The organism is Pseudescherichia sp. (assembly GCF_032052675.1).
Lineage (GTDB): Bacteria > Pseudomonadota > Gammaproteobacteria > Enterobacterales > Enterobacteriaceae > Pseudescherichia.
Genome location: NZ_DAMBWA010000002.1, coordinates 228,748 through 455,717, shown reverse-complemented (window position 1 = coordinate 455,717; position 226,970 = coordinate 228,748). Strand labels below are relative to the sequence as shown.

Below are 226,970 nucleotides of genomic sequence, written 5' to 3'. Positions count from 1 at the left end.
AAAAGAATGAAAAAATTAGCGGTGGTAGCGTTGGTGTTAAGCGCATTTTCAGCTGGGACCTATGCCCATGACGCGGGCGAGTTTTTTGTGCGTGCCGGTTCAGCGACGGTAAGACCGACCGAAGGATCCGACAACGTGCTGGGCAGTCTGGGTGGATTTAACGTTAGCAACAATACCCAGCTTGGCCTGACCTTCACCTATATGGCAACGGAGAACGTCGGCATCGAGCTGCTGGCCGCTACGCCGTTCCGCCATCATGTGGGAACCGGCCCGACGGGCAATATTGCGACTGTAGAGCATCTGCCGCCAACCCTGATGGCCGAGTGGTACTTTGGGGATAGCAGCAGCAAGGTTCGCCCCTATATTGGCGCCGGTGTGAACTACACCACCTTCTTTGATGAGAAATTTAACGATACCGGTAAAGCGGCGGGCCTCTCTGACCTGAACCTGAGTGACTCCTGGGGCGCAGCGGGCGTCGTAGGGCTGGACTATCTCATCAACCGCGACTGGCTGATTAACGCCTCAGTTTGGTACATGGATATCGATACCGACGTGAAATTCAAGGCGGGAGGGGTACAGCAGACGGTCGATACGCGTCTCGATCCGTGGGTGTTTATGTTCTCTGCAGGCTACCGTTTCTGAGCCTGGGATTCAGGTGAGAAACGGGCCGATAAAGCCTGTTTCTCACCCTGCCTAATCAATTTACTCGCGTCGCCGCTTTCAGGCTCTGCACAAACGCCTGCAGCTCGGTCAGCATCTTAACGGGCTTATCAAGGTTATTTTCAATAATCTTAACGATGGCGGAGCCGGAAATTGCCCCGGCTGCGCCAGCTTCCAGCGAAGTTTTCACCTGCTCCGGCGTAGAGATACCAAAGCCCTGCAGCGGCGGTGCAGCATGGTACTCAGCCAGCTTCTCTACCAGATGCTGTAGCGGCAGGGCGACGCTGTTCTCCGCCCCCGTGACCCCGGCGCGAGAGAGCAGGTAGGTGTATCCGCGTCCGTAAGAGGCGATCTGGCGCAGCAGATCGTCATCGGCGTTCGGCGGGCAGATAAAGATTGGAGCCACGTTATGGCGCATCGCCGCCTGACGGAACGGTGCCGACTCCTCCACCGGCACGTCCGCCACCAGCACTGAGTCCACGCCTGCTTTTTCACACTTCGCATAGAACTCATCAATGCCCTGGCTGAACACCAGGTTCGCATACATCAGCAGGCCGATAGGGATGGTCGGGTGCTTCTGGCGTACGGCGGCCAACATCTCAAAGCACTGGGCCGGGGTAGTGCCTGCGGCAAAAGCACGTAGGGTGGCATTCTGGATAGTCGGGCCGTCCGCCAGCGGATCGGAGAAAGGGATCCCCAGCTCCAGCGCGTCGGCACCGCCCTCAATCAGCGCATCGATAATCTTCAGCGACTGCTCGGGAGAGGGATCGCCCAGGGTAACAAAGGGAACAAACGCACCCTCTTTGCGATCCTGCAGGCGCTTAAACAGCTGCTCATAACGTTCCATCACATCTCCCCTCGTGCTTTTAAAATATCGTGAACCGTAAAGATGTCTTTATCGCCGCGGCCGGAGAGGTTAACCACCAGCAGCTGCTCTTTTTCCGGATCCTCGCGCATCATCTTAAGCGCATGGGCTAGCGCGTGAGAGGACTCCAGCGCCGGAATGATCCCTTCGCTACGGCACAGCAGCTTGAACGCCGCCAGCGCTTCATCATCGGTAATCGACACGTAGTCCGCGCGTCCGATGCTGTTGAGATGTGCGTGCTGCGGCCCGACGGAGGGGAAGTCCAGCCCGGCGGAGATGGAGTAGGACTCTTCAATCTGTCCGTCATCGGTCTGCATCATCGGCGACTTCATGCCAAAGTAGATACCCACCCGGCCATGCTTCAGCGGCGCGCCGTGTTCGCCGGTCTCAATCCCGTGGCCCGCTGGCTCGACGCCGATCAGCCCCACGCTGCTCTCTTCAATAAAGTCAGCAAACATGCCGATGGCGTTTGAGCCGCCGCCGACGCAGGCGATCACCGCATCCGGCAGGCGACCCTCCTTTTCGAGGATCTGCGCTTTGGTCTCTTCGCCAATCATGCGCTGGAACTCACGCACGATGGTCGGGAACGGATGGGGGCCTGCCGCCGTGCCGAGCATATAGTGGGCCTTGTCGTAGCTGCCGGACCAGTCGCGCAGCGCTTCGTTACAGGCGTCTTTTAGCGTGGCGGAGCCGCTGTAGACCGGGATCACCTCTGCGCCCATCAGGCGCATGCGGAAGACGTTCGGCGACTGGCGCTCAACGTCTTTCGCCCCCATATAGATGCGGCACTTAAGACCGAGCAGGGCGCTGGCAAGGGCCGAAGCGACGCCGTGCTGGCCCGCGCCGGTCTCGGCAATGATCTCCGTTTTACCCATGCGCTTGGCAAGCAGGGCCTGGCCCAGCACCTGGTTGGTTTTATGCGCGCCGCCGTGAAGCAGATCTTCACGCTTGAGGTAGAGCGTGGTTTTGGTTCCAGCGGTCAGATTCTGGCATTTGGTGAGCGCGGTCGGACGACCGGCATAGTTTTTCAGCAGATCGCTGAACTGGGCCTGAAACGCCGGATCTTTCTGGGCGCTGACAAAGGCCTCTTCCAGCTGGCGCAGGGCAGGCATCAAAATTTGCGGAACGTACATGCCGCCAAATTCACCGAAGTAGGGATTAAGCAAAGTTGTCATTACAGATTCCTTAATAGGCACGCAGGGTACGGAAAACCGAGGCCAGCTTGCTGGCATCTTTAATACCCGGTTCAGATTCCACACCTGAATTAAAATCGAGTCCGACACAGCCCATCTGCGCCGCCGTCACACAGTTATCTGCGCCGAGGCCACCGGCCAGCATCACGTTGTCCAGCGTCTGTCCGGCCAAAAGAGACCAGTCAAAATGCTGCCCGGTGCCGCCCTGGCCATTATCAAAAATGTACCGGTCGACGTGGTTGAGATTACGGGCCGGAAGCGTATCGCCAACGCTCAGCGCCTTCCAGATCGCTACTCTGCTCGGTAGCGCAGCGCGCAGCGCATCAATATAGGCCTGGTCTTCAGCACCGTGCAGCTGGACGGCCGCGAGTTGAAAACGTTCTGCCTTCTCCACCACCGCCTCGACGGATGCGTTGCGGAAGACGCCCACGTAGCGCAGGGGGGCGGCGGCAATCACCGTATCGGCCTGGGCATCGGTTACGAAGCGCGGGGATTCAGGCACGAAGATCAGCCCACCGAAGAGGGCCCCGGCTTCAAACGCGGCCTGTGCATCCTGAGGGCGCGTCAGCCCGCACACTTTGTTCTCGCCCAGCAGCACGCGCTTGATAGCGGCGGCGAGATCGTCCTGCTCCATCAGCGCCGAGCCGATTAAAAAGCCGTTAGCGAAATGGCTCAGATCGCGCACCTGGGCATAGGTGTTAATCCCCGACTCGCTGATCACTGTGACGCCCGCGCCGAGACGAGGGGCCAGCTGACGGGTGCGGTTCAGATCGATAGAGAGGTCGCGCAGGTCGCGGTTGTTGATACCGACCACTTTGGCTCCGAGGGCGATAGCGCGTTCCAGCTCCTCTTCATTACTGACTTCGGTCAGCACGCCCATCTTCAGGCTGTGGGCCACGGCGGCGAGCTGGCGATATTGATCGTCATCGAGCACCGAGAGCATCAGCAGGCAGGCGTCTGCCTGGTAGTAGCGCGCCAGGTAAATCTGGTAGGCCTCGATAATAAAATCCTTACACAGGATCGGCTGCGGCGCGGCGGCGCTCACCTGCGGCAGAAAATCGAAGCTGCCCTGAAAGTACTTCTCATCCGTCAGCACGGAGATGGCTGACGCATGGTGTTTATAGATGCCGGCGATCCGCACCGGATCGAAATCATCGCGGATCACCCCTTTTGACGGCGAGGCTTTTTTACATTCGAGAATAAATGCCGTGCGCGCGCCCTGCAGAGCGTCGTAAAAGCTGCGCGTAGCAGGCACAATATCGCTCTGAAAACTGGCCAGCGGCTGCTGCTGTTTACGGGCGGCGACCCAAATCGCCTTGTCCGCGACGATTTTCGCTAAAACGGTTTCCATTACTTATCCTCTTGCCGCAAGTGCGGTGACTTTGTCATAGGCAGCACCGCTGCGCAGTACGTCCAGAACCCTTTGCGCATTGGCCTGCAAATTCTCTTCCCCATGCAGACGCATCAGCATCGCCACGTTTGCCGCGACGGCGGCCTCGTGGGCGGCTTCACCTTTACCTTGTAGTAAGCGCGTTAAAATGTCACGGTTTTCTTCCGGCGTGCCGCCCGCCAGCGCCTCCTGGCGATACGGCGTCAGGCCAAAGTCGGCGGCCTCCAGCTGGTAGCTGCTGATATCGCCGTTGTTCAGCTCGGCCACCAGCGTTGGGGCATGCAGAGAGACTTCGTCCATACCGCCGCTGTGCACCACCGCCGCCCGCCGGTAGCCCAGCACGCGCAGCGTCTCGGCAATCGGCAGCACCAGCTCCGGGCTATAGACGCCAATCAGCGCCAGCGGCGGGTGGGCCGGGTTAATCAGCGGCCCCAGCACGTTGAACAGGGTGCGAGTCTTGAGCTGCTGGCGCACGGGCATCGCGTGGCGGAACCCGGTGTGGTACTTCGGCGCAAAGAGGAAGCAGACGCCCAGCTCGTCCAGCGCGGTACGGGATCTGTCCGCGTTCATATCGAGATTGATACCGAACGCCGCCAGCAGATCCGACGAACCCGAGCGGCTTGAGACGCTGCGGTTACCGTGCTTGGCCACCTTCAGGCCGCAGGCGGCGGCGACAAAGGCGCTGGCGGTAGAGATATTGATGCTGTTGCTGCCGTCGCCGCCGGTGCCAACGATATCGGCAAAGGCATAGTCCGGACGCGGGAAGGGTGCCGCGTTCTCCAGCAGCGCGGTGGCCGCCCCGGCGATCTCGTTGGGATGCTCGCCGCGAATTTTCATGCTCACCAGCGCCGCTGCCAGCTGCTCCGGCTTCAGTTCGCCGCGCACGACCGCCGAGAAGAGCTGGTGGCTCTCCTGCTGGCTCAGAGTCTGGGCCTGGTAGAGTTTCTCCAGGATCGGCTGCAGGGTGTTGCTCTGCTCCAGCTTCTGCTGCGCCCAGGCCAGGGTCTGCTCCAGCAGGCGCGCGCCCTGGGTGGTCAGAATGGACTCCGGATGGAACTGGAAGCCGCAGACGCGATCGGCGTCATGACGCACCGCCATCACCATGCCGTTGAAGTGAGCGTTGATGGTCAGCCCGGCCGGCACGTTGCTGCCCACCAGCGAGTGATAGCGCGCCACCGGCAGCGGGTTGCTCAGCCCGGCGAACATCGCCTGGCCGTCGTGTTCGATGTTTGACGCTTTGCCGTGCAGGATCTCTCCCGCCTGACCGACGTAGCCGCCATAGGCTTCGACAATCGCCTGATGGCCGAGACAGATTCCTATAATCGGCAGCTTGCCACGCATACGGGTTAACAGCTCTGGCATACAGCCCGCCTCGGAGGGCGCGCCGGGACCCGGAGAGAGCATCAGGACCGGGTTCTCCATCGTAGCCAGGCGGTCGATCAGGGTCTGGGCTGGCACATGGTTGCGGTAGATCACCACGTTGTGGCCGCTGGCGCGCAGCTGATCGGCAAGGTTGTAGGTAAACGAATCAATATTATCGAGCAGCAGAATGTCAGCCATCAGAACGTCTCCTGAGCGTGGTGTGCGGTGGCAATGGCGCGCAGGACCGCGCGGGCTTTGTTGCGGGTTTCATCGGCTTCAGACTGCGGAACAGAGTCCAGCACCACGCCAGCGCCTGCCTGAACGGTGGCGACACCGTTTTCAACGTAGGCGGAGCGGATCACGATGCAGGTATCGAGATCGCCGTGGGCGGTGAAGTAGCCCACCGCGCCGCCGTAGCTGCCGCGACGGGTGCCCTCTGCCTGGGCGATAAGCTGCATGGCGCGAACCTTCGGCGCGCCGCTCAGGGTGCCCATGTTCATGCACGCCCGGTAGGCGTGGAGGACGTCGAGATCGTTGCGCAGCTCGCCCACCACGCGGGAGACCAGGTGCATCACAAACGAGTAGCGATCGACCTTGGTCAGGTCGGCAACGTAGCGGCTGCCCGGCGTACAGATGCGGGCCAGATCGTTGCGGGCGAGATCGACCAGCATCAGGTGTTCGGAAAGCTCTTTATGGTCGGTACGCATCTCCAGCTCGATGCGGCTGTCGAGATCGCGATCCAGCGAGCCGTCGGCCCGACGACCGCGGGGGCGCGTCCCGGCGATGGGGTAGATCTCAATCTGGCGCGACTGCGCATCATATTTCAGCGAGCTCTCCGGCGACGCGCCGAACAGGGTAAAGTCGTTATCCTGCATAAAGAACATGTAGGGGCTGGGGTTACTCTTCTTCAGCACGTCGTAAGCCGCCAGCGGCGACGGGCAGGGTAATGAGAAGCGACGGGAGGGCACCACCTGGAAGATCTCCCCGGCGCGGATGGCTTTTTGCATCTCGCGTACTACCGCGCCAAACTCCTCGTCGCTCTGGTTGCATTCGCAGCGCATGGAGGCCACCGTCTCTACCGGCAGCGGCGCGGGAGGCAGGCTAAGCTGCTGGCGCAGCTCGGCGATGCGCTGGGTCAGACGCTGCTGTTCGGCGGCGGACGGGGTGAAAAGACTGGCCTGGATGCGGGTCTGCTGCTGCTGATGATCGATGACCAGCAGCGTTTCGGCCAGGTAAAAACAGTAGTCCGGGCAGCCATTCTCCTGTGCCAGCGCGGGCAGCTCCTCGAAGCCCGCGACCAGGTCGTAAGCGAAAAGGCCGCCAAAGAACATTGCTTCCCGCTCTTCGGCCGGGACGGTTACCAGCTCCTGCAGCAGGCGAAAGGCGTCAAACACCGACAGGGAGCAGAGGCGGGCGTCCTCGTCGAGCAGATTGCTGACCGGCGGAAAATGCAGAACGCGGCCATCCGGGCGGACGATGTTCTCTACGCCCGCGGGCAGGGCGGCATCCAGCAGCGGCAGGAGCGACGCGCCGTTGGCCGTCAAGGCCTGAATAGTGACAGTGTCACCTAAAGCGGTAATGCGCAGCGCGCTGTCGACCAGCAGCAGGCTCTTGAGGTCATCCTTGCTGTCGATATCGGCGGATTCCAGCAGCAGCGTTGCCGGGCGATCCGCACACAGCTGATGAAACAGGGCGGTCGGGTTCTCCCGGTACGCGGCGTGGTCTGTGAGAAGCTGTAGTGCAGGTTTTGGCATTGGCATAGTCATTCTCATCCGGTCATTATTCTGTTCAAAAAAAAGCCCGCTCAGTGGGCGGGCCGGGGTATCTGTCTGCGTAAGGCAAACGCTCGCTCACCGCCCGTTTCAGGAGGAGTGCCACCAGCGGATAAGCGTAGAGTGTTTGAACATTTTCAGATACCTCGTTGTGTGAACTTGCGTACTAGTTAACTGGTTCAGAAGAATAAAGTCAACCCCTGATTTCAGAATTCGCTGCGTAACCGTTATGATAGCGTCCTAAATGAGATCTACCCTACTGGAGCCGCTTTGAGCGACACGAACTACGCCATTATTTACGACCTTCACTCTCATACTCAGGCCTCAGACGGTTTGCTCTCCCCGGAAGAATTAGTCCATCGCGCAGTCGCGATGCGCGTGGGCACGCTGGCTATCACCGATCACGACTCTACCTCGGCCATTCCTGCGGCCCGGGCGGAGATCCAGCGCGCAGGCCTGGATCTGACGCTGATTAACGGCGTGGAGATCTCCACCCTCTGGGAGAACCATGAGATCCATATTGTGGGCCTCAATATCGACATTGCGCATCCGGCGATCGTGACCCTGCTTGAGGAGCAGAAGGCGCGACGTCAGCAGCGCGCCATGCAGATTGGCGAGCGCCTTGAGAAGGCCAATGTACCCGGCGCATGGGAAGGAGCGCTGCGCCTCGCCAACGGCGGAGCGGTAACCCGCGGCCACTTTGCCCGCTTCCTTGTTGAGAGCGGCAAAGCCAATGACGTAGCGGGGGTATTTAAAAAGTATCTTGCGCGCGGTAAAACCGGATACGTTCCGCCCCAGTGGTGTACAATAAAACAAGCTATTGATGTGATTCATCATTCTGGCGGCAAGGCGGTAGTAGCCCATCCTGGGCGCTACGACCTGAGCGCTAAATGGCTGAAAAGGCTGCTGGCACACTTTGCTGAACAGGGCGGTGATGCGATGGAAGTCGCGCAATGCCAGCAGGCTCCCAATGAGCGCACCCAGCTTGCTGCGTATGCGCAACAGTTTGGTCTTATGGCGTCGCAAGGGTCGGATTTTCATCAGCCATGCCCGTGGATCGAACTGGGCCGCAAACTGTGGCTACCCGCAGGCGTGGAAGCGGTATGGCAGCTGTGGGAACAGCCTCAACATAATGAGAGGGAAGTATGAGTCAGTTTTTTTATATCCATCCGGATAATCCCCAGCCGCGTCTGATTAACCAGGCGGTGGAGATTGTGCGTAAGGGTGGGGTGATCGTCTATCCCACCGACTCCGGCTACGCGCTGGGGTGTAAAATTGAAGACAAAGGGGCGATGGAGCGTATCTCCCGTATTCGTCAGCTGCCGGACGGCCACAACTTTACGCTGATGTGTCGGGATCTCTCTGAGCTGTCGACCTACTCCTTTGTCGACAACGTCGCGTTTCGTCTGATTAAGAACAATACGCCAGGCAACTACACCTTTATTCTTAAGGGGACGAAAGAGGTGCCGCGCCGCCTGCTGCAGGAGAAGCGTAAAACCATCGGCCTGCGCGTGCCCTCTAACCCAATCGCGCTGGCGCTGTTGGAGACGCTGGGCGAGCCGATGCTCTCGACCTCGCTGATGCTCCCCGGCAGCGAATTCACCGAGTCCGACCCGGAAGAGATCAAAGATCGTCTGGAGAAGCAGGTGGATCTTATCATTCATGGCGGCTATCTCGGACAGCAGCCTACGACCGTGGTCGATCTGACCGACGACTCGCCGGAAGTGATCCGTGAAGGCGTAGGTGATGTGAAGCCATTCCTGTAGGAGTCAGCACGATGATAAAAGGCAACGGCAGGCTTGCCCTGCCCGCGGGGCTGCTTTTGGCGCTGTTTATGCTGATCGGCTGTAGCGTAAGTTCGCCGCGGCTGCCTGAAACGGAGAAAATCGGCTACTTCAAGGCTGGGGAGAATGTGCTGCTAGCCCGTGGCGAGGAGTACACCTACTCCTTTAGCGGGGCGAGTACCCGCAGCCTGTACGATCGCTGGCTGACGCTTAAGCGCGACTACGGTGACGCAGTGCGCGGTATGACGGTTAACTTTGAAGCCAATGGCGACAAGGTCAACGCTCAGTACAATACCTTTATCCGCGTAGACAGGCTTAAACCGGGTCAAAAAGAGGTGCTGCAGCATGACTATAGCGCCCAGTCGACCGCCAATCCGCAGGAGCTGGTGGTGACGTTCCAGGCCAGCGGCTACTCTGGCCTTTCACGCAACTACATAATGGATGACGGCTACGTTAAGCTCGATCCGCCGATAACCGTCAGCATTAACGATAAAACCAGGGGCATCAACCCGCTCTTGATCCCGCTTATTATCCCTGCCTTTCCCTTTATCATGGCCTACGGCTGCGCCAAAGGTCCCTGCGTCTGAGTAACGTGCCCCAGTGTTTAAAAATTAACCTGGGGCGCTACAGTATTTCCTTTAAAATTCGTGTAGTATGTGCGCCCAAGAAATAGAGTGTGCTTTGCACCTATCCAGACGCCTGTGAAGGCGACACCTGAAGGAAGCGCCATGAGCGAGAAATTACAAAAAGTGCTGGCCCGCGCTGGCCACGGCTCCCGCCGTGAAATCGAAGCGATCATTGCAGCCGGGCGCGTCAGCGTCGACGGTAAAATCGCGACCCTCGGCGACCGCGTTGAGGTGATCCCGGGCCTGAAAATCCGTATCGACGGCCATCTTATCTCTGTCAAAGAGTCCGTTGAGCAGATCTGCCGCGTGCTGGCCTACTACAAACCAGAAGGTGAACTCTGTACCCGTAACGATCCGGAAGGACGTCCGACGGTGTTCGATCGCCTGCCGAAGCTGCGCGGCGCGCGCTGGATTGCCGTTGGCCGTCTGGATGTGAACACCTGCGGCCTGCTGCTGTTCACCACTGACGGTGAGCTGGCCAACCGCCTGATGCACCCGAGCCGTGAAGTGGAGCGTGAATACGCCGTGCGCGTGTTTGGTCAGGTTGAAGAGAACAAGATCCGCGATCTCTCCCGTGGCGTGCAGCTGGAAGATGGTCCGGCGGCGTTTAAAACCATTAAGTTCAGCGGCGGCGAGGGTATCAACCAGTGGTACAACGTCACGCTGACCGAAGGGCGCAACCGCGAGGTTCGTCGCCTGTGGGAAGCCGTTGGCGTGCAGGTGAGCCGTCTTATCCGTGTGCGTTACGGTGACATCCTGCTGCCGAAAGGGCTGCCGCGCGGTGGCTATACCGAGCTGGATCTGGCCCAGACTAACTATCTGCGCGAGCTGGTGGAGTTAACCCCGGAAACCGAATCCAAAGTGGCGGTGGAGAAAGATCGGCGTCGCATGAAGGCGAATCAGATCCGCCGGGCGGTGAAACGCCACAGCCAGACCGGCAGCGCGCGTCCCGCCAGCGGACGTCCTGCAAGCGGCAACCGCCGCTCCAGCACCCGTAACAGCAAAGCATAAAAGAAGGGGCCTCGGCCCCTTTTTCGATCTGTCATGCCGGGCGGCGGCTCTGCCTTACCCGGCCTACGAACGATTAATAGTCTATCCCGATCTGCGCCTTCACGCCCGCGTCGAAGGCGTGCTTGACCGGGCGCAGCTCGCTCACCGTATCGGCCAGCTCCAGAATATCCCGATGGCAGCCGCGGCCAGTAATGATAACCGTCTGCTGGGCCGGACGCGCACGCAGGGCGTTGAGCACCGTCTCCAGCGGCAGATAGTCATAGGCCACCATATAGGTCAGCTCGTCCAGAACTACCATATCCAGCGACTCATCGGCCAGCATCCGCTGGGCATGCTCCCACACCGCCAGACAGGCAGCGGTATCGGAGTCGCGGTTCTGCGTGTCCCAGGTGAAGCCTGTAGCCATCACCTGAAACTCCACGCCGTGCGGCTCCAGCAGGTTACGCTCGCCGTTGGGCCAGGTGCCTTTAATAAACTGGATCACGCCGACTTTTTTGCCGTGGCCCACCGCACGGGTCACGGTGCCAAAGGCGGCGGTCGTTTTGCCTTTGCCGTTGCCGGTAAAGACGATAAGAATGCCGCGCTCGTCCTGCGCGGCGGCAACGCGCGCATCCACGCGATCCTTCACTTTCTGCTGTCGTTGCTGGTAACGCTCTTCACTCATTGTGCGATCCCCGGTTTGCGTCCAGGCTGAGCATCAAAGCTCATGCCGGTTTTGCGTCGGCTGTCATCACCCATCAGCCATAGGTAGAGCGGCATGATATCAGCCGGGGTCTTTAATTTTTGTGGGTCTTCCGACGGAAATGCACTGGCACGCATTTTTGTCCGCGTGCCGCCAGGATTGATACAGTTAACCCGCAAGTGCTTGCTCTGATACTCTTCGGCCAGCACCTGCATCATGCCTTCGGTGGCAAATTTGGAGACCGCGTAAGCCCCCCAGCCGGCGCGTCCCTGACGGCCTACGCTTGAGGAGGTGAACACCAGCGAGCCAGCTTCTGACTTGAGTAATAAAGGAAGAAGGGCCTGGGTCAAATAGAAGGTGGCGTTGACGTTGATCTGCATCACCTGATCCCAAACTTCAGGCTTCTGCTCATCCATCGGGCAAATATCGCCTAGCATGCCGGCGTTATGCAGTACGCCATCCAGGCGCGGCACCGCAGCATCGATCTGTGCTGCCAGCTGCTGGCACTGCTCCGGCGTACAGGTGGCTAAGTCCAGCGTATACCAGCGGGCAGTTTTGCCGCCCAGCTGCTCAATGCGCTGGGCCACGTTGCGCAGCTTCTCTTCACTTCTGCCAAGCAGGATCACTTTTGCGCCGTAGCGGGCGTAGGTCAGGGCGGCCTCCTGGCCAATACCGTCGCTGGCACCGGTCACCAGAATAATACGGTTCTCTAATAAATCTCGTTTTGGCTGGTAGTGCACGGTTTCTCCTTTGCGCTCTCGTTCATCCAGGCGTCGTTTCACAGGATCGGGTCTTGTGGGCTTTATGCCTTAATCTGCCGCTTAATTCAATCGTCAACCTCCCGCAATCGTGGTTTGAACCTTTTCAAGTTCTTACAGAGTAAAAAAATCAGAGGGATGGCACGTAACATCATACGACGGCAGAAGACGATGCGGGCGGGGTCATGTACACTGGCCTTTACGTTGAGTGGTTTAACCAAGGTGGTACGCGTGGAATTACTATCTGAGTACGGGTTGTTTTTAGCCAAGATTGTGACGGTGGTGATTGCCATTGCCGTCGTGGCGATACTTATCGTTAACCTGACGCAGCGCAAACGCCAGCGCGGGGAGCTGCGCGTCACAAACCTGAGCGAGCAGTATAAAGAGATGCAGGAGGAGCTCTCCGCCTCTCTGCTCGATACGCACCGGCAGAAGCTGTGGCACAAGGCGCAGAAAAAGCGCCTGAAGCAGGAGGCCAAAGAGGCGAAGGCCAGCGCGAAGCTTGGCGTACCGGCGGTCTCCAACAAAGCGCGTGCGTACGTGCTGGACTTTAAAGGCAGTATGGATGCGCACGAGGTCAGCAGCCTGCGGGAAGAGATCACTGCTGTGCTCACCGTCGCTAAGCCAGAAGATCGCGTGGTGCTGCGTCTCGAAAGCCCTGGCGGCGTCGTTCATGGCTACGGCCTGGCATCGTCCCAGCTGCAGCGCCTGCGCGATAAGAACATTCCGCTCACCGTCGCCGTCGATAAGGTGGCTGCCAGCGGGGGCTATATGATGGCCTGCGTGGCGGATAAGATCGTGGCCGCACCCTTTGCGATTGTTGGTTCCATCGGCGTTGTAGCGCAGATCCCCAACCTGAACCGCTTTCTGAAAAGCAAAGATATCGATATTGAATTACATACAGCTGGCCAATATAAACGCACATTGACCCTGCTTGGGGAGAATACCGAAGAGGGGCGGCAGAAGTTCCGCGAAAGCCTGAACGAGACCCACGATCTCTTTAAATCCTTTGTTAAGCAGATGCGTCCTTCATTAGATATTGAGTCCGTGGCCACCGGTGAACACTGGTATGGCGTACAGGCTCAGGAGAAGGGGCTGGTCGATGAGGTAGGAACCAGCGATGAGCTGCTGCTTGATCTTATCAAGGAGTTCGAGGTGATCGGCATTCGCTACACTCGCCGCAAAAAATTAATGGATCGCTTCACCAGCAGCGCGGCAGAGAGTGCCGACAGGCTGCTGCTGCGCTGGTGGCAGCGGGGTGAAAAGCCGCTGCTGTAACAACGTAACAGAGGAGCGAGGCGTCATGCCTCGCTCTGTTTATTCTGCCAGCGTATATTTCTCTGACAGTACATGGGCAAGGTGTTTAAACATGTTAAATACCGCCGTACTCTTCGCCGTGGGCAGACCCTGCTCATCAAGAAAATAGTCGCCGCTGAAGATCAGAACGCCATTACGTTCAGTGACGTTTGTGGCTTCGATGCCCTGCACATAATCCTCATGCTCGCGGATGATCTCATTCGCTTTCGCCAGCAGCGTTTGGCGATCGATGGGTAAAACGGACTCTTGCATAGTTGCCTCCTTAAACATTGCCGATATTCTACGTCCAGGGGGACAAATGGGGCAAATTTTCCCTGTTATCAAGAGGGCTTTTACCCCATCCGTTCGTTGGCGCGATCCATTTTTGCATGCTAATAAAGTTGCGTAACAAATTTTATCAGGTAGAGTGTGCGCTTTCGTCAATCTGGCAACAGATTTGCTTGACATTCGACCTTAAGTTCGTCGTTCTCATCCCACCAGACGCGGAAAAACCTGTTAACTCAGTCACCTGGAAGTCTGAATTTCAGCGTCTGGTTATGAAAAGGGGTTGATATCCCGTGACGTCGCCGCTATATCTGAGGCACGTCGCCAGGGGATGGTGAGTCAACGTGCGGCGTATTCCTGGAAGAATCAAATTAGGTAAAGGTGAATATGGGTAAAGCTCTCGTTATCGTTGAGTCCCCGGCAAAAGCCAAAACGATCAATAAGTATCTGGGTAGTGACTACGTGGTTAAGTCCAGCGTCGGTCATATCCGCGATTTGCCGACCAGTGGCTCAGCCGCCAAAAAGAGCGCTGACTCTGCCTCCACCAAAACGGCTAAGAAGCCCAAAAAGGATGAACGTGGCGCGCTTGTCAACCGTATGGGCGTTGACCCGTGGCACGGCTGGGATGCGCGCTATGAAGTGCTCCCCGGCAAAGAGAAAGTGGTCTCTGAGCTAAAATCGCTGGCCGAAAAAGCCGATCATATCTATCTCGCAACCGACCTTGACCGCGAAGGGGAAGCCATTGCCTGGCACCTGCGGGAAGTGATCGGGGGCGATGAGACGCGCTACAGCCGCGTCGTATTTAACGAAATTACCAAAAATGCGATCCGTCAGGCCTTTGAAAAGCCGGGCGAGCTGAATATCGATCGCGTTAATGCCCAGCAGGCGCGTCGCTTTATGGACCGCGTCGTTGGCTATATGGTCTCGCCGCTGCTGTGGAAAAAGATCGCCCGCGGTCTCTCTGCCGGACGCGTGCAGTCCGTTGCCGTGCGGCTGGTGGTCGAGCGCGAGCGCGAAATCAAAGCCTTTGTACCGGAAGAGTACTGGGAAGTGGACGCCAACGTGGCGACCCCGGCCGGTGACTCTTTGGCGCTGCAGGTGACCCACCAGCAGGACAAGCCATTCCGCCCGGTTAACCGTGAGCAGACCATGTCGGCGGTTAGCCTGCTGGAAAAAGCCCGCTATACCGTTGTGGATCGCGAAGATAAGCCCACCAGCAGCAAGCCGGGCGCGCCGTTCATCACCTCGACGCTACAGCAGGCGGCCAGCACCCGTCTCGGCTTCGGCGTGAAGAAAACCATGATGATGGCCCAGCGTCTGTACGAAGCGGGACACATCACCTATATGCGTACCGACTCAACCAATCTGAGCCAGGACGCGGTGAACATGGCCCGCGGCTATATCACTGAAAACTTCGGCAAGAAATACCTGCCGGAGAGCGCGATCCAGTACACCAGCAAAGAGAACTCGCAGGAGGCGCACGAAGCGATTCGTCCTTCTGACGTCGCGGTAGTGGCCGAGTCGCTGAAGGATATGGAAAACGACGCCCAGAAGCTCTATCAGCTGATCTGGCGGCAGTTCGTTGCCTGCCAGATGACGCCAGCCCAGTACGACTCTACAACGCTGACCGTGGAAGCGAGCGAATTCCGCCTGAAGGCCCGCGGCCGCACGCTGCGTTTTGACGGCTGGACGAAAGTGATGCCTGCGCTGCGCAAAGGCGATGAAGATCGCACTCTGCCACCGGTGAACAAAGGTGACGTGGTATCGCTGATTGAGCTGACGCCGGCGCAGCACTTTACCAAGCCGCCTGCGCGCTTTAGCGAGGCTTCGCTGGTAAAAGAGCTGGAAAAACGCGGCATTGGTCGCCCGTCTACCTATGCGTCAATCATTTCGACCATCCAGGATCGCGGCTACGTGCGGGTGGAAAACCGCCGTTTCTACGCGGAGAAGATGGGGGAGATCGTTACCGATCGCCTGGAAGAGAACTTCCGTGAGCTGATGAACTACGACTTCACCGCCCAGATGGAGGACAGCCTCGATCAGGTGGCCAACCACGAAACCGAATGGAAAGGCGTGCTGGACAACTTCTTCAGCGACTTCACCAAGCAGCTGGAGAGAGCCGAGCAGGATCCGGAAGAGGGCGGCATGCGCCCGAACCAGATGGTGCTGACCAGCATCGACTGCCCGACCTGCGGACGGAAAATGGGGATCCGCACGGCGAGCACCGGCGTCTTCCTGGGTTGCTCTGGCTACGCCCTGCCGCCGAAAGAGCGCTGCAAAACCACCATCAACCTGGTGCCTGAGAACGAAGTTCTCAACGTGCTGGAGGGTGACGATGCCGAAACCAACGCTCTGCGGGCCAAACGCCGCTGCGTGAAGTGCGGCACGGCGATGGACAGCTACCTGATCGATCCGAAACGCAAGCTGCACGTGTGCGGTAACAACCCCACCTGCGACGGGTACGAGATCGAAGAGGGCGAGTTCCGCATCAAAGGCTATGATGGCCCGATCGTGGAGTGTGAGAAGTGTGGTTCTGAAATGCACCTGAAGATGGGGCGTTTCGGTAAATACATGGCCTGCACCAACGACGACTGTAAAAACACGCGTAAGATCCTGCGTAACGGCGAAGTTGCGCCGCCGAAGGAAGATCCGGTTCCGCTGCCGGAGCTGCCGTGCGAGAAGTCAGACGCCTACTTTGTGCTGCGTGACGGTGCGGCCGGTGTCTTCCTGGCAGCTAATACCTTCCCGAAATCGCGCGAAACCCGTGCGCCGCTGGTGGAAGAGCTGTACCGCTTCCGCGATCGCCTGCCGGAGAAGCTGCGCTATCTGGCCGATGCGCCGCAGCAGGATCCTGCCGGCAACAAGACAATGGTCCGCTTTAGCCGCAAGACCAAGCAGCAGTACGTTGCTTCAGAGAAAGAGGGTAAGGCCACCGGCTGGTCAGCCTTCTTTATTGATGGCAAATGGGTAGAAGCTAAAAAATAAGCCTGCTGTTACCTTCTGAAGGGCCGGATATCCGGCCCTTTCTTATAACGACATTATTATTTTTTGTTCATATCTATACACTGTAGATATAAATGATATAGTGGTTATAGCTAATTCCTCTCTTATTATTAAATCGTCTTAGACGATGTCGTGTGCGCAAAATCGGATGGTCCGTCATGAAACTACAGCAGCTTCGCTATATTGTTGAGGTGGTCAACCATAACCTTAACGTCTCATCTACTGCCGAAGGGCTTTACACCTCTCAGCCCGGGATCAGTAAGCAGGTACGTATGCTGGAGGACGAACTGGGGATCCAGATTTTTGCCCGCAGCGGTAAGCATCTTACTCAGGTCACTCCTGCCGGACAGGAGATCATCCGCATTGCCCGGGAGGTACTCTCCAAGGTAGAGGCCATAAAATCGGTTGCTGGCGAGCATACCTGGCCGGATAAAGGGTCGCTCTACGTGGCGACCACCCATACCCAGGCCCGCTACGCGCTGCCTAACGTGATTAAGGGCTTTATTGAGCGCTACCCGCGCGTGTCGCTGCATATGCATCAGGGCTCGCCAACGCAGATTGCTGAAGCGGTATCAAAGGGTAACGCGGACTTTGCCATCGCCACCGAAGCGCTGCATCTCTATGACGATCTGGTGATGCTGCCGTGCTACCACTGGAATCGTTCTATCGTGGTTACCCCTGACCATCCGCTGGCAGGCAAGCAGTCGGTAAGCATTGAAGAGCTGGCGCAGTATCCGCTGGTGACCTATACCTTTGGCTTTACCGGTCGCTCCGAATTGGACACCGCGTTTAACCGTGCCGGGCTGTCGCCGCGTATTGTCTTTACCGCCACCGATGCCGACGTAATCAAAACCTACGTTCGTCTTGGGCTGGGCGTCGGGGTGATTGCCAGCATGGCGGTGGATCCCATCTCCGATCCCGACCTCGTCAAGCTGGACGCGCAGGGCGTGTTCAGCCATAGCACGACAAAAATCGGTTTCCGTCGCAGCACCTTCCTACGCAGCTACATGTATGACTTTATCCAGCGTTTCGCGCCGCATCTTACCCGTGACGTTGTCGACACCGCCGTCGCATTGCGTTCGAACGAGGATATCGAAGCGATGTTCCACGACATCAAGCTGCCGGAGAAATAACAGAGGGGCGACAAAAGTAGTCGCAAACGTGGCGCAGCGCAAATTACCTTCTACAATACTCTCTTCGCGATCATAACATCGAATATTTCACTCGAAATGATTCGTAAATTCGCTGGATTTTAGGCTAAAGTTTCTTTAGGATTTGTCCTATGTGATGATTACTTAAACCTATTGTTCGGTGTCAATATGATAAGCGATGTCGATTGTGTGAGGTTAGCAATGCCAGCAGGAAGTGAAGAACCGCAACGGGATCTCGCGCTTAAGCGTAAAGCGTGGTTAGCGGTATTTCTCGGTTCGGCTTTCTTCTGGGCAGTTGTGGCGCTGGTTATCTGGAGATTCTGGGGTTAAGCCTATGGCAATTACCGAGCGGTTAAATCCGGTTCAGGACCGCTGTCGGTCCCCTAAACATCCTCATGTGAGTGAAAGCCAGACGGCGGTGCAAATCCCGGCCAGCTGGCAGCTTACGGCGGCGCAGAAGGCGTTTATCGACTCTTTTGCTGACGATAAGGCCAAAAAATAGCGGTCATCCCCTCTACACAAAACCTCGCTCCGGCGGGGTTTTTTACGCTCTGGCACCCTGAAAAACACGCGATTTAGCGATTTGGGTTGTTATCAAAACGTTACGGCATGTTTGTGTTATCTTTAATACAGACCCTGATACCAGTCAGGGTATCGATACTCTGTATTAGGAGGAGCTTATGTCGTCTACCCTACGCGAAGCCAGTAAGGATACATTGCAGGCAGAGAACAAAACCTGGCACTATTACAGCCTGCCGCTGGCCGCAAAGGCGCTTGGGGATATTTCTCGTTTACCCAAGTCACTGAAAGTATTACTGGAAAACCTCCTGCGCTGGCAGGATGAGGATTCCGTCACCGAAGAAGATATACGTGCTCTGGCCGGATGGCTCCAGTCTGCTCATGCCGACCGAGAGATCGCCTACCGCCCGGCAAGGGTGCTGATGCAGGACTTCACCGGCGTGCCTGCGGTGGTTGACCTGGCCGCCATGCGCGAAGCGGTAAAACGCCTCGGAGGCGATACCGCCAAAGTTAACCCTCTCTCTCCCGTCGATCTGGTGATCGACCACTCCGTTACCGTGGATCACTTTGGCGATGATGACGCTTTTGAAGAGAACGTCCGTCTGGAGATGGAGCGTAACCACGAGCGCTACCAGTTTCTGCGCTGGGGTCAGCAGGCATTCAGCCGCTTCAGCGTAGTCCCGCCGGGAACCGGCATCTGTCACCAGGTAAACCTCGAATATCTGGGGAAAGCGGTCTGGAGTGAACTGCAGGATAAAGAGTGGGTGGCCTATCCGGATACGCTGGTAGGCACTGACTCGCACACGACCATGATCAACGGTCTCGGCGTGCTGGGCTGGGGCGTCGGCGGCATTGAAGCGGAGGCAGCGATGCTGGGCCAGCCGGTATCAATGCTGATCCCCGACGTGGTTGGCTTCAAGCTGACCGGCAAGCTTAACGAAGGCATCACCGCCACCGACCTGGTGCTGACCGTGACGCAGATGCTGCGTAAGCACGGTGTGGTAGGTAAATTTGTTGAGTTTTACGGCGACGGACTCGATCACCTCCCGCTGGCGGATCGCGCGACTATCGCTAATATGGCCCCGGAGTACGGCGCAACCTGCGGCTTCTTCCCTATCGATGACGTCACCCTCAACTACATGCGTCTGAGCGGTCGCAGCGAAGAGCAGGTGGCGCTGGTGGAGGCCTATACCAAAGCGCAGGGGATGTGGCGCAACCCGGGCGATGAACCGGTCTTTACCAGCACGCTTGAGCTGGATATGGCTACGGTAGCGGCCAGCGTGGCGGGGCCGAAACGCCCTCAGGACCGCGTTCTGCTGAGTGAAGTTCCAAAGGCCTTTGCCGCCAGCTCGGAGCTTGAACTGAACCACGCCCAGAAAGATCGCCAGGCGGTAGAGTATACGCTGAACGGGCATCAATATGAGCTGCCGGACGGGGCGGTGGTCATCGCGGCGATCACCTCCTGCACGAACACCTCCAACCCGAGCGTGCTGATGGCGGCGGGGCTGCTGGCGAAAAAAGCCGTGGAGCTTGGGCTGAAACGACAGCCGTGGGTAAAAGCCTCGCTGGCGCCCGGCTCGAAGGTGGTTTCTGACTATCTGGCCCAGGCCAGGCTTACCCCCTGGCTGGATGAGCTAGGCTTCAACCTGGTAGGCTACGGCTGCACCACCTGTATCGGTAACTCCGGTCCGCTGCCGGATCCCATCGAGCAGGCAATTAAGAAAGGGGATTTGACCGTCGGGGCGGTGCTCTCGGGTAACCGAAACTTCGAGGGACGTATTCATCCGCTAGTGAAGACCAACTGGCTGGCGTCACCGCCGCTGGTGGTGGCCTATGCTCTGGCGGGGAATATGAATATCAACCTGGCGACCGATCCTCTCGGCCACGACAGGAAGGGCGATCCGGTCTACCTGAAGGATATCTGGCCCTCAGGCAACGAAATTGCCCGCGCCGTCGAGCAGGTCTCAACCGACATGTTCCGTAAAGAGTATGCCGAAGTATTTGAAGGTTCAGATGAGTGGAAGGCGATCGAAGTCGATCATTCAGACACCTACAGCTGGCAAGATGACTCGACCTATATCCGACTGTCACCGTTCTTTGATGAGATGCTGGCGACACCGAAGCAGGTGGAGGATATTCGCGGAGCGCGGATCCTGGCGATGCTCGGGGACTCTGTCACCACCGACCATATCTCACCGGCGGGCAGCATCAAACCGGACAGCCCGGCCGGACGCTACCTGCAAAGCCACGGGGTCGAGCGCGGGGATTTCAACTCTTACGGTTCACGCCGGGGTAACCACGAGGTGATGATGCGCGGCACCTTCGCCAACATCCGCATTCGTAACGAGATGGTTCCCGGTATTGAGGGGGGGATGACCCGTCATCTGCCGGATAGCGAAGCGATCTCAATTTACGATGCGGCTATGCGTTACCAGAAAGAGGGGACGCCGCTGGCGGTCGTTGCCGGGAAAGAGTACGGCTCAGGCTCCAGCCGCGACTGGGCTGCCAAGGGGCCGCGACTGCTGGGCATCCGCGTCGTCATTGCCGAGTCGTTTGAGCGTATTCACCGCTCGAATTTGATTGGTATGGGGATCCTGCCGCTGGAGTTTCCGCAGGGCGTGACGCGTAAAACGCTGGGGCTGACGGGGGAGGAGAAGATCGACGTTGAGGATCTGACTCAGCTTAAACCGGGCGCTACCATTCCGGTGCGGCTGACGCGTACAGATGGCAGCCAGGAGACAATTGACTGCCGCTGCCGTATCGACACCGGTACCGAGTTAACCTACTACCAGAACGATGGGATCCTGCACTACGTGATCCGCAATATGCTGTAAATTAGCCATGCCGGGCGGCGCTGCGCTTGCCCGGCCTACAGGATCATGTAGGCCGGATAAGGCGTATGCCGCCATCCGGCGTTTCTCGCACCCGTTAACCCAGCAGATGGCCCATCTTGGCCGCCTTGGTATCAAGGTAGTGCGCGTTATTAGGGTTACGCCCAACGATCAGCGCCACGCGCTCAACGATGTTAATCCCGGCCTCGGTAAGGATCTCAACCTTACGCGGGTTATTGGTTAACAGCCGAACCTCATCCACACCCAGCAGCTTGAACATGTCCGCGCACAGCGTAAAGTCACGTTCGTCGGCGGCAAAGCCCAGCTGATGGTTGGCTTCTACGGTATCAAAGCCCTGGTCCTGGAGCGCGTAAGCGCGAATTTTATTCAGCAGACCAATGTTACGCCCCTCCTGACGATGATACAGGAGGATCCCGCGTCCCTCTTCAGCGATGTGGGAGAGGGCGGCCTCAAGCTGAAAACCGCAGTCGCAGCGCAGGCTGAACAGGGCGTCGCCGGTCAAACACTCTGAATGGACGCGGGCAAGCACTGGCGTCTGTCCTGAGATATCGCCATAAACCAGGGCAACATGATCCTGTCCGGTTGCCAGTTCTTCAAATCCCACCATCAGGAAATCGCCCCAGGGGGTTGGCAGTTTGGCTTCTGCCACACGTTTAAGCTGCATGTGATTCTCCAGATTAAGCTGGCACTTTCTGTGCCCGTAGCCTTCAGGCTTTCTCTCTGTCTCCATTTTGCCACAAGGCGCGTCACTTCACTAATCGCTGCCGTGGCTTACAAAGATTAAACGCACAAATTCGTCAAATCCGCCGAACTTGTTATTTTTCAGTTATTATTGTGTCACTTAATTGAAAGGGAAAGAAAATGCTCTCAATCGCAAGGCGAATTGCCGCCGGAACAGGACTTCTGCTGATTATGCCGCTGCTGGTGTGGCTCTTTGGCTGGCATTGGCAGCCCGGCGGCCACAGCGGCTGGCTTAAAGTGCTCTACTGGATCACCGAAACGGTCACCCAGCCGTGGGGCATCATTACTCACGTCATATTGTGCGGCTGGTTTCTATGGTGTTTACGCTTCCGCCTGAAGGCGGCGCTAATGCTATTTGCGATCCTTGGCGCATCAATCGTCATTGGCCAGGGGCTTAAATCCTTTGTCAAAACGCAGGTTCAGGAGCCACGTCCCTTTGTGGTCTGGCTTGAAAAAACTCACCAAATTCCGGTAGATGAGTTCTACACTTTAAAGCGTAAGGAGCGCGGCGCGCTGGTGCAGGCGCAGCTTACCGAGCAGGACAACGTGCCTGAGTTTTTACGCCAGCACTGGCAGAAAGAGACCGGCTTTGCTTTCCCCTCGGGTCACACGATGTTCGCCGCCAGCTGGGCGCTGCTTGCTGTCGGCCTGCTGTGGCCTCGTCGCCGGACGGTTACCATCGTCGTACTGCTGGTCTGGGCGGTATTGGTCATGGGGAGCCGGCTGCTGCTAGGCATGCACTGGCCGCAGGATCTGGCCGTAGCCACGCTTATCTCAGGTGTTCTGGTCACTCTGGCGACCTGGCTTGCGCAACGTCTCTGTGGTCCGCTCACGCCGCCGGTAAAAGAAGACAGAGAAATAGCCCAGCGTGAAGAGAAAAATGAGTAAGGCTGCCAGGCGTTGAATTTCCGCTTTTTGGCCTTACATCATCTGGATATCACGGTTTTCCATTTCGTCCGCTGCGCGAAAATGGTAGTTTATAAAGCTGGATGCAGCAGGTTGAACAGAATTTATTCGCCCTAAGCCACATAACGGGAAGTAATGTGAAATATCTACTCATTTTCTTACTGGTGTTAGCAATCTTTGTCGTTTCCGTCACGCTGGGTGCGCAAAACGATCAACAGGTGACGTTCAATTTCCTGCTGGCGCAGGGGGAGTATCGTATCTCTACGCTGCTGGCGGTTCTGTTCGCCGCGGGCTTTGCTATTGGCTGGCTGATTTGCGCTCTTTTCTGGCTGCGCACGCGGGTCTCCCTGGCGCGAGCAGAGCGTAAGATCAAACGCCTCGAACAGCAAATCGCCCCTGCATCGACGGCCCCTGCCACGAATAGCGCTCCGGTAACAACCGCTACGGCTCCGGCCGTCAAGGAATAACAGGCTATGCTGGAGCTGTTGTTTCTGCTGTTACCCGTAGCAGCCGCCTACGGCTGGTATATGGGACGCAGAAGTGCGCAACAAACAAAGCAGGATGAAGCCAACCGGCTGTCGCGTGATTACGTAGCCGGGGTCAACTTCCTGCTCAGTAACCAACAGGACAAAGCGGTGGACCTGTTCCTCGATATGCTAAAAGAGGATACCGGTACCGTTGAGGCGCATCTTACCCTGGGGAATCTGTTCCGCTCCCGGGGCGAGGTTGATCGTGCCATCCGCATCCACCAGACGCTGATGGAGAGTGCCTCCCTCTCTTATGACCAGCGCCTGCTGGCGGTTCAACAGCTGGGCCGCGACTACATGGCGGCCGGCATGTACGATCGCGCCGAAGATATGTTCAATCAGCTGGTGGATGAAACTGATTTTCGCATCGGTGCGTTACAGCAGCTTCTGCAGATTTACCAGGCAACCAGCGAGTGGCAAAAGGCAATCGACGTTGCCGAGCGGCTGGTCAAGCTGGGTAAAGATAAACAGCGCGGTGAAATTGCCCATTTTTACTGCGAGCTTGCGCTGCAGCAGATGGGCAATGACGACATGGACCGTGCGATGGCCCTGCTGAAAAAGGGCGCCGCTGCCGACCGTGCCAGCCCGCGCGTCTCCATCATGATGGGCCGCGTATTTATGGCTAAAGGCGACTACGCAAAAGCGGTGGAGAGCCTGCTGCGGGTCATCGATCAGGATAAAGAGCTGGTCAGTGAAACGCTGGAGATGCTGCAAACCTGCTATCTGCAGCTCGGCAAAACCGAGGAGTGGGCAGAATTTCTTACCCGTTGCGTTGAGGAGAACGTGGGTGCGACTGCCGATCTAATGCTGGCAGAGATTATCGACCAACGTGAAGGACAGGATCAGGCCCAGGTGACCGTCACTCGCCAGCTCCAGCGTCACCCGACGATGCGCGTTTTCCATAAGCTGATGGATTACCATCTGCACGATGCCGAAGAGGGACGGGCGAAAGAGAGCCTGATGGCGCTGCGTGACATGGTAGGGGAGCAGATCCGCAGCAAACCGCGATACCGCTGTCAGAAGTGTGGTTTTACCGCCTATACCATGTACTGGCACTGTCCTTCCTGTCGGGCCTGGTCAACGGTGAAGCCAATTCGCGGTCTCGACGGTCAGTAATTTAAAAAAATTCCTCTTTAGTTACAACATGCTTATAGCGGTCCTCTCATTGGCGGCACGGTGCCGACCAGGCCAGGCAGTGAAAAATAGGCCCTGTCAATTTTCCCCGCTCGCAGTTAGAATGCTGCCCGTTTATCCTTTTGCGCCGCGCGTGCTCATCAACAAGAAGGTCTGGTCATGACGTCTACTGCTTCATCGTCTTCCCCATCCCTGTGCCACTCTCCCGTTGTTGTCGCTCTGGACTATGCCAGCCGCGATCTTGCCCTGGAGTTTGTCGATCGCATCAATCCCAGCGACTGCCGCCTGAAAGTAGGCAAAGAGATGTTTACCCGTTTTGGCCCGCAGTTTGTGCGCGAGCTTCACCAGCGCGGTTTCGACGTGTTTCTCGATCTGAAGTTTCATGACATTCCCAATACCGCTGCGCATGCGGTAGCCGCCGCGGCCGATCTCGGCGTCTGGATGGTGAACGTGCATGCTTCCGGCGGGGCGCGAATGATGAGCGCAGCCCGCGAGGCGCTGGTGCCGTTTGGCAAAGATGCGCCACTGCTTATTGCCGTGACGGTGTTGACCAGCATGGAAGCCAGCGATCTGCTTGACCTGGGCATCACCAGCACGCCTGCCGAGCACGCTGAGCATCTGGCGCGCCTGACGCAGCAGTGTGGCCTGGATGGCGTTGTCTGCTCTGCGCAAGAGGCGGTCCGTTTCAAGAGCGAGCTGGGACACGCGTTTAAGCTGGTGACCCCTGGGATACGCCCTGAAGGCAGCGAGGTAGGCGATCAGCGCCGAATCATGACCCCGCAGCAGGCGCTGGTAGCGGGGGTGGACTACATGGTGATTGGTCGTCCGGTTACCCAATCTGCCGATCCTGCCCAGACACTCAGCGAAATTAATGCGTCCCTGAAGCTGGAGGCATAATGAAGGACAGTAACAGCCGTTTAGTCTACTCCACCGAAAGCGGACGTATCGATGAACCTAAAGCTGCTCCCGAGCGGCCGAAAGGTGATGGCATTGTGCGTATTCAAAAGCAAACTAGCGGGCGTAAAGGGAAGGGCGTCTGCCTGATTACCGGCGTTGAGGGTGATGATGAAGCGCTAACTAAGCTGGCTGCCGAACTGAAGAAGAAGTGCGGATGCGGCGGATCGGTGAAAGAGGGCGTCATCGAAATTCAGGGCGATAAACGCGATCTGCTTAAAACGCTGCTGGAAGCCAAAGGCATGAAGGTAAAACTGGCGGGCGGCTAATGCCTAAATAAATAAGCCACGGCATATACCGTGGCCTTATAATGCGTACTGCGTCATTCAGATCTGCAAGAAAGTATTACGGCGTTATCAGAACGCGTTTTCGATCCTTGAAAGACCTGCTACGTCGTATTATTAGTCGACCTGATGACCGATAATACCACCAACCGCTGCGCCACCCAAGGTACCCAGAGCGCTGCCGTCAGTCAGAACAGAGCCACCGATCGCACCTGCACCCGCACCGATAGCGGTGTTACGGTCACGTTTTGACCAGTTAGAACATGCGCTCAGAGACATTGCCAGGGTAACAGCCAGTACGACAGTTGCTGCTTTTTTGCTTGATAACATCATAATACTTTCTCCTGAAATTTCGATTCACGGAAAGAAATCTCTTTAAGTATAGTGCGGTTATGACACACTAAAGTCTTTTTCCGTAAATTATGTTACACAGTTGTTACTGATATCCACGCTCACATCAAGCGGGGCGGTAGTTACATCCTGTTATATCGCTGAACATAATTTTACTTCTTGCCTGTTGAACAGACAGGTAAAAAGTCTTAATTGAATCGTCAGAAAAGTCTCATAGATGAGGGAGATAGCCCACTTTCATGGGCTAAAAAGCATTAGCGCGTGCGGGGAGATTTAACAATATCGACATGCACGCCAGCCTGCTCTAACTGCTGCTGCGTGGCCGCTTGAAGTTTGTCATCGGTGATCACCCTGTTAAAAGGGTGGTGCTGTCCAAGCGGGTAGGGGTGAACCACACCAAACTTTGAGCTATCGGTAAGAATGATCGCCTCGCACCCCTTTTCAAGCACGGCGTTAACCACGTCGGCGCGCATCATATCCCGGCCGGTAAAGCCAGTATCAGGCTGCCAGCCATCAATACCGATAAACGCCTTGCTGAAGTGCACCTGAGCAATATACTGGCGGGTCAGCGGGCCCACCATGCTTTCGCTTTTCTTCTGGTAGATACCGCCGAGCAGGATCACTTCACATGGGGTCTCTTTTAGCAGATGGGCAATATAGCTGCTTACGGTAATAATGGTGATATCTTTCTGTTCTGCCAGCGTACGGGCCAGTAGTGCATTGCTGCTGCCGTTTTCAATAAATACGGTTTCACCCGGCTCGACCGTGGAGGCGGCAAATTCCGCCAGCTCGCGCTTCAAGGCAAAATTATTGAGCATGCGAGTTTCAACGTCATCGCTTTCCAGCGGTACGGCATAGCCGTGGGTGCGGCGTAAATAGCTCTGCTTCTCTAGCGTATTCAGATCCTGGCGGATAGTGACTTCAGACACGCCGGTGGTTTTAGCCAGTTCGGTCACGCTGACCCGGCCCTTATCAATCACCATCTGTAAAATAGTTTGTTGTCGGGAATTCATCGCGGTTAAATTTCCCACGGCGTTTTAGGCGAATTTTGCCCCTGCGCCTGCTCGGCATCGTTCTGCGCCAGAAGCTCTGCCTTGAGAATTTCAAGATTATGAATGGCAGAGTGGTAATCACCTGCAACCAGAATATCGAGCACGGTATCAATACGTGCTGCCAGTTGCTTTGCGTCGATGTCAGCCATCATGTCACTCCTGATTGAAATAGTAATAAATTCAATGATGCTAAAAATAGTGTAAAAAGAGAAGGAGAAAAAAATAAATCTCAAAAAAGCATAAGCAAACGATATTAATTGATGGCTAACGCATTTTTCGCGTCTGGTAGCGCTTGTACCAACGCTCAAAGGCGGCGGCGGGCATAGGCTTAGCAAACAGAAATCCCTGCCGTTCGTTGACGCCGTTTTTCGTCAGAAACGCATCCTCTTTGGCGCTCTCCACGCCCTCGGCAATCACCTGCAAATTTAGCGCCTGCGCCACGGCGACGATGGCGCGCACCAGCGACTGGGAGACCGACTGCTTGTGTACGTCGCGGACAAAAGATTGATCGAGCTTAATAGCATCTATGGGAATACGTGCCAGCTGCGACAGGGATGAGTAGCCGGTACCAAAATCGTCCAGATGCACCTGCGCGCCCAGAGAGCTAAACTGCTCAATCACCGCCAGGGCCACCTCTTCGTTTTCAATCAGGCAGCTTTCGGTTAGCTCAACGTCAATCGGGCTGTACTCAAAATGGAGGTCGTTAAGCGCCTGTCTGAGATCGCTGAACAGGGTCTGGTCTGCCAGCTGGCGCGCGGAGAGGTTCACCGCCACGCGCATGTTCAGACCCTTGTCGCGCCATTTGGCAATCTGCTGCAGCACGTCCAGCATAACCCAACGCCCCAGGGGCACGATCAGGCCAGACTCCTCGGCATAAGAGATAAACTCCGTCGGGGCGAGAAGCCCGCGCTCCGGCGACTGCCAGCGCACCAGCGCCTCCAGGCTGCGGATCTCTCCCCGCCAGGTCACCTTGGGCTGGTAGTAGATCACCAGCTGGTTATCATCCAGCGCTTTACGCAGGTTGGTATCCAGCCACAGATACTCAAAGACGCGCTGGTTCATCTCAGGGGTAAAGACACAAAACTTTCCGCGGCCGCTCTCTTTCGCGGTGTACATGGCGGTATCGGCGTTGCGGATCACGGTCTCCCGGTCCTTGCCGTGCTGGGGCGCCAATGAAATGCCCAACGAGCATCCTGAGTAAACCTCTATAAGCCCGATGCGGAAGGGCTGGCGTAGCCGGGTCAAAATTCTGGATGCCATCGCCTCTAGCGCGCTTTGCGAGGTTTTCGTGGCCAGTACGATAAACTCGTCACCGCCAAGCCTTGCCAGCACCTGGCCTTCATCCAGACAGCTTAAAATAGCCAGCGCAACTGCCTGCAATAGCTGGTCGCCAAACATATGGCCGTAGGCGTCGTTTACCTTTTTAAAATTATCGAGATCGAGATAGACGATGCCTACCTGGGTATCGCCTCGTTTCGCAATGGCGTCACTCGTCAGCTCATTGATAGCATTCCGGTTAGGCAGGCCGGTAACGGTGTCGGTATTTGCCAGCACGCGCAGGCGCTCCTGGGCGCGGCGCTCTTCGGTAATATCGGTTCCGGAGCAGATAAGATATATTTCGTTTTTACCGCTACCGCTGTGGACAAATTTATTGCGGAAAAGAAACAGCCGCTGCCCTTTACGGGTTTTAATCCAGCGTTCAACTTCGTAAGAGCTACCGCTAAGGAAAAAATTAGCAATGTTACGGCGCGAGGCGACCGCCTCTTTACGGCTCATAAATAGTTTAAAAACGTTCTGGCCAATAACCTCGGTTTCACGCAGCCCGGTATATTCTTCGCAAAGCCGGTTAAAGCGCTGAATATTGCCGTGGCGATCGAGAATAACGATCGCCGAATGGGCTTCAGAAACCACTTGTTCAGCAAAGGAGAGCCCCTGAACTAAATCCTGAGCTATAGAGGAGGTATCATTGCAGGAAGAGGCGGTGCCTGCCCACTCTGTTTTACCGATTTTACGCCCTACCAGGTGCAACGTTACCTCTCTGTCTAAGAGTGGCACGGTAGTCGTCACGCTGGAGGTAATTACCGTCATCGCCCGAACCTGCTCGGCCTGCTCATCGGTAAGCGTTATCGTCTGGCTGGCTTCAGCATTTTCACCGGTGGCAAGGTGCAGCGTATTATTGTCGGCAGAGAGTCGCCAGAATGGGCTGTTTGAGCCCACATAGCGAAACAGTCCCTTCTGATCCAAATCCTCTTTCATGCTTCCTCCTGTCCTACTTAACGCGCTACGGTTACACATTTTAAGCTCGACAAAGCCGCACGGTTAATGCTGGAACACGCTGTTTTTTCAGGCGATCTTATAATATTTCTGCTTCAGCTGAAAACCAGAATTAGTGAATATTTATTACATGAAGGGAAGGGCAAAACGCTGTCGGCCTCGTATATCACGAGGCCGACAGGGCAGGGAGATAATTAAGCCAGCGGGCGGGCAATAACGCTGCGCGTCTCCATGCGTACTTCAGCGATAGTCACGTCAATGACATCGCTAACTTTATACACGGTTTCGCCTTTAATTGTTACCGTGCCGCTCTCCTGGCTACAGACCATCTCATCGCGTACGGCATGCAGGAACGGCGCCGGAATAAACGCTACCGCACCGTTATCCACCAGACGTACGCGCATACCGCCGCGGCTGATATCGATAATTTCAGCGGCAAAACGGGCATCCGTTGCGGCTTTATCTTTCAGGAAGCGTGCATACAGCCAGTCGCCAACGTCACGCTCCGCCATACGGTTGAGTCGACGACGTTCAGCCATTTGTACCGTCGCATCATCCTGCGGGCGGGCGATGGTTTCGTTCTTGATAATCGCTTTCAGCAGGCGATGGTTGATCATATCGCCATACTTACGAATCGGTGAGGTCCAGGTCGCATAGGCATCCAGGCCAAGACCGAAGTGCGGGCCCGGCTCGGTGCTAATCTCGGCAAAGGACTGGAAGCGGCGGATACGGCTGTCGAGGAAACCTGACGGCTGGGCGTCAAGCTCGCGACGCAGCTTGCAGAAGCCTTCGAGGGTCAGCACCTCTTCTGCATCAACATGCATGCCGTGCGTCTTCAGCAGCGCGGCCAGCGCTTCGCCATTCGCCGGATCGATCCCCAGATGAATATTGTAGATACCAAACCCAAGCTTATCGCGCAGGACGCGTGCCGCACAGATGTTGGCGGAGATCATCGACTCCTCCACGATGCGGTTAGCAATGCGGCGTGGTTCAGCCACGATATCCAGCACCTCGCCTTTTTCACCCAGCACGAAGCGGTAGTCCGGGCGATCCTTAAACACCAGCGCGTGCTGGGTACGCCACTCGCTGCGGCTCAGGCAGACGCGGTGCAGAAGGCGGATCTGGTTAGCAATCGCCTCTGACGGCGGCTGCCAGCCCGCTTTGCCTTCCAGCCAGTCGGAGACCTCGTCATAGACCAGCTTGGCTTTGGATTCAATGGTCGCCGCGAAGAAGGTAATATCCTCTTCAATGGTGCCGTCGGCGGCAATGATCATGCGGCAGGCCAGCACGGGACGGACTTCCTGCGCTCGCAGCGAGCAGAGGTCGTCTGACAGCTCGCGCGGCAGCATCGGGATATTAAAGCCCGGCAGATAGTTGGTGAAAGCGCGCACTTTGGCGATATTGTCCAGCTTGCTGCCCTCAGCGATCCACGCGGTGGGATCGGCAATGGCCACGGTCAGCTGCAGCTTATCGTCAGCCAGCGCCTCGACAAACAGGGCATCATCCATATCTTCGGTGCTGGCGCTGTCGATGGTGACAAAGTCCAGCGCGGTCAGGTCGACACGCTCCAGCCCCTCATCCAGCATCTCGGTTGCCACACCGTTAGGCGCCTCTTTTTCCAGATTGTGACGGGCAAGGGTTACCCACCACGGCACAAAGTGGTCATCACCAAAGGTAATAAACTGCGTCAGTTCGGCGTAGAAGCCGCGATCGCCCTTCAGCGGATGGCGACGCATTTCGGCTACCGCCCAGTCGCCATCTTTAAAATCATGCTCCACGCCGCGCATGGCCCGGCAGGGAATGGCCTCTTTCAGCAACGGATGATCCGGTACAATAGACAGACGATCGTCTTTTCTGTGTACTTTACCTACAAAGCGCGACAGAAACGGCTCGACAAGCTCTTCCGGCTCGGCGGATTCACGATCTTTGTCACTGTGGATCACGGCGATCACGCGGTCGCCATGCATTACCTTCTTCATCTGCGGCGGCGGAATGAAATAGCTTTTCTGTCCGTCGACTTCAAGGAAGCCAAAGCCTTTTTCGGTGCCTTTTACGACGCCTTCCGCACGCGGCGTTTGGGAATGCAGTTGCTGTTTAAGCTGCGCTAGCAGCGGGTTGTCCTGGAACATAATTTTATATTTTCGTGGCCATAAGAGCGGCTGACAGTTTTACGCGATTCTGGGTGGCGCATCAAGCGCTGTTTCGCGCTAATGCGTGTCGCCCAGCGCGATTTTAAGACGATTCAACCAGCCGCACAGGCCGCTCCACGCCAGCAGATTCACCGCCTGCTGCGGAGAGAGCCCCTGCTCAACGAGGGGAGTAAACTGGGCGGCGCTAAACCTGTCTGCCGCCCGGGTCAAAAGCTGTACGGCCTGGATAATCGCCCGTGCCTGCGGATCCGCCTGGCTCCAGCTGTTTAACGCCTGCTCGCCGTTACGCAACGCCGCGATCAGCGTCCTGGAAACGGAAGGGGTGGCCAGGGTGTTAAAGCAGTCCAGGCTACCGTTAATCCGCGCCGTCAGCAGGGCTACGAGGTCGACCAGCGAGGCATCAAGCGAGTCGCACAGATCGCTTTGTAAAATCTCCCCCAGCGCGTTAAGCAGATGATGCTCATGGGCCAGCACCGGCGTCAGTGCCTGCAGGGCCGGCAGCGGCTGCCACTGAGCCAACGCCTCCAGCTGGGCCGCGCTGGCGAGGCGTAGCTCAACGCTCTCGAGGCCCGGTGCCCAACGGCTCTCCTGGCGGGTGAAAGGTTCAGCGGCGGCGTCCTGCTGCGTCTCCATGCCAGGAAGCCAGCGTACGGGCTGGCAGAGCAGCGCCTGAAACGCTGCGATAACCCGCGCCTGAAAGCCGATAAAACCGATAATCTGATCCATCAGCACGATGTCCCAGGTGGTCAGTCCCACCTCGTCAAGCTGCTCCCGCGCTCGGGCACCAATCACCTCCGGGGAGCTGGCTAGCTGTCTGGCATACTGAGTGATCTGCGCCAGCCGATGATTACTTTCACGCGAAGAGTCCGGACCGGGCAGCGGCGCGAGGCGGGCGGCGTAGTGATTGCACAGGCGCTGAACGCCATACACCTGGGCTACTGTTAGCGCCGTGCTTAAACGGTCGTAAGCGCTAAAGGTGCGCAGGCGGCTAATGCTGACGCTGCGGGGAAAGAGGCGGTCGTAGAGCGCACGGGCAGGATCCAGCCAGCCTTGACAGGGGGCAGTGACATCCTCAGGTAACACCAGATCCAGTAAAAAACGGTCAGGGACGATGGCGGCTTCGGGAACTAACGGTAGCGCTTGTGCCTGGCCGGTACTCGACTGGGTCTCATGATACCAGTGGCCTTTGCCGGAAAAACGGCGTTGTTCCATGGGCTTTCCTTGATCTCAAAATGGCGATCAATATCCTGGCGTAACGCTAACGGAGGGAAAAATATTGTTAGGTGATAATAAATAGCAGAAAAGCATAAACAGCGGGGGAGACCCCTCCCGAACGGGAGGGGACGGGAACGCTTATTTGAGTTCCAGCTCGTTCATTGCAGCGATGCTGAAGCCGCCGTCAACGTGAACCACTTCACCGGAGATACCGCCGGAGAGGTTAGAGCAGAGAAATGCCGCGGTGTTACCCACGTCTTCGATAGTAACGGTGCGACGGATCGGGGTGACCGCTTCGCAGTGGGCCAGCATTTTACGGAAGTCTTTGATCCCGGATGCGGCCAGGGTACGGATCGGACCGGCAGAGATGCCGTTCACGCGCACGCCTTCCGGACCCATTGCGTTCGCCATATAGCGCACGTTGGCTTCCAGAGAGGCTTTCGCCAGACCCATCACGTTGTAGTTCGGAATAGCGCGCTCGGCACCCAGGTAGGAGAGGGTCAGCAGAGCAGAGTCCGGATTCAGCATGGAGCGGCACGCTTTGGCCAGCGCAACGAAGCTGTAGGAGCTGATGTCGTGGGCAATTTTAAAGCCTTCACGGGTAACGGCGTTAACGTAGTCGCCGTCCAGCTGGTCGCCCGGTGCGAAACCGATAGAGTGCACGAAGCCGTCAAACTTCGGCCAGCTTTTCGCCAGCTCAGCGAACAGGCCGTCAATGCTTTCGTCTTTAGCAACGTCACATTCCAGAACGATGCTTGAACCCAGCTGCGCGGCAAACTCTTCAACACGGCCTTTCAGCTTGTCGTTCTGGTAGGTGAATGCCAGCTCAGCGCCTTCGCGATGCATAGCCTGTGCGATGCCGTATGCGATGGAGAGTTTGCTGGCAACGCCAGTCACCAGAATGCGCTTACCGGAAAGAAAACCCATAGCTTAATCCTTATATTCATTGTTGTGGCGCTCGTCAGGTCGTGCCGCGAGCGTCGTTAAAACGCGGCGATAATAGCACGTGTCGCCATATGTGTTAATCCGACCACCTTAAAGAGTGGCGTTAGCGGTCTTTTCGCCAGGCATCTGCCGTCAGCGCCTCGCCAAAATGGCTGGCAATCAGCCGTCGGGTCAGCTCATGCAGCGGGGCAGCCAGCACCTCGGCGGTGCTGCCGCGTTCGACCACTTCGCCCTGGTGCATCACGATGACCTGGTCGCTGATGTGTTTCATCATCCCAATATGCTGGGTGACATAGATATAAGAGATACCCTGTTTCTCCTGCAATTCCAGCATCAGGTTAATTAATTGCGAACGCATCGACATATCCAGCGAGGCAAGGGCTTCATCCGCGACGATCACCTTCGGGCGCAGGATCAGGGCCCGGGCCAGCCCCAGACGCTGTTTCTGGCCGGGGGCGAGCATGTGCGGATAGTAGCTAACATGATCCGGCAGCAGCCCGACCATGCGCAGGGTCTCAATCACCCGCTGCCGCCGCGCCTCAGGATCCAGATCGGTATTCAGACGCAGTGGAAAGTCGAGGATCTGCGAGATGCGCTGACGCGGGTTCAGCGACGTGGAGGGATCCTGAAAAATCATGCGGATGCGCTGGCTACGAAACGAGTAGTCGCCGTAGCGCAGCGGGCTGTCGTCAATCAGCAGCTCGCCGGTGGTCGGTTCGATCATGCCTGCCAGCATCTTCGCCAGGGTTGATTTACCGGAGCCGTTCTCACCGATGATCGCCAGGGTCTGCTTCTCTCGCAGGGTAAAGCTCAGCGGCTTGACCGCCTCCACCGTCTGGCGATGGAACCAGCCGGTGCGGTAGCGGAACGTTTTACTCAGGTTGCGTACTTCCAGCAGAGTGTCGACCATCTCACTCCTTCTCCATATTCAGTGGAAAATGACAGGCAAAGAGGTGATTTTTGGGTCCGGCCAGCAGGGGACGCTCGATGCATTTACGCTGGGCATAGGGGCAGCGCGGCCCCAGCCGGCAGCCAATCGGCAGATGCTCCAGCAGCGGGATCGCCCCCGGCAGCGTGTTCAGGCGGCTCTTATGCGGCATGGCGCTGCCAAAATCAGGGATGGCACGGATCAGCGCCTGGGTATAAGGGTGATGGGGCGTGGCGATCAGCTCCTCGCTTGGCGCGGTCTCTACGGTCTGGCCGCAGTACATCACGTTGATCTTGTCCGCCCACTGGCTCAGCATCTGCAGATCGTGGCTGATCAGGATAATGGTGGTGTTGTTGTTTTGGTTGAGCCGGGTCAGCAGACGGAAAATCTGCGCCTGGGTGGTCGGCTCCATCGCGTTGGTCGGCTCATCGGCGATCAACAGGCGCGGCTGGTTTGCCAGCGCAATGGCAATCATCACCTTCTGGCACTCACCTTCCGTCAGCTCGTAAGGGAAGCTGCGCATCGCATCTTTATGATCGCGAATGCCAACCCGGTGCAGCAGCTCGATGGCGCGCCGCTTCCGCCAGCCGATCCGCTGCCACCAGCGGCCCTTGTAGGTCCAGGCCGGGATGTTCTGCATCAGCTGTTTGCCGATGCGTTCTGAAGGATCGAGACAGGACTGGGGCTCCTGGAAAATCATCGACACGTTGTGGCCGAGAATTTTCCGCCGCTCGCGCGCCGAGAGGCGCATCAGATCGACGTCGTCGAAGCGCATTCGGTCGGCGGTCACGCGCCAGTTGTCTTTGGTCACGCCGCAGATCGCCTTGGCTATCAGGCTCTTGCCCGAGCCCGATTCGCCTACCAGACCGCGGATTTCACCTTCGGCAAGGGTCAGCGTAACGCGATCGACGGCCCTGACCCAGCCTTCACCGGTCTTGACCTCAATGGTCAAGTTACGAATATCAAGTAGTGGCACTTATTCCACCCCCGCATTGACCGCACGGCGTATCCCGTCGCCCAGCAGGTTAACCAGTAAAACGCTTACCATGATCGCTGCCCCCGGCAGCATCACCGTCCAGGGCGCGACGTAGATCAGCTCCAGCGCATCGCCCAGCATCGCTCCCCACTCCGGGGAGGGCAGCTGCGCGCCGAGATCGAGAAAGCCCAGCGCGGCAATATCGAGGATTGCCATAGAGAGCGCACGGGTGATCTCGGTCACCAGGCCTGCGGTCATGTTCGGCAGTACCGCAAACCACAAAATATTGAGCGTCGTAGCACCGTCCAGCCGCGCGGCGACGACGTACTCTTTTTCCAGCTCGTCGTGCACCATGCTGTAGACCGAGCGTACCATCCTCGGCAGCAGCGCCAGCCAGACGGCAAACATAGCATGGGAGAGATGCGGCCCGGCAAAGGCCACCACGATAATCGCCAGCAGCAGAGAGGGGATCGACAGCAGCGTATCAAGCACATGGTTCAGCACTGCCGATCGCAGGCCGTGTGTTGCCCCGGCCACGACGCCCAGCACCAGACCGCAGATCGTTGCCGCCAGGGTGACCACAAACGCACCGCCAACCGTTGGTGCCGCGCCGCTAAGCAGGCGGCTGAGTACGTCGCGTCCCAGGTCGTCGGTACCGAGGAAAAAGGAGACATCGCCGTAGCGCGACCACGAGGGCGGCAGCAGCTGATAGCCGAGGAACTGCTGATCGATGCCGTAGGGCGCAAACCAGCGGCCAAAAATAGAGAGCAGCATCAGCCCGGCGCAGCCGTACAGGCCAATCATGGCGGTGGTATCGCCATAAAACTTGCGCCATACCGTACGCAGCGCGCCGGGGGTTTGCTTCTCGTTATAGACGTTATCGGAGGGCATACCACTCCTTATGTTTCAAAGGGTTCGCCAGCGCGCCCAGAATGTCAGAGAGAACGTTAACAATAATCACCAGCGCACCAATCACCATGACCCCGGCAGAGATGGCCGCATAGTCCTGCTGACGAATGGCATTGATTACCCAGCGCCCCAGCCCCGGCCAGCTAAACACCATTTCGGTGATCATCGCCAGCGTCAGCATCGTGGAAAACTGCAGCCCAAGACGGGGGATCACCGGCGGCAGGGCGTTGTGCAGCACGTGGCGGCGCAGAATGGTCAGACGCGATAGTCCGCGCGTGGCGGCGGCCTTGATGTAGTTCTGCTCAAATACATCAATCGTACTGATGCGCATCAGGCGGATAACCTCGGTCGTCGGTGCAACGGCCAGGGTCAGCACCGGTAACACCATATGCCGCAGCGCGCTCACAATCATCTCCTCACGCCATATTGACTCCGAGAGCCAGGCGTCAATCAGCGCAAAGCCGGTGATTGATTTTACCTCATAGAGGAGATCGAAGCGGCCCGATACCGGCAGCCAGCCCAGCGTCAGGGAGAAGAAAAGCGTAAGCAGCAGGGCCAGCCAGAAGATAGGGATCGAGAAGCCAATCAGAGCCAGGGCGCTAATGAGCTTATCCTGCCATTTGCCGCGCATAATACCGGCCATCATGCCAACCGGAATACCCACTACCAGCGCAAAGCCGAAGGCAAGAATACAGAGCTCCATCGTAGCCGGGAAGACCTCCTTGAGCTGCTCGGAGATCAGTTGCCCGTTGATGCTGGAGACGCCAAAGTCCCAGTGCAGCACCCCCTTGAACCAGAAGAACCAGGCGTTCCACAGCGATGCCCCCTGCAACGGCGCATGCGGGGTAAAGTAGCTCAGGCTGAAGCCCACAAAGGTCAACAGAAAGAGCGTAACCAGCAGCAGAAGCAGACGGCGCAGCGTAAAGATGATCATGGTTGCTTCACCTCTTCTTTTTCAGGCTCGCGCGAGACGCCGGCAAACGAGGCATTGCCAAACGGACTCAGGACAAGGCCTTTAATATCGTAGCGGTAGGCCTGCAGTCGCAGGGAGGAGGCCAGCGGCAGTACCGGCAATTCCCGGGCGAGGATCGTCTGGGCCTCATCGTAGGCTTCGATGCGCGACGCCAGCTGCTGGGAGGTCAGCGCCTTCTGTAAGAGGGTATCAAACTCCCGGTGGCACCAGTGGGCAAAGTTCGTTTGCGACTCAATGGCGGCACAGCTAAGCAGCGGGCGGAAGAAACTGTCCGGATCGTTGCTGTCCGTTGACCAGCCGGAGAGCGTCAGATCGTGATTCATATCCATCAGTCTGGCTTCCTGGAAGCGCCCCTCAACGGGAACAATCATCACCTTAACGCCTACCTGGGCCATATCTGCCTGAATAAGTTCGGCGGTCTTCAGCGGGCTGGGGTTCCACGCCTGCGAACTGGTGGGCACCCACAGTTGCAGCGTCATGTTCTCCAGGCCCAGCGCGGCCAGCTGCTGTTTAGCTTTTTCCGGATTGTACTCGGTGATCTTTGCTTCGCTGTCGTAGGCCCAGGAGGCGCGGGGCAAAATCGAGGCGGCGGTCTCTGCCGTGCCGTAATAGATCGACTGCATCAGACGTTGGTTGTTGATCGCCAGCGCCAGCGCATGGCGCACGGCGGGGTTATTCAGCGGCGCTTTGTCGGTGTTAAACGCCAGGTAGGCGATGTTCATCCCTGGACGCAGGGTCAGGCGCAGGCGCGGATCGTCGCGTAAAATCGTCAGCTGGCTGGCGGCAGGCCAGGCCAGGACATCGCACTCGCCGGTCAACAGCTTCGATAGCCTGCCGGTTCCCCCGGAGCCGAGATCGACCACCACCTGGGGCATGAGCGGCTGCCCGCGCCAAAACTGCGCGTGGCGCTGCAGGCGGATATACTGGCCGGTGCGGTACTCGGCAAGCTGGAACGGGCCGGTGCCCACTGGCTGGCGATCCAGCAGCTCCTGGCGATCGCGCTTAGCCAGCTGGTCAGCATACTCGGCGGACATCACCGAGGCGTAGTGGGTAGCCAGATGCCATAAAAATGAGGCGTCCGGCTTTTTCAGGCGGAACTCCACCGTGCGGCTGTCCAGCTTGCGCACGCTTTCAACAGAGTCGGCGAACTGTAAGCTATCAAAATAGGGGAAGCTGCTGCCGTTGACGTTATGCCACGGGTGGTGGCGATCGAAAATACGCTGAAAGCTAAAGACGACGTCGTCGGCATTAAGCGTCCGGCCCGGCGTAAACCACGGCGTTTTCTGGAACGCGACGTTGCTGCGCAGGTGGAAACGGTAGGTCGCGCCGTTATCCAGCACCTCCCAGCTCTCTGCCAGCTCGGGTACCAGACGATAGGTGTAGGGATCTACGTCCAGCAGACGGTCGTAAATCTGGGCCGCCAGGGTATCTACAATCAGGCCGCTGCTCGCTTTTTGCGGATTGAAGGTGTTGACCTGGCCGTTCACGCAGTAGACAAAACCACTCTCACGAATGTCAGCCGTAGCGGGACGCGCAGGCGCGGCCTGGACGTGTCCGCTTAACAGGCCGACTGCCATGAGCAGGGAAGATATAATCAGGCGCATAATTTCTTTAACTGTAAGACCGATTTACAAAGTGTATCGCACTTAGCACGGCTACGTAAAAATGTCTGGGGGATAAGCGGCGTAAAAGTCGTCAATCAGGTCGGTTTCGTATGCGGCTTAGGCTAAACAGGAGAGCCAGGACGGTGGCCAGCACGGCAATCCACAGGCTCAGGTGAACCGCCTTTGCCGCCTGGGTGCCCGCTGGCGCAAAGATCGACAGGACGATCCCCACTAAAGCACCGCCCAGACACTGGCCGAAGGTACGCATAATGGCCAGCACGCCGGAGGCGTAGCCGCTGTGCTCTCGCGAGGCGTTCGCCATCATCTCACGGTTGTTGGGGCTTTGGAAAAAGCCAAAGCCTATTCCGCAGACCAGGCTGCGAACGCCGATATCCCAGGCCTGGGCCTGTGCAGGAAGCAGCGCCAGCAGCACAAGCCCCAGTGCAAAAAGGCCTAACCCCGCGGTGGAAATTATCGCTGCCGGATAGCGATCGGCCAGCCGCCCTGCATGGGGCGCCGCCAGCATGATACCCAGCGGCCACGGCGTGAACAGCAGCGCCGAGGCAAAGACGCTATACCCGTAGACGCTTTGAAACAGGAACGGCAGAGCAATAAACGTCATTCCCTGGCTAACGAAGGAGGCCAGCGAGGTGAGCGCCGCCAGTGAGAAGCGCGCCGAGGAGAAGAGTTGTAGCGGCATGAGCGGCTGTGGCGCACGGCGCTGACGCCAGATAAACGCCAGCCCGGCGGCCATCGCCACGCCTCCGTAGCCTGCCGCTGTCCAGAGCTGCGTTTGCGCCAGACCGGGGCGGGAGAAGGCGTTTGCCGCCATAATCAGCCCGCCCAGCATCAGCGCTGACAGCGCCGCACCGGCGATATCAAAGGGTGCGCGTCCGCGCGTGCGGTTATCGGGGATCGCCTGAAGCGTCAGCGTTAAGGCGATCGTTCCCAACGGGATGTTGATGGCAAACAGCCACTGCCAGCTCAGGGCAGCCAGCAGCGTACCGCCCAGCACCGGCGCGACAGCCGTACTGGCAGCGATCAGCAGGGCATGCAGGCCGAGAATGCGCCCCAGCAGGCGGGTAGGGAAAACAGAACGCAGGATCGCCGGAGCAATACTCAAGGTCGCGGCACCGCCCACACCCTGCACGATGCGCCAGCCTGTCAGCATCGAGAGTGAAGAGGAGAGGGCGCAGCCCAGCGAGGCCAGCGTAAAGAGACACAGGCCAAAAGCAAACAGAGCACGAAAACCAATGCGGCTGGCAAGCGCGGCAAAAATTGCCAGCGTCATGGCGGCCGACAGCAGATAGCCATTGGCGACCCACACGGCAGACCGGGCGGGCACCGCCAGCGCATGGGCAATGGATGGCAGCGCAACGTTGATGATGGCACCGTCAAACACGGCCATTGTGGTACTGGTCATGACTGCGGCCATCGCCAGCATCCGTTCGCGTCCCACTAAGCCCTCATCTCCGGGTCTGGTAGAAAAAAGTTCCACGCTATTCACCTCGTTATGTGCGTTATCGACTCTCTACAGCGTAATTCGGGTGGCGGCAGGGCGGAAGACGCAGCCTTTGCAGTTATAACCTGCACCAGACGCCTTTCCTCAAACCGAACGGTGAGAGTAAGATAAGCGGATGAACGTACCCGATATGAACCTGCTCATTGCCCTCGACGCGCTGCTGGCGGAAGCCAGCGTGGCGGGTGCTGCGCGTCGTTTAGGGTTGAGCGCATCGGCAATGAGCCGAACGCTTAGCCGCTTGCGTGCGGCTACCGGCGATCCGTTGCTGGTGCGCGCCGGGCGCCACATGGTGTTAACGCCGCATGCTGAGGCCATTCGTGAGCGTACGCAGCAGACGCTGTTTGCGGGGCTGGCGCTGCTGCGACCCTCTTCAACGGGATTGGAACTGGCGACGCTCGATCGCACCTTTGTGCTGCGTACTAACGACGGTTTTATCGAGGCCTTTGGCCCAACGCTGATTGTGGCGGCTGCGAAGTGTGCGCCACGGGTGCGTCTGCGCTTTGTTGCCCGGGCGGAAAAGAGCGCGAAGGCGCTACGTGAAGGGCTGGTCGATCTTGAGGTTGGCGTGCTGGGGGAGATGGGGCCGGAGATCCGCATTCAGACACTGTTTCGCGATCGCTTTGTCGGCGTGGTACGACCCGGGCATCCACTGGCGGCGCTGCCGGAAGTGGGGATTAGCGACTACCTTGCGCATGCGCACGTGGCCGCCTCTCGCAGGGGCCACACCGCCGGACCGGTAGATGAGGCCCTCGCTGAACAGGGTCTTGAGCGTAATATCGCTGCTGTCGTACCGGGCTTTCCCGCTGCGCTGGCGGTGGCTCAGGCCTCCGATCTGGTGGGGCTGATCCCCGCCTCGTTTCTTATCCATCAGCCTGCCGCGACGTATTGTATGTTTGAACTGCCGGTAAAGGTGCGAGGTATCACGCTCTCCCAGATGTGGCATCCGCGAGCAGAGGCTGATCCCGCGCACCGTTGGCTACGGCAGTTTGTGCTGGAGGTCTGTCGCCAGCACGCCCCGGCCTCCCATCAGTGATTGGCGTGCGTCATACATTGGCATACTATAGGGAGATACTTTTGTTACCGTAAGGATTGCCTGCTATGGCTATCATCCCGAAGAATTACGCCCGTCTTGAATCAGACTACCGTGAAAGAGCGTTAAAGATTTATCCGTGGGTATGCGGACGCTGTTCACGTGAGTTTGTCTACTCGAACCTGCGCGAGTTAACGGTGCACCATATCGATCACGATCACACCAATAACCCGCCGGACGGCAGCAACTGGGAGCTGCTGTGCCTCTACTGCCACGATCATGAACACTCAAAATATACCGAGGCCGATCAGTACGGCACAACCGTCGTGGCCGGAGAGGATGCGCAGAAGGACGTGGGGGCGGCAACCTACAATCCGTTTGCCGATCTGAAAGCGATGCTTAACAAGAAGTAATGCGTCTTCACTCTGCATAAAAAAGTGGGGCACTGAGGCCCCACGCTGTTTGCATTGATATGATGGCAGACGATTATTCAGGAAGCGCGTAGACCACAACCTGATCGCCCACCTGATCCTTCAGAATAGTATTCCCACCGGCCACAAACGCGACATACTGACGCCCCTTGTACTCATAGATCGACGGGTTCGCTACCGCAGGCGCTTCAGCCTGATCGGACCACAGCTCTTCACCGGTATCTACGGAATAGGCGCGCACTTTGGCATCCATTGACGCACCGATGAAGATCACGCCACCCGCCGTCACGGCCGGGCCACCGATGGTCGGCGAGCCCCAACTTTCCGGCATAAAGAAACCATACTGCTGCGATGCGCCAATTGGGCGGCGCCACTTCACATCGCCCGTGTGCATATCCAGCGCCACGATTTCACCAAACGGCGGCTGCCAGCACGGCATACCGAGCCAGTTGTTTGCGACCATCAGACGCATGCCGTAAGGGGCGCCTTCCTGAGGAGCAAAGCCGCTCTCGTTGCCGGAACCTTTATCCGCTTTATCATAATCTTCACGGCCGTAGAGCTTCACATACTGCACAATATGTGAGGTATTAACGATGGCAATCTGTTTTTTGGGATCGAACGCCACGCCGCCCCACTGAACGCCACCGGCACTGTCCGGATAGGTCAGGGTACCTTCTCCCTTGGTGGTGGGCGGGGTGTACATCCCCTCATAGGTCAGGTTATCCCACAGGCGAGAACACTGCCCGGCACCGACCATATCCGCCAGTTTCCAGATCTCTGGCTTTTTCGATTGATCGAGCAGCGGGGCGGGTTTAGTCGGGAAGGGCTGCGTTGGCGAGAGCACTTCACCCTGCACTGAACCATCGCCTTGTGGTACAGGTCGCTCCTCAATAGGCCAAACATCCTCGCCCGTCAGGCGGTTCACAACAAACAGGAAGCCCTGCTTGGTCGCCTGAATCAGCGCGGGGATCTGTTTGCCGTCAACCGTGATATCCATCAGCGTCGGCGCAGAGTTAATGTCGTAATCCCACACATCGTGATGCACCCACTGACGGGACCAGACCACTTTACCGGTGTTGATATCCAGCGCGGTTGTAGAGGTGCCAAGCGGGATCGGTTTGGTGCGGTTACCGCCCCAGTAGTTGGGTGACGGGGAAGAGACCGGCAGATAGACCAGACCGTTTGCCTCATCGGCGGACATATGGGTCCAGACGTTGGCCGTCCCGGTGCGTTGCCGGATTTCTGCCGGAATCGCATCGAAGGTCCACTCACGCTCGCCGGTCTGCGCATTGATTGCGAACACAGAGCCCGGAGGCGCTTCGGCATACGCCCAGTCCTTTCCGGCCCAGCCAACCAGCAGATGGTTGCCAACAACGGTGGGCGGTTGCAGGATAGAGAGCGGGTATTTGGCGTTAACCGTGTTCCACTGATTGATGTTCAGTACGCCATTGTCAGCAAAACCGCTACACGGCTTGCCTGAGTCGGCATCCAACGCATAGAGCTTGCCATCCACGGTGCCCATATAGACGATCTTCTGGCACGCCTCTCCGGCCACCGGATTTTTAGCCTGCCAGTAGGAGACGCCGCGGTTTTTCAGCACCGGCTGGGTCAGGGCTTTGCGCGAGGATTTGGTATCGTAATGCCACTTCTCCTTCCCGGTGCCGGGATCGAGCGCAATCAGACGATCGAACGGGGTGCCAATGTAGATCGTCTCGTTAGCAAAAACAGGGGTCGCTGACCAGACGGTGGCAGGGGTATCGCCTTTTCCGTCCGAGACGTCGCCAGTATGAAATTCCCAAACCTTGGTTAATTTACTCACGTTTTCCGCGGTGATCTGCGTCAGTGGACTGTATTTCTGGGCGTTAAGCTGGCCATGAAAGCTATCCCAGGTGGCGGTAGAGGGGACCAGTGGCGTCGCTGGCTGCGAGGCTGATTCCACTTTCTGCCCGTCATCTGTACCTGAAGAGGCATCATCAGTGGTTTTAGTGGTGCCCGGCGCTTGTTGATTGGCCGCATCTACATTGACCTTGTCCCGGGCGCCCATTGTGGCTTCAGGGGCTTTATCCTGTGCATGCAGCGTCAGAGGGGTAACCAGTAGTGCCAGCGCCGTCATGCTGACTTTCAGTAATGGAGAGTGTTTATCGTGTTGCACGGGCGGCTCCTCAGACGTGGGCGCGATGATTGGGGCGAGCGGAATTGCTGCAGAGTGCAATCAGACCAATCAGGCCGACCACCATTGCTGCAGTAATGATGTACTGATGCAGCAGCGCGCCAGCAAAAGCAATACCGAACAGCATGATAAAGGTGACAATAATCAGGAAGATACGCGTTCCACGACGGGATGCACGACGCAGTAAAAAGGTCAGTAGCGCCAGCACTACGCAGTCGATGGCTACGCCAAGAGCACCAATAGTGCCGGTAACGCCGGTGAGCGGCGTCAGCCACGCGTATAATGCTACCGCGAAGCCAACCACGGCTGACAGCAGCAGCAATATACTGCCGAGGCGTGAGGGTTGAGAATGCAACATACCAGGAAATCCCCTATCAAAAATAAATAGTGACCAATATGGCGTAATAGTGGGTCAATGCGGCAGTTATCGCGCAGGCAACAACCGCGACAGAGTTCACTTAACGTAAATCAGTATAGAAGAAGGATTTTTATCTGGGACGTTAAGTCGCCTGTTTCTGGCTGAGGGAGGCATGCGGGTCAAAATGCGGCTCAATGACGCGCTGCTGATGATATCCGCTTGCTGTACGAAGCGGATAAAGCGGACGATACATTACGCGGGACACGCCCCAACAGGCAGAGAATAAAGGAAATACAATTGAGCGTTTTGGATTAGAACTTGAGCGGAGCGGGAGCGGGTTACAGAGAACGCATTTGTTAGGATGGGGCTCTGTCTAGTTTCAATGGGTTAATGTTATGAACTCAGTAAAAAAAATCATTGCCGCCGGTCTTTTATCCATTCTGAGCGGTGCGGCTCAGGCAAATACTCCTGTTTATTTCAGACTGACCAGCCCGGAAATCAAAAAGGGCCACTTTGAAAATGACCATTTGAGTAGCGCCGAATTTGGTCTGGGATGTAGAGGGGACAATCATTCACCCGCCCTGAAATGGGAAAACGTGCCTGCTGGCACGCAAAGTTTCGTGCTGGAGATTTTTGATAAAGATGCCCCAACGGGGCACGGATGGGTACACTGGACGGTGGTCAATATACCTGCCAGCAGCCGGGCGCTTGCTGCAGGTATCACTCCAGATAATAAAGGATTGCCATCCCCTGCCTTCCAGACACGTACTGATTTCGGGGTGCCGGGTTATGGCGGGCCATGTCCGCCTGTGGGACAGACACACCACTATGTGATTACCCTTAAGGCTCTATCTGTTGCCACGCTGCCTCATGTTATGGCCGATGCGACTCCGGCGCTGGTTGGCTATCTGGCTAATATGAATACCCTTGCAACAGCCCGTCTGGAAGTGGTGCAGAGCAGGTAATGTTCTCAGGTCACGTCAGGGCAGCGGGCATTTCCTGCGCGCGAACTTGCCCTGGGTTAAAACCAAAGCGGGCGCGAAAGCGGGCAGTAAACTTCGAGGGGTTTTCATAACCAACGCCCAGCGCTATCTGGGAAACGGCCTGATCTGTAACCTGTAATAGCGCCAGGGCATGGCCCATTCTGGCTTCGGTGACAACACTCCTGAAAGAAGTCTCCTCAGCATTAAGCCTGCGGCGTAATGTCGCCTCTGACATAGCAAAGTGACGGGCAACCTCTGATGCTCTCCAGTTTTTCAGAAGATCTGTTAACACTAGCTTTCTGATGCGCTGACTCAGCATCACGTTTGCTGCTGGCTTCAACATCAGACCGAAACTTTCTAACCATTCGCATATCTCCTCCACCCGCTTCACTGCCACTCTGTCGGGAATGCCTGCGGCGTCCTTGATCGAGACGACTGTGTGATCGAAAGCCTGGCGAAAGACGACGCTCACATCGTGGAGCACGCGCGGCATATTGGCTTCGTTTGTGCCAGCAGGGTCATATATCCTTAATAAAGGAAAGCTTAGCCACTCTGCTTCAAAAGGCGCGTGGCTGGATTGAGGAATATTTGTCACATCGAGTGAGCATCCGGCACTAACCAATATCGCCTCGCCAGCAGACACAAGCATATTCTTATCCCGCCACGCAATGCTTTTTTGCCCCTGACGAACCATAACCAGCAGAGTTTCATCAATGAAAATCTTTTTTGTGAGCAGGCGTTCGACCTGAATGACATGGGCGGTACTGGCTATGGTTTCACGACTCCATAATTTTCTTGTCATTTTAAGCCTATTTTCTGCTTCAATCCTGAGAATGAAATGTTTCGTGGACGGAGTGAATTTCTACCCGGAACAGGACAAGTTTGCCACTTCTGCTTTGTGTTGACAGGCAACTCTCACGTAGGCCCGTGCAAGCGTAACGCCGTCGGGCATTGCCTCACAGTCCATGCTTTTTCAACAGCGCCCTGAGCTGGTGGTAGGTCAGGCCGAGCAGCGCCGCCGCACGCTTCTGGTTAAATTTGGCCTGCTGTAGCGCAGCCTCCAGCAGGGTCTTCTCCTGCTTATTCTGAAACTCACGCAGATCCAGCGGCAGGCCTGGCGTGCCAGGCAACGTTTCTGTCACCGGCTCGGGAGAGGCAGTTCGCTGGAAAGGATCGATAATAATCTCATCCAGCGCCACCTCGCTAGTGCCGTGCCGGTAGACCGAGCGCTCTACTACGTTCTTTAGCTCGCGAATATTACCCGGCCAGCGGTAGTGCAGCAGCGCCTCCCGGGCGCGTTCGGTAAAGCCCGGAAACAGCGGCAGCCGCAGCTCGCGGCACATCTGGATCGCGAAGTGCTCTGCCATCAGCATGATATCGCTCCGACGCTCGCGCAGCGGTGGAAGCTGCACCACGTCAAAGGCCAGCCGGTCGAGAAGATCGGCGCGGAACGTACCGTTGCGTACCATTTCAGGCAGATCGGCATTGGTGGCGCACACCAGCCGGACATTAACCTGCAGCGGCTGGCTGCCGCCGACGCGCTCCAGCTCGCCGTACTCAATCACCCGCAGCAGCTTCTCCTGAACCAGCATCGGGGCCGTAGCCAGCTCGTCGAGAAAAAGTGTCCCACCGTCGGCGCGCTCGAAGCGGCCGGGATGGCGCCGCTGTGCCCCGGTAAAAGCCCCGGCTTCATGACCAAACAGCTCGGTGTCCAGCAGGTTCTCGTTGAGAGCGGCGCAGTTCAGCGAGATAAAGGGCCCGTCCCAGCGTCCGGAGAGAAAGTGCAGGCGGTTGGCGATCAGCTCCTTACCCGTTCCGCGCTCACCAATAATCAATACTGGCTTATCCAGCGGGGCGAGGCGTGAAACCTGCTCCAGCACTTCCAGAAAGCTATTAGCCTCCCCAAGAAGATTATCCTTGTATTCCGCCATGATGAAATTCGCTATTAGTTAGTGTTATTCACCACTGTAGACTAAATTGCCGCAGCGGTAAAATTAATCAACTCTTTTACAATCAATAAGATAAAAAGTTGGCACGGGTCTTGTATTAACTTAGCAGCAGGGCTTAGCCCGATTACATAAAATATGAGGATTACATTATGGGTATTTTTTCTCGTTTTGCCGACATCGTGAACGCCAACATCAACTCGCTGCTGGAGAAGGCGGAAGATCCGCAGAAACTGGTGCGCCTGATGATTCAGGAGATGGAGGATACGCTGGTTGAAGTGCGCTCTACCTCTGCACGTGCGCTGGCGGAAAAGAAACAGCTGTCGCGTCGTATTGAGCAGGCGACCGCCCAGCAGGCAGAGTGGCAGGAGAAGGCCGAGCTGGCGCTGCGTAAAGAGAAAGAGGATCTGGCTCGCGCTGCCCTGATTGAAAAACAGAAGCTGACCGACATCATCACCACCCTTGAGCAGGAAGTGGTCCTGGTTGATGAGACCCTGGTGCGCATGAAAAAAGAGATTGGTGAGCTGGAGAACAAACTCAGCGAGACCCGTGCCCGTCAGCAGGCGCTGACCCTGCGTCACCAGGCGGCCAGCTCTTCCCGCGACGTGCGCCGTCAGCTGGACAGCGGCAAGCTGGACGAAGCGATGGCACGTTTTGAATCCTTCGAGCGTCGTATCGACCAGATGGAAGCCGAAGCGGAGAGCCACGGTTTTGGCAAGCAGAAGTCCCTGGATCAGGAGTTTGCCGAGCTGAAAGCGAGCGATGAAATCAGCGAGCAGCTGGCGCAGCTGAAAGCCAAAATGAAACAAGATATTCAATAATAACAAACGATGAATACTAACGGGCGGCGTTGGTTTATGCCGCCCCTCATCTGTAAGGAGTACACATGAGCGCGCTATTTTTGGCTATTCCTCTGACCCTGTTTGTCCTGTTTGTCCTGTTTGTCCTGCCGGTCTGGCTGTGGCTGCACTACAACAACCGCAGCGGTCGCGATGCGCTTTCGCAAAGCGAGCAGCAGCGCCTGGCCCAGCTCAACGACGAGGCAAAACGGATGCGCGAGCGAATAGCCTCTCTGGAAGCTATTCTTGATGCAGAGCACCCGAACTGGAGGGATCGCTAATGAACGACTTTTTTAATAAAAAACTGTGGCGAATTCCCCAGCAGGGGATGGTGAAAGGCGTTTGCGCGGGGATTGCCCACTATCTTGACGTACCGGTGAAGCTGGTACGCCTGATTACGGTCCTGGCGATGCTTTTTGGCCTGTTCTTCTTTGTGGTGCTCGCCTATATCATCCTTACCTTTGTGCTCGATCCGATGCCGGAGGGGGAAATGGATGGCGAAGCTGCGCCGACCAGCAGCGAACTACTGAACGCGGTGGACGCGGAGCTGGCATCAGGCGAGAAGCGTCTACGCGAGATGGAGCGCTACGTCACCTCCGATACGTTTTCGCTGCGCAGCCGCTTCCGTCAGCTCTGATATAACGACCTAACGAGGTAAATGATGAATAGCAAATGGCAACAGACCGGCAAAAAAGCGAAACCGGCACTGAAAATTGCAGGCAAGCTGGTGCTGCTGACCGCGCTGCGCTACGGCCCGGCGGGCGTAGCGGGCTGGGCAATCAAATCCGTGGCACGCCGTCCGGTGAAAATGCTGCTGGCGCTGGCGCTGGAGCCGATGCTTAAACGCCTCGCGACGCGCGTATCGCGCAATATGAAATGATTCTCTGGCGGCGCAACCTCTGCGCCGCTTGCTTTTGTTGGGCATAGATCCCACTGCGCCTGCCGCCTTATACTCCTTCTCTTATCGAATCTTTCACTTCAGGGCAAAACAGGATGGCTATGAAGCGATTTAAATCTGAGCTTAACGCCCTCGTTAACCGCGGCGTCGACAGGCATCTGCGCCTCGCCGTCACTGGCCTGAGCCGCAGCGGCAAAACGGCGTTCATCACCGCGATGGTGCACCAGCTATTAAATATTCATAACGGTGCGCGCCTGCCGCTCTTCAGCGCGGTTCGCGAGGAGCGCCTGCTGGGCGTAAAGCGGGTGCCGCAGCGCGATTTTGGTACCCCGCGCTTTACCTGGGATGAAGGTATCGCCCAACTTTACGGTACGCCACCGGCGTGGCCAACGCCGACGCGCGGCGTCAGCGAGATGCGTCTGGCTCTGCGCTACCGCTCGAATGACTCCCTGCTGCGTCATTTTACCGACAGCGCCACCCTCTACGTAGAGATCGTTGACTACCCCGGCGAATGGTTGCTGGATCTACCCATGCTGGCGCAGGACTATACCAGCTGGTCCCGACAGATGACCGGTATGTTACAGGGTCACAGAAAAGAGTGGTCTGCCCGCTGGCGTCAGCTCTGCGAAGGGCTGGATCCGCTGGCTCCGGCCGATGAGAACCGGCTGGCAGAGATTGCCGACGCCTGGACAGAGTATCTGCACCAGTGCAAGACCGAGGGGCTGCACTTTATCCAGCCTGGGCGCTTCATTTTGCCCGGCGAGATGGCCGGTGCGCCTGCGCTTCAGTTCTTCCCCTGGCCGAACGTTGATGAAACGGGTGAGGCAAAGTTAGCCCAGGCGGATAAGAGCAGCAACGCCGGGATGCTGCGCGAGCGCTTCAACTACTACTGCGAAAACGTGGTCAAAGGGTTCTATAAAAACTACTTCCTGCGTTTCGATCGCCAGATCGTGCTGGTGGACTGCCTGCAACCGCTTAACAGCGGACCGCAGGCGTTTAACGATATGCGCCTTGCCCTGACCCAGCTAATGCAGAGCTTTCACTATGGGCAGCGGACGCTATTTCGCCGCCTCTTCTCGCCGGTTATCGACAAGCTGCTGTTTGCCGCCACCAAAGCTGACCACGTCACCGTCGATCAGCATGCCAATATGGTCTCTCTACTCCAGCAGCTGGTTACCGACGCCTGGCAAAATGCCGCCTTTGAGGGGATCGATATCGACTGCCTCGGCCTCGCAGCGGTGCAGGCCACAGAGAGCGGCCTGGTTGACATCAACGGTGACAAAATCCCGGCCCTGCGCGGGGATCGTCTCAGCGATGGCAAACCGCTGACGGTCTATCCAGGCGATGTTCCCGCCCGGCTGCCGGGGCAGGCGTTCTGGGAGAAGCAGGGCTTTCAGTTTGAGGCCTTTCGTCCGCGGGTAATGGACGTGGATACCCCGATGCCGCACATTCGTCTTGATGCGGCGCTGGAATTTTTACTGGGAGATAAGCTGCGATGAACGAGCCCATCAAACCACGCGTTGATTTTACCGAACAGCCTGCAACAGAGGTGCGTGAAGCATTCAAAGCCGCGCAGGCGTTTAGCGAAGCCGAGGCGGGAGAGTTCACGCCGCTTCAGCCGGACGAGATTCTGGCCGACACGCCGCAGCCGGAAGCCAGCGTCGAGGCGGCCCTGCGGCCCCGGCGCAGCCTGTGGCGTACAATGGTGCTGGCCGGGCTGGCGCTGTTTGGCGTTAGCGTGGTCGGTCAGGGCGTTCAGTGGGCAATGGACGCCTGGCAAACCCACGACTGGGTAGCGTTGGGCGGCTGTGCTGCGGGGGCGCTTATCGTCGGCGCGGGGGTAGGTTCGGTGGTCGGTGAGTGGCGGCGGCTCTGGCGGCTGCGCCAGCGCGCTGAGGCGCGTGACGAGGCGAGCCTGCTGCTGCATAGCCACGGCACGGGCAAGGGGCGTGATTTCTGCGAGAGGCTGGCCCGTCAGGCGGGTATCGATCAGGCGCATCCTGCTCTGCAACGCTGGTACGCCGCCATTCACGAGACGCAGAGCGACCGGGAGATCGTCACGCTCTACGCCCGGCTGGTGCAGCCGGTGGTAGATGCCCAGGCCCGGCGCGAAATCAGCCTCTCGGCGGCAGGTTCAACGCTGATGATCGCCGTGAGCCCGCTGGCGCTGGTGGATATGGCGTTTATTGCCTGGCGCAACCTACGGCTGATTAACCGCATCGCCAGGCTCTACGGCATCGAGCTGGGCTATTTTAGCCGGCTGCGGCTGTTTCGCCTGGTGCTGCTCAATATCGCCTTTGCCGGGGCCAGCGAGGTGGTACGTGAGGTAGGAATGGACTGGCTATCGCAGGATCTCGCCGCCCGGCTTTCCGCCCGTGCTGCGCAGGGCATCGGTGCCGGGCTGCTTACCGCCCGTCTCGGCATCAAGGCGATGGAGCTATGCCGCCCGCTACCCTGGCTGGAAGATGACAAACCCCGCCTGGCCGATTTTCGTCGTCAGCTTATTGGCGAACTGAAAGCTAATATGCAGCGCAGCAGCACGCAAAAGCGTGACTGAACGCCTGGCTTTACGCCATAGCGGTGGGTTTTCCACCGCTCTGTCAATAATTGTTGACAGATAGCTTCCTGGCTGCGGATAAGTGTCTTATCATTCTTAGATACGTTGACTGTTTAAGGGTGGCAACTCCCATGCGTCTTGAAGTCTTTTGTGAGGACCGTCTTGGTCTGACCCGTGAGCTACTGGATCTGCTGGTGCTCAGGGGTATCGATTTACGCGGCATTGAGATCGATCCTATCGGCCGGATCTACCTCAATTTTGCTGAACTGGAATTTAATGACTTCAGCAGCCTGATGGCCGAAATCCGCCGTATCTCTGGCGTGACTGACGTGCGCACTGTCTTATGGATGCCCTCCGAGCGTGAGCACCGCGCCATGAGCGCTCTGCTGGAGGCACTGCCTGAGCCGGTGCTCTCTCTGGATATGAAGAGTAAAGTGGAGCTGGCGAACCAGGCCAGCTGCCAGCTCTTTGCCCAGAGCCAGGCCCGGCTGCGCAACCATACCGCGCCGCAGCTGATTAACGGCTTCAACTTCCAGCGCTGGCTGGAGGGCAACCCGCAAGCGTCGCACCACGAGCATGTGGTCATCAATGGGCAGAACTTCTTAATGGAGATCACCCCGGTACACCTCGAAGGCGAGGCCGGCGATCCGCTGCTGACCGGTGCGGTAGTGATGCTGCGCTCTACCATCCGCATGGGCCGCCAGCTGCAGGATCTGGTCAGCCAGGACGCCAGCGCCTTTAATCAGATCGTGGCCGCCAGCCCGAAAATGCGCCACGTCATCGACCAGGCGCGCAAGCTGGCTATGCTCAGCGCGCCGCTGCTCATTGTGGGCGATACCGGCACCGGCAAAGATCTGCTGGCCCATGCCTGTCACCTTGCCAGCCCGCGTGCGGCGAAGCCCTATCTGGCCCTGAACTGCGCCTCCATCCCTGAGGATGCGGTAGAGAGCGAGCTGTTTGGCCACGCGCCAGAGGGTAAAAAAGGGTTCTTCGAGCAGGCCAACGGCGGCTCGGTGCTGCTCGACGAGATCGGCGAGATGTCGCCGCGCATGCAGGTGAAGCTCCTGCGCTTTCTGAACGATGGTACCTTCCGCCGCGTCGGTGAGGATCATGAAGTTCACGTAGACGTGCGCGTGATCTGCGCCACCCAGCGGAACCTGGTGGAGCTGGTGCAGAAGGGCATTTTCCGGGAGGATCTCTACTACCGCTTGAACGTGCTCACCCTGGATCTGCCTCCGCTGCGCGATCGTCCTCAGGACATCATGCCGCTGACCGAGCTCTTTGTGGCCCGCTTTGCCGATGAGCAGGGCGTGCCGCGTCCGAAGCTCTCTGCCGATCTCAGTAACGTTCTGACCCGCTACAGCTGGCCGGGCAACGTGCGCCAGCTGAAAAATGCGGTCTACCGTGCGCTGACGCAGCTGGAGGGCTACGAGCTGCGCCCGCAGGACATTCTGCTGCCGGACTACGATGCGGGAACCGTTGCGGTCGGGGAAGAGGCAATGGAGGGATCGCTGGACGATATCACCAGCCGCTTCGAGCGGTCGGTCTTGATTCAGCTCTATCGCAGCTACCCGAGCACACGCAAGCTGGCGAAACGGTTGGGCGTGTCGCATACCGCTATTGCCAATAAGCTGCGGGAGTATGGCCTGAGCCAGAAGAAGGGCGAGGAGTAAAACAAGAGAGCCTTCAGTGATGAAGGCTCTTTTTTAATACAGCTATGCTTACTGGGCCAGCGCTTGCAGAGCAGCCTCGTAGTCCGGCTCGTTGGTGATCTCGTTCACCAGCTCGCTGAATACAACGGTGTCGTTTTCGTCGATAACCACAACCGCACGCGCGGCCAGGCCTTTCAGCGCACCGTCGGCAATGCCTACGCCGTAGTTTTCGAGGAAGTCGGCGTTACGCAGGGTCGACAGGGTGATAACGTTGCTCAGGCCTTCCGCGCCGCAGAAGCGGGACTGGGCAAACGGCAGGTCGGCGGAGATGCACAGCACCACGGTATCTTTCATTTCGGTGGCAAGCTGGTTGAATTTACGCACGGAGGCGGCGCAAACACCGGTGTCGATGCTTGGGAATACGTTGAGAACTTTACGCTTACCCACAAACTGTGACAGCGTAACGTCGGTCAGATCCTTCGCTACCAGAGTGAAAGGGTGTGCTTTGCTGCCAACTGCCGGAATGGTACCCGCAACAGAGACTGGATTACCCTGGAAATGAACGGTTTGTGACATGAATATCTTCCTGTTTACATATAGTTAACGTCGCCGCTAGTGTACGTGATCGGCCATAATCACGGCAAACCTATTTTTGTCCCGCTTTTCATCACTATACTTTTAACATTCCGTTAAAGGAGCAAGGAATGAGAACAGTTAAGGTCTATGAAGAGAGCTGGCCGCTGCATTCGCCGTTTGTCATCTCCCGGGGCAGCCGCAGCGAGGCCAGAGTCGTGGTCGTTGAGCTGGAAGAGGAGGGGATCAAAGCGAGTGGAGAGTGCACGCCCTATCCACGTTACGGCGAGAGCGACGCCTCGGTGATGGCCCAGATCATGACCATCGTGCCGCAGCTGGAGAAGGGCCTTAGCCGCCAGCAGCTACAGTCCCTGCTGCCGCCGGGGGCAGCGCGCAACGCCGTTGACAGCGCCCTCTGGGATCTTGAAGCCCGTCGGCTGGGCGTCAGCCTTGAGGAGCATCTGGGCGTGGCGCTGCCGGAGGATCTCACCACGGCGCAGACGGTGGTGATCGGTACCCCAGAGCAGATGGCGGCCAGCGCGGCCGCGCTATGGGAGAAGGGCGCACGGCTGCTGAAGATCAAGCTCGACGACCGTTTGATCAGCGAGCGGCTGGTGGCAGTGCGGACCGCCGTGCCGGAGGCCACGCTAATTGTCGATGCCAATGAGTCCTGGCACAGCGAAGGGCTGGCGGCGCGCTGTCAGCTGCTGGCGGATCTCGGTGTGGCGATGCTGGAGCAGCCGCTTCCCGCTAATAATGACGCCGCGCTGGAGAACTTCATCCATCCGCTGCCTATCTGTGCCGATGAGAGCTGTCATGCCCGCAGCAGTCTGAAAACCCTTGCTGGGCGCTATGAGATGATCAACATCAAGCTGGATAAAACCGGCGGGTTGACCGAGGCGCTGGCGCTGGCCAGCGAGGCGCAGGCGCAAGGGTTTGCGCTGATGCTGGGCTGTATGCTCTGCACTTCCCGGGCGATCGCGGCGGCGCTGCCGCTGGCGTCAAAGGCGCGCTTTGCCGATCTCGATGGCCCGACCTGGCTGGCGGTGGACGTTGAACCGGCGCTGCGTTTCAGCACCGGTCAGCTTCACCTCTGATCCGTCCAGCGCAGCAGGCGGGTCATCGCCTGCAGATAGCGCTCGCTGGCTTCATCGTTTGATATCGGCGGCAGTTCGGCGGTGATGCAGTGCAGACCAATGTCGGCGCACCAGCTGCCGAACGAGCCGGGCGTTTCGTAGCCGACGCTGCGCACCAGCGGCAAGGCAAACGCCTCGGCGAGCCAGTGGCCTAGCGGGCTTTGCGTGGGATCCTCAATGCAGGCCAGCGGATCGTGAAACGATACGACCCATGCCGGGTGCAGACGGTGGATAAGCTGGCACAGGCTTTGGGTTTCCGGTTCAGAGCCCGGCGCGTCGCCAGCCAGCAGCACCACGTCCCGGGCGCTGGCGGCGCTGTTCCAGCGATAGACCGTCTCCCCGGCCCGCCAGTTGGCGGCAGGAAAGTTGCGGTTGAGATCGACCCCCTGGGCGTTAGCGCGCAGACCAAGCTGGCAGCCGTCAGGGTTGACCGCCAGCACGACGTGATGATGGCGCAGGGCAGGCTCAAGGGTACGCAGCGCGCAGGAGAGGGTGACTATCGCTGCGCTCTCATCCCCGTGGGTGCCGGCGAGGATCAGGCCGCTCTCCCGGGATGCCACAGGAGCCGGAAACCAAATGAGCGGCGCGCCGAGCCGTGAGCGGCCATAGTACTCCATGCCGGTGGCAAAAGCGCCCCGTTCGGCGCGTGGGCGTGAGGCGGTCATAGCAATCCTTTCAGACAGAGGGATAAACAAAGTGTTAGGCAAAGCGCAGCGCTTTTCAAATTGTTTCATTCAGGATGCGAGCGGGGCAGTAAATATCACCTAATCTTGCTAAGCCGTTTGCATTTCCCCATGCGAAAACAAATAATTATCCCATCTTTTCGCCGGGCATTTTGCTATAGGGTCATCTCATGAAACATCCCGTCTCCCTCCTCTGCGCTGCGCTGTGGTTTTGCGGTCTCTCTTCACCCTCTTTGGCTGCGGACGTGCCTCCCGGAACCAGGCTGGCGGCGCAGCAGACGCTGGTGCGCCACATTAAAGATGAGCCTGCTACCCTCGACCCTGCGAAAGCCGTGGGGCTGCCAGAGATTCAGGTGATGCGCGATCTCTATGAGGGGCTGGTGAACCAGAATGAGAAGGGGGAGATTATCCCTGGCGTGGCAACCAAATGGAGTACCAGCGATAACCGCAGCTGGACCTTTACCCTGCGCAACGACGCCCGCTGGTCAGATGGCTCGCCGGTCACCGCCCAGGACTTTGTCTACAGCTGGCAGCGGCTGGTCGATCCAAAAACCACCTCGCCCTTTGCCTGGTTTGCTGCGCTGGCAGGCATCGGCAATGCGCAGAACATCATCGATGGCAAAGCCGCGCCGGACACGCTGGCGGTGACGGCGGTGGATGCCCATACCCTGCGCGTGCAGCTCGATAATCCGCTACCCTGGTTTGCTAACCTGGCCGCCAGCGTTGCTTTTTATCCGGTACAAAAGGCCAACGTGGAGAGCGGCAAGGCGTGGACCCAGCCGGGCACGCTGGTGGGGAACGGGGCCTACGTGCTTAAGGATCGCGTGGTCAACGAGAAGCTGGTGCTGGAGCCTAACGCCCACTACTGGGATAACGGCAAAACGGTGATTAAATCCGTTACCTTTATTCCCATTAACCAGGAGTCGGCGGCAACCAAGCGCTATCTGGCGGGGGATATCGATATCACCGAGTCCTTCCCAAAAAACCTGTATCAGAAGCTGCTCAAGGATATACCCGGCCAGGTCTATACTCCGCCGCAGCTGGGCACCTATTACTATGCGTTTAACACCCAGAAGGGACCCACCGCCGATGCCCGCGTACGGCTGGCGTTGAGCATGACTATCGATCGCCGCCTGATGGCTGAGAAGGTGTTGGGCACGGGAGAAAAGCCCGCCTGGCGCTTTACCCCCGACGTAACGGCAGGCTTTACCCCCGATCCTTCCGATGCGGAGCAACTGAGCCAGGCCGAGCTGAACGTACAGGCTAAAACGCTGCTGCAGGCGGCAGGCTACGGGCCTGGCCGTCCGTTGAAGCTCACCCTGCTATACAACACCTCTGAGAACCATCAAAAGATCGCCATTGCCGTGGCGTCGATGTGGCGGAAAAATCTCGGTGTGGACGTGAAGCTGCAAAACCAGGAGTGGAAGACCTACATCGACAGCCGCAACACCGGCAACTTCGACGTGATCCGCGCCTCTTGGGTAGGGGATTACAACGAGCCGTCTACCTTCCTGTCGCTACTGACCTCTACCCACAGCGGCAACATATCCCGCTTTAACGATCCGGCCTACGATAAGGTAATGAAACAGGCGGCGATGGAGCCAACCGCCAAAGCGCGTAACGCGGACTACAACGCGGCAGAGAAGATTCTGGCGCGCGAGGCACCTATCGCGCCAATCTACCAGTATACCAACGGGCGGCTGATCAAGCCGTGGCTGAAGGGTTATCCCATCAATAACCCTGAGGACGTCGCCTACACCCGCACCATGTATATCGTGGCGCATTGATGAGGCCGTGATATCGGTAAATGGTGTTGGCGTAAATCAGATAACCGTGTGAAGCCAGGATGCAATATCCTGCGTCGGGATAGCATTCTGCGCATTCCAGGTTTGACTCATTGGCCACCACATGCCGTCTCCTCGGGCGAAAGCCGCGCGGTAGCGAAGCATCGGATCATCCGGATTGTCGACAGGCATGGGAACTATGCCTTGACCGAGGCGGAAGACGATAATAGCGATGCGTAATCCATGTTCTGCAAATCCTCGATCAGGCTGGGGCCGGTGGGGTGCCAGTCCAGCTGCTGGCGCGTCCATTCGGAGCTGGCGCGGAGGTTCATGGTGGCAAACAGGGTGAACCAGCCAAAATGCGCCTCAGCTTCGGCCGACGAGAGCAACATCAGCGGCAGATCGAGCTTGCGGGCAACGACTTCAGCAATATCCCGGAAGGGGACACCTTCCTCTGCCACGGCATGGTAGCGCTGGCCGCGTTCACCCTGTTCCAGCACCAGCCGGTACAGTCGGGCGACGTCGGTGACGTGCGCCGCCGACCAGCGGTTCGCGCCCTCATCAACGCAGGCCACCGTGCCTTTTTCAATCGCTTGCTGAATGTACGGGGTAACGAGTCCCTGGCGCGTGGTGTCATGCACCTGCGGCAGGCGCACTACCCGTATATTTATACCCTCTGCAAGCAGCGCATTGCCTTCATTCTCTGAAGCCACGCGGGGATTGGTGTTAGCAGGCTTAAACTGATCTTCCCGGGCAACGGCCGTGTCGCCTTCATCGCCCATACCGGTGCCGGAGGTGATAATAAACGGTCGTTCGCTGCCTTTCAGCGCCTGGCCGATAGCGTGAATAACCCGCCGATCCTTTTGGCAATTTTCAGCGAAATGATGAAAATCATGATCAAATGCGGTATGGATGACGGCATCGACGTGCTCAACGGCCTTTACCAATGTTTCCGGCGCATCAAGCGTACCACGATACACATCGGCCCCCGCGGCGCTTATTTTCTGGGCACTGCTATCCGATCGGGCAAGGCCGAGCACCTGATGTCCCGTTGCCAGCAGTTCCGTCAGGATGCGGGAGCCGATGAAGCCGCTGGCTCCGGTAAGAAATACACGCATAACACACCTCCAGATTAGGGTTCCTGACCAGAGTAGCGCTATATTCAGGCGATAAAAGTAGGGACCTTATCAGGGTATAAATATTAACAGGACGACGAGGATGCAGACGGCAATACAGTCACTGGGGAACTTCCTGCGGGCGCGACGGTTGCGCCTCGATCCCGCCGCGTTTGGATTTATCGCGGGCAGACGGCGCACGCCTGGCTTGCGTCGTGAAGAGGTGGCGCAACTCGCCAATATTAGCCCCACCTGGTACACCTGGCTCGAACAGGGGCGCGGCGGTGCGCCATCACGAGAGGTGCTTAACCGCATCGCCAGCGGGCTGCGCCTGACATCTACTGAACGCGAACACCTGTTTATTCTGGCTTTTGGTCATCCGCCCGAGGCGCAATTCACCATTTCTGCCGATGTCACGCCGCGCCTACAGCGGGTTTTGGATGCGTTTATTATCCCGGCGATTATCAAAACCGTGACCTGGGATGTGATTGCATGGAACCGCGCCGCTGCCTGTGTGTTAACCGACTACGCGCGGCTGCCGCTGACGGAGCGTAACGTTATGCGCCGCATGTTCACCGATCCCGAGGTTCGTCGCGCACAGGATGACTGGCAGGCAATGGCGCGACTGGTGGTCAACGCGTTTCGCGCCGATGTGGCACGGGCGGGTAATTCCGTGGAGACCGATAATCTGGTCGCCGAGCTTTCGCAACGGAGTCCCGAGTTTGACGCCTGGTGGCGCGATAACGATGTCACCAGCCACGGCGAGGGGGCAAAACGCATTTATCACCCGCAGGCTGGGGCGATAGATCTCGAGTTCTCAACATTTTTGGTAGATGGTCGACCGGATCTGAATATGATCGTTTTTAATCCAGCGAATGAAGCGAGTCGCCGTAAAATTGATGAGCAGGTTAAACAATCCCTGTTTAACGGCGGCGAATCAGACCGCCATAATGCCGCGTCTACAGCAGGATAGCATCTGCAATCACGCTGAAAAGCCGATCGGCTCGCGGGGCATGAGAAGGCTGTTCCCGAAGCCAGGCCAGGGCAGCAATCAGATCAAACAATCCCAGCTTAAGCGCCAGCGCCTTACAGCGTTTTATCGGCGTTGTAGGTCTGTAACTCTTTAGCATCATGACTGCAAAAGAAGGTGATCTCTTGATGATAGCGGCCAAACAGCTCGCGTAATTGCTGTTGCGTACGGTGTCTGGTGCCATTATCCATCGCCATCATCCACTGGTAAAAACGCAGGCCGGGCGTGCAGTGAGGTTTTTGCCGGTCCATTTCGCCCCGGTAGAACCAGGCGTCACCGCCATGCAGTAACCATCCGTTTGGCTGGCTTACTGCAATACCCGCATGCCCCTGGGTATGACCTGCCAGCGGTACCAGCAGGATGTCCGGCGGCAGCCCTTGAAGCGCCGTGACTGCCTCGAAGCCGTACCATTTTTCTCCCTGGGGTTTGTAACCTGTCCAGCCAGAGATGCCGCTCCACTGGCCAGGCCGATAGCGCTCGCGAGCAAGCCAGCTGTGCCGCTGCTGTGCGGTATCGATTTCTGTTTGCAGCAGGTGTATGCGCGCACCCGGAAAGTCAGTCAGCCCACCCGCATGGTCAAAATCAAGATGGGTAAGAATGATATGCCTGACATCTTCTGCCCTGAACCCCAGCGCCTCTATACGTGAACGCGCCGTCAACGCTTCCCGTCTTTGAATATTATTCATCACGCGGAAAAAGCCCGACAGCCGTTTTTCTGGCTGACGGACATCCTCCCGGCCAAACCCTGTATCGACCAGTACCAACCCATCCCGGTCAGTTTCTATAAGCAGACAGTGGCATACCAGATGGGCAAAGATACCTTTACTGAAACCATCGAATAATGCGCCGCCTACCGGGCACATACACCCACAGTTAAGATGATGAACTTTCATATTTTCCTCTCGCTTATGTGTGATGGCCTACTTAATCATGTTAGGACAAACATCCCTTTCTGCGCGAAGTATTGGAATAGTGAGCGTCTGTTCAGCGCCAGATGACAATATTGTCATGCGCCTGTCAGGTAATCGGGACAGCCGGGCGGGTATAACAGCAGGGTAATTAACTCAGGAGAATGAAAGATGAAAAAGCCGATCGCTGCGTTGTCCCTCACCATGCTGCTTGCTGCACCAGGCATGGCCCTCTCTGCCCAGCCAGCAGCTGTCTATGACATGACGCAGGAGCTTGGCAGTAAGCTGGTCACGGAGGCACTCTCTGTCTGTCATGGTATGCATCGTCAGGGCGTGGCGGCGGTAGTGGATCGTGGTGGAAACCTGGTTGCGCTGATGCGGGATGATAACGTAGGGCCGCATAATACGCAGGCGGCATGGCGTAAGGCTTTCACCGCGCTATCGACGAAAACACCAACTAAACAGTTAGCCATTAAGGCTCAATCATCGCCGGACTCCGTTAACCTTAATACCGTTAATGAATTATTGCTCCTTGGCGGCGGCGTACCGGTTAACTATCGCGGCCAGGTGATTGGTGCCGTTGGCATGGCGGGAACCGGTGGCGCTGAGTCTGACGATCGGTGTGGTGCCGAAGCCATCAACAAGGTATTTGGGGAAAACCAGCAACAGCGATAAAAAAGGGCTCCGGCGGGCGTATGACCCGCTCGCCGGTGATTGATCCAGACGTAACTTTTATGACGACGAAAGCGCCACCACCTGTCCGCCTTCCTGTGCCAGATGCGCTAAGTAGCGCGATGCATCCAGAATCTGCCAGGGGAAATATAGGCCGGGTGTAACCGGTGGTTTGCCATCCAGTCCGATCAGCCGTTCAAGGAGTAAGGCTATCCCCATTCCTGTCAACGGTGCCGCGCCGCCCGGATGCACTACCGCGTGTCGCGTGTGAAGCGCCTGCCCGGCGTGGTCCCGACCAGAGATATCCAGCACGATCTCCGTTGATAATCTCCCACCTTTACGGCGGCTCGAACTGACGCCCTGACCCAGGTCGAACTGAACGCTGCGTGCGCCGGTAGAGGCAGCCAGACCCGTTACGTCGATTGAGGAAAAGCCGGTGGCGTTGATTTCAGTGCCGTCCAGCGCGGAGAAAGTGGCTTTGGCATCCTCGCCCTCCCGCCAGAGCCAGATGCCATCCCGGAGCGTGAGCGCTGCAGGCAGCAGGTGGTTGAGGTGCTCAAAATCAGCGGCCACCGCCGGGCCGCCGGTATCCTGCTCATCAACCAGAGCGCCAATGCGAATTTCTTCTACCTGGCTGAATGATGTCGCCAGCTGGCGCGCAGGCACCGTGGTAGCGCCCACCAGCCACTCATAGCCCAGCACGATCGCCGAGGCGGCCGGTGCACTCATAAAGCTGGCGATTTCCGGGGCGATCTCGAAGATCCCCGACGAGATACTCAGATGCGGTACGCCGCGCGACTGGGCAAAGCGGAGGCTGGCGAGTGTGTGATCCTTATAAAGAACAACCACCGCGCTGACCTTTTGATCGCCTAGCCCCAGATCGGCAGAGGCGGTATCGATTTCGACGCCTTGCGCATCACCCATTTCTGCCGCAGCGCTCTGCGCCCGGGCAAGGTCGCGACCCCCTATGAGCAGCGGGACATCAGGATAAATAGCATGGATCGCCCGAGCGGTCTGGTGGCCAATTGCTCCAGAACCGCCCATTAACAGGATGGGATCGAATGACATAAGCGTGTCTCCTCGGTAACGTGAGAAACTACGAACGGTCAGGGATGCGGGCTATTACCTTGATCTCGAAGTCAAATCCTGCGAGCCAGGTAACGCCAACGGCTGTCCAGTTTGGATAGGGGGGATGCGGGAAGATAGCCTGTTTCACCTCCATGATCGTGGGAAACTGATTTTGCGGGTCGGTATGGAAGGTGGTGACATCTATCAGGTCTTCAAATGTGCAACCCGCCGCTGCCAGCGTCGCTTTCAGGTTATCAAACGCCAGCTGCACCTGAGCGGCAAAATCCGGCTCCGGGGTGCCATCGGCGCGGCTTCCGACCTGACCGGACACAAACAGCAAATCGCCAGAACGGATCGCGGCAGAATAGCCGTGCTCCTCATAGAGCGCATGGCGGCTGGCGGGGAAAATCGGTTCGCGCTGAATCATAGGGTATCCTTTACTTTGTTCAAGGTGAAAAACGTAAAGCACAGCACGGATATATCATTTAATATACGTGGCGTATGTCAAATTAATCACACATACGCCGCGTATGTCAAATAGAGATGGAGAAGGTATGGTTGCCAAACGACGCAGCGAAACGATGGAAGAGAACCGCGCAAAACTGATCGCGGCTGCGCGAAAAGCCTTTGCTGACAAAGGCTTTGCCGCCTCATCAATGGATGAATTAACCGCCAGCGTTGGGCTTACACGTGGTGCGCTCTACCACAATTTTGGCGATAAAAAGGGGTTACTTGCCGCTGTTGTCGCCCAAATTGATAGTGAAATGGCAGAGCGTGCAAAGGCTGACGCCTCTCATGCCAGCGACGACTGGGAGAGGCTGCTGGCTGAAGGCGTCGCCTATATCAGGATGGCGCTGGATCCCGAGGTGCGGCGCATCGTGCTGCTTGATGGCCCGGCGTTTCTCGGCGATCCCGCCCAGTGGCCTGGGCAGATCAGCTGCCTTGACGCCACCCGCCAGACGGTTGAAAAAATGCGTGAACGCGGCGTTCTTAAAGCCGTAGATGCCGATGCCGCTGCGCATATGTTAAACAGCGCGGCGATGAATGCCGCGCTCTGGATAGCGGCCAGCAACGAGCCGGAGAAGGCACTGCCGAAAGTCATTGAGGTATTTACGCAGCTGGCGGGTGGCTTACGTAATTCCGATCCGCATTGAACTTAGTGAGACACAACCCTGGACAGAGGCTCGCCCGGTGCCAAAGCTGATTATGACCAGCTTAACAAACTCCTCAATAAGTCCTCTGCAAACTCTCATGACTCTGGAAGGAACCCACCATAATTAGTAGGGATACATACATCCAGGAGACAATCATGAACGAGTTACCGAAGAACAATATCGACGAGTTCAAAATGCACTTCCAGGGGAAAGTGATCCTTCCTGACGATGAAGAGTACAACGAGGTGCGCCAGATCTGGAACGCCATGATCGACCGCAAACCCGCGATGATAGCCCGCTGCACGTCGGCTGAGGATGTCGTCCAGGCCATCGAATTCGGCCGTAAGCACAATCTCCTCATTTCGATTCGCGGGGGCGGACACAACATCGCAGGCAATGCGGTGTGCGATGACGGTCTGATGATCGACCTCGCGTTAATGAAGGAGGTGCTGGTGGATCTGAATACCCGCAGGGCCAGCGTCGAGCCAGGCTGTACGCTTAATGACGTTGATGAGGCGGCGCAGGTTCATGGGCTTGCCACCCCCCTGGGGATTAATTCGACCACGGGGGTGGCCGGCTTGACGCTAGGGGGTGGGTTCGGCTGGCTGAGCCGGAAATACGGTATGACTATAGACAATCTGCTCTCCGTTGAGGTGGTCACGGCAGAGGGTCGCCAACTGCACGCCAGCGAAGCTGAAAATGCAGATCTCTTTTGGGGGCTGCGGGGTGGCGGGGGTAACTTCGGGGTGGTGACGCGCTTCGAATTTCAGCTCCATCCCGTCGGGCCGGACGTGCTGAGTGGGCTCATCGTCTTTCCGTTTGATCAGGCAAAGCAGGTGATCACGCAGTTCGCCCGATTTACCGAGACGATGCCGGATGAGCTCAATGTCTGGCTGGTTACCCGCAAGGCGCCTCCGCTACCTTTCCTGAGCGCGGACGTTCACGGGAAAGAGATGGTGGCGCTCGCGCTATGCTATGCGGGCGATCCCAATGAAGGCGAAAGGCTGATCGCGCCGCTGCGCGGGTTCGGCACGGTGCTCGGCGAGCACATTGGCGTGCAGCCCTATGTTGCCTGGCAGCAGGCATTCGATCCGCTTCTCGCAAAAGGGGCACGCAATTATTGGAAATCGCACAACTTCTCGCAGCTTAATGACGGCGTTATCGATGCCATCGTCGAATTTGCGGCAAAATTGCCGTCGCCTCACTGTGAAATATTTATCGGGACGATTGGCGGGCAGACGGCCAGCGTAGCGCCCGAGGCAATGGCCTACTCAAATCGGGATGCCAACTACGTGATGAATGTGCACGGTCGCTGGGAGACCGCGGCCGAAGATGAGCGCTGCATCGCCTGGGCGCGAGAATTCTTCGCTACATCACAACCCTTTGCCAGCAGCGGGGCCTATATCAACTTCCTTACCCATGATGAGACCGACCGCATCGCCTTCGCCTACGGCGCGACCTGGAATCGACTGGTAGAGCTGAAGAATAAGTACGACCCGACGAACCTCTTCCGGATGAATCAGAACATCAAGCCGGAATAGGACACGTATTGCGCCTGCCAATAGCGTAGAGCAGATGCTAAACGCAGGCGCACTCTGGAGGGGCTTAAGGCGGCAGCCATTAAAGACTAATCAGCGTGGTCTCGTACTCCAGGCCAGGCATCATCTGCGTAAGGCCGTCGGTGAGCATCTTTCCTGCGGCATGCAACTCATCAAGGGGCATTTCCGGCAGGCTTTCCAGAATAAACCACATCTGTTGGTCAGATGCGCTCAGACGGGTGCGAACACCCTGGCGCCAGTTCCAGCGGCGGCAGGTTACGCCTACATCATCGCGCCAGATTACTTCCCCCGGCTCCGGCGACTCGACGGCGGGCAGCCCCTCCTTCATGGTATCGAACGCTTCCGTACCGTCGGCAATGACCAATCGCGGTAATCCACTGTAGGCAGCGAAATTCTCTCCGCCCACCGGCACGGCATAGCGCAAACTGACCGCGTTATAGAGATCGACCACTGGATCCAGCGCCGCCATCGTGCCGTCTCGCAGTACCCGTTTACGCAGCGCTTCGGCAGAGCAGGGGGTACGCTTGGGCTTGGCGCCAAAGGCTTTAAACACCTTACTCCAGGCGTTCAGATGGTTTTCGGCCCAGACGGGTTGGCCGTCAAGTACCGCCCGACACGCCTCTTTCAACGCCGTTTCGCCGATCTGGGCGTTACGCAATGGAGCGGCTTTCACATAAATACTCAGCGCACGAAAGCCGGGCGCGATACCCGCCAGCGCCTGGCTGATTGACGGTAACAGAGAAGACATCGCATAATCCTGTAATGACTGATTTATTCTATGATATCGACCGATGACCAAAAAAGTCAATATAACGACCACGGGTGGAACCGACGTCAGCGTCATCAATGAAGCGGTCTCCCAACGTATCAAACTCTTTCGCAGCCAAAAAAAGCTGTCGCTCGACGAGCTTTCTCGCCTCTCCGGCGTCAGTAAGGGGATGCTGGTGGATATTGAAGGCTGTAAGGCCAACCCCAGCATTGCATTACTGTGCAAAATCGCTGCGGCAATGAACGTCTCCGTTGCTGACGTCGTGAACGTTGCCAGCGAGCCAGCGGTTCATCTTATCGACCGGGAGGCTATTCCGGTGCTGTGGCAAGGCGAGAGGGGCGGAAGCGCGAAGCTGCTGGCCGGTACCCGAGGGCCAGATATGCTGGAGCTTTGGCAGTGGGTGATGCACCCCGGCGAAGCGTTTGCCTCCTCTGGCCATCCGGCTGATACCTGCGAGCTGCTGTTTGTTACCCGGGGCCAGCTAACGCTCCGGGTCGATGATCGTGATTACGTCATTAACGAAGGCTGCTCGGCGGTTGCCAGAACCGATAGGCCCCATGCCTATAGCAATGAAACCAGCGACGCGATTGAATTCACCATGACGGTGTATGAGAAAGGCCGCTGATAGCGGCCTGAAATAACGACGCAGACTGTAGGCCCGGTAAGCGCAGCGCCACCGGGCGTCTACGTATTAATTCGGCAATGCCGGTTGCGGGTTTCTGCCTGATTTTTTAACGCCGGCTTGCTCATGCTGCTGGTAGGTTATCTGCTGCTCAGCGCCGTGCTCAATAAAACCATGAAGCTGCGGGAAGAGATGTAATACGTCACAAGGAGGGGACTTATCTATGAGCACTACTCATAAGCCCGTCCCTGATTTGCCCTCTAATCGCGCCTGGCGTACCTCGTTATACTCACTTCATACATCACGTTGATAACGAATGGAGCACACATGAGCGAGACATTTGACGGTAACAGCGTCTTCCCACGCGGGGAAAAGAACGAAGCCTACGCCCAGTATTTCACCGGAACCAGCTATCTGACGATGCTCACTACCGACGGAGTGAATATTGGCAACGTGGTGTTTGAACCTGGCTGCCGTAACAACTGGCATATCCACCATAAAGGCGGTCAGATCCTGCTGGTAACCGGGGGCAGAGGCTGGTATCAGGCGTGGGGCGAGCCAGCGCGTGCGCTTAAGACCGGCGATGTAGTAAATATCCCGGCGGGCGTAAAACACTGGCACGGCGCGGCGCACGACAGCTGGTTTGCGCACATTGCCGTGGCGATCCCGGCTGAAGGGGCATCGAACGAATGGCTGGAGCCGGTCAGCGCCGCGGCATACCGCCAACTTTCCTGAAAATAGTCGTCTATCAGTGCCTCAGAAACTCTCAGGCCGCAAACACCTTGTTGCGGCCTCTGTTTTTTGCCTGATATAACGCCTCATCCACGCGTTGAAAGAGGGAGTCCAGGCTCTCACCGGCCTGATACTGCGCTATGCCTACGCTAATAGTCAGCGGAGGGATATCCGGTATCGCTATGTTCTCAACCTCGATGCGCAGATCCTCAGCTGCCGTCAACGCCGCCGCCAGGGTCGTGTCGGGAAGCAGCAGCAAGAATTCATCCCCATCCCAGCGAAAGACAACGCTGCGGTCTGAAGCGCTGAGGGCTTGAGCAAGATGAATTAACACTTCGTCGCCTTTTTTGTGCCCGTAACGCTGGTTAATATTTCTGAAGCGATCGATATTCACCAGTAACATGCTGACATCGTTAGATGCTGGAAGCTGTTTCTCAAGCTGCTGAAATGCCTCGCGTCGATTGAATAAGCGGGTAAGCGGATCCCGGCGCTCGGCGTTTTCCAGGGCCTGCTCAAGGCTCCGTTGCTCGCTCATATCATGGACGACACAGAGTATCAGCCGTTCGCCATAGATTTCGATGGGGCCGACCGCGACCTGCACGTCACGGGTCGAACCGTCGGCGAGACGGTGGGTAAAAGAGAGGGGTTTATGGCCACCTGGCAGATGAGCAATTTCCCCGACGATCGGTAAAATATTACGACCAAGCGTATTGATCTGCCATATGAACATCGTGCAGAGCGTTTCATAGGTGTAGCCATAAAAGCGTATCGCCGCGAGGTTGGCATCAACGATCTGTCCCTCTCGGGCGGGATCGACCAAAACAATTGGCGCTGAGGTAGTGTAAAAAAAACGGGCATAAAACCCGTTTTTACGGGGGCGATAGGCGGCCGAGCGGCTCGCCTTGAGTCCTGCATTACCTCGCGGCGTCAGGCCTTCAATGACAATGACCTCGCCAACTTCCTCAAGAGCCACTGTAGACAGTCTGCAGCTTAACGTATGGGTTTCATCGCCTATGGGCAGCGACCAGACCTCAACAATATCGTCACCGTTTTTCAGACTGGTGGCATACTCGGAGAGGTATCGGTGCGCCACGGCAGAAAATTCGCCGTGGCGCATGGTGTTCAGAGAGGCTCCGCCGGATAAAGTTTGTGCCTGGTGATTTGCAAAGATGAGATCTTCGCTTTCCGGGGCAACAATCCATATGGGGGTCGCTAACATATTCAAAGAATCAAGATGACATGCCACGGTATGCTTCCTGTTTTTATTTTTTGCTGTGTGTATGACTCAACGTAAGTTTTCCTGTTTACCATTCTGCCGATAAATAAAATATTAAAAAGTCATTTTTTCAACGATTTGTCGTGCTGCTTTGGATGTGGGTTAATTTTCACCACCTGTCACCCTATATATATTCATAGCGCAGATCATTTAAGTGTGGCTTAAATCTATTTCAGATACGCGATCTCCACCTATTATTAAGAAAAATTAAGGTTGCTATGTATGATATATTTTGCTGTAAATAGAGGGCGATAACAGCATTTGTTGCTATATAAAGCTAAGGCATGCTGTTTTCCAGGATGATCTATCTGACGTGCGGCAAATTGATATTACATAACGGCAAACACGTTATGAATGAAAAATAGAGATGAAAAAGCCATTTTCCGATGATATAAAACTGATATCAATTACCGATGTACAACAGGGTTTTTTTATGTTCCGAAATACAAGCGTGCGCACATTTATAATGGTATCCCTGTTTGCATCATTTGGGCTAATGAATATATTAGTGATCTTTCTCACGAAAAATAGCACCCTTGCGCTGCTTGTTTGTACGATATCTGTTTTAACCTTGCTTTTTATGTGGTTTTACATGACCTACTATTTGGTTTCTCCCATTAATACGGTTAAAAAAAGTATCGATGAGGTCACGGCCGGAAACCTGTCTGTGACGATCCCTGAGTTCGGTAACAACTGTGCAGGACGGTTAATTCCCGGCATTAACGGCCTCGCCAGCAACATTGCCATCCTGGTTCGCGAAATTCGTGCTTCCTCGCAGTCCGCTATGGATCTCTCCGAACAGCTCGCCGCACGCAGCACCGAGCTGTCGGTAAAAACAGAGGAGCAGTCGGCGGCGCTTATCGAGACGGCGTCCAGCATGGAGCAGATGGCGGCCAGCACCAAAAATAATGCGGGCAATACCCAGCTTGCCAGCCAGCAGGCGGGTGAGGCGACCCGCTGCGCGCGCCAGGGCGGCGAGTTGATGACGAAGGTAGCGGCCAATATGCAGTCAATTACCGACTGCGCACGCCAGATGACGGAGATTATCTCTCTGATCGACGGCATTGCTTTCCAGACCAATATTCTGGCACTGAATGCGGCGGTGGAGGCCGCGCGAGCAGGGGAGCATGGTAAAGGCTTCTCGGTGGTGGCCGGTGAGGTGCGCCATCTTGCCCACCGCAGCGCCGAGGCGGCGAAAAGCATCAAATCATTAATCGACGTCACCGCGCAAAACGTCTCCCAGGGCGTCACTATCGTTGGCGAGGCGGAAAAAAACATGCTGGAGATCGTCTCTGGCTCCGGGCTATTAAGCAAACTGATGGATGAAGTGTCGGTTGCCACGCTTCAGCAGGAGAAGGGCATCGCGCAGATCACCCAGGCGCTTTCCGAGCTGGAGCGCGTCACGCAGAGTAATGCCACGATGGTGGATGAACTGGCGGGATCGTCCGACGTGCTTAAACGTCAGGTAATTGAACTGCAAGGCAGAACGCGTAACTTCCGCTTAGCGCCCTCGGCCCCCGCTGGAGCCCAGCCGTTTCCCTTGCAAATTCAGTGCGATGGCTAATTATCTGATTGCTTACTCTCACCGCCCGGCTAGACTGTCACTATTAGCGTGCTGAATGTGGAGGAGCCGTGGAGGCGATTAAGGGATCGGACGTTAACGTGCCGGATGCGGTTTTTGCCTGGATGCTGGATGGCAAGGGAGGCGTAAAGCCGCTGGGCGATGACGACGTGATTGACAGCGCACACCCGTGCTGGCTGCATCTCAACTATACCCAACCGGAGAGCGCGCAGTGGCTGGCATCCACGCCGCTGCTGCCAAATAACATACGCGATGCGCTGGCCGGCGAAAGCTTGCGCCCACGCGTTACGCGTATGGGCGAAGGGACATCAATCACGCTGCGCTGTATCAACGGCAGCACCGATGAGCGTCCCGATCAGCTTGTCGCCATGCGTCTCTATATGGATGAGCGTCTCATTGTCTCTACCCGCCAGCGGAAGGTGCTGGCGCTGGACGACGTGGTCAAGGATCTGGAAGAGGGAACCGGGCCGGTGGACTGTGGCGGCTGGCTGGTGGATGTCTGCGATGCGCTAACCGATCACGCCAGCGAGTTTATCGAAGAGCTGCACGACAAGATCATCGACCTGGAAGATAATCTGCTCGACCAGCAGATCCCGCCGCGCGGTTTTCTGGCTCTGCTGCGCAAGCAGCTTATCGTGATGCGCCGCTATATGGCTCCCCAGCGCGACGTCTATGCCCGGCTGGCCAGCGAGCGTTTTCCGTGGATGAATGACGATCAGCGCCGTCGGATGCAGGATATCGCCGACAGGCTGGGCCGCGGTCTTGATGAAATTGATGCGTGTATTGCCCGCACGGCGGTCATGACCGATGAGATCACTCAGGTGATGCAGGAGTCGCTGACGCGTAGAAGTTACACTATGTCGCTGATGGCGATGGTCTTTTTGCCCAGCACCTTTTTAACCGGTCTGTTTGGCGTTAACCTGGGCGGGATCCCTGGCGGCGAGTGGCATATGGGTTTCCCGCTGTTCTGCCTGATGCTGGTGGTGCTGATTGGCGGAGTAACCTGGTGGCTACATCGCAGTAAATGGCTGTAAAATTTCACATTTTTAACAAAATATGAACATAGAAACGCCGTTTTACTTGCGCGAAATCAATAAACAAAAGGGCGAATCAGGGCAATATCTATCTCGCAGGTGAATGCAACGTCAAGCGATGGGCGTTGCGCTCCATATTGTCTTACTTCCTTTTTTGAATTACTGCATAGCACAATTGATTCGTACGACGCCGACTTATAATAGTCGGCTTTTTTTTGCCTCTTGTTCATCAGCTTCTACCCTTAAAGGGAGCGATGCCATCACCAGGAGGTAAAACATGTCCGGCCTTACCTTATTGAATCCCACAGACTCTCTGCCCGCCGATCCGGTACCCACCGATCCAGTTCCGGTTCCTGAACCGATTCCCCGGCCGCAGCCGCTGCCCGATCCGCCGCCCAACGAGGAGCCGATTAAAATGTCGCGTTAAAGAGGCAGATCTGAGAGGATACGCGCCTGCTGACGTAGCCTTTTACCGCGAGAAAATATTGTGACCGCTTTTTCAACACTGAATACTCTGCCCACAGCCCAGCTCGATAACCTTAATGAGCTGGGTTATCACACCATGACGCCCGTGCAGGCTGCGGCGCTGCCCGCGATCCTTGCTGGTCAGGATGTGCGCGTGCAGGCAAAAACCGGCAGCGGTAAAACGGCGGCGTTTGGCCTGGGCCTGCTGCAGCATATCGATGCCAGTCGCTTCCAGACCCAGTCCCTGATCCTCTGCCCAACCCGCGAGCTGGCGGATCAGGTAGCCAATGAGCTGCGCCGGCTGGCGCGCTATATGCCGAATATCAAAATTCTGACCCTCTGCGGCGGCCAGCCTTTTGGCGCGCAACGCGACTCGTTGCAGCATGCGCCACATATTATTGTTGCCACGCCGGGCCGCCTGCTCGATCACCTGCAGAAGGGCACCGTTAACCTTGACGCTCTGCAAACCCTGGTGATGGATGAAGCGGACCGGATGCTGGATATGGGTTTCAGCGACGCCATTGATGAGGTGATCCGCTTTGCACCCGCGTCGCGCCAGACGCTGCTCTTTTCCGCCACCTGGCCTGACGCCATCGCGGCGATCAGCGGCCGCGTTCAGCGTTCGCCGCAGACCATCGAGATCGACACCGTGGATGCGCTGCCCGCCGTCGAGCAGCAGTTCTTTGAGATCTCGCGCCAGGGTAAAATCGGCCTGCTGCAAAAGCTGCTTAGTCAGCATCAGCCTGCCTCGTGTGTGGTCTTCTGCAATACTAAAAAAGATTGTCAGGAGGTATGCGACGCCCTGAACGATGCTGGCCAGGACGCGCTGGCCCTGCATGGCGATCTGGAACAGCGCGATCGTGACCGGACGCTGGTACGTTTTGCCAACGGCAGCGCGCGCGTGCTGGTAGCAACCGACGTGGCGGCCCGCGGCCTGGATATCAAATCCCTTGAGCTGGTGGTGAACTACGAGCTGGCGTGGGATCCGGAAGTGCACGTCCATCGCATCGGGCGTACCGCTCGTGCCGGTAACAGCGGCCTGGCCATTAGCTTCTGTGCACCGGAAGAGGCGCAGCGCGCTAATATTCTGGCAGAGATGCTACAGATCAAGCTGAACTGGCTGAACGCGCCCGCCAACGTCAAGGTGCTGCCGCTGGAAGCGGAGATGGCAACGCTGGTGATCGATGGGGGTAAAAAAGCCAAGATGCGTCCGGGAGACGTACTGGGTGCGATGACCGGTGATATGGGACTAAACGGGGCGGATATCGGCAAGATCACCGTGCATCCGGCGCATGTCTACGTGGCGGTGCGGCAGAGCATTGCTCGCCAGGCGTGGAAGCAGCTACAGAGCGGCAAGATCAAAGGCAAGAGCTGCCGGGTGATGCTGCTGAAGTAAGGCAGAAGGGCAGGAATAAGGCTCTCCGACGGTAATCTGCCGGAGAGCCTTCAGGTTATTTCACTTCCAGCACGTTGAGGCGCAGAGGATCAAGCGGCGTCTCGTCCTCTTCCGGCTGCCAGCCAGCAGGCTGCACAGGAATGGATTCACGGTCAAACGCCAGATCGCCGCCGTCTACCACTTCTGAACCGTGAGTAATACCCTTAAAGTCAAACAGCGAGATATCGCTCAGGTGCGACGGCACCACGTTCTGCATGGCGCTGAACATGGTCTCGATGCGGCCCGGGTAGCGTTTATCCCAGTCGCGTAGCATGTCGGCGATCACCTGGCGCTGAAGGTTCGGCTGGGAGCCGCACAGGTTGCAGGGGATGATCGGGTAGGCTTTAGCCTGGGCAAAACGCTCGATGTCCTTCTCCCGGCAGTAGGCCAGGGGACGGATAACAATGTGCTTGCCGTCATCGCTCATCAGTTTCGGCGGCATGCCTTTCATTTTTCCGCCGTAGAACATATTCAGGAACAGCGTCTGCAAGATGTCGTCGCGATGGTGGCCGAGGGCGATCTTAGTCGCGCCCAGCTCCGTGGCGGTGCGGTAGAGAATGCCGCGGCGCAGGCGTGAGCAGAGTGAACAGGTCGTTTTCCCCTCGGGGATCTTCTCTTTCACGATACCGTAGGTATTCTCTTCGACAATCTTATACTCGACGCCCAGCTGCTCAAGGTAGGCAGGCAGAATATGCTCCGGGAAGCCCGGCTGCTTCTGGTCGAGGTTCACCGCCACCAGCGAGAAGTTAACCGGCGCGCTCTGCTGCAGGTTGCGCAGGATCTCCAGCATGGTGTAGCTGTCCTTACCGCCGGAGAGGCACACCATAATGCGATCGCCTTCCTCAATCATATTGAAGTCGGCAATGGCTTCGCCCACGTTACGGCGCAGGCGCTTCTGCAATTTGTTTAAGTTGTACTGCTCTTTCTTGTTAACGTCTTGATGCTCTTGCATGGTGTGCTGTCTCGGTTGACCGGGTCGTCATTCATTCTATGTCGCGTATGGTACGGATTACGGCGACGAATGCCAGCACGTTTTACACTGGGAGCCACTTGAGCCGTTCTGTTTTCGCTTTGCGGGAGGGAGTATAAAACGTAACGACTTTGGGGCTTCTTGCAAGGCGAGCCTGTAACTCTTGTTCAAGGACGGCAATATAGCACCGCTGATTGTTGAACGGGCGACATTATAACCTGTAATCCATCACTCATGTTTTCGCAGCTCAATCTGTTTGATGATAACGCACCTAGGCGGATAGCGATGCACTGATGGCCCTCATAGACAAGCTAAGTCGACAGGGAAGGGGAACTCTGTAGTTTACCGGGCAGGGGGGCCAGCAAGCTTGGTAGATTAAGCGCGAAATGCTCTCGCCGCGTTATACGACGCGGTGGTCAGACTTAACGAGCGTGCCGGCTAATTAAGCACGTGTTATAGAGGTCATCATGGCAGCTAAATACAACAGCCAGGCTTTGTATAAGCAGGGTCAACGGCAACCATGATCCTCAATAATATGTTTTTCAAAGGGAGGCTATAAACCCGCTAAAAGCAGTTCAACCTGTAAGCTTAAGTCCTGTTACTGAGACGATAAGCAGCAGCATATAAAATAGTTTTCGGAGGCTTTTTTTATCTCCCCACAGCAGCATACCTGTGCTGATCGAACCCGCAACGCCAATGCCTGTATAGACAGAGTAAGCAATTGAGGCATCCATTGTTTCCATACCGAGATGCAGTAAGTAAATCGACAGGACAATTCCGACGGTATAAAAAATAAAGCCCGAGCCGTATTTCTTCAAGGCAAAGTTTCTTATGCCCGACACAACAAATATTTCAAATAATCCAGCCAGAATTAGATAAAACCATCCCGTCATTAGCTACTCCGCTTTAATTTGTATACTGAGAACAGCATCACACCGATGCATACCGCAACAGTAAGATCAAAATCTTTTCCCTTAACTATTACATCAACCAGATAAGTCCCTATCGCACCCAATACGACAAAAATGACGTAAGCCATAGATGCATTCATCATCCGTGACGCAGCAACGACAAGAGAAAAACTAAAGATGATAAAAAATATAACTTTGGCCCACGATGCGGGGTCGTTTGCCTCTTTCAGGGCAGTAGCCCAATACACTTCTGCAATGCTTGCTACCAGAATTAAAAAATAACCCATAATAACTATTCCCTTTCCAAATTATCTGACTAATGTGGCAGCGCTCCTGTGAAACGATGAATTAGGTGTTGTTCTGACACGCTCTAATTCTGAAGCTGGCAACTCTGATTAAGTGGTCGCGTAAGCGAATAAAAAAACTTTGTACATCGCGAGTCAGATAAAAGCGTTTATTTACACTGACCCGCGATTTCACCCGGTCAATCGAAGCTTCTACCTTTGCGGTATATCAGGAACGTCATTATTCCTGTTGCGGCAACTCCCCATGCAACCGCGCTAAGTGTCCAGTGCGCGAAATGATAAAACGCCAGCAAAGATAGCGGCATGATGCTTGAACATAATGAATACGCAATATTGTAAATGAGCGCTATGCCCGTAACCTTAACCTTTGAGGGAAATAGTCTGATCATAAGTATCGGGACAGCAGCAATAGTTCCGCTGCACAACCCGAGCAAAACGTATCCTGCAATGACTGCGCCAGTGCCGAAGCCTGACATAAAAGACATCAGGGTGACGGCAACAGCGGTCAGGACAGCGTAAGCTGCAAACACAGGCCAGGCACCGGCCTTATCCGCTACATGCCCGGCGATAATACATCCGATGTTCATTGCCAGGATGCCAGCACAGCTGATTTTAAAGGTGCTAGCCGCATCATAGTACCACTCCTTCTGCATAATAACCGGCAGTATCACAACAGACAGAATAACGGTTGACGTCAGCACCACGGTTAGGAGGCTTGCCGGTACAACGGAACTGCGGTGTTTTCGCAGAATATTGGCCAGCGGGAGCCGCTCAGACAGCGCCCGGTCGCGCTGCAGCGCGACAAAAACCGGGGTTTCCTGCAGCCAGCGCCGCAGCCAGACCGATATAAATCCCAGCACCCCACCCACGATAAACGGAATGCGCCACGCCCACTGCGTTACTTCTTCACCGGTGAAGTAGCTATTGATGAGCGTCACGGTCAGCGCGGCCAGCATATAGCCAAATGAGAGGCCCGCCTGAAGCAGACCCAGCGCCAGCCCGCGCTGGGAAGCGGGTGTATGCTCTGCCACAAACACCCAGGCATTGGGAACTTCACCGCCAAGCGCAGCGCCCTGAACAATACGCGCTAGCAACAGCATCAGCGGTGCCCAGTAACCTACCTGGTCGTATCCCGGCAGCACGCCCATCACCAGGCACGGCATCGCCATAAAAAGCACTGTGAAGTTGAACATGTGCTTGCGGCCATAGCGATCGGAGAAGTGCGCAATTAGCAGCCCGCCAAGCGGGCGGGCAAGATAGCCGACCGAGAAAATCGTCATGCTCTCAAGCAGGCGGATCCACTCCGGTGTGTGCGCCGGGAAAAACACGTCGGCGATAGTGGAAGAAAGAAAGACAAAAATAATGAAGTCGAACACTTCCAGCGCGCCACCCAAGAGCGATAGAGAGATGACTTTGTAATCGTGACGGGACAGGGGAATGGCAACAGAGTTCATCACGCAGACCCACTTTTCAGACGCGCAGCCAGAACATCCGCGAGTACTACGTCTGCATGCTGCGGAAGAAGCGAGTCGATAAGCACGCGGTGGATGTTTTCATCCGGATCGGCGCAGCAGTCAGAGACGACTATTACCTTATAGTCGAGGTCAAATGCCTGTCGGACGCTGGAGAGTACCACGCCGCTGGTCGTTAGCCCGGCCATAATCAACGTATCCACGCCCTGCGCGTCGAGCAGCATCCCTAGCTCGGTTGACGTGAAGGCTCCGATTCGGTGTTTCATGATAACCGGATCGCCAGGATGAGGCGCAACATCTGGATGCACGGCGCTTTCGGGTGACCCCGCTATGAAAAGCCCGTGGTCCCTGATACCCGAGAACACTCTGTTCCGGCTGCTGATTTCTGGGTGACCTGCGCGGAAGCCGACTGTGATGTAAATTACGATCACGCCAGCATGGCGGGCAGCCTCAATGAGGCCGTACGTCTTTGTCAGTACGGATTTTGCTGCCTCTGCGGGCAGATAATTGTCCAGCAGCAGTCGCTGATAATCCATTACCAGCAGTGCGCTACTGGCCGAACGAACGAAAGCGGATGTGGTCATAATCATCTCCTGAAAACAGTATAAAAGTCAGCCGCCCGGACTGACCGAAGAGCGCATCATGACGCGCCAGTTAAGAGCAGCACCTGCCAGCAGGAGCAGGCTGGTAGCAAGGAATACGCAGCGCATGCCCAGATGAGCGCCGATAAATCCGCCTAGTAGCGGTCCGGTAAACTGACCAGTGAACTGTGCAGATACGGAGTATCCCATTACGCTCCCGGCATTTTCTTCCGGTACGCTGCGGCGGATAACCGCAGCGATGCAGGGCAGCAGGCCGCCCAGCGCAAAACCCATCAGAAAACGCAGGGTAATCAGTTGCCAGCCCGCCATTACGAAAGCCTGGGGTACAAGCAATATCGCAGCCGCTACAAGTGCGGATACAATGATTCTGACGTGACCGACTCTATCTGCCACTCTTCCCAGCCAAGAGGCTGATATCACGCTGCCGAGCGCAGCTGCGGACATCACCAAGCCTGCCGTATGGGTAACGGATACTGAATCTGATGAAAGTGTGCGAATGAAAACTGTAATGATGGGTTCAATGGACATGTTTGCCAGCATCAGTAGCAGGCCGGTAGTGAGCATGCAGATAACCGCCGCCCGCCCGGGAAGGCGCGACCAGTCTGTTTTTTTCGCACCGGCAGCTTCTGTTACGGGTCTGACCGACTCTCTGATAAGGAGCAGCGTAAGCAGAAAAGCCATAAAAATGAGCAGGCCGGCCAGCCAGAACGTTGCGCGGATACCGATGAGCGGCGGAAGCCAGCCACCGGCAAGCGGTCCTGCAAGATTTTCAGCCATAACGCCTGATGCAACCATACCCAGCGCCCAGCCAGCCCGCTTTTCTGGGGCCTGAACGGCGATAAGAATAGTGGCACCGGAAGAGTAACCACCGGCAAGTCCGGCCAGCAGACGCAGGAAAATCAGATGCCAGATATTTGTGGCAAATCCCATCAGTGACACCATGACAGCCATCCCTAAACTGGCACGAACCAGCATAGCTTTACGGCCGTAGCGATCGCCCAGTCTGCCCCAGATCGGAGCAACCAGTCCGGCGGATAGAAATGTCGCGCTGTACGCAATGCCGGACCACTGCACCACCGCGGCATGTCCGGATACGCCCAGTTGTTCAACATAGAGCGGTAGAAATGGCAGCATCAGAGTCATGGCAAAAACCGTTGAAAAAGCCCCCGCCATGCAGACAAATAGGTTACGCCGCCAATAAGCATTTTCACTTTCAATCATGCTCAGTTCTCAGATTTATTGCTTGGGATACCAAAACGGGATGCCATACAGAACGCTATTATCTTATGTCAATCAGATGCAGTGTCAGAGCCATGACGCCGCAGACAAATGTTGAAAACCAGCTCCGGGAGATGATCCTGAATTTTGACCTCAGTCCCGGAGAACGTATTACGGAACGCTGGGCTGAATCAGCGCTCAGCGCGCATATACGGGCTAGCAGGGACAGAACGCTCTATGCGCTAACCCGAAACCAGAGAACCCTACGTGCGCGTGGCGTTAACCTTTCCTGAATTGTCGCTGGCTTGATCGCTCCTGGCAGTTTAGCCGGGCATTAGGCCCGGAACCTGTCTGTCAGGTCAGCGAATAAAAAATATTCGCTGCATACAAGAACATGATACCTATTACAGTGCCTATAACTACCCAGCTACCCTCTCTCATGCTGTCTCCTTATTCATGCGGGTTCCCTGAACGAACAGCCTTTATGATAAAGTGCAGCATGCAAGTAAAATGATGTATTTGCTCGCCGGAAACGTCACATTTACTCTTTTTAAGGTATTATGATGAGAAAAAAAATCACGCGAGACGATCTGGACCGGTTTGATTTATCCATTCTCGATATGCTTCAGGTAAATAACCGCCTTCCTCACTCAGCTATAGCTGAGAAAGTAGGCCTTTCAACACCCTCAGTGCAGAGGCGGATCAGCAGACTTGAAGATAAAGGCGTTATCAGGGCCAACATCGCCATTATTGACCCAGCACAGGTAGGTAATCCTATTACAATCGTGATTGAATCCCGGCTCGTTGAAGACCGGAGCATGGTAATGGACAGAGCCAAGCGCTATTTTCGTAGCGTTGATGAAATCCAGCAGTGCTATTTCGTCAATGGTGGCGTGTCGTTCATCATCATTATGATTGCCCGCGATCTGCAGCACTTTGAGCACCTAGTCAGGCAACATTTTGCAGATAACCAGGACATTCTGACCTACCGTACGCTAATCGTACTCGATCCGGTTAAAACGGGAATGAAGGTTCCACTCTTTGATCTGCAGGACCGCACCTGAACGTCAGGATGGCGCGGCTGGACGAGCAAACACCGCACAGCCGGCACATGCAGCCATGACGGACAAAATGCCTGTGCACTGCATCGGGCTCAGCCTTTCATTCAGTATAATCCATCCGGCAAGTGCGCTGACGGCCGGAGAGCCACTCAAAAGAACCCCGAACACGCGGGAGGGGAGTCGGCGCATGGCGTACATATCCAGGAGGAAAGGCAGCATACTTGACAGAATCGCCACGCAAAGCCCCGTAAGAAGCACACTGGGTATAAGAAGTGCGCTCCCAGCTTGAGCGGTTCCGAGCGGTACAGCGAGCAGGGCTGCTACAGTCATGCCTGTCGCAACAGAGCGCCCACCGCCACCCGATACTCTTTTGCCAACAATGACATAAATTCCCCAGAATAGGGCTGCGGCGAGAGAATACGCCACGCCGCGAATATCAATCACATTATGTATATCGCCAATTGCTAACAGGACCATGCCGAAAGCGGACAGCAGGATCCAGAGCAGATCTATTTTTTTCCGGGACGTTAGCAAGGCTGCTGCCAGCGGGCCCATCACCTCAATAGATATGGCGATGCTGACAGGGATATACGCAAACGCGCGGTAAATCAGCAGATTCATCAATGCAAGCACGATGCCATAAAGGGCCATCGAACCCCAAGAAACTCCACTGTTGCATAACGTCCATGGGCGAAATACCGCAAGCAAAACGATGGCTGAAATACCCAGACGCAGCGCAGCCACGCCTTCGCTGCCGATAACTGGAAACAGCGTTTTGGCAAATGCTGCGCCTGTTTGTACCGAAACCATTCCGGCAAAGGCCGCCAGAAAAGGAAGACTTTGATTTACTTTCATGTGCCTGTCTTTAAGAGGAGTTAAGCTCAAAATTTTACAGGGGCGGCATGATTAATTTTCTCATAAAACTCGGCTGAATAATTTTTCTGATTAAGATTTGTCGATAGACAGGCAAAAAATTACAAAAGTTAGCGCTACATCTTAACCAGTGTGTACAGCGGTCGCTTCACACAAGGATATGCTTGAAAGCGAAACAATCCATTATGCTAGCTAGATAACTCATTTAAGCCTTGGGTAAGCAGGGCCAATGGCAGCTATGAACAATAAGCGGACATGGTACGTAATTTGCTTGGCAGGTAAGGCACTTTTATTTTTCTTGTACGGATACTACACCTGAACCGCCAAAGAGCATTCTGATTCCAAGCGCGACCATGACAACACCTGTAAATCGCTCCTGCCATTTGATGAATGCAGGATGTTTACCCAGCCAGTTTCCGAATGTGCCTGACGCCATAGCTACGGATCCCAGTGACACAATTCCAGCCAGCTTTTGAATGCTGCCTAAAATAAGCAGTTGTAGCCAGACAGACCCGACCGAGGGATCAACGAACTGAGGCAAAAAAGCAAACATGAACAGCAGAGATTTTGGGTTAGTCAGGCTGTTTAACGCGCCCTCTTTAACGGCATGCCAGTCAGAAATTCTGGCTGTTTTTCTCAGCCGGGTATCTGTGCCTGACGTCGCAATCATCTTTATGCCCAACCAAATAAGATAAGCGGCACCGACCCACCGTAGTAGATCAAGCGCAAACGGCCACGCGTGAACGACGGTTACAAGTCCCAGAACCAGAAAAGATACCTGTACAAAACCTGCGACGAAAACATTACCCAGTACGGTTAGCAAAGCAACACGTCTTCCCTGACCTACTCCCCTGGCGATGGTCAGCATCATGTCGGGGCCCGGAGAAATCTCCAGAAGCGTCAAAGCGACAAGGAAAGTAATAAAAGTTTCGATGGAAGGCATGATTGTAGAGTCCGGAAAAAATACTCCTCCTACGTTACCTCACTCTGGTTAACGCTTAAAGCTTAACTCGCCGCAACATCCGCTTTTGGCACAAAGCAGACATCCATGCATGCCTCGTGAGCCTGGACATAAAATTAACTGGCGATGATCGACTCAACCAGCAGATCAGTCAAATGAGGTAAGGGATGATCTCGCCACTTTATAAGACGCGGCAGTCAGATTTACCGCTCATGAAAGCTGATTAATGAAAATCTTGGGGCATTTTTGGGGCAAAAAGAGGAGATGGGACAGGTTTTGGGATAGAAAAAGGTAGGTAGGCGTAACTCTATATAATAAGTGGGCAATTTTAAAGTATTGAATTTAAACGATTATTCTTGATAAACACAGCTTAGAAAGGGCAGTGCGGTTTATTTAATTTGTACTCCTCTTTCTTGTTAACGTCTTGAAGCTCTTGCATGGTGTGCTATTTCTGTTGCCCGGGTCGTCATTCATTTTATGTCGCGTATGGTACGGATTACGGCGACGAATGCCAGCACGTTTTACACTGGGAGTAACTTGAGCCGCTCTGTTTTCGCTTTGCGGGAGGGGCATAAAAACCTAACTGGATGTCATATGGCGGGACGACCATCGTTATCAGTCGGATTTATCCATCACCAGAACGAATTGAACGGCAATGATGCTACCAGAGTTTCAGTTTGGCGGAGGTTCGTGTGGTAGTTTCCCGCCGCGCCACATTGTCAAAGCCCTGTTATAGGCATGACAGAGCGTTTTTTATTGGCCGTAGCGGCGAGACGACCTCTAAACGCTACGTATTTTGGTAAGTTGACGCTGACTGCAGTAGAGGGTAAGTTTGGTTTTTACTATTAGGTAATTATAAAAGACTAAATGAAATGAATTTAAGATATTATTTGCGGAATGTTATTTATGGCTTAATGTGCTATGTGATAATTGTATTCATCCTGCGTAATGATGTGCATGAGCCAGTAGTGAGGCTGATAATAGGCTTTAGCTTTGTAAATACTATTTTCTTTCCTTTCGCTAAGAGGGCTGTTGAAACCGTTGCGCTTAAATATTCAACAATTGACGACTGGACTAAGGGCGCTAACGTTGAAACGCCAGCAAAAAATGGCGTATATGCAATCTATTACATGGTTATTTTTGCTGTAACAATACCGGTTGCTATTATTTACTTAATATATTTTTTTTCCACAAGAAAGGCTGCATAAATCTGGTCTTTTTAATTTTTTGCACTGAATAACTTTTGCGGTTTTAATTTCCTAGTCTTCGTTCACCCTAGCTGAAACGACAGTCATGACTACGACACACTCAAAAATACCGATGAGAGCTTACTTCAACAGAAGACGTAATCCCAGAAAGGCCATAACGCCTCCGCTTAGCTTATCTATAAACTTACGGTATTTAATATAAGCCAGGCGCGGACCGTCAGTAGATAGTAAACATGCTACGACTGCATACCACAACACATCAATAACGAATGCCATTGAGGGCAGGACGATGTACATAGCAGGCTGGATATTTTTACTCAGCGCTGCGGAAAAAATACTGGCAAATACCAGGGCAGTATGAGGATTGCTGATTTGCGTTAATACGCCAGTCAAAAAAGCTTTTGAGACGCTTACGTCCTCTGTAGCGGCAGAGTCATTAAACCGATTTGCAGGACGACGAAACATTTTCAACGCCAGCCATAAAAGATAACAACCACCGACAATCTTCAGGCCTGTGTAGAGTGATGGAACCACAGTCAGCAGGGTATGAAGACCCGCTAACGCTATGGCAGCAAAGACAAGTGCGCCAAAGCCCATACCTGCTGCAACGGATAATGCCGCTCGTCTTGAACTGGACATGGCCGTGCGGGCAACAAGAAGGAAGCTGACTCCCGGGCTCATTGCGCCAAACAAGATAGCTATACCAATAGCAGAAAGCGCAATTAAATCACTTGCCATTCATCATCTCCATCATTGCCACATGTCAGCCAGTTCCCTCATTGCGGAAACCGTGCCCTTATAAATTGCTCTCACTTAACAACATAACACGATGCTCCGCTCTTGGCATGTGTGATGCGTCAGGAATAATGAGTAAAAGAGTTTCCCCGCAAAGCGGGGCAGAAAACGTATAAATACATATATGCTTCGCGAGTCTGTATCGCAAGCGGTCCTATCTTAGTACAAACTGAATCAGCTGAACAAAGATATACACTGCCGCTACCGCTTGTATTGCCCGAAACCCCCATCTGAGATATCGCCACTCATGGCGTTCCCTTGCATTAGCTTCTTCAATGGCGGGATCAAAACGTCTTTTTTTATTTATCCTGAGTGCATTTATTACCCATACAATGAGTACAAGGATAACGACGGCTTTTTGAAATATAGGATTATCCATAAAGAGTGCCTCCGGCCTACTCGCTAATAGATGCACATTAGATGAATAACTGTTTCATATCTACTACTAAATATAGGGTTAAGGGTGGTTTTCGATCAGGAATGCCAGCTCGTTTTACACTGGAGGCATCGTGACCCGAACGGTTTTCTTGGACGTGCACTTAGCTCGCGATGATTGACTCAGCCAGTCGCTCTGGCAGACGAGGCACGAAATGCTATCGCCAGGATACACCGCGCGTTGGTCAGGCGTACCGATCTTGCGCGCTAATTAAGCGCGTGTTATAGAGGTCATCATGGCCGCTAAATAGAATTGGCCGCAGAAATTGCAAACGCTACGGATGTATAGGACGAGCGGTTTACATACAACAAAATAGATGCTTATGAAAACGATTGAAGAACTACGCACAGAACTTCTCAAAATTGGAGAGCAATTAGGTGGGGGAACAAGACCAAACCATTACTTCATTATCCCTGATCAACCCGATAGTTTTGCTACTCCCTATCTGGAAATTCATGGCAAAGAATATCACTTCATCGTCAGTGAAAGAGGTATCGAATTAGCCCGAAAAGTGACTCTTAGTGATGATGAGATCCTTTATTGGTTTGTTGAGTGTGGCGTGGAGGGTCTGGCCTCTAGTTATGCAGCATTACAAACAACACCAGAAAAAGAGTTCAGGAATATTTATTTCAGGAAGCAATACAGTTTGATGCTCGCTATCACCCCTGAATGGGCCACAAGGAAACGCAAAAAAATTACAGAGATCCTCCGTTCTACGCGCTCATAAAGACCCAATAGGTGAATAACTTTTCCATAACCACGACTAAGTGTAGGGTTAAGGTTGGATAGCTTAAGCCCTTCATAAGCAGCTCATAAGACAGCGATAAGCGAGAAATAAAAAAATCGCCAAATTTGTCTGTCAGCGCTACAGTCTATGATGATTCTACTGGTATGACCACATAGGCGGGGCTCTGTTGATGAATGCAGTAATGATACCTGTAAAAGAGGGCGGTGTTCTGGCTTCCACGGTGTGGGAGAGAAGCGATGCTAAGGCGCTGGTGATCCTTCATCCTGCCACAGCGGTGTCACAGGATTTTTACAAGGGTTTTGCTGAGTATCTCTACGAAATGGGATTCACTGTTCTGACCTACGATTATCGCGGTACAGGATATTCAACATCAGGGGCGCTTCGAAACTGTAATATTTCAATGTCCGACTGGATTGAGCAGGATGCCGTTTGCGTCACTGCCTGGGCAAAGTTACGTTTCCCTCATCTTCTGATGATGGCAGTAGGGCACAGCGTTGGCGGGCACGCTATTCTGCTTTCCACGGCCACACACTCTCTGCATGCGGGGGTTATTGTTGCTTCGCACGCTGGCGTAACACGTACTATATAACAAACTGGGGAGAAGCTAAGGGTCTGGTTTTTATTGCGTGTTCTTGCACCGGTTCTGTGCCGTATCTTCGGCTATATGCCAGCCAGACGTCTTGGGCTGGGAGAAGACTTGCCCGCTCCGGTAATGGATCAATGGGGACGCTGGAGCGCAATGCCCAATTACTTTTATGACGATCCAAACTGGGATGCACGTCGCAGGGCCGGGGAGATAACGTTGCCTCTTCTGGTAATAGGTTTTGATGATGATCCCTGGGCTAACCCGGAAGCCATTACACGCTTAATGGAGCCGGTGAAAAATGCTAAAGTTGAACGGCGCGAGATACAGCGCATGGATTTTGGTAACCACGCTATCGGGCACATGGGCTTTTTTCGAAGCCGATATCGAGAAACATTATGGCCTAAGGTCGGTAATTGGCTGCTGAGGCAGTGCCCAGATTGAAGTGAATATCGGTGCCAGGAGTAAAGATAAAAAAGCCACCCGAAAAGCCTATGTCTCAACTTTTCGGGTAACGCATACAGGCGATAGCTTCAATGTTGTGCAAGCAGCTCAGAAATGAAACCGGTATACATCGCTCTTCTAACGTAACAGCACTTTACCGACTAAATAGGTCACTGCCTTGCCGCCGATATGGACCCGGTCGCCCATGAGCTGGCAGCGTAAATCCCCGCCGCGTGCCGAACACTGATGCGCCAGCATCTCGGTTTTGTTCAGTTTTTCGGCCCAGTAAGGAATGAGCATGCTATGTGCAGATCCGGTGACAGGATCTTCCGCGACGGCTTCTCCTGGACAGAAGAAGCGGCTGACAAAATCGTACTCTCCTTCGCCAGGCGCGGTGATGCAAACCATTTTCCCGAGAGGGAGCATGGCATTAATATCAGATCGTACTGCTTCTACCTGACGTTGGTTCTCCAACACCACAAGGTAATCACGTGCCACGCGCACCTCTTTGCACTCGGTGATGCCCAACGTCTCCAGCAGTAAAGGCAGCGGCATAACGGGATCCGTTTGCCAGGCAGGGAAATCCAGCGTCAGCCACTCATCACTGCGCGTAACCGTCAGGGGACCCACAAAGCGAGTAGCAAACTGGATAGTTGTATCCGGATAATTAAGATGTTCAAAAATGACGTGTGCTGCGGCAAGGGTGGCATGTCCACACAGGTCAATTTCACCCTGAGTGGTAAACCAGCGCAGCTCAAAGCCATTATTATTAGCGATAAAGAACGCTGTCTCTGACTGGTTGTGCTGCTTAGACATCTTCAATAATGTCTCATCGGGCAACCATTCCGTGAGCGGGCACACTGCGGCGGCGTTACCAGCAAACGTGGTGGCGGCAAAGGCATCTACCATATAAAAATCAATTTCTTGCATAGCGTCCAACTTAATTCACATTGTGAGAGTAACAAGCCAATGCTTTTGCATACCGCTGAATGCCCGGCGTCGGCGGGTGGTTTGACATCAGCTCAAGCATCACCGCCATCGCGCGATCGTGTTCACCGAGATTGTGCAGGCACAGAGCATAAAAGGGGATGGCTTCGCTGGCATTGGGATAGTCTCTGATAATCTCTTTAAACGCTTCTTTAGCGAGCGCATATTTTCCCAGACAGCGCCAGGTGCAAGCGAGACCGAACTTAGCTTCAAACTGGTTATCGCCCTCCAGTCCCTCCTCGAGCGCAGCGAGATAATATTTAGCGGCACTATCTTCCAGCCCCTCATTGTCGTAGGACCAGGCGATATGGAGCAGTGCTTCTGCTTTTAAATGGGGATTGACTGCGAGTTCTCTAAGAAGCGCCCGGCTTTTTGTATACTCGCCTGACGATCGCAACGCGATTGCTGTTTGAATTTTACTGTCCATAACGATCGGCCTGTAGAAGTAGAATAAGAGACAGCATTTATAAAACCAAAAACCCGCTGCGCTTACTATCCTTTTCTATTAGTCGCGTAACGCGAACGCCGGGCGGCGGCCACCGCCCGGCATTGAACTACACTGTCACTAAACCTTCCTGTAGCTGCTCAAGATGGTGATCGTAGCGTTGCAGGAACAACATCTTACAATCGTCATCCATATTGCCTGTGATAGCCTCCGTGCAGAGATGTCTACCTTGCGAACGCATCTGAGCGAAGCTGAAAGCAAGAAATTCAAAATCCTGAGAAGATACTACACACTTTTCACTCACTAACTGCATGACTTCCTCCTCTATAGTTGAACAAAAGCTCAAAGGAAATATGCATATTTAGTTTAAGTATGGATCAAAAATAGCGGGCGGGTAAGATATGAAGAACGATAGCTGTAAACTATCAATAAAGCGGAGGAGGCGCGGGTGCGCCTCCTTTTAAGCTATTGTTACAGCGACTGTAAAAACGCCAGCAGGTCGTTGTTAAGCTGATCCTGGTGCGTAACGGCGAAGCCGTGCGGCGCGTTATCGTAGACTTTCAGCTGCGCGCCACGGATGGTTTCCGCTGCGACTTTACCGGTAGTTTCGAACGGCACAACCTGGTCGTTGCTGCCGTGGATCACCAGGGTAGGGACATCCACTTTCGCCACGTCCGGGCGGAAATCGGTCTCTGCGAAGGCGGTAACGCAGTCAATGGTCCCTTTGAGGGAGGCGAGTAGGGCGATGTTCAGCGTCTGGGTCAATACGCCCTCAGAGACGTTCTGCCCGGCGTTGGTGCCGTAGAACGGAGCAGCGAAGTCGCTGATAAACTGGGCGCGATCTTTACGTAACCCAGCGCGGATGCCTTCAAATACGCTTTGATCCACGCCCTGCGGGTAGTCGGCGGCTTTGCCGAAAATAGGCGTCACTGCGCCCAGCAGCACCAGCGCTTTCACACGATCGCTACCGTAACGGCCGATATAGCGGGTCACGTCGCCGCCGCCCATCGAGAAACCGACCAGGGTCACGTCACGCAGATCGAGGCTGGTAATCAGATCGTTGATGTCAGAGGCGAAGGTGTCGTAGTCATAGCCTTCCCACGGCTGATCCGAACGACCAAAGCCACGGCGATCGAAGGCGATAACGCGATAGCCACGCTCGGCCAGGAAGTTCAGCTGGCTGTCCCACATATCGGCATCCAGCGGCCAGCCGTGGCTGAACAGCACCGGCTTGCCTGAACCCCAGTCTTTGTAATAAATCTGCGTGCCATCCTGCGTTTTGATTGTGCTCATACTCGATCCTCAGTAGTGATAACGGGTTATGGGTTGTGTTGTTTAGGTGATGGGCGCTACCAGGTAGCGAACCTCGGGAAGTTCACCACCGCGATGAAAAGCATAGACTTTGCTTTGGATCAGCAGATCGTTCACCGTATGGCGCTCCTGCTGACGCAAATGCTCAATCCAGGTTCCAATAACAAAGGTCTCCAGAAAAATCCCGGGCCGCTGGATATCTTCATATACCGACCAGCTTAGCGCGCCGCCGCGCTGACGGACCCGGCGCATCTCCTGAATCCCAACGACAAAGTCATACACGTCGTCGGCGTCTATCTGATACTCATAGATCACCATAATCGGGCCGCGCTCGTGGGAAACATCCAACGTTCGGGCGAGATTGTCGATTTCACGCAGATCCAGGTTGAGATCGGGGTTCTCATCCAACCGCCAGCGGAAAACGGTCAGGCTGGCCAGCACCATGCCCACCGTTGCGACACAGAGCGAGACGGGGAGGGTGAAATGCGACGCCAGCTGGCCCCAGATGGCGCTGCCCAGGGTCATTGAGCCGAAGAAGACCGTGAGATAGACCGCCAGCGCCCGTGCTTTAACCCATTTTGCCGCGCTGCGCTGCGCGCCCATGTTGAGCGTCGAGAGCACCGCTATCCAGGCAAAGCCGGTGATAAACAGAAACGCGTTCAGCAACCAGAAGTGGCGGACAAAGGCCAGGGCCAGCATGGCGGCGGCATAAAACAGACTGGTCAGCACCATCAGGCGGTCCGGATTGAGCCGTTTGCGCAGCCCAGGCAGCACTACTGCGCCAAAAATCGCCCCGATGCCGATACAGGCCAGCATAATACCGTAGCCGCCGGGGCCGAGCCCCAGTTCACGGCGCGCGACCAGCGGCAGTAAAGCCCAGGCGGCGCTGCCGAAGAGGAAAAACGCCACGGTGCGCACCAGCACGTTGCGCAGTACCGGCGCGGCATGCACGTAACGTAATCCTGCCCGCACAGCGGGAAAGAAGTGCTCCGGCGGCAGGCGCTGAATAGAGGGCTCCGCTTTCCAGCGATAGAGCACCCAGGCTACCCCCAGCACCGACAGCGCATTCAGCAAGAACACCACCCACGGACCGGCAAAGGACAGCACCAGTCCTCCCAGCGCCGGGCCAATCGCGCGGCTGATATTGATGCCCAGCGAGTTCAGGGCGATAGCCGGGGCCAGCTCATTTTTCTCCACCAGATCCGGCACGATAGCCTGAAACGGCGGCGAGCTCATTGCCGCACCCGCGCTGAGCAGGAAGGCGGCGATAAGCAGCACCGTCGGGGTCACGTAACCGGCGAGCGACAGCAGGGTCAGGCCCGCCGCCGCGATAAAGACCCATACCTGGGAAAAGAGCAGGTACTTCCGGCGGTCGACGATATCCGCCATCACCCCGGAGGGCAGAGCGAAGAGAAACATCGGCAGGCTGCTTGCCGCCTGCACCAGCGCGACGGAGAGCGGATCCGCGCTCAGCGTCAGCATGGTCCAGTTCACCCCGACATCGTTCATCCATGAACCGATGTTGGAGACCACCGTCGCTATCCACAGCATGCGAAAAATGGGGTTACGCAGCGGCTGCCAGGATGATGCGGCGGCAGGCTGCGCTGTCACAGACGCCGCCTGCGCCGTTGCCGTGCGGATATCATTTACCTGCGCCATAGCGAAACTCCTCTACGCGACTCGTGAAGGGCCGCCAGCTGCCCGGCCCGGTTATCGCCAGCGTGGTGAAGATAATCAGCAGCAGCCAGCCAAACTGGCCTTCCGCCATACTCCATCCAGGATGAACCACCAGCATCGCCACCAGCAGCACGCCGATAATCGGCAGGCAGGCCAGCCGTGTTCCGACCCCCAGGATGATGAAGAGTGGGCAAACCACTTCGGCGAAGATAGCCGGTAAGAGGCTGGTCCACGGGCCCAGTCCAAACGGATCCTCGATCCGCGTCAGCTCTTCACTAAAGTGCATCACCTTTGGCAAGCCGTGCACGTAGAGCAGCAGCAGACTACCGGTGAGGCGCAGGAAGAACAGCCCCGCATCAATACGGGGCGAAAAAGCCGATGCGCTTTTCATAGGCATCAGAAGGCGAAGCAGCTGCAGCCGAGTGCGCCCCAGAAGGCGCTATCGTCTGAAACCGGAACCGAGGAGCGGCGCGCCACGTCGTGCTGGTGGCTGTGTACGCCGCACGGGCCGCTGCAGTGGTGCACGGCAGGCATCAGGCCTACGCGGGTTTGCTGCGGCGGGGCGCTGCGGTAGTGGCCCGGCACGTTGACTACCGGCGACCACTCTGGCAGCACGGGAATCGACGGCGGCGCTTCCGAAGTAAAAGCCCCGGCGGCGTAGACGATGTTGCCATCCACGACGGTCAGCACGGACTCGATACCTTTGATCTCCTCCTCCGGCACGCGGAAGTAGTCTTTGCTCAGCACCGCCAGATCCGCCAGCTGGCCCACTTTAATCTGGCCTTTTTTGCCCTGCTCGCTGGAGAACCAGGCGCTGCCCTGGGTCCATAGCATCAGGGCGGTGTCGCGGTCGAGGCGCGCGTTCACGTCATACATCTGCATGCCGCCCACGGTGCGGCCAGAGACCAGCCAGTAGAGCGCTGTCCACGGGTTGTAGCTGGCGACGCGGGTGGCATCGGTCCCCAGGCCCACCGGCACGCCGGTCTCCAACATCTTCGCAACCGGCGGGGTGTGGCGAACCGCCTCCATGCCATAGCGCTCGGCGAAGTATTCACCCTGGAAGGCCATCCGGTGCTGCACCGCAATGCCGCCGCCCAGCGCCTTGATGCGGTCGATGTTGTGCTGGGTGACCGTTTCGGCGTGATCAAAGAACCAGTGCAGGCCGTTGAAGGGGATCTCCCGGTTCACTCTTTCGAACACATCCAGCATGCGGCTGATGGATTCGTTATAGGTGGCGTGCAGGCGGAACGGCCAGCGGTGTTCAACCAGATGACGGACCACGCGCTCCAGCTCGTCTTCCATACCCGGCGCGAGATCCGGGCGCGGTTCGAGGAAATCTTCGAAGTCGGCGGCGGAGAAGACCAGCATTTCGCCTGCGCCGTTGTGGCGGAAGAAGTCGCTGCCCTGGCCCGGCGTCAGCATGTCGGTCCACTTCTCAAAATCTTCCAGCTCATGGCCGGGACGCTGGGTAAACAGGTTATAGGCGATGCGGATGGTCATCTGCTCTTTGGCATGCAGCTCGGCGATCACTTCATAATCTTCCGGGTAGTTCTGGAAGCCGCCGCCGGCGTCGATAGCGCTGGTCAGCCCCAGGCGATTCAGCTCACGCATAAACTGGCGGGTGGAGTTGACCTGCTGCTCCAGCGGCAGCTTCGGCCCTTTCGCCAGGGTGGCGTACAGGATCATGGCGTTCGGGCGCGCAATCAGCATCCCGGTTGGGTTGCCGTTGCTGTCGCGCTGGATCTCGCCGCCCGGCGGGTTCGGGGTATCTTTGGTGTAGCCCACCACCTTCAGCGCGGCGCGGTTGAGCAGGGCGCGGTCATAGAGATGCAGAATAAACACCGGCGTATCCGGCGCGGCCTCGTTGATCTCATCCAGCGTGGGCATCCGGCGCTCGGCAAACTGAAACTCCGACCAGCCGCCGACCACGCGCACCCACTGCGGAGAAGGGGTGCGCAGCGCCTGCTCTTTTAGCATCCGCAGCGCGTCCGCCAGCGACGGTACGCCTTCCCAGCGCAGTTCGAGGTTGTAGTTCAGACCGCCGCGGATCAGGTGCAGGTGGGAGTCGTTCAGGCCTGGGATTGCGGTGCTACCTTTCAGATCGATGACGCGGGTGCCTTCCGCCTGATGCTGCATCACCTCCGCCGCCGTGCCGACCTCCAGAAATTTGCCGTCGCGAATAGCCACCGCATCGGCGACCGGATTTTCCCGATCTACCGTATGAAATTTACCGTTGAGTAAAATGAGCTCTGCCTTGCCAAGCGAGACCATAGGGTTCTCCTGCTGAAGGGTCCGAAGCGTGATGCGCCGGACTATAAAAGTGGGGGGATTATCTTCAGCACGGGGATCGGACGTCTAGTTATACGAAGGTATACCTATACGAACGTATAGTTATACACAGAGATAATAGTTATGCCGGATAAGTGGTTTTACTATCCGTCCCAACATCGACGTCCGGGACGGCACGGACACCTGCTACTTAAACGACAATGACAATGGGAACTCACATGACCAACTCTAAGCTTGAAGTACTGACTCCGGAAAATTGCCAGATGATCTTTATCGATCAGCAGCCGCAGATGGCCTTTGGCGTACAGTCTATCGACCGTCAGGTACTGAAGAACAACGTGGTTGGCCTGGCAAAAGCGGCTAAGGTTTTCAACATTCCCACCACTATCACCACCGTTGAAACTGAAAGCTTCTCGGGTAACACCTTCCCGGAGCTGCTGGACGTCTTCCCGGAGCACGACATTCTTGAGCGTACCTCCATGAACTCCTGGGACGACCAGAAAGTACGCGACGCGCTGGCAAAAAACGGCAAGAAGAAGGTTGTGGTCTCGGGCCTGTGGACCGAAGTGTGCAACAACACTTTCGCCCTGTGCGCCATGCTGGAAGGGGGATATGAAATCTATATGGTGGCTGACGCTTCCGGCGGTACCTCCAAAGAGGCGCATGACTACGCCATGCAGCGCATGATCCAGGCGGGCGTGATCCCGGTGACCTGGCAGCAGGTTCTGCTGGAGTGGCAGCGCGACTGGGCACATAAAGAGACCTACAACGCCGTGATGGATATCGTGAAAGAGCACTCCGGTGCCTACGGTATGGGCGTTGATTACGCTTACACTATGGTGCACAAGGCACCCGCTCGTGCTAAGGGCGCGCATCAAACCCTGGCGCCGGTGCCAGCGAATAAATAAAGCCATGCGGGCCGGACCAGCGTGCCGGCCCCTATTTTTATTGAGTGACGGGAGAACTGCCATGAGCGCAGAAATTATTTCCCTTGGCGCAGGCGTGCTGATTGGTCTGGTTTATGCCTTGTTGAAGGTGCGCTCGCCCGCGCCGCCCGCTATCGCGCTGGTTGGCTTGCTGGGGATGCTGGCAGGCGAGCAGCTCGTTAACGCCTTTACCTGGGCAGGCTAACTATGTTGAAATCATACGTTGTTTCGCTGGCGACCGGCCTGTTGGCTGGCGCTATCTATGGCGCATTACAGGTTCATTCGCCTGCACCACCGGTCATCGCCCTGCTGGGGCTTTTCGGTATGCTGGTGGGCGAGCAGCTTATTCCGGTATGCCGACGTCTTCTACGCCGCCAGCCGGTCACCCTGGCATGGTTTCGTCATGAATGCGTGCCCAAAATCAGCGGCACTCCTCCCCCCGAAGGCAAAAACCTACCGTAGGGAGCGCCACTCACCTTTGCGTGAGCTTAGTCAGAGGATCACGGCATGGCGTTCTCTCCGCACATTGTCATTGTTGACGATGAACGTTCCGTTCGCAGCGGGTTAAGTAATTTACTGCTGTCGGAGGGGTACGATACCTGCACCTTCGAATCCGCAGAGGCATTTCTCAATGACGACACGGCGCTGGCAAGCGCCGATCTGTTAATCCTCGACGTTAAACTAAAGGGCATGAGCGGCCTGGAACTTTATGCTGCCGTAGTAGCGCAATCCGATCCGCCGCCGGTTATCTTTATCTCCGGGCATGAAGATGAAAATAGCCAGTGGTATTTCACCGGAGACGACGCCGTCACGCTTTTACGTAAGCCCATCAATATTGATACGCTGCTGGAACATATCCGCCGTGAACTCTCTTTACGCGAGGAGCACTGATGAGCGAGAAACTCTCTGCTGCCGGAAAGTTAATGAATGGGGACGTTTTTACCTTCACCGATGACATTATCTTCACGCCGCTGGCCCAGGAGGGCTGCATCGCCTGGACGCTATGCCATCCGCTGCATTCAGGTGAGAGCTTTATCCTGGCCAGCGCCGCCAGCGACGACGCAGAGTTTCAGGCGACCCAGCTGCTCAAAAATGAGTTCGCCCTGCGTATGCAACTCTCCGGCGTTTGGGCGATTAAACCGATAAGCTCCACCAGCCATCATGGCCGCTATGCGCTGGTCTATGCGCCGTTCCCTTTCCGCACCCTGGCGCAATCGACCCGCCTGCGAATAGGCAATATCGCTGACTTTCTGGCGATAGCGTTAGGTCTCTGCACGCCGCTGCGGCAGATGCATGCCCAGGGGCTGGTTCACAGCGATATCAAACCCGGCAACTTTTTCATCGATCCCGGCGGCGCTTACCGGCTGGCCGGATTTGGATTAACTACCGGTTCATCGGAGGCCGCCAGCCAGGCGAGTCTGACGGTGCCCGGCGGCACGTTGGCCTATATGTCGCCGGAACACACCGCCCGCACCCGCGACAGGGTAGACAGCCGCAGCGATCTCTACAGCCTGGGTATCGTGCTCTATGAGCTGCTGACCGGCGCGCTGCCTTTTGAGCCCAGCGAAGGCGGGCAGGCGGAGTGGGCGCATCACCATATCGCCTCCGAGCCCCGGCCGCTCCACCAGGTTCGTCCCTCTGTACCCGACATGCTCTCGGCGATCGTTCTGCGCCTGCTGGAAAAATCCCCGGCTAACCGATACCAGACGGTGGAGGGCCTGATCGCCGACCTGCGTCGCTGCCAGGCCAACCTGGCAGAAAACGGGGATATCACGCCGTTTACGCCGGGCTTGCAGGATCGCCTGCCAGCACGATTTTTACCGGACAATCTCTATCTGGCCCATCCCCAGCAGCAGCAACTGCTGGCGGCGTTCGACCGGGTCACGGAGAGCGGCATGCATTCGCTGGTGGTTATTAGCGGACCGCTCGGCAGCGGCAAGTCGTCGCTTATTGCCTCGGCGCTAAAGACGCTCCAGCATCGGCGGGTGCTGCTTGCCGTCAGCAAGGCTGACCAGTACTCGGCGGTGGTACCCTATACCGTTATCGCCTCGGCCTTTCGCTCTTTAACGCTTTACCTGCTGGGGCTGGGCGCAGATGACGTCGCGAACTGGAAGCGGCGGCTGACTCGGGCGCTGGGCAGCTATGCGGTGCTGGCCGTCAAGCTGGTGCCGGAGCTGGGCCTGCTGCTGGACAACCGCGCCCTTACCGTGGGCGATATGGACTCCACCGACGCCCGGGCGCGTTTCAACCAGATGGCGTCCCGGCTGGTGGAGGCGTTCGCCACGGCGGATTGCCCGCTGGTGTTGCTGATTGATGATATTCACTGGATAGACCAGGCCAGCCTGCAGCTACTGGAGTACCTGACCCACGCCAGCGGCGCGCTGCCGCTGCTTATGGTGGTTGCCCACTCCGATACCGACGCCTTTCCCGACGGTAGCGCGCAGACGCTGCTGAAAACCCTGCGCGCCGACGCCCGTCATCTTGTCGACATCCGACCGGAGCCGCTCAGCGTGAAGGCCGTGTCGCGTTGGCTGGCGGAGATTTTCCAGACCCGGGCGTCGGGCCTACACGAGCTGGCGACGCTTATTCATGAAAAAACCGGCGGCAATCCGCTGTTTACCCATGAGTTTTTCCAGCGCATCGTCAAAGATGGCCTAATCACCCATAACAAAAAGCAGGGGAAGTGGTATTACGATCTGCCTGCCATCCGGGCGCGAAATTACACTGAAAACGTGGCCAGCCTGGTGCTGCTGCAGCTGGCAGAGATGCCCCAGCAGGCGCGCAGGCTGCTCGGCTGCCTTGCGTGTGTGGGCGGAACCGGCAAGCCCGCACTGCTGAGCCAGATGCAGGCGATCGCCCCTGAGCATCTTCACGAGCAGCTGCAACCTGCGGTTTCCGCCCGGCTGATTAGCCTTGCCGGCGATGAGTATACCTTTACGCACGATCGCGTGCACAAGGCGGCGCGGGCGCTGCTAAAAGCTGACGAAGTCAGCCAGCTTAATGTCTCAGCCGCGCGCCTGTTCACCGAGGCGGCGCGCCAGAGCGACGACAGCGATCGGCTGTTTTTGGCGGTCCACCATATCACCTCCGCGCTTAGTGACATTCGTTTTTCGCCGGAGCGCGACAGCTACCGTACGGTCTGTCATCTCGCCGCCCAGCGGGCGAAAAGCACCGGGGACTACGCCTCAGCCGTGCGCTATCTGCGGACGGCAAAGCTGCTACATGAGGATGCGCTGCATGCCGAGCCGGATGACGCTTTCCAGCTTGATTTCGACGAAGCGGAGTGTGAGTTTCTGCAAGGTAACCTGCCGTCTGCGCTGGCGCTGTGCCAGCGTCTGATGCAGGCGCCGCGTCCGCAGCAAAAAGCGGTAGCCGCCTGCATGATGGCGGAAATTCATATGCGCCAGTCCAATATGCCGCTGGCGTTAGAGACGGCGCTGTCCGGCCTGGCCGCCTTTGACGTTGACCTCAGCCGTCACCCGGACGCGCACGACTGCGACGAGGCGTGGCGCTCAGTTGAGTCCCGGGTCGGCGGCGATCCGGTCGCGGCTTTCCAGACCCTTGCCCCAACGGAAGACCGGGAGGCGGAGGCGATCATGAGCCTGATGATCAGCGCCGGTATGTTTGCCGCTTTCGCCTGTCCGCGGCTGCACTTTTTGCTGCTCTGCAAAATCATCCATATGACCCTGGACCGGGGACTATGCGGCGCCTCAACGGCGGCGTTTGCCTGGTATGGCGTGCTGATCGGTCGACGCTACAACGAATATCAGCATGGGTTTATCTGGAGCGAGCTAGCGCATGCGCTGGTGATGCAGCACGGCTTTAACAATTTCAAAGGACGAACGCTGCTGGCGGTTGACCTTGCCACCTCCTGGGTGAAACCGATTGGCGCGGCGATAGAGCGCGCGAAAGCCTGCTTTACGGCCTCGGTTGACCACGGCGATCTCACCGCCGCCTGTTTTATCATTCGTCATCAGACGATGAATTTCCTCACCCGGGGCGATCACCTGGACGGCGTGTTGACCACCATCGAGCGCGGGCTGGGTTTTATTCGCAAACTGCGCTTCCCGGACGTGGAGATCCTGCTCCTGCTCCAGCGGCTGTATGTCAATCATCTGCGTAACGCGTCGGGGAACTTCACCGGCGCGGACGTCTTCCCCGAGTCGCTGATTGCCGACGAGGCCGCGCGCGGCCATCAGCATATCCCTCTGACGCTATTCTGGTTCTGGCTCTATCGCGGCATGGCACATTTTATGGCGGGGGAGTACGCCGAGGCGTCCCGGTGCCTGGAGCGAGCCGCGCCGGTGGTCGACAGCGTGCCGGGGTATATCCATCTGCTCGATTACCATTTCTATAGCGCGCTTTCGCTGACCCTCTCCCTGACGCCGGAAACAGCGACCGCCGCGCAGCGAGGCACGGTAAAAGCCCATCACGATCGGATCGCGCTGTGGGCGCGCCACAATCCAGCGACCTTTGCTGATAAAGAGGCGCTGATTGGCGCAGAGCTGGCGCGACTGGAGCAGAAGAGTGATATCGCCATCGCCCTGTATGAGAAGGCGATAAAACTTTCAGGCGATGCGGAGTTTCATCACATCCACGGCCTTGCCTGCGAGCTGGCCGGGGGCTTTGCCAGGGCGGCGGGTTTTCAGGTTGCCTCCGAAGCCTATTTCCGCGGGGCGTTCTCTGCCTGGCGGCGGTGGGGCGCAATGGCAAAAGTGCGCCAGCTGGAGCGCCACTATCCGCACCTCTCGCCATCCGGACAGAGCACCCCCTACGACACCATCGCCTTTGCACAGAATGAGGTGGTTCACGATCTGGAAAGCATGCTCAGAGCGGTGCGCGCCATGACGGAGGAGATCGACCTCGACCGGCTGATCCAGACGCTGATGACCCTGCTGCTTGAGCGGGCAGGGGCCCAGCGCGGCCTGCTGATTCGCATTCTTGATAACAACGTGCTGGAAACCCAGGCCTGCGCGGAGACCTCGTCGGACGGCGTGAAGGTGCGACGGGTTAAAGAGCGGCCTTCCGCGACCGATATGCCGCTGTCGATTCTCTCGGCGGTCATGCGTACCGGCCAGGAGATCCGCACCGGCAAGCCGGAGATCTTCAGTCCGTTCAGCCAGGACGCCTATCTGGTCACCTCCGGCGCGGCCGTAATGTGCGTCCCGATGTATAAACAGGCCAAAATGGTCGGCGTGCTCTACCTGGAAAACCGCGTCATGCCGGAGATCTTCACCGCCGAGCATTCGCGCATCGTCAGAATGCTGGCGTCGCAGGCGGCGGTATCGCTGGAAACGGCGCGCCTCTATGCCGAGCTGCTGGAGGAGAACGTCCAGCGGCGTCGGGTTGAGAAAGAGCTGCGCGCCAGCCAGACCTCGCTGATGCTCGGGGAGCGTATCAGCAATACCGGCACCTGGCGCTGGGATATCGACCAGGACCTGATGTTTGTCTCCGATGAATACGCCCGCATCCTCGGCCTGCCGGACCGGCAGCGCACGATCTCGATGGCGGATTTCCTGACGCTGGTGCATCCGGAGGATTATCAGCGCATCAGCCAGCTCGTGACCGATAGCGTGCGTAACAGCGTCTCCATGCGCGCGGAGTTCCGCGTGTTTCGCCCGGACGGCGAGTGCCGCTACATTTTGGGGGTGGGCAATCCGGTGGGCGATGAACCCAGCGTTGCGGAGTATTTCGGCGTTATCACCGACATCACCGCCCGCCGCCAGTCGGAGGACGCTGTGCGCGTGGCGCAGGCGGATCTCGCCCGCGTCTCCCGCGCTACGACGGTTGGACAGCTGACGGCCTCTATCGCCCATGAGATTAACCAGCCGCTGATGTCGATTGTCGCCAATGCGGGTGCCAGCCTGCGCTGGCTTAGCCGGGAGCCCGCAATGCTCAGCCATGCACGCACCAGCCTGGAGGAGATCATCAGCGAGGGGGAGCGCGCCGGGAACATTATTCGCGGATTGCAGGCGCTGACGCGCAACCAGACGGCAAGCCGCTCGCGGGTGAATCTGCACCATCTGGTCTATCACATTGTTGCGCTCTCACGCAGCGAGCTGGAGCGGCAGCAAATTGCCCTCCACTATCAGCTCAAGGCCCAGGAGGCGTTTATCTACGGCGACAGCGTGCAAATTCAACAGGTGTTGCTCAACCTGATCGTCAACGCGATTGATGCTATGGCGGATATCCATGACCGCCAGCTAACCTTAACCGTGAGCTCGCTGAACCCGGAGCCGGGCAAAATTCACCTTGAGATTACCGATACCGGGGTTGGTTTGAGCCCAGCAGTGCAGGAGCGGCTGTTTGACTCGTTCTACACCACGAAAGAGCAGGGGATGGGGATGGGACTGAGCATCAGCCGTAACATCATTGAACGTCATGCCGGACGGCTTCAGGCTGCCCCAGGCGAGCGCCACGGCAGCCGATTCTGGTTTACCCTGCCGGTGCATGACGAGCAGGGCGAATAGCCTTCAGGACGCGGGGGCGAGCTGCGTTAAACGGTTACGCAGTTCGCCATGCGCGATGGCCACGTCGGTCGACGCCTGAAGGGCTTCAAGGTACTTCTGGCGAAACTCACCGCTGTTTTCCGCGCTCAGCAGGCCGTCGAGCGTTTTACGCACGCTTTCCACCGCCACGCTATCTACCGGCTGCTCTTTGTCGTCCAGACGTTCGTCAATGTCTACCAGCACCTCGGAGATCTGCCGCAGCCAGGCAAACTGCGGGTGGCTGGTCAGCAGCTGTAAATGCTCAAACGCGTTGCCGGGCTCGCCAAAACGTTTGGTTTCAACATCTACCAGCGTTTTATGCAGTTTTCTCAGCGTGGATGAAAGCGTCTTTAGCTGGGTGCGGGGTTCAGTCGCGGGTTGGCTGGTCATCGGTTTCTCCTCGGGGCTTCAGTAGTAATAAAAGACCGCAGCATAACCGCTAGCGGCTTTGCGATTTCACGATATTAAGACGCTCCGCACAGCGGACCAGATCCGCCAGCGAGCGCACTTCCATCTTTTCCATTACCCGCTTCTTATGCACTTTGGCGGTAATTTCACTCACGCCCATTGCCGTAGCGATCTGCTTATTCAGCAGGCCGCCAATCGCCAGCTGGAAGACCTCTTTCTCGCGCGGAGTCAGCGACTCGTAGCGGCTGGTGAGTGTCTGGATCTCCTGCGACGCCCCCATGTTCTTTTCCGCCAGCGCCAGCGCATCCGCCACGGCCTTGAGCAGCAGTCCCGGCACGGCGGGCTTGGTCATAAACTCATAGGCACCGGCCTTCATCGCCTTAACGGAGAGCGGAATGGTGCCGAACCCGGTGAGAAAGATCACGGGAATAAGATAGCCAAGCTTGGTCAGCGATTCGGTTACGTCAAAGCCATCGGCTTCCGGCATGTTCATATCGAGAATAAGGCAGCCAGGCTCTGGCCTGAACGCATGGGAGAGAAAGGCTTTCGCTGAAGGAAAGTCTGCAACCCGATAATCTTCAGCCATTAACAACCTGACCAGGGATTGCCTTACCGAATTATCATCATCTACTACATAAACAATAGGTTCCATGAGTAGTCCTTGCCATCAACGGGTATGCATGCCTCTGCACCGGTTATTAAGAAAGCATATAACCATTTTGTTGTCTTATATAACAGAGACATACACCACGTGTTTACCAAATAATAACCGGATAGTAACACAATAATTCTCATTATCATCTTGAAAATAGGCCGAACGGAGGAAATTAGGTAACTTATTGACGAGTAAAGATTAATATTTGAACATCGGTAAGGATTAGGGAGAATTATCAGCTTACAGTGGCTCACCGTTGAGTGGCAAATTATGATACAAAGTACCAACACTCTTCTGACCGCTGACGCTACGCATGGCTTATACGATCGATATTATCTCCTGCATCACCGACCGCTTCATGGAGCTGACCGCCACTGAAAAGCGCATTGCCCAGTTCATTCTTGATGACGTCGCCACGGCGGCGGACTTGCCGATTGCCGAGCTGGCGCGTCTGACCCATACCAGCCAGGCCTCCGTCACCCGCTTTGCGCGTGCGTTGGGCTGCAAAGACGTGCGCGAATTAAAAATGAAGCTGGCGCAGTCCCTGGCGGTAGGACAGCGCTTTATTCTCGATGTACCGGATCTTGAAGGGGTACAGGGGATTTACGAGTCGATCATCAGCGTGCTGGAGACCAACCGCCGGGCGCTTAACGGCGAGGCGCTGAACAGGGCGGTTAGCTGGCTCAGCCAGGCGCGGCAAATTCTTGCCATCGGCATGGGCGGAGGCTCTACCATCTGCGCCCAGGAGCTGCAATACCGCTTTTTCCGCCTCGGCCTGCCGGTGGTCAGTCAGAGCGACGGCCTGCTGGTGCGGATGATGTGTTCCGCCGTCGCGCCGCAGGATGTGGTGCTGGTGCTGTCGCTGGGCGGCTATACCCCGGAGATGATTGAGAGTGCGGCGATTGCCAGGCAGTACGGGGCGAAAGTGATTGCCATTACGCCGCTGGAGACGCCCCTGGCGGAGCAGGCCGATCTGGTGCTGCCTCTGCTGGTGCGGGAAAACGACTACATCTTTAAGCCCAGTACCTCCCGCTACGCCATGCTGGCGATGGTTGACGTGCTGGCGACTGAAATGGCGATGGCGAACAAGGCGCAGACCAAAGACCGGCTGCGCCGTATCAAGCTGGCGCTGGACAGCCACCGCGGCGGCGTGGATCGCCAGCCGCTGGGGGACTGATCCGTGCCGACGTGCTTCGCTAGCCCTCCGACGGTTTGCGTTTGCCGATTGGCAGCGGCGGCGCTTCCGGCTGGCTTTCGCGTTCACGGGTAATCAGCGCCAGCGCCTCTTCCCGGCTGAGCGCGCTGGCAGGCGTGACTAGCGTCACCACTACCGCGCAACCCAGGCTGGTCAGTACCGACGGTACGCAGGGGTTGCCCCAGAAGGCGAGCCAGTCGCTGTCCATCAATACGGCGACCGAGGCACCCGCACCGCCCGCCAGCGCGGCCAGCGCCCCCTGCCAGTTAAAGCGGTTCCAGAAGCGGCCCAGAATCGAGCAGATAAACATGCCTGACATGATCATTGAGATCATTTTGGTGATATAGCTGATGATGTCGTTAGAGGTCAGGGCGAACAGCAGGGCAAGGGCGATAACCAGCACCAGGAAGATGCGCGACAGGCGAATGGCCTTCTCCGGCGCAGGCATATGGCCGGTCACCAGGGTGTAGAGATCGCGCAGGATGATCGATACCCCGGCGATGGCATCCGAACTGCCGGAGGACATATTGGCGGACATACCCGCAATCAGCACCGCCATCGCCAGCACCGGCGGCAGGACCTGGGTTGCGAACAGGAAGGCGAAGCCGCTATTGTCCAGCTGCGAGTTCATCGTCCAAACCGCCATGCCGATAATCGCGGGCAGGAAAGAGAAGAGCAGGTACAGCAGGCCGGTGATAGTAAACGACTGTCGCACCGACGACACCGTTTTTGCCGAATAGATGCGCTGACGATAAGAGGGGGTCGCCAGCACGCCGACGCCGATCACCATCGCCAGCGAGAAGGCGGGCAGAACGCCAAGCTTATCCACCGCAAACAGGCTCTGTGCCGCAGGATCGACGGCATGCTTAATATTCTCCCAGCCGCCGACGTGGTTCACCGCCAGCACGGCCATTAAAATAAAGCCGACAAACAGGATGATAGACTGAACGGTATCGATCCACACTACGGCGGAATAGCCCCCAATCCCGACATACACGACAAACGCCAGGGCAATAATAATTTTGGCGACGTTAATGTCTATTCCGCTGGCCCAGGCGAGATATAAACCACCCCCTAAAATATGCGCACCCAGCCAGCCAATAGAGGCAATAAATATCAGCACGGCGACCACGTTTTTAACAATTTTGCTGCCGCCGGTGTAATAAGAGATCTCTTCGCTCATGGTCATAAAGCGTAATTTACGCACCGGGGCAAATAGCCAGGCGACCAGTAAGATGCCCACCGCGCCGCCGAGGCCATACAGCATCCCGGCCCAGCCGTTGGTATAGCCAAAGCCTACTGCGCCGACGCTTGAGCCGGTGCCGACCATCGTGCCGACCGTTGATCCCAGGGTTAATATCATCGGCAACGAGCGGCCGCCCAGCAGAAAGTCATCGCCATTTTTTTGATGCCGCGAAACATACCAGCCGAGCGTAATCATGGCGCAGGCATAAAGGGTAAACCAGACCAGAAAAGAGATATTATTCATTGCTCACGTCCAGATATCGTTAATCTATTTCGTCTGCGCGAAACGGATGTGTTAACAGGACCGGTCACCTGAAAAAAGGCGCAGGGGATCCGAGAGTACAGGCAAAATAAATTTTGCCAGGGTACCGCGATAGCTTTTTTATAAATATGCGATCTCCCTTGCGCGCAAGGGAGAGGAGATTAGTTGATGCGAGCGGCGTTGTAGCAGGTCACATCGACTTCAACTTTGCAATCCACGACCAGGTCTGCGACGCAGCAGATGCGGGCAGGGGGATGATCGCCAAAAAATTCCCGGAAGACCTTGTTGAACGACTGGAAGTAGCGGGCGTCGGTCAGGATCACCTTCACGTGAACCACATCCGCCAGGGTATAGCCCGCTTCGGTCATGATATCCACGCAGTTCTGGATCGCCAGCCGGGACTGATCGACAATGCCGCCTTCCACCACTTCGCCATTTTTCATGGGGGTCTGGCCGGAGACGTACAGCCAGCCGCCTGCCTCTACCGCCCTGGCAAACGGCAGGTGCTGCCCGCCGGTGCCGGTCCCGCCTTCGGTGCCATAACGTTTAATGCTCATCGTTGCTCCTTATTATGTGGTCTGCCGACGCAGGAAACGCCCTGCGCGTCCTGTAATGTGCTTATTTTGGTCATAGCTCATGACGCCATTCACCATCACGGCGTCGATACCCTCTGCGGGCCGTTTGGGATCCGAGAAGCTGGCGACGTCGCGCACCGTCTGCGGATCAAACAGCACCAGATCCGCATAGTAGCCGGTTTTGATGAGGCCCCGCTGCGGCAGCTGGAAGCGCGCCGCCGACATGCCCGTCATCTTATGCACCGCCATCGTCAGCGGGAAAAGCTTCTCATCGCGGCAGTAATGGCCCAGCACGCGCGGGAACGCGCCCCACAGGCGCGGGTGGGGCATCGGGTCGTTCGGCAGCCCGTCCGAGCCGATCATGGTGACCGGATAGCGCAGTACCCGGCGCACGTCCTGCTCGTCCATGTTGTAGTAAATGGCCCCGGCGGGCATCAGCTGCTCCGCCGCGCTGTGCAGGCTCATCTGCCAGCCGTCCGCTATCTGCTGTAGCGTTTTGCCTGCCTGCTCCGGGTGCGGCTCAGACCAGGTGATGACGATGTCGAACTCGTCGGTCACCTGCTTGAGATCCAGCGTCGAGGAGCTGGCAGAGTAGGGGTAACAATCGCAGGCGATCTCCTGGTGCTGGCGCATCTTGTCGAAAAATGCCAACGTCTCCCGCGTGCGACCCCAGTTTTTCGCGCCGGCGCACTTATGGTGTGACACCACCACCGGCACCTTGCCGTGGCGGCCAATCCTGAACGCTTCGTCGAGCGCTTCCAGAATAGGTTCAAACTCAGAGCGCAGGTGCGTGGTATAGATACTTTTTTCTGCCGCCAGCTCTTCCGCCAGGGCCATCACTTCCTCGGTGGATGAGTGGAATGCCGTGGCGTAGGCCAGCCCGGAGCTCATGCCCAACGCCCCCTGCTGCAGCGCCGCGCGCAGCTGCTGGCGCATAGCGGCGATTTCGTCTGCGGTTGCCGCGCGGAACAGATCGTCCATGTGGTTATTGCGCAGGGTTGTGTGGCCTATCAGCGTCCCGACGTTGATGGCGGGCCGCGCGGCTTCCAGCGCGTGTGCGTAGGCGTCTACCGTCGGGTAGATAAAGTGCTCTTTCTCGCCCAGCAGGTTCATCGGATCCGGTACGTCGCTGCGGACCGTGGCGGTAGCGGCACTAATGCCGCAGTTGCCGACAATGACCGTGGTGATCCCCTGGCTGATTTTTGGCAGGTAATCGGGCATGCGGATGACGTTGGTATCGTCATGGGTATGCACGTCGATAAAGCCGGGCGACAGCACCTTGCCCGCGGCATCAATAACGTGCTCGGCCTGCGCGTGGATCGCTGGCGCGATCTCCACGATACGATCGCCGCTGACCGCCACGTCGGCGCGGTATTCGGGGCCGCCGCTGCCGTCGATGACGGTGGCATTTTTGAAAAGCCAGTCATGCTTCATAACACCTCACTCCCTTTTTGTTCTGCTGCCAAGTTAACCATTTACAAGCTGAAAAAACAGTGGAAAACTACGCAAAAGTCAGATCGTTTTGTGATACTTTTATTCAATAATTATAACGATACTATATTTATATCTTTATTTTCATATAGATAAATATGTTATTTTAACGTTAAAACACAATGACCCGTTAAGGATTATGTTATGAAATACCATTCCGATACGTTAGTACCCCATAAATCTGCGATAATGCGCACCCCGGCAAACGTGCTGGCGGAAGACATCTGCCTGCCAGCGGCGGTGCTTAAACAGTCGGCGCTGCGGAATAACATCGACTGGATGCAACGCTATGCCGACGTGCGCGGCGTCTCGCTGGCGCCGCACGGTAAAACCACCATGACGCCGTGGATCTTTCAGGCGCAGCAGCAGGCAGGCGCGTGGGCGATTGGCGTCGGCAGCGCCTGGCAGGCCGGGGCGGCTATGGCGAGCGGTATCAAGCGCGTGCTGATGGTGAACCAGCTGGTGGGGAAGGCCAACATGCAGCTGATCGCTCAGCTCAAGCAGCACTACCGTGACGTGGATTTTGCCTGCTGCGTGGACAGCGTGGAAAATGCCGCTGCGCTGGCAGATTTTTTTGCTGGGCAAAATCAGACGCTGGATGTGCTGGTGGAGCTGGGCGTGCCTGGCGGACGCTGCGGCTGTCGCTCCACCGACGCCGCGCTGGCGCTGGCGCAGAAAATCCACGACCTGCCGGGGCTGCGTCTGCGCGGGCTGGAGCTGTATGAGGGCGTGCTGCACGGTGACGATCCGCAGCCGCAGGTTGAAGCCCTGCTGCGCGACGCCGCCGAGCTTGCCTGCCATATGGAAAACCTGGTTGACGGCGAGTTTATCCTCACCGGGGCGGGTACCGTCTGGTATGACGTGGTGTGTGATATCTGGCTTGCGGCTAAGAAACCGGCGCAGTGCCGGATCGTGATCCGTCCGGGCTGCTATATCACCCACGACCGGGGGATTTATGCCGACGCGCAGCAGACGCTGATCGAGCGCGACCGCGTCGCCTGCGATCTTGGCGGCGATCTCGCCTCCGCCCTGGAGCTGGTGGCGATGGTGCAGTCGGTGCCGGAAGCTGACCGCGCGGTGGTAAACTTCGGCAAGCGCGACTGCGCCTTTGACGCCGGACTACCGCAGCCCATTGCCCACTACCGCCACGGCCAGGCGCTGCCGTTCTCGCCGCAGGCCATCGTCAGCGTCGGGATTATGGATCAGCACTATATGGTGAAGCTGGCAGCCGAAAGCGATGTCCGCGTTGGGGACATTCTGGTGTTTGGCACGTCACATCCGTGCCTGACCTTTGATAAATACAAAACGCTGCTGCTGATTGATGACGACTACCGCGTCGTCGACGAGCTCGATACGCTGTTCTGAGATGGTCGGAGATAATAGAAAGCGCCTAATAACCAGGCGCTTAAATCAAAACGCTAAAAATTTACATATGGATTAAAGTGTTGATAAAAAACAGTTTTAATTATTCATAATTAGACAGGGGGCGATAAGCCTTTACTTAAGCCACTTGATCACGACTTCATATAAATCTACTGTATAAATACACAGTAACTATTATAATAAGGTGACGTTCGTGAGTTTAACATTTTATAAGCCCGCTGAGCTGCGCGAAGTTCTTGCGTTTCCTCTCTTTGGCGATCTGGTGCCGTGCGGTTTTCCCTCGCCGGCGCAGGACTATGTGGAGCAGAGTCTCGACCTAAACGAATTAATGATCCACCACCCCAACGCGACCTATTTCGTGAAGGCGGCGGGGGACTCGATGATTGACGGCGGCATCAATGATGGCGATCTGCTGGTAGTAGACTGCTCCCGTACCGCCGCCCACGGTGATATTGTCATCGCCTCCGTTGACGGTGAATTTACCGTTAAAGAGCTTCAACTTCGCCCTGTTATCCAGCTTAATCCCCGCAATCCCCGCTATACGCCCATCCGCATCGGCAGTGAAGAGGCGCTCGAAATCTTCGGCGTCGTCACCCATATAATTAAATTCACGTGCTGACTCATGTTTGCCCTGGTGGATGTGAACGCATTCTATGCCAGCTGTGAAACGGTCTTCAGGCCCGATCTGAAAGGCAAACCCGTAGTGGTGCTCAGTAATAATGACGGGTGTGTCATCGCCCTCAGCGCGGAAGCGAAAAAGCTAGGCATTACGATGGGGGCACCGTTCTTTAAGCAGCGCGATCTGTTTCGCGCCCACCGCGTCACCTGTTTTAGCAGCAACTACGAGCTGTACGCCGATATGAGCCGTCGCGTCATGGGCACGCTGGAGATACTCTGCCCGCGCGTGGACGTCTACTCGATTGACGAGGCGTTCTGCGATCTTACTGGGGTGCGTAACTGCCGCGTGCTGGAGGAGTTTGGCCGCGAGATCCGCGCGACGCTGCTGCGTGATACCCACCTGACTGTGGGAGTAGGGATTGCGCAGACCAAGACGCTGGCCAAGCTGGCTAACTATGCCGCCAAGCGCTGGCCGCAGACCGGCGGCGTGGTGGATCTCTCGAACGTCGATCGGCAGCGGCGACTGATGGCGCAGCTGCCGGTCGAAGAGGTATGGGGCGTTGGGCGACGCCTCGCGAAAGCGCTGGATGCGCTGGGGATCAAAACCGTGCTACAGCTCGCCGATAGCGATATTCGCTTTATCCGCAAGCAGTTTAGCGTTGTCCTGGAGCGGACGGTGCGGGAGCTGCGGGGCGAGTCCTGCCTGGCGTTCGATGAGTTTGTGCCGGCGAAGCAGGAGATTGTTTGCAGCCGCAGCTTTGGCGAGCGTACCGCGGACTATGAGTCGGTCAGGCAGGCCATCTGCACCTACGCCTCGCGGGCAGCGGCCAGACTGCGCGGTCAGCATCAGTACTGCCGCTGCATCTCGGCCTTTGTGAAAACCTCACCCTTTGCCGCAGGCGAACCTTACTACGGCAACAGCGCGATGGTGAAGCTGCTGACGCCGACCCAGGACAGCCGGGATATTATCCACGCCGCGACGCGCTGTCTGGACACCATCTGGCGCGAAGGCCATCGTTATCAGAAGGCGGGTGTTATGCTCGGGGATTTCTATAGCCAGGGCGTGGCGCAGCTCGATCTTTTCGATGCCAATGCGCCGCGTCAAGGCAGCGAGGCGCTGATGGCGGTGCTGGATAAACTCAACGAAAAAAAAGGGCAGGGAACGCTCTATTTTGCCGGGCAGGGGATCCAGCAGGCATGGCAGATGAAGCGCGAGATGCTCTCGCCGCGCTACACGACCCGGTGGTCAGATCTGCCGATTGTCAGAGACCGCTAAACAGGCGTAAAAGAGGCAGCGCGGAAGTTAGAAGTTCTATTTTCCTGCGCTGTGAGACGTTATCCGTGTTAGAACATAGAATTACCTTATACGGAGAGCGTGTTGTTTATGGGTTTTTTTTCCGGTAATACCGGGCGGCTGTTCCTGGTAAACGTAATGACTGCCGTTTCATATGCATTTATTTTGCCTGTAATGAGTCTGTTTTTAATTAATGGATTACACGCAAGTCCGATTTTTATCACCTTTTACAGCCTGGGCTTCGCGTTGTCAGGACTGTTTTTTAGCCAGCTTATGGGAGGACTTGCAGACAAGGGATATCCCGCAAAGCGTCTCTTCATTTTCTCTGTTCTGGCGCTTTTTCTGGCGGGGATAGCGTTCACTTTCTGCCGTCATCCTGTCGAGGCACTGATCGTTGGCATTTTTCTTATGGGGCCAGGGAATGCTTCTATTCCATTACTCCTTTCGATGATCCGTAAACATTCAATGACGGCAGGACTTAACTCTACGCGACTGAATACGCAAATGCGTTCAGGTGTGTCTATTGTATGGATTGCGGGACCGCTCTGGCATTTGTCTTCGCCGACAAATTTGGATTCACGTTTAATTTTCTGGCTTCAGCTGCGCTTTCAGGCATGACCATACTTGTCAGTCAGCTACTGCTTGCGAAGGATAAAAAAACAATCGGCAAAGGCAGCACAAAAAAAGAGAGTGCCGGGAACGTCCCTATCGCTGGTGGCATTTGGGTATTGGGTGCAGTCATGATGCTGGCAAATTTATCAAATAATACATACCTGACCATCATGCCACTGTATCTGGTAAAGGAGCTTAATTTACCCGCCTCGTTTCCCGGTTTTCTGTTGGGAGCAACCGCCATAATGGAAATTCCCGTTATGCTTGCCGCTGCACATCTGGCAGAAAAAACAGGTAAAGAGCCGCTGATTATGGTCGCATTTATCTTTGCTGCCATCTATTACAGCCTGCTTCAACTGGCCAGTAACATGACTAAACTGATTGTGTTGCAGCTGTTAAACGGATTGTTTTTTGGCATTTTTGTCGGGCTGGGCATATCTCTTATTCAGGATGCTTTGCCAGAGCGCAGTGGCTTCGCATCCGCATTCCATTCTAATGCTATGCGCACAGGAATGATGGCTGGTAACGGAATTGCCGGTGTAATGGCGCAACTGGCTGGCTTCAGAATAACGCTGCTTGTGCCGTTATTGTCAGTGTGTTGTGCTGCTTTACTCATGTTCTGCATAAACAGAAGCCACGCTCTCAAAAAGCATTCAGTAAACGGTTGACCTTGCGAACAACTAGATGCAATCCAGCTTTACTGAAACCACCTGCACGCCACCTGTCATAGACCGGTAGCGTGCAGGGATTCTGACGCAGTAACTTATCTTAAATTGGTTTTGAAAAACTGCTCAAATTTAGCAAACGGAATTTTACCGGCAGCATTGTCATATAAATCGACGTGATTTGCGCCCGGTACAATCACCAGCTCTTTTTCTTTGCTGCCGACGGCTTTAAAGGCATCTTCCGCAAAATAGCGTGAATGGGCTTTTTCACCGGTGACAATCAGCGTAGGAATGGTGATTTCATTGGCATAGCTCAGCAGCGGCATATTCATAAAGGACAGGGGCATTGTCGCATTCCATGCGCCGGTTGAGTTTACGGAACGCACGTGGTAACCACGCGGCATCCGGTAATAGTCATAGAACTCTTTCAGCACCGGATGCGGATCCGCAGGTAACGTTTCCGGCAAAATGCGATCCGAGGCGCTGACATTGCCTTCCTTATCGACATTAATGTCATGACCACCGGGAGCGAAAGTGCCTTTCTCAGCATCCTTCCAGCGCTGCTCGTTCAGATAGTGCAGAACGGCGCGACGATCGGCGGTGGTATAGCGATCTCTACCCTCACCCACGCCGTGACCCATCGCACGACTCATGTCGTACATCACGCTGGTGGCGACCGCTTTTACGCGGGTATCCATCGCGGCGTCATTTAATGCCATGCCACCCCAGCCACAGATACCGAGTAAACCGATACGGTTGCGATCCACCTCTTTCTGCAGGCCGAGGAAATCAACCGCCGCGCTAAAGTCTTCGGTATTGATATCCGGAGAAGCGACATTACGCGGGGAGCCGCCGCTTTCGCCAGTATAAGAGGGATCAAACGCCAGGGTTACAAACCCCTGCTCAGCCAGCGTCTGCGCATACAGACCGCTGGATTGCTCTTTGACCGCGCCAAAAGGGCCACTGACGGCGATGGCCGCCAGCTTACGTTCGCCGCGATCTTTAGGAATATAGAGATCCCCCACTAAGGTGATCCCGTAGCGATTCTGGAAGCTCACCTTGCGGTGATCGACCTTGTTGCTTTCGGCAAAGGTTTTATCCCATTTTTCAATCATCGAAACGGGTGCATTCGGATTCGTTGTATCGGCATAGCTCATGGTTGTTACTCCACTTAATGATGCGCATAGCAGCATGGCGGGCAGGGTGACTTGCAGTTTTTTAGTAAGGGTTTTCACTAAGCGCTCCTCGAAAACACGTGACTGGGACAGGCCTCATACGGACAACGCTGCTGTGCTTTGTTGCAATGCGCTCATTATAATCAGCACTTACCGTGCTGATTAGAGGGTGAAAAACGCTAAGATTAATATAATATTGTTATAAATAAGGAAGAGAATAGTGAGGTCTATAAATGGCGAAACGGGAAAACTATAACGACCTCTATCTGTTTATGCTGGTTGTGCAGGAGGGAAGCTTTACTGCTGCGGCGCAACGACTCGGATTGGCTCAGTCGGGTATCAGCCGTTCTGTCCGCGAACTGGAGCAGCGCCTGGGTTTGCAACTTCTGGTGCGCACTACACGCAAATTGTCACTGACGCAGGCAGGAGAGCAACTCTACCGAACGGTGCAGTCCGGATTCGATACGCTCGATACGGGGCTTGCTACCGTGGCCCATTATCGTCATACCCCATCAGGAACGGTACGCATCAATGCCAGCCAGCACACCATTGATAAAGTGCTGCTGCCAAAGCTGGCGATTTTCAAACAGCACTATCCTGACATCAGGCTTGAACTCATCAGTGAAAGCCGGTTTGTCGATATTATTGCTGAACGATTCGATGCTAGCGTACGCCTGGGGCCGGAGGTCAGCAACGGCATGGTCGCTGTGCGCATTACGCCCGACATGGAGATGGCCCTTGTCGCTACGCCTGAGCATTTTCGTCGCTACGGCTTCCCGCAAACGCCTGCCGATCTCGTGAGGCACCCCTGCATTGCTTACCAGCTTGGCGACGGAAGCGTATACGCATGGGAGCTTGATAACGAGGGTAAAAAAATTACGCACCAGCCGCAGGGGCAGTGGGCTTTTGCTGACAGCTATATGGAAGCCAAAGCCGCCAGGTTGGGCCTGGGGTTGGCCTATGTCCCCGAAGAGCTGATTGCCGACGATTTGGAACAGGGCACCCTTGTCAGAGTGCTGCAACGTTACAGCCTCCGCCTGGAAGGATCGTTTTTATATTACCCGCATCGTAATGTGTCACCGGCTCTGCGAGCCGTCATTGATACACTGAAAATTTAAAAGATTACGTTGGGAAAATTAGGCCTGTTGCAGCCTGTTCAAATCCCTGAGCATCCGCTTAAGGCATTTGAGCTTATTTTTATCGCGGATGACCCCTGAAAGCTTGCTGAGTTGAAAAAGCGTTTTGTCACCGAAACCATCGATGACCTTGAAACGATATTCCTGACGCGCATTGTCCCAGGCGTAGACGATATTTTTACAATGCAGGGAGTTAATAATGACACTGGTAGTGACAAACCATGCTAAAAACACGTTTAGCTTCTGCAGTTTATTGGCATCAAGCTCTTTGTTCAGCGCAAGCTGATAAAGATTTTGCGCGATGCGGTTATGCTCATCGCACTCCTTCACAATGACTTGTCCTATGCCCCTGTTGGTTTCAACAAGGCCTTCAATCCTTTGCATATAAAGCGAGTCCGTTTGGTTATTCGGCTTACACTCTTTAAGCTCGCGGTAGACTTCACGCAGTTTGCTTTTGTACTTCACAATGTCGGGAATAACGATTTTGATCAGCAACTGGCTATCGTGCGGATGCTGGAAGACGTAGCGATCGTTACCTCTTGTCAGTAAATTTTCATCGGTCAATACAAGCGCTTGCTTCATGATAGTTTTTGACTCTTACCCTATGGGAAATGGAAATGCCTAACGATCATGTGTCGACAATTTCTATGCGTTTAAAAAATAATATGTTTCTCTATATAAACAGTTGATATACGAACCGCACATTTGCTCAATAAATAATCACTTTGGCGAGATTTGAACGAAGGATGTGAACAGGAGAGGGACAATGATTTCAAAAGACAATGCTGAACACTATATCTGGGGTGATAATTGCGACGGCTGGTATCTGGTAAATCGGCAGGATATGTTGATTATTCATGAAAAAATGCCTCCGGGGACGCACGAAAAGCGGCACTTTCACTCCATTTCCAGACAGTTTTTTTATGTTCTTGAGGGGAACCTGACGATGGAACTGGAAGGGGTTAAACATGAAATCAAGGCTCAGCAGGGAATTGAAATTCCCCCGGGGGCAAAACATCAGGCCAGGAACGACAGCCAATTACCCGTAGAATTTATCGTTATTTCGCATCCGACAACGCGAGGCGATCGTTCCGATCTCGCCTCCAACTGATAACGGTTCTCTGACAGCAGCGTTGACTCGATGATTAGCAGAAAGCAATATCCTTGGTAGTGGGATATGAGGAACGTCCGCTTTGAGCGAGGAGCGGACATCGAATCTTAAAATCCGTCGAAGCAGTTACGCCATGAAGTGACAGGATTAACTTTGCCGATCTCTGGTTTACCAAATCACTATTGTTCAGCTTCACTCATGCCATTAAAAAAGACCATATCTTTGTAAGGATGCTTCAGACATGCATTAAGGCGGCTGTTTAAATCACCGTCATGAATTTCCAGCTTATGCCCATCCGGATCCAAAAGATAGATGGAGTTCCCTTCACTCTTGTTTGATTTCCATTCCTCAATGCCTAGTGATTTCAGGTGATTAGAAAAAACATCAAAATCCTCGCTTCGGATGCTAAATGCGTAATGAGTGTAATCCTGCCGAGGAGAAACCTCATCAACAGAAAGGCACAGCCACAAATCACCCTGACAAAGGTAAGCTCCAGAAGTCCATCGGGCCTTGGGGGTAAAACCTAGTGTCTTTACGTAAAAATCAAAACTTGTAGAAATATCGTTTACAGCGATTGTTATGTGGTTCAGTCCGGTAAGCATTTACTGTCTCTTAAGCAGGATGCAGGAAGTAATAAGCTATCATAAAGAACTACTGCGCAATGTCCGCTTCTGGCACAAAGCGGACATCCAGATATTGAAGTTACTCGACTTAATGTAACTATTTCAATCGTTTTAACGCTCATGCGCCCCGCGCTTGCCTCGTTCCGCTGAAACAGGTTTTTTAACGCCGGACTGACTCTTAACGGCTCAGTCTAAGGCGGACATAAGCTTATCCTAAAGGTTGTTTTTAACCGAGGATATCATTATGGCATTACCTGATCTGATTTTACCCCAGGCAACGGATAACGTGATTCAATCTGCGGATATTGCGCTGGTGGGCGGCGTGGCGGTCTCTATTCCTGCCTATGTGAATGCTCAGCAGAGCGATCTTATCTGCGTGGTCTGGGGAGGCATGCGCCAGGCGGCAAACGTTGTTACCGATGTTAATGAGGATTTTCCTATGGTGTTCCTCATCCCAGATGACCTGGCAGCAATCGGTCAGCACACGGTATCGTATTACATGGTTGATAATGCCGGGAACGAGGGTTCAAGCAATCTCATCACGGTAACAATTAAGTAATCATCACCAGGCCAGAAGAGCGGCCTGGTTTAACGTATTACCTTCCGCTCGGGAAATTTCCCCTTTACCACGCCATCATAAAAGCGGCCTTTCGACACTACGGTCAAAAACACGGTAAATATGCGCAGCGGTACACCGTGATACTGATAGCAGCTGCGATCGTGAAATAAAACTTCCAGCGTGCAGGAGGCTTCGTCATAGCCAACAGAGGCGATACGTGATGATACGACAGGTTGATGGCGCATGGCGGGACTCCTGGCAGGCTAGCACAGGAGAGAGTATTACACGTTTTGCCCGGCAATGCCGGGCAAAAACAGGGTCTTATTCCGCCTCGCTCTTCTCCGCTTTTCCTGCCAGCTGCGCCAGGAAGTCGTAGCGTTTTTGCAGATCGGCGGTGGCATCCTTCCACAGCTGCTCTGCCACCTCCGGCTGCTGGGCATTGAGGCGACGGAAGCGCTGCTCCTTCAGCAGCGTATCGGCCAGCGCATCTGACGGCGGACGAGAGTCCAGCGCCAGCGGCAGCTTGCCCTCGTCGGCGCGGCGCGGGTCGAAGCGGTAGAGCGGCCAGAAACCGGTTGCCGTGAGCTGGCGCATCTGATCGTGACTGAGGGCCAGATCGTAGCCGTGCTCTTCGCAGGGGCTGTAGGCGATAATCAACGACGGCCCTGGATAGGCCTCCGCCTCCTGAATCGCCTTCACCGTCTGGTTAAGCTGCGCGCCAAGTGATATCTGCGCCACGTAGACATGGCCGTACATCATCATGCTGACGCCCAGATCCTTACGCGCCTTGCGCTTGCCGTGCTCGCCAAACTTGGTCACTGCCCCGAGCGGCGTCGCCTTCGAGGCCTGGCCGCCGGTGTTGGAGTAGCACTGGGTATCCAGCACCAGAATGTTGACGTTCTCCGTCAGGCTCAGGACATGATCCAGCCCACCAAAGCCAATGTCATAGGCCCAGCCGTCGCCGCCGATCAGCCAGATGGATTTCTCCACCAGCGCATCGGCATCCGTCAGCAGCTCTTCGGCTCCCGCCACGCCGGTCAGGTGCTGGCGCAGAGCGGCAACCTGTTCCCGCCGGACTTCCGGCGTCGCTTCCGCATGCAGCGCCGCGTTAAGCTCGGCCGGGATCGCCTCGGCGAAGGTCTCCAGCATGCGCATCACTCGCTGACGATGCTGGTCAACGGTGAGACGGAAGCCCAGCCCGAACTCGGCGTTATCTTCAAACAGTGAGTTAGCCCACGCCGGACCGCGTCCGTTGGCATCGGTAGTGTAGGGGGTCGAGGGCAGATTGCCGCCGTAGATTGAGGAGCAGCCGGTGGCGTTGGCAATCAGCATCCGGTCGCCGTAGAGCTGGGTCAGCAGCTTAATATACGGCGTTTCACCGCAGCCGGAGCAGGCACCGGAGTACTCAAACAGCGGGGTGATGAGCTGCGAGGTGCGAATATCGATACGCTCCAGTGTGCTGCGGTCAATCTCTGGCAGATCGAGGAAGGCGTCGTAGTTAACCTTCTCCTCCTCCACGTGCTCAAGGCGGGACATCATGTTGATGGCCTTGATCTCCGGGTTCTGGCGATCCTTGGCCGGGCACACCTCTACGCAGAGGTTACAGCCGGTGCAGTCCTCCGGCGCGACCTGCAGGACGTACTTCTGGCCACGCATATCGCGGGATTTAACGTCCAGCGACTGCAACGACGCCGGGGCGTTCTCCAGCGCCTCGGGGGAAACCACTTTTGCGCGAATGGCGGAGTGCGGGCAGGCAGCGACGCAGTGGTTACACTGGGTACAGATCTCCGGCTTCCAGATAGGGATCGCTTCGGCAATATTGCGTTTTTCCCAGCGGGTGGTGCCCAGCGGCCAGGTGCCGTCCGGCGGCAGGGCGGAGACCGGTAGCGCATCGCCCAGCCCGGCCAGCATCGCGGCGGTGACGGTTTTCACAAAGTCCGGCGCGGCGTCGCTAACTACCGGCGGACGATACGGGCTGGCGGCGTTAACATGCTCCAGCGGCACTTCAAATAGCGATTCGCGGGCCAGAGCCAGCGCCTGCCAGTTACGCTCGACCAGCTCCTGGCCTTTGCTGCTATAGCTTTTAGCAATGGCCCCCTGCAATGCGGCCAGCGCGGTATCGCCGGGTAAAATCTGCGTCAGATGGAAAAATGCCATCTGCATAACGGTGTTGATTCGTGCCGCCAGACCACACTCGCGGGCGATCTTCGCCGCATTGATAATATAGAAGCGGGCCTGTTTCTGGTTCAGTACCGCCTGCACCTCCTGCGGCAGTCGCGCCCAGACCTCGTCGGCGCTGTAGGGGGTGTTGAGCAAGAAAATACCGCCAGGCTTCAGGCGCTCGGCCATCTGGTACTTATCGATAAACTGCAGCTGGTGGCAGCCAACAAAATCCGCCTGCGAGACCAGATAGGCAGAGCGAATCGGCTGCTCGCTGACGCGCAGATGGGAGACCGTCAGGCCGCCCGCTTTCTTCGAGTCGTAGACAAAGTAGCCCTGGGCATACCACGGCGTGGCGTTACCGATAATTTTGATGTTGTTTTTGGTCGCCGAGACGCTGCCGTCGCTGCCCAGGCCATAGAAGAGCGCCTCAAGCTTCGCGCCGGAGGGCAGGGTGTTCTCCGGCAGCGGCAGGGAGAGGTTGGTGACATCATCATAGATGCCGACGGTAAAGCGCGGTCTGGGCTTCTCCGCTCGCAGCTCGTTAAAGATAGCCAGCACGCACTCCGGGCCAAACTCTTTCGAGGAGAGACCGTAGCGCCCGCCGATGACGCGCGGCAGGGTATCGCGCTCGCCCAGGTTAAAGGCCTCCGCCAGCGCGGTCATGATATCGAGATAGAGCGGCTCTGCCTGTGCGCCTGGCTCTTTGGTGCGATCCAGCACGGCAATCCGCTGCGCGCTCTGGGGCAGCACCGCCAGTAGATGCTGCGCCGAGAAGGGACGATAGAGGCGCACCTTCAGCACGCCAACCTTCTCATGGTGGGTCAGCAGCTCATCAACGACCTCTTCGCAGGTGCCGATTGCCGATCCCATAATAACAATGACCCGTTCCGCCTGCGGATGGCCGTAGTACTCAAACGGCTGATAGCGGCGACCGGTGGCCTCGGCGAACGCATCCATTGCCTGTTCAACGTGATCATACACCGCGTTGTACCACGGGTTGGTTGCTTCGCGAGACTGGAAATAGGTATCCGGGTTAGCAGAGGTACCGCGGATCACCGGATGGTCGGGATTCAGGGCGCGAGCGCGGTGGGCGGCAATCTCATCGGCGGGAAGCAGGCTACGGATCGTCTCATCAGCCAGCGGGACGATTTTGTTGATCTCATGCGAGGTACGGAAGCCGTCAAAGAAGTGAATAAAGGGCACCCGGCTCTTCAGGGTGGCAACGTGGGAGATCAGCGCAAAATCCTGCGCCTCCTGAACGCTGCCTGCACAGAGCATAGCGCAGCCGGTCTGACGCACGGCCATTACGTCAGAGTGATCGCCAAAGATAGAGAGTGCGTGGGTAGCCACGGTGCGGGCGGCAACGTGCAGGACGAAAGGCGTCAGCTGACCCGCCAGCTTGTAGAGGGTCGGGATCATCAGCAGCAGGCCCTGCGACGAGGTGAAGGAGGTGGAGAGCGCCCCCGTTTGCAACGCGCCGTGCACGGCGGCAATCGCCCCAGCCTCGGACTGCATCTCTACCACCCGAGGCGTATCGCCCCACACGTTTTTTAGCCCGTTGCCGGCCCAGGCATCCGCCTGCTCGGCCATCGTTGAACTGGGCGTTATCGGGTATATGGCGATAACTTCGCTGGCGCGGAACGCCACCGAGGCGACCGCGCCATTACCATCAACTGTGATCATAGGTTTGCTCTCATTGCGTAAATGTTCACTTCTCACTCCAGTATAGACAGCCAGCCCGGAGCGGTTTTTGATCTAAAAGTGAAGATATCGCAAAATAGCGCGCTGCATTTTCCCGTCTGTAGCACTGGCAAACTATTTCAATTTACCCCTTGCACTGTGCGGTTAATCATGCGTTAATAGCGTAACGATGTAGCACTGAAATTATCTTTGTACTCCACGAAACCCTCTCACTGTTTGTATCTTCTGATATTTCCCTGTAGATGTTTTCCCCGCTGATAAAAATTTTATTCAGCCAGTAATTTTCTCTGCAACTATTTTCTGCAAATGCAGCAACGACCGCTATACTTCTAATGGGAACAGCGGGTTAAGGCAGGCCTGAACGGCAGCCCTCGTTGAAAATAACTATGAAAAAAGGACACTATTATTACTAATCACATTCATTTCCGATGCCCACGCTGTCATGGCTCGCAGTACAGAACTTCACATTTTGACGTTAGCGAAGCGAATCCCTTCGGCGCAAAATGCATTTTTTGTAAGTCTTCCATGATTATGTTGAATAACCTCTCAGCACCCCTCTCCGCTGCGCACGTAGCGCTGGATCTACGCACCTAGCGTAAACGGGGCCGTCAGGCCTGTGGCATAGCGCAGAGTGACAAAAAACGCTATGCCGGACAGAAAACCCGCATCCTCCTCTCGACGTCAGGCGCTACGCTGCCTATTATGCATAGGTTTTGCTAACTCAGAGGGGGAGAAGAAATGCGTACAGCGTTATGGGTAGGGTGTGCTATCTGGTTACTTTCGGCATGTAGCAGCGAGCCGGTACAGCAGGCCACGGCGGCGCATGTCGCGCCAGGGCTGAAGGCGGCTATGTCAAGCACGGGTCAAGCCAACTGCGCCATGATTGGCGGTTCGCTGTCGATTGCCCGTCAGCTGGATGGCTCCGCCACGGGCATGTGCGCACTGCCTAACGGTAAACGCTGTAGCGAGCAATCTCTTGCCACCGGCACCTGCGGCAGCTACTGATTACTGCGCCGCGTCAGCCAGCTTATAGATTAGCGTTTGATCCGCCGTGGTCAGCGTCAGTTGGCTATCGGTAAGGTCTACCTGCGCGCCCTCTTTGAGCAGGGTGCCAATCACGGTATCCAGTTCGCTACGCTGCGGATCGGCACAGGCCATGCGGGTCATCACCAGCGCTTTTGCCGACAGCTCGCCGCTCGAGAGTTTCCCCTGGCCAGAGAAACGGTTGCACATGCTGCCGGAGATCGCCATTTTCTCGCCGAAGCTTAACTCGGGCGGATCCTCGCCGGGGGTAATCGCCTTGCCGTTAACGTTCTCCAGCACAAAGCGGTGTCCGACAAGCTGCTCGCTGGTCACGGAGACCTTTCCATCCCGCACGCAGCCCGCCAGCAGAACACACATCGCGGTTAAGGCAATAACTCTTTTCATAATGACTCCCTGAAGATCCTCCGTGGTAAGTTCTATTTTATCAGTACGGTGCGGGAAGTCTTGCGGGATAGTCTGAAACTCCCCCCGCAGGCGGAGGGAGACACGTTGAATAACGCTTAAACTAGCTCGTTAGGGCAGCGATCGTCATTTTCCAGCTGGCGCAGGTTCTCCAGCGTGGTCTGTGAGATGCTGATCAGCGCTTCAGCGGTTAAAAACGCCTGGTGCCCGGTAAACAGCACATTATGGCAGGCGGAGAGGCGGCGGAAGACATCATCCTGGATAACGTCGTTCGACTTATCTTCAAAGAAGAGATCGCGCTCGTTCTCGTACACGTCCATACCCAGCGCACCAATTTTCTGCGTCTTCAGCGCCTCAATGGCTGCCTGAGAGTCAATCAGCCCGCCGCGGCTGGTGTTGATGATCATCACGCCATCCTTCATCTGCGCGAAAGCGTCGCGGTTGAGAAGATGGTAATTGTCGGCGGTTAGCGGGCAGTGCAGGGTGATAACCTCGGCGTTGGCAAACAGCGTCGGCAGATCGACATACTCAACGCCCAGCTCCAGCGCGGCCGCGCTCGGGTAGGGATCGGACGCCAGCAGGCGCATACCAAAACCTTTTAAGATACGCAGGGCGGCAACGCCGATTTTTCCTGTGCCGATCACCCCGGCGGTTTTACCGTGCATGGTGAAGCCGGTCAGCCCCTCAAGGGAGAAGTTAGCGTCGCGGGTACGCTGGTAGGCGCGGTGAATACGACGGTTAAGGGTCATCATCATGCCGATGGCGTGCTCGGCTACCGCTTCCGGTGAGTAGGCCGGGACGCGAACCACGCGCAGCCCCAGCTCTTTTGCCGCCTCGAGGTCGACGTTGTTAAACCCGGCGCAGCGCAGGGCGATAAACTTAACCCCATGCTTTTTTAGCTCCTCCAGCACCGGACGGCTGCCGTCATCGTTAACAAAAATGCACACGCCGTCGCAGCCGTGGGCCGTCTTCGCCGTTTTTTCCGTCAACAGGAAGTCAAAGAATTCAAGGTCGTATTGATAGCTCTCGTTAACCTGCTGCAAGTACTTTTTATCGTACTGCTTGGTGCTGTATACCGCGAGTTTCATAAGCTTTTCTCCAGTGATTTAGGAGTAATTATAGCCAGTTACGTTAGGTCTTAACATAAGAATTGATGTAGGTTATGTTATAATATAACATAACCTCTCTTGACATGGACTGAGGGTAAAATTTTGGCTAACCATTTTGGAAAATTTGCAGTAGCTCTGGGAGCGTTATTGATGGGGGGAGATGCACTGGCGCATGGTCACCATGCACACGGTAAACCGCTGACGGCGCTGGAGCAAAAAGCGGCCGAAGGTGAGTTCGATGATAAAGACGTTAAAGCGCGCGATCTAAGCGACTGGGACGGCATGTGGCAATCTATCTATCCCTACCTGCTTAGCGGCGACCTCGATCCGGTTTTCAAAAAGAAGGCTGAGAAAGAGAAGGGTAAAACCGCCGAGGAGATCAAAGCGTACTACCGTAAGGGGTACATAACGAATGTCGATACGCTGGGTATTGAGAACGGCGTGATGGAGTTTCATACCGGAGACAAGGTGAGCAGCTGTAAGTATGAATCGGCGGGCTATAAGATCCTCACCTACGCCTCGGGTAAAAAAGGCGTGCGCTATCTGTTTGAGTGTAAAGATGCCAGCAGCAGCGCGCCGAAGTTCGTGCAGTTTAGCGATCACACTATTGCTCCGCGCAAGTCAGCGCACTTCCATATCTTTATGGGCAATACCTCTCAGGAGGCGCTGCTGAAGGAGATGGATAACTGGCCGACCTACTATCCGTATCAGCTCAGCAAGGAGCAGGTAGTCGACGAGATGCTCCATCACTAAAAGTAAGGGGCGGCAGTAGTATGTAATCAACAGCTTAACGTGGCACAATGGCGTCAGTATGGGTTACTTTTCGGGATGCTGACTTGCCCATGAGGGGTAAATACAAAGCCGCCATTGCGCTTCTCCTGCTGTTGATACTGTTGCCGCTGACGCTGCTGCTTACGCTTGCCCAGTGGCTGCCGGGACTTGCGGGCATCTGGCTGCCTGCAGGTACCCGTATCATGCTGGAGGCCAGCCCGCGCCTGACCCGACACGCCCTGCAAATCCCCGACCTGCGTTATCTGGTGGGCGATTGCCCGCTGGCCTGGATCCAAAACGCAGAGATCACCCATCCCAGCCGCTGGCAGCTGACAATTGACTCGCTCGATCTCAATCAAGCTTGCCTGGAAAAACTCCCCGACACCGAATCCTCTGCCGCCGCGCCGCGCACTCTGGCCGAGTGGCAGGCCATGTTGCCCTATGCATGGGTCACTGTTAATCGAGTGACAGTGTCACCTTTCCAGGCCTGGGAGGGGACCTTATCTCTCTCATTAACGCCAAAGGTGCAACAGCTGCGCTATCGCGGCGACCGGCTTACGCTTGCTGGAACGCTACGTGGGCAGGCGTTAACGGTTAACGAGCTGGCGCTCTCCCTGCTTGATGGGCAACCGCCGATCGCGCTGTCGGGAGAGTTCACGCTGCCGCGTCTGCCCGCCGGTGCGCCAGTGAACGGGCGGGCCACCGCGACGCTTAGCCTGCCGCAGGTACCGTCCGGGGTCGATGCCGAAGTAGAGTGGCGGGATAACGCGGGCCAGCTGATCGTTATGGCACGGGATAACCCGGATCCGCTTCTCGATCTGCCGTGGCAGGTGACCCGACAGCAGCTAACGATCAGCGATGGCCGCTGGCAGTGGCCGTATCAGGCGGGCGTGCCGCTGAGCGGTCGCATTGGAGTGCGGGTGAAAAACTGGCAGCAGGGGCTGGAAAAGAGTGAAATTAGCGGTCGGCTGAACGTGTTAACCCAGGGGCAGGCCGGCAAGGGCAACGCGGTGCTGAGCTTTGGACCTGGGCGCTTGAGCACTAAAGAGAGCGCGATGCCGCTCCAGCTCACCGGCGAGGCAAAGGAGGGGGATCTGATCTTCTACGCAGTGCTGCCTGCCCAGCTAACTGGGTCCCTGGCCGAACCGCAGCTGCGTTTTTCCCCCGGCGCGCTGCTGCGCTCCCGAGGGCGAGTCATTGATTCCCTGAATATCGATGAGATCCGCTGGCCGTTGGCGGGCGTCACGCTGACCCGGCAGGGCGTGGACGGGCGGCTACAGGCGATCCTGCGAGCCCACGAGGCGCAGCTGGGAGATTTTGTTCTGCATCTCGATGGCCGGGCGCAGGATTTTTTGCCGGATAACGGACTGTGGCGGTGGGCCTACTGGGGAGAGGGCAATTTTACGCCGATGCAGGCGCGCTGGGACGTCAGGGGCCGGGGCGAGTGGCGCAACAGCGATATCAACCTGACGGATCTCTCTACCGGTTTCGATAAGTTACAGTACGGCAGTTTGCAGGTACGCCAGCCCCGGCTGGTGCTTGACGCGCCGATTCGCTGGTCGCGGGATCCGCAGCATCCACACTTTAGCGGGGCGCTGTCGCTGGACGCGCAGGAGACCGCTATTAACGGTGGTGGCGGGCTGCCGCCCTCGACGCTTAAGTTCAGCGTTGAGGGTAGCGATCCGACGCTGTTTCAGTTTAAGGGCGATCTCCATGCGGCAGCGATCGGACCGGTACGGGTCAACGGGCGCTGGGACGGGGAGCGCCTGCGGGGCCTGGCCTGGTGGCCTCGCCAGCCGCTAAGCGTTTTTCAGCCACTGGTGCCGCCTGACTGGAAGATGGATCTGCGCGACGGCGAACTCTACGCCCAGGTTGCTTTCTCCGCCGCGGCGGATCAGGGATTTGAAGCGGGTGGACACGGGGTGATCCGTCAGGGCAGCGCCTGGTTGCCCGATAATAAGTTCAACGGCGTCGACTTTATCTTACCTTTCCGCTTTAGCGAGACAGGCTGGCAGTTTGGCACGCGCGGGCCTGTGTCGCTGCGCATTGCCAAGATCAGCAATCAGGTTACCGCCCGCAACTTCACCGCCAATCTGCAGGGCGCATATCCGTGGCGCGAGGATAATCCGCTGCTGCTTAGCGACGTCAGCGTCGATCTGCTGGGTGGCAAAGTGACCATGCAGCAGCTGCGAATGCCCCAGCACGATGCGGCCCTGCTACGCCTGCAAAATATCTCCTCAAGCGAATTGATCACTGCCCTGCATCCGAAGCAGATTGCGCTCTCGGGGCCGATCAACGGCGCGCTGCCGCTGTGGCTGGAGCATGAGAAGTGGCTGATTAAAGATGGCTGGCTTAACAGTCCCGCTGCGCTGACGCTGCGTCTTGATAACGACACTGCCGACGCGCTGGCGAAGAAGAATATCGCGGCGGGGGCGGCTATTAACTGGCTGCGCTATATGGAGATCTCGCGATCCTGGACCACGCTCAACCTGGATAACCAGGGGGAGCTGACGCTTCAGGCCACGCTGCACGGCACCAGCTACGTTGAGGGGAAGCGCAACACCGTGGATCTCAACTACCATCATGAAGAAAACGTATTCACCCTGTGGCGCAGCCTGCGCTATGGCGACAACGTAGAGACACGGCTTGAACAGCATGCGGCGCTGCCGGGCTGTTCGCCCGATCGGGGATGTAAGGAAAAATAATGAGAACCCTCAATGCCTCTGTAGGCCTGCTGCTTCTGCTGATGCTGAACGGCTGCACGCCGCGCATCGAGGTGGCGGCCCCAAAGGAGCCGATCACCATCAATATGAACGTAAAGATCGAGCATGATATCAACATCAAGGCGGACAAAGAGGTGGAGGCCTTGCTGAAAGATCAGAAGTAGGACGGTCGCATTACCAGCGTTAATGATTATCAGGAGAGAAAAATGACGATATCAGCACGCAATTATTCACCCGGAAAAGCGACCTCTCCCTGCATGAACGTATGGCTTAACCGGTCCTGTTGTAAGGAAGAAGATATGGCTTTAGAAGCCTTTGTTAGTAAGCGAAGCAAACACAATGCGGGTAAGCCACTCTACCCGCACAAACATAAAGATGGCATGTTTGTAGCCTCACACTCTCGCTTTGAGGCCGACTATATTCGAGTGGAGACATCAGAGCAACTTCAGGCTTTGGTTGATGCAGGATATGGAGCGCGTATGTCCAATCCAGCTTTAAATATTGCTCCTTCATTTGTTCTTAGTAAAAATATCAGAATTACAGATAGCTATACGCTATTAGACGAGTTGAAAAAAAGCTTTTCAGCTCTTGAGCTTGATCTCGATTCTACACGTAAACGCAGGGCGGAGCAGACTTTCCTTCGGTTGTATTTGCTTAAAAAACAAATGGTTGGTCAGTGTGTTATATGTGGCTCAACGTTGCCAGAAAAGCTGCTCGTAGCAGCTCACATAAAGAAAAGAGCTGAATGTTCTACTGAGGAAAAGCTAGATTTCGATGCTATTGCCGGCTTAATGTGTAAGTTGGGTTGTAATGATTTATTTGAGCAAGGATACATCTACGTAAGCGAAGGGAAAATTTTAAAAAATCCAAATGCAATAAGTACATTATATTTAGAAAAAGTATTATCAAGGTTAGAAGGTCTCAGCGTAGCCAATTGGGAGCAAAGTAAAATGTATTACGCCTGGCATAGAAAAAAATGGACTGAGAAAACATAATCTCTGGTAATATCTCATTAAGAAATAGAAAAAAGGTGCGTTAAGTTCAAACACGATCTGACTGTTGCGGGGATTGCTCCCCATCAGTGCCGTACCGCATAGCACCATGATTGCCACAAGGGCATATTTCGTCGGCATGTTATTGCCTCCATGCAAAGAAGGGGCTAACATCCAAATTGTTGGGTTTGGTCGTTAGCCTCAGGTTGATAGAAATATCGCCTGGGGCTTTCAACTTTTTGGACTCCCAACATGCCTGAAGCCGCAAAAAGCCTCAAGCACCCAACGGCATTCTAACGGCGGGTGGCGCAGTCGGTATAACAGCGTAAGGGATTTGCGGCGCGGCTCGGAATAAAGAGAGCAGGAAGGGCAGAGAACCCCCCTCTGCCGCAGCAGAAGGGGAAAATGCTTAGGCGGTAACGATACTGTCGATGGCCGCTTTCGCGTCGGCCTGGGCTTTGGTCGCCACTTCCGGGCCGTAGGCAATGCCTTCGGCGAACACGAAGTTCACGTCGGTGATACCGATGAAGCCGAGGAACAGCTTCAGGTACGGGGCGATCAGGTCGGATGGGGTATCCTTATGGATGCCGCCACGGCTGGAGAGCACAACCGCACGTTTGCCCGTCACCAGGCCTTCCGGACCGTTCTCGGTGTAGCGGAAGGTCACGCCCGCACGGGCAACCAGGTCAAAGTAGTTTTTCAGCTGGGTCGGGATGTTGAAGTTATACATCGGGGCCGCCAGCACAATCACATCATGGGCTTTCAGCTCGGCAATCAGCTCATCGGAGAGCGCCAGCGCTTCCTGCTGACGCGGGGTCAGCGGCGCATCGCTTGGGCGCAGCGCGCCAACCAGTTCACCGTCCAGGACCGGGATCGGGTTAGCCGCCAGATCGCGCACGGTGATCTCATCCGCGCCGTTCTTTTCACGCCACTGTTCAACCAGATAGTCAGCCAGTTGGCCAGATTGCGAGTACCCTGCCAGAATACTGGATTTAAGAACTAATACTTTGCTCATGGGTGTTTCCTTTGTTGTATTTGATGAGGTTCGCCCCCAAATAATTGCTTGTCACTTTATTCACAAATCAGCGGCTTGAATAGCGCAATATATCGAAGCCTACATTCGAATTTTTTGAATAAGTCAAAGCAAGAGCGGATGTGGTACTCTACACTCAACGTAAAAGCGAGATTCTTCCGGCAGCCTATTGCCCGATAACACTATGACAGAACAACAGAAATTGTCCTTCGCCGACCTCAATACTCACCTCGACAATCTTATGCTCCGCGACCGACAACGCTTTGCCCGTCGTCTGCACGGCGTGAAGAAGGTTAAAAATCCTGACGCTCAGCAGGCCATCCTGCAAGAGATGGCGCAGGAGATTGCCCAGGCTGTGACTATTGTTGAGCGGCGGGCGGCGGCACGCCCGGAAATTAGCTATCCGGATAATCTTCCGGTTAGTCAGAAGAAGCAGGATATTCTGGAAGCAATCCGCGACAACCAGGTGACGATTGTCGCCGGTGAGACCGGTTCGGGTAAAACCACCCAGCTACCAAAAATCTGTATGGAGCTGGGGCGCGGCGTTAAGGGCCTGATTGGCCATACCCAGCCGCGACGTCTGGCGGCGCGAACGGTGGCGAATCGTATTGCCGAGGAGCTGAAAAGCGAGCCAGGCGGCGCTATCGGTTATAAGGTGCGCTTCAGCGATCATGTCAGCGAGAACACGATGGTCAAGCTGATGACCGATGGTATTCTGCTGGCCGAGATCCAGCAGGACCGCCTGCTGATGCAGTACGACACTATCATCATCGATGAGGCACACGAGCGCAGCCTCAACATCGATTTTCTGCTGGGTTACTTTAAAGAGCTGCTGCCGAAGCGACCGGATCTGAAGATCATCATCACCTCGGCAACCATCGATCCGGAGCGTTTCTCGCGCCACTTTAACAACGCGCCGATTATTGAAGTCTCGGGCCGCACCTACCCGGTGGAGGTGCGCTATCGCCCCATCGTCGAGGAGGCGGATGATACCGAGCGCGATCAGCTGCAGGCTATTTTTGACGCCGTAGACGAGCTGGGACGTGAAAGCCCTGGTGATATCCTGATCTTTATGAGCGGCGAGCGTGAAATTCGTGACACCGCCGACGCGCTTAACAAGCTTAACCTGCGCCATACCGAGGTGCTGCCGCTCTATGCGCGTCTGTCGAACAGCGAGCAGAACCGCGTCTTCCAGCCCCACGGCGGACGGCGCATTGTGCTGGCCACCAACGTGGCGGAAACCTCGCTCACCGTGCCGGGCATCAAGTATGTAATCGATCCAGGCACGGCACGTATTAGTCGCTACAGCTACCGCACGAAGGTACAGCGTCTGCCGATTGAGCCGGTCTCACAGGCGTCGGCCAACCAGCGTAAAGGCCGCTGCGGACGCGTATCAGAGGGGATCTGTATTCGTCTCTACTCCGAGGGCGATTTCCTCTCGCGTCCGGAGTTCACCGATCCGGAGATCCTGCGCACTAACCTCGCGTCGGTCATTTTGCAGATGACCGCCCTCGGGCTGGGCGACATCGCGGCATTCCCGTTTGTGGAGGCGCCGGACCGGCGTAACATCCAGGACGGCGTGCGCCTGCTGGAAGAGCTGGGAGCCATCACCACCGATGAGAACCAGACCGCCTACAGGCTTACCGCCCAGGGGCGCCAGCTGTCGCAGCTGCCGGTGGATCCGCGTCTTGCCCGTATGGTGCTTGAGGCGCAGAAGCTGGGCTGCGTGCGCGAAGCGATGATCATCACCTCCGCGCTCTCTATTCAGGATCCGCGCGAGCGGCCGATGGACAAGCAGCAGGCGTCCGATGAGAAACATCGCCGCTTCCACGACAAAGAGTCTGACTTCCTCGCCTTTGTTAACCTGTGGAACTACCTTGGCGAGCAGCAGAAAGCGCTGTCATCGAACCAGTTCCGCCGTCTCTGCCGTACCGACTACCTCAACTATCTGCGGGTACGCGAGTGGCAGGATATCTACACCCAGCTGCGCCAGGTGGTGAAAGAGCTGGGTATTGCGGTCAACAGCGAGCCGGCAGAGTACCGCGAGATCCATATCGCGCTGCTTACTGGCCTGCTGTCGCATATCGGTATGAAGGATGCCGACAAGCAGGAGTTTACCGGCGCGCGCAACGCCCGTTTCTCCATCTTCCCCGGCTCTGGCCTGTTTAAAAAGCCGCCAAAATGGACGATGGTTGCCGAGCTGGTAGAGACCAGTCGACTGTGGGGACGCATCGCCGCGCGTATCGATCCCGAGTGGGTCGAGCCGGTGGCCCAGCATCTGCTCAAGCGCTCGTACAGCGAGCCGCACTGGGAGCGCGCCCAGGGGGCGGTGATGGCGACGGAGAAGGTCACCGTTTACGGCCTGCCGGTGGTGGCCGCGCGTAAGGTTAACTATAGCCAGATCGATCCGGCGCTCAGCCGCGAGCTGTTTATCCGCCATGCGTTGGTGGAGGGGGACTGGCAGACCCGGCACGCCTTTTTCCGCGAGAACCTGAAGCTGCGCACCGAGATCGAGGAGCTGGAGCATAAGTCGCGCCGCCGCGACATTCTGGTGGATGACGATACGCTGTTTGAGTTTTACGATCAGCGCATCAGCGTCGATGCCATCTCCGCCCGTCATTTTGACAGCTGGTGGAAGAAGGCCAGCCGCGAGACGCCGGATCTGCTCAACTTTGAAAAGAGCATGCTGATTAAAGAGGGCGCGGAGCAGGTCAGCAAGCTGGATTACCCCAACTTCTGGCATCAGGGCAACCTGAAGCTACGTCTGAGCTACCAGTTTGAACCGGGTGCGGACGCCGACGGCGTAACGGTGCACATTCCGCTGCCGCTGCTGAATCAGGTGGAGGAGAGCGGGTTTGAGTGGCAGATCCCTGGCCTGCGCCGGGAGCTGATTATCGCCCTGATCAAGTCGCTGCCGAAACCGATCCGCCGTAACTTTGTCCCCGCGCCCAACTATGCCGAGGCGTTTCTGGGCCGCGTCACACCGCTTGAGCTGCCGCTTCTGGATGCCCTGGAGCGCGAACTGCGTCGCATGACCGGCGTCACCGTCGATCGCGAGGCGTGGCAGTGGGAGCAGGTGCCCGATCACCTGAAGATCAGCTTCCGGGTGGTGGATGACAAAAACCGCAAGCTGCAAGAGGGGCGTGACCTGACGGCGCTGAAGGAGAGCCTGAAGGGCAAAGTGCAGGAGACGCTCTCGGCGGTGGCCGATGACGGCATCGAGCAGAGCGGGCTGCATATCTGGAGCTTCGGCACCCTCGCCCAGAGCTATGAGCAGAAGCGCGGCAACTATAAGGTGAAGGCCTGGCCAGCGCTGGTGGACGAGCGCGACAGCGTGGCGATCAAGCTGTTTGATAACCCGCTGGAGCAGGAGCAGGCCATGTGGCGCGGCCTGCGCCGTCTGCTGCTGCTGAACATCCCGTCGCCGATTAAGTATCTGCACGAGAAGCTACCCAACAAAGCCAAGCTGGGGCTCTACTTTAACCCCTATGGCAAGGTGCTGGATCTGATCGACGACTGTATCGCCTGCGGCGTGGATAAGCTGATCCACGAGGCGGGTGGTCCGGTGTGGACGGAGGAGGGTTTCGCCGCTCTGCACGAGAAGGTGCGCGCCGAGCTTAACGAGACGGTGGTGGAGATTGCTAAACAGGTAGAGCAGATCCTGACCGCAGTGTTCAATATCAACAAGCGTCTGAAGGGGCGCGTGGATATGACTATGGCGCTGGGGCTGTCGGATGTGAAAGCGCAGATGTCAGGCCTGGTCTATCGCGGCTTTGTCACCGGCAACGGTTTTACCCGCCTGGGCGATACCCTGCGTTATCTGCAGGCCATCGAAAAACGGCTGGAAAAGCTGGCAGTGGATCCGCATCGCGACCGTGCTCAGATGCTGAAGGTGGAGCAGGTTCAGCAGGCGTGGCAGCAGTGGTTGAACAAGCTGCCGCCCGCCCGCCGCAACGATGAGGACGTGCAGGCGATCCGCTGGATGATCGAGGAGCTGCGGGTGAGCTTCTTTGCCCAGCAGCTGGGGACGCCGTACCCGATATCGGACAAGCGTATCCTACAGGCGATGGAGCAGATCACTGGCTAACAGTGTGCCCGGTGGCGCTGCGCTTACCGGGCCTACAGGAGCCTGCATACCGGGTAGGCCCGGCAAGCCTGCCGCCGCCGGGCGTTGACCCGGTTTCGAGTGGTCGCGATGGAGCAGATCGCCGGCTAACAGTGTGCCCGGTGGCGCTGCGCTTACCGGGCCTACAGGAGCCTGCATACCGGATAGGCCCGGCAAGCCTGCGCCGCCGGGCGTTGACCCGGTTTCGAGTGGTCGCTATGGAGCAGGTCGCCGGCTAACAGTGTGCCCGGTGGCGCTGCGCTTACCGGGCCTACGAAAGCCTGCATACCCTGTAGGCCCGGCAAGGCTTGCCGCCGCCGGGCATTAACCCTGTTACCGGTGCGGCGATAGAGCAGAGGTTCAGAGTTGTCCCGACCATCCGCCGCCCAGTGCCCGATAAAGGTCGATCTGCGCCAGCAGCACGCTGTTCTTCACCTGCACCACGTTGAGCTGGGCCGAGAAGAGGGTGCGCTGGGCGTCTAACACGTCCAGATAGGAGGAGTAGCCGTTCTGGTAACGATTCTGCGCAATGCGCAGCGTCTCGTCTGCCACTTCTACCTGCGCCTGAAGCTCGGTCAGCTGCTCCTGCAGGCGCGCAATGGCGTCCAGGCTATCGTTTACCTCTTTGAAGGCGTTGCGCACCGTACGCTCATAGCTATAAAGCGCCTGATTGCGCTGGGACTGGGAGACATCCACCTGGGCATTCAGCGCCTGACGGTTAAGCAGCGGGGCAAGAATGCTGCCGCCGATGCTCCACAGCCGCAGCGGATTATCTAATAAACCTGCCAGCGTATCGTCCTGTACCGAACCGCCCGCCGTCAGATTCAGCGACGGTAGCAGCTGCGCCTGCGAAACGGCGAGGCTGGCGTCTGCCGCGATTAGCTCCCGCTGCGCCTGGACGATATCCGGGCGGCGATTAAGCAGCGAGGAGGGGAGCTGGCCGGGAATGCGCAGCGGAGTCAGTTTATCAAACTCGTCGCTGCGCCGGATGCCGCCGGGATTATCGCCAATCAGCACACTCAGGGCGTTCTCCTGCTCGGTAATCTGATGCTGGATCTGCGGGATCTGCGCCCGGGTAGCGCGCAGCTCAGAGTCCGACTGCATTAGCTCCAGCCGTGAACTGTAGCCCGCCTCGTACTGGCGCTGAGCGAGGGTAAACGCCTCTTCACGTGCCTTCAGCGTCGACTGGGTAACACGCAGCTGTTCATCGAGCGAAAGCAGCGTGACGTAGCCCGTCGCCACTGACGAGGCTACGGTCAGGTTTGCTGCCGCAGCGGCGGCCTGCTGCGCCTCAAGCGAGGCCTGCGCAGCTCTGGCCGTGCTGCGGTTGGCCCCCCATAGATCCACATCATAACTGGCAGAGAGGTTACCCCGATAGAGCGTGCTATACACCGGCAGGCCGGTGGCCGCAGATTGCGCCCGTGCTCGCGTACCGCTGAGGCCGGCGTCCAGGGTCGGGAAGAGACTACCCTCGGCGGCGTATACTCGCGCCTGGTACTCGTTTACCCGCTCGCGGGCGATCAAGATATCGCTGTTATAACGCAGCGCCTGATCCACGTACTGGTTAAGCTGGCTATCGTGGAAGCTGCGCCACCAGACCGCCTCGGCCTGACTGGCTGGTCCCACGCTGCTGCGCCATTGCGCAGGGATCTTCAGGCTGGGTTTGGCGGGCTCTACATCAACCGACTGGCAGGCCGCTAAGGTAACGCATAACGCTAAAAGAGCGGGACGAAACGGCCTCATTTCGCCTCCCGGGTATCAATATGCACCTGCACCGACATGCCGGGACGCAGACGCTGGATCTGCTCCGCGTTTCCTTCTACCGCAATACGGACCGGAATACGCTGGGCAATCTTCACAAAGTTGCCGGTGGCGTTATCCGGCGAAATAGCGCTGAACTCGACCCCGGTGGCGGGCGAGATAGATTCCACATGGCCTGAGAAGGCCTGGTTATTCAGCGCATCTACGGTAAAGCGCACGGGCAGGCCGGTATGCACGTTGGCGAGCTGCGTCTCTTTCAGGTTAGCGATAACCCAGCGTTGAGAGGGCACCAGCGAGGTGAGGTGCGTGCCTGCCGTTACGTAGGCACCAAGACGCACCGCCATCTGCCCAAGCTGTCCGTCGCGCGGGGCGACGATACGGGTGTTTTGCAGATCGATCTGCGCCAGCTCCAGCGCCGCCTGCGCATTCTCCACGTCGGCCTGCAGCGCCGCGCGGTTGACGATAACCGTTTGCAGATCCTGGCGTGACGTCTCAAGCGTGGCCCGGGCCTGCGCGATATCGGCGCTGCCCTGCGCCGCGCTCGCCAGCGCCGCATCGCGTTCACGAATCGACAGGGAACCATCTGCCGTGAGATTTTTCACCCGGCGTAAATCCGCCTGCGACTTCTGGTTTTGTGCCTGGGCATTTTGCATCGCCGCCTCGTTACGCGTGATCACTGCTTCGGCGCTTTTGCGCTGCTGCAGGTTATTATTCAGTGCCGCCACCTTCATCGCCAGCTGGGCTTCGGCCTGATGCACACGCTGGTTGTAGATGCGATCGTCAATCTGCACCAGCAGATCGCCGCGCTTTACCACGGCAAAGTCCTGGACCTTCACCTCGGTGATATAGCCGTTAACCTGCGGGCTAATAAAGGTCGTCTGGCCGCGCACGTAGGCGTTATCGGTAAACTGAGTATGACGAGTAAAGGGCGGTAGCTGCCAGGCGTAGAGGATCACCAGTACGCCCACGATGCCAATCGCGGCGGCGGCAAAAATTGAAACCACCCGCAGGTTGCTGCGGGTATGTGCCTGCTCTTTAGCGGCATCCTGCTGACTCATAACCACTCCTGTTGTAACACTGCTCTCATTAATGCGCTTCCAATTCTATTTCGGGGGGTTCACTGCTTTTTTTAGGGCCAAACGGGCGGTAATACGCAGCCGCAGCAGTCGCCATAGGATCCACAGCAGCGTGGCGGCGGCAACGGTCGCGGTCAGCATGTAAGTATCGTTATAAGCGAGGATATTTGCTTCGATAGAACTGACGTTTTGTAGCTGGGCGGTAGCCTGGGCGCTAAGCAGCGTGCTGTCACCAATTATATTTTGGTACAGCCGGGTGTAGAGCTGAAGGCGCTCGGTCACCAGCGGATCCAGGGTAGTAAGCTGATCCGCCAGCAGGCTGGAGTGATACTTTTCCCGCCAGACCTGAAAAGTGCCCAGCACCGCCGAACCAAGCAGGCCGCCGAGGTTCTGGCTCATACCAAACAGTACCGAGAAGCTCACCAGATTGCGCGGCTCGGTCACCACGCTGCCGATGCCCGCCAGCATTGCCGGAGCAAGGAAGAAGGCGCTGCCAAAGCCGAGCAGGAACTGGCTTACCATAAACTGATCGGGACGGGTAAGGCTCGTTGACTGGCTGTCGAGCAGGGAGGCAACGATCATCACCGCCAGCGAGGTCACGATCGGCCAGGCCAGGCGCTGCGGCTTAATAGTCAGGCAGCTGGCGACAATGCCGCAGACGATGCCAGCAAAAATGGCCCAGGCCAGGTTCGTCATCTGTTCATTTTGCAGACCGATATATTGCAGCCAGCCGATGGCACCGCTGTTCTGCTCTGCCAGCACGATGCGGATCAGGATCATGATCAGCCCCAGACGCACGATACTGCCGCTGGAGAGCCAGCGGGTATTGAGCAGTGGGTTGCTGCGATTGTGCTCAAAGACAATGGCGCTAACGATAAGCACCAGCGCCCCCGCCAGCGCCCAGCCGAGCCACGGTGTTTCGAACCACCACTCCAGCCGCCCCAGTGACAGTACGGCACAGAGCAGGGCCATGCCCGGAGCAAAAAGAATAAAAGTGATGAAATCCTTCTTCTCAAACACTTTTTTGCGATCGCCCGGCGGGAGCTTAAGCATCACTACACAGGCAAGAGAGACCAGCGCCAGCCCGAGCTCAAACAGATACAGCCCGCGCCACTCATCGGTTTGCAGCAGCTCGGTAGAGAAGAGCCTTGCCATTGGGATAGCCAGCGACGAGCCGGTAATGCCGATGGTTAACGCCTTGAGGCGGTGGCGGGCGGGCCAGGCCTGTATCTGATAGTAGATCCCCAGCGAGCTTAGGGCCGCCGCGACCATGCCGTGCGCTGCCCGCACCATTATCGCCGAACTGAGATCGTTGACGAAGAGGTGAAAAAAGGTCACCAGCACATAGAGCACCAGAAACCCTTCGGTAAAGGCGCGCAGGCCATACTGCTGGCGGAACTTTACCAGCAGGAGGTTGATCGAGACGTTGGTCATGACGTAGACCGCCGGTAGCCAGGCGATCTCTGTTGACCATGCGGCAAAGGTGCCCTGCAAATTTTGCAGATTAGCAGAGACCATCGCATTGCCCAGCGCGCCGGTCAGGCATACCAGCAGGCCCACGATGCCGTAGGCTATACGTTTAGAAACCGGGTGAAGCGGCGTTGAGGGGGACCCCAGCAGCATCGGTTTTTCATGCGGAGCCCATTCACGCGGAGCATAGGGATCGCTTTTCGTTGGCCGTTGGTCATCCATAGATAGTTAACATCAAGCGTTCTGCATTAGTAAATGTACTCGTGATATTGAATATTTAGCAGAATAATCAATAAAACGAAATCAGCGATTAGGAGAGATCGCCTTTTCTTTACCCTGGGCTTTGTTACCCTGTAACGATATATCCTACAGGAGGTGACAATGTTTATGACCCGCTTTCCAACGCTGCCAGAAAACACGCTGGCGGCAGTTAACGTGCTGGGACACTGGCTAGCGCAGAATGAGTTTGAAGGTAAGCCGCTGCCCGCTCAGGCCGACTGTATCGTTTTGGCAGGCAACGCCGTGATCCCAACGATTGATGCTGCCTGCGAGTTGGCGGCGTCATACAAGATACCGCTGGCGATCAGCGGCGGCATCGGCCACTCCACGCCTTTCCTCTATGCAGCTATCGCCCGTCATCCACGCTATAACAAGGTGCGCACCACCGGACGTACCGAGGCGGCAATTATTGGCGATATTGCCCGCCAGTTCTGGAAAATTCCCGCAGAGAAACTGATTCTGGAGGAGCGGTCAACCAACTGCGGCGAAAATGCGCGCTTCTCCTGGGCGCTGATCCGCGAGCGTAGCCTGGATGTTAAAACGCTGGTGGTTGTGCAGGATCCCACCATGCAGCGCCGGACGATGGCCACCTTTGCCCGCGTGCTGGCAGATACTCACGATGATGTGTGCTGCGTCAGCTATCCGGGTTTTACGCCGAGACTCGTCAACGACAGCAATACATTGACCTTCCTGCCGAAAAAAGAGGGACTCTGGCCGGTTGAACGTTACCTTTCGCTGATCCCCGGTGAGCTGGTAAGGCTGCGGGATGATAGCGAGGGCTATGGCCCAAACGGGCGCGGTTTTATCGTTCATGTCGATATGCCTGATGAGATTGCTCGCGCATGGCAGGTTATGCAGGCCGATGAGACGCTGATCCCAACCCTACGCGCGCGCGCCCTAATATAAATGGCTGATGTACTGTGCTGTTTATTATGAGTTCACTCACAAATTCCGTCTGTTGCTCTGGGAATTATCCGACACCCCTGTAAATCTTTAACAACGCGTTTACTTGTTAAAAACAATACCATTACAGGAGCAGGACATGACAGCACCCGTACAGCACCCGATGTATATTGATGGTCAGTTTGTCACCTGGCAGGGCGATGCCTGGATTGACGTTGTCAACCCGGCAACCGAAGCGCTTATCTCGCGTATTCCTGACGGTACGGCGGACGATGCGCGTAAGGCCATCGATGCCGCCGCCCGTGCCCAGCCTGCCTGGGAGGCGCTGCCAGCCATCGAGCGCGCCGGGTGGTTACGGAAAATCGCGGCGGGCATTCGCGAGCAGGCCAGTGAAATCAGCGCTCTGATTGTTGAAGAGGGTGGCAAAATTCAGCAGCTGGCCGAAGTCGAGGTGGCCTTTACCGCCGATTATATTGAGTACATGGCCGAGTGGGCCCGTCGCTACGAAGGTGAGATCCTACAGAGCGACCGTCCCGGAGAGAACATTCTTGTCTTCAAGCGTGCCCTGGGGGTCACTACCGGTATCCTGCCGTGGAACTTCCCGTTCTTCCTGATTGCCCGCAAGCTGGCTCCGGCCCTGGTGACGGGCAATACCATCGTTATTAAGCCCAGCGAGTTTACGCCTAACAACGCCATCGCCTTTGCCAAAATTGTCGATAGCATCGGCCTGCCGCGCGGCGTGTTTAACCTGGTGCTTGGACGTGGCGAGACCGTCGGCCAGGAGCTGGCGGGCAACCCGAAAGTGGCGATGGTCAGCATGACCGGCAGCGTGGGGGCTGGCGAGAAGATCATGGCGGCGGCAGCGAAAAATATCACCAAGGTATGCCTGGAGCTGGGTGGCAAAGCGCCAGCCATCGTGATGGACGATGCCGATCTGGAGCTGGCGGTGAAGGCCATCGTCGACTCCAGGGTGATCAATACCGGGCAGGTCTGTAACTGTGCTGAGCGCGTCTACGTCCAGAAGGGCATCTACGATCGTTTCGTTAACCGACTGGGCGAGGCGATGAACGCCGTTGAGTACGGCGATCCTGCTGCCCGGAACGACATTGCGATGGGGCCGTTGATCAATGCTGCCGCGCTAGCCCGCGTCGAGCAGAAGGTGGCCGGGGCCGTAGAGCAGGGGGCGAAGATTGCGCTCGGTGGCAAAGCGGTGGAGGGCAACGGCTATTTCTATCCGCCGACGCTGCTGCTGGACGTGCGTCAGGATATGACCATTATGCATGAAGAGACCTTCGGCCCGGTGCTGCCGGTAGTGGTATTTGATACCCTGGAAGAGGCGCTGGAGATGGCCAACGACAGCGACTACGGCCTGACCTCGTCGATTTACACGCAAAATCTCAATACCGCCATGAAAGCGATCAAGGGGCTGAAATTTGGCGAAACCTACGTCAACCGCGAGAACTTTGAGGCCATGCAGGGCTTCCACGCTGGCTGGCGTAAATCCGGTATCGGCGGCGCCGACGGGCGTCATGGCCTGAACGAGTATCTGCAAACCCAGGTGGTCTATCTGCAATCCTGATGGATCAGGCCTGAGAATAATTAATGAAGTTTTAATCAAAGCCCGGTATGTTTGCTTTTTTACTGTTTTAGATAAGGAAAATCTGATGCGCAGCAAATATTCCGGGTTACAAATAACCCTTCACTGGCTGGTATTTTTACTGGTGGTGGTAGCCTACTGCGCGATGGAGTTTCGCGGATATTTTCCCCGCAGCGCCCGTCCGCTGATCAATATGGTCCACGTCTCCTGTGGCATCTCTATTCTGGTGCTGATGGTGGCGCGTCTGCTGGTGCGCCTGAAATACCCCTCGCCGCTAATTACGCCCAAACCAAAAGCGATGATGACTGGCCTGGCGCATCTCGGTCATCTGGTCATCTATATTCTGTTTATCGCCCTGCCGATTATCGGCCTGTTAATGATGTGGAACCGTGGCAATAACTGGTTTGCCTTTGGCATCATGATGCCGCACGCCAGCGAATCAAACTTCGATCTGGTTGATACCCTGAAAAGCTGGCACGTCACCTTGGCAACGCTGGGCTACTATGTTATTGGCCTGCACGCCGCCGCCGCATTAGCGCATCACTATCTCTGGAAAGACGATACGCTGCTGCGCATGATGCCAGGCAAGCGGCGATAAGCGTTATCTTAGCGACAGACACTACTCTACAGGCTCGATCATTTCTGGCCCCTGGTTTTTGATATTACCTACTGCGCGCGTAACCGGATGCCAGGTGAACATCTCCGCCGGAACCGCGCCGCGTTTGGCGATATCTTCTGCCTCCTTACCGCTGACGTCCTGTCGCATCCACTCCCGGGCAGCCTCCGGCGTCAGCACCAGCGGCCGTCGATCGTGGATATCGACCAGACCCTTATCCGCTGCTGCCGTAACAATCAGAAAGCCTTCGTTTTCGTCACCGCGTTCAAACGGCGCGCTGCCGATGGCCGCCATCAGGATCGGCTGGCCGTCGCTACGGTGGATAAAGTAAGGCTGCTTTTTGTCTCCCTCTTTTTTCCACTCAAACCAGCCGTCGGCAAAGCAGATGGCGCGGCCGTGTTGCCACAGAGGCTTAAACATCCTGCTGCTGGCGGCGGTCTCGACGCGGGCGTTAATTAGCGCTGGCTTATCCCACCAGCCCGGCGCATAGCCCCAGTGGACCGGATCCAGCGCCAGCCTGTCGTCACGTTCGTTTAACAAAAGCACCTTCGTTCCGGGCGCAACGTTGTAACGCCCGATGGGCTCGGGATCGAAAGGGATGTCGCGCTCTGCGTCATCAGCAAAGAGCGTCAGATACTCTTCCCGCGCCTGCGCCTGGGCAAATCGTCCACACATAGAAGCCTCCTGTTTCGTTACTGAAAGTATAGAGGGGGATGCGCAAGAGCATTGCCTGGTATATAAATAGAGGTTATGCCGGTTAGCGGCTCCGTCTTACCCGGACTACATTTTCAACCTGCTGATTGAGGATCGCCCTATGCTTGAGCTAAGACCAAACTGCGAGTGTTGCAATAGCGATCTGCTTCCGGACTCTACAGAGGCGCTGATCTGCTCATTTGAGTGTACGTTTTGTGCCAGCTGTGCGGAAAATATGGCGATGCGTTGCCCAAACTGCGGTGGCGAGCTGGTGAAAAGACCGCGCAGGGCGGCGGAGAAGCTAATCAACAACCCTGCCTCAACGGCACGGATTTTTAAGCCTGAAGGCTGCGCGTGATTGCCAGCGGCGTAAAGAGAGCAGGCCCGACAGAGCCTGCTGTTAAGGATGCGAATGCTTAGTTCAAAGAGGGGATAGATAAAGGTTCTAACTTGATAACGAAGTGGTTATTAGACCGCTTTATCTCTGCACCCTTATCGCCATACTCATCGGCAATCTGGAAAAAAGCATCGGTATCAATATCGAAATCCAGCTCGACCTCCCGGTGCTTACCGGAATTTAGCAGCTCGTATGCCTGATCAAGGTCGTACGCTTTAGCTGTGGCCATCAGACGTCTCCTCTCATGGGTTGCATAACGCCCTTAAGTGTACTGGAGCTGTCTATTTTTGCAGCGGAAACCAGAAAATTCTAACCCTGTTTTAGGCTGGATCGCTTCAAAGGGTCATGCCAATGACCGCATTCACCACCGATGAGCACATGAAGACGCCACCGGCAATAAGCCAGACGGATTGTTTTAACCGTGCCGCCAGAAAAAGAAAGATCGTGGCAGTGATAAAAAAAGGAATGGATATAAGAGTAAACGTGTTCATGTCGGCTGCCGTTTGGTATCTGCGTGCTCTTCAGGTTTGAAATGCTGCACTGCCCGATCGTAAATCGATAGCAGTTCGTCAATATTGTCAGCTGAACAGACCGGCACCTTTTGCGCCCTGACTAACTCAATTAAAAGTGCGTAAGCGGACTCTTCCGGGGAACTTTTAGGGTTTATTAATCCAGACATAGCGCCTCCTTGTAGATAGGTGCTATCAGATTAGCTCTGGTTTGCCGCTGTGGAAACTCTTATTAAGGGTAGGTAGCTACTACGTTGAACAGAAAGAGGCTGTTAAAGCGTTGCCAATGACAATCTATATGGCAGCGGCAAAACCGGCTTTGATTGTGAATCCATGAATAACCGACGGGCAGTGCTCAAAGGCACTGGGCATCAACCCTTCTCCAGCCGTCTCAAGGCTTCCGCTTCGGTCGTTTCGACCAGTTCCTTACCAAAATCTAGCTCTGAGCCGTCGGGCGTGGTCCAGGCGTCGCCTGTATCATGCTTGAGTACATCGCCCACGTTGAGTTCACCATAGCCATCAAGGACGCCATAAATAAATTTCCCTTTTTCGCTTTTAAAAACATAGCCAATGTGGCCGCTATGGGATGAGTTCTTCTTATGGGTGACGGTTAAGCTGTTAGCATGAATCATATGACCTCCTACACATAAAAGGGTTGCTCAGAGGGTGACTCTTTAAACTTAACAGATCTAAGACCTTCTGCAATGCAGAGCCTGAAGTCAGGCACTTTAGTTTCAACAAACAGGCGATCGTTGGCATCAGGGATAACATAAAAGCATGATAGCCGCCTCGATGCGGCTTTTTTATCATCAGTGCCGAGCCTCGCTGTCGCGAAGCTTCAATAATACGCATCGTGTGGAATAAACCCTGCCTGTCTATAAAGGGGAAACGTCGCTATCGTACGTGACCACACATCACGATAAGGTCATCTCTTGTAAATATAAGGCTGCTAACAGATGAAAACCATGCTTATAGTGGCAGTGACTGTTGGACTCATTGGCTGTACGTCCAAATCTGAGTCTAATCAACAGGCGAAGATAGCGCCGCAGAAACAGATCCTTGATCCACAACTTCTGGTGAAAAAAAGGGACAGTGGCGCAGTTGTCATTAAGCGCGATGGAAGCTTTACTGGAAATACGTGCTTAAGCCGCGTGTACATTAATGGTAAACCCATAGCAGATTTAGATACGTCACAGGAAGTGATTGTCTATCCATCGCCGGGGGAATATGTCATTAGCACCTTGCCGAAGGATTTCTGCGTGGGAGGAATGAGCGCACAATCTGCCGATGTCGATGCAGGCAGTACATTAACGTTCCGTATCGGCTACGCGACAGATGGTGACTTTGGTATCTATCCGTCGAGCCATTAATATATGAAACATAGATTAATCAACCCACACTGGGGTGGGTTGATTAACCCGACGTTCTGGAGATTAAAATGAATTTTTTATTCTCATGAGAGATCCTTTCTTTATGCCATACGGGCACTGTTTGAACTGGCATATCGCTGTATTTAAACATGGACCATTGAAGTTGGGTGAGTTTCCCGGGCAGTTTGTTGTTTTAATAAAGTTAGCCCATAATTCAGCGCTAAAAGGAAAGGCATGAATAATATCAATATTATAAAGTCGTCCATTGACCACTAGACCGATATTATTTGTTGAGATGCGATGTCCCGAACGTAGGAAGAAATCACTCCTGTACCATATTATTAATTTCACGTTGCGTGGTGAGGAAGTAGCGGCAAAGAACGTCCCGGTAGTAGGGCTAGCCAGCGAGTCGATGATTTTCCATTCCATGTATTCTCCTTTTGACAACACTGAATTGCAATAATAAAAACGCTTACAACTGCAAAAAACAATAGTCACTTCATGTGACTAAAAATGTAGCAGTTTGAGTTAGGGTGTCAATGTTTTTTGTTATACCTTAAATTTCTTTAAGAAAATTTCCTTACTTTATAGTAATTTACAAAATGTATCGGTTTTTTTTTGATATAAAACAATTTATGGTGGAAATATAATAATCACAGAGAATTGATGTGTTTTACACTTTTACCTCTGCGCATCATCTTAGTCTGTAGGTGGATTATGATTGCGGCGACAGTGGCATTTTGGAGGCGTAGGTAAGGGATTAAGTACCTATATTTGATGGCTTTTTTATGGAGAAAGATAATACCGCTTACGCGAGTGGCGTTACAGTCACTGACCTCAATAATATAGTAGAGGAATTATCTCGGTACTATTCGCCTGCAGCATTAATTCCTGAGGTCAGCGAGGACTTTAATTTATCGATAAAAGTGCTGACCCGAAGGGGAAGGTAACGCGTTGATGGGAGCAGCGCCCAGACGGATAAAGCCTGCGGTTCGACATCTGCTAATACGAGCTCAATCAGGTCGCCTTGCTGGATCTCTTTCGTGACATCCCAGCGGGTAAGCTGGGCAATCCCTAGCCCCTGAACACACAGCTCTCGTACGCCTTCGACGTTATCTGAGCTGAAACGCCCCTCAACGCTAACCCGAAGAATTTCACCCTCTCGTTCGAAAATCCATTGCGGTACGCTACTGAGCCTCAGGCAATTATGCTGAATTAAATCTGCAACAGACCGCGGTGTTCCCTGAGCATTTAGATAGGCAGGAGAAGCACAGATTACACGTGGGTTATCGGTAATTTTACGGGCAATAAGCGTGGAGTCTTTTAACGGTGCGATACGGATGGCCACATCGATTCCCCTCCCGACGATATCAACCACATCTTCGCTTAACTGCAGGTCGATACTGAGCCTGGGATTATCTGCCAGTAGCTCAGGTATTAGAGGCAAGATATTACGGCGCCCGAACCCGGAGGGGGCTGTAATTCTCAGTAAACCTGCAGCGTCCTGTGTTGAAGGAGAGAACAGCGCTCTGGCCCCGGTCTCTGCATCAACCAGCGCCCGGGCATAGGGTAGAAACTCCAGGCCCTCCTGTGTCAACGATACCGATCGCGTCGTTCTTTGCACAAGACGCACGCCAAGCTCACGCTCGAGCGATGCCAGGCGCCTTGAAACCGCCATCGCTGAAATATTCTGCCTTTTTGCCGCCTGAGTCAGGCTGCGTGTTTCGGTTATGACAAGAAAGAGTGATACCTCTTGCAGATTCATAATGGCTCCGGCGTCCAATTATCGCATAAGTCGTTTTCTGCGGGAAAAGCACCTACGCGATTATAACAAAATTCGTTATACAGCCTTATCATTATGGTCTGTTTATGCGTTAAACGACAATGATTATATTGTGTTTACGAGTAAAACTGAGCAGGAAAACAGATGAAAACATTGCCTCTTTTGGCTCCCGGTCATATCGGGAAGGTTGCCTTAAAAAACCGTCTGGTTGTCGCGCCAATGACCCGCGTTACGGCTTCGGAAGAGGGGATAGCCAGCGATCGTATGAAGGCATACTACGCGGATTTTGCGCGAGGTGGTTTCGGGCTGGTGATCTCAGAAGGCATCTATATCGATCGCGCATGGTCACAAACCTATGCTTTTCAGGCGGGGTTAACCAGTGCGGAGCAGGTTGCCGGATGGCGTAGGATTACGGATGCTGTACATCAACATAAGGGGCGTATTTTTGCCCAAATCCAGCATTCAGGCGCGCTTTCACAAGGCAACCATTTCTTAGCCGGAACCGTTGCACCCAGTGCCGTTCGTCCCGTCGGTAAGCAGATGACATTTTATCGCGGTGAGGGTGACTATCCTGTTCCACGAGAACTGAGTGAAGATGAAATTCAGGACATCATCAGCAGCTTTGGCGATGCCGCGTCGTATGCTGTTTTTGACGCAGGCTTTGACGGCGTGGAGATCCACGGTGCAAATGGCTACCTGCTCGATCAGTTCTTCACGGATTATACCAATCTGCGAACCGACCGCTGGGGGGGTGATATTGCTGGCCGTCTGCAGTTGAGCCTTGAAGTCATTAAGTCCGTTAAACAACGTGTAGGCCCGGCTATTCCGGTGGGTATTCGTATCTCTCAGGGGAAAGTAAATGACTTTTTCCATAAATGGGCAAACGGTGAAGAGGATGCCCAGGTGGTATTTATGCTCCTTGCCGAATCCGGTATCGATTATCTGCACCTAACCGAGTTTGAAGCCTGGCAGCCGGCCTTCCCTGACAACCCACTTTCGCTGGTTGAACTGGCACGTAAATACGCACCCCAGCTTACTATTATGGCCAATGGTAGCCTGCATGATCCCTCTCGGGCACAACAGGTTATGGAGATGGGGGCCGATTTTATCGCCCTTGGCCGTGGCGCCCTGGCAAATCATGACTGGCCTGAACGTGTGGCTGTTAACCAAGCGATCCGTGAATTTGATAGCGCCATTCTTGGGCCCATTGCCGATATTAAAGATTCAGAGCTGACTGATTAATTTCTCTGCCCCGGTCAGGCTGTCCGGGGTTAACTTTTTTAGCTGAAACGATAAATCTAAAATTGTTATAACCAACATTATTTACGCAACGGTTCAGGAAATTTTCACCTCATGTGAGATCTAAACCACAATACTTCTGCTTAAAATGCCTCTTTTCCCGCCAGGTGAACTTCGTCACATTTCTTTAACCTGCGAATCAGTAGATTTTTCGGCGATAGCTAATAATCGATTCAGCAAAAAGGAAGAACAATGAAAATTAATCTGGCTTTAACGGTACTTGCACTCCTGGTTTCTGGACAGGCAGCGGCTAAAACCTGGGTGCTGACCAGCGCTGAACAAGGCATGGATAAAGGAAATTGGAAAATTTCCAGCGATGAGCTGAACATTAAAGACAAGCCGTTCAGCATCGCGCAAACGGTGCTGCACGGCGGTAAGCAGGAGGGCAGTAAAATCCTCGTGATTACCAGCAAGGATGGATTAACTATCACCCTGAGCCCCACGCGCGGCATGAACCTGCTGCGCATCGAAGGCTTTGGTGCAAAAATGGGTTGGGATTCGCCGGTAAAAGAGGTTGTCAATCCCGCCTTTATCAATCTGGAAAGCCGCAACGGACTAGGCTGGCTGGAAGGTTTCAATGAAATGATGGTTCGCTGCGGCTACGAGTGGACCGGGCATCCGGTCACCGCTGACGGGCAAATTTATACCCTGCACGGGAAAGCAGGGAATACGCCAGCCTCGCTGGTTGAGGTCGAGGTGGCTGACGCCGCGCCGCATGAGATCCGCATTCGCGGTCTGGTCAAAGAGAGCACCTTCAAAAAGGCCGATCTGCAGACCATGACCGAGCTGCGCTATGTGCCAGGCAGCAACAGCGTTAGCCTGCATGATGTGCTGACAAACCACGCAGACTATCCGCATGATTATCAAATCATCTACCACAGCAACTTTGGCATGCCGATCCTCGAAGAGGGCGCGCGCTTCCTCGCCCCGATGTCCAGCATCAGTCCCTTTAACGACTATGCCAAAGAGGGATTGAAAACATGGCAGACCTTTGCTGGCCCGACCCAAGGCTTTGATGAGATGGTATTCAACATCCAGCCGCTCTCCGGTGAGGATCACCAGACCCTGGCGGCAGTGGTAAACAAAGCGGGCGACAAGGGCGCGTCTATCCAGTTCGACACCCGCCAGCTGCCGGTGCTGACGTTATGGAAAAACACCGATACCGTTAAACAGGGCTACGTGACCGGGATTGAGCCAGGAACTAACTATGCCTATCCGGTCACTATTGAGAGAGAACAGAAACGCGTCAAGCAGCTGCAGCCGGGGGCGAGCACGCAGTTTGATTTGACCTATACCTTACTGCACAGCAGCAAACAGGTAGCGGACGTGGAGAAGAAAATCGCCGCTATTCAGGGCGAAACAAAAATTGACGAGAACGCTACGCCGATAGCGAAAGAGTAAGCAGCCTGGAGTGCGCTCCCGGATTTTTCCACCGGGGGCGTACAGCTACAGCGATTCGCGCAGCAGCAGTGGACTTTCGACGCGAATGGTATCGCTGTGCGTTTTCTGATTAATGATATGCAGGGCACTCAGACGGCCAATATCATAGTGCGGCAGCTGTACCGTCGACAGCGGCGGAAAGAACAGATCGCCAATGCCCACCATATTGTCGTAGCCCAGCACCGCGACGTCCTGTGGAATACGCAGTCCTTGAGCCAGCAGCGTCTGGTACACCATAAACGCAATACGATCGTTACCGCAGATCACGGAGTCAAACAGCGGCTTGCCGTGACGGATATACTCCAGCAGATGGGCGGGCATATCGCGATAGTGTTCATCGCCAAATTTCATATAAACATGGTCGAGCGCATCGGGATCGATATTGGCTTCCCGGCAGGCACGCTCCAGCCCATGACGGCGGCGTATGGTTGCCAGATGACTGGCGGGAAGGTGCAGGCAGAGTGGTCGGGAATAGCCCGCGGCCAGCAGCGCCTTGACCGCGCTGTACTGACCCTGTTCGTCATCCGGGATGTAGCTCGCCACCGGCTGGTGCAGGCTTTCACAGTTTGCCAATACGCAGGGCAGGGTCAGCAGCTTGGCGGGCAGCGGGACCTGGCGTAGGCCCATAGTAGTAAAAATAATGCCGTCCGGACGGTGAGAGAGTAGAAGATCGACCATAGTCTCCGGGCTGTCGTCAGAAAACATATTAACCACAAAACTATTCCAGCCGTGAGCGCGAGCGGTCTCTTCAATAGAGAGTGTGATCTCCACCGAAAAGGGGGTCGTAACGGTATCCAGCGCCAGCACGCCAATGGTGCTTGGCGAGGCATGAGCGCCGCGGATCTTTTTGGCTGACAGATCCGGCACGTAGTTAGTTTGTTCAATGGCCTGCTGCACGCGGGCCAGCGTGTCAGGTTTTAGCCGCTCCGGGCTGTTCAGCGCCCGTGATACGGTCATCAGCGATACGTTTGCCAGTTTTGCCACATCTTTCAGGGACGCCATGTGTCTTACTCCATCATTGCCGTGTTGCCTAAGGCAGTATAACTAAGTTGCTGATGTAAAAGGATCATACGCTACTCTTTTCTCTGCGTGTTGCAGACGATAAAGGAGAAATGTTGATCGCGATCTCATCTTTGTTATGTTAACGTTAACTTTTGTGATTAACATCATGAATCTCAGCAAAATGGCGTGAGCGATGACTTTTGTTAACGTTACCATCAAAGCATTACTCCAACATGAGATCGCCATGATGAAAGCCCATCATTCTCACAGTTATCCATTACTCAGTGCCTTGCTGTTCTTCTTTTTCGTCACCTGGTCCTCCTCAGGCTCGCTGCTTTCTATCTGGCTACATCAGGAGGTCGGACTGAAAGCAGGGGATACAGGGATTATTTTTGCGGTGCTGTCAGTCTCGGCACTCTGCGCACAAATCTGTTACGGCTTTATTCAGGACAAGCTTGGCCTGCGTAAGCATCTCCTGTGGTATCTCACGACGATGCTGATCCTCTCCGGCCCGGCGTACCTGCTGTTCGGGCATTTGCTGAAGATCAACATCCTGCTTGGCAGCGTGTTTGGCGGCATCTTTATCGGCCTGACCTTTAACGGCGGGATCGGCGTGCTGGAGTCCTATACCGAGCGCGTGGCGCGTCAGAGCCAGTTTGAGTTCGGCAAAGCACGGATGTGGGGCTCGCTGGGCTGGGCGGTGGCGACATTTTTCGCCGGACTGCTGTTTAACATCGATCCGAAGCTGAACTTTGCGGTTGCCAGCTGCTCTGGGGTGGTGTTTCTGCTGCTGCTGGCACGGTTGCGGGTCTCCTCTGCACCCCATGCCATGCAGGAAGCGGTGGCAGGGGGCAAAGTGACGCTCCAGGACGCGCTGCGTCTGCTTACCCTGCCGCGCTTCTGGGCGCTGGTATTCTTCGTCGTTGGCACCTGCATTTACGGTGTTTACGACCAGCAGTTTCCGGTCTATTTCTCGTCACAGTTTGCCACGCCGCAAGAAGGCAATGCGATGTATGGCTATCTGAATTCGTTTCAGGTGTTCCTCGAAGCCGCCGGGATGTTCTGCGCCCCGTGGCTGGTGAATCGCGTCGGGGCTAAAAATGGCCTGATATTCGCCGGTATGGTGATGGCGATGCGCATGATCGCCTCCGGACTGGTGGAGGGACCGCTGCTGATCTCCATTACCAAACTGCTGCACGCCGTCGAGCTGCCGGTACTGCTGGTGGCGATCTTCAAATACAACAGCCTGAATTTCGATAAGCGCCTCTCATCGACGCTCTATCTGGTGGGCTTCGCCTGCACCAGCTCGGTTATCGCCTCGGTGCTGTCGCCGCTGGCAGGCTACAGCTACGAAAAATATGGCTTCGCCGAATCCTATCTCTTTATGGGACTGCTGGTGTTCGGCATTACTTTTATCTCCATGTTTTTACTGCGATCCGGCAACGCTTCGGCGGATCCGCAGGTACCACAACTTTCCGCTATCTGACTGACAAGAGTGAAGACGATGACCTACTCAATTGCTGACGCTGAACAGGAACTTAAGGTAAAGCGCGAGGCGCTCAACCTGCGCTGGTATCCGCGCTATCATCTGGCCGCCAGAGCGGGCTGGATAAACGATCCCAACGGGCTGGTGTGGTTCGACGGCTGGTATCACGCCTTTTATCAGCATCATCCCTACTCCACCCAGTGGGGGCCGATGCACTGGGGGCATGCGCGCAGTCAGGATCTGGTCCACTGGGAACATTTGCCAGTGGCGATTGCCCCGGAAGGTCCCGAGGACAAAGACGGCTGCTTTTCCGGCTCGGCGGTTGTGGACGGCGACACGCTGGCGCTGATCTATACCGGACATAAATTTCACGGTGATGCAGGTAACGAAGACAATCTCTATCAGGTGCAGTGCCTGGCTACCAGCCGTGACGGCATCCACTTTGAACGGCAGGGTATTGTGGTCGATACGCCACCGGGGGTGCACCACTTCCGCGATCCGAAGGTTTGGCGTGAAGGAGAGAGCTGGTACATGATCGTCGGTGCCCGCGCGGGCGAGACCGGTCAGGTGCGGCTGTATCGTTCAGCGGATCTGCGCCAGTGGCAGGAGGAGGGGGTGCTTGATGAAGCCGAGGCCGGAATGGGCTTTATGTGGGAGTGCCCGGACTTCTTCACGCTCGGCGACAAGCGCGTGCTGATGTTCTCTCCGCAAGGCATGGCCGCGCACGGTTTCAAAAATCGCAATCTCTTTCAGAGCGGCTATCTGCTTGGTGACTGGCAGCCCGGGCAGCCATTTGTCCGCGCTGGTGAGTTTGTCGAAATGGATCATGGACATGACTTTTATGCGCCGCAGAGCTTCCTGACGCCGGATGGGCGACGCATTGTGATTGGCTGGCTGGATATGTGGGAGTCGCCGCTGCCGGAGCAGCAGGACGGCTGGGCCGGGATGCTGTCACTTCCGCGTGAGCTGAGCCTCAGCCCCGACAGTCATGTGCAGATGCGTCCGGCTAAAGAGGTGGAAAGCCTGCGTCAGGGCTGGTACCCCTGGCCGGTTAGCACGCTGAACAATCAACAGATTGGCGTGGCAGAAAACGCCGAGGCGATGGAGGTGGTGCTGAACTGGAAAGGCGCGGATAGCACCGCCGAACAGTATGGGCTGAGTCTCGGGGATGGCCTACGGGTGTATGTTGATGCCCAGATGCAGCGCCTGGTGCTTGAACGTCACTATCCGCAGCACGGTTTATGCGGGACGCGCAGCGTGCCGTTACGCCTCGACCGCGATCTCCAGCTCCGCGTATTTATCGACAGCTCATCTGTTGAAGTCTTTGTTAACGATGGCGAGGCTTGCCTTAGCAGCCGTATCTATCCCGATGCCGGACACCGGGATTTACGTTTATTCGCCAGGAGCGGCAGTGCATCGCTGTCCGATGGCGGAGCCTGGCAGCTTGAATAAATAAAATATGCATAGTTAATAACCCGTCCCTGGCGATGGGCGGGTTATTGCTGCCCTTATTGCCAAATATACCCCTACTTAATAAATGACTGGTTACGTAATAATAAAAAAGGATCCTCAATGAAAATAATCTGGGTCGGTTGTATGGTGACGTCTGTATTCAGCGGCGTGGTCTGTGCGCAGGATAGCCTTTCTCTTGAAGCGCGGCTAGCGCAAATGGAAAAGCGGCTGAAGGCCACCGAGGCACGCGCCGCCAGCGCGGAAGCGGAGATCCGTGCATTAAAGCAGCAGGAGGCTCCCCAGACGGTTGCCAGCGCCGCACCGGCGAAACCAACGCTCCAGATAAACGATACCGGTGATTTGAAATTCTATGGCGACGTTGAGTTTAATATGGACGGCGCCAGCCGCACCGGCGGACTGACATCGCTTAAAACCAGCGCCAATAAAAATTGGACGCCAGGTGAAAAGGAGCGCTGGGATATTAACGGGCGTATTCTTCTCGGTTTTGATGGTATGCGAAAGGGGGATAACGGCAAATATGCCGGTTTCAGCGTACAGCCGCTGGCGGATATGAACGGTAAAATGAATCTTGACGATGCGGCTTTTTTCTTCGGTCAGCAGGATGACTGGAAAATTAAAATTGGCCGCTTCGAAGCCTGGGATATGTTCCCGCTGAATCAGGATACTTTTATTCAATACTCCGGTAATACCGCTAACGATCTCTATAGCGACGGTTACGGCTATATCTACATGATGAAAGAGGGGCGCGGGCGCAGCAACAGCGGCGGCAATTTCCTGTTCAGCAAAACCCTGGATAACTGGTATTTCGAGGTTAATACGCTGGTTGAGGATGGCAGTTCTCTGTTCGTCGATCAGAACTACCACGGCAACGCGCTGGATAACCGTAAAAACGTGGTGTATGTGCGTCCGGTTGCCGCCTGGCAGTCCGGCCCGTGGACGGTGGCCGCTGCGCTGGAGAGCAATCTGGTGAATAACGCCTACGGCTATCAGCAGGATGGACGTTTCCAGGATCAGTCCGCCCGCACCGGCTATGGCATGACGATGAGCTGGAACACGCTTAAGGCTGATGCGGAAAACGGCGCGGTGGTTAACCTGAGCACCGCGTATCTTGATGCGACAGACGAGAAAGACTTCAGCGCCGGGATCAATGCGTTATGGCACCGCGTCGAGCTGGGCTACATCTTTGCTCACAATAAAATAGATCGCTTCAATATGGCAGGCGTCAGCGCGGATTGCGATAGCGACTGCGCCATCCTTGCGCCGGGCCGCTACGACATTCACACAATCCATACATCCTGGCAATTGCCGAACATTATGGATATGCCCAATTTCAACATCTATCTCGGGGCTTACGCTTCCTGGCTCGAATCATCAGCAGCGCAAACCGGCAGCGACGACCAACGCTACGGTGCACGGGTTCGCTTTAAATATCTGTTCTGATAAAAATATTGCTAAGGAGAATTTATGAAGGTCTGGGCATTAGGTGATGCGGTCATTGATCTGCTGCCGCAGGGAGAGATGTCGTACACCGCCTGTGCAGGCGGCGCGCCAGTTAACGTTGCCGTCGGGGCTGCACGTCTGGGATGTGACAGCGGATTTATCGGCAGGGTGGGCGACGATCCCTTTGGCCATTTTCTAAGGAATACGCTGGTAGAGCAGGGCGTTGACGCGCAGCATGTACAGCTTGATCCACAGCACCGTACCAGCACGGTGCTGGTTTCGCTCGGTGATGAAGGCGATCGCAGCTTTACCTTTCTGGTCGATCCCTCTGCTGACCAATTTTTGACGGCAGAAAATCTTCCGGCGTTTGGTAACGATATTCTGCATTTTTGTTCGCTGGCGCTGGTGGCTACGCGATGTCGTGAAACGCTGGTCAGGGCTATCAGCTACATCAAGCAGCGTGATGGCCTGTTAAGTTTTGATATTAATCTGCGCGCGCAGATGTGGCCCGATGCGCAGGAGATGTTAGACACCGTGCGTCATTTTGCCCTGCAGGCCGATATTCTCAAGCTTTCGCAGGAGGAGCTGTACTGGTTGGCTGGCACTACGCAACATGAAAAAGCGCTGGAGATCTTACGTGGCTATCCGTCACGACTGAAGGTAGTGACATGCGGGTCCAACGGGGCGATTGTGCTCTGGCAGGATCGGCTGGTTCAGGTAAGCGCGTTCCAGGTAGAAAGTTTGGACACCACAGGTGCGGGCGATGCGTTTATCGCGGGGCTACTGGCAAGTGTGGCGCAAGGCAATACGTTAGACGATCTGGCCCAGCTCAAACAGGCGATGACCCAGGCCAGCGCCTGTGGCGCGCTGGCCACCACGGCGAAAGGAGCGTTGGCCGCGCTGCCTGATGCGCAGGGGGCGACGGCGTTCAGGGAAGAAGCCCCGGAGTTGCGGTTCGAAATTGAATAAACCTGCTAGCCCGTAGGCCAATGACAGAATGTGATATTTGGCCGCAAAAAAATCAAGGTTATTGGGCGGGTAAAACGGTGAACACCCAGATGCTTCTGATATCCTATGTGCCGTTAAAAGCTGGCCGTAGACAGCGTTCGACGACGGGGTGTAGACACGGACAGGTAAATTGAATCTTGTGTTGACAAGTGTCAACACCAAACTTACAGTTAGCTGGAGTTTAGTTGTATCTGAAAAGCCATCCTAATAAGCACATTCAAGCAGCCATTGAATATGCTCTAAAACAAGGCTGGGTCTGGGTTCGACCAGGCAATTCTGCACACTGTTTTTGTAGATTACGCTGCGGCAACCCTGAAGGTGAACACCGAGATCACCAAGTGAGCTTATGGTCAACGCCGAAAGATGCGGAAAACCATGCCAAACAGATCGTTCGCACAGTTAACCGCTGCGAATGATTTGTGTCCGGTCAGGAACGGCTGCAACCGTTCCTGACTGAATTAAGAATACACCATACTCTGACTATTAAACGAAGAGGTATTATGGCGCTTTATAACTTCACTCTGACCCTCTCAGGCGTCACGTATGACACTGACGGACTGGAAGACGCGCTGTACGGAAGCGGTTGTGACGATGCGCTGATTTGTGCATATGGCAACTCTGTTTACATTGAGTTCGATCGTGAAGCTGACTCCCTGGATGAAGCTGTTTCATCAGCGGTCGAAAATATCGAATCAGCCGGAATCGGCGCTATTGTTGAATCTGTCGACTCTGCCCTGGTGGGCTTAAGTGATATTGCTGAAATGACAGACATGTCGCGCCAGGCAATTGCGATGCTAAAAGATGGTACTCGCGGCAGCGGCGATTTCCCTTGCCCTATCCAGCGTATCAAAGGCCAGTCTCCATTATGGGATTGGGCGGATGTTGCGCAATGGTTGTTAAAAAATGGTCGATTACAAGAGGACAGCGAGCTGGTGAATAACGCTCGTGTATTAAGCAAATGGAACCTTGCACTACGAACCAGCGTGTCCAAAGACTTTAAAGAAGTTGAATCAATTGCGGTAGCACTCATCGAGCGACGTCGCAAGACAGTCGCATAGGCTTCCTGGGTTTGATTGCCCTAAAAGCTGTGAAATTTGGATGATGCTCTCCCAGGCTACCGGGAGAGCACAAGATTTAAACTATCAATATTGCGCGGATATCATTGACGTTGGTTAACGTCGGGCCGGTTAGCAGTAAATCATCGAGGGCATGAAAATAGCTGTAGCTGTCATGTTCATCCAGATAACTCGCAGCATTAAGGCCCTGCAATCTGCCGCGGGTCAGCGTATCAGGGTAGATCAGAGCGCCTGCGGCATCTTCCGTACCGTCTATACCATCGCTGTCGCCTGCTACCGCCCAGATCCCGCGCTCGCCCTGTAGCGCACAGGCGAGGCTAAGCAGAAATTCCGTGTTCCGCCCGCCTTTACCGGCGCGGCCGTTACGCACCGTAACCGTGGTCTCCCCACCAGAAAGCAGCAGGGCAGGCGCGCCCAGCGGTTGGCTATGCTGCTTCACCGATTTGGCGATACCCGCCATCACGACTGCCGCCTCGCGACTCTCCCCCTCTATGGCGTCGCCAAGGATCAGCGGCGTGATACCGTGGCGACGTGCCGCCTCGGCAGCTGCCCTTAGCGCCATTGCGGGGGTAGCGATCAGGCTAATCTCGCCGTTTGGCGTTCCGGCTGGCTGTGGGAGTGGCTTGCTCAGCACATCACGTACCGCCTCGGATATCGCAATACCATAGCGTTCAAGCACCTTCAGGGCATCACCCGGTGTCGTACTGTCAGCCACCGTCGGGCCGGACGCGACGTCCGATGGATTATCGCCCGGGACATCGCTGATTATCAGAGAGACCACGCGCGCCGGCTGCGCCATCGCGGCCAGCTTACCCCCTTTTACTGCTGACAGATGCCGCCGTACCAGGTTCATCTCCCTGATATTGGCACCGCTGTGCAACAGGGCTCGCGTAATGGCCTGCTTATCCGCAAGCGTAAGGCCAGGTGCGGGCAGCGCCATCAGTGCTGAACCGCCGCCGGACATCAGGGCCAGTACCAGATCGTCCTCTGTTAGCCCGCGCAGGGACTCCACAATCAGCATCGCTGCTGTTTCACTCATGGCATCCGAGACTGGATGGGACGCTTCAAGGATCCGGATACGTCCTGCGGGCACGGCATGGCCATAACGCGTAACCACGACGCCACTGACCTCCACATCTGGCCAGGCTGCATCCACAGCCGCTGCCATAGCGGCAGAAGCTTTACCTGCCCCCACCACCACGCAGCGGCCTTTAGGCTTCTGCGGCAGGGCGAGTGGGATGACAGGCCCGGGGCGGGCGCTGTCAACAGCATGCTTAAATACATCGTGCAAAATCTCTGCAGCCCGATCATTGTTCATTTTTACGCACTCTCAGCAACGGTAACCCGGGATTCGATAAACTGCACCACCGCGCGGGTAACATCAGTGGTTTTTGCCGTGCCACCCACGTCAGGTGTCAAAATGCCTTTAGTGCAGACATGCTCAATCCCCTGCATGATCAGCGCAGCAGCGTCCCGCTCACCCAGGTGTTCCAGCATCTGCACGGCGGTCCAGAAGGTGGCAATTGGGTTTGCGATGCCCTTGCCGGTGATATCAAAGGCTGAGCCGTGGATAGGTTCAAACATGGAAGGAAAACGCCGCTCGGGGTCAATATTTGCCGTTGGTGCCACGCCGAGGCTGCCTGCCAGCGCGCCAGCCAGATCCGATAAAATATCGGCATGCAGGTTGGTGGCGACAATGGTATCCAGACTCTGCGGATGCAGCGTCATACGGTGCGTCATTGCATCAACCAGCATTTTGTCCCACTGCACATCCGGAAACTCCTGCGCCACTTCGGCCGCAATTTCATCCCACATCACCATGCCGTGACGCTGGGCATTGGATTTGGTGACTACAGTCAGCAATTTACGCGGACGGGACTGGGCCAGCTTGAAGGCATAACGCATGATGCGCGTCACGCCGACGCGAGTAAAGATCGCCACTTCGGTCCCGACCTCTTCAGGCAGGCCTCTGTGCGCACGGCCGCCGTTGCCGGAGTATTCGCCCTCTGAGTTTTCACGGACGATAACCCAATCGAGATCGCCAGGCCCGCGGTTACGCAGCGGCGACGTCACACCCGGCAGGATTTTAGTTGGACGCACGTTCGCGTACTGGTCAAACCCCTGGCAAATCGGCAGTCGCAGACCCCACAGCGTGATGTGATCGGGTACATCCGGCGCGCCGACCGCACCAAAATAGATAGCATCGAATTTTTTGAGCGTTTGCAAACCCGTTTCCGGCATCATGACGCCGTGTCGCTTGTAGTAATCGGAACCCCAGTCGAAGGTTTCGATAGTAAATTTCAGCTCTGGATCCTGACGGGACAGGGCGTGAAGCACCTCGATGCCAGCAGAGATCACTTCAGGGCCGATGCCGTCGGCAGGAATAGCGGCGATAGAGTAGTTACGCATGGTTGTTCTCCGTATCGATTAATGAGTATGAATATGCGGGTGAGGAAGTTCTGTGGCCTGGGGCTTTTTCGCTTTCCCTGACAGAATCAGGACAATCAGCGCTGACAGGACCAACAGGCCGGCAACAAAATAGAGTCCTCCGGTATAGCTGCCGGTTTGCTGACGGATGACGCCGATCATCATCGGTCCGACAAATCCCCCGAGGTTACCAATAGAGTTGATGGTGGCGATGCCGGCCGCGGCGGCTGGGCCGCTCAGGAACAGCGTCGGCATGCTCCAGAGCGGTGGTTTCGAGGCGCTGATGCCCACGGTGACCAGCATCAAAGCGATAATCACGGTAAACAGAGTGCTGACGCTACCGGCATAGAGCAGTCCGGCTGCGGCCAGCAGGCAGGCGGCAATAACGTGCCAGCTGCGCTCGTTTGTCCGATCTGAATGGCGGGCCCAAAGGATCATACCGAGAACGCCAACCACGGCCGGGCAGGCATTAAGGAAGCCAATCTCCAGGGATGAAGCACCAAAGCTGTGAATAATTTGCGGCGCCCAGATACCCAAGGTGTAGAGACCGGCTGAGGTACCAAAGTAGACCAGCGCCAGCGCCAGAACCCGTTTATCCGCCAGTCCACGCCAGGCGCTGCTGTGGCTCTGCCCCACTGTCCGGGCCTGCTCTTCGGCCTGCATCGTATTTTGCAGCCAGATCCGCTCCTCCTCCGTCAGCCATTTCGCTTTGGCGGGACGGTCAGTGAGGTAAAACAGGACGACGATGCCAAACAGCACTGCCGGGATCGCTTCCAGCATGAACATCCATTGCCAGCCGGCATAACCCAGCAGGCCGTTCATCTCCAGTAACATGGCGGAGATGGGCGATCCCAGGGCGGTGGAAAGGGGGGCTGCGGCCATAAAAATGGCGGTAACCTGGGCGCGTTTTGTCGCCGGGAACCAGTAGCTAAGGTAAAGAATGATGCCCGGGAAGAAGCCGGCTTCCGCTACGCCGAGCAGAAAACGCAGAATGTAGAAACTGGTCGTGCCCTGCACGAAAGCCATACAGGCGGAGACCAGTCCCCAGGTGATCATCACCCGGGCGATCCAGATGCGGGCGCCGACCTTATGCAGGATTAAGTTTGACGGCACTTCGAAGAGGAAGTAGCCCAGAAAAAATATGCCTGCGCCCAGGCCGAATACCGTCGGCGAAAAGCCCAGATCCTCGTTCATCGTCAGGGCAGCAAAACCAATATTGACCCGGTCGAGAAACGCGATGAAATACAGCAGCATAATGAAGGGAATAATGCGCAGGGTCACCTTGCGCATAACCCTTTTTTCGAGGTCGTTGTTCATAACAGGATGCTCCACGGTTGTAGGGTTGTTATCATTTTGTAATGAACTCAGTATGCTTTTTTAACTGGCTTTATCATCGGCAAGGGTTTATATAAATAATTTGTATAATTCGCGTTGGGTGGAAAAATGGATATAAATCAACTGCGTTGCTTTGTGGTGTTAGGTGATGAGCTTCACTTTGGCCGTGCTGCCCGAAAGCTTGAAATGATGCCTGCGTCACTCAGCCGTTTTATCAAATTGCTGGAGGAGGATTTAGGTATACGCCTGTTGAACCGCTCAACCCGAAACGTTTACTTGACGCCGGAAGGCGCTGAATTCCTGAATGAAGCGAAAAGAGTGCTGAGCGAATTTGACGCCCTGCGACAGCGTTTTCTTAAAAGCAACGTTTCGCAGAAAAAGACGCTGAGGATCGGTGCAATTGACAGCGCAGCCAGAGGGCTATTGCCAAATCTGCTTAATCTTTTTATCAAGCAATTTCCCGAGGCGGATATTCATATCATCGAAGACAAGTCGTCCAGCCTTATTCCGCGTCTGGCATCCGGATGGCTGGACCTGGTTTTTGTTCGTCCACCGGAGCAGGTTGATGTCATCTTGACCACCCGCTTTATCGCCTATGAAACCTGCGTGCTGGCCGTTCCTGCCCAACATCGGCTGGTGGATTATGACAGGGTGAGCATCGACGATTTTCGCGATGAGCCGGTTATTGTCCCGGAAAGACGCGCCCGTCCTCATAGCCATGATCTAACGATGGATATCTTTAGATCCGGCGACTCTTTTCCTGTTATCGCCCAGTACGCAGAGGAAAAGCAGACTATCCTGAGTTTCGTCGCGGCAGGGCTGGGCGTCGCCCTGGTCCCCGCATCGTATAAAAACATGAACGCTGACGGCGTTAAGTACCTTCCACTTAAACCGATAGATAATATTAAGGGCCTGCCACTAAGCGTGATGTGGCATCAGGGAAATACGAATATATACGTTAAAGCAATGCTGGATATGCTTGCGGAAAATAGCGAGGAGCTGACTCGTGGGTTATAAAAAAGTAAGGCCTTACATATTAAGAAAAGATAATTTCCTAACTTCTGCATCAGGGTTTTCGCGCTCTACCGCTGCCAAAAAGCCAGCAAAGTTCTGATTGAACAGGGTTAGATTGTGGTAGAACTGCATTTGGCTCTCTCCCCCCTCAGTAAGATATATGACGCACCACTTACGCCTGTTGTTTATCGTTGTATAGCCTGGTTTAACCTGAGTTATTTTAGAGAGTTCAATTTTATGATTGATGTTGTTGTTGATCTCATATAAAAACGTGTCGTCATAATAGTATTCTGCCCTGGAGGACCCGCCAAAATACGAAGGGTTGGAGGATATTTTTTTCATTCCATTTTCATCTGAAATGATGCGTTTTGGTTGGCGAAGGGTGCGGGTGAAAAGCGTTATCAGAGTAAACAACACAACGATGGGCAGAATTATCAGTAAAATATTAATTGCTTCCTGCATGTACTGTCTCCTCAATTAACTCATGGTAATAGTCACAGATGGTTACTGCGCTGTCAACGTTGGCCCACATTAAGATTAACTACTTGAAATATTTGTCCAGTGGATCGTGGTGCCTGTATTTTCTGACAAAAAAGAGCCAGTAGACAAAACCAATGACTGCACCGAGCCCGGCATAGGTCACCATCAGATTTTTACGCACCCTAAGAAGATCTGTAAAGGAGTATACGCCTTTCCATATGTCGATAATGCTTGCGTTTATCACCAGATCCAGAAACAGAGCAAGAAGAGGTAGCGCAATGGCATAGGCCGCCATGAGATAGATAAGTGCCCATATCCTGTACCTGGTATTGATGTGCATGTTTCGCCTCCTTGTCTGAATGACAACGATGATAAGGTGTCACCTAGTCGCTATGACCACGCCTTGTTTTGGATAACCACTCTGTATCCGTCTGGATCAACAAATGTCCTGCCGTTAACATCCCAGTAGGGATTAAGGGAATTTACCACGTTGAATCCGGCTTCGACCATTCTTGCGCAGGTGCTTTCCCACTCTTCTTTATGAGGATAATAGAGAACAAGCAGATCCTCTTCCGTTTGCGAAGGTTGAATGGGATGGTACTGACAAACGGTGAACTCGATGTGCCAGGATATCTCATCACGCCCCAACATCATTCCATTGAAACCATCATGATCGTTGAACTCAGCGATCTTTTGCAAATACAGGCCTTGGCTGTACATCAGAAACGATCTTTCAAGGTTTGATACGGGTCTGGCAATACGCATGTGAGTAAACATCCAGAGATCTCCTGCCGACGGGGCGTAATTGAATTTTGAAAATCACTCTGAGTTTACATCTCATTATGCCGTTAATTTGTCGATAAGAGCGGTCATGCTGATATGAAGTTAATAGGGTGAATGGGTATTTTTGCTGAGTAATGTGAGGTCAAAACTGACGGTAAATGCCCTTGCAACATCTTCCCCGTATTTCAAACCGGCGTATGCCGAGGCGTATCGCACTGCCGCCCGCGTTGCAGGCGGCAGAGACTATCAGAACAAGACCGAGTAGTTCAGGCCGAAAGTACGACCGCGACCTTTATAGGTATAGAGATTCTCAGCGCCGTAGGTTGGGCTGTACAGACCCGGTGCGCGCTGTCCCCATGCGGTGGTGTAATCTTCATCCAACAGGTTTTCTATGCTAAAGCTCAGCTTGCCCACCGGCAGAAGGTAACTGCCTAATAGATCAACAGTATTATAACCGTCAATGTGCTTACCGGCATCATCGGACAAATCAAACGTCTGCGTACTTTGCAGACGCAGCGTCCAGTCGCCCGGCGCCCAGGTAACCCATGCGCTCATTTTGGATGGGCTGGCGCTGTCTACCGTCAGCTTTTCCCATTTCCCGTCGACGCGAGTTTGCGATTTGATGACGTTAAAGTTTGTGCCCGTGCTCCACGCGCTGTCGGTAAAGAAATAGTCGACCTGGCCTTCAACGCCGTAGATGCGACGCTTGTCGTCTTCAACGTTGATGGTCATGTCGTTTTTGTTGATGTTGATGGTTTTGTCGGAGAGCGAGTAGTAACCGGCAATTTGCGTGCGCAGGTTGTCCCCAGTGTAGCGCCAGCCCAGCTCATAAGCATCAACTTTAATACCGTCGAGTTTTGAGTCGTTAACGTTAACGCTGTTGACCAGGCGATAATGGCCGTTCACCAGCTGATAGGTGCCGGAGCCATAATATTTTGCCAGATCCGGGATCTCAAACCCCTGGGAGAAGTTGAACCATAGCTGCTGACGCTCGGTCAGATGACCCAAAATGCCGGCGTTAAAGAGCAGATTGTTGTAGTCGGTTTTTCCGCCTGGTACAGCGTCAGCGGAGGTGGCTCTTCCCGTGGCAATGGCCTGTTGTTGGGCATAGCCAACAAAATCATCGACCCGGTTCTCCGTGTACTGATAGCGCACGCCGCCGCTGAGGGTGATAGCGGAGAAGTCATAGCTGGTTTGCAGGAAGGGGGCGAGGTTGGTGATGCTATAGCCCGGATAGCGGCCAACGTTATACGCGTCATCCAGCTTCATGCCACCGCTGGCAGCTGCTTTGCTGAGGTCGAAAAATTGCTGATTGGCGTCAAAGACTTCATGCTCGGCATCAACACCCCACGTCAGGGACAAAGCATCCAGTGGTGTGCTGTTGAGAGTGAGTTTACCGCCGTAGAAGTCGGTTTTCTGCTGTGAGGCTCCAATGCTGGTTACCCGGCCGCCTGAAAGGGTAGGGAAGGGGTAGAAGGTCAGGCTTTCATCACGGTAATAAATTTGTGCGACCAGATCCTGTCCCCAGAAATCGGTGTTGGAGTATTGCAGGTTGATCAGGTGGCGTTCGGTACCGGGAATGCGGTCGGAGTCGAGATTGTTCTTGTTGTAAGCATTACCAGAACCGGTTACCGCCGAAAAGTTCTCACCAAGATAGAGGCCGTGCTTACCGTCGGATTCACTATTGTAATACTGGGTGGTGAGCTGCAGCTGCTGGTGGTCGTCGATATTTAGCGTGCCGGTGCCCATCACGTCCAGACGGTCAGAATATTGCAAACCGGTCTGGGTGTTATCAATATTCACCTCGTTGCCTTTGCCATCGTACCAGCCACCAAAGCGCTGATAAGCGACCGACAGCCGCCCTGACGCATTGTCATTGCCGCCGCTGACCGCCGCCGCGATGTTCTCATCATTATCGTTATGGCTGTTGAAGCCCGATTTCATGCCGGTCTGAAATTCGACTTCCGTTTCCGGTTGGCCCTTTTTAGTGACAATATTGATTAAGCCGCCGGTACTGCCGCCGCCGTAGAGGGAGGTTGCGCCGGAGATAACTTCAATACGGGTAATATTAAACGGATCGATAGAATCGAGCTGGCGGCTATCGCTGCGCGAGGAGTTTAAACGCACGCCGTCGACCATTACCATCATAGAGCGACCACGCATATTCATACCGTAGTTGGTACGCCCCTGACTGCTGACATCCATACCGGGAATCAACTGCGCCAGCACCTCCTTGAGCTCTTTACCGCCCTGAACCTGCTGTTCAATTTCAGCCTGCTCTACGACCCAGGTCGTCTGTGCCATATCGGTAATGCTGTGGTTTGTACGGCTGGCGGCCACAACCATCGACTCTTCTTTTTGTCCCTCAGCCGAGGCATGAGTGGCTAGCATCATTAATAAACATGGGCTTAGCGCCCAAGAACAACGCGGTTTCATTATTATGATCATCCTGATTTTTCGAGGTATCGGTGGCCTTAAGGCCATTAATCGCAACGTCATCGCCCTCTGGTTTGAGAGTGATTATCAAAATGATATGAATTATCATTACATTGTAAACAGATAATGTTAAAAAATGTTTCTTTAATGGCATGATCTAAATAGGGTTTTTGGAGAGGCGTATAGGTCGTCGTCATCATGAGAGCTGGATGACGCCGCGACACCAAAACCCAATGGGGGCTGCAAAATAATGAACGGAGCAGGTAGGGTTAACAGCAGGAATACTTAGATCCCAAGTGCATCACGAATGACAGTTTCCATTTTCTCTGGCGTGGTGAACGGTGCAAAACGCTTGAGCGGTTTGCCGTCGCGCCCAATCAGAAATTTAGTGAAGTTCCACTTGATCCGTCGACCCAGCACGCCGGGCAATTGGTCTTTCAGGTAACGAAACACCGGATGGGTAGCGGCGCCGTTGACCTCCACTTTCTCGAACATCGGGAAGCTCACACCGTAGTTGCTGTGGCAGGTCCGGGCGATCTCATCAGGGCCGCCAGGTTCCTGGGAACCAAACTGGTTGCAGGGGAAGCCAAGCACCATCAGTCCCTGGGCGGCATACTTTTTGTAGAGCGCTTCAAGGCCAGCGTACTGTGGGGTGAAGCCACAATGGCTGGCGGTATTTACCACCAGAACCACTTTGCCAGCGTAGTCGGCCATCGAGATGGGCTGACCCCGCAGACTGGTGGCTGTAAGTTGATGAAAGGTGCTCATGTCGGGATCCTCAGAGCAAAATAAGTTTTGCATTAACATTGCCACTTAGTTCATTGCTGTAAAGTCGAACAAAAATTAGCAAATAGGCGGCCTTTAACCAGCTCACTATTTATTAACATACCTTGATGTTAGTAGTGTCCGCTACTGGCGCATATCAAGCTTGCTTCGGTTCTAATAGGCTAGCTAAGAGCATAACTGACTGAATATAAAGTTCCCATCTACTTATATTATAATCAATTCAATGGGTTATCCTGGGCCATGTCTTGTAGGATCAATTCGTCAAGGGCGGTCATTGACTCCCTTCGTTCCGCAAGGAGTACGGTTTTGTCCAAATCCGAAAGGTGTGAGCCAGGTGTGGGCAAGGAACTAGCTGTGGCCTCGTACCAGTGATAAAAAAGATCATTGCCAGTGAATTTTGTAGCTTGTGCCTTTTGTGCTAAGGCTAACTTTATATGCGCAGCGATAACCGGATTAACCTCAGAATATGTAAACCGCGAAGATGGATGGTTCACTACAGCTACCGGTAAACTACCAGCAAGTGACCTAATACGGTTGCCGTTACGTTTGCTGAAACATACAAACAAATCCGGTGCCAACACCGATATGACGTTCGTAAACGCACTCTCACTGCGATCCCAGGCGCTTTGGGATGGTGCAATACGCCTGTCTTTTATGAATTCCTGCAAGAAGTTGTAGTAAGCGACGCTACTCCAAAATTCTCTTCTTTGCTTATATGAGAAGCTCTGTCTAACGTCCTGAATTGCAGACATTATTTTTGTGAAATGCATATGCCGTCGAAGCTTACTGGTTGCCCTTGGGTGTTTCTCCCCCAAAGCAAGAGCCTTAATGATCTCCGGAGTGACAGTGGGGCGTTCATACTGCTTATCGCCATAGTGAGATTCGCACACTAAGAGTATGCGCAAGCCGCGAAAACCTTTCTCATAATTGGAGCCTATCCAGGGTGCAAAGCGGACAGTACTTTTACTCATTATTGTCCTCGGCTATTTTTGAAAGCAGTACCTTTGATGCTTCTAAGATATCTGGATTATTATCTCCAGAAAATTGATATCGTGATAAATTCAATATTTAACAGACCTGCCTGAATGCTTTAAATTTTACAGCAAGATAGAACTCCTGCTACTATACCCCCCTACAGTATAGGAGGGCGTATGCCACACTCACCTGAAGATAAAAAACGCATCCTTACCCGTGTTCGCCGCATTCGTGGCCAGGTCGACGCCCTTGAGCGGGCGCTGGAGTCGGGCGAACCTTGCATCGCAATACTGCAACAGATCGCCGCCGTGCGCGGGGCTGCTAACGGCTTGATGGGCGAGATGGTCGAAATTCACCTCAAAGATGAACTGGTCAGCGGCGAGACAACGCCCGACCAGCGCGCGGTAAGAATGGCAGAAGTCGGCCATCTTCTGCGCTCTTATCTAAAATAAAACAGTACTGTTCACATAAGGGAAGAGAGTCTATGAAATCACGTGCGGCTGTTGCCTTTGGGCCGGGTCAACCACTGAAAATTGTTGAAATCGACGTAGCGCCACCGAAAAAAGGTGAGGTGCTGGTTAAGATCACCCACACCGGCGTCTGCCACACCGATGCGTTCACCCTCTCAGGGGACGATCCGGAAGGCGTCTTTCCGGCGGTGCTTGGCCATGAAGGCGGCGGCGTAGTCGTGGAAGTGGGCGAGGGCGTGACCAGCCTGAAGCCTGGCGACCACGTCATTCCTCTCTATACCGCCGAATGCGGCGAGTGTAAGTTCTGTAAATCCGGCAAGACCAACCTCTGCCAGGCCGTGCGCGCCACCCAGGGCAAAGGCCTGATGCCGGACGGCACCACCCGTTTCTCCTACAACGGCGAGCCGATCTATCACTACATGGGCACCAGCACCTTCAGCGAATATACCGTCTGCGCGGAGATCTCGCTGGCGAAGGTCAACCCGCAGGCACCGCTGGATAAAGTCTGTCTGCTGGGCTGCGGCGTTACCACCGGTATCGGCGCGGTGCACAACACGGCGAAGGTAAAAGAGGGCGATAACGTGGCGGTCTTCGGCCTCGGCGGTATCGGTCTGGCGGTGATCCAGGGTGCCGTGCAGGCGAAAGCCGGACGCATTATTGCCGTGGATACCAACCCGGAGAAGTTCAAGCTGGCAGGCGAGATGGGCGCAACCGACTTTATCAACCCGAACGACTACGATAAGCCGGTTCAGGATGTCATCGTCGAGCTGACCGACGGCGGCGTAGAGTTCAGCTTCGAATGTATCGGCAACGTTAACGTCATGCGCGCGGCGCTGGAGTGCTGCCACAAGGGCTGGGGTGAGAGCGTGATCATCGGCGTCGCTGGCGCAGGTCAGGAGATCCGCACCCGTCCGTTCCAGCTGGTGACCGGGCGCGTCTGGCGCGGCTCCGCCTTTGGCGGCGTGAAGGGCCGTACCCAGCTGCCGGGCATGGTTGAAGATGCGATGGCAGGTAAGATCAACCTCGATCCGTTCATTACCCACCGTCTGCCGTTGGAACAGATCAACGAAGCCTTTGATCTGATGCACGAGGGCAAATCCATCCGTACCGTTATCCACTTCGGCGATAACTGATCCCACTGCCGGCGGTTTAGCCGCCGGCAGCATAATTAATGTGCGAATCTGTGACCGAGTTGGCGCTTTTAGACATAAGATAAATCTTATGGCTGCCGATGACTATCTGACAGGCGTGTAATTACGCATCTTACAATAAGAGAGTCGATAGCCATGGATAAAACAGCAGCGATGCACAAACCGCAGACAGTTGGCTTTTTACATCATATCCGCTTAGTACCCCTTTTCTCCGCCATCCTCGGCGGTATCCTTCTGCTTTTTGCCTTGAGCTCAGGGCTGGCAGGCTACTTCCTGATGCAGGCCGATAGCGACCAGCAGGACGTCACCGCCGAAATTCAGATCCGTATGGGACTGTCGAATAGCTCGAATCACCTGCGCACTGCCCGTATCAACATGATCCATGCCGGGGCGGCCAGCCGCATCGCGGAGATGGATGACATGAAACTCAATATCGCCGAGGCGGAGAAGCGTATTGGTCAGTCGCAGGAGGGCTTCAATGCCTACATGAACCGCAGCGTGAAAACGCCGGCCGATGAGGCGCTGGATGGCGATCTCAAGGCGCGGTTTGATGCCTATATCGCCGGACTACAGCCGATGCTGAAGTATGCCAAAAACGGTATGTTCGAGGCGATTATCAACCATGAAAACGAGCAGGCCCGAGGGCTGGACAGCGCCTATAACGATGTGCTGCTGAAAGCCATTCAGATCCGCACCGAGCGGGCGAATAAACTCAGCGAGCTGGCGCATCAGCGTGCGCAACTTGGGCTGATGTTTATGGCGGGCGCGTTTGTGCTGGCGCTGCTGCTTACCTTGATTACCTTTGTCGTGCTGCGTCGCATCGTGATTAATCCTCTCCAGCGCGCGGCGCATCGTATTGAGCTGATTGCATCCGGCGATCTGACCCATGCCGATGAGGCTACCGGACGCAGTGAAATTGGTATTCTGAGCCGCGACCTGCAAAAAATGCAGCGCTCGCTGGTGAAGACCGTGGGCACGGTGCGCCAGGGCGCCGAGGAGATCTATCGCGGGACCAGCGAAATCTCGGCGGGCAATACCGATCTCTCATCGCGTACCGAACAGCAGGCGGCGGCCATTGAAGAGACTGCGGCCAGCATGGAGCAGCTGACCGCCACCGTGAAACAGAACGCCGATAACGCCCACCACGCCAGCAAGCTGGCCGGGGACGCGTCCGGTAAGGCCACCAAAGGCGGACAAATTGTCTCCGGCGTCGTGCAGACGATGGGCAACATCTCTGCCAGCTCGAAGAAGATCTCGGAAATTACCGCCGTCATCAACAGCATTGCCTTCCAGACCAATATCCTGGCGTTGAACGCGGCGGTTGAAGCGGCACGCGCGGGCGAGCAGGGCCGTGGCTTTGCGGTCGTCGCCAGCGAAGTCCGTACTCTGGCCAGCCGCAGCGCCCAGGCGGCAAAAGAGATCGAGGGGCTGATCAGTGAGTCGGTGACCCTGATCGAGCGCGGTTCCGGCGAGGTAGTTGCTGCAGGGGATACAATGGGCGATATCGTTGCGGCGGTAAAACGCGTTACCGATATCATGCAGGAAATTGCCGCAGCGTCTGACGAGCAGAGTCGCGGCATTGAACAGGTTAGCCAGGCCATCACCGAGATGGATAACGTTACCCAGCAGAACGCCTCGCTGGTGGAAGAAGCATCAGCGGCGGCAGCGTCGCTGGAAGAGCAGGCGGCACGTCTGACCGAGGCGGTAGGCACCTTCCGACTCAAGCAGGGCAGCCAGGCGCGGGAGGAGAAACCCGCTGCGGCAAAACCCTTTACGCCATCGCGTCCGGCGCTGGCCAGCGGCGATAACTGGGAAACGTTCTAATTTCACCAACCTTTGGGGGCCGCAAGGCCCCCTTTTTTTACTGCTTATTTACTGTCAGGCAGCGCATAGGCAATGATGTAATCTCCGCGATCCGGGGACTGACGTGCGCCCCCCGCATTGATCACAATGTACTGCTTACCGGTTTTCGGAGACACATAAGTCATCGGGCCAGACTGGCTGCCTACAGGCAGACGCGCCTTCCAGATCTCGCTCCCCGTCGCGGTGTCAAACGCGCGCAGATAGAAATCCTGGGTACCGGCAAAGAAGAGCAGGCCGGACTGGGTGGAGAGGGACGCGCCCAGGGTCGGCATGCCGATCGGGATTGGCATGTGCATGCGGATCCCCAGCGGACCGGTATCCTGCACCGTACCTACCGGTACCTGCCACACCAGCTTGCCAGACTTCAGATCGACAGCGGACATGGTGCCAAACGGTGGCTTCTGGCACGGAATGCCCAGCGGCGAGAGGAAACGCTCGCGCATTGCACCGTATGGCGTGCCCTCCATCGGCACAATCCCCATCTCGATACCGCTGGCATTTTTCGCTACCTTGGCACGCGGCACCATGTAGTTTGCCAGGCCCAGACGCATGTCGTTAACAAACATCAGGCCATTGTTCGGATCCACCGAGACGCTGCCCCAGTTCATGCCGCCAAGCGATCCCGGGAACTGCAGGGAGCGGTCGAGGCCCGGCGGGGTGAAGACGCCTTCGTGACGCATCGCTTTAAATTCGATACGGCAGATCAGCAGATCGATTGGGGTGGCACCCCACATATCCGACTCAGTCAGCGTCTGGTTGCCGATCATGGGCATCCCGACGGAGTATGGCTGGGTCGGAGAGTAGCGCTCGCCCTCAACGTTGCCTGCCGGAACCGGACGCTCTTCCACCTTCGCCACCGGCTCGCCGGTTTCTCGGTTGAGCATAAAGATCATGCCCTGCTTGCTGGTCTGCACCAGCACTGGCGTCGTGCCGCCTTTGCCATCTGGCAGATCGTAGAGCAGCGGCTGTGCAGGCAGGTCAAAGTCCCACAGGTCGTGATGGGTGGTCTGATAGTGCCAGCGCACCTGACCGGTGGTGGCATCGACAGCGACGATAGATGAGCTGTATTTGTCATCCAGCGCGGTACGCTCTCCGGCGAAGAAGTCCGGGGTGGCGTTGCCGGTCGGGAGGTAGACCAGGTTCAGCCTGGCGTCGTATGACATCGCCGACCAGACGTTAGGCGTCCCGCGGGTGTAGGTCTGACCCTCCGGCGGCAGGCCGGTGATCGCCGGGTTGCCCGGATCCCACGCCCACGCCAGCTTGCCGGTGTGCACGTCATAGGCACGTACCACGCCCGGCGGCTCGCCCGTGGAGTAGTTATCCGCCACGCGTCCGCCAACAACGACGACGTTACCGGCAACCAGCGGGGTGGAGGTCTGCTGATAGTAACCAGGCTTCACCTCACCCATGCCGATGCTGAGATCGACCGCGCCGTTGTCGCCAAAGTCCGCGCACGGCTGGCCGTTATCGGCATTGATGGCAATCAGGCGGGCATCGGTGGTCGGCAGGAACAGACGACGGGCGCAGGCTGCAGGCTGCGCAGCGGGAACGGGCACGGCCTGCGCATCCTCGTAATAGCCGAGACCACGGCAGCGCTGCCAGTTTGGCGCAGTGGCTTTGCTGTCATAGCGCCACTTCTCTTTACCGGAGTCGACGTCCAGCGCCAGCACCTTGCTGTATGGCGTACAGACGAACAGCGTATCGCCAACCTGCAGCGGCGTGTTCTGATCTTCCGCACCGGAGCCGTTGCTCTGCGGGATGTCACCAGTATGCGCCGTCCAGGCCACTTCCAGCTGGTTCACGTTCTGCTTGTTGATCTGATCCAGCGCGGCAAAGCGGTCGCCGTGAGTGGTGTTACCCCAGTGCTTCCAGTCGGTTTGCTGGCTACCTTTCGCCACCGGCTGTACCGGGACGTCTTCATTAGCGGTGACCAGCGTCTGCGGCTTAAACATCCAGCCTGCGCTGACCAGCAGCGCGAGGGCAATAGCTGCTGCAAGACCAAAGGCGGGCTTTTTGTTGGTGGTGGCGGTCAGGAACGGCCAGAGCAGGGCGGCGAGGAAGGCCAGCACGCCAAAGGTAAAGAGCCGCGAGAAGAGCGGCCAGAAGTCCCAGCCTGCATCGCTGACGGCCCAGATCGCCGAGGCGATAAATGCCAGCGCGTAGAGCACGATACCGCTCGTGCGGTTTTTAATGATTAATAGTGCTGAGACCAGCATCGCGACGCCCATCACCAGGAAGTAGGCGCTACCTCCCAGCGAGACGAGTTTGATACCAGGAATACCAATAGCCAGGCCGATAATTATCAGAAGCCCGGCCAGAAGCCACTTCAGGATCCGTCCGATCCCGCGTGGCGTGCTGCCAGTTGCCATGTCACTCTCCTAAAAACCTCCCTGATCCGCATGCGTGAACCAAAAAGGTAATTTAAACAGGGTTTGCCTTGTAAAATAGGGTTATCAATCCACCAAATCGAAAATATACGAACCATATGGTGAATTCCGCAACATGATAGATCTGTTAAATTGTTTTACGCAATTGTTAAAAAATAATTTGGCACGTTTTGTGAGCGGCAAACAAAACGCCCGTCACAAAGACGGGCGTAAGAAGGGGAAAGTAAGGGTTAAGCGATGCGCAATGTTGGCTGGGCTTGAGCTCTGGTAACGCGGACCGGAATCGATTTAGAGGTTGGCGTTCCTGTTCCTTCGCCGATGCGCGACAGGGGAACCAGCGGGTTCGTCTCAGGGTAGTAGGCCGCCAGATTACCGCGCGGGATAGCGTAGGCGACCAGCTTGAAATCCTTCACCTGACGCACAATGCCGTCATCCGCCTCGGTGGTGATATCGACCCGATCGCCATCCTGTAAACCCAGCGCCGCGATATCGTCGGCATGCATAAACAGCACCTCCCGCTGGCCGTAAACGCCACGGTAACGGTCATCCAGCCCGTAGATGGTGGTGTTGTACTGATCGTGAGAGCGCAGGGTTTGCAGAATAAAGGGCGCCTCTTCACGCACGGACACCGGCAGCGGCGCGGCGCTAAACTCCGCCTTGCCGGATGGCGTATTAAAGGTCAGCGCGGCAGCGGCATTGCCCAGCCAGAAGCCGCCAGGCAGATCGCAGCGGGCGTTAAAGTTGTCAAAGCCCGGAATGGTGGCGGCAATATGATCGCGGATCAGGCTGTAGTCATCCGCCAGCGCCAGCCAGTTAACGGCGGTATCCCCAAGCGTAGCGTGGGCGATATTGGCGATAATGGCCGTCTCCGAGCGCTGGGTGTTTGCCAGCGGTTTGCCGATCCCCTCGGAAGCGTGAACCATGCTAAAGGAGTCTTCCACGGTGATAAACTGTCGGCCGCTGGCCTGCATATCCTCTTCCGTACGGCCCAGCGTCGGCAGGATCAGCGAGGCTTTACCCGGCATCAGATGGCTGCGGTTGAGCTTGGTGCTGATGTAGACCGTCAACCCGCAGCGGCGCAGGGCTTCGCAGGTGCGCGGCGTATCCGGCGCGGCGGCGGCGAGGTTGCCACCGAGAGCGATCAAAACCTTAACCTCATCACGCAGCATGGCGTTGATGGCATCAACGGTGTGATGCCCGGGCCTGCGCGGCGGGGTAAAGTTGAAGTGATGGGCGAGGCTATCCAGCAGCGCGGCAGGCGGTTTTTCATCGATGCCCACCGTGCGGTTACCCTGCACGTTGCTGTGACCGCGCACCGGGCAGAGACCCGACCCGGGTTTACCGAGATGGCCGCCGAGCAGCTGCAGGTTGGTAATCTCCCGTACGGTATCAAGAGAGTGTTTGTGTTGGGTAATACCCATCGCCCAGGTGCAGATCACCCGTTCGGCGCTCTGCCAGATGCCCGCCGCCTCACGCAGCTGCTTCTCCGTCAGGCCGGACTGCTCAACCAGCGTTGCCCATGAAGTAGCATCGATTTGCGCAAACCACGCCTCAAGCCCCTGGGTATGCTCGGCAATAAACGCCTCGTCGAAAATACCGGGCTGTCCGTCAGCCTGTCGCTGGCGCTGAGTCTCCAGCAGCGCTTTCGCCATGCCGCGCACCGCCGCCATGTCGCCGCCAAGGTTAGGCTGATAGTAGGAGGAGCTGATGGTGCCCGCCTTAGGGGTGATCACCTCCAGCGGCTTCTGCGGATCGGCAAATCGCTCCAGCCCACGCTCGCGCAGGGTGTTGAAGGTGACAATGCTGGCGCCGCGATCGGCGGCGTGGCGCAGGCTGTGGAGCATGCGCGGATGGTTGGTGCCCGGGTTCTGACCAAAGACAAAGATCGCGTCGGCCAGGTCAAAATCGTTCAGGTGGATAGTGCCTTTGCCCACCCCGATGCTGCGCTTCAGTCCGGCACCGCTGGCCTCATGGCACATATTGGAGCAGTCAGGGAAATTGTTGGTCCCGACCATACGGCCAAACAGCTGATAAATATAGGCCGCTTCGTTGCTGGCGCGACCGGAGGTATAGAGCTCCATCTGGTCCGGGTTATCCATCGCCTGGATATGTTGCGCAATCAGCGCCCAGACCGCATCCCAGCTAATTGGCTCATAGCGATCGCTGGTGGCGTTATAGCTCAGCGGTTCCGTCAGGCGTCCCTGATACTCAAGGAAGTAGTCAGACTGCTGGTTGAGCGCGCTAACGGTGTGTTTGGCAAAGAAGTCGGCGTCAACCTGGCGACGGGTGGCCTCCCAGGTCACGGCTTTTGCGCCGTTCTCACAGAAGCTGAAGGTGCTTTTGTTGTCGTCGCCCCAGGCGCAGCCAGGGCAGTCAAAGCCGCGGGCCTTATTCATGCGCAACAGATTGCGCATATTCTTCAGGGCGTTTTTGCTGTCGATGACGAAGCGAGTGGTCGCTTCCAGTGAGCCAAGCCCGCCGGCAGCGGCGTGGTATGGCTTGATGGCGGATTTAAATTTCATGCGTTCTTCCAGACGGCGGGTTGCTGCGGGTAAGGCTATAACCTTTAACAACAACCCATAATCAACAACGCGGTTTTATCACACAATTAACGTCATGTTTACCATTTGCGCAATAACAGCCGCCGGAAGAGCGCTAAAGCGCACGCTGCGTTAAACCGGCATCGATTTGCGGATAGCGCTAAGCAGCGTTTGCGCACCCGCCGACAGCGGGGCATCGATGCGGGTAATGATGCCAATCGGCTCACCCGCACCCAGGGCTGGGATCGGCAGCGCCGTTAGCGCCCCCTGTTTAAGATCGTCCTTTACCGCGCCGGAGGGAACAAACCAGACGTAGTTATACTCCACGGTAAGCTGGCGGGAGAGGGAGGCCGATAGCGTTTCGATACAGCCGGAGGGGAGGGTGCATCCCTGGGCTGCGAGCAGCGCCTCGGTATGCTGGCGCGGCGCGGTGCCCTGCGGAGCCACCACGACCGGCCACTCCATTACCCGGCTGAGCGTCACCGTATCCTGCAACAAGGGGTGACGAGGATGGACCACCAGCTTCAGAGACTCTAAAAACAGCAGCTCGTAGTTTAAACCGCTCATCATCTCCGGGTCTGACATACGGCCAATACCGATATCCAGCTCGCCGGTTTTCAATCCGGCCAGCAGCATCGGGTTATTCATCGTGGCGACCTGAAGGGTGATGTGCGGCAGGTGGCGATGAAATTCGCCAATCGCCGGGGGCATAATGCCCAGCGCGGCGGTAGGCAGCGCGCCAACGCGCACCACGTCATTGTTCACGCCCTCTTTATGGTACAGCGCCTGTCCGGCGGTATTCAGCGCGTCCAGCACCCGTACCGCATGGGTCAGGAACTGTTCGCCGACGACGGTCAGGTGCGCACCCATCCGGCCGCGATCGAACAGCCGCGTGCCGGTTAGCTGCTCCAGCTCGTTGAGGGTTTTTGACAGCGCGGGCTGGCTAAGGTTGAGCGTTTCTGCCGCGCGCCCCAGCGTTCCCTGTTGAGCGACGGCGACAAAGGTATGTAAGTGGCGCAGGCGGATGCGCTGACTGAAGAGACCATTTTTTTCCATAGCGCATGTTAAAAACAGAGCGTAACCGCTGACAAGAAAAGTTATCTAAATTTGATAACCTGCTAGCAAAATATTATTAACATTTAATCGCTTTGCCTGCCCATCCCGGGTTTGCCAATCGCAATGCTATAATTTTTTGTTATGTAACTTACGCTTACACGCTTTGCCCCGATCACATTTTGTAATTATTTTCCGCGCCGGGAGAGGACCTTCTCTACACTCCAGGTAGATGAAGGGGAGAAATGAGATTATGGCGTATACCATCACGGCTGATGAGATCCGGGAAGAATTTTCACAGGCCATGTCGGCCATGTACCAGCAGGAAGTTCCTCAATATGGCACGCTGCTGGAGCTGGTCGCCGATGTCAATCTGGCGGTTCTTGAGAACAACCCTAAGCTGCATGAGCAGCTAGCCAATGCCGATGAGCTGGCGCGCCTCAACGTCGAGCGCCACGGGGCCATTCGCGTAGGTACGCCGCTGGAGCTCTCCACGCTGCGACGACTCTTTGCGGTTATGGGCATGCAGCCGGTGGGCTACTACGATCTCTCTGAGGCGGGAGTACCGGTGCACTCCACCGCGTTTCGCCCGGTTGATGACGAGGCGCTGTGCCGCAATCCGTTTCGTGTCTTTACCTCGCTGCTGCGTCCCGAACTGATCGAGAGCGAGTCGCTACGCCAGCGCGCTAAAGCGATCCTGGCCAAACGTTCGATTTTTACGCCGCGCTGTCTGGAGCTGCTGGATTGCTTCGAGCAGCAGGGGGGATTCACGGCGGCCCAGGCCAGCGAGTTTGTTCAGCAGGCGCTGGAGACCTTTCGCTGGCATCAGCACGCCACCGTTGACTACGACACCTATCACGCACTGCACAGCGAGCATCGACTCATTGCTGACGTCGTCTGCTTTCCCGGCTGTCACATTAACCACCTGACGCCGCGCACGCTCGATATTGATCAGGTTCAGGCCCTGATGCCGGAGTACGGTATTGAACCTAAAGTGCTTATCGAAGGGCCGCCCCGGCGGGAGGTTCCCCTCCTGCTGCGCCAGACCAGTTTCAAGGCGCTGGAGGAGCCGGTGCTGTTTGCCGGCGAGCATCGGGGCACCCACAGCGCACGCTTTGGCGAGATCGAGCAGCGTGGCGTAGCCCTCACGCCAAAAGGGCGGGCGCTTTACGATCGGCTGCTGGCCGAGGCGGGCACCGGGAAAGATAACCTGACCCATCAGCGTCATCTACAGGAGAAGTTTCAGGCCTTTCCCGACAGCGAGCTGCTGCTGCGTCGTCAGGGGCTAGCCTATTTCCGCTATCGCCTGACGCCCACCGGGGAGGGGCATCGTCACGCCTTTGGTCCGGGCGACGATCCGCAGCCGCTGATCGAGCGCGGCTGGGTGGTAGCGCAGCCCATCACCTATGAAGATTTTCTGCCGGTCAGCGCGGCGGGGATCTTCCAGTCCAATCTCGGCAATGAAACCCAGCAGCGCCAGCATGGCAACGCCAGCCGTGAGGCGTTTGAGCAGGCGCTGGGCTGTTCGGTGCTGGACGAGTTCGCCCTTTATCAGGCGGCGGAGGTGCGCAGCCTGCGGCGCTGCGGACTGGTGTAAAACTCTCATTGGATTCTGCGACAAAGTTGTCTAGAGTGGGCGTGCTTTTATTGCCGCTGTTTCGCTTGCGGGCGGAGCGCTTTCACACGACCAAAAGGACGTTTTCTCTGGCATGAACCGCAGACGTTTTTTAAAATCTTCTATGATACTGGCCGCTGCGAGCGGGACCTCTGGCCTCGCCTCGCTCTTTTCCCGCGCTGCCTTTGCAGCGGAACCCGGCATTGCCGATGGTCAACGCCATCGTTTTGATTTCTCCAGCCTGCAGGCGACGGCGCACGATCTGGCCCAAACCCCGTGGGGAGGCGCGCCGCGTGCGCTGCCGGAGACGCTCGCCACCCTGACGCCGCAGGCCTACAACAGCATTCAGTACGATGCAAAGCAGTCGCTGTGGAACAACGTTGAGGGCCGTCAGCTTGACGTGCAGTTCTTCCACGTTGGCATGGGCTTCCGCCGCCGGGTGCGCATGTTCTCGTTGGATCCGGCCAGCCATCAGGCCCGTGAGATCCACTTCCGTCCGGAGCTGTTTAACTATCACGACGCGGGCGTCGATACCAAACAGCTGGAGGGGCAGAGCGATCTCGGCTTCGCCGGATTCCGCGTGTTTAAGAAGCCAGAGTTGGCCCGCCGGGATATCGTCTCCTTCCTCGGCGCAAGCTACTTCCGCGCTGTGGACAGCACCTACCAGTACGGCCTCTCCGCGCGCGGCGTGGCGATCGATACCTTTACCGATACCCCGGAGGAGTTCCCGGACTTCACCTCGTTCTGGTTTGAGACGGCCAAACCGTCGGACACCACCTTTACCGTCTACGCTCTGCTGGATAGCCCAAGCCTGACCGGCGCCTATAAGTTCGTGATCCACTGCGAGCAGAACCAGGTGATCATGGAGGTGGATAACCACCTCTACGCACGCAAGGACATTAAGCAGCTCGGGATCTCGCCGATGACCAGCATGTTCAGCTGCGGCAACAACGAGCGGCGCATGTGCGACACCATCCATCCGCAGATCCATGACTCCGATCGCCTGGCGATGTGGCGGGGCAATGGGGAGTGGATCTGCCGTCCGCTCAATAATCCGCAGAAGCTACAGTTTAACGCCTTCGAGGATAACAACCCGAAAGGCTTTGGCCTGCTACAGCTGGATCGCGACTTCTCCCACTACCAGGACGTGATGGGCTGGTACAACAAACGCCCCAGCCTGTGGGTTGAGCCGCGCAATAGCTGGGGCAAAGGGAGCGTTAGCCTGATGGAGATCCCTACCACCGGCGAAACGCTGGATAATATCGTCTGCTTCTGGCAGCCGGAAAAACCGGTCAAAGCCGGGGACAGCCTCGCCTTCCAGTACCGTCTCTACTGGAGCGCGCAGCCGCCGGTGCACTCCCCGCTGGCCCGCGTGCTGGCAACCCGTACCGGCATGGGCGGCTTCCCGGAGGGGTGGGCACCTGGCGAGCACTATCCGCAGGTGTGGGCCCGCCGTTTCGCCATCGACTTTGCCGGGGGCAACATCAAAGAGGCCGCGCCACGAGGCATTGAGCCAGTGATCACCCTCTCTAACGGCGAGGCGAAGCAGGTTGAGATCCTCTACGTGGAGCCGTTCGACGGCTATCGCATCCAGTTCGATTGGTATCCGACTAATGATTCCACCGATCCGGTGGAGATGCGCATGTTCCTGCGCTGTCAGGGCGAGGCGGTCAGCGAAACCTGGCTCTATCAGTACTTCCCGCCCGCGCCGGACAAGCGGACCTACGTTGATGACCGCGTGATGCGCTAAGGTAAGGAGAGAGATGCAGACCAGTACGGATGAGTTGATCCCCGTTAGCGACACCCTGAGGCTGTGCGCTATCGATGAGCGTTATGTCAGCGAGCTGCACCAGCTGGTGGTGAAAAACCGGGCGTGGCTCCAGCAGTCGCTAAACTGGCCGCAGTATGTCGCCAGCGAAGAGGATTCGTTAAAGAACGCCCAGAGCAACATCATGCTGCACCAGCGCGGCTACGCCAAAATGTTCCTGATCATGCAGCATGAGGCGATTGTTGGCGTGCTGTCGTTTAACGCCATCGAGCCGCTGAACAAAACCGCCTATATCGGCTACTGGCTGGATGAAGGGTATCAGGGGCAGGGCATTCTCTCTCAGTCGCTGGAGGCGTTTATTCAGCACTACGCCCGCAGCGGCGAGATCCGGCGCTTTGTGATCAAGTGCCGGGTAGAGAACGCCGCCAGCAACCGGGTGGCCCAGCGCGCGGGTTTCGTGCTGGAGGGCTGTCTGAAAGAGGCGGAGTTCCTCAACGGCCGCTATGACGATCAACATCTCTACGCGCGGATTATCGACGCCTAGAGCGCACCCAGCAGCGGCGTGCGGGTAATACGCTCCGCGCCGCTTATCACCTTCGGACCGCGCAGGTGAATATATGCCTCTTCCCGGGCGATCACCGCCGCGTCGCCGCCAATCTCAACATGCCCCTCGATCAGCAGGTTGCCGCTGAGCTGCGCGCGACCATGAACGAGAACAAAGTCATCCAGCACCAGCGGTCCGCCGCGGAGCTGCGCTTCACCCCCGACGCGCACGTGGTGCTTCAGCACGCAGTTGCCCTCAACCACCGCACTCTCCGCCAGCTGAGCGCTGTAGCGCAGGGTGGGAATGGCATCCTCACCGCGACCGGCGACAAGGCGGGCGCGATCGTAGACCTTGGCGCAGTCGCAGACCCAGACGTCGTTCTCCTCGTTACCCTCCAGCAGCGCGAAGTCGAAGACCTCTGCCCGGTGCTCTACGAAGGCATAGTTAACGATGGCATCGCCGTAAATCTGCGCCTGATGCAGGATGCGCGAGTGGTTCACCGTGGCCCGGTCGTAGATGCGCAGGGTGGCATCGTTATCAAGGGTAAGACCTCGGGCAGCAATAATCTCGCTACCATTGAGGATCCGGGCGTCGTCGCCGAGCAGGCACTCGCCGCTGACCCGCGACCGCTGCACCAGCACGTTGCCGCTCAGACGCGCCCCCCGGCAGATCTCCGCCCCATCAACCCAGGCGTGACCGCTAATGTCCACCCCGTCGTAAATCGTGCAGGGCTGGCTGATGCGCGCACTGTCGGCTATCCGGCTACCGCCAAACACCATGCTATTTTCATCGTAGATCCAGCAGTTGCCCTGCTGGCTCAGCACCTGCTCATCCTCTACCCAGCCGCCCAGCGTGCCGGCCTGGACGTCATGGAAATCTTGCAGGGCCACGATCTGGCGCAGGGTAACGTGCCGCTTTTCACCGTTATCCTGATAGCTAAATGAGCGGCTGGCATCGCTCAGGCGATACTTATTCATTGTTGGTTTTCCACTGATGGCCTTAGATAAACGTAGCAAACTTTGCCGCTCTGGCTATTACTAAGCAATTTCAATAAAATGTATTAAAAATATCATTTTAAAATTTACCGCTTAAGTAAGGATGGATCATGGTCCAGGTTGATGAGAATTACTTCACTGAAAAATATGGTTTGACCCGCACCCACTCTGAGGTGCTGGCCGCAGCGACCCTGATCCCACCGGGCAACACCCTCGATCTCGGCTGCGGCAACGGTCGTAACAGTCTCTATCTGGCCGCAAACGGTTACAGTGTCACAGCATGGGACAAGAATCCCATGAGCATCGCTAATATTGAGCGTATTAAGGCCGCCGAGGGACTAACTCATCTTGAGATCGCCACCGTCGATCTCAACGCGCTGAGCTTTGAAGGAGAGTATGATTTTATCCTCTCTACCGTGGTGATGATGTTTCTTGAGCCGCAAACCATACCTGGCCTGATTGCTAATATGCAGCGCACCACCGTGCCGGGGGGCTATAACCTGATTGTTGCCGCAATGGACACGGACGATTTTCCCTGCACGGTTGGCTTCCCATTTGCCTTTAAGACCGGGGAGCTGGCGGAGTACTACACCGGCTGGGAAGTGGTGAAATACAATGAAGACGTCGGTGAGCTTCACCGCACCGACGCCAATGGCAACCGCATCAAGCTGCGCTTTGCCACGCTGCTGGCTCGTAAACCCGCTTAGCGAGCCGCCAGCAGACAGAGCTGAAGCGCGACGTTATAAGACGCCTCGAAGGATTTCAGCGGCAGGAACTCAAAGCGCGAGTGGAAGTTATGCGCACCGGTGAAGAAGTTCGGGGTTAACAGCCCCTTCGCCGAGAGCGCCGCGCCGTCGGTGCCGCCGCGCATCGGGGTTGGCTTCGGCGTGATGCCCAGGGACTCCATCGCCTCAAACATCAGGTCGATGGCGCGACGATCTTCGCCGACAGCGTTGCTGATGTTGCTGTAGACGTCCTCAATCTCATACTCCACCTTCGCGGTGGGGTGCTGAGCGGCGATGATCTGCGCCACTTCGCCAATCTGCTCTTTACGCTGCTCGAAGCGATCTTTATCGAAATCACGGATGCTGGCGCTGAGCACGGCGTGGCCCTGAACCGCCTCCATGCCGTTGAACCAGGTGTAACCCTCGCGGCCTGCGGTATGCTCCGGCGTCTGCTGACGATCGAAATGGCTGATGTAGTCCGTCGCCATCAGCAGGGGGTTCACCAGCACGCCTTTGGCCGACATCGGGTGCGCCGTCACGCCGGTAAAGCGGATTTTTGCCTGAGCGGCGTTAAAGTTTTCATAGACAATCTCTCCCAGTTCGCAGCAGTCGATGGTCCAGGCAAATTCAACATCAAAGCGCTTGAGATCCAGCGCCTTTGCCCCGCGCAGGCCCACCTCCTCATCCGGCACAAAGGCCACCACGATATCACCATGCTGGTGCTCTGCGGTCAGGTTCTCCAGCAGGGTCATCACCACGGTTACCGCGGCCTTGTTATCCGCACCCAGCACGCTGGTGCCGTCGCTGAAGATAATCTCCTCTTCCGGGTAAGCTAAAATTTCTGGATGCTCGGCGGTGCGCAGCCAAATATCCTGCTCGGCGTTCAGGCAGAGATCTGTGCCGGTAAACCGCAGGATCTGTGGATGAATATCCGGCGACAGTCCGACGTCCACGGTATCGATATGGGTGATAAAACCGATGCGCGGCGCGCCCGCCACGTTGCCCTTTTTAACCGCCGTCACGGTGGCGTGCTCGTCGATCACAATCTCTTCTAATCCCAGCGTTTTTAGCTCATCGGCCAGCACACGGGCCATCTCATACTGACCCGCCGTGGTGGGCAGCGTGGTCGCGGCGGCATCGCTCTGGCTAGTGATAGAAAGGTAGCTAAAGAAGCGTTGGGTTAATTGTCTGGCGAGTGGCGATGACATAGTGGATCCTTCTTTATTTGTTTTATCAGGTGCTTACGGTGTGTCTTTAATGTTATGTATTAACAGGCAAACAACAAGTACTTATTGATAGCACGCTAAGATAGCCGGATAAAAGACAGGATAAAGATGATAAGCAAACCCACAACACTTGCACTGGCATTAGCCGCGCTCACGGTCAGTTCCACCGTGGCGGCGAAGGCGCTGGTTTACTGTTCGGAAGGATCGCCTGAAAACTTTAACCCTCAGCTTTACACCTCAGGCACCAGCGTCGATGCCAGCGCCGTGCCGGTCTATAACCGGCTGGTAGAGTTTAAAGTCGGCACCACCGAGCTGGAGCCGAGCCTGGCCGAGAGCTGGGACGTCAGCGAAGATGGCAAAACCTATACCTTCCATCTGCGCAAAGGGGTGAAGTTCCAGAGCAATAAATACTTTACCCCGACGCGGGACTTCAACGCCGACGACGTGATCTTCTCGTTTATGCGGCAGAAGGATCCGAATCATCCCTATCACAACGTCTCTAACGGGAACTACTCCAACTTCGAGAGCCTGGAGTTTGGCAAGCTGATCACCAGCATTGATAAGGTCGATGACCATACTGTGCGCTTTACCCTTGCGCATCCGGAAGCGCCGTTCGTGGCCGATCTGGCGTGGTACTTTGCCTCTATCCTCTCGGCAGAGTATGCCGACGCCATGCTGAAGGCGGGCACGCCGACGCGGGTCGATATGGACCCCATTGGCACCGGTCCGTTCAAACTGGCGCAGTATCAGAAGGACTCACGCATTCTCTTTACCGCCTTCCCGGCGTATTGGCAGGGCAAGGCGAAGCTGGACCGGCTGGTGTTTAGCATCACCCCAGACGCCTCGGTGCGCTACGCCAAGCTGGAGAAGAATGAGTGTCAGGTGATGGCCTTCCCGAACCCGGCGGATCTGCCGCGGATGCGTGAAAACCCCAATATCAACCTGATGAGCAAAGCAGGGCTGAATACCGGCTTCCTCGCCCTTAACACGCAGAAAGCGCCGACGGATAACGTCAAAGTGCGTCAGGCGCTGGCGATGGCCATCAACAAGCCGGCAATTATTGATGCGGTCTTCCAGGGTACCGGCACGGCGGCGAAAAACCTGCTGCCGCCGGGGGTATGGAGCGCCGACAGCGGGCTGAAGGATTACGACTACAACCCCGAGCAGGCCAAAGCGCTGCTGGCCGAGGCGGGCTTCGCCAAGGGCTTAAGCATTGACCTGTGGGCGATGCCGGTTCAGCGTCCCTACAACCCGAATGCAAAGCGCATGGCGGAGATGATCCAGGCCGACTGGGCGAAGATTGGTGTCCAGGCGAAGGTTGTAACCTATGAGTGGGGCGAGTACCTCAAGCGCGTGAAGAGCGGCGAGCACCAGGCGGCGCTGATGGGCTGGACCACCGCCACCGGCGATCCAGATAACTTCTTCGGCCCGCTCTTTACCTGCCAGTCGGCGGACGGCGGCTCTAACTCGGCGAAGTGGTGCTACCAGCCATTCGATAAGCTGATTGCCGAAGCGAAAGGCATTACCGATCAGACCCAGCGTACTGCCCTTTACCAGCAGGCGCAGCAGATGATGCACGATCAGATGCCCGCCGTGATGATTGCCCACTCGACGATTTTCGAACCGGTGCGTAAAGAGGTGCAGGGGTATGAGATCGATCCCTTTGGTAAACACATTTTTTATCAGGTCGATTTGAAAAAATAATCTATCCATGCCTGCGGTGATGCGCAGGCATGATTTTTGGTAAAAGGGTGATCCAACACTCTTTTAGTCACAACAGCCGTAACTGAGTTTTGCTATAACTCCCTATGCATAGTCATAATTCCAGGAATAAATTCATGCGTACTCACTCATTAATTCAGGTTGCGGTACTGTCGGGTCTGCTGGCGCTGACAGGCTGTGCGTCAAAAGTTACCCAGCCAGAAAAGTATTCAGGTTTCTTAAAAGACTATTCAAATCTGCAGCAGGCCACCTCGGCGTCAGGGAAACCGGTGCTGCGTTGGGTTGACCCGTCGTTTGATGACAGCAAGTATGACTCTATTGTCTACAACCCCGTCACCTACTATCCGCAGCCCAGACCGACGACTCAGATTGGCCAGGAGACCCTTAATGGCCTGCTGACCTATACCAATACCAAGCTGAAAGCCGCCGCTGCCCAGCGCAAACCGCTGGTAGCGACACCCGGCCCGCATAGCCTGATCTTCCGCGGCGCGATCACCGGGGTCGACGCCAGCAAAGAGGGATTACAGTTCTATGAGGTGATCCCGATTGCGATGGTCGTAGCGGGAACCCAGGCCGTCACCGGTCACCGTACTATGGATACCGCGCTCTACTTTGAAGGTGAGTTAATTGATGCCGCCACTAACAAGTCGGTAGTTAAAGTGGTGCGTAAAGGCGAGGGTAAAGACCTCAACAACCAGAATACGCCGCTTACTGTCGACACCCTGAAGCGGGTAATTGACGATATGGCCAGCGACGCGGCGCTGTTCCAGGTTAAAAAACAGTAATCAGCAAAGCGCCATCATCGCGATGGCGCTTTTCATCTCTTAGGCCGAGCGCTGCCGCCACAGCCGACTCTTCAGCAGGCTCTCCGGGCGGGTAAACATCACCATATTACCCACCAGAATCAGAACAAGGCCAACCACGGCATTGATCTCCCAGCGGTAGCCCTCGAAGAGGGTGGAGATAGTCAGTGCCACCAGCGGAAAGAGCAGGGTGCTGTAGGCCGCATTGCTGGGTCCAATGCGACCAACCAGCGAGAAGTAGACCCCAAAGCCAATGACCGAGCCAAACAGCGCCAGATAGACCAGCGCGCCCAGGTAGCTCACCGTCCACTCGGGGACAAAGCTGTCGCCACGCACCAGAGCAATACAGCCCATAATCAGCGTGCCGTAGAGCATCGCCCAGCCATTGGTGGTCATGGTCTCCAGCCCTTTACGCTGGTGACGTAGACTGATCATATTACCCAGCGAGAAGCCCAGGGTGCCCAGCGCCGACAGGCCGATGCCCAGCAGCAGATTGACGTTGAGATCTTTGGCGAGCAGATCGTGCCAGAAGAGGGCGACGATGCCGGTCAAACCCAGCGCGGCGGCCAGAAAGAAACGGGCGGGAGGGCGCTGACCAAAGAAGATAAAGCTGTTAACCGCGTTGAACAGCACCGCCATTGATAAGATAACCGATTCCAGTCCGGTGTTGATCCACGCAGCGGCGGTGTAAAAGCAGAGGAAGTTGAAGCCAAACACGCAGCCGCCCTGCACGATACACATCAGGTGATCCCTGAGCGTCAGGGCACGCAGCCGCTTGAAGGCCAGCAGGATCAGCATCATGATTGCCGAGGCCAGCGCAAAGCGCCAGAAAATAGAGACCGGCGCAGAGACCGGCCCCTGCTGCAGATGGATTGCAATCCACGTCGTTCCCCAAATCACCACCACCAGGCCATACATTAATGCGTTCATCGTGCGCTGCTCTCCATCACTAAAAATCCTATTGTTAAGCGTGATGAGCGGCGACGCTTGCAAGGGGTTGCGGAAGACTTGCAAAATCTTGCGGTTTTTTTTGTTACAGAGAGCCGCAACGCTTTCATCCCGGGCGCACTCTACATACACTAAGCGTCTGGTTAATCACTTGTCAATGTGACTATGGCTGAAACCTACGGTGCTTTTGAAAACCTGCGCAGGCATAGCGCGGTGCTGCATAATTCCGTTGCGCTGAATAACGGCATGCAGCTGGCCGCCTGGTCCAACAAGCGCGACCGCATCACCCAGTATTGCGATCACCATACCCTGAGCCTCTACGTAGCCGACGGCTATGAGAGCTACCACAAGACCCGCAGCGGCTGGCAAAACGGCGGTGGGCCGGATCGGTTTTGCCTCTTGCCGAAAGAGAGCGAGTCGAGCTGGGACATTCGCGACGATCTCTCCTTCGTGCATCTCTACTGCACCGATGCGCACCTGCGCACCGTTGGAGAGCAGATCTGGGATCGCAGCCCGGCCTCGCTAACGCTGGATGAGAAGACCTTTGGCCAGGATGCGCAGATCACCGCCCTCTACCGCCAGTTCTTACTTGACTGCGACTGGCAGCAGCAGGCTAATCAGCTTACGCTAAGCACGGCGTCAACGTTGCTGCTAACCCATATCATTCAGCGCTACAGCAGCGTGCAGTGGCGCATGCCGAGCGTCACCGGCGGGCTGGCCCCCTCGGTGCTGCGTAACGTGCTGGAGTATATCGACGCCCACCTTGCCGAGCCGCTGACTCTCGCCGATCTTGCCAGCCAGGCGTCGCTGAGCGAATACCACTTTGCCCGTATGTTTCGCCACTCATCCGGGCTCGCGCCGCACCAATACGTGATGCAGCGGCGGATGCATCAGGCCCGGGATCGGGTATGCCATACCTTGCTACCGCTAACAGAGATCGCGCTCGGGTGCGGGTTTAACTCCGCCAGCCACTTCAGCAACCGTTTTAAAAGCGTATTTGGTATCACGCCGTCACAGATGCGTGCGGCGCATGCCTGACAGCACCGCATAGCAGATCCCACCCACCAGCAGACCCCAGAATGCCGACCCGATGCCCAGCAGCGTCACGCCGCTGGCGGTAACAAGAAAGGTGACCACCGCTGCATCGCGCTCGCGCTCATTGATCAGCGCCTGATGCAGGCTGCCGCCAATGGTGCCCAGCAGCGCCAGGCCTGCCAGGGTCTGGATCCAACTCAGCGGCAGGGCGGCCATCAGCCCGGTTATCGAGCCGCCAAATAGGCCCGCCAGCAGATAAAAAACGCCCGCCGCCGCCGCAGCCTGCCAGCGTTTATGCGGATCCGGGTGCGCCTCCGGGCTTTGGCAAATGGCGGCGGTAATGGCGGCGATACAGACGGAGTAGACGCCAAACACGCTGCCCAGCAGCGCCAGCCCGCCGGTAAAGATCATAAGCGGCGAGGCGGGAACCTGATAGCCAGCGGCCTGCAGAGTGGCGAAGCCAGGGGCATTTTGCGAGGCCATCGTCGCCAGGAAGAAGGGCAATCCGACGCTGATAAGGGTAGCCAGCGTGAAGTGCGGGGTAATTATTTCGGGCATCACCACGGAAAATTGCAGCGAATGGGTGACAACGTCACCTTTTAGCCAGGCCACGACCCCGCCCGCAACAAGGGTAGCAATAATGGCATAGCGCGGTGCCAGGGCTTTGCAGAGCAGCCAGGCCAGCAACATGCTGACACATAAACTGAAATCACCTTGTAAATTAGTAAAGGCCTGTAATCCAAAACGCAGTAAGATACCTCCCAGCATGGCTGCTGCCAGCGAGTGCGGCACAATCTCCATCAGGCGGGCAAACAGACCGGTAAGGCCACAAAGCAGGATCAGGGCGTTAGCAAAGATAAAGACGCCGACGGCCTCGTTGAGGGTAGCACCCTCCAGGCTGGTGGCGAGCAGCGCCGCGCCGGGAGTCGACCACGCGGTGAGCACCGGAACACGGTAGCGGAGGGTGAGCACAAGGGTGCTGATGCCCATCGCCAGCCCCAGCGCCGTCATCCAGCCCGCGATTTGCGCATTGCTGGCGCCGGCGACGCGGGCGGCCTGCCAGATAATGGCCGCTGAACTGGCGTAACCTACCAGTACCGCAACAAAGCCAGCCAACACAGAGGAAAAGGGAAAGGGACGCAGGGGCATAATGACTCCATGTACGTTATCACGGTAGATAAAAATAGCATTGTGCGTTATAGCGCACAACAAGCCATTCACGCTACAAGGGAGGGGAAGTATGGATCTGCCACAGTATCTGTCTGCGACACTGAAAACGCTGCGCCAGACGCGGGGCTGGAGCCTTTCGCGCCTCGCCACTGAAACCGGCGTATCGAAAGCGATGCTCGGCCAGATCGAGCGCAATGAATCCAGCCCCACGGTGGCGACGCTATGGAAAATTGCGACCGGGCTCAATGTACCGCTCTCTACCTTTATCAGCGCGACGGACGCCAGCGCGCCGCAGGCCTACGATCCTGATCAGCAGGCGATGACCATTACGCCGATTTTCCCGTGGGATAACGAACTGCGTTTTGACCACTTCTCGGTGACGCTGGCTCCCGGCGCGTTTAGCAAATCCACCCCGCACGAGCGTGGCGTTATTGAACACGTGGTGGTGATCTCAGGCACGCTGGAGATGCAGATTGACGGCGAGTGGCAGATATTACAGGCGGGAAGCGGAGTCAGGTTTGCCGGGGATAAAACCCATGCCTATCGCAACAGCAGCGGGCAGACGACGCATTTTCACTCCTTGATCCACTATCCAAAAGAAAAAGCCGCAGGCGAGCCTGCGGCTAAATACGACGACGAATAACGACGAATTAACAATAACGCACACATGACGAGGAATGTCCGGAATACGCAGCCACTCTATCGCGTTTGGCACGCCTGGAGAAATGCGCATTATTTCAATGCATTGCTAATTAATGTATTAAGGGCGTCGCAGGCATAGCGAAAATGTTTTCGTCCGGGCCAGCTTCTCACTACAATAGCGGCCATTTTGTTGATCATGGATAATAACGACCGTATGCGCCTGCCCACTCATCATCTTGAACTGTTAAGCCCGGCCCGCGACACCGCTATCGCCCGCGAGGCTATCCTCCACGGGGCCGATGCTGTCTATATCGGCGGTCCTGGCTTTGGCGCGCGCCACAACGCCAGCAATAGCCTGCGTGATATCGCCGAGCTGGTGCCTTTTGCCCATCGCTACGGGGCAAAAATCTTTATCACTCTGAACACCATTCTGCATGATGATGAGCTGGAGCCGGCCCAGCGCCTGATCACCGACCTCTATGAGACCGGCGTCGATGCGCTGATCGTGCAGGATATGGGCGTGCTGGAGCTGGATATTCCGCCCATCGAGCTGCACGCCAGTACCCAGTGCGATATCCGCAGCGTAGAGAAAGCGAAGTTTCTCTCCGACGTCGGCTTCTCGCAGATCGTGCTGGCCCGTGAGCTTAATTTACAGCAGATCCGTGCCATTCATGAGAGCACCGACGCCACCATCGAGTTCTTTATCCACGGCGCGCTGTGCGTAGCCTACTCCGGACAGTGCAACATCTCTCACGCCCAGACCGGCCGCAGCGCTAACCGCGGCGACTGCTCTCAGGCCTGCCGTCTCCCTTATACGCTGAAAGACGATCAGGGCCGGGTGGTGTCGTTTGAGAAGCATCTCCTGTCGATGAAGGACAACGACCAGACCGCCAATCTGGGCGCGCTGATCGACGCCGGGGTGCGCTCCTTTAAGATTGAGGGGCGCTACAAGGATATGAGCTACGTGAAGAACATCACCGCTCACTACCGGCAGATGCTGGACGCCATCATCGAAGAGCGGGGCGATCTGGCCCGCTCGTCGGCGGGGCGCACCGAGCACTTCTTTATCCCCTCGACGGATAAGACGTTCCATCGCGGCAGCACCGACTACTTCGTTAACGCCCGTAAAATCGACATCGGTGCGTTTGATTCACCGAAGTTTATCGGCCTGCCCGTGGGTGAAGTGCTGAAGGTAGGCAAAGATTACCTCGACGTTGACGCCAGCGAGACGTTAGCCAACGGCGACGGGCTAAACGTGATGATTAAGCGTGAAATCGTCGGCTTCCGCGCTAATACGGTGGAGAAAACCGGGGAAAACCGCTACCGTGTCTGGCCAAACGAGATGCCTGCCGATCTCTACAAGGTGCGTCCGAATCACCCCCTGAACCGTAACCTCGACCATAACTGGCAGCAGGCGCTGACCAAAACCTCCAGCGAGCGTCGCGTCGGCGTAGATATTGAGTTGGGTGGCTGGCAGGAGCAGCTGATCCTCACGATGACCAGCGAGGAGGGGGTAAGCATTACCCATACCCTGGAGGGCGAGTTTGCCGAGGCTACTAACGCCGAAAAAGCGCTCGGCCAGCTGCACGATGGCCTGGCAAAGCTGGGGCAGACTATCTATTACGCTCGCGATATTCGCGTCAACCTGCCGGGTGCGCTGTTTGTTCCCGCCAGCCAGCTAAACCAGCTACGCCGCGAGTCCGTGGAGATGCTCGATAGCGCCCGTCTGGCAAACTATCCGCGCGGCAGCCGCAAAGCCGTAGCGACGCCAGCGCCGGTCTACCCGGATACCCATCTCTCGTTCCTGGCGAACGTCTACAACGAGAAAGCGCGCACCTTCTATCACCGCTATGGCGTGCAGCTGATTGATGCCGCCTATGAGGCGCATGAGGAGAAAGGCGACGTTCCGGTAATGATCACCAAGCACTGCCTGCGTTTCGCGTTTAACCTCTGTCCGAAGCAGGCTAAAGGCTCGATCAAGAGCTGGAAGGCGACGCCGATGCAGCTGGTACATGGCGACGAAGTGCTGACGCTGAAGTTTGACTGCCGTCCGTGCGAGATGCACGTGATCGGCAAAATGAAAAACCACATTCTGAAGATGCCCCAGCCGGGCAGCGTTGTGGCCTCCATCAGCCCGGACGAGCTGATGAAGACCATGCCAAAACGCGCTAAACCGTAAACCCGACACGCCGGGTGGCGCTGCGCTTACCCGGCCTACATATCGCACCTGCTTGTAGGCCCGTGCAAGCGTAAGCGCCGCCGGGCAGATCGGTCAGTGAGATTTAAAGCCTGCCGCCGACATCAGCAGGCGAAACGCCATGCTAACGGCGGTAAGGGCCAGCACGCTGGCGACCCAGATAGCAATTAGCCAGAACAGGCGTTTGACAAAACGCGGTGCTGCCATCAGTGATACCCCTCCCCAGGCTGAACTTTGCCCCTGAACACGTAGTAGCTCCACGCGGTATAGACCAGGATCAGCGGAATAATCAGCAGCGCGCCCACCAGCATAAAGCCCTGGCTTTGCGGCGGCGAGGCGGCATCCCACAGGGAGATAGTGGGCGGGATGATATTCGGCCAGATGCTGATCCCGAGGCCGCTAAAGCCAAGGAATACCAGCCCAAGGGTCAGTACAAACGGCAAGGTGTGATGAGCATGGTTACTCAGGCTGCGCCACTGCCAGAAACTGAGCAGAAGCACCAGCAGCGGCACCGGCAGGAAGAAGAACAGATTCGGCAGGCTAAACCAACGATCGGCAATGCCCTGGTGGGTCAGCGGCGTCCAGAGGCTGATTACGCCAATGGTCACCAACAGCGCCAGCAGCAGATGTTTAGCCTTGCTTCGCATCGTCTCCTGCAATGCGCCGCCGCTCTTCATCACCATCCAGGTGGCACCGAGAAGGGCGTAGGCGATGGTTAACCCCAGACCGCAGAAGAGGTTAAACGCCGTGAGCCAGTCCAGCGCGCCGCCGCTAAAGCGACGACCGGTCACCTCAAAGCCGTTCAGTACCGCGCCAACCACCACGCCCTGGGCGAAGGTGGCGACGATCGACCCGAAGATAAACGACTTATCCCAGAACGGACGGTGGGCGGGCGTCGCCTTGAAGCGGAACTCGAACGCCACTCCGCGGAAGATCAGTCCCGCCAGCATGATAGTCAGCGGAATGGTCAGCGCGTCGGCAATCACCGCGTAGGCCAGCGGGAAAGCGCCGAACAGCCCGGCGCCCCCCATGACTAACCAGGTTTCGTTGCCATCCCACACCGGCGCGACGCTGTTGACCATTACGTCACGGTCTTCACCGTTGCGAATAAGGGGAAACAGAATACCGATCCCGAGATCGAAGCCGTCCATCACGATATACATCAGCGTGGCGAAGACGATTATCACAAACCAGATAACTGACAGATCGATACCCATTACTTATTCTCCTCTGCCTCTAGTGACTCACCGGCCGCAGAGAGCGGACGCGCCGGGCGGCCCTCTGTCGGGTGACGATCTTCGGGCTGCGGACCGGCCTTGATCAGCCTGCCGATATAGACATACCCCACGCCAAAGACGGCGGAGTAGACCACAAAGAATCCCAGCAGGGTGAGACTCATCTGGAGCGTACTGTGTTGCGAGACGGCATCAATGGTGCGCAGCTGGCCGTAGACCACCCACGGCTGGCGTCCCACCTCGGTGGTCACCCAGCCCGCTAATAGCGCGATAAGCCCTGCTGGCCCCATCCACAGCGCAAAGTGGTGGAACGGACGCGAGGTATAGAGACGCCCTTTATAACGCAGCCACAGTCCGACGACGCCCAGCAGCAGCATCAGCAGGCCCATCGCCACCATTATGCGGAACGACCAGAAGACAATGGTGGAGTTGGGGCGATCCTCTTTCGGGAACGACTTGAGCGCTGGCACCTGCTTATCCAGGCTATGGGTCAGGATCAGGCTGCCCAGGGCCGGGATCTCCAGCCCGTAGCGGGTACGCTCCTGCTCCATATCCGGCCAGCCAAACAGCAGCAGCGGGGTCGGTTCGCCGGGCGGGTTCTCCCAGTGGCCTTCGATGGCGGCAATCTTCGCTGGCTGATGCTCCAGGGTGTTCAGACCATGCATATCACCGACCACGGCCTGGATTGGGGCCACCACCAGCGCCATCCACAGCGCCATTGAGAACATTTTGCGGATAGCGGGCGTATTGTTGCCTTTGAGAAGGTGCCAGGCACCCGAGGCCCCGACAAACAGCGCGCTGCTCAGGAAGGCGGCGATCGACATATGGATCAGGCGGTAGGGGAACGACGGGTTAAAAATGACCTTGAACCAGTCAACCGGGATCACCTGGCCGTTGACAATCTCATGGCCCTGCGGGGTATGCATCCAGCTGTTGGAAGCCAGGATCCAGAAGGTGGACATCAGCGTGCCGAGAGCCACCATGCAGGTAGAGAAAAAGTGCAGGCCGGGGCCGACCTTGTTCCAGCCGAAGAGCATTACCCCGAGGAAGCCAGCCTCAAGGAAGAAGGCCGTCAGCACCTCATAGGTGAGCAGCGGCCCGGTTATACTCCCGGCAAACTGCGAGAAGCCGCTCCAGTTAGTACCGAACTGGTAAGCCATCACCAGCCCTGAAACAACGCCCATCCCAAAGTTGACGGCGAAAATTTTCACCCAGAAGAGATAGAGCGTACGCCAGACCTGATTTTGCGTCTTGAGCCACAGGGCCTCAAGCACCGCCAAATAGCTGGCCAGCCCGATAGTGATAGCAGGAAATAAAATATGGAATGAGACGGTAAAGGCGAATTGAATTCGCGCCAGATGGAACGCGTCTAGATCAAGCATGCAGGACTCCGCGCATAATTTAAGTTATGTCAGCGAAAGTATAGGTGATGTCAATGAATGCGGGCAGAAACAGCACCCGAACATAAAAGCATAACAGTTGCCCCTCGGCTAAACCATTAACCGCGGAAAGCGCTTTCTGTTATAGAATAGGCAGAGAGGAACTCACAGGATCGAGCAATGAAAAAGTATCAGCAGCTGGCGCAGCAGATTATTGAGCAGATCAATCTTGGCGTCTGGCAGCCCGGCGATCGGCTGCCGTCCCTGCGTGAACAGGTCACCATCAGCCACGTCAGCTTTATGACCGTCAGCCACGCCTATCAGATGCTGGAGAGCCAGGGACGGATCGTTGCCCGGCCGCAGTCCGGTTACTATGTTGCATCTCCTCCCTCCCGCAAGCCGCCCATGCCGCCCGCTCAGGTGATGCAGGATGAGGCCGTGGACATCAATACCTACATTTTTGAAGTCCTGCAGGCGAGCTGCGACGCCTCGGTGCTGCCCTTTGGCTCAGCATTTCCCGATCCGCGCCTGTTCCCACTCCAGCAGCTGAACCGCTCCCTGGCGAATGTCAGCAAAACCGCCAACGCTATGAGCGTGATCGAGAACCTTCCCCCGGGCAATGCCGATCTGCGCCATGCCATCGCCCGCCGCTATGCTCAGCAGGGAATGAACATCTCACCTGATGAGATAGTGATCACCGCTGGTGCGCTGGAGGCGCTCAACCTTAGTTTGCAGGCGGTTACCGAACCGGGCGACTGGGTGATCGTCGAGAACCCCTGCTTTTACGGGGCGTTGCAGGCGCTGGAGCGGCTCAAGCTCAAGGCGCTGGCGGTGGCTACCGACGTTGAGGAGGGGATCGATCTCGATGCGCTGGCCCAGGCGCTGAGCGACTATCCGGTGAAGGCCTGCTGGCTGATGACCAACAGTCAAAATCCGCTGGGTTTTACCCTGAGCAACGAGAAAAAGGCCCGGCTGGTGGCGCTGCTGGCGGAGCATAACGTCACCCTGATTGAGGACGACGTCTATAGCGAGCTCTACTTTGGCCGTGAGAAGCCGCTTCCGGCGAAAGCCTGGGATACCCAGGAGATGACCCTCCACTGCTCATCATTCTCGAAGTGTCTGGTCGCCGGATTTCGCATCGGCTGGGTGGCTGCGGGGAAACACGCCCGGCGCATCCAGCAGCTGCAGCTGATGAGCACCCTCTCGACCAGCTCGCCGATGCAGCTGGCGCTGGTGGACTATCTCTCCACCAAACGCTACGACGCCCATCTCCGTCGGCTGCGCCGCACCCTGGCGGAGCGCAAGCAGCTGGCCAGACAGGCGCTGCTGCGCCATCTCCCGGCAGAGGTGAAGATCCATCCCAGCGACAGCGGCTACTTTCTCTGGCTCGAGCTGCCTGCGCCTCTGGACGCCGGGCGGCTAAGCGAGCAGGCGCTGGCGCACCGTATCAGCATTGCGCCAGGCAAAATGTTCTCTACCTCGGACACCTGGACACCTTTTTTCCGCTTTAACACCTCCTGGGCCTGGGGCGAGCGGGAGGAGGAGGCGGCTAAAACGCTGGGGATGATAATCCGCCACGCGATGGCCTAACGCACCGGTATTAACTCGTTGTCTCTGCTTCAGAAGATGGCGGAGTGCGTCATCTGTCACAACCTAAGCAAATTTCTTTTGCGCCTTATGTAGGGCCGCAGCGCGCCGTCTACCTTTACTGTGGGAGATATTTTTACGGCACGGCTGCCGCACCTTTGATTGCGACAGGAGTAATGGCTTATGAGTAAGACATTTGCCCGCAGCACGCTGTACGCGCTCGGTCTGACTATCGTCACCGCGCAGGCAGCCGAGCCAACGGAAGTCGGTAAAGGAGAAGGGCGTCTCGATATCATCGCCTGGCCAGGATACATTGAGCGCGGCCAGACCGATAAGCAGTATGACTGGGTCAGCGAGTTCGAAAAAGCCTCCGGCTGCCAGGTGAACGTGAAGACCGCCGCCACTTCGGACGAGATGGTGAGCCTGATGGCGAAGGGCGGTTACGACCTGGTCACCGCTTCCGGCGATGCCTCCCTGCGGCTGATCATGGGCAAGCGCGTCCAGTCCATCAATACCGCGCTGATCCCCAACTGGAAAAACATCGATCCGCGCGTGGCGAAGGGCGACTGGTTTAACGTCGGCGGCAAAGTCTACGGCGCTCCCTATCAGTGGGGGCCTAACCTGCTGATGTACAATACGAAAACTTTCCCTACGCCGCCGGACAGCTGGGCGGTTATCTTCATTAAGCAGAACCTACCGGATGGTAAGAGTAACCAGGGCCGCGTGCAGGCCTACGACGGCCCCATCTACATTGCCGATGCCGCGCTGTTTGTGAAAGCCACTCAGCCGCAGCTGGGCATCAACGATCCCTATCAGCTCACCGAGGAGCAGTATCAGGCGGTACTGAAGGTGCTGCGCGACCAGCACGGACTGATCCATCGCTACTGGCACGACACTACCGTGCAGATGAGCGATTTCAAAAACGAAGGCGTGGTGGCCTCCAGCGCCTGGCCCTATCAGGCCAACGCCCTGAAAGCGGAGGGTCAACCCATCGCCACGGTCTTTCCGAAGGAGGGGGTGACCGGCTGGGCGGATACCACCATGCTCCACACCGATGCGAAACACCCCAACTGCGCCTACAAATGGATGGACTGGTCGCTGACGCCGAAGGTGCAGGGTGACGTGGCCGCCTGGTTTGGCTCCCTGCCGGTGGTGGCGGAGGGCTGCAAGGCCAGCACGCTGCTGGGCGAGAAGGGCTGCGAAACCAACGGCTACGGCTTCTTCGACAAGATTGCCTTCTGGAAAACGCCGGTTGCCGAAGGGGGCAAGTTCGTGCCCTACAGCCGCTGGACCCAGGATTACATCGCCATTATGGGCGGCCGCTGATCGTCAGGGGTGATGCATGACTTATGCCGTTGAGTTTAATGATGTCTCGCGGATCTACGGTGACGTTCGGGCGGTTGACGGCGTCAGCCTGGCCGTCAATGACGGAGAGTTTTTCTCTATGCTGGGGCCGTCCGGCTCCGGTAAAACGACCTGCCTGCGGCTGATAGCCGGGTTTGAACAGCTCTCTGGCGGTGCGGTGCGCATCTTTGGCAAAGAGGCCAGCGAGCTGCCGCCGTGGGAGCGCGACGTCAATACCGTGTTTCAGGACTATGCGCTCTTTCCGCACATGTCGATTCTGGATAACGTCGCCTACGGGCTGATGGTCAAAGGCATCGGTAAAAAAGCGCGTCATGCTCAGGCCCACGAGGCGCTGGAGCGAGTGGCGCTGGGCTTTGCCCATGCGCGTAAACCCTCTCAGCTCTCCGGGGGCCAGCGGCAGCGGGTGGCCATCGCCCGGGCGCTGGTTAACCAGCCGCGCGTGCTGCTGCTGGACGAGCCGCTCGGCGCGCTGGATCTCAAGCTACGGGAGCAGATGCAGTTTGAGCTGAAAAAGCTTCAGCAGGATCTGGGGATCACCTTTATTTTCGTTACTCACGATCAGGGCGAGGCGCTATCGATGTCCGATCGGGTGGCGGTATTTAACAACGGTAAGATCGAGCAGGTCGATGCCCCGCGCGATCTCTATCTGCGTCCGCGCACCCCGTTCGTGGCGGGCTTTGTGGGGACCTCCAACGTTTTTAGCGCCGCACGGGCGCAGGCGCTGTGCGGTATGGCCGGAAGCTACTCCCTGCGACCAGAGCATATCCGCCTCGATTGGTCGAATGAAGTACAAACCGACGGTGTGGTGCAGACCGTACAGTATCAGGGGGCGGCCACCCGCGTTGAGCTGAAGCTGGCAGATGGGGAACGGTTGCTGGTCAGCCAGGCAAATCTGCTTGATGTCCGTCAGCCTGCCTCGCTCCAGCCTGGACAGGCCGTACAGCTCTCGTGGTCCCGTGCGGCAATGGTCCTGCTGCAGGAGGAGTAGATGGCGATGAGCGCTATGCCTGCCCCGCGCGCGTCTGCGCATGGTCGCCTGAGTGGGATGTTCTGGCGCAGGCCGACGCTGGGCCTCTTCCTGCTGCTGATTGCGCCGCTGATGTGGTTCGGCATTGTCTATCTCGGGTCGCTGCTGACGCTGCTGTGGCAGGGGCTTTACACCTTCGATGACTTCACCATGTCAGTGACGCCGGATTTGACCCTGGCGAATCTGCAGGCGCTGTTTCACCCCGCCAACTACGACATTATACTGCGCACGCTGACGATGGCGATTGCGGTCACTCTCGCCAGCGCAATCCTCGCTTTCCCGCTGGCCTGGTTTATGGCCCGCTATACCCAGGGCAAGATGAAGGCCTTTTTCTATATTGCGGTGATGCTGCCGATGTGGGCGAGCTATATCGTCAAGGCCTACGCCTGGACGCTGCTGCTGGCGCGGGACGGCGTGGCGCAGTGGTTTTTGCAGCATCTGGGTTTGCAGCCGCTGCTGGAGAGCGTACTGACCCTGCCAGCGGTAGGCGGCAGCACGCTGTCGACCTCGGGTCTCGGGCGCTTCCTGGTCTTTGTCTACATCTGGCTACCGTTCATGATCCTGCCGGTGCAGGCGGCGTTGGAGCGACTCCCGCCGTCGCTGCTGCAGGCCTCGGCGGATCTCGGCGCGCGGCCTGCGCAAACCTTCCGCTATGTAGTGCTTCCGTTGGCCATCCCCGGCATAGCGGCAGGGTCGATCTTTACCTTCTCCCTGACGCTGGGAGACTTTATCGTCCCTCAGCTGGTGGGCCCACCCGGCTTCTTCATCGGCAACATGGTCTACTCCCAGCAAGGCGCGATTGGCAACATGCCGATGGCGGCGGCCTTTACCCTGGTTCCCATTATCCTGATTGCCCTATATCTGGCGTTTGTGAAGCGCCTGGGAGCGTTCGATGCACTCTGATCGCGCACCGCTGCTGTTAAAACTGGCTGCCTGGGGCGGGGTGATTTTTCTGCACTTCCCGCTGCTGATTATTGCCATCTACGCCTTTAATACCGAAGACGCTGCCTTTAGCTTTCCTCCGCAGGGCCTGACGCTGCGCTGGTTTACGGTGGCCGCGTCGCGGGATGATATTCTTGATGCGGTGACACTGTCACTTAAAGTGGCCGCGCTGGCGACACTGGTGGCGCTGATACTTGGCACGCTTGCTGCTTGTGCTCTCTGGCGCAGCCAGTTCTTTGGCAAGAGTGCTATCTCGCTGCTGCTGCTGTTGCCCATCGCGCTACCGGGCATCGTCACCGGTCTGGCGCTGCTGACGGCGTTTAAAACGGTGGGACTGGAACCGGGGTTTCTGACCATCGTAATTGGCCATGCGACCTTCTGCGTGGTGGTGGTCTTTAACAACGTCATCGCCCGTTTCAGGCGTACCGCCTGGAGCATGGTGGAGGCCTCAATGGATCTGGGGGCCAACGGCTGGCAGACCTTTCGCTACGTGGTGCTGCCCAATCTTGGCTCGGCGCTGCTGGCGGGCGGCATGCTGGCGTTTGCCCTGTCGTTTGACGAAATCATCGTGACCACCTTCACCGCCGGACACGAGCGTACGCTGCCGCTGTGGCTGCTGAATCAGCTGGGCAGGCCGCGCGAGGTGCCGATCACTAACGTGGTGGCGCTGCTGGTGATGCTGGTGACGACGCTGCCGATTTTAGGCGCATGGTGGCTGACCCGCAGGGGCGAGAACGCCTTTGGCAACGAGAAATAACTGACCCTCAACCAGGATATGATTATGCAAGATCAACTGTTAATTAATGGCCAACTGGTCAGCGGCGAAGGGGAGAAGCAGGCAGTTTATAATCCTGCTACCGGTGAGGTGCTGCTGGAAATTGCCGAAGCCTCTGCCGCTCAGGTAGACGCTGCGGTGCAGGCCGCCGATCGCGCCTTTGCCGAGTGGGGCTACGCCACGCCGAAAGTGCGTGCCCAGGCGCTGCTCGATCTGGCCCAGGCGATTGAGGATAACGCCGAGGCGCTGGCTCAGCTGGAGTCCCTCAACTGCGGCAAGCCCCTGCACTGCGTGATGAATGATGAGATCCCCGCCGTGGTTGACGTCTTCCGCTTCTTTGCCGGGGCGGCGCGCACCCTCAACGGGCTGGCGGCGGGCGAATATCTTGAAGGGCATACCTCAATGATCCGTCGCGATCCGGTGGGCGTGGTGGCATCGATTGCGCCCTGGAACTATCCGCTGATGATGGCCGCCTGGAAGCTGGCCCCGGCGCTGGCGGCAGGCAACTGCGTGGTGATCAAGCCGTCGGAGATCACGCCGCTCACCGCCCTGAAGCTGGCGGAGCTGGCGAAGGATATCTTTCCGGCCGGGGTACTCAACGTGCTGTTTGGCCGGGGTAAAACCGTGGGCGATCCGCTCACCGGGCACGAGAAGGTGCGGATGGTCTCTCTGACCGGCTCGATTGCCACCGGGGAGCATATCATCGGCCACACCGCCTCCTCGGTGAAGCGCACCCATATGGAGCTGGGGGGCAAAGCGCCGGTCATTGTCTTTGACGACGCCGATCTCGACGCGGTAGTGGAGGGTGTACGCACCTTTGGCTACTACAACGCCGGACAGGACTGTACCGCCGCCTGCCGCATCTATGCCCAGAAAGGGATTTACGATGCGCTGGTAGAGAAGCTGGGCGCGGCGGTGGCGAGTCTGAAGATGGGCGCGCCGGACGACGAAAGCACCGAGCTGGGACCGCTCAGCTCTGAAGCACACCTGGAGCGGGTAACTAAAGCCGTTGAGGCAGCGAAAGCGCTGGGGCATATCAGCGTAGTCACCGGGGGCGCGAAGCGTGACGGCGCGGGTTACTATTTCCAGCCGACGCTGCTGGCCGGGGCGAAGCAGGAGGACGATATCGTTCAGAACGAAGTGTTTGGCCCGGTGGTGAGCGTGACCGCGTTTGACGATGAGGAGCAGGTCTTGAGCTGGGCCAATGACTCGCGATACGGGCTGGCCTCCTCGGTCTGGACCCGCGACGTGGGCCGGGCGCACCGGTTAAGCGCCCGCCTGCAGTATGGCTGCACCTGGGTCAATACCCACTTTATGCTGGTCAGCGAGATGCCGCACGGCGGGCAGAAGATGTCTGGGTACGGTAAGGATATGTCGGTCTACGGCATCGAAGACTATACCGTCATTCGGCATGTCATGATTAAGCACTAGCGTATGAGCCCGGTGGCGCTGCGCTTACCGGGCCTACGGTTTGGAGCCACTGGCGGTGCAAAACTGTATCGCCGTCTTCCTGCTTTGCTCTTCTTTTCACCTTTCGCTCCCGACATAATCTACAGGTCGGTTTCCCTCGCTTTCGCAGGGATAAAGCTTGATTTACATCAATAAAAAATGCATATTGCGCGCGTTTTATTCTATTTGAGCAAATGTCAGCTATGACCCTATACCAAAAAATGCTGGTCTTCTACGCCGTGATGGCGACGATCTGTGCACTCATCACCTGGTTCCTGTCAAAGGATCGCAAGCGCATCCGCTTTCTGTGCGCGTTTCTGATCGGTTCTACCTGGCCAATGAGCTTTCCGGTGGCGCTGCTGATTTCACTGTTCTAAGAGCGGGGCGTTCACGAGGTTCCCCGGCGCGCGCTGCGTCACCGGGGGGGCATTGATTAGGGCAGCAGCGTTAATAACGTTTTGCGCTGGGCATCCGTCACGTCTGATGGGTGCTGATAGCCAATATTCTCGTTGCTGCGGGTATAGAGCGCCACCAGCCAGTCATAAACGTAGCGTGACGCGGCATGCACCGGCTGATCTCCCAGTCTGGTCAGCCTGCCTGCGGTGTGGACTGGCGCGTCGGTGCTGAAGATCGCGCTACCTTTCTGAATACGGCTGGCCGGACGTTGGCCTGCCGCAACGTCGGCGTAGCCAAGCCAGGCAATCAGATTACCAATCGCCGCGTGTAGCTGCGCCGCGCAGGCGTTATCTCGCTGCATCAGGGTTTGCAGCTGGCCGGCAAGATCCAGCCGGTAGCTGGTGGTGATAATCGTGTCTGCCACCAGGCGCAGTGTAGCGGGGGTGATGCCCAGCCGTGCTGCGCTCTCTACGCTGCGACTCCACTGGCGCAGATGGTTCACCCACATGGCGTGCGCCTGCTGGCCAGCATCGCGTGCGGCACTGGCGCGCTCCGGCGTCTCCTGGGCATCGGCAAAGAGATCGATCGCCTCGTTGAACAGGCCGCTCACCTTCTCCTCACGCGGCAGCTGCACCTTCCACAGGGCATCAAACTGCTTCATCTCCGGCAGCAGGCCCTCCAGCAGTTCACCATGACGTCCCGCCTGGCCCTGTAGCTCTCGAATTGCCGATTCGGCACGGGCGCGACGCGTGTCCGCATCCTCCGTTAGCGGCGAGAGCAGGGGCTGCACCAGATCGCGCAGCGACCGATAGTGACGCTCGCGCAGGGCATTCAGTCGGCTGGTGCGTAGTGACGGCGTGGTGGCCTGAGAAAGCCACTCAATCAGCCGCTGCAGGCTGCTGGCGTCCAGCGCTTGCAGGGTACCCCAACGTTGACCGGGCTTGCCCAACAGCTGCTGCACGGTTTCATCGAGATTCAGCGAGGTGGTAAACCGCGCATCCTGGGGCGTGATCGCCCATACCAGCCCCGGCAGCGCCGTCTCCTGGCCCGACTGCGTATCCTGCACCCAGTTCAGCAGGGCTCTGGCGGTAGCTGCGGTTTCGCTGCGCTGCGGGGTGGCGTTGCAGATCATGAGCACATCCGGCTGCAGCTGCTGACGATAGCGCTCCAGCAGCCAGCGGCACTTGCTGTGCCAGAGCGGGCGCTCAGGCAGCGCTGGCGGAGAGGGGATATCGACAATATCAACGCCGTCGAGCACGCCGTTTTCGACGCACAGCACCAGCTCATAGGCCAGCAGGGACAGGGTAGCGAGAGGAATGCTTACCGCATTTTGCAGCTCATCTTTCGACAGAGGATGAACGACCACCTCCGCCTGAGCTTCAATGCTCTCTGCTGCCAGCGGATTTAAAAAGCCCTCCGTCGGCAGGGCAAAGTTATCGACCAGCAGGCTCAGCGGCGCAGCCAGCTCGGAGGCGTTTCCGGTTTGATGCAGCACGTGCGCCAGGGCGAGCCACTGCTGGGTCAGCGCCTGCTGCTCACCCCACAGCAGCGACCAGGCGCTGGCCCGAGCGCGCAGATCCAGCGAGGGGATCAGGGTAGCGAGCTGATACCACAGCCCGTCGTCAATTTGCTGCTGGGCAGCAGGCACGGTGGTGCGCCAAAACGTGGCGATAGCACCCACCTCCTCAGCCGTGATGCCCGCCACCGGGTGCGGCTGACGCAGCCCGCGCCAGCGGTTAAGGCGATCCTCAATCACCGCCCGGTCGACGAGAGGTCGCTCCTGCTGTCGGGCGGCATGGGCGATAAACACCTGCACCAGCTCCGCCTCGCTGATCAGACGCAGGCGCAGAGGAAATGCGTCGTCAACGTTCTGGACGTGGGTCGTGAAGCGCAGCGCCATACCGGTCAGGGCATGGCCTGGGTTGATATGGCTCAGGTAGTCGAAACTCTTCTCGCCCGCTTTGACATTCACCCGGCCGCTGCCGCTGTTACATAGGGCGGTGAGCAGATGCGCCTTCGCCGCCTGCGCGTGGCCATAGAGACCTACCGTGCGGGGCTGGCTAGCGGCGCGGGCCAGCACGCTCTCGTGCGCGGCGGCGGCGGTCAGACGCAGCAGCAGGGCGTCGGCGTCATCGTCAAGCAGCGGAGCATGCTGACGGGTTTCGTCTATCCATGCCATTAATGCCTGGGAGGTTTGGCTTAGATCTCTCATTTCAGGTATACGCTCCCGCTGTCAATCCAGTAGTGGCTGCCGCTGTGGCGGCGATCGGCCAGGGTATTCAGTTTAAACGTCAACGCATCGGCGGCGACCGGCGTACCGTCCTGCAGCCAGGCCTCGCTTAGGGTGAACGCTTCCGGCCCCAGCGCTTTGCTGCCGCCGGTCAGCGCCAGCCGCACGTTAAGCACGCCGTCTCCGGCAATGGCTTTCGCCAGCTCCGGCGAGTTGATGCTCAGGGTGTAGAGCGGCGTTGCGGGCCAGCGGGCATTGGCCAGCTGGCGGAAGCCCAGCGTTACGTTGCCGCGCAGCGGGAAGTGCAGGCGGGCATCCAGTTTCGCGCCTGGCTTGTCCAGGTCGATATCTTCGTACCAGACGTTCTCCTCGCGCAGGGTATTCACCACGTTATCCAGCACGCCAAGATAGCGCACGGTGGAGTAGGCCCCGATATCTGCCGCTTTAAAGTTGAAGCGCGGCAGGCGCAGATCCAGCGCCAGGCTGCACAGCATCGCCCCGACGGCGGCGGTGGATTTCGGGTTGCCGATCCGCCCCTGCTGGTTGAAAGGATACCACTCGTGCACCCGATACTTGTCCAGCCACACCATACGGTTAACCGGCACGGGCTGTAGATGGCGAATCAGCGCCTGCACGCCCGGCAGGCAGCCAGGACGTCCGGTGACCAGCAGCACGTCGCAGGCGTAGTGGGAGATGGCTTCACACACCGCATGGATCGGTGCGGTCAGGGTGAACTGCCCGCCAAGCATCGCCGCCTGCAGATCGCTAAAGTTAACCTGCAACGGCACGGCAAAGAGATCGAACGCGGGGGCGCCGGCTGGCAGAGCGTGATCGATCGCCTGCTTCAGATAGTTCATCACGTTGCGGGTCGGCTGCTGAGTGAGCAGCTCGCCAAAGGTCGCATGCAGCCCCGCCAGCGGATCGTTGATATCGCTTCGCTCCCAGGCAGAGAGGATCGCATGGCCTATTGGCATAAAGAGCTGCAGCGTCGTTTGCTGACGCAGCACCGCCTGGGTGTCGATGCGACCGGAGTCGCCGAACAGCGTCGCCATCAGCGCGGCGGCATCGGTAATGCCTGCCTTTTGCAGCTGGGCCTGCAGGGCGGGCAGCACGCAGCGTTGGATAATATCCAGCAGAATATCGTCGCCAGCGACTTTAAACCCTTCCCGGAATAGCAGGTGCGGGGTGATTTTGACGTTGCTGCCGGTGCCGTCATCCAGCTGGTAGTGGACGATAGCCATGTCGGTGGTGCCGCCGCCAATATCGATCGACGCGACCCGCAAGGCACGGCCTGGTTTTTCGTCCGGCGCGCCGGTGCGGTCAGGGCGGGCGAGGGAGGCAAAAAAGGTCTCTGTCTGTCCGGCGTAGTGGGAGATGGCTTCGTTATAGAGCCAGACCAGCTGGCCGCAGCTGGCCTCGTCCCACTCCATCTGGATCTGCGGGACGGGCACCACGCTCTTCTCGCGCTGTTTGCTGCTGGAGAAATCCTCATCCTGCGGATGCCAGCCCATCGCTTTCCATACCAGGGCGATAGCTTCATACATGCGGCGACGGAAGATCTCCCGCTCCTGCTTCGGCATCGCTGAGGGCAGAGTCAGGATAATCGTGCGCAGCTGGCGCGGCGAGGCCGGGAAGCCCAGACGCAGGCGGGTCGCCACGCTGTTGATCTGTCCCAGCGCCTGGGCCAGCAGTTCGCACAGCATGTGTGTCATCAAGGTGCTGCGGCTGTACTGAGGCGAAAACACCGGCAGGCGTTCATCCAGCGGCAGGGTGTAGAGCGGCTGGCCGTCGTCGTTCATCAGGTTCATCAGCGGAAAAGCGGTAGCTAACGGCTCGCGCTGCGACTTGCTGTTCATCTGGCTGAAGCGCCAGTCCTGTAATACCGGAGTCTCATCCCACAGGTAGCGGCGCGGGCTGGAGATACCACTGTTGCCTTCGGTCCCCAGACGCTGCATTGCCAGCTTGCGTGCCTCGTCGCCGACGCGGACGATTGAGGGCCAGACGAAGGCGTCTTCGCGCCCGCTCTCCACCGAGAAGTGCTGTTTGCCGAAGCGGGCTTCGGAGAACTCGAGTCGGCTGGTGAACATCGGCTCATTCAAAAACTGCGGCTCGCTCAGGGAGCGCACCTGTAGCTCCGCCGTCTGACGTAGACCGTCGTTGGCGTCGCCCTGATCCTCAATGATGACGCCACAGGTGTGGGTGTTACCGACGTCGAGGATCAGATCCACCGGAATAGCCGGGGTGCTCAGGGTATGCGTAACAATTTTGACTTCTGGCACGGTCAGCTGTTCGCCCAGCAGGGTGAGCAGGTTGAGCCAGTGGGCCTGGTACTCAAAGCCGCGCAGAGCCTGGGCAATCTCTCGTTCGCTGCGGTTCTCGACGCTGCTGGCGTAGTGCAGAAACGCCTCGCGCAGCCAACCATCAATCCAGGTCTGGTCGAGAAAATCAAACACCTCGTCGTCGCGCCACGCCAGCGCAAAGCGGGTGCCGTTCAGAATGTCATTGGTGGCCGGGGCCAGTGCCCCAGGGGAGAGATCGTTGATCTGGCTGTCCAGCGCAAGGGTCACGCGGTGGGTGTTGCCTGCGCTGTCCGGCTCGGCCAGCTTGCGGATCTGCACCCTGGCCCAGTTGTCCGGACCCTCCACGAAGGTACGCGGTGGGTTAAAGCGCAAGAAAGGTATAGGTAGCCAGACGCCGTCCAGCACCGCCAGCGACTCAAGCAGCGGCAGCGTGCTCTCCGGCTTCACCACCTCGGGCTGGCCGCCGTCGCGGCTGGGCAGCGTGTAGCGGTTATTGATCAGATCGTAATCGAGACGCAGCAGCGGCCCGTTAGCGGTTTTTCGTACAAAGCGTCCGCTCTGCAAGGAAGCCTGCGGCGTCAGGCCAAAGTCGAGAAACTGTACGCCGCTGTTGGCAATCAGCGTGACGCTCTGTTTGTAATCGCAAAGATTAACCAGCATAAAATCAGGAACCTGTTTTTCTGAACGTCAACGGAACAGTAGTTTTGGCATCATACCGGGCGGTGCACTGGGCAACGTCGCTGGTGCCTGCGGTGCAGGAGATCTCCGGCATCGGGTAGCGAGAACCGTCGCTGCAGCGCGCATGACCGCGGCTCTTGATCATCAGGACGCCGGTGTCGTGCAGGCCAGAGAAGATCTCGGACCGGCAGACAATATTATTACCCTGCACCAGGCGGGCGGTGCCTTTGTTATTCTGGATCTGGAAGCGCAGCGTAGGCGGCTTGCCGGTCACTTCGTCTTTGATATCCAACATTACGCGCCAGCTGCCGTTGAGAAAACGGGTGCTGCCTGCTTTGACCTGGTTAGCATCCATCACCAGCGCATCTTTAGGAATGGCAGTGATAGTCGGCTCGCTGGGTTTCTCCGGCGCAGGCGGTGCTTTAGCTGCAACAACTTCGGCCTGGTGCAGCGGCAGCGAGGCCGTGAGCACCGGCGCAGGCTCAGACGCGACTGGAGCAGGCGCGATGGTCTGCGGAGCAGCGGGTTTCGCAGCGGCTGTTGTTGCGGCAGAAGTCGGTTCACTCACCGCAGGCTGCTGCGGCCAGAGCAGCGGGGCGGCAACGGCAGCCACTACCACGGCGGCTACCGGTAAAGCCCACAGGCCGTAGCGGCGTTTAGGAGAGGCCGGGGCCGCCTCAGTGGCGGCGGGTGGCGCAACCGGCGCGGGCTGAGGTTCAGGCTGCGGCGGTTCGGGAGGCTGTTGAGTCGTCATCTCCGGTACGGCGGCCAGCAGCGGCTCATCGGCTCGGCTGAAGGTCGCCACGGCAGGCGTCTCCTCTTCTTCTTTGCTCTCTTCCGGCATCACGATGGTTGGGGCAGGCGGCTCCTCTTCCCGCAGGCAGGCGAGCACGTCCTCGCGGGCGCTTTCGTTAAGATCAACAAAGCCCCAGAAGGTAATAACCGGTTTGCCATCCACCAGGAATACGTGATTCACGCCAGGAAACTGCAGCGCTTTCTCTAGCAATGAGCCAAAGAGCTGCTGGGCGGTTTTCGGCGACTGCAGGCTTTTCCGGCTCAGGGCCGCCGCGCTGTCGAGCGTGCTCTCCAGAAAACGCAGGGCACGGAAGCGGGAGTCGTCATCCGCTGCCTTCCAGCTTACCGCCCGGCCTTCTACCGGTGAGTACCAGTCCACGCGATCGCCGTCGTCGTTAATCTGCGGTATCGCGAGGCAGTCCACCATCGCCTGCTGCTTACGCAGGCGCAACGCTTCACGAATTTGCAGTGCCGAATCAAAGACGGCCTGGCCGCCGCCGCCAACGGCCTGAAAATCATCCAGATCGCCGCTGCGCAAGAGAGTTTTTGCCACGTTTTCATCCCATAGACTTCTTCACGCCTCTACTTTACGAGATGTAATAGCAAGCAAACGGGAGAAGAGAGGCAAAAAGCGGTGAATTCTCGTGGCATTGCGCGAGCGCTTTTCGCTTGACGTTTCAGGAATAACTTAAGGCAAACTAAACGGTGGCGAAAGGTGAAGAAATCAGCAAAATCAGCTGCTTTGGCATAACCTGATAGTGATTCGTTATTTGCCTCATTTCGGCTGCTATGCTGAGATCACGTTTTAATAAAATAATAAGGTTTTAATTATGTTTTCAGGAAAACTGTCTACCGGCAAAACGCTGCTCGCGCTGGCGCTCAGCACGCTTCTACCCACAAGCGCGGCTTGGGCGGCGGCAAAAGATACCCTCATTTACTGCTCCGAAGCCTCTCCGGAATCCTTTAACCCGCAGATCGCCAGCTCTGGCCCCAGCTTTGTTGCCAGCTCGCAGACGCTCTATAACCGCCTGATTAACTTCGACCCGGTCAAGAATACGCCGGTGCCGTCGCTGGCGACCAGCTGGACTATCTCTCCAGACGGTAAAACCTATACGTTTACCCTGCGCCAGGGCGTTAAATTTAACAGCAATAAATTCTTTAAGCCGACCCGCGACTTTAATGCCGATGACGTTATTTTCTCGGTGCTGCGTCAGAAAGATGCTAATCACCCGTATCACAACGTCTCTCAGGGTAACTATGAATACTTCAACGACGTCGGCCTCGATAAGCTGATTAAAGAGGTGAAGAAGGTTGATGATTACCACGTCCAGTTTGTGCTGAACGAACCGAATGCCGCGTTCCTCGCCGACTGGGGTATGGACTTTGCCTCGATCCTCTCTGCGGAATACGCTGACGCGATGCTGAAAAAGGGCACGCCAGAGAACGTCGATACCTGGCCAATCGGTACCGGGCCGTATGCCCTCCAGCAGTACAATCGTGATGCCTTGATTCGCTATATCGCTAACCCGAACTACTGGGACGGCGAGGTGCCGACTAAGCACCTGATCTTCTCTATCACGCCAAACGTTGAGACGCGGCTGGCGAAGCTGCAAACCAACGAGTGCCAGATCATTCCCGCGCCGTCTCCGGTTCAGTTTGACGTGATCAAAAAGAATAAGGATCTGGCCCTGCACTCGGTGGATGCGGTAAACGTTGGCTATCTGGCGTTTAATACCGAGAAAAAACCGTTCGATAACGTCCTGGTGCGCCAGGCGCTGAACTATGCCACCGATAAAAACGCCATTGTTAACGCCGTCTTCCTGGGCTCCGGTACGGTCGCAAAATCGCCGCTGCCGCCGAACATGCTTGGCTTTAATAAAGACCTCAAAGATTACCCTTACGATCCGGAAAAAGCGAAGGCGCTGCTGAAGCAGGCCGGTCTGGAGCAGGGGGCAGAAGTCACACTGTGGTCAATGCCGGTGCAGCGTCCTTACAACCCGAACTCGAAGCGTATCGCCGAGATGATCCAGAGCGACTGGGCGAAGGTGGGCGTGAAAGCGAAGATTGTCTCCTACGAGTGGGGCGAATACCTCTCCGGAATGCGTAAAGGCGAGCATGACAGCGCGCTGTTTGGCTGGATGTCCGATAACGGCGATCCGGACAACTTTGCCGATGTGCTGCTGGGCTGCGACAGCATTGAAACCGGGTCGAACGCTGCGCGCTGGTGTGATAAAACCTATGACGGGCTGGTGAAAAAAGCGAAGCTGACCTCCGTGCCGGAGGATCGCGCGAAGCTCTACTCTCAGGCGCAGGAGGTGTTCTATCAGCAGGCACCGTGGATCGCGCTGGCTAACGGCAAAACCTTCTATGCCACCCGCAGCAATGTGACCGGGTATAGCGTTAGCCTGATGGGCAGTGATTTCTCAAAAGCTAAACTGAACTAAGAGACACAGGAGAGGATATGTCGCATTTGGAAGAGGTGGTTGCGCGCGTAGATGCCGTTATCAGGGAGAGCGTGATTGCGCATATGAATGAGCTACTGGTAGCGCTCAGCAATGACGCAGAGCTGAGCCGGGAGGATCGTTATACCCAGCAGCAGCGCCTGCGTAACGCGATTGCTCAACACGGACGACACCATAAGGAAGAGGTGGAGGCGCGTCGCGAACAGCTGACCAAAGATGGCGTTATTCTCTAACCGTAAACGCCGGGCGGCGCTGTGCTTGCCCGGCCTACGGCAAGCACGGTGTGGTTTGTCGGCCCGGTAAGCGTAGCGCCACCGGGCAATTCATCTACCACTGGCGTCTGGCGACTAACCATGCGCCAATCACCAGCAGCACCGCGCCGCATACCGGGCCGACCAGCGCCCGTAGCGGTACGCCGTGGCTTTTTACCAGATCCATCACCAGCCCGCCGATCAGCTGGCTCGCTACCAGCACCGCAATGGTGGTGGCCGCCCCCACGTACTGATAGCCGCTGATGCTGGCAAAAACAAAAAACGATCCCAGCAGGCCGGGGATCAGCGTCCACCAGCGTACCGTTGCCGCCAGCTCGCTAAAACCGGCCAGGCCATACTTTATCAGTAGAATCGAGACAAACAGCACAATCCCCACCAGCGAGTTGAGCAGCATGGCAATCAACACGGTGGAAGAGGAGTGGGTGATGCGCACCATCAGCGTATTCTGCACCACCAGGCCAATACCTGCCGCTGCGAGGAACAGCAGGGTCAACGACGGGTTCATGCAATCGCGTCCGGTTCGCTGCGGTTATCCAGCTGCAGCTGCATAAAAGTAAGGTCAAGCCAGCGGCCAAACTTGGTGCCGACCTGAGGCATCTGGGCGGTGGTCACAAAGCCCAGCTTCTCATGCAGATGAATAGAGGCCGCATTCTGCGACTCGATTCCAGCGACCATCACGTGCTTGCCGATGCGTTTTGCCTCCTCAATCAGGCGGACCATCAGCGCCTGGCCCAGACCTTTTCCCTGATGCTCCGGATGAACATAGACCGAGTGCTCCACCGTGTGACGGAAGCCATCGAAGGCGCGCCAGTCGCCGAAGGCTGCGTAACCGGTGATCTCCCCGTTCTCTTCGCTGACCAGCACCGGGTAGCCCATGAGCGTGCGGGCCTCAAACCAGGCGATACGGTTATCTGCGTCAACGGTCTGATCGTTCCAGATAGCGGCGGTGTGCAATACGGCGTGGTTGTAGATCGTGGCAATGGCGGCGCAGTCGTCTTTGCCCGCGTAACGGATAGTCATGCTTAAAACCTCAGAGAATATGCACTGGATAGTCTGTTATGAATACTATTACAGAGGCGATAAATCAACGCTTTGCCGATGCTGTTTCGCTGCGGGAGAGTATGACGCAGAATGTCAAAGCAAAGAGAGGGTTAAGACGCTACGCTGAAAGGATGTTTAACCGTCGAAGGAGACTACCGTGAGTCAAGAACAACAGCGTAACCGCCAGTGGCTGCTGGCTTCCCGCCCAAAAGGCGCGCCGGTTGCAGACAACTTTCGCCTTGAAGAGAGCGATATCCCGACACCAAAATCTGGCCAGCTTCTGCTGCGCACCGTCTATCTCTCACTCGATCCCTACATGCGCGGTCGGATGAGCGATGAACCCTCCTATGCCGATCCGGTGAATATCGGCGACGTCATGTGCGGCGGTACGGTGAGCCAGGTGGTCACCTCCCAGCATCCGGACTATGCCGAAGGCGACTGGGTGCTGGGCTACGACGGCTGGCAGGCGTATGCCCTCTCCAGTGGTGAAGGGTTGGTTAAGTTGGACAAGAGCCTGGCGCACCCCTCCTGGGCGTTGGGCGTGCTGGGGATGCCTGGATTTACCGCCTATATGGGACTGCTGGACATCGGTCAGCCGAAAGCAGGCGAGACGCTGGTCGTCGCGGCGGCAACCGGTCCGGTAGGGGCGACGGTCGGGCAGATTGGCAAGCTTAAAGGCCTGCGGGTGGTTGGCGTAGCTGGGGGCGCAGAGAAGTGCCGCCACGCCGTTGAGACGTTGGCCTTTGACGCCTGTATCGATCACCATGCCGATGACTTTGCCGAGCAGCTTAAAAATGCCTGCCCACAAGGGATTGATGTCTATTACGAAAACGTCGGGGGCAAGGTATTTGATGCCGTGCTGCCGCTGCTCAATACCGCCGCCCGCGTGCCGGTGTGTGGCCTGATCAGCGGCTACAATGCCACCGATCTGCCGCCGGGTCCGGATCGCTTGCCGCTGCTAATGGGCACGATATTGAAAAAGCGTATTCGGATGCAGGGATTTATCATTACCCAGGATTACGGTCACCGCATCGATGAGTTTCAGCAGGAGATGGGGAAATGGGTGCAGGAGGGCAAAATTCACTACCGCGAGCAGATTGTTGATGGCCTGGAAAATGCACCGGAAGCATTTATTGGCCTGCTCGAAGGTAAGAACTTTGGCAAACTCGTTATTCGTGTAGCCAATGAAAAATAGAGTTAAGCAGCAATAAATAGTGTTAAAAAAAATCATGCAATTTTATTAATTATTGTCTTTAATTAAGCATAGCTACACCAGCGGGGCGGTATGTTCCGTTGGTGTATATTAATCTGCATAATAAATAACTTTTAGTTCTAACGTTTTGCGTTAATCCAATACCAGGCAACTCTCTACCTACTATATCTTATGGTTCGTGTGCGAATAATCACACGAATAGGTGAAAAGTAATAAGTATTCGACAGGACATGAATATGCTTGATTTGGAAAAGGCGCAGCGTCTGAGCCTCACTCAGCAGGTTGAAGTTAGTTTAAAAAATGCGTTAATCGTCGGGGCACTGAAGCCTGGCGCACGCCTGATTACGAAAGAGATTGCCGATCAGCTCGGCACCAGCATTACGCCCGTGCGCGAGGCATTATTGCGTTTAGTTTCAGCGGGCGCGTTGCATGCTACCCCGGCCCAGGCTTTTCTGGTTCCGGAAGTCAGCCAGCAGACCTTTATCGAAATTACAGAAATTCGTAAGCGGCTTGAATCAATGGCCGTCAGCGCAGCCTGTAGCAAAATGACTGAGGATAAGCTACGCCAGCTGCGGCTGTTGGCGAATACCTTTAACGAATCCAGGGGGGGCGGGAACGTGGAGCAGGCTCTGCAGGCCAACCGCACCTTCCGGTTTCGCCTTTACGAATGTGCTGAAATGCCAACGCTGTTCTCATTGATCGAGCAGCTGTGGGTACGTATTGGACCATGCTTTAACTATCTCTATCCGATTTCAGACGATCTGGCAAAGGGTCACCATGACTATGCCGATCTCTTAGAGGCGCTGGAAAGAGGCGACAGTGAGGCCTGCCAAAACTCTATCCTCTGCGTTATTGATATGGGCGTGAACATCGTTCAGCAGCAATATAAAACCGCGCCTTAGCCACTCTTTTGCACCCTTTAGTCCGTGCATCCCTGATGAGTTTGCCTCAGGGAAGCACCTCCACTCTATTTTCACTCCTCTTCACGCCGATAATAGCCTGCAATAAAAAAATGCCCGGTAGCGTTTTGGCTACCGGGCATTAGCAGAGGCTATTACACGTTATTCGAAACGGTACGCCACGGAGAGGCCTACGCCATAGTTACGGCCCGGGGCCGGTTCGTAGTAGCGACCGTTGGACTCATTAACGATCACCGATCCGACATACTCTTTATCGAACAGGTTATCGACGCGGCCAAACACATCCAGCATCCAGTTGTTGTAGTTGAACTTGTAGCCGGTATTCAGACCTACGGTGGTGTAAGAAGGCGCTTTTGCCGTATTCTCATCGTTGGCTTCAATGTCGCTCATGTAGCGCATATCAGCCCCCGCGTACCAGCCGCTCTCCGGCACATAGCCAAGGGAGGCGAAGCCCATGTTGCGCGCGATACCAGGCATCCGGTTACCGTTGCAGTTGTCATCGCCGCAGACGTTGGTGCGGTAGGTCGCATCCAGATAGGTCCATGCCATCTTCAGTCGCCAGTCGCCGGCAAACTGCTGATCAAGAGAGAGCTCAGCACCCTGACGGCGGGTTTTCCCGGCGTTTTTGTAGGTGGTACGGCCGCCGCTGCTGGTATCGGTCACGATTTCGTTATCGGTCATGGTCTGGAACAGCGCTGCGGTAAACAGACCGTTGCCGACGCGGGTCTTGCTGCCGATCTCATAGGTGTCGTTAGTTGACGGCTGAAGGTTAAAGTTCAGGCCGCTCTGATTATTGGCACGGTAGGAGAGCTCGTTAATGGTTGGCGTCTCGAAGCCACGGCCTGCGGCGGCGTAGACGTTCCAGGCATCGGTCACGGCATACTTCAGCGCACCGGCCGGGAGCCACTCGTGGTAGCTCGCTTCGCCGCTGTCGTCGCCGTTGGCGGCGGTCACGTAGTGGTCGTTGGAGTCAAACCAGACCGAGCTGTAGCGCACCCCGGCATCCAGCGAGAGCTTGTCGGTCAGCTGCCAGCGAGACTGCATATAGGGATCTGCGTTCCACATCAGGTTACGCTCGTTGCGGCGCAGGTTACCTTTCTGACCATAGTCCGGCGTGCCGTTATTCATCACGAAGTTCTCAAAACCTTTACGATCTTCGCTCATGTTTTCGTAGTTCAGACCGGTAGTGATGGTCACCGGCACCAGCAGTTCGCCACGGTGGGTCCAGCGGGTATCGATCCCCTGGTAGTGGCGGCTTAGGTCAATCACCCCGCCCGCATGGGTGGGATTAAGCTGCGGTGCACGCGGAATCGACTGGTACTGGGTGGTTTCACGCTCGCCTGCGTACATCATCACGCTTAAGTCATCCTGCTCGCTCAGCTGGCGCTCGTAGCGCAGTCCAGCCTGAGTCTGCTTGATGGTCTTGCGGGTGTTGTACTGATCGGCGCGCGGGGCCTGGTGCGGATCCTGCTTCCACTCCTGCTCGGTCAGGCCGCCCGGATCGTCCGCTTTGATATCGACGCTGTTAAAGATCAGGCTCAGCTTGCTGACGTCATCGATGCGCACGCCGAGTTTGGCGTTAGCCAGGTTTTTACGCGCGCCGCTGTGGTCGCGGTAGCCGCTGGTGATGAAACGGGTAGAGGAGACGGTATAGTCCACGTCGCCTGCCTGAGTCCCGTCTCCCATCGCACCGGTGGCCTTCAGGCCGTAGCGCCAGCTACCGTAGCTGCCGTAGTAACTGCTGGCTTCGATGGTCGTCGGCTGCTGGCCAGTTTCGGTGGTGACGTTAACTACGCCGCCAGAGGCGTTGCCGTACAGGGCAGAGAAGGGACCCCGCAGCACCTCTACGCTCTCGACGCTATTGAGATCGATATTGGAGGTCTGTCCCTGGCCGTCCGGCATGGTTGCCGGGATCCCATCGACATACATGCGAATGCCGCGCACGCCGTAGGTAGAGCGGGAGCCGAAGCCGCGCATAGAGAGCTGGAGATCCTGAGCGTAGTTCTGACGGTTCTGGATCTGCAACCCCGGCACGCCGGTCAGCGACTCGGAGAGGTTAACGCGCGGGGCGGCATGACGCATCTCTTCCCCGTTGACCACGCTGACGGCGGCAGGCGTATCCAGTTCGGACACGGTCTGCGGCGTGGCGCTGACGATCAGGGTCTGCTCATCGGCGGCAAAAGCATAGCCGCAGGCGGCTGGTAGCAGCAAAAAGGGGAGAGTGGCGTGCGTGATAGCAATGATTTTCATTAGAGGAACCGGTTAAATAAAACGAACCAAATGGAACATGTGTGCACATGTTACTGTTTTTGTAAAAATTATGAAAACGTTAACGGCACGTAGTGTTAATTGGTGTATCCAGGTGTGTATGAAGAAATTATGGAGATCATGGCCCAGCTGGCAAGAAAGACTCTACATTTTACAAATTAATGATTATTATTCGCATTTGTAACATACGAATGGGTTAGTTAATCAAAGGGAGTCGTCATGTTTTTACGTCAATTAAGCTCGCCACGCCTGCGTGGTTCACTGTTACTCGGCTCACTGCTGCTGGCGGGTACGTTTAACGCCAGCGCGGCGGAGGAGATGCTGCGTAAGCCAGTGGGTAAGGGCGCATACGAAATGGCGTTCAGCCAGCAGGAGAATGCGCTGTGGGTCGCTACCACCCAGAGCCGCAAGATGGATAAGGGCGGGGTGATCTACCGTCTCGATCCCGCTACGCTGAATATCACCCAGGCCATCCACAACGATCTCAAGCCGTTTGGCGCAACCATCAATAATCAAACCCAGACGCTGTGGTTCGGCAACACGACCAATAGCGCGGTGACCGCCGTCGACGCGAAAACAGGCGAGGTGAAAGGCCGTCTGGTGCTCGACGATCGCAAACGCTCCGAGACGGTGCGTCCGCTGCAGCCGCGCGAGCTGGCGGTAGATGAGACCACCAATACCGTGTACATCACCGGCATCGGCAAGGAGAGCGTGATCTGGGCCGTTGATGGCGAAACGCTGAAGCTGAAAAATACGATTACCGGCACGGGCACGTTCAGCACCGGACTGGCGATTGATGCGGCGGCGAAACGCCTCTATACCACTAACGGCGACGGCGAGCTGATCGCTATCGATACCGCCAGCAATAAGATCCTCTCCCGCCAGAAGGTGCTCGACGATGGCAAAGAGCACTTCTATCTCAATCTGAGCCTCGACACCGCCGGACAGCGGGCATTCATTACCGACTCGAAGCAGGCGGAGGTGCTGGTGGTGAATCTGCGCGATGGCAAGGTGCTGGCGAAGGTCGCCGCGCCGGAGTCGCTGGCGGTGCTGTTTAACCCGGCCCGCAACGAAGCCTACGTAACCCACCGCAAGGCGGGCAAGGTGAGCGTGATCGATGCGAAGAGCTACAAGGTGGTGAAGACGTTTGATACACCGACCTACCCGAACAGCCTGGCGCTCTCCGCCGATGGCAAAACGCTGTACGTGAGCGTGAAGCAGGCCTCTACCCGCGAGAAAGAGGCCACCGATCCGGATGATGTGATCCGCATTGCGCTGTAAGGTTTGATAAAAAATGCCCGACAGGATTGCCGGGCATTGTTTTTAATAAGTTCTTCAGAAAGGATTAGCTGGACGTTTTCTCAACCAGCACGGCGCTTTCTGCCGTCTCTTCCACATGCACCGGCGCGGTGCTGTGGATCTCATGTACCCGCTTACGCACGGCATACCAGCCCACGACCAGCAGGACCGCAATCACGGGAAGCGATGCAATGGTGTAGGTCCCGTTCGGATAGTCAAACGCCATCAGCACCAGCACGCTCAGCAGGAACAGCAGCGTCAGCCATGAGGTCACCGGCGCGCCCGGCAGCTTGAAGCTCACGTCCGCGGCTTTGCCCTCTTTGATGGCTTTACGCAGGCGCATCTGGCACACCACGATAAAGGCCCACGAGGCGATAATGCCCAGCGCGGCGACGTTCAGCACAATCTCAAACACGCTGGCCGGAACCAGATAGTTCAGCACCACGCCGAAGACGTAGATCGCCAGCGTTGCCAGGATGCCCGCATAGGGAACATGCTGCTTGCTCATTTTCGACATAAACTTCGGCGCTGAACCACCCATCGACATGGAGCGCAGAATACGGCCCGTGGAGTAGAGACCTGAGTTGAGGCTGGAGAGCGCGGCGGTCAGCACCACCATGTTCATTACGTCGCCAATGTAAGGCACGCCCAGCTTGCTGAAGAAGGTCACAAACGGGCTCTGTCCGGCCTGATAGGCATTCCACGGCAGCAGCAGCACCAGCAGAACCACGGAGCCAACGTAGAACAGGCCGATACGCCAGATCACGCTGTTGATCGCCTTCGGCACCATCGTCTGTGGATCTTTACACTCGCCCGCCGCCGTACCGACCAGCTCGATAGAGGCGAAGGCGAAGACCACGCCCTGTACCAGCACCAGCGCAGGCAGCAGGCCGTGCGGGAAGAAGCCGCCGTTATCGGTAATCAGGTGGAAACCGGTAGTGCCGCCATCAAGCGGTTTACCGGTGCCGAGGAAGATGGTGCCCACGACCAGGAAAACCACGATAGCCAGCACCTTCACCAGCGCAAACCAGAACTCCATCTCGGCGAACCACTTCACGCCGATCATGTTCATGGTGCCGACGATAGCCAGCGCACCAAGGGCGAAGACCCACTGCGGCACGTCGCCAAACGCGCCCCAGTAGTGCATATAGAGCGCAACGGCGGTGATATCCACGATGCCGGTCATCGCCCAGTTGATAAAGTACATCCAGCCGGCAACGAACGCTGCTTTCTCACCGAGGAACTCACGGGCATAGGAGACAAAGCTACCGCTGGAGGGGCGATGCAGTACCAGCTCGCCCAGCGCGCGGAGAATAAAGAAAGAGAAGATGCCACATACCAGATAGACGATGGCAAGAGAGGGGCCTGCCATCTGCAGGCGTGCGCCCGCACCGAGAAATAACCCTGTACCAATCGCGCCGCCAATAGCGATCATCTGCACCTGGCGGTTACCCATCGCTTGCTTATACCCCTCTTCGTGCGAGTTAAGCCAGCGGCGTTTTGCAGCCTGATGCTCTGCTGCGCTGTTGTTGCTGTTTTTCATTGCGTTACCTGTTGACCTGTCTGAATCATCGAGGATGTTTTCATCCGACCAGTGCGAAACAAACGTTTGCCCTGGCGAATAAATATGCTGTCTTTCCCGCTATTTTGCGGATAGATAAGACGAAACATGGCGCAGCATCCTACCTGCAATTGATAAGCGACGCAAAAGATACCCAGCGAAAATTGAGCGCTGTCGCGTGAATTTGTGTGGTCAGAGGAGAGGGTCCTGTCGATACGATTCAGCGCCAGAGGATTGATGCTGTCAGGAAGCGCACAGGGAGGCCGCGACTTAGCCACTTTTTAGCTAATTAAATGTAAATTAATTGTTTCACAGACGTTTCCTGACCTTTTACTAATAGGGCATGTTTCCTCATCTGAGCGTACGCATGTCATATCGAATTAGTCTGCTGGATAAAAGCCCCATCGCCGATGGCGAAACGGCAACGGAGGCGCTGGCCCGCACCCTGCAGCTGGCGAAGCTGGCCGAAGAGTGGGGCTATCACCGCTTCTGGATCGCTGAACACCATAATACGCCCCAGCTAGCCAGCCCGTCGCCGGAGCTGGTCATCGCCTGGATCATCGGCCAGACCCGCCAGATCCGCGTCGGCTCTGGCGGCGTGATGCTGCAACACTACAGCCCCTACAAAGTTGCGGAAAACTTTAATCTTCTCGCCACGCTGGCACCGGGACGTATCGATCTCGGGGTAGGCAAAGCGCCTGGCGGCCACCCTTGACTGGAACTTTGTCTTTGCCGCTCACCTGAACGGAGACAAAGCCCTGCTGCGCGAGGTGCTCACGACATGGCAGGCCCACAGCCAGCGCAACACGATAGTGGCGGTGCAGGCAATCGTTGCCGAAAGCGATGCCGACGCGCAGGCGCTGGCACAGGAGATAGAGCTGTGGGGCGTGGAGCTGGAGAACGGTCAGCGCGTCACGGTAGCCAGCCAGGAGCAGGCTCAGGCGTTTGCCCGTCAGGCAGGCAGCCCGGCGAAGCAGATTGTGCGTCGGGACTCCTCGGCGCTGGTAGGCACGGCAGAGACGGTGCTGGCCGGTCTGAACGCCCTACACCATGCGTGGGGCATTAACGAATTTATTATCGATACGCCGATTACCGGGGCGGCAGCGCGGATCAACTCCCTTCGCCTGCTGGCTGAGGCGTGGTCGCAGGAGAAGCATGTTACGGAGGAGGCAGAATGCATTTTGCACAACAGCTAATTGAGTGGCGACGCGAGCTGCATGAATACCCGGAGCTGTCGCTTCAGGAGTTTGAGACGACCCGACGGATCCGCCAGTGGTTGGAAAATGCCGGGCTGCGGCTGCTCCCTTACGATCTGCCCACCGGCGTGGTAGTGGAGATCGGTAGCGGTGAGAAGGTCATAGCCCTGCGCGGCGACATCGATGCTCTGCCTATCGACGAGGCCAGCGGCGTGCCGTTCAGCTCGAAAAATGCCGGCATCATGCATGCCTGCGGCCATGACGTACATACCACCGTGATGCTTGGCGCGGCGCTGCTGCTCAAGGAGAACGAGCACCGACTGGCGGGCAGGGTGCGCATCCTGTTCCAGCCCGCCGAAGAGAATTTTGGCGGTGCGAAACGGCTGATTAATGCAGGCGTACTGAACGGCGTTAGCGCCATCTTCGGCATGCATAACGAACCTGGGCTGCCGGTGGGCGTCTTTGCCACTCGCGGTGGTCCGTTTTATGCCAACGTCGATCGCTTTGTCATTCGTGTTAAAGGCAAGGGGGCGCACGCCGCTCGTCCACACGAGGGCAATGACGCCATTCTGCTGGCGAGCCAGCTGGTCAACGCTTTGCAGAGCGTCGCCAGCCGCAACGTTAACACCCTTGACTCAGTGGTGCTGAGCGTGACGCGCATAGCTGGCGGCAATACCTGGAACGTGCTGCCGGAGACGGTGGAGTTAGAGGGAACCCTGCGTACCCACGACGTTGAGGTTCAGCAGCAGGTAAAGACGCGCGTCAATGAGATTGCCGCTGGGCTGGGGCAGGCGTTCGGGGCGGAGATTGCCGTTAGCTGGTTCGACGGCCCCACCGCGCTGGTTAATGACGCGCGCTGGGCCGCCTTTGCCCACGACGTCGCCGACCGCTACGGCTATGAAACCCAGCACGCCGGGCTGCATATGGGCGGAGAAGATTTTGCTGTCTATCTACAGCACATTCCCGGTGCCTTTGTCAGCATTGGCAGCGCCAGCGAGTTTGGCCTGCACCATCCGGCATTTAACCCCGACGAAGAGTCAATTGAAGATGCGGCACGCTACTTTGCGCTGCTGGCTGAAGAAGCGTTACTGCAACCCTAAAAGGATGATCTATGGCGACTACACGACAGTTACGGCTGGGCACGATTTTGCAGGGCGCATCGGGAAATATGTCTGCCTGGCGTCATCCGGCAGCGGTGGCCGATGCCAGCATCAACTTTGAATTTGTCAAAGAGACCGCCCGTAAAGCTGAACAGGGGAAGCTGGATTTCCTGTTCGTGGCCGACGGCCTGTACATTAATGAGAAATCGATTCCGCACTTCCTTAATCGCTTCGAGCCGTTGACTGTGCTCTCTGCGCTGGCCAGCCTGACTACCCATCTTGGGCTGGTGGGGACGCTCTCTACCTCCTACAGCGAGCCCTTTACCGTAGCGCGCCAGTTTGCCAGCCTCGATCATCTGAGCAATGGCCGGGCAGGGTGGAACGTTGTGACCTCACCACTGGAGGGCTCGGCGAAGAACTTCTCCCGTGATAAACACCCCGAGCACGCGCTGCGCTACCGCATTGCCGATGAGTACCTGGCGGTGGTGAAAGGGCTATGGGACTCCTGGGAGGAGGACGCCTTTGTGCGTAACAAAGAGAGCGGGAAGTTTTTCGATCCGCAAAAGCTGCACACCCTCAATCACAGCGGGGAGTTTTTCCAGGTGGCCGGGCCGCTCAATATTGGCCGTACGCCGCAGCATCGTCCCATTATTTTCCAGGCCGGAGCCTCAGAGGATGGCAAAAAGCTCGCCGCCCGCCACGCCGACGCCATTTTTACCCACCACGACACCCTCGAGGAGGCCAAAGCCTTCTATCGCGACGTAAAGCAGCAATTAGAGGCTAACCATCGTCAGCCTGAGGATCTCAAGATATTCCAGGGCGTCAGCATCATCGTGGGTGACAACGACGCCGATGTCGAGGCGCAGTACCAGACCACCGCCGCGCTGGTCTCAATAAACGATGCCATCAACTACCTTGGCCGCTACTTTGAGCACCATGATTTTAGCCAGTATCCCCTCGACGAGCCGTTCCCGGATATTGGTGATTTGGGCCAGAACAGCTTTCGCAGCACCACCGATGAGATCAAGCGTAACGCCCGGGAGCGGAACCTGACCCTGCGCCAGGTGGCACTGGAGAGCGCCTCGCCGCGGCCGCGCTTTGCCGGCACGCCGGAGCAGGTAGCCGACGGCCTCCAGCACTGGTTTGACGAGCGGGCCGCCGACGGATTTATCATCCAGGGCGGTACGCCGGAGAGCTTTGCCCACGTTGTCGACCGGGTGGTGCCAATCCTTCAGGCGCGCGGCCTGTTCCGCACCGACTACCCAGGCACCACGCTGCGCGAGACGCTGGGTTTATCCGCCCCTGATAATCAATTTATAAAATAATAATTTAATAAGGGAATACGCTATGCAGAAATCAACGCTACTCCTGGCCATTTCACTCGCCTTTGCGCCGCTGGCGTGGGCTGACAGCGTCACCATTAACGGCACCGGCGTGAGCCTTGACGCTAACAAAACGCCTATCAATACCGCCAAAAATGCCCAGGCGGTAGCAGAGCTGCCTCAGGGCTACCGCTTCGCCCAGCCGGGCAAGTTTACCGTGGCGGTGGCCGCGTTAAATTCCCCGCCGCTGACGGTCTTCTCCGATGACAACAAGACGCTGCTGGGCAGCGAGGTGGATATCGCCCGGCTGGTGGCTGACAGCCTCGGCCTCGAGCTGAACGTGGTGCCAACCTCATGGGAGGACTGGCCGCTGGGGGTCTCGTCCGGCAAGTATGACGCTGCCATCAGCAATATTACCGTCACCAAAGAGCGTAAAGAGAAATTTGATTTCGCGACTTACCGGAAAGATTCGCTGGGCTTCTACGTGAAGTCGACCAGCCCGATCAAATCTATTGAGAAGGCCGAAGATATTGCCGGGCTGCGGATCATCGTGGGATCGGGAACTAACCAGGAGGCGATCCTGCTGGCGTGGGACAAGGCTAACCAGCAGAAGGGGCTGAAGCCGTTTACGCCGGTCTATACCAAGGACGATGCCGCCCAGACGCTGGCGATCCAGTCCGGCCGCGCCGATGCCTTTTTCGGTCCGAACGTGATTGGCGCATGGAAGGCGGCGCTGACTAACAAGACGAAGCTGGTAGGGAGCGTTGACGGCGGCTGGCCGAAAGCGGCGCACATAGCGGTGACGTTGAAGAAGGGCAGCGGGCTGGTGGAGCCGGTACAGACCGCGCTTAACGGCGCGATCAAGAACGGCGACTACGACAAAGTGCTGGCCCGCTGGGGTGAGGGAGTGGAGCGCATCTCCGCCTCAGAAATTAACCCGGAAGGATTGGGCGACTAAGGAGAGAGCCATGCGCGAACGTTTTCGTGATGTCCCAATGGATGCCCCCGAACTGCAACCCATTATCGAGGGGCTATTTGGCGAGTATGCCGCCCGCTATGGAGACTACTTTGCCAAAGACGCGGAGGTGGAGCTGAACGAGTGGTATCTGCCGCCGCAGGGGCTGTTTCTGGTCCTGGAGCGCGACGGAGAGATTATCGCCACCGGAGCCTATAAGCCATTCGACGCGCAGACGGCGGAGATCAAGCGTATCTGGACCCAGCGCACCCTGCGTCAGCAGGGTCTGGCGGGGCGCATGATGCAGGCTCTGGAGCAGCGGGCGTTCCTCGCTGGCTATCGGCGGATCTTTCTTACCACCGGTTTTCGCCAGCCGGAGGCGGTAAAGCTCTACCTGAGCCTGGGGTATGAAGCCCACTTCGATCTCCATCGCGATCCCGAGGAGTATAGCCTCCCGCCCTATGATGGACGGCTGCGCTTTACCAAAACGCTGGACGTTGCCCTGCGCCACTCTGCCTGAGGAAAAAAGATGACCACACCGGAAACCATTAAAGTGATCCCCGCCCGCTATCCGCTGCGCACCCTGGGCGCGTTCGTGGCCCTGTTCGTGCTGGCGGTGGTGGTCCAGTCCGTTGCCTTTAACCCGCGCTGGGAGTGGAGCGTATTTGCACGCTGGTTCTTCGATCCGGCGATCCTCTATGGCGTGGGTCAGACGCTGCTGCTGACCCTGCTGGGAACGGTGCTCAGCGTGATCATCGGTGGCCTGCTGGCGCTGGCGCGCCTCTCATCCTCCTGGCTGCTGAGCAGCCTCGCCTGGGGCTACATCTGGCTGTTTCGCTCCCTGCCGCTGATTGTGGTGCTGATCATTCTCTACAACTTCTCCTACCTCTACGACACGTTGACCATCGGTATTCCCTTTACCGCGATTAGCTGGGGAAAGTTCGAAACTATCAACGTGCTGGGGCAGTTCTCAACGGCGGTGGTGGGGCTGACGCTGGTCCAGAGCGCCTATACCGCCGAGATTATCCGCGGCGGATTTTTAGGCGTCGATCACGGCCAGTACGAGGCCGCTGCCGCCCTCGGCTTACCGGCGTGGCGGCGCACCCTGCGCATTATTTTGCCCCAGGCGCTGCGCACCATCCTGCCGTCGGGCTTTAACGAGATCATCAGCCTCGCCAAGGGAACGGCGATGGTCTACGTGCTGGCAATGCCGGAGCTGTTCTACACCATCCAGATGATCTACAACCGTACCCAGGAGGTGATCCCCCTCCTGATGGTCGGCGCGGTATGGTATCTGGCGATCACCAGCGTGCTGTCGATTATTCAGCACCTCGTGGAGCGCGCCCTGGCCCGCAGCGAGCGCCGTTCGGCTATCAACGCCGCGCCGCGTGCCTCCCGTGTGGCTACCCCAGCCACCCACGTTAACGCCCAGGAGCCTGTCCATGCCCACCTCTCATAATGGCCATATCTCAATTACCGGCGTCAGCAAATACTTTGGTCGCCATAAGGCGCTGGACGGCGTCTCGCTGGAGCTGCCCCCCGGCTCGGTGACGGTGATCCTTGGCCCCTCAGGTTCAGGTAAATCGACGCTGCTGCGGGCGATCAACCATCTGGAGCGGGTGGATGAGGGCTTTATCCAGATCGACGGCGATTACATCGGCTATCGCCGGGAAGGTGACAGGCTCTATGAGCTGAAGGAGAAAGAGATCCTGCGCCAGCGCATCAACGTCGGCTACGTTTTCCAAAACTTCAATCTCTTTCCGCATCTGACGGTGCTGGAAAATCTTATTGAAGCGCCTGTCGCCCATAAGCAACTCAGCCGCAAGGCCGCCGTCGAGCGGGCCTATGAGCTACTCGACGTGGTGGGCCTGCGCAATAAGGCCGATGCCTGGTCGCGCCATCTCTCCGGCGGCCAGCAGCAGCGTATCGCCATTGCCCGGGCGCTGGCCCTGCGTCCGCGGGTCATGCTGTTCGATGAGCCGACCTCGGCCCTCGATCCCGAACTGGTGGGCGAGGTGCTTGACGTTATCAAAACCCTGGCCCGCTCCGGTACCACCCTGGTGGTGGTCACCCATGAGATTGGCTTTGCCCGGGAAGTGGCAGACAAGGTGGTGTTTATGGTGGATGGGAAGATTGTCGAGCAGGGGAGCAGTGAAGAGGTGCTAAACCGCCCGCAGCACCCCCGCACCCAGCAGTTCTTATCAAAAGTGCTTTAAGGAGCCGGTATGAAACAGGGACTATTGGTGCTGCTGCTGGTTAGCGCCGGGAGCTATGCTCAGGGAACCATCGATCTTGCGGCAAATGAAAAACCGCTTCACGCCGCGCGTGATGAGGCAGCGATAGCGAAGCTCCCCGCTGACTATCGGTTTGTCCAGCCAGGGACGCTGACGGTAGCTGTCTCTGCGCTTAACTCGCCGCCGCTGGCGCTGTTGGCCAGCGACAACCGCACGCGGGTAGGGAGCGATCCGGATATCGCCAGGCTGCTGGCCGACAGCCTTGGGCTAAAGGTTAAAATCATTCCCACCGCCTGGGAGGACTGGCCGCTCGGTATCTCGTCCGGGCGTTACGACGTGGCGCTGGTCAATATTGCCGTTACCGAGCAGCGCAAAGAGAAGTTCGATTTCGCGACCTACCGCGTCGACTCTCTGGCTTTTTCAGTGAAGTCCACCAGCAAGATTGCGGCGGTAAACAAGGCGGCGGATCTGGCCGGGTTAAAGGTGATTGTCGGTTCCGGCACCAATCAGGAGAAGATCCTGCTCGGCTGGAATGAAGAGAACCGGGCGGCCGGACGCCAACCGGCGCTGCCGGTCTATCTTACCGACGATGCCTCGGCCAACCTGTTTATTCAGTCGGGCCGGGCCGACGTCTTCTTTGGTCCGCAGTCGGTGGCCTCTTATAAAGCAGCGCTAAACGGCAATACGAAAGTGGTCGGTCTCGGCCCTAAAAAAGCCTATGTCGCGACAACAACCAAAAAGGGCAACGGCCTGGCCCTGGCGCTTCAGACAGCCCTGAACGGGGCGATAGCCCGCGGCGAGTATCAGAAAGTGCTGGCCCGCTGGGGCGAAGAGGGGGAGGCGGTTACCGCCTCCGTCGTAAACCCGCCGGGGATCGTTTACTGATGACAAGCTCTCCGGCGCAAGGCGCTATGGCCGTCTGCCAAATTCAACGGTCTGCTGCGTCCAGCGCCGCGCCTGTTCGCTCAGCGTAAAGCCGAGTCCGTGGCGCTCGGAGACGTACATCCGACCATCGCGCAGCTCGAGCTGCTCGTTAAATAGCGGGTTTAGCCACTCAAAGTGCTCCAGCCACGGCTCCAGCGGGTAGGCCGCCGCCAGATGCAGATGCACCTCCATTGCAAAATGCGGAGCCAGCTTGCGTCCGTGCTTAGCCGCCAGATCCATAATCTTCAGGAACGGTGAGATGCCGCCGACCCGTGGCGCATCCGGCTGGACGAAATCGCTGGCGTTGCCGAGGATCAGCTGCTCATGCTCGCGGAAACTGGTCAGCATTTCGCCGGTCGCGATCGGCGTATCCAGCGTGGCGGCGAGCTGGGCGTGGCCCTCTACGTCATAGGCGTCGAGCGGCTCCTCGATCCAGATCAGGTTGAACTGCTCCATTTTACGCCCCATGCGAATTGCGGTTTCGCGATCCCACTGCTGGTTAGCGTCTACCATCAGCGGGAAATCATCTCCCAGCGCCTCGCGTACGGCGGTCAGGCGGCGAATATCCTCAGCGGTATTGGGTTGGCCAACCTTTAGCTTGATGCCGCCAATGCCGTTCTCCCGGGAGATGGTGACGTTTTTCAACACCTGGTCCAGTGGCGTATGCAGGAAGCCGCCGGAGGTGTTATAGCACTGAACCGAGTCGCGATGGGAGCCCAGCAGCTTCGCCAGCGGCAGGCCAGCGCGTTTAGCTTTCATATCCCACAGGGCGATATCGAAAGGGGAGATAGCCTGTACCGCCATGCCGCTGCGCCCTACGGATGCGCCTGCCCACAGCAGCTTGCTGTAGATCTTGTCGATATCATTAGGATCTTCCCCCAGTAGATTATTGGCAATCTCTTTGGCATGGGCGTAGATACCCTGGCCGCCGGCGCGCTTGGAGTAGCTAAAACCTACGCCCTCGACGCCGTCACGGGAGCGGATCTCCGCCACGATAATCGCCACTTCGGTCAGAGGTTTCTGCCTACCGGTTAACACTTTGGCATCGCTAACCGGCGTAGCCAGCGGCAGGAAGGCGAGGGAGAGCTTTACCCACTCAATACGATCCCCGGTTTCCGCTGCCGTTTTAACACCTTCTGCTTTGGCATAGGTGACTGAATCAGAATTTGCGCTAAAGGTCATCTCACTCTCCGTTGGTGATAAAATGTTTGCGCTAACATTTATAGTTCAGCGCGCGATGAGTCGCTACAGTCCTGAGGAGAATTTGTACAGCCGATCACAGTTTCACCCCGGCCAGGATACATTAGCGTGTGGATTAAGAGGGCTGCATGATGAATAATGGATGAAATGCTTTTGAGAACAGGTTGATACTGCGTGACCACGCCTAAAATCTCCCGCCAGCCGCCGCCCAGAGCGCCTACTCTCGATGACGTAGCCCGCGTCGCCGGATTGTCGTCGATGACCGTCAGCCGGGCGATCAATACGCCTGAGCGGGTGCGGCCTGAAACCGTTGAGCGAGTCATGAGCGCCGTTAAGGCTACCGGCTATATTCCCAACGCGCTGGCGGGTGGGCTGGCCACCCGACGCAGCAGGCTGGTTGCCGTGGTCGTCCCGCAGATCAATAACAGCATGTTCGTGGATACTATCCAGTCGCTTAACGATGCCCTGGCGGCACGGGGGTACCATATGCTGCTCTGCATGTCGGGCTATACGCCGCAGACGGAAGCCGAGCTGGTAGCGGCGCTGCTTTCGCGCCGTCCGGACGGCATCGTGTTGACCGGTATTCACCACTCAACGGAGCTAAAAAAGATTGTGCTTAACGCCAGCGTGCCGGTGGTAGAGATCTGGGATTCAACCCCAACGCCGCTCGATATGCTGGTCGGTTTCTCTCATGAGAAGGTAGGCCAGGCGCTGGGACATTTTTTACAGCGTAAAGGCTACAAGCGTCCTGGGCTAATTTGGGCTGAAGACCGTCGCGCTCAGCAGAGGAGAGCAGGGTTGTGTGAGGCGCTAACATTGGGCGGTTTTTCTGCGCCGTTACAGGTAGACGTGCCGCTCCCCGCCAGGCTGGCGCTGGGCAGGGAAGGAGTGGGAGCGCTGTTGGCTCAGGGAGAGTGTGACGTGGTGGTTTGCAGCTCCGATACCCTGGCCCAGGGGGCAATCATGGAAGCGGAGAGCCGTGGACTGCGCGTGCCGCAGGATCTGGCCGTGGTCGGCTTCGGCGATCTCGACTTTGCCGCCTCAAACCGGCCAGCCATTACTACCGTCAGCGTCGACCGGCATGAGATAGGCCTGCGCGCCGCGACGCTGCTCGCCGATCGCATTGAGGGAATCGACCCTGAAAACGCTATTCAGGACGTCGGCTTTACGCTTATTGAGCGCGAGTCGGCTTAAACAACATGCAGGAGGGTAGGTGGTAACGTTCAGATCCCCAACCAGCCGTGAGTTTTCGGCTTTTGTTGACTATTTTATCCCGGATTATGCCGCCGAGATCGTCAGTAACTATCGTCTCTCAGAGGTGGATGCCGTTGAGCAGGCGCGGCGTGAGCTGGAAGCCAGCTTTCCCGACGGTGCGAACAGTTCCGGACAGGTACTCCTGTGCATTATTCTGAGCGAGTCTGATAAAGAAAACCATATTGGCTACCTCTGGTACAAGCCAGATCCGCAGCTGCATTCAGCCTGGATCAATGACTTCTACCTCTTCCCCGCGTACCGGGGGCAAGGTTTAGGTAGCGAAGCCATGAAGCTGCTTGAGCAGCGCCTTGTGGAAGAGGGCTATAAGCAGGTTAAACTGCGGGTAGCTGCCGGTAACGCCCAGGCCAGACGGGTCTATGAGAATAATGGTTTTAACGTAACCGGTATCAATATGAATAAAGTGTTGGGATAACAACCCGGCCAGATGCTAATACAACGAGGAGTTTGCTATGCCGCATATCGATATTAAATGTTTCCCCCGCGACCTGACCGACGAGCAGAAAACCGCTCTGGCAGACGATATTACCGCCGCGATTGTCCGCCATCTCAATAGCAAAGAGAGCTCGGTGAGCGTTGCGCTGAGCCAGGTTCAGCCTGAGGACTGGAAGGCGCAGGTGTGGGATACGGAGATTGCCCCGCAGAGGGAAGCGCTGATCAAAAAGCCGGGCTACGACATGTAGTTTGCTCTCCCTGCCGTTAGCGGCAGGGAACACGGCTACTTATCATTAACGCTCATCTGCTTGCCGCTGGTGACAAAGGTTCCGCCGCCCAGGTGGTGCAGGGTATTGAGCTTGTCATCATCAAACTGCCAGCGACCGTTGATAAACGCGCGCTCGTCGGCCGCGGCGGCGACCACTTCGCCAAACAGCGTATCGTACTTCTCCTGCGCGGCGGTAGCCGGCAGCAGGCGACACTCCATCCACGCCA

At 56.7% G+C, this 226,970-nt stretch carries 211 protein-coding genes, 8 pseudogenes and 1 other annotated feature (1 of these 220 running past the window's edge); of the genes and pseudogenes, 115 read left to right on the top strand and 104 right to left on the bottom strand.

All coding sequences use genetic code 11. The annotated features are described in order from the left end of the window. The first annotated feature begins 6 nt into the window (after positions 1–6). On the top strand, positions 7–642 hold the full coding sequence (gene ompW, locus RTX96_RS04690; RefSeq protein ID WP_103820015.1) for an outer membrane protein OmpW: 636 nt from the start codon (positions 7–9) through the stop codon (positions 640–642). 55 nt (positions 643–697) lie between these two features. On the opposite strand, the gene trpA is transcribed toward ompW, so the two are convergent. From trpA to RTX96_RS04665, 5 genes are read right to left on the bottom strand one after another with little or no spacing between them, the layout of a single operon-like run. Continuing rightward, positions 698–1,507 (bottom strand): tryptophan synthase subunit alpha, encoded by an 810-nt coding sequence (trpA, locus tag RTX96_RS04685; RefSeq protein ID WP_312670339.1) that lies wholly within the window; start codon positions 1,505–1,507, stop codon positions 698–700. After that, the gene (gene trpB, locus RTX96_RS04680; RefSeq protein WP_312670337.1) at positions 1,507–2,700 is read right to left on the bottom strand and encodes a tryptophan synthase subunit beta; all 1,194 of its coding nucleotides are present in this window, start codon (positions 2,698–2,700) and stop codon (positions 1,507–1,509) included. Before trpB ends, trpA begins: the two co-directional genes overlap by 1 nt. Before the next feature lie 10 nt (positions 2,701–2,710). Then, a complete protein-coding gene (trpCF, locus tag RTX96_RS04675) occupies positions 2,711–4,069 on the bottom strand; it encodes a bifunctional indole-3-glycerol-phosphate synthase TrpC/phosphoribosylanthranilate isomerase TrpF (RefSeq protein ID WP_312670335.1) in 1,359 nt (452 codons plus the stop codon). Between the two features lie 3 nt (positions 4,070–4,072). Beyond that, positions 4,073–5,668: a bifunctional anthranilate synthase glutamate amidotransferase component TrpG/anthranilate phosphoribosyltransferase TrpD gene (trpD, locus tag RTX96_RS04670; protein WP_103820019.1), complete on the bottom strand. Its 1,596-nt coding sequence runs from the start codon at positions 5,666–5,668 to the stop codon at positions 4,073–4,075. Then, the gene (locus tag RTX96_RS04665; RefSeq protein WP_103820267.1) at positions 5,668–7,230 is read right to left on the bottom strand and encodes an anthranilate synthase component 1; all 1,563 of its coding nucleotides are present in this window, start codon (positions 7,228–7,230) and stop codon (positions 5,668–5,670) included. The genes trpD and RTX96_RS04665 overlap by 1 nt, the downstream gene beginning before the upstream one ends. A 30-nt stretch (positions 7,231–7,260) precedes the next feature. After that, positions 7,261–7,356 (bottom strand) — a sequence feature (Trp leader region). 156 nt (positions 7,357–7,512) lie between these two features. Between RTX96_RS04665 and rnm the strand changes: the two genes are divergently transcribed. The 4 genes from rnm to rluB all read left to right on the top strand — a co-directional run bounded on the left by rnm (position 7,513) and on the right by rluB (position 10,663). Next, positions 7,513–8,391, top strand: a complete 879-nt coding sequence (gene rnm / locus RTX96_RS04660; protein WP_312670332.1) for an RNase RNM — start codon at positions 7,513–7,515, stop codon at positions 8,389–8,391. Further along, positions 8,388–9,008 carry an L-threonylcarbamoyladenylate synthase gene (locus tag RTX96_RS04655; RefSeq protein ID WP_103820021.1) on the top strand — a complete coding sequence of 207 codons (621 nt, stop codon included), beginning with the start codon at positions 8,388–8,390 and terminating at the stop codon, positions 9,006–9,008. Before rnm ends, RTX96_RS04655 begins: the two co-directional genes overlap by 4 nt. Positions 9,009–9,019: 11 nt before the next feature. Continuing rightward, on the top strand, positions 9,020–9,613 hold the full coding sequence (locus tag RTX96_RS04650; RefSeq protein ID WP_312670330.1) for a hypothetical protein: 594 nt from the start codon (positions 9,020–9,022) through the stop codon (positions 9,611–9,613). A gap of 141 nt (positions 9,614–9,754) precedes the next feature. Then, on the top strand, positions 9,755–10,663 hold the full coding sequence (gene rluB, locus RTX96_RS04645) for a 23S rRNA pseudouridine(2605) synthase RluB (RefSeq protein WP_103820023.1): 909 nt from the start codon (positions 9,755–9,757) through the stop codon (positions 10,661–10,663). Positions 10,664–10,736: 73 nt separating this feature from the next. Here the strand turns inward: rluB and cobO are convergent, their stop codons facing one another. Together cobO and RTX96_RS04635 are read right to left on the bottom strand one after the other, a co-directional pair. Next, positions 10,737–11,327: a cob(I)yrinic acid a,c-diamide adenosyltransferase gene (cobO, locus tag RTX96_RS04640; RefSeq protein ID WP_312670327.1), complete on the bottom strand. Its 591-nt coding sequence runs from the start codon at positions 11,325–11,327 to the stop codon at positions 10,737–10,739. Further along, on the bottom strand, positions 11,324–12,085 hold the full coding sequence (locus tag RTX96_RS04635; protein ID WP_103820025.1) for a YciK family oxidoreductase: 762 nt from the start codon (positions 12,083–12,085) through the stop codon (positions 11,324–11,326). Before RTX96_RS04635 ends, cobO begins: the two co-directional genes overlap by 4 nt. A 249-nt stretch (positions 12,086–12,334) precedes the next feature. On the opposite strand from RTX96_RS04635, the gene sohB reads away from it, so the two are divergent. Beyond that, a complete protein-coding gene (gene sohB / locus RTX96_RS04630; protein ID WP_312267708.1) occupies positions 12,335–13,381 on the top strand; it encodes a protease SohB in 1,047 nt (348 codons plus the stop codon). Positions 13,382–13,420: 39 nt separating this feature from the next. Here sohB and RTX96_RS04625 read toward each other — a convergent pair whose 3' ends face one another. Continuing rightward, positions 13,421–13,672: a YciN family protein gene (locus RTX96_RS04625; protein WP_312267709.1), complete on the bottom strand. Its 252-nt coding sequence runs from the start codon at positions 13,670–13,672 to the stop codon at positions 13,421–13,423. 399 nt (positions 13,673–14,071) lie between these two features. Here RTX96_RS04625 and topA point away from each other — a divergent pair, with 399 nt between their 5' ends. From topA to acnA, 5 genes are all read left to right on the top strand, one after another. Beyond that, positions 14,072–16,669, top strand: a complete 2,598-nt coding sequence (gene topA, locus RTX96_RS04620) for a type I DNA topoisomerase (RefSeq protein WP_103820028.1) — start codon at positions 14,072–14,074, stop codon at positions 16,667–16,669. A 176-nt stretch (positions 16,670–16,845) separates the two neighbouring features. Then, the gene (gene cysB, locus RTX96_RS04615; RefSeq protein WP_103820029.1) at positions 16,846–17,820 is read left to right on the top strand and encodes an HTH-type transcriptional regulator CysB; all 975 of its coding nucleotides are present in this window, start codon (positions 16,846–16,848) and stop codon (positions 17,818–17,820) included. 207 nt (positions 17,821–18,027) lie between these two features. Beyond that, positions 18,028–18,168, top strand: a complete 141-nt coding sequence (locus RTX96_RS04610; RefSeq protein WP_219817874.1) for a YmiA family putative membrane protein — start codon at positions 18,028–18,030, stop codon at positions 18,166–18,168. A gap of 4 nt (positions 18,169–18,172) precedes the next feature. Then, a complete protein-coding gene (locus tag RTX96_RS04605) occupies positions 18,173–18,340 on the top strand; it encodes a hypothetical protein (protein WP_181016621.1) in 168 nt (55 codons plus the stop codon). Positions 18,341–18,518: 178 nt separating this feature from the next. Continuing rightward, a complete protein-coding gene (gene acnA / locus RTX96_RS04600; protein WP_312670323.1) occupies positions 18,519–21,191 on the top strand; it encodes an aconitate hydratase AcnA in 2,673 nt (890 codons plus the stop codon). Positions 21,192–21,285: 94 nt separating this feature from the next. On the opposite strand, the gene ribA is transcribed toward acnA, so the two are convergent. Next, positions 21,286–21,873 (bottom strand): GTP cyclohydrolase II, encoded by a 588-nt coding sequence (gene ribA, locus RTX96_RS04595; protein WP_103820032.1) that lies wholly within the window; start codon positions 21,871–21,873, stop codon positions 21,286–21,288. A 197-nt stretch (positions 21,874–22,070) separates the two neighbouring features. Here ribA and pgpB point away from each other — a divergent pair, with 197 nt between their 5' ends. The 5 genes from pgpB (at position 22,071) to yciH (ending at position 25,740) form a co-directional block, all read left to right on the top strand. After that, positions 22,071–22,838, top strand: coding sequence for a phosphatidylglycerophosphatase B (pgpB, locus tag RTX96_RS04590; protein ID WP_103820033.1), 768 nt, complete (start codon positions 22,071–22,073; stop codon positions 22,836–22,838). A 155-nt stretch (positions 22,839–22,993) separates the two neighbouring features. Next, positions 22,994–23,323, top strand: a complete 330-nt coding sequence (locus RTX96_RS04585) for a LapA family protein (RefSeq protein WP_103820034.1) — start codon at positions 22,994–22,996, stop codon at positions 23,321–23,323. A gap of 6 nt (positions 23,324–23,329) precedes the next feature. Beyond that, positions 23,330–24,499, top strand: coding sequence for a lipopolysaccharide assembly protein LapB (lapB, locus tag RTX96_RS04580; protein WP_103820035.1), 1,170 nt, complete (start codon positions 23,330–23,332; stop codon positions 24,497–24,499). Between the two features lie 177 nt (positions 24,500–24,676). After that, positions 24,677–25,414, top strand: a complete 738-nt coding sequence (gene pyrF, locus RTX96_RS04575) for an orotidine-5'-phosphate decarboxylase (RefSeq protein WP_312670319.1) — start codon at positions 24,677–24,679, stop codon at positions 25,412–25,414. Continuing rightward, a complete protein-coding gene (gene yciH / locus RTX96_RS04570; protein ID WP_103820037.1) occupies positions 25,414–25,740 on the top strand; it encodes a stress response translation initiation inhibitor YciH in 327 nt (108 codons plus the stop codon). The genes pyrF and yciH overlap by 1 nt, the downstream gene beginning before the upstream one ends. 132 nt (positions 25,741–25,872) lie before the next feature. Here yciH and osmB read toward each other — a convergent pair whose 3' ends face one another. From osmB to RTX96_RS04505, 13 genes are all read right to left on the bottom strand, one after another. Next, positions 25,873–26,088, bottom strand: coding sequence for an osmotically-inducible lipoprotein OsmB (gene osmB / locus RTX96_RS04565; RefSeq protein WP_103820038.1), 216 nt, complete (start codon positions 26,086–26,088; stop codon positions 25,873–25,875). A 272-nt stretch (positions 26,089–26,360) separates the two neighbouring features. Next, the gene (locus RTX96_RS04560; protein WP_103820039.1) at positions 26,361–27,119 is read right to left on the bottom strand and encodes a DNA-binding transcriptional regulator YciT; all 759 of its coding nucleotides are present in this window, start codon (positions 27,117–27,119) and stop codon (positions 26,361–26,363) included. A gap of 5 nt (positions 27,120–27,124) precedes the next feature. Beyond that, positions 27,125–27,307 carry a hypothetical protein gene (locus RTX96_RS04555; RefSeq protein ID WP_042394374.1) on the bottom strand — a complete coding sequence of 61 codons (183 nt, stop codon included), beginning with the start codon at positions 27,305–27,307 and terminating at the stop codon, positions 27,125–27,127. A 115-nt stretch (positions 27,308–27,422) separates the two neighbouring features. Further along, positions 27,423–29,414, bottom strand: coding sequence for a cyclic di-GMP phosphodiesterase (pdeR, locus tag RTX96_RS04550; RefSeq protein ID WP_312670315.1), 1,992 nt, complete (start codon positions 29,412–29,414; stop codon positions 27,423–27,425). Between the two features lie 212 nt (positions 29,415–29,626). Continuing rightward, a complete protein-coding gene (locus RTX96_RS04545; RefSeq protein ID WP_312670313.1) occupies positions 29,627–31,561 on the bottom strand; it encodes an exoribonuclease II in 1,935 nt (644 codons plus the stop codon). 78 nt (positions 31,562–31,639) lie between these two features. Next, entirely contained in the window at positions 31,640–32,794 is a 1,155-nt protein-coding gene (locus RTX96_RS04540; protein ID WP_312670311.1) for a CMD domain-containing protein, read from the bottom strand. A gap of 141 nt (positions 32,795–32,935) precedes the next feature. Further along, entirely contained in the window at positions 32,936–33,724 is a 789-nt protein-coding gene (fabI, locus tag RTX96_RS04535; RefSeq protein ID WP_103820043.1) for an enoyl-ACP reductase FabI, read from the bottom strand. Between the two features lie 121 nt (positions 33,725–33,845). Beyond that, entirely contained in the window at positions 33,846–34,652 is an 807-nt protein-coding gene (sapF, locus tag RTX96_RS04530) for a putrescine export ABC transporter ATP-binding protein SapF (protein ID WP_103820044.1), read from the bottom strand. Between the two features lies 1 nt (position 34,653). Next, complete coding sequence (gene sapD, locus RTX96_RS04525; RefSeq protein ID WP_312670308.1) at positions 34,654–35,646, bottom strand: putrescine export ABC transporter ATP-binding protein SapD; 993 nt, start codon at positions 35,644–35,646, stop codon at positions 34,654–34,656. Then, entirely contained in the window at positions 35,647–36,537 is an 891-nt protein-coding gene (gene sapC, locus RTX96_RS04520) for a putrescine export ABC transporter permease SapC (RefSeq protein ID WP_103820046.1), read from the bottom strand. Continuing rightward, positions 36,524–37,489 (bottom strand): putrescine export ABC transporter permease SapB, encoded by a 966-nt coding sequence (sapB, locus tag RTX96_RS04515; protein ID WP_103820047.1) that lies wholly within the window; start codon positions 37,487–37,489, stop codon positions 36,524–36,526. Before sapB ends, sapC begins: the two co-directional genes overlap by 14 nt. Further along, a complete protein-coding gene (sapA, locus tag RTX96_RS04510) occupies positions 37,486–39,132 on the bottom strand; it encodes an ABC transporter substrate-binding protein SapA (RefSeq protein ID WP_312267719.1) in 1,647 nt (548 codons plus the stop codon). The genes sapB and sapA overlap by 4 nt, the downstream gene beginning before the upstream one ends. Positions 39,133–39,223: 91 nt before the next feature. After that, on the bottom strand, positions 39,224–40,630 hold the full coding sequence (locus RTX96_RS04505; protein ID WP_312670305.1) for an MFS transporter: 1,407 nt from the start codon (positions 40,628–40,630) through the stop codon (positions 39,224–39,226). A gap of 139 nt (positions 40,631–40,769) precedes the next feature. Between RTX96_RS04505 and RTX96_RS04500 the strand changes: the two genes are divergently transcribed. Together RTX96_RS04500 and yajD are read left to right on the top strand one after the other, a co-directional pair. Then, positions 40,770–41,687: a LysR family transcriptional regulator gene (locus RTX96_RS04500; protein WP_312670303.1), complete on the top strand. Its 918-nt coding sequence runs from the start codon at positions 40,770–40,772 to the stop codon at positions 41,685–41,687. Positions 41,688–41,752: 65 nt separating this feature from the next. Beyond that, positions 41,753–42,097 carry an HNH nuclease YajD gene (yajD, locus tag RTX96_RS04495; protein WP_103820051.1) on the top strand — a complete coding sequence of 115 codons (345 nt, stop codon included), beginning with the start codon at positions 41,753–41,755 and terminating at the stop codon, positions 42,095–42,097. Between the two features lie 73 nt (positions 42,098–42,170). Here the strand turns inward: yajD and RTX96_RS04490 are convergent, their stop codons facing one another. Both RTX96_RS04490 and RTX96_RS04485 read right to left on the bottom strand, forming a co-directional pair. Next, positions 42,171–44,267 (bottom strand): pyrroloquinoline quinone-dependent dehydrogenase, encoded by a 2,097-nt coding sequence (locus RTX96_RS04490; protein ID WP_103820052.1) that lies wholly within the window; start codon positions 44,265–44,267, stop codon positions 42,171–42,173. Between the two features lie 10 nt (positions 44,268–44,277). Then, on the bottom strand, positions 44,278–44,643 hold the full coding sequence (locus tag RTX96_RS04485) for a hypothetical protein (protein WP_103820053.1): 366 nt from the start codon (positions 44,641–44,643) through the stop codon (positions 44,278–44,280). Positions 44,644–45,038: 395 nt separating this feature from the next. On the opposite strand from RTX96_RS04485, the gene RTX96_RS04480 reads away from it, so the two are divergent. Continuing rightward, entirely contained in the window at positions 45,039–45,608 is a 570-nt protein-coding gene (locus RTX96_RS04480) for a YbhB/YbcL family Raf kinase inhibitor-like protein (RefSeq protein WP_312670301.1), read from the top strand. A gap of 10 nt (positions 45,609–45,618) precedes the next feature. On the opposite strand, the gene RTX96_RS04475 is transcribed toward RTX96_RS04480, so the two are convergent. Further along, the gene (locus tag RTX96_RS04475) at positions 45,619–46,428 is read right to left on the bottom strand and encodes an AraC family transcriptional regulator (RefSeq protein WP_312670300.1); all 810 of its coding nucleotides are present in this window, start codon (positions 46,426–46,428) and stop codon (positions 45,619–45,621) included. A gap of 154 nt (positions 46,429–46,582) precedes the next feature. Then, entirely contained in the window at positions 46,583–47,572 is a 990-nt protein-coding gene (pspF, locus tag RTX96_RS04470; protein ID WP_312670358.1) for a phage shock protein operon transcriptional activator, read from the bottom strand. 152 nt (positions 47,573–47,724) lie between these two features. On the opposite strand from pspF, the gene pspA reads away from it, so the two are divergent. From pspA to tyrR, 7 genes are all read left to right on the top strand, one after another. Next, the gene (gene pspA / locus RTX96_RS04465; RefSeq protein WP_103820057.1) at positions 47,725–48,393 is read left to right on the top strand and encodes a phage shock protein PspA; all 669 of its coding nucleotides are present in this window, start codon (positions 47,725–47,727) and stop codon (positions 48,391–48,393) included. Between the two features lie 65 nt (positions 48,394–48,458). Beyond that, positions 48,459–48,692 (top strand): envelope stress response membrane protein PspB, encoded by a 234-nt coding sequence (pspB, locus tag RTX96_RS04460; protein WP_312670298.1) that lies wholly within the window; start codon positions 48,459–48,461, stop codon positions 48,690–48,692. Then, the gene (pspC, locus tag RTX96_RS04455) at positions 48,692–49,048 is read left to right on the top strand and encodes an envelope stress response membrane protein PspC (RefSeq protein WP_103820059.1); all 357 of its coding nucleotides are present in this window, start codon (positions 48,692–48,694) and stop codon (positions 49,046–49,048) included. Before pspB ends, pspC begins: the two co-directional genes overlap by 1 nt. 24 nt (positions 49,049–49,072) lie before the next feature. Beyond that, positions 49,073–49,291, top strand: coding sequence for a phage shock protein PspD (gene pspD / locus RTX96_RS04450; protein ID WP_103820060.1), 219 nt, complete (start codon positions 49,073–49,075; stop codon positions 49,289–49,291). Positions 49,292–49,410: 119 nt separating this feature from the next. After that, positions 49,411–50,808, top strand: a complete 1,398-nt coding sequence (locus RTX96_RS04445; RefSeq protein ID WP_312670294.1) for a YcjX family protein — start codon at positions 49,411–49,413, stop codon at positions 50,806–50,808. Beyond that, a complete protein-coding gene (locus RTX96_RS04440) occupies positions 50,805–51,866 on the top strand; it encodes a TIGR01620 family protein (protein ID WP_312670292.1) in 1,062 nt (353 codons plus the stop codon). Before RTX96_RS04445 ends, RTX96_RS04440 begins: the two co-directional genes overlap by 4 nt. A gap of 131 nt (positions 51,867–51,997) precedes the next feature. Then, the gene (tyrR, locus tag RTX96_RS04435) at positions 51,998–53,539 is read left to right on the top strand and encodes a transcriptional regulator TyrR (RefSeq protein ID WP_103820063.1); all 1,542 of its coding nucleotides are present in this window, start codon (positions 51,998–52,000) and stop codon (positions 53,537–53,539) included. Between the two features lie 48 nt (positions 53,540–53,587). Here the strand turns inward: tyrR and tpx are convergent, their stop codons facing one another. Further along, positions 53,588–54,094: a thiol peroxidase gene (tpx, locus tag RTX96_RS04430; RefSeq protein WP_103820064.1), complete on the bottom strand. Its 507-nt coding sequence runs from the start codon at positions 54,092–54,094 to the stop codon at positions 53,588–53,590. 128 nt (positions 54,095–54,222) lie between these two features. On the opposite strand from tpx, the gene ycjG reads away from it, so the two are divergent. After that, positions 54,223–55,188 (top strand): L-Ala-D/L-Glu epimerase, encoded by a 966-nt coding sequence (gene ycjG / locus RTX96_RS04425; protein ID WP_312670289.1) that lies wholly within the window; start codon positions 54,223–54,225, stop codon positions 55,186–55,188. On the opposite strand, the gene mpaA is transcribed toward ycjG, so the two are convergent. Beyond that, the gene (mpaA, locus tag RTX96_RS04420) at positions 55,179–55,892 is read right to left on the bottom strand and encodes a murein tripeptide amidase MpaA (protein ID WP_312670287.1); all 714 of its coding nucleotides are present in this window, start codon (positions 55,890–55,892) and stop codon (positions 55,179–55,181) included. The genes ycjG and mpaA overlap by 10 nt on opposite strands. A gap of 188 nt (positions 55,893–56,080) precedes the next feature. On the opposite strand from mpaA, the gene RTX96_RS04415 reads away from it, so the two are divergent. Next, the gene (locus RTX96_RS04415; protein WP_312670285.1) at positions 56,081–57,697 is read left to right on the top strand and encodes a peptide ABC transporter substrate-binding protein; all 1,617 of its coding nucleotides are present in this window, start codon (positions 56,081–56,083) and stop codon (positions 57,695–57,697) included. 36 nt (positions 57,698–57,733) lie between these two features. Here the strand turns inward: RTX96_RS04415 and RTX96_RS04410 are convergent. Together RTX96_RS04410 and RTX96_RS04405 are read right to left on the bottom strand one after the other, a co-directional pair. Beyond that, positions 57,734–57,874: pseudogene (locus tag RTX96_RS04410) on the bottom strand (aromatic alcohol reductase); the annotation flags it as partial. A gap of 17 nt (positions 57,875–57,891) precedes the next feature. Continuing rightward, the gene (locus RTX96_RS04405) at positions 57,892–58,812 is read right to left on the bottom strand and encodes an SDR family oxidoreductase (RefSeq protein ID WP_312670283.1); all 921 of its coding nucleotides are present in this window, start codon (positions 58,810–58,812) and stop codon (positions 57,892–57,894) included. 100 nt (positions 58,813–58,912) lie between these two features. Here RTX96_RS04405 and RTX96_RS04400 point away from each other — a divergent pair, with 100 nt between their 5' ends. Continuing rightward, complete coding sequence (locus tag RTX96_RS04400; protein WP_312670281.1) at positions 58,913–59,782, top strand: helix-turn-helix transcriptional regulator; 870 nt, start codon at positions 58,913–58,915, stop codon at positions 59,780–59,782. Here RTX96_RS04400 and RTX96_RS04395 read toward each other — a convergent pair. Next, positions 59,769–59,873, bottom strand: a pseudogene (locus tag RTX96_RS04395) (TetR family transcriptional regulator); the annotation flags it as partial. The gene RTX96_RS04400 and the pseudogene RTX96_RS04395 overlap by 14 nt on opposite strands. A gap of 22 nt (positions 59,874–59,895) precedes the next feature. Beyond that, complete coding sequence (locus RTX96_RS04390; protein ID WP_312670280.1) at positions 59,896–60,732, bottom strand: MBL fold metallo-hydrolase; 837 nt, start codon at positions 60,730–60,732, stop codon at positions 59,896–59,898. Positions 60,733–60,918: 186 nt separating this feature from the next. Between RTX96_RS04390 and RTX96_RS04385 the strand changes: the two genes are divergently transcribed. Beyond that, positions 60,919–61,422: a heme-binding protein gene (locus RTX96_RS04385; RefSeq protein ID WP_312670278.1), complete on the top strand. Its 504-nt coding sequence runs from the start codon at positions 60,919–60,921 to the stop codon at positions 61,420–61,422. 57 nt (positions 61,423–61,479) lie between these two features. Here the strand turns inward: RTX96_RS04385 and RTX96_RS04380 are convergent, their stop codons facing one another. Continuing rightward, a complete protein-coding gene (locus tag RTX96_RS04380; protein ID WP_312670276.1) occupies positions 61,480–62,487 on the bottom strand; it encodes an NAD(P)-dependent oxidoreductase in 1,008 nt (335 codons plus the stop codon). Positions 62,488–62,515: 28 nt separating this feature from the next. Then, positions 62,516–62,914, bottom strand: coding sequence for a RidA family protein (locus tag RTX96_RS04375; RefSeq protein WP_103820081.1), 399 nt, complete (start codon positions 62,912–62,914; stop codon positions 62,516–62,518). A gap of 127 nt (positions 62,915–63,041) precedes the next feature. Between RTX96_RS04375 and RTX96_RS04370 the strand changes: the two genes are divergently transcribed. Beyond that, on the top strand, positions 63,042–63,641 hold the full coding sequence (locus RTX96_RS04370) for a TetR/AcrR family transcriptional regulator (RefSeq protein ID WP_103820082.1): 600 nt from the start codon (positions 63,042–63,044) through the stop codon (positions 63,639–63,641). Positions 63,642–63,835: 194 nt separating this feature from the next. Continuing rightward, entirely contained in the window at positions 63,836–65,182 is a 1,347-nt protein-coding gene (locus RTX96_RS04365; protein WP_312670272.1) for an FAD-binding oxidoreductase, read from the top strand. Positions 65,183–65,261: 79 nt separating this feature from the next. Here the strand turns inward: RTX96_RS04365 and RTX96_RS04360 are convergent, their stop codons facing one another. Next, on the bottom strand, positions 65,262–65,948 hold the full coding sequence (locus tag RTX96_RS04360; RefSeq protein ID WP_312670270.1) for a B3/4 domain-containing protein: 687 nt from the start codon (positions 65,946–65,948) through the stop codon (positions 65,262–65,264). Between the two features lie 43 nt (positions 65,949–65,991). Between RTX96_RS04360 and RTX96_RS04355 the strand changes: the two genes are divergently transcribed. Together RTX96_RS04355 and RTX96_RS04350 are read left to right on the top strand one after the other, a co-directional pair. Beyond that, on the top strand, positions 65,992–66,594 hold the full coding sequence (locus tag RTX96_RS04355; RefSeq protein ID WP_312670269.1) for an XRE family transcriptional regulator: 603 nt from the start codon (positions 65,992–65,994) through the stop codon (positions 66,592–66,594). A gap of 324 nt (positions 66,595–66,918) precedes the next feature. Then, complete coding sequence (locus RTX96_RS04350) at positions 66,919–67,326, top strand: cupin domain-containing protein (protein WP_312670268.1); 408 nt, start codon at positions 66,919–66,921, stop codon at positions 67,324–67,326. Positions 67,327–67,357: 31 nt separating this feature from the next. On the opposite strand, the gene RTX96_RS04345 is transcribed toward RTX96_RS04350, so the two are convergent. Continuing rightward, the gene (locus RTX96_RS04345; RefSeq protein WP_312670357.1) at positions 67,358–68,542 is read right to left on the bottom strand and encodes a sensor domain-containing diguanylate cyclase; all 1,185 of its coding nucleotides are present in this window, start codon (positions 68,540–68,542) and stop codon (positions 67,358–67,360) included. 490 nt (positions 68,543–69,032) lie between these two features. On the opposite strand from RTX96_RS04345, the gene RTX96_RS04340 reads away from it, so the two are divergent. The 4 genes from RTX96_RS04340 (at position 69,033) to dbpA (ending at position 73,076) form a co-directional block, all read left to right on the top strand. Further along, a complete protein-coding gene (locus RTX96_RS04340; protein ID WP_103820269.1) occupies positions 69,033–70,163 on the top strand; it encodes a methyl-accepting chemotaxis protein in 1,131 nt (376 codons plus the stop codon). Between the two features lie 68 nt (positions 70,164–70,231). Further along, entirely contained in the window at positions 70,232–71,215 is a 984-nt protein-coding gene (gene zntB / locus RTX96_RS04335; RefSeq protein ID WP_312670266.1) for a zinc transporter ZntB, read from the top strand. A 277-nt stretch (positions 71,216–71,492) separates the two neighbouring features. Then, positions 71,493–71,642 (top strand): hypothetical protein, encoded by a 150-nt coding sequence (locus RTX96_RS04330; RefSeq protein WP_181016622.1) that lies wholly within the window; start codon positions 71,493–71,495, stop codon positions 71,640–71,642. Between the two features lie 60 nt (positions 71,643–71,702). Then, positions 71,703–73,076 (top strand): ATP-dependent RNA helicase DbpA, encoded by a 1,374-nt coding sequence (gene dbpA, locus RTX96_RS04325; protein WP_312670264.1) that lies wholly within the window; start codon positions 71,703–71,705, stop codon positions 73,074–73,076. Positions 73,077–73,131: 55 nt separating this feature from the next. Here dbpA and ttcA read toward each other — a convergent pair whose 3' ends face one another. Next, entirely contained in the window at positions 73,132–74,067 is a 936-nt protein-coding gene (gene ttcA, locus RTX96_RS04320; RefSeq protein WP_103820090.1) for a tRNA 2-thiocytidine(32) synthetase TtcA, read from the bottom strand. Positions 74,068–74,325: 258 nt separating this feature from the next. Between ttcA and RTX96_RS04315 the strand changes: the two are divergent. Then, positions 74,326–74,531, top strand: a pseudogene (locus tag RTX96_RS04315) (DUF4113 domain-containing protein); the annotation flags it as partial. Between the two features lie 129 nt (positions 74,532–74,660). Here RTX96_RS04315 and RTX96_RS04310 read toward each other — a convergent pair. The 5 genes from RTX96_RS04310 to RTX96_RS04290 form a co-directional block, all read right to left on the bottom strand. Further along, a complete protein-coding gene (locus RTX96_RS04310; RefSeq protein WP_312670262.1) occupies positions 74,661–74,978 on the bottom strand; it encodes an SMR family transporter in 318 nt (105 codons plus the stop codon). Beyond that, positions 74,978–75,283: an SMR family transporter gene (locus RTX96_RS04305; protein ID WP_312670260.1), complete on the bottom strand. Its 306-nt coding sequence runs from the start codon at positions 75,281–75,283 to the stop codon at positions 74,978–74,980. Before RTX96_RS04305 ends, RTX96_RS04310 begins: the two co-directional genes overlap by 1 nt. A 197-nt stretch (positions 75,284–75,480) precedes the next feature. Further along, positions 75,481–76,755: an MFS transporter gene (locus tag RTX96_RS04300; RefSeq protein ID WP_312670356.1), complete on the bottom strand. Its 1,275-nt coding sequence runs from the start codon at positions 76,753–76,755 to the stop codon at positions 75,481–75,483. Further along, positions 76,755–77,357, bottom strand: coding sequence for an isochorismatase family cysteine hydrolase (locus tag RTX96_RS04295; protein ID WP_312670258.1), 603 nt, complete (start codon positions 77,355–77,357; stop codon positions 76,755–76,757). Before RTX96_RS04295 ends, RTX96_RS04300 begins: the two co-directional genes overlap by 1 nt. 27 nt (positions 77,358–77,384) lie before the next feature. Beyond that, positions 77,385–78,596, bottom strand: coding sequence for an MFS transporter (locus tag RTX96_RS04290; protein ID WP_312670257.1), 1,212 nt, complete (start codon positions 78,594–78,596; stop codon positions 77,385–77,387). Positions 78,597–79,156: 560 nt separating this feature from the next. Here RTX96_RS04290 and RTX96_RS04285 point away from each other — a divergent pair. Then, positions 79,157–79,657, top strand: coding sequence for an Lrp/AsnC family transcriptional regulator (locus tag RTX96_RS04285; RefSeq protein WP_312670256.1), 501 nt, complete (start codon positions 79,157–79,159; stop codon positions 79,655–79,657). Positions 79,658–79,660: 3 nt separating this feature from the next. Here RTX96_RS04285 and RTX96_RS04280 read toward each other — a convergent pair whose 3' ends face one another. Continuing rightward, on the bottom strand, positions 79,661–80,509 hold the full coding sequence (locus RTX96_RS04280; protein ID WP_312670254.1) for an EamA family transporter: 849 nt from the start codon (positions 80,507–80,509) through the stop codon (positions 79,661–79,663). A 307-nt stretch (positions 80,510–80,816) separates the two neighbouring features. After that, positions 80,817–81,470 (bottom strand): LysE family translocator, encoded by a 654-nt coding sequence (locus tag RTX96_RS04275; RefSeq protein WP_312670252.1) that lies wholly within the window; start codon positions 81,468–81,470, stop codon positions 80,817–80,819. 890 nt (positions 81,471–82,360) lie between these two features. Here RTX96_RS04275 and RTX96_RS04270 point away from each other — a divergent pair. Beyond that, a complete protein-coding gene (locus RTX96_RS04270) occupies positions 82,361–82,696 on the top strand; it encodes a colicin E1 family microcin immunity protein (protein ID WP_312670250.1) in 336 nt (111 codons plus the stop codon). Positions 82,697–82,816: 120 nt separating this feature from the next. Here RTX96_RS04270 and RTX96_RS04265 read toward each other — a convergent pair whose 3' ends face one another. Beyond that, positions 82,817–83,434, bottom strand: coding sequence for a LysE family transporter (locus RTX96_RS04265; protein ID WP_312670248.1), 618 nt, complete (start codon positions 83,432–83,434; stop codon positions 82,817–82,819). Positions 83,435–83,645: 211 nt separating this feature from the next. Continuing rightward, positions 83,646–83,870 (bottom strand): hypothetical protein, encoded by a 225-nt coding sequence (locus RTX96_RS04260; protein ID WP_312670246.1) that lies wholly within the window; start codon positions 83,868–83,870, stop codon positions 83,646–83,648. A gap of 190 nt (positions 83,871–84,060) precedes the next feature. On the opposite strand from RTX96_RS04260, the pseudogene RTX96_RS20845 reads away from it, so the two are divergent. The 3 genes and pseudogenes from RTX96_RS20845 to RTX96_RS04250 form a co-directional block, all read left to right on the top strand. Further along, positions 84,061–84,141 (top strand): annotated as a pseudogene (locus RTX96_RS20845) (DUF4113 domain-containing protein); the annotation flags it as partial. 108 nt (positions 84,142–84,249) lie between these two features. After that, positions 84,250–84,654 carry an Imm63 family immunity protein gene (locus tag RTX96_RS04255; protein WP_312670244.1) on the top strand — a complete coding sequence of 135 codons (405 nt, stop codon included), beginning with the start codon at positions 84,250–84,252 and terminating at the stop codon, positions 84,652–84,654. A 190-nt stretch (positions 84,655–84,844) separates the two neighbouring features. After that, a pseudogene (locus RTX96_RS04250) lies at positions 84,845–85,702 on the top strand (alpha/beta fold hydrolase). A 138-nt stretch (positions 85,703–85,840) separates the two neighbouring features. On the opposite strand, the gene RTX96_RS04245 reads toward RTX96_RS04250, so the two are convergent. From RTX96_RS04245 to RTX96_RS04215, 7 genes are all read right to left on the bottom strand, one after another. Beyond that, the gene (locus RTX96_RS04245; RefSeq protein WP_312670242.1) at positions 85,841–86,632 is read right to left on the bottom strand and encodes a PhzF family phenazine biosynthesis protein; all 792 of its coding nucleotides are present in this window, start codon (positions 86,630–86,632) and stop codon (positions 85,841–85,843) included. Positions 86,633–86,642: 10 nt separating this feature from the next. Continuing rightward, positions 86,643–87,116 (bottom strand): tol-pal system YbgF family protein, encoded by a 474-nt coding sequence (locus RTX96_RS04240; protein WP_103820096.1) that lies wholly within the window; start codon positions 87,114–87,116, stop codon positions 86,643–86,645. A gap of 127 nt (positions 87,117–87,243) precedes the next feature. After that, positions 87,244–87,447: a glycogen synthesis protein GlgS gene (locus RTX96_RS04235; RefSeq protein ID WP_103820097.1), complete on the bottom strand. Its 204-nt coding sequence runs from the start codon at positions 87,445–87,447 to the stop codon at positions 87,244–87,246. Between the two features lie 158 nt (positions 87,448–87,605). Next, positions 87,606–88,427 (bottom strand): alpha/beta hydrolase, encoded by an 822-nt coding sequence (locus RTX96_RS04230; protein ID WP_312670239.1) that lies wholly within the window; start codon positions 88,425–88,427, stop codon positions 87,606–87,608. A 42-nt stretch (positions 88,428–88,469) separates the two neighbouring features. Then, complete coding sequence (locus RTX96_RS04225) at positions 88,470–90,104, bottom strand: MFS transporter (RefSeq protein ID WP_103820099.1); 1,635 nt, start codon at positions 90,102–90,104, stop codon at positions 88,470–88,472. Next, a complete protein-coding gene (locus RTX96_RS04220; protein ID WP_312670238.1) occupies positions 90,088–90,513 on the bottom strand; it encodes a DoxX family protein in 426 nt (141 codons plus the stop codon). The genes RTX96_RS04225 and RTX96_RS04220 overlap by 17 nt, the downstream gene beginning before the upstream one ends. Positions 90,514–90,518: 5 nt before the next feature. Beyond that, positions 90,519–92,393, bottom strand: a complete 1,875-nt coding sequence (locus RTX96_RS04215; protein ID WP_103820100.1) for an amidohydrolase — start codon at positions 92,391–92,393, stop codon at positions 90,519–90,521. A 236-nt stretch (positions 92,394–92,629) separates the two neighbouring features. Between RTX96_RS04215 and RTX96_RS04210 the strand changes: the two genes are divergently transcribed. From RTX96_RS04210 to RTX96_RS04190, 5 genes are all read left to right on the top strand, one after another. Then, on the top strand, positions 92,630–93,319 hold the full coding sequence (locus tag RTX96_RS04210) for a hydrolase (RefSeq protein ID WP_103820101.1): 690 nt from the start codon (positions 92,630–92,632) through the stop codon (positions 93,317–93,319). A gap of 61 nt (positions 93,320–93,380) precedes the next feature. Then, positions 93,381–93,542 (top strand): DUF1427 family protein, encoded by a 162-nt coding sequence (locus tag RTX96_RS04205; RefSeq protein WP_103820102.1) that lies wholly within the window; start codon positions 93,381–93,383, stop codon positions 93,540–93,542. Positions 93,543–93,544: 2 nt separating this feature from the next. Next, on the top strand, positions 93,545–93,799 hold the full coding sequence (locus tag RTX96_RS04200) for a XapX domain-containing protein (RefSeq protein ID WP_181016623.1): 255 nt from the start codon (positions 93,545–93,547) through the stop codon (positions 93,797–93,799). Positions 93,800–93,844: 45 nt separating this feature from the next. Beyond that, positions 93,845–94,228 carry a response regulator transcription factor gene (locus RTX96_RS04195; protein WP_103820103.1) on the top strand — a complete coding sequence of 128 codons (384 nt, stop codon included), beginning with the start codon at positions 93,845–93,847 and terminating at the stop codon, positions 94,226–94,228. After that, positions 94,228–99,807, top strand: coding sequence for an AAA family ATPase (locus tag RTX96_RS04190; RefSeq protein ID WP_312670237.1), 5,580 nt, complete (start codon positions 94,228–94,230; stop codon positions 99,805–99,807). The genes RTX96_RS04195 and RTX96_RS04190 overlap by 1 nt, the downstream gene beginning before the upstream one ends. A 3-nt stretch (positions 99,808–99,810) precedes the next feature. Here RTX96_RS04190 and RTX96_RS04185 read toward each other — a convergent pair whose 3' ends face one another. Together RTX96_RS04185 and RTX96_RS04180 are read right to left on the bottom strand one after the other, a co-directional pair. Then, positions 99,811–100,215: a hypothetical protein gene (locus RTX96_RS04185; protein WP_312670236.1), complete on the bottom strand. Its 405-nt coding sequence runs from the start codon at positions 100,213–100,215 to the stop codon at positions 99,811–99,813. 49 nt (positions 100,216–100,264) lie between these two features. After that, positions 100,265–100,885: a response regulator transcription factor gene (locus RTX96_RS04180; protein ID WP_103820106.1), complete on the bottom strand. Its 621-nt coding sequence runs from the start codon at positions 100,883–100,885 to the stop codon at positions 100,265–100,267. 316 nt (positions 100,886–101,201) lie between these two features. Here RTX96_RS04180 and RTX96_RS04175 point away from each other — a divergent pair, with 316 nt between their 5' ends. Further along, positions 101,202–102,065: a MurR/RpiR family transcriptional regulator gene (locus tag RTX96_RS04175; protein WP_312670234.1), complete on the top strand. Its 864-nt coding sequence runs from the start codon at positions 101,202–101,204 to the stop codon at positions 102,063–102,065. A gap of 19 nt (positions 102,066–102,084) precedes the next feature. Here the strand turns inward: RTX96_RS04175 and RTX96_RS04170 are convergent, their stop codons facing one another. The 3 genes from RTX96_RS04170 to RTX96_RS04160 form a co-directional block, all read right to left on the bottom strand. After that, complete coding sequence (locus RTX96_RS04170; protein ID WP_312670233.1) at positions 102,085–103,572, bottom strand: sodium:solute symporter family protein; 1,488 nt, start codon at positions 103,570–103,572, stop codon at positions 102,085–102,087. A gap of 179 nt (positions 103,573–103,751) precedes the next feature. Further along, positions 103,752–104,147, bottom strand: a complete 396-nt coding sequence (locus RTX96_RS04165; RefSeq protein WP_103820109.1) for a RidA family protein — start codon at positions 104,145–104,147, stop codon at positions 103,752–103,754. 12 nt (positions 104,148–104,159) lie between these two features. Then, the gene (locus tag RTX96_RS04160) at positions 104,160–105,599 is read right to left on the bottom strand and encodes an amidohydrolase family protein (RefSeq protein WP_103820110.1); all 1,440 of its coding nucleotides are present in this window, start codon (positions 105,597–105,599) and stop codon (positions 104,160–104,162) included. On the opposite strand from RTX96_RS04160, the pseudogene RTX96_RS04155 reads away from it, so the two are divergent. The 6 genes and pseudogenes from RTX96_RS04155 to RTX96_RS04130 all read left to right on the top strand — a co-directional run bounded on the left by RTX96_RS04155 (position 105,577) and on the right by RTX96_RS04130 (position 110,231). After that, positions 105,577–105,752 (top strand): annotated as a pseudogene (locus RTX96_RS04155) (hypothetical protein). The gene RTX96_RS04160 and the pseudogene RTX96_RS04155 sit on opposite strands and share 23 nt — an antisense overlap. A 48-nt stretch (positions 105,753–105,800) precedes the next feature. Next, positions 105,801–107,021 (top strand): amino acid deaminase, encoded by a 1,221-nt coding sequence (locus RTX96_RS04150; protein WP_312670232.1) that lies wholly within the window; start codon positions 105,801–105,803, stop codon positions 107,019–107,021. 211 nt (positions 107,022–107,232) lie between these two features. Then, entirely contained in the window at positions 107,233–107,658 is a 426-nt protein-coding gene (locus RTX96_RS04145) for a translesion error-prone DNA polymerase V autoproteolytic subunit (protein ID WP_312670230.1), read from the top strand. A gap of 3 nt (positions 107,659–107,661) precedes the next feature. After that, positions 107,662–108,933, top strand: coding sequence for a Y-family DNA polymerase (locus RTX96_RS04140; RefSeq protein WP_312670229.1), 1,272 nt, complete (start codon positions 107,662–107,664; stop codon positions 108,931–108,933). A 108-nt stretch (positions 108,934–109,041) separates the two neighbouring features. Beyond that, the gene (locus tag RTX96_RS04135) at positions 109,042–109,569 is read left to right on the top strand and encodes an MFS transporter (protein ID WP_312670228.1); all 528 of its coding nucleotides are present in this window, start codon (positions 109,042–109,044) and stop codon (positions 109,567–109,569) included. Next, positions 109,566–110,231: an MFS transporter gene (locus RTX96_RS04130; protein ID WP_409418554.1), complete on the top strand. Its 666-nt coding sequence runs from the start codon at positions 109,566–109,568 to the stop codon at positions 110,229–110,231. Before RTX96_RS04135 ends, RTX96_RS04130 begins: the two co-directional genes overlap by 4 nt. A gap of 95 nt (positions 110,232–110,326) precedes the next feature. Here the strand turns inward: RTX96_RS04130 and RTX96_RS04125 are convergent, their stop codons facing one another. Next, positions 110,327–111,463, bottom strand: a complete 1,137-nt coding sequence (locus tag RTX96_RS04125) for an alpha/beta hydrolase (protein ID WP_409418553.1) — start codon at positions 111,461–111,463, stop codon at positions 110,327–110,329. Positions 111,464–111,636: 173 nt separating this feature from the next. Here RTX96_RS04125 and RTX96_RS04120 point away from each other — a divergent pair, with 173 nt between their 5' ends. Next, positions 111,637–112,521: a LysR family transcriptional regulator gene (locus RTX96_RS04120; RefSeq protein ID WP_312670226.1), complete on the top strand. Its 885-nt coding sequence runs from the start codon at positions 111,637–111,639 to the stop codon at positions 112,519–112,521. An 18-nt stretch (positions 112,522–112,539) separates the two neighbouring features. On the opposite strand, the gene RTX96_RS04115 is transcribed toward RTX96_RS04120, so the two are convergent. Next, the gene (locus tag RTX96_RS04115) at positions 112,540–113,121 is read right to left on the bottom strand and encodes a YrbL family protein (RefSeq protein WP_103820129.1); all 582 of its coding nucleotides are present in this window, start codon (positions 113,119–113,121) and stop codon (positions 112,540–112,542) included. A 184-nt stretch (positions 113,122–113,305) separates the two neighbouring features. Between RTX96_RS04115 and RTX96_RS04110 the strand changes: the two genes are divergently transcribed. Further along, entirely contained in the window at positions 113,306–113,650 is a 345-nt protein-coding gene (locus RTX96_RS04110; RefSeq protein WP_312670225.1) for a cupin domain-containing protein, read from the top strand. A gap of 179 nt (positions 113,651–113,829) precedes the next feature. On the opposite strand, the gene fos is transcribed toward RTX96_RS04110, so the two are convergent. Then, positions 113,830–114,252: a fosfomycin resistance glutathione transferase gene (gene fos / locus RTX96_RS04105; protein ID WP_103821210.1), complete on the bottom strand. Its 423-nt coding sequence runs from the start codon at positions 114,250–114,252 to the stop codon at positions 113,830–113,832. 265 nt (positions 114,253–114,517) lie between these two features. Here fos and RTX96_RS04100 point away from each other — a divergent pair, with 265 nt between their 5' ends. Then, on the top strand, positions 114,518–114,832 hold the full coding sequence (locus RTX96_RS04100) for a hypothetical protein (protein ID WP_312670224.1): 315 nt from the start codon (positions 114,518–114,520) through the stop codon (positions 114,830–114,832). Between the two features lie 29 nt (positions 114,833–114,861). On the opposite strand, the gene RTX96_RS04095 is transcribed toward RTX96_RS04100, so the two are convergent. Next, positions 114,862–115,077, bottom strand: coding sequence for a KTSC domain-containing protein (locus tag RTX96_RS04095; protein WP_312670223.1), 216 nt, complete (start codon positions 115,075–115,077; stop codon positions 114,862–114,864). A gap of 76 nt (positions 115,078–115,153) precedes the next feature. Next, positions 115,154–118,678: a pyruvate:ferredoxin (flavodoxin) oxidoreductase gene (nifJ, locus tag RTX96_RS04090; RefSeq protein ID WP_312670222.1), complete on the bottom strand. Its 3,525-nt coding sequence runs from the start codon at positions 118,676–118,678 to the stop codon at positions 115,154–115,156. A gap of 423 nt (positions 118,679–119,101) precedes the next feature. Here nifJ and RTX96_RS20840 point away from each other — a divergent pair, with 423 nt between their 5' ends. Both RTX96_RS20840 and RTX96_RS04085 read left to right on the top strand, forming a co-directional pair. Further along, the gene (locus tag RTX96_RS20840) at positions 119,102–119,290 is read left to right on the top strand and encodes a cold-shock protein (RefSeq protein ID WP_103820275.1); all 189 of its coding nucleotides are present in this window, start codon (positions 119,102–119,104) and stop codon (positions 119,288–119,290) included. Between the two features lie 144 nt (positions 119,291–119,434). Then, positions 119,435–119,701: a DUF333 domain-containing protein gene (locus tag RTX96_RS04085; protein ID WP_103820135.1), complete on the top strand. Its 267-nt coding sequence runs from the start codon at positions 119,435–119,437 to the stop codon at positions 119,699–119,701. Here RTX96_RS04085 and hslJ read toward each other — a convergent pair whose 3' ends face one another. Together hslJ and RTX96_RS04075 are read right to left on the bottom strand one after the other, a co-directional pair. Next, positions 119,702–120,124: a heat shock protein HslJ gene (gene hslJ / locus RTX96_RS04080; RefSeq protein WP_312670221.1), complete on the bottom strand. Its 423-nt coding sequence runs from the start codon at positions 120,122–120,124 to the stop codon at positions 119,702–119,704. 116 nt (positions 120,125–120,240) lie between these two features. Continuing rightward, positions 120,241–121,230 carry a 2-hydroxyacid dehydrogenase gene (locus RTX96_RS04075; protein WP_103820137.1) on the bottom strand — a complete coding sequence of 330 codons (990 nt, stop codon included), beginning with the start codon at positions 121,228–121,230 and terminating at the stop codon, positions 120,241–120,243. Between the two features lie 123 nt (positions 121,231–121,353). Here RTX96_RS04075 and zinT point away from each other — a divergent pair, with 123 nt between their 5' ends. The 4 genes from zinT (at position 121,354) to RTX96_RS04055 (ending at position 125,740) form a co-directional block, all read left to right on the top strand. Further along, entirely contained in the window at positions 121,354–122,004 is a 651-nt protein-coding gene (gene zinT, locus RTX96_RS04070; RefSeq protein ID WP_312670220.1) for a metal-binding protein ZinT, read from the top strand. 89 nt (positions 122,005–122,093) lie between these two features. Next, complete coding sequence (locus RTX96_RS04065; protein ID WP_312670219.1) at positions 122,094–124,727, top strand: YdbH family protein; 2,634 nt, start codon at positions 122,094–122,096, stop codon at positions 124,725–124,727. Beyond that, a complete protein-coding gene (locus RTX96_RS04060; protein WP_312670218.1) occupies positions 124,727–124,909 on the top strand; it encodes a YnbE family lipoprotein in 183 nt (60 codons plus the stop codon). The genes RTX96_RS04065 and RTX96_RS04060 overlap by 1 nt, the downstream gene beginning before the upstream one ends. Positions 124,910–125,044: 135 nt before the next feature. Continuing rightward, the gene (locus RTX96_RS04055; protein ID WP_312670217.1) at positions 125,045–125,740 is read left to right on the top strand and encodes a hypothetical protein; all 696 of its coding nucleotides are present in this window, start codon (positions 125,045–125,047) and stop codon (positions 125,738–125,740) included. Positions 125,741–126,146: 406 nt separating this feature from the next. On the opposite strand, the gene azoR is transcribed toward RTX96_RS04055, so the two are convergent. Continuing rightward, entirely contained in the window at positions 126,147–126,752 is a 606-nt protein-coding gene (gene azoR / locus RTX96_RS04050) for an FMN-dependent NADH-azoreductase (RefSeq protein ID WP_103820144.1), read from the bottom strand. 202 nt (positions 126,753–126,954) lie between these two features. Between azoR and hrpA the strand changes: the two genes are divergently transcribed. Further along, positions 126,955–130,857, top strand: a complete 3,903-nt coding sequence (hrpA, locus tag RTX96_RS04045) for an ATP-dependent RNA helicase HrpA (RefSeq protein ID WP_312670216.1) — start codon at positions 126,955–126,957, stop codon at positions 130,855–130,857. Between the two features lie 378 nt (positions 130,858–131,235). Here hrpA and RTX96_RS04040 read toward each other — a convergent pair whose 3' ends face one another. From RTX96_RS04040 to RTX96_RS04030, 3 genes are read right to left on the bottom strand one after another with little or no spacing between them, the layout of a single operon-like run. Next, positions 131,236–132,618, bottom strand: coding sequence for an efflux transporter outer membrane subunit (locus tag RTX96_RS04040; RefSeq protein WP_312670215.1), 1,383 nt, complete (start codon positions 132,616–132,618; stop codon positions 131,236–131,238). After that, entirely contained in the window at positions 132,615–133,694 is a 1,080-nt protein-coding gene (locus RTX96_RS04035) for an HlyD family secretion protein (protein WP_312670214.1), read from the bottom strand. Before RTX96_RS04035 ends, RTX96_RS04040 begins: the two co-directional genes overlap by 4 nt. A 45-nt stretch (positions 133,695–133,739) precedes the next feature. Then, entirely contained in the window at positions 133,740–135,404 is a 1,665-nt protein-coding gene (locus tag RTX96_RS04030; RefSeq protein ID WP_312670213.1) for an MFS transporter, read from the bottom strand. 159 nt (positions 135,405–135,563) lie between these two features. On the opposite strand from RTX96_RS04030, the gene RTX96_RS04025 reads away from it, so the two are divergent. From RTX96_RS04025 to cybB, 3 genes are all read left to right on the top strand, one after another. Next, a complete protein-coding gene (locus tag RTX96_RS04025) occupies positions 135,564–136,367 on the top strand; it encodes a YdcF family protein (protein ID WP_312670212.1) in 804 nt (267 codons plus the stop codon). Between the two features lie 136 nt (positions 136,368–136,503). Next, complete coding sequence (gene aldA, locus RTX96_RS04020; protein WP_312267792.1) at positions 136,504–137,943, top strand: aldehyde dehydrogenase; 1,440 nt, start codon at positions 136,504–136,506, stop codon at positions 137,941–137,943. Between the two features lie 85 nt (positions 137,944–138,028). After that, the gene (cybB, locus tag RTX96_RS04015; RefSeq protein ID WP_312267793.1) at positions 138,029–138,559 is read left to right on the top strand and encodes a cytochrome b561; all 531 of its coding nucleotides are present in this window, start codon (positions 138,029–138,031) and stop codon (positions 138,557–138,559) included. 21 nt (positions 138,560–138,580) lie between these two features. On the opposite strand, the gene RTX96_RS04010 is transcribed toward cybB, so the two are convergent. Next, positions 138,581–139,252 (bottom strand): SOS response-associated peptidase, encoded by a 672-nt coding sequence (locus tag RTX96_RS04010; protein ID WP_312670211.1) that lies wholly within the window; start codon positions 139,250–139,252, stop codon positions 138,581–138,583. 139 nt (positions 139,253–139,391) lie between these two features. On the opposite strand from RTX96_RS04010, the gene RTX96_RS04005 reads away from it, so the two are divergent. Beyond that, positions 139,392–139,628 carry a DUF1272 domain-containing protein gene (locus tag RTX96_RS04005; protein WP_103820153.1) on the top strand — a complete coding sequence of 79 codons (237 nt, stop codon included), beginning with the start codon at positions 139,392–139,394 and terminating at the stop codon, positions 139,626–139,628. 58 nt (positions 139,629–139,686) lie between these two features. Here the strand turns inward: RTX96_RS04005 and RTX96_RS04000 are convergent, their stop codons facing one another. Then, entirely contained in the window at positions 139,687–139,896 is a 210-nt protein-coding gene (locus RTX96_RS04000; RefSeq protein ID WP_103820154.1) for a hypothetical protein, read from the bottom strand. Between the two features lie 122 nt (positions 139,897–140,018). Between RTX96_RS04000 and RTX96_RS03995 the strand changes: the two genes are divergently transcribed. Beyond that, the gene (locus RTX96_RS03995) at positions 140,019–140,198 is read left to right on the top strand and encodes a hypothetical protein (RefSeq protein WP_312670359.1); all 180 of its coding nucleotides are present in this window, start codon (positions 140,019–140,021) and stop codon (positions 140,196–140,198) included. Here the strand turns inward: RTX96_RS03995 and RTX96_RS03990 are convergent. Together RTX96_RS03990 and RTX96_RS03985 are read right to left on the bottom strand one after the other, a co-directional pair. Next, positions 140,155–140,346: an ATP-NAD kinase gene (locus RTX96_RS03990; RefSeq protein WP_312670210.1), complete on the bottom strand. Its 192-nt coding sequence runs from the start codon at positions 140,344–140,346 to the stop codon at positions 140,155–140,157. The genes RTX96_RS03995 and RTX96_RS03990 overlap by 44 nt on opposite strands. Positions 140,347–140,547: 201 nt before the next feature. Then, positions 140,548–140,808 (bottom strand): hypothetical protein, encoded by a 261-nt coding sequence (locus tag RTX96_RS03985; RefSeq protein WP_103820156.1) that lies wholly within the window; start codon positions 140,806–140,808, stop codon positions 140,548–140,550. A 324-nt stretch (positions 140,809–141,132) separates the two neighbouring features. On the opposite strand from RTX96_RS03985, the gene RTX96_RS03980 reads away from it, so the two are divergent. Further along, on the top strand, positions 141,133–141,546 hold the full coding sequence (locus tag RTX96_RS03980) for a hypothetical protein (protein WP_103820157.1): 414 nt from the start codon (positions 141,133–141,135) through the stop codon (positions 141,544–141,546). A gap of 63 nt (positions 141,547–141,609) precedes the next feature. On the opposite strand, the gene RTX96_RS03975 is transcribed toward RTX96_RS03980, so the two are convergent. Together RTX96_RS03975 and RTX96_RS03970 are read right to left on the bottom strand one after the other, a co-directional pair. Next, positions 141,610–141,975: an anti-adapter protein iraM gene (locus RTX96_RS03975; RefSeq protein ID WP_312670209.1), complete on the bottom strand. Its 366-nt coding sequence runs from the start codon at positions 141,973–141,975 to the stop codon at positions 141,610–141,612. A 439-nt stretch (positions 141,976–142,414) separates the two neighbouring features. Then, on the bottom strand, positions 142,415–143,311 hold the full coding sequence (locus tag RTX96_RS03970; RefSeq protein WP_312670208.1) for a LysR family transcriptional regulator: 897 nt from the start codon (positions 143,309–143,311) through the stop codon (positions 142,415–142,417). 162 nt (positions 143,312–143,473) lie between these two features. Here RTX96_RS03970 and RTX96_RS03965 point away from each other — a divergent pair, with 162 nt between their 5' ends. Both RTX96_RS03965 and RTX96_RS03960 read left to right on the top strand, forming a co-directional pair. After that, on the top strand, positions 143,474–144,571 hold the full coding sequence (locus RTX96_RS03965; RefSeq protein ID WP_103820159.1) for an NADH:flavin oxidoreductase: 1,098 nt from the start codon (positions 143,474–143,476) through the stop codon (positions 144,569–144,571). A gap of 249 nt (positions 144,572–144,820) precedes the next feature. After that, positions 144,821–146,029 (top strand): aldose 1-epimerase family protein, encoded by a 1,209-nt coding sequence (locus tag RTX96_RS03960; protein WP_312670207.1) that lies wholly within the window; start codon positions 144,821–144,823, stop codon positions 146,027–146,029. Between the two features lie 45 nt (positions 146,030–146,074). Here the strand turns inward: RTX96_RS03960 and RTX96_RS03955 are convergent, their stop codons facing one another. Further along, positions 146,075–147,070: a LacI family DNA-binding transcriptional regulator gene (locus RTX96_RS03955; protein ID WP_312670206.1), complete on the bottom strand. Its 996-nt coding sequence runs from the start codon at positions 147,068–147,070 to the stop codon at positions 146,075–146,077. 244 nt (positions 147,071–147,314) lie between these two features. Between RTX96_RS03955 and RTX96_RS03950 the strand changes: the two genes are divergently transcribed. The 6 genes from RTX96_RS03950 to RTX96_RS03925 all read left to right on the top strand — a co-directional run bounded on the left by RTX96_RS03950 (position 147,315) and on the right by RTX96_RS03925 (position 153,535). Then, positions 147,315–148,556 carry an MFS transporter gene (locus tag RTX96_RS03950; protein WP_103820162.1) on the top strand — a complete coding sequence of 414 codons (1,242 nt, stop codon included), beginning with the start codon at positions 147,315–147,317 and terminating at the stop codon, positions 148,554–148,556. An 18-nt stretch (positions 148,557–148,574) separates the two neighbouring features. Beyond that, a complete protein-coding gene (locus tag RTX96_RS03945; protein ID WP_312670205.1) occupies positions 148,575–150,008 on the top strand; it encodes a glycoside hydrolase family 32 protein in 1,434 nt (477 codons plus the stop codon). A gap of 120 nt (positions 150,009–150,128) precedes the next feature. Next, the gene (locus tag RTX96_RS03940) at positions 150,129–151,469 is read left to right on the top strand and encodes a carbohydrate porin (protein ID WP_312267806.1); all 1,341 of its coding nucleotides are present in this window, start codon (positions 150,129–150,131) and stop codon (positions 151,467–151,469) included. A 24-nt stretch (positions 151,470–151,493) separates the two neighbouring features. After that, positions 151,494–152,438, top strand: a complete 945-nt coding sequence (locus tag RTX96_RS03935) for an aminoimidazole riboside kinase (protein WP_312267807.1) — start codon at positions 151,494–151,496, stop codon at positions 152,436–152,438. Positions 152,439–152,668: 230 nt separating this feature from the next. Next, complete coding sequence (locus tag RTX96_RS03930; protein ID WP_312268063.1) at positions 152,669–152,893, top strand: hypothetical protein; 225 nt, start codon at positions 152,669–152,671, stop codon at positions 152,891–152,893. Positions 152,894–152,977: 84 nt separating this feature from the next. Next, positions 152,978–153,535, top strand: coding sequence for a DNA-binding protein (locus RTX96_RS03925; RefSeq protein ID WP_312267808.1), 558 nt, complete (start codon positions 152,978–152,980; stop codon positions 153,533–153,535). 76 nt (positions 153,536–153,611) lie between these two features. On the opposite strand, the gene RTX96_RS03920 is transcribed toward RTX96_RS03925, so the two are convergent. The 3 genes from RTX96_RS03920 to RTX96_RS03910 are packed head-to-tail and all read right to left on the bottom strand — an operon-like array spanning position 153,612 to position 157,297. Further along, a complete protein-coding gene (locus RTX96_RS03920) occupies positions 153,612–154,871 on the bottom strand; it encodes a glycerate kinase (RefSeq protein ID WP_312670203.1) in 1,260 nt (419 codons plus the stop codon). Between the two features lie 2 nt (positions 154,872–154,873). Beyond that, positions 154,874–155,962, bottom strand: coding sequence for a tartrate dehydrogenase (locus RTX96_RS03915; protein WP_312670202.1), 1,089 nt, complete (start codon positions 155,960–155,962; stop codon positions 154,874–154,876). Between the two features lie 18 nt (positions 155,963–155,980). After that, positions 155,981–157,297: an MFS transporter gene (locus RTX96_RS03910; protein WP_312670201.1), complete on the bottom strand. Its 1,317-nt coding sequence runs from the start codon at positions 157,295–157,297 to the stop codon at positions 155,981–155,983. A 126-nt stretch (positions 157,298–157,423) separates the two neighbouring features. On the opposite strand from RTX96_RS03910, the gene RTX96_RS03905 reads away from it, so the two are divergent. After that, positions 157,424–158,332: a LysR family transcriptional regulator gene (locus RTX96_RS03905; protein WP_312670200.1), complete on the top strand. Its 909-nt coding sequence runs from the start codon at positions 157,424–157,426 to the stop codon at positions 158,330–158,332. Between the two features lie 12 nt (positions 158,333–158,344). On the opposite strand, the gene RTX96_RS03900 is transcribed toward RTX96_RS03905, so the two are convergent. From RTX96_RS03900 to RTX96_RS03875, 6 genes are all read right to left on the bottom strand, one after another. Then, a complete protein-coding gene (locus tag RTX96_RS03900) occupies positions 158,345–158,791 on the bottom strand; it encodes a hypothetical protein (RefSeq protein ID WP_312670198.1) in 447 nt (148 codons plus the stop codon). Between the two features lie 79 nt (positions 158,792–158,870). After that, on the bottom strand, positions 158,871–159,149 hold the full coding sequence (locus RTX96_RS03895) for a hypothetical protein (RefSeq protein WP_103820167.1): 279 nt from the start codon (positions 159,147–159,149) through the stop codon (positions 158,871–158,873). Between the two features lie 50 nt (positions 159,150–159,199). After that, positions 159,200–159,586, bottom strand: coding sequence for a VOC family protein (locus RTX96_RS03890; RefSeq protein WP_312670197.1), 387 nt, complete (start codon positions 159,584–159,586; stop codon positions 159,200–159,202). Positions 159,587–159,838: 252 nt separating this feature from the next. Beyond that, complete coding sequence (locus tag RTX96_RS03885; RefSeq protein ID WP_312670196.1) at positions 159,839–162,028, bottom strand: TonB-dependent siderophore receptor; 2,190 nt, start codon at positions 162,026–162,028, stop codon at positions 159,839–159,841. Between the two features lie 285 nt (positions 162,029–162,313). Next, positions 162,314–162,796 (bottom strand): glutathione peroxidase, encoded by a 483-nt coding sequence (locus tag RTX96_RS03880; protein WP_103820170.1) that lies wholly within the window; start codon positions 162,794–162,796, stop codon positions 162,314–162,316. A gap of 233 nt (positions 162,797–163,029) precedes the next feature. After that, a complete protein-coding gene (locus RTX96_RS03875) occupies positions 163,030–163,785 on the bottom strand; it encodes a hypothetical protein (protein ID WP_312670195.1) in 756 nt (251 codons plus the stop codon). A 180-nt stretch (positions 163,786–163,965) separates the two neighbouring features. Here RTX96_RS03875 and RTX96_RS03870 point away from each other — a divergent pair, with 180 nt between their 5' ends. The 3 genes from RTX96_RS03870 (at position 163,966) to RTX96_RS03860 (ending at position 167,234) form a co-directional block, all read left to right on the top strand. Then, entirely contained in the window at positions 163,966–164,241 is a 276-nt protein-coding gene (locus RTX96_RS03870; protein ID WP_072015216.1) for a metal/formaldehyde-sensitive transcriptional repressor, read from the top strand. A gap of 32 nt (positions 164,242–164,273) precedes the next feature. Continuing rightward, entirely contained in the window at positions 164,274–165,392 is a 1,119-nt protein-coding gene (locus RTX96_RS03865) for an S-(hydroxymethyl)glutathione dehydrogenase/class III alcohol dehydrogenase (RefSeq protein WP_103820179.1), read from the top strand. A 153-nt stretch (positions 165,393–165,545) separates the two neighbouring features. Next, a complete protein-coding gene (locus RTX96_RS03860) occupies positions 165,546–167,234 on the top strand; it encodes a methyl-accepting chemotaxis protein (RefSeq protein WP_103820180.1) in 1,689 nt (562 codons plus the stop codon). 44 nt (positions 167,235–167,278) lie between these two features. Here the strand turns inward: RTX96_RS03860 and RTX96_RS03855 are convergent, their stop codons facing one another. The 3 genes from RTX96_RS03855 to RTX96_RS03845 form a co-directional block, all read right to left on the bottom strand. Continuing rightward, a complete protein-coding gene (locus tag RTX96_RS03855) occupies positions 167,279–169,642 on the bottom strand; it encodes a glucose/quinate/shikimate family membrane-bound PQQ-dependent dehydrogenase (RefSeq protein WP_312670194.1) in 2,364 nt (787 codons plus the stop codon). A 248-nt stretch (positions 169,643–169,890) separates the two neighbouring features. After that, positions 169,891–172,182 (bottom strand): FdhF/YdeP family oxidoreductase, encoded by a 2,292-nt coding sequence (locus RTX96_RS03850; RefSeq protein WP_312670193.1) that lies wholly within the window; start codon positions 172,180–172,182, stop codon positions 169,891–169,893. Between the two features lie 150 nt (positions 172,183–172,332). After that, entirely contained in the window at positions 172,333–173,256 is a 924-nt protein-coding gene (locus RTX96_RS03845) for a LysR substrate-binding domain-containing protein (RefSeq protein WP_312670192.1), read from the bottom strand. A 250-nt stretch (positions 173,257–173,506) separates the two neighbouring features. Here RTX96_RS03845 and RTX96_RS03840 point away from each other — a divergent pair, with 250 nt between their 5' ends. The 3 genes from RTX96_RS03840 to rimL all read left to right on the top strand — a co-directional run bounded on the left by RTX96_RS03840 (position 173,507) and on the right by rimL (position 177,180). Continuing rightward, positions 173,507–174,850, top strand: a complete 1,344-nt coding sequence (locus RTX96_RS03840; protein ID WP_312670191.1) for a VOC family protein — start codon at positions 173,507–173,509, stop codon at positions 174,848–174,850. A gap of 112 nt (positions 174,851–174,962) precedes the next feature. Beyond that, entirely contained in the window at positions 174,963–176,618 is a 1,656-nt protein-coding gene (locus tag RTX96_RS03835; protein WP_312267821.1) for a glucan biosynthesis protein, read from the top strand. 13 nt (positions 176,619–176,631) lie between these two features. After that, complete coding sequence (rimL, locus tag RTX96_RS03830) at positions 176,632–177,180, top strand: 50S ribosomal protein L7/L12-serine acetyltransferase (protein WP_312670190.1); 549 nt, start codon at positions 176,632–176,634, stop codon at positions 177,178–177,180. Here rimL and ydcK read toward each other — a convergent pair. Continuing rightward, positions 177,177–178,157, bottom strand: a complete 981-nt coding sequence (gene ydcK, locus RTX96_RS03825; RefSeq protein ID WP_312670189.1) for a YdcK family protein — start codon at positions 178,155–178,157, stop codon at positions 177,177–177,179. The two genes, rimL and ydcK, sit on opposite strands and share 4 nt — an antisense overlap. A gap of 128 nt (positions 178,158–178,285) precedes the next feature. On the opposite strand from ydcK, the gene tehB reads away from it, so the two are divergent. Next, positions 178,286–178,882 carry a tellurite resistance methyltransferase TehB gene (gene tehB, locus RTX96_RS03820; protein ID WP_312670188.1) on the top strand — a complete coding sequence of 199 codons (597 nt, stop codon included), beginning with the start codon at positions 178,286–178,288 and terminating at the stop codon, positions 178,880–178,882. Here tehB and pepT read toward each other — a convergent pair. Continuing rightward, a complete protein-coding gene (gene pepT / locus RTX96_RS03815; RefSeq protein ID WP_312670187.1) occupies positions 178,879–180,108 on the bottom strand; it encodes a peptidase T in 1,230 nt (409 codons plus the stop codon). The genes tehB and pepT overlap by 4 nt on opposite strands. A gap of 126 nt (positions 180,109–180,234) precedes the next feature. Here pepT and RTX96_RS03810 point away from each other — a divergent pair, with 126 nt between their 5' ends. Both RTX96_RS03810 and RTX96_RS03805 read left to right on the top strand, forming a co-directional pair. Further along, on the top strand, positions 180,235–181,830 hold the full coding sequence (locus tag RTX96_RS03810; protein WP_312670186.1) for an ABC transporter substrate-binding protein: 1,596 nt from the start codon (positions 180,235–180,237) through the stop codon (positions 181,828–181,830). A 134-nt stretch (positions 181,831–181,964) separates the two neighbouring features. Beyond that, positions 181,965–182,633, top strand: a complete 669-nt coding sequence (locus RTX96_RS03805) for a DUF3313 domain-containing protein (protein WP_312670185.1) — start codon at positions 181,965–181,967, stop codon at positions 182,631–182,633. A 39-nt stretch (positions 182,634–182,672) separates the two neighbouring features. Here the strand turns inward: RTX96_RS03805 and RTX96_RS03800 are convergent, their stop codons facing one another. Beyond that, positions 182,673–183,581, bottom strand: a complete 909-nt coding sequence (locus RTX96_RS03800) for a DMT family transporter (RefSeq protein ID WP_312670184.1) — start codon at positions 183,579–183,581, stop codon at positions 182,673–182,675. A gap of 183 nt (positions 183,582–183,764) precedes the next feature. Between RTX96_RS03800 and RTX96_RS03795 the strand changes: the two genes are divergently transcribed. Next, positions 183,765–184,637: a helix-turn-helix domain-containing protein gene (locus RTX96_RS03795; RefSeq protein WP_103820193.1), complete on the top strand. Its 873-nt coding sequence runs from the start codon at positions 183,765–183,767 to the stop codon at positions 184,635–184,637. Here RTX96_RS03795 and RTX96_RS03790 read toward each other — a convergent pair. After that, a complete protein-coding gene (locus RTX96_RS03790; RefSeq protein WP_312670183.1) occupies positions 184,611–185,783 on the bottom strand; it encodes a benzoate/H(+) symporter BenE family transporter in 1,173 nt (390 codons plus the stop codon). The genes RTX96_RS03795 and RTX96_RS03790 overlap by 27 nt on opposite strands. A gap of 91 nt (positions 185,784–185,874) precedes the next feature. Between RTX96_RS03790 and RTX96_RS03785 the strand changes: the two genes are divergently transcribed. Together RTX96_RS03785 and RTX96_RS03780 are read left to right on the top strand one after the other, a co-directional pair. Then, the gene (locus tag RTX96_RS03785; RefSeq protein ID WP_312670182.1) at positions 185,875–186,447 is read left to right on the top strand and encodes an XRE family transcriptional regulator; all 573 of its coding nucleotides are present in this window, start codon (positions 185,875–185,877) and stop codon (positions 186,445–186,447) included. Between the two features lie 213 nt (positions 186,448–186,660). Next, positions 186,661–188,625, top strand: coding sequence for a U32 family peptidase (locus RTX96_RS03780; protein ID WP_312670354.1), 1,965 nt, complete (start codon positions 186,661–186,663; stop codon positions 188,623–188,625). A 93-nt stretch (positions 188,626–188,718) separates the two neighbouring features. Here the strand turns inward: RTX96_RS03780 and RTX96_RS03775 are convergent, their stop codons facing one another. The 3 genes from RTX96_RS03775 to RTX96_RS03765 are packed head-to-tail and all read right to left on the bottom strand — an operon-like array spanning position 188,719 to position 191,260. Beyond that, complete coding sequence (locus RTX96_RS03775; protein ID WP_103820197.1) at positions 188,719–188,850, bottom strand: DUF2474 domain-containing protein; 132 nt, start codon at positions 188,848–188,850, stop codon at positions 188,719–188,721. Next, complete coding sequence (cydB, locus tag RTX96_RS03770) at positions 188,850–189,860, bottom strand: cytochrome d ubiquinol oxidase subunit II (protein WP_103820198.1); 1,011 nt, start codon at positions 189,858–189,860, stop codon at positions 188,850–188,852. Before cydB ends, RTX96_RS03775 begins: the two co-directional genes overlap by 1 nt. Further along, the gene (locus RTX96_RS03765) at positions 189,860–191,260 is read right to left on the bottom strand and encodes a cytochrome ubiquinol oxidase subunit I (RefSeq protein WP_312670180.1); all 1,401 of its coding nucleotides are present in this window, start codon (positions 191,258–191,260) and stop codon (positions 189,860–189,862) included. The genes cydB and RTX96_RS03765 overlap by 1 nt, the downstream gene beginning before the upstream one ends. Positions 191,261–191,437: 177 nt before the next feature. On the opposite strand from RTX96_RS03765, the gene RTX96_RS03760 reads away from it, so the two are divergent. The 7 genes from RTX96_RS03760 (at position 191,438) to RTX96_RS03730 (ending at position 198,779) form a co-directional block, all read left to right on the top strand. Further along, complete coding sequence (locus tag RTX96_RS03760; RefSeq protein WP_312670179.1) at positions 191,438–192,847, top strand: PLP-dependent aminotransferase family protein; 1,410 nt, start codon at positions 191,438–191,440, stop codon at positions 192,845–192,847. A 180-nt stretch (positions 192,848–193,027) separates the two neighbouring features. After that, entirely contained in the window at positions 193,028–194,170 is a 1,143-nt protein-coding gene (gene ydcS, locus RTX96_RS03755) for a putative ABC transporter substrate-binding protein YdcS (protein ID WP_312670178.1), read from the top strand. A gap of 16 nt (positions 194,171–194,186) precedes the next feature. Then, positions 194,187–195,197: an ABC transporter ATP-binding protein gene (locus tag RTX96_RS03750; protein WP_312670177.1), complete on the top strand. Its 1,011-nt coding sequence runs from the start codon at positions 194,187–194,189 to the stop codon at positions 195,195–195,197. After that, positions 195,198–196,139 (top strand): ABC transporter permease, encoded by a 942-nt coding sequence (locus RTX96_RS03745; protein WP_312670176.1) that lies wholly within the window; start codon positions 195,198–195,200, stop codon positions 196,137–196,139. After that, a complete protein-coding gene (locus tag RTX96_RS03740; RefSeq protein ID WP_103820204.1) occupies positions 196,129–196,935 on the top strand; it encodes an ABC transporter permease in 807 nt (268 codons plus the stop codon). Before RTX96_RS03745 ends, RTX96_RS03740 begins: the two co-directional genes overlap by 11 nt. A gap of 24 nt (positions 196,936–196,959) precedes the next feature. Further along, entirely contained in the window at positions 196,960–198,384 is a 1,425-nt protein-coding gene (patD, locus tag RTX96_RS03735) for an aminobutyraldehyde dehydrogenase (RefSeq protein ID WP_312670175.1), read from the top strand. 221 nt (positions 198,385–198,605) lie between these two features. Next, a complete protein-coding gene (locus tag RTX96_RS03730; protein WP_072015224.1) occupies positions 198,606–198,779 on the top strand; it encodes a GhoT/OrtT family toxin in 174 nt (57 codons plus the stop codon). A 56-nt stretch (positions 198,780–198,835) separates the two neighbouring features. Here RTX96_RS03730 and RTX96_RS03725 read toward each other — a convergent pair whose 3' ends face one another. Genes RTX96_RS03725 through RTX96_RS03715 form a run of 3 tightly spaced genes read right to left on the bottom strand, consistent with a single transcriptional unit; the run spans position 198,836 to position 205,354 of the window. Further along, positions 198,836–201,010, bottom strand: a complete 2,175-nt coding sequence (locus tag RTX96_RS03725; protein WP_312670174.1) for a virulence factor SrfC family protein — start codon at positions 201,008–201,010, stop codon at positions 198,836–198,838. Further along, positions 201,007–203,988, bottom strand: a complete 2,982-nt coding sequence (locus RTX96_RS03720; protein WP_312670173.1) for a virulence factor SrfB — start codon at positions 203,986–203,988, stop codon at positions 201,007–201,009. Before RTX96_RS03720 ends, RTX96_RS03725 begins: the two co-directional genes overlap by 4 nt. A gap of 4 nt (positions 203,989–203,992) precedes the next feature. Continuing rightward, the gene (locus tag RTX96_RS03715; RefSeq protein WP_312670172.1) at positions 203,993–205,354 is read right to left on the bottom strand and encodes an SrfA family protein; all 1,362 of its coding nucleotides are present in this window, start codon (positions 205,352–205,354) and stop codon (positions 203,993–203,995) included. A 292-nt stretch (positions 205,355–205,646) separates the two neighbouring features. Here RTX96_RS03715 and RTX96_RS03710 point away from each other — a divergent pair, with 292 nt between their 5' ends. Beyond that, complete coding sequence (locus RTX96_RS03710) at positions 205,647–207,245, top strand: ABC transporter substrate-binding protein (RefSeq protein WP_312670353.1); 1,599 nt, start codon at positions 205,647–205,649, stop codon at positions 207,243–207,245. A 17-nt stretch (positions 207,246–207,262) separates the two neighbouring features. Next, positions 207,263–207,496, top strand: coding sequence for a DUF2526 family protein (locus tag RTX96_RS03705; protein WP_312267841.1), 234 nt, complete (start codon positions 207,263–207,265; stop codon positions 207,494–207,496). A gap of 94 nt (positions 207,497–207,590) precedes the next feature. Here the strand turns inward: RTX96_RS03705 and RTX96_RS03700 are convergent, their stop codons facing one another. After that, on the bottom strand, positions 207,591–208,040 hold the full coding sequence (locus tag RTX96_RS03700) for a DMT family transporter (RefSeq protein ID WP_103820210.1): 450 nt from the start codon (positions 208,038–208,040) through the stop codon (positions 207,591–207,593). Continuing rightward, the gene (locus RTX96_RS03695) at positions 208,037–208,555 is read right to left on the bottom strand and encodes a GNAT family N-acetyltransferase (protein WP_103820211.1); all 519 of its coding nucleotides are present in this window, start codon (positions 208,553–208,555) and stop codon (positions 208,037–208,039) included. Before RTX96_RS03695 ends, RTX96_RS03700 begins: the two co-directional genes overlap by 4 nt. A gap of 178 nt (positions 208,556–208,733) precedes the next feature. Here RTX96_RS03695 and RTX96_RS03690 point away from each other — a divergent pair, with 178 nt between their 5' ends. Together RTX96_RS03690 and RTX96_RS03685 are read left to right on the top strand one after the other, a co-directional pair. Next, positions 208,734–209,771, top strand: coding sequence for an NADP-dependent oxidoreductase (locus tag RTX96_RS03690; RefSeq protein ID WP_312670171.1), 1,038 nt, complete (start codon positions 208,734–208,736; stop codon positions 209,769–209,771). Between the two features lie 254 nt (positions 209,772–210,025). After that, entirely contained in the window at positions 210,026–210,691 is a 666-nt protein-coding gene (locus tag RTX96_RS03685) for a GntR family transcriptional regulator (protein WP_312670170.1), read from the top strand. 159 nt (positions 210,692–210,850) lie between these two features. Here the strand turns inward: RTX96_RS03685 and pqqU are convergent, their stop codons facing one another. Continuing rightward, the gene (gene pqqU / locus RTX96_RS03680) at positions 210,851–212,959 is read right to left on the bottom strand and encodes a TonB-dependent receptor PqqU (protein ID WP_312670169.1); all 2,109 of its coding nucleotides are present in this window, start codon (positions 212,957–212,959) and stop codon (positions 210,851–210,853) included. Between the two features lie 237 nt (positions 212,960–213,196). Here pqqU and RTX96_RS03675 point away from each other — a divergent pair, with 237 nt between their 5' ends. Continuing rightward, entirely contained in the window at positions 213,197–214,258 is a 1,062-nt protein-coding gene (locus RTX96_RS03675; RefSeq protein ID WP_312670168.1) for a YncE family protein, read from the top strand. 64 nt (positions 214,259–214,322) lie between these two features. On the opposite strand, the gene ansP is transcribed toward RTX96_RS03675, so the two are convergent. Further along, positions 214,323–215,819 carry an L-asparagine permease gene (gene ansP / locus RTX96_RS03670; RefSeq protein WP_103820216.1) on the bottom strand — a complete coding sequence of 499 codons (1,497 nt, stop codon included), beginning with the start codon at positions 215,817–215,819 and terminating at the stop codon, positions 214,323–214,325. Positions 215,820–216,204: 385 nt separating this feature from the next. Here ansP and RTX96_RS03665 point away from each other — a divergent pair. The 7 genes and pseudogenes from RTX96_RS03665 to RTX96_RS03635 all read left to right on the top strand — a co-directional run bounded on the left by RTX96_RS03665 (position 216,205) and on the right by RTX96_RS03635 (position 223,529). Continuing rightward, positions 216,205–217,033: pseudogene (locus RTX96_RS03665) on the top strand (MsnO8 family LLM class oxidoreductase). Further along, positions 217,012–218,133, top strand: coding sequence for an amidohydrolase (locus RTX96_RS03660; protein ID WP_312670167.1), 1,122 nt, complete (start codon positions 217,012–217,014; stop codon positions 218,131–218,133). The pseudogene RTX96_RS03665 and the gene RTX96_RS03660 overlap by 22 nt, the downstream one beginning before the upstream one ends. Before the next feature lie 11 nt (positions 218,134–218,144). Further along, positions 218,145–220,413 (top strand): annotated as a pseudogene (locus RTX96_RS03655) (NtaA/DmoA family FMN-dependent monooxygenase). Between the two features lie 10 nt (positions 220,414–220,423). Next, entirely contained in the window at positions 220,424–220,930 is a 507-nt protein-coding gene (locus RTX96_RS03650; RefSeq protein ID WP_312670166.1) for a GNAT family N-acetyltransferase, read from the top strand. A gap of 9 nt (positions 220,931–220,939) precedes the next feature. Next, positions 220,940–221,869: an amino acid ABC transporter permease gene (locus RTX96_RS03645; protein WP_312670165.1), complete on the top strand. Its 930-nt coding sequence runs from the start codon at positions 220,940–220,942 to the stop codon at positions 221,867–221,869. Continuing rightward, positions 221,853–222,626 (top strand): amino acid ABC transporter ATP-binding protein, encoded by a 774-nt coding sequence (locus RTX96_RS03640; protein ID WP_103820222.1) that lies wholly within the window; start codon positions 221,853–221,855, stop codon positions 222,624–222,626. The genes RTX96_RS03645 and RTX96_RS03640 overlap by 17 nt, the downstream gene beginning before the upstream one ends. A gap of 9 nt (positions 222,627–222,635) precedes the next feature. After that, entirely contained in the window at positions 222,636–223,529 is an 894-nt protein-coding gene (locus RTX96_RS03635) for a transporter substrate-binding domain-containing protein (RefSeq protein ID WP_312670164.1), read from the top strand. Positions 223,530–223,553: 24 nt separating this feature from the next. Here the strand turns inward: RTX96_RS03635 and RTX96_RS03630 are convergent, their stop codons facing one another. Continuing rightward, entirely contained in the window at positions 223,554–224,750 is a 1,197-nt protein-coding gene (locus RTX96_RS03630) for an L-talarate/galactarate dehydratase (protein WP_312670163.1), read from the bottom strand. Positions 224,751–224,942: 192 nt separating this feature from the next. Between RTX96_RS03630 and RTX96_RS03625 the strand changes: the two genes are divergently transcribed. Genes RTX96_RS03625 through pptA form a run of 3 tightly spaced genes read left to right on the top strand, consistent with a single transcriptional unit; the run spans position 224,943 to position 226,723 of the window. Then, positions 224,943–225,962: a LacI family DNA-binding transcriptional regulator gene (locus RTX96_RS03625; RefSeq protein WP_312670162.1), complete on the top strand. Its 1,020-nt coding sequence runs from the start codon at positions 224,943–224,945 to the stop codon at positions 225,960–225,962. 19 nt (positions 225,963–225,981) lie between these two features. Then, positions 225,982–226,455: a GNAT family N-acetyltransferase gene (locus RTX96_RS03620; RefSeq protein ID WP_103820224.1), complete on the top strand. Its 474-nt coding sequence runs from the start codon at positions 225,982–225,984 to the stop codon at positions 226,453–226,455. Positions 226,456–226,492: 37 nt separating this feature from the next. Beyond that, positions 226,493–226,723, top strand: a complete 231-nt coding sequence (gene pptA / locus RTX96_RS03615) for a tautomerase PptA (RefSeq protein ID WP_312267855.1) — start codon at positions 226,493–226,495, stop codon at positions 226,721–226,723. 35 nt (positions 226,724–226,758) lie between these two features. Here pptA and RTX96_RS03610 read toward each other — a convergent pair whose 3' ends face one another. Next, positions 226,759–226,970, bottom strand: the end of a protein-coding gene (locus RTX96_RS03610) for a flavin reductase family protein (protein ID WP_103820226.1). It continues 364 nt past the right edge of the window; the window shows 212 of its 576 coding nt (coding positions 365–576); its start codon lies off the right edge, out of view — the gene reads right to left on this strand; the stop codon is at positions 226,759–226,761.

Bases quoted from the DNA above. Each gene is read 5' to 3' on its own strand.
- ompW (WP_103820015.1), top strand. From the start codon at position 7: ATGAAAAAATTAGCGGTGGTAGCGTTGGTGTTAAGCGCATTTTCAGCT.
- trpA (WP_312670339.1), bottom strand. From the start codon at position 1,507: ATGGAACGTTATGAGCAGCTGTTTAAGCGCCTGCAGGATCGCAAAGAG.
- trpB (WP_312670337.1), bottom strand. From the start codon at position 2,700: ATGACAACTTTGCTTAATCCCTACTTCGGTGAATTTGGCGGCATGTAC.
- trpCF (WP_312670335.1), bottom strand. From the start codon at position 4,069: ATGGAAACCGTTTTAGCGAAAATCGTCGCGGACAAGGCGATTTGGGTC.
- trpD (WP_103820019.1), bottom strand. From the start codon at position 5,668: ATGGCTGACATTCTGCTGCTCGATAATATTGATTCGTTTACCTACAAC.
- RTX96_RS04665 (WP_103820267.1), bottom strand. From the start codon at position 7,230: ATGCCAATGCCAAAACCTGCACTACAGCTTCTCACAGACCACGCCGCG.
- RTX96_RS04655 (WP_103820021.1), top strand. From the start codon at position 8,388: ATGAGTCAGTTTTTTTATATCCATCCGGATAATCCCCAGCCGCGTCTG.
- RTX96_RS04650 (WP_312670330.1), top strand. From the start codon at position 9,020: ATGATAAAAGGCAACGGCAGGCTTGCCCTGCCCGCGGGGCTGCTTTTG.
- rluB (WP_103820023.1), top strand. From the start codon at position 9,755: ATGAGCGAGAAATTACAAAAAGTGCTGGCCCGCGCTGGCCACGGCTCC.
- cobO (WP_312670327.1), bottom strand. From the start codon at position 11,327: ATGAGTGAAGAGCGTTACCAGCAACGACAGCAGAAAGTGAAGGATCGC.
- RTX96_RS04625 (WP_312267709.1), bottom strand. From the start codon at position 13,672: ATGCAAGAGTCCGTTTTACCCATCGATCGCCAAACGCTGCTGGCGAAA.
- topA (WP_103820028.1), top strand. From the start codon at position 14,072: ATGGGTAAAGCTCTCGTTATCGTTGAGTCCCCGGCAAAAGCCAAAACG.
- cysB (WP_103820029.1), top strand. From the start codon at position 16,846: ATGAAACTACAGCAGCTTCGCTATATTGTTGAGGTGGTCAACCATAAC.
- RTX96_RS04605 (WP_181016621.1), top strand. From the start codon at position 18,173: ATGGCAATTACCGAGCGGTTAAATCCGGTTCAGGACCGCTGTCGGTCC.
- acnA (WP_312670323.1), top strand. From the start codon at position 18,519: ATGTCGTCTACCCTACGCGAAGCCAGTAAGGATACATTGCAGGCAGAG.
- ribA (WP_103820032.1), bottom strand. From the start codon at position 21,873: ATGCAGCTTAAACGTGTGGCAGAAGCCAAACTGCCAACCCCCTGGGGC.
- pgpB (WP_103820033.1), top strand. From the start codon at position 22,071: ATGCTCTCAATCGCAAGGCGAATTGCCGCCGGAACAGGACTTCTGCTG.
- lapB (WP_103820035.1), top strand. From the start codon at position 23,330: ATGCTGGAGCTGTTGTTTCTGCTGTTACCCGTAGCAGCCGCCTACGGC.
- pyrF (WP_312670319.1), top strand. From the start codon at position 24,677: ATGACGTCTACTGCTTCATCGTCTTCCCCATCCCTGTGCCACTCTCCC.
- yciH (WP_103820037.1), top strand. From the start codon at position 25,414: ATGAAGGACAGTAACAGCCGTTTAGTCTACTCCACCGAAAGCGGACGT.
- osmB (WP_103820038.1), bottom strand. From the start codon at position 26,088: ATGATGTTATCAAGCAAAAAAGCAGCAACTGTCGTACTGGCTGTTACC.
- RTX96_RS04560 (WP_103820039.1), bottom strand. From the start codon at position 27,119: ATGAATTCCCGACAACAAACTATTTTACAGATGGTGATTGATAAGGGC.
- RTX96_RS04555 (WP_042394374.1), bottom strand. From the start codon at position 27,307: ATGGCTGACATCGACGCAAAGCAACTGGCAGCACGTATTGATACCGTG.
- pdeR (WP_312670315.1), bottom strand. From the start codon at position 29,414: ATGAAAGAGGATTTGGATCAGAAGGGACTGTTTCGCTATGTGGGCTCA.
- RTX96_RS04545 (WP_312670313.1), bottom strand. From the start codon at position 31,561: ATGTTCCAGGACAACCCGCTGCTAGCGCAGCTTAAACAGCAACTGCAT.
- RTX96_RS04540 (WP_312670311.1), bottom strand. From the start codon at position 32,794: ATGGAACAACGCCGTTTTTCCGGCAAAGGCCACTGGTATCATGAGACC.
- fabI (WP_103820043.1), bottom strand. From the start codon at position 33,724: ATGGGTTTTCTTTCCGGTAAGCGCATTCTGGTGACTGGCGTTGCCAGC.
- sapF (WP_103820044.1), bottom strand. From the start codon at position 34,652: ATGGTCGACACTCTGCTGGAAGTACGCAACCTGAGTAAAACGTTCCGC.
- sapC (WP_103820046.1), bottom strand. From the start codon at position 36,537: ATGCCCTCCGATAACGTCTATAACGAGAAGCAAACCCCCGGCGCGCTG.
- sapB (WP_103820047.1), bottom strand. From the start codon at position 37,489: ATGATCATCTTTACGCTGCGCCGTCTGCTTCTGCTGCTGGTTACGCTC.
- sapA (WP_312267719.1), bottom strand. From the start codon at position 39,132: ATGCGCCTGATTATATCTTCCCTGCTCATGGCAGTCGGCCTGTTAAGC.
- RTX96_RS04500 (WP_312670303.1), top strand. From the start codon at position 40,770: ATGAACGTACCCGATATGAACCTGCTCATTGCCCTCGACGCGCTGCTG.
- yajD (WP_103820051.1), top strand. From the start codon at position 41,753: ATGGCTATCATCCCGAAGAATTACGCCCGTCTTGAATCAGACTACCGT.
- RTX96_RS04485 (WP_103820053.1), bottom strand. From the start codon at position 44,643: ATGTTGCATTCTCAACCCTCACGCCTCGGCAGTATATTGCTGCTGCTG.
- RTX96_RS04480 (WP_312670301.1), top strand. From the start codon at position 45,039: ATGAACTCAGTAAAAAAAATCATTGCCGCCGGTCTTTTATCCATTCTG.
- RTX96_RS04475 (WP_312670300.1), bottom strand. From the start codon at position 46,428: ATGACAAGAAAATTATGGAGTCGTGAAACCATAGCCAGTACCGCCCAT.
- pspA (WP_103820057.1), top strand. From the start codon at position 47,725: ATGGGTATTTTTTCTCGTTTTGCCGACATCGTGAACGCCAACATCAAC.
- pspB (WP_312670298.1), top strand. From the start codon at position 48,459: ATGAGCGCGCTATTTTTGGCTATTCCTCTGACCCTGTTTGTCCTGTTT.
- pspC (WP_103820059.1), top strand. From the start codon at position 48,692: ATGAACGACTTTTTTAATAAAAAACTGTGGCGAATTCCCCAGCAGGGG.
- pspD (WP_103820060.1), top strand. From the start codon at position 49,073: ATGAATAGCAAATGGCAACAGACCGGCAAAAAAGCGAAACCGGCACTG.
- RTX96_RS04445 (WP_312670294.1), top strand. From the start codon at position 49,411: ATGAAGCGATTTAAATCTGAGCTTAACGCCCTCGTTAACCGCGGCGTC.
- RTX96_RS04440 (WP_312670292.1), top strand. From the start codon at position 50,805: ATGAACGAGCCCATCAAACCACGCGTTGATTTTACCGAACAGCCTGCA.
- tyrR (WP_103820063.1), top strand. From the start codon at position 51,998: ATGCGTCTTGAAGTCTTTTGTGAGGACCGTCTTGGTCTGACCCGTGAG.
- tpx (WP_103820064.1), bottom strand. From the start codon at position 54,094: ATGTCACAAACCGTTCATTTCCAGGGTAATCCAGTCTCTGTTGCGGGT.
- ycjG (WP_312670289.1), top strand. From the start codon at position 54,223: ATGAGAACAGTTAAGGTCTATGAAGAGAGCTGGCCGCTGCATTCGCCG.
- mpaA (WP_312670287.1), bottom strand. From the start codon at position 55,892: ATGACCGCCTCACGCCCACGCGCCGAACGGGGCGCTTTTGCCACCGGC.
- RTX96_RS04415 (WP_312670285.1), top strand. From the start codon at position 56,081: ATGAAACATCCCGTCTCCCTCCTCTGCGCTGCGCTGTGGTTTTGCGGT.
- RTX96_RS04405 (WP_312670283.1), bottom strand. From the start codon at position 58,812: ATGCGTGTATTTCTTACCGGAGCCAGCGGCTTCATCGGCTCCCGCATC.
- RTX96_RS04400 (WP_312670281.1), top strand. From the start codon at position 58,913: ATGCAGACGGCAATACAGTCACTGGGGAACTTCCTGCGGGCGCGACGG.
- RTX96_RS04390 (WP_312670280.1), bottom strand. From the start codon at position 60,732: ATGAAAGTTCATCATCTTAACTGTGGGTGTATGTGCCCGGTAGGCGGC.
- RTX96_RS04385 (WP_312670278.1), top strand. From the start codon at position 60,919: ATGAAAAAGCCGATCGCTGCGTTGTCCCTCACCATGCTGCTTGCTGCA.
- RTX96_RS04380 (WP_312670276.1), bottom strand. From the start codon at position 62,487: ATGTCATTCGATCCCATCCTGTTAATGGGCGGTTCTGGAGCAATTGGC.
- RTX96_RS04375 (WP_103820081.1), bottom strand. From the start codon at position 62,914: ATGATTCAGCGCGAACCGATTTTCCCCGCCAGCCGCCATGCGCTCTAT.
- RTX96_RS04370 (WP_103820082.1), top strand. From the start codon at position 63,042: ATGGTTGCCAAACGACGCAGCGAAACGATGGAAGAGAACCGCGCAAAA.
- RTX96_RS04365 (WP_312670272.1), top strand. From the start codon at position 63,836: ATGCACTTCCAGGGGAAAGTGATCCTTCCTGACGATGAAGAGTACAAC.
- RTX96_RS04360 (WP_312670270.1), bottom strand. From the start codon at position 65,948: ATGTCTTCTCTGTTACCGTCAATCAGCCAGGCGCTGGCGGGTATCGCG.
- RTX96_RS04355 (WP_312670269.1), top strand. From the start codon at position 65,992: ATGACCAAAAAAGTCAATATAACGACCACGGGTGGAACCGACGTCAGC.
- RTX96_RS04350 (WP_312670268.1), top strand. From the start codon at position 66,919: ATGAGCGAGACATTTGACGGTAACAGCGTCTTCCCACGCGGGGAAAAG.
- RTX96_RS04345 (WP_312670357.1), bottom strand. From the start codon at position 68,542: ATGTTAGCGACCCCCATATGGATTGTTGCCCCGGAAAGCGAAGATCTC.
- RTX96_RS04340 (WP_103820269.1), top strand. From the start codon at position 69,033: ATGTTCCGAAATACAAGCGTGCGCACATTTATAATGGTATCCCTGTTT.
- RTX96_RS04330 (WP_181016622.1), top strand. From the start codon at position 71,493: ATGTCCGGCCTTACCTTATTGAATCCCACAGACTCTCTGCCCGCCGAT.
- ttcA (WP_103820090.1), bottom strand. From the start codon at position 74,067: ATGCAAGAGCATCAAGACGTTAACAAGAAAGAGCAGTACAACTTAAAC.
- RTX96_RS04310 (WP_312670262.1), bottom strand. From the start codon at position 74,978: ATGACGGGATGGTTTTATCTAATTCTGGCTGGATTATTTGAAATATTT.
- RTX96_RS04305 (WP_312670260.1), bottom strand. From the start codon at position 75,283: ATGGGTTATTTTTTAATTCTGGTAGCAAGCATTGCAGAAGTGTATTGG.
- RTX96_RS04300 (WP_312670356.1), bottom strand. From the start codon at position 76,755: ATGAACTCTGTTGCCATTCCCCTGTCCCGTCACGATTACAAAGTCATC.
- RTX96_RS04295 (WP_312670258.1), bottom strand. From the start codon at position 77,357: ATGACCACATCCGCTTTCGTTCGTTCGGCCAGTAGCGCACTGCTGGTA.
- RTX96_RS04290 (WP_312670257.1), bottom strand. From the start codon at position 78,596: ATGATTGAAAGTGAAAATGCTTATTGGCGGCGTAACCTATTTGTCTGC.
- RTX96_RS04285 (WP_312670256.1), top strand. From the start codon at position 79,157: ATGAGAAAAAAAATCACGCGAGACGATCTGGACCGGTTTGATTTATCC.
- RTX96_RS04280 (WP_312670254.1), bottom strand. From the start codon at position 80,509: ATGAAAGTAAATCAAAGTCTTCCTTTTCTGGCGGCCTTTGCCGGAATG.
- RTX96_RS04275 (WP_312670252.1), bottom strand. From the start codon at position 81,470: ATGCCTTCCATCGAAACTTTTATTACTTTCCTTGTCGCTTTGACGCTT.
- RTX96_RS04270 (WP_312670250.1), top strand. From the start codon at position 82,361: ATGAATTTAAGATATTATTTGCGGAATGTTATTTATGGCTTAATGTGC.
- RTX96_RS04265 (WP_312670248.1), bottom strand. From the start codon at position 83,434: ATGGCAAGTGATTTAATTGCGCTTTCTGCTATTGGTATAGCTATCTTG.
- RTX96_RS04260 (WP_312670246.1), bottom strand. From the start codon at position 83,870: ATGGATAATCCTATATTTCAAAAAGCCGTCGTTATCCTTGTACTCATT.
- RTX96_RS04255 (WP_312670244.1), top strand. From the start codon at position 84,250: ATGAAAACGATTGAAGAACTACGCACAGAACTTCTCAAAATTGGAGAG.
- RTX96_RS04245 (WP_312670242.1), bottom strand. From the start codon at position 86,632: ATGCAAGAAATTGATTTTTATATGGTAGATGCCTTTGCCGCCACCACG.
- RTX96_RS04240 (WP_103820096.1), bottom strand. From the start codon at position 87,116: ATGGACAGTAAAATTCAAACAGCAATCGCGTTGCGATCGTCAGGCGAG.
- RTX96_RS04235 (WP_103820097.1), bottom strand. From the start codon at position 87,447: ATGCAGTTAGTGAGTGAAAAGTGTGTAGTATCTTCTCAGGATTTTGAA.
- RTX96_RS04230 (WP_312670239.1), bottom strand. From the start codon at position 88,427: ATGAGCACAATCAAAACGCAGGATGGCACGCAGATTTATTACAAAGAC.
- RTX96_RS04225 (WP_103820099.1), bottom strand. From the start codon at position 90,104: ATGGCGCAGGTAAATGATATCCGCACGGCAACGGCGCAGGCGGCGTCT.
- RTX96_RS04220 (WP_312670238.1), bottom strand. From the start codon at position 90,513: ATGAAAAGCGCATCGGCTTTTTCGCCCCGTATTGATGCGGGGCTGTTC.
- RTX96_RS04215 (WP_103820100.1), bottom strand. From the start codon at position 92,393: ATGGTCTCGCTTGGCAAGGCAGAGCTCATTTTACTCAACGGTAAATTT.
- RTX96_RS04210 (WP_103820101.1), top strand. From the start codon at position 92,630: ATGACCAACTCTAAGCTTGAAGTACTGACTCCGGAAAATTGCCAGATG.
- RTX96_RS04205 (WP_103820102.1), top strand. From the start codon at position 93,381: ATGAGCGCAGAAATTATTTCCCTTGGCGCAGGCGTGCTGATTGGTCTG.
- RTX96_RS04200 (WP_181016623.1), top strand. From the start codon at position 93,545: ATGTTGAAATCATACGTTGTTTCGCTGGCGACCGGCCTGTTGGCTGGC.
- RTX96_RS04195 (WP_103820103.1), top strand. From the start codon at position 93,845: ATGGCGTTCTCTCCGCACATTGTCATTGTTGACGATGAACGTTCCGTT.
- RTX96_RS04190 (WP_312670237.1), top strand. From the start codon at position 94,228: ATGAGCGAGAAACTCTCTGCTGCCGGAAAGTTAATGAATGGGGACGTT.
- RTX96_RS04185 (WP_312670236.1), bottom strand. From the start codon at position 100,215: ATGACCAGCCAACCCGCGACTGAACCCCGCACCCAGCTAAAGACGCTT.
- RTX96_RS04180 (WP_103820106.1), bottom strand. From the start codon at position 100,885: ATGGAACCTATTGTTTATGTAGTAGATGATGATAATTCGGTAAGGCAA.
- RTX96_RS04175 (WP_312670234.1), top strand. From the start codon at position 101,202: ATGGCTTATACGATCGATATTATCTCCTGCATCACCGACCGCTTCATG.
- RTX96_RS04170 (WP_312670233.1), bottom strand. From the start codon at position 103,572: ATGAATAATATCTCTTTTCTGGTCTGGTTTACCCTTTATGCCTGCGCC.
- RTX96_RS04165 (WP_103820109.1), bottom strand. From the start codon at position 104,147: ATGAGCATTAAACGTTATGGCACCGAAGGCGGGACCGGCACCGGCGGG.
- RTX96_RS04160 (WP_103820110.1), bottom strand. From the start codon at position 105,599: ATGAAGCATGACTGGCTTTTCAAAAATGCCACCGTCATCGACGGCAGC.
- RTX96_RS04150 (WP_312670232.1), top strand. From the start codon at position 105,801: ATGAAATACCATTCCGATACGTTAGTACCCCATAAATCTGCGATAATG.
- RTX96_RS04140 (WP_312670229.1), top strand. From the start codon at position 107,662: ATGTTTGCCCTGGTGGATGTGAACGCATTCTATGCCAGCTGTGAAACG.
- RTX96_RS04135 (WP_312670228.1), top strand. From the start codon at position 109,042: ATGGGTTTTTTTTCCGGTAATACCGGGCGGCTGTTCCTGGTAAACGTA.
- RTX96_RS04130 (WP_409418554.1), top strand. From the start codon at position 109,566: ATGACCATACTTGTCAGTCAGCTACTGCTTGCGAAGGATAAAAAAACA.
- RTX96_RS04120 (WP_312670226.1), top strand. From the start codon at position 111,637: ATGGCGAAACGGGAAAACTATAACGACCTCTATCTGTTTATGCTGGTT.
- RTX96_RS04115 (WP_103820129.1), bottom strand. From the start codon at position 113,121: ATGAAGCAAGCGCTTGTATTGACCGATGAAAATTTACTGACAAGAGGT.
- RTX96_RS04110 (WP_312670225.1), top strand. From the start codon at position 113,306: ATGATTTCAAAAGACAATGCTGAACACTATATCTGGGGTGATAATTGC.
- fos (WP_103821210.1), bottom strand. From the start codon at position 114,252: ATGCTTACCGGACTGAACCACATAACAATCGCTGTAAACGATATTTCT.
- RTX96_RS04100 (WP_312670224.1), top strand. From the start codon at position 114,518: ATGGCATTACCTGATCTGATTTTACCCCAGGCAACGGATAACGTGATT.
- RTX96_RS04095 (WP_312670223.1), bottom strand. From the start codon at position 115,077: ATGCGCCATCAACCTGTCGTATCATCACGTATCGCCTCTGTTGGCTAT.
- nifJ (WP_312670222.1), bottom strand. From the start codon at position 118,678: ATGATCACAGTTGATGGTAATGGCGCGGTCGCCTCGGTGGCGTTCCGC.
- RTX96_RS04085 (WP_103820135.1), top strand. From the start codon at position 119,435: ATGCGTACAGCGTTATGGGTAGGGTGTGCTATCTGGTTACTTTCGGCA.
- hslJ (WP_312670221.1), bottom strand. From the start codon at position 120,124: ATGAAAAGAGTTATTGCCTTAACCGCGATGTGTGTTCTGCTGGCGGGC.
- RTX96_RS04075 (WP_103820137.1), bottom strand. From the start codon at position 121,230: ATGAAACTCGCGGTATACAGCACCAAGCAGTACGATAAAAAGTACTTG.
- RTX96_RS04065 (WP_312670219.1), top strand. From the start codon at position 122,094: ATGAGGGGTAAATACAAAGCCGCCATTGCGCTTCTCCTGCTGTTGATA.
- RTX96_RS04060 (WP_312670218.1), top strand. From the start codon at position 124,727: ATGAGAACCCTCAATGCCTCTGTAGGCCTGCTGCTTCTGCTGATGCTG.
- RTX96_RS04055 (WP_312670217.1), top strand. From the start codon at position 125,045: ATGGCTTTAGAAGCCTTTGTTAGTAAGCGAAGCAAACACAATGCGGGT.
- azoR (WP_103820144.1), bottom strand. From the start codon at position 126,752: ATGAGCAAAGTATTAGTTCTTAAATCCAGTATTCTGGCAGGGTACTCG.
- hrpA (WP_312670216.1), top strand. From the start codon at position 126,955: ATGACAGAACAACAGAAATTGTCCTTCGCCGACCTCAATACTCACCTC.
- RTX96_RS04040 (WP_312670215.1), bottom strand. From the start codon at position 132,618: ATGAGGCCGTTTCGTCCCGCTCTTTTAGCGTTATGCGTTACCTTAGCG.
- RTX96_RS04035 (WP_312670214.1), bottom strand. From the start codon at position 133,694: ATGAGTCAGCAGGATGCCGCTAAAGAGCAGGCACATACCCGCAGCAAC.
- RTX96_RS04030 (WP_312670213.1), bottom strand. From the start codon at position 135,404: ATGGATGACCAACGGCCAACGAAAAGCGATCCCTATGCTCCGCGTGAA.
- RTX96_RS04025 (WP_312670212.1), top strand. From the start codon at position 135,564: ATGTTTATGACCCGCTTTCCAACGCTGCCAGAAAACACGCTGGCGGCA.
- aldA (WP_312267792.1), top strand. From the start codon at position 136,504: ATGACAGCACCCGTACAGCACCCGATGTATATTGATGGTCAGTTTGTC.
- cybB (WP_312267793.1), top strand. From the start codon at position 138,029: ATGCGCAGCAAATATTCCGGGTTACAAATAACCCTTCACTGGCTGGTA.
- RTX96_RS04010 (WP_312670211.1), bottom strand. From the start codon at position 139,252: ATGTGTGGACGATTTGCCCAGGCGCAGGCGCGGGAAGAGTATCTGACG.
- RTX96_RS04005 (WP_103820153.1), top strand. From the start codon at position 139,392: ATGCTTGAGCTAAGACCAAACTGCGAGTGTTGCAATAGCGATCTGCTT.
- RTX96_RS04000 (WP_103820154.1), bottom strand. From the start codon at position 139,896: ATGGCCACAGCTAAAGCGTACGACCTTGATCAGGCATACGAGCTGCTA.
- RTX96_RS03995 (WP_312670359.1), top strand. From the start codon at position 140,019: ATGACCGCATTCACCACCGATGAGCACATGAAGACGCCACCGGCAATA.
- RTX96_RS03990 (WP_312670210.1), bottom strand. From the start codon at position 140,346: ATGTCTGGATTAATAAACCCTAAAAGTTCCCCGGAAGAGTCCGCTTAC.
- RTX96_RS03985 (WP_103820156.1), bottom strand. From the start codon at position 140,808: ATGATTCATGCTAACAGCTTAACCGTCACCCATAAGAAGAACTCATCC.
- RTX96_RS03980 (WP_103820157.1), top strand. From the start codon at position 141,133: ATGAAAACCATGCTTATAGTGGCAGTGACTGTTGGACTCATTGGCTGT.
- RTX96_RS03975 (WP_312670209.1), bottom strand. From the start codon at position 141,975: ATGGAATGGAAAATCATCGACTCGCTGGCTAGCCCTACTACCGGGACG.
- RTX96_RS03970 (WP_312670208.1), bottom strand. From the start codon at position 143,311: ATGAATCTGCAAGAGGTATCACTCTTTCTTGTCATAACCGAAACACGC.
- RTX96_RS03965 (WP_103820159.1), top strand. From the start codon at position 143,474: ATGAAAACATTGCCTCTTTTGGCTCCCGGTCATATCGGGAAGGTTGCC.
- RTX96_RS03960 (WP_312670207.1), top strand. From the start codon at position 144,821: ATGAAAATTAATCTGGCTTTAACGGTACTTGCACTCCTGGTTTCTGGA.
- RTX96_RS03955 (WP_312670206.1), bottom strand. From the start codon at position 147,070: ATGGCGTCCCTGAAAGATGTGGCAAAACTGGCAAACGTATCGCTGATG.
- RTX96_RS03950 (WP_103820162.1), top strand. From the start codon at position 147,315: ATGATGAAAGCCCATCATTCTCACAGTTATCCATTACTCAGTGCCTTG.
- RTX96_RS03945 (WP_312670205.1), top strand. From the start codon at position 148,575: ATGACCTACTCAATTGCTGACGCTGAACAGGAACTTAAGGTAAAGCGC.
- RTX96_RS03940 (WP_312267806.1), top strand. From the start codon at position 150,129: ATGAAAATAATCTGGGTCGGTTGTATGGTGACGTCTGTATTCAGCGGC.
- RTX96_RS03935 (WP_312267807.1), top strand. From the start codon at position 151,494: ATGAAGGTCTGGGCATTAGGTGATGCGGTCATTGATCTGCTGCCGCAG.
- RTX96_RS03925 (WP_312267808.1), top strand. From the start codon at position 152,978: ATGGCGCTTTATAACTTCACTCTGACCCTCTCAGGCGTCACGTATGAC.
- RTX96_RS03920 (WP_312670203.1), bottom strand. From the start codon at position 154,871: ATGAACAATGATCGGGCTGCAGAGATTTTGCACGATGTATTTAAGCAT.
- RTX96_RS03915 (WP_312670202.1), bottom strand. From the start codon at position 155,962: ATGCGTAACTACTCTATCGCCGCTATTCCTGCCGACGGCATCGGCCCT.
- RTX96_RS03910 (WP_312670201.1), bottom strand. From the start codon at position 157,297: ATGAACAACGACCTCGAAAAAAGGGTTATGCGCAAGGTGACCCTGCGC.
- RTX96_RS03905 (WP_312670200.1), top strand. From the start codon at position 157,424: ATGGATATAAATCAACTGCGTTGCTTTGTGGTGTTAGGTGATGAGCTT.
- RTX96_RS03900 (WP_312670198.1), bottom strand. From the start codon at position 158,791: ATGCAGGAAGCAATTAATATTTTACTGATAATTCTGCCCATCGTTGTG.
- RTX96_RS03895 (WP_103820167.1), bottom strand. From the start codon at position 159,149: ATGCACATCAATACCAGGTACAGGATATGGGCACTTATCTATCTCATG.
- RTX96_RS03890 (WP_312670197.1), bottom strand. From the start codon at position 159,586: ATGTTTACTCACATGCGTATTGCCAGACCCGTATCAAACCTTGAAAGA.
- RTX96_RS03885 (WP_312670196.1), bottom strand. From the start codon at position 162,028: ATGAAACCGCGTTGTTCTTGGGCGCTAAGCCCATGTTTATTAATGATG.
- RTX96_RS03880 (WP_103820170.1), bottom strand. From the start codon at position 162,796: ATGAGCACCTTTCATCAACTTACAGCCACCAGTCTGCGGGGTCAGCCC.
- RTX96_RS03875 (WP_312670195.1), bottom strand. From the start codon at position 163,785: ATGAGTAAAAGTACTGTCCGCTTTGCACCCTGGATAGGCTCCAATTAT.
- RTX96_RS03870 (WP_072015216.1), top strand. From the start codon at position 163,966: ATGCCACACTCACCTGAAGATAAAAAACGCATCCTTACCCGTGTTCGC.
- RTX96_RS03865 (WP_103820179.1), top strand. From the start codon at position 164,274: ATGAAATCACGTGCGGCTGTTGCCTTTGGGCCGGGTCAACCACTGAAA.
- RTX96_RS03860 (WP_103820180.1), top strand. From the start codon at position 165,546: ATGGATAAAACAGCAGCGATGCACAAACCGCAGACAGTTGGCTTTTTA.
- RTX96_RS03855 (WP_312670194.1), bottom strand. From the start codon at position 169,642: ATGGCAACTGGCAGCACGCCACGCGGGATCGGACGGATCCTGAAGTGG.
- RTX96_RS03850 (WP_312670193.1), bottom strand. From the start codon at position 172,182: ATGAAATTTAAATCCGCCATCAAGCCATACCACGCCGCTGCCGGCGGG.
- RTX96_RS03845 (WP_312670192.1), bottom strand. From the start codon at position 173,256: ATGGAAAAAAATGGTCTCTTCAGTCAGCGCATCCGCCTGCGCCACTTA.
- RTX96_RS03840 (WP_312670191.1), top strand. From the start codon at position 173,507: ATGGCGTATACCATCACGGCTGATGAGATCCGGGAAGAATTTTCACAG.
- RTX96_RS03835 (WP_312267821.1), top strand. From the start codon at position 174,963: ATGAACCGCAGACGTTTTTTAAAATCTTCTATGATACTGGCCGCTGCG.
- rimL (WP_312670190.1), top strand. From the start codon at position 176,632: ATGCAGACCAGTACGGATGAGTTGATCCCCGTTAGCGACACCCTGAGG.
- ydcK (WP_312670189.1), bottom strand. From the start codon at position 178,157: ATGAATAAGTATCGCCTGAGCGATGCCAGCCGCTCATTTAGCTATCAG.
- tehB (WP_312670188.1), top strand. From the start codon at position 178,286: ATGGTCCAGGTTGATGAGAATTACTTCACTGAAAAATATGGTTTGACC.
- pepT (WP_312670187.1), bottom strand. From the start codon at position 180,108: ATGTCATCGCCACTCGCCAGACAATTAACCCAACGCTTCTTTAGCTAC.
- RTX96_RS03810 (WP_312670186.1), top strand. From the start codon at position 180,235: ATGATAAGCAAACCCACAACACTTGCACTGGCATTAGCCGCGCTCACG.
- RTX96_RS03805 (WP_312670185.1), top strand. From the start codon at position 181,965: ATGCGTACTCACTCATTAATTCAGGTTGCGGTACTGTCGGGTCTGCTG.
- RTX96_RS03800 (WP_312670184.1), bottom strand. From the start codon at position 183,581: ATGAACGCATTAATGTATGGCCTGGTGGTGGTGATTTGGGGAACGACG.
- RTX96_RS03795 (WP_103820193.1), top strand. From the start codon at position 183,765: ATGGCTGAAACCTACGGTGCTTTTGAAAACCTGCGCAGGCATAGCGCG.
- RTX96_RS03790 (WP_312670183.1), bottom strand. From the start codon at position 185,783: ATGCCCCTGCGTCCCTTTCCCTTTTCCTCTGTGTTGGCTGGCTTTGTT.
- RTX96_RS03785 (WP_312670182.1), top strand. From the start codon at position 185,875: ATGGATCTGCCACAGTATCTGTCTGCGACACTGAAAACGCTGCGCCAG.
- RTX96_RS03780 (WP_312670354.1), top strand. From the start codon at position 186,661: ATGCGCCTGCCCACTCATCATCTTGAACTGTTAAGCCCGGCCCGCGAC.
- RTX96_RS03775 (WP_103820197.1), bottom strand. From the start codon at position 188,850: ATGGCAGCACCGCGTTTTGTCAAACGCCTGTTCTGGCTAATTGCTATC.
- cydB (WP_103820198.1), bottom strand. From the start codon at position 189,860: ATGGGTATCGATCTGTCAGTTATCTGGTTTGTGATAATCGTCTTCGCC.
- RTX96_RS03765 (WP_312670180.1), bottom strand. From the start codon at position 191,260: ATGCTTGATCTAGACGCGTTCCATCTGGCGCGAATTCAATTCGCCTTT.
- RTX96_RS03760 (WP_312670179.1), top strand. From the start codon at position 191,438: ATGAAAAAGTATCAGCAGCTGGCGCAGCAGATTATTGAGCAGATCAAT.
- ydcS (WP_312670178.1), top strand. From the start codon at position 193,028: ATGAGTAAGACATTTGCCCGCAGCACGCTGTACGCGCTCGGTCTGACT.
- RTX96_RS03750 (WP_312670177.1), top strand. From the start codon at position 194,187: ATGACTTATGCCGTTGAGTTTAATGATGTCTCGCGGATCTACGGTGAC.
- RTX96_RS03745 (WP_312670176.1), top strand. From the start codon at position 195,198: ATGGCGATGAGCGCTATGCCTGCCCCGCGCGCGTCTGCGCATGGTCGC.
- RTX96_RS03740 (WP_103820204.1), top strand. From the start codon at position 196,129: ATGCACTCTGATCGCGCACCGCTGCTGTTAAAACTGGCTGCCTGGGGC.
- patD (WP_312670175.1), top strand. From the start codon at position 196,960: ATGCAAGATCAACTGTTAATTAATGGCCAACTGGTCAGCGGCGAAGGG.
- RTX96_RS03730 (WP_072015224.1), top strand. From the start codon at position 198,606: ATGACCCTATACCAAAAAATGCTGGTCTTCTACGCCGTGATGGCGACG.
- RTX96_RS03725 (WP_312670174.1), bottom strand. From the start codon at position 201,010: ATGAGAGATCTAAGCCAAACCTCCCAGGCATTAATGGCATGGATAGAC.
- RTX96_RS03720 (WP_312670173.1), bottom strand. From the start codon at position 203,988: ATGCTGGTTAATCTTTGCGATTACAAACAGAGCGTCACGCTGATTGCC.
- RTX96_RS03705 (WP_312267841.1), top strand. From the start codon at position 207,263: ATGTCGCATTTGGAAGAGGTGGTTGCGCGCGTAGATGCCGTTATCAGG.
- RTX96_RS03700 (WP_103820210.1), bottom strand. From the start codon at position 208,040: ATGAACCCGTCGTTGACCCTGCTGTTCCTCGCAGCGGCAGGTATTGGC.
- RTX96_RS03695 (WP_103820211.1), bottom strand. From the start codon at position 208,555: ATGACTATCCGTTACGCGGGCAAAGACGACTGCGCCGCCATTGCCACG.
- RTX96_RS03685 (WP_312670170.1), top strand. From the start codon at position 210,026: ATGCTTGATTTGGAAAAGGCGCAGCGTCTGAGCCTCACTCAGCAGGTT.
- pqqU (WP_312670169.1), bottom strand. From the start codon at position 212,959: ATGAAAATCATTGCTATCACGCACGCCACTCTCCCCTTTTTGCTGCTA.
- RTX96_RS03675 (WP_312670168.1), top strand. From the start codon at position 213,197: ATGTTTTTACGTCAATTAAGCTCGCCACGCCTGCGTGGTTCACTGTTA.
- ansP (WP_103820216.1), bottom strand. From the start codon at position 215,819: ATGAAAAACAGCAACAACAGCGCAGCAGAGCATCAGGCTGCAAAACGC.
- RTX96_RS03660 (WP_312670167.1), top strand. From the start codon at position 217,012: ATGCATTTTGCACAACAGCTAATTGAGTGGCGACGCGAGCTGCATGAA.
- RTX96_RS03650 (WP_312670166.1), top strand. From the start codon at position 220,424: ATGCGCGAACGTTTTCGTGATGTCCCAATGGATGCCCCCGAACTGCAA.
- RTX96_RS03645 (WP_312670165.1), top strand. From the start codon at position 220,940: ATGACCACACCGGAAACCATTAAAGTGATCCCCGCCCGCTATCCGCTG.
- RTX96_RS03640 (WP_103820222.1), top strand. From the start codon at position 221,853: ATGCCCACCTCTCATAATGGCCATATCTCAATTACCGGCGTCAGCAAA.
- RTX96_RS03635 (WP_312670164.1), top strand. From the start codon at position 222,636: ATGAAACAGGGACTATTGGTGCTGCTGCTGGTTAGCGCCGGGAGCTAT.
- RTX96_RS03630 (WP_312670163.1), bottom strand. From the start codon at position 224,750: ATGACCTTTAGCGCAAATTCTGATTCAGTCACCTATGCCAAAGCAGAA.
- pptA (WP_312267855.1), top strand. From the start codon at position 226,493: ATGCCGCATATCGATATTAAATGTTTCCCCCGCGACCTGACCGACGAG.